This is a genomic window from Pseudoalteromonas sp. N1230-9 (assembly GCF_032716425.1).
In the GTDB taxonomy this organism is placed as follows: domain Bacteria; phylum Pseudomonadota; class Gammaproteobacteria; order Enterobacterales; family Alteromonadaceae; genus Pseudoalteromonas.
Window position 1 is genome coordinate 1,490,001 of sequence record NZ_CP090419.1, and the last position, 230,686, is coordinate 1,720,686.

At 40.6% G+C, this 230,686-nt stretch carries 204 protein-coding genes, 2 tRNA genes, 3 rRNA genes and 2 pseudogenes (2 of these 211 only partly in view); 135 read left to right on the plus strand and 76 right to left on the minus strand.

Going from position 1 to position 230,686, the window contains the following annotated elements; translation table 11 throughout:
* The 8 genes from LY624_RS07005 to ihfA form a co-directional block, all read left to right on the plus strand.
* A 23S ribosomal RNA gene (locus tag LY624_RS07005) occupies positions 1–901 on the plus strand; it begins 1,982 nt to the left of the window's first position.
* Between the two features lie 126 nt (positions 902–1,027).
* Positions 1,028–1,142 (plus strand): 5S ribosomal RNA (rrf, locus tag LY624_RS07010).
* 58 nt (positions 1,143–1,200) lie between these two features.
* Positions 1,201–1,315 (plus strand): 5S ribosomal RNA (rrf, locus tag LY624_RS07015).
* A gap of 254 nt (positions 1,316–1,569) precedes the next feature.
* On the plus strand, positions 1,570–2,625 hold the full coding sequence (locus LY624_RS07020) for a DUF2066 domain-containing protein (protein WP_341804167.1): 1,056 nt from the start codon (positions 1,570–1,572) through the stop codon (positions 2,623–2,625).
* On the plus strand, positions 2,625–3,335 hold the full coding sequence (gene hda / locus LY624_RS07025; protein ID WP_205989508.1) for a DnaA regulatory inactivator Hda: 711 nt from the start codon (positions 2,625–2,627) through the stop codon (positions 3,333–3,335). The genes LY624_RS07020 and hda overlap by 1 nt, the downstream gene beginning before the upstream one ends.
* A gap of 76 nt (positions 3,336–3,411) precedes the next feature.
* On the plus strand, positions 3,412–4,392 hold the full coding sequence (gene pheS, locus LY624_RS07030; protein ID WP_062568835.1) for a phenylalanine--tRNA ligase subunit alpha: 981 nt from the start codon (positions 3,412–3,414) through the stop codon (positions 4,390–4,392).
* 15 nt (positions 4,393–4,407) lie between these two features.
* Positions 4,408–6,795 carry a phenylalanine--tRNA ligase subunit beta gene (gene pheT / locus LY624_RS07035; protein ID WP_341804168.1) on the plus strand — a complete coding sequence of 796 codons (2,388 nt, stop codon included), beginning with the start codon at positions 4,408–4,410 and terminating at the stop codon, positions 6,793–6,795.
* 2 nt (positions 6,796–6,797) lie between these two features.
* On the plus strand, positions 6,798–7,097 hold the full coding sequence (ihfA, locus tag LY624_RS07040) for an integration host factor subunit alpha (protein WP_036969033.1): 300 nt from the start codon (positions 6,798–6,800) through the stop codon (positions 7,095–7,097).
* Between the two features lie 42 nt (positions 7,098–7,139).
* Here ihfA and LY624_RS07045 read toward each other — a convergent pair whose 3' ends face one another.
* Positions 7,140–7,940 (minus strand): DUF2989 domain-containing protein, encoded by an 801-nt coding sequence (locus tag LY624_RS07045; protein WP_130149652.1) that lies wholly within the window; start codon positions 7,938–7,940, stop codon positions 7,140–7,142.
* Between the two features lie 173 nt (positions 7,941–8,113).
* Here LY624_RS07045 and LY624_RS07050 point away from each other — a divergent pair, with 173 nt between their 5' ends.
* The 9 genes from LY624_RS07050 (at position 8,114) to ccoG (ending at position 19,759) form a co-directional block, all read left to right on the plus strand.
* Positions 8,114–9,556 (plus strand): glyceraldehyde-3-phosphate dehydrogenase, encoded by a 1,443-nt coding sequence (locus LY624_RS07050; RefSeq protein WP_130149653.1) that lies wholly within the window; start codon positions 8,114–8,116, stop codon positions 9,554–9,556.
* A 201-nt stretch (positions 9,557–9,757) separates the two neighbouring features.
* Positions 9,758–10,885 (plus strand): M14 family metallopeptidase, encoded by a 1,128-nt coding sequence (locus LY624_RS07055; RefSeq protein ID WP_341804169.1) that lies wholly within the window; start codon positions 9,758–9,760, stop codon positions 10,883–10,885.
* A 286-nt stretch (positions 10,886–11,171) separates the two neighbouring features.
* Positions 11,172–12,674: an alanine/glycine:cation symporter family protein gene (locus LY624_RS07060; RefSeq protein ID WP_341804170.1), complete on the plus strand. Its 1,503-nt coding sequence runs from the start codon at positions 11,172–11,174 to the stop codon at positions 12,672–12,674.
* A gap of 143 nt (positions 12,675–12,817) precedes the next feature.
* Entirely contained in the window at positions 12,818–13,144 is a 327-nt protein-coding gene (locus LY624_RS07065; protein WP_130150085.1) for a hypothetical protein, read from the plus strand.
* Position 13,145: 1 nt separating this feature from the next.
* On the plus strand, positions 13,146–13,427 hold the full coding sequence (locus LY624_RS07070; protein WP_130149656.1) for a YeaC family protein: 282 nt from the start codon (positions 13,146–13,148) through the stop codon (positions 13,425–13,427).
* A complete protein-coding gene (locus tag LY624_RS07075; RefSeq protein ID WP_341804171.1) occupies positions 13,417–16,098 on the plus strand; it encodes a DUF349 domain-containing protein in 2,682 nt (893 codons plus the stop codon). Before LY624_RS07070 ends, LY624_RS07075 begins: the two co-directional genes overlap by 11 nt.
* Positions 16,099–16,146: 48 nt before the next feature.
* Complete coding sequence (locus tag LY624_RS07080) at positions 16,147–16,704, plus strand: DUF1439 domain-containing protein (protein WP_237118737.1); 558 nt, start codon at positions 16,147–16,149, stop codon at positions 16,702–16,704.
* Between the two features lie 114 nt (positions 16,705–16,818).
* Positions 16,819–18,237: a sigma-54 interaction domain-containing protein gene (locus tag LY624_RS07085; RefSeq protein ID WP_341804172.1), complete on the plus strand. Its 1,419-nt coding sequence runs from the start codon at positions 16,819–16,821 to the stop codon at positions 18,235–18,237.
* 139 nt (positions 18,238–18,376) lie between these two features.
* Positions 18,377–19,759 carry a cytochrome c oxidase accessory protein CcoG gene (gene ccoG, locus LY624_RS07090; protein ID WP_341804173.1) on the plus strand — a complete coding sequence of 461 codons (1,383 nt, stop codon included), beginning with the start codon at positions 18,377–18,379 and terminating at the stop codon, positions 19,757–19,759.
* A gap of 25 nt (positions 19,760–19,784) precedes the next feature.
* On the opposite strand, the gene LY624_RS07095 is transcribed toward ccoG, so the two are convergent.
* The 3 genes from LY624_RS07095 to LY624_RS07105 all read right to left on the minus strand — a co-directional run bounded on the left by LY624_RS07095 (position 19,785) and on the right by LY624_RS07105 (position 21,945).
* Positions 19,785–20,201: a hypothetical protein gene (locus tag LY624_RS07095; protein ID WP_341804174.1), complete on the minus strand. Its 417-nt coding sequence runs from the start codon at positions 20,199–20,201 to the stop codon at positions 19,785–19,787.
* 184 nt (positions 20,202–20,385) lie between these two features.
* Positions 20,386–21,291: a M14 family metallopeptidase gene (locus LY624_RS07100; RefSeq protein ID WP_341804175.1), complete on the minus strand. Its 906-nt coding sequence runs from the start codon at positions 21,289–21,291 to the stop codon at positions 20,386–20,388.
* A 63-nt stretch (positions 21,292–21,354) separates the two neighbouring features.
* A complete protein-coding gene (locus tag LY624_RS07105) occupies positions 21,355–21,945 on the minus strand; it encodes a hypothetical protein (RefSeq protein ID WP_341804176.1) in 591 nt (196 codons plus the stop codon).
* A gap of 160 nt (positions 21,946–22,105) precedes the next feature.
* Here LY624_RS07105 and LY624_RS07110 point away from each other — a divergent pair, with 160 nt between their 5' ends.
* Complete coding sequence (locus tag LY624_RS07110) at positions 22,106–23,143, plus strand: AI-2E family transporter (protein WP_130149664.1); 1,038 nt, start codon at positions 22,106–22,108, stop codon at positions 23,141–23,143.
* A 19-nt stretch (positions 23,144–23,162) separates the two neighbouring features.
* Here LY624_RS07110 and LY624_RS07115 read toward each other — a convergent pair whose 3' ends face one another.
* The 5 genes from LY624_RS07115 to LY624_RS07135 all read right to left on the minus strand — a co-directional run bounded on the left by LY624_RS07115 (position 23,163) and on the right by LY624_RS07135 (position 26,288).
* Positions 23,163–23,582 carry a hypothetical protein gene (locus LY624_RS07115; protein WP_237118732.1) on the minus strand — a complete coding sequence of 140 codons (420 nt, stop codon included), beginning with the start codon at positions 23,580–23,582 and terminating at the stop codon, positions 23,163–23,165.
* The gene (locus LY624_RS07120) at positions 23,569–24,906 is read right to left on the minus strand and encodes an ATP-binding protein (protein WP_130149665.1); all 1,338 of its coding nucleotides are present in this window, start codon (positions 24,904–24,906) and stop codon (positions 23,569–23,571) included. The genes LY624_RS07115 and LY624_RS07120 overlap by 14 nt, the downstream gene beginning before the upstream one ends.
* Positions 24,900–25,574 carry a response regulator transcription factor gene (locus tag LY624_RS07125; protein ID WP_062568851.1) on the minus strand — a complete coding sequence of 225 codons (675 nt, stop codon included), beginning with the start codon at positions 25,572–25,574 and terminating at the stop codon, positions 24,900–24,902. Before LY624_RS07125 ends, LY624_RS07120 begins: the two co-directional genes overlap by 7 nt.
* Before the next feature lie 2 nt (positions 25,575–25,576).
* The gene (locus LY624_RS07130; RefSeq protein ID WP_062568852.1) at positions 25,577–25,828 is read right to left on the minus strand and encodes a PepSY domain-containing protein; all 252 of its coding nucleotides are present in this window, start codon (positions 25,826–25,828) and stop codon (positions 25,577–25,579) included.
* A 160-nt stretch (positions 25,829–25,988) separates the two neighbouring features.
* Positions 25,989–26,288 carry a YciI family protein gene (locus tag LY624_RS07135; RefSeq protein WP_205989496.1) on the minus strand — a complete coding sequence of 100 codons (300 nt, stop codon included), beginning with the start codon at positions 26,286–26,288 and terminating at the stop codon, positions 25,989–25,991.
* Positions 26,289–26,464: 176 nt separating this feature from the next.
* Between LY624_RS07135 and LY624_RS07140 the strand changes: the two genes are divergently transcribed.
* A complete protein-coding gene (locus tag LY624_RS07140; protein ID WP_130149666.1) occupies positions 26,465–27,889 on the plus strand; it encodes a sodium-dependent transporter in 1,425 nt (474 codons plus the stop codon).
* 51 nt (positions 27,890–27,940) lie between these two features.
* On the opposite strand, the gene LY624_RS07145 is transcribed toward LY624_RS07140, so the two are convergent.
* Both LY624_RS07145 and LY624_RS07150 read right to left on the minus strand, forming a co-directional pair.
* Positions 27,941–28,579: a CPBP family glutamic-type intramembrane protease gene (locus LY624_RS07145; RefSeq protein WP_130149667.1), complete on the minus strand. Its 639-nt coding sequence runs from the start codon at positions 28,577–28,579 to the stop codon at positions 27,941–27,943.
* Between the two features lie 58 nt (positions 28,580–28,637).
* Positions 28,638–29,225 carry an inner membrane-spanning protein YciB gene (locus tag LY624_RS07150; protein WP_130149668.1) on the minus strand — a complete coding sequence of 196 codons (588 nt, stop codon included), beginning with the start codon at positions 29,223–29,225 and terminating at the stop codon, positions 28,638–28,640.
* Between the two features lie 192 nt (positions 29,226–29,417).
* On the opposite strand from LY624_RS07150, the gene LY624_RS07155 reads away from it, so the two are divergent.
* Positions 29,418–29,687 (plus strand): HU family DNA-binding protein, encoded by a 270-nt coding sequence (locus LY624_RS07155; protein ID WP_130149669.1) that lies wholly within the window; start codon positions 29,418–29,420, stop codon positions 29,685–29,687.
* A gap of 139 nt (positions 29,688–29,826) precedes the next feature.
* On the plus strand, positions 29,827–30,399 hold the full coding sequence (locus LY624_RS07160) for a type 1 glutamine amidotransferase domain-containing protein (protein ID WP_130149670.1): 573 nt from the start codon (positions 29,827–29,829) through the stop codon (positions 30,397–30,399).
* A gap of 67 nt (positions 30,400–30,466) precedes the next feature.
* On the opposite strand, the gene trpA is transcribed toward LY624_RS07160, so the two are convergent.
* The 6 genes from trpA to LY624_RS07190 are packed head-to-tail and all read right to left on the minus strand — an operon-like array spanning position 30,467 to position 37,027.
* Positions 30,467–31,279, minus strand: a complete 813-nt coding sequence (gene trpA, locus LY624_RS07165; protein WP_341804178.1) for a tryptophan synthase subunit alpha — start codon at positions 31,277–31,279, stop codon at positions 30,467–30,469.
* The gene (gene trpB / locus LY624_RS07170) at positions 31,276–32,460 is read right to left on the minus strand and encodes a tryptophan synthase subunit beta (protein ID WP_341804179.1); all 1,185 of its coding nucleotides are present in this window, start codon (positions 32,458–32,460) and stop codon (positions 31,276–31,278) included. The genes trpA and trpB overlap by 4 nt, the downstream gene beginning before the upstream one ends.
* Before the next feature lie 7 nt (positions 32,461–32,467).
* A complete protein-coding gene (trpCF, locus tag LY624_RS07175) occupies positions 32,468–33,832 on the minus strand; it encodes a bifunctional indole-3-glycerol-phosphate synthase TrpC/phosphoribosylanthranilate isomerase TrpF (protein ID WP_341804180.1) in 1,365 nt (454 codons plus the stop codon).
* Positions 33,825–34,844 (minus strand): anthranilate phosphoribosyltransferase, encoded by a 1,020-nt coding sequence (trpD, locus tag LY624_RS07180; protein ID WP_341804181.1) that lies wholly within the window; start codon positions 34,842–34,844, stop codon positions 33,825–33,827. The genes trpCF and trpD overlap by 8 nt, the downstream gene beginning before the upstream one ends.
* 9 nt (positions 34,845–34,853) lie before the next feature.
* A complete protein-coding gene (locus tag LY624_RS07185) occupies positions 34,854–35,459 on the minus strand; it encodes an aminodeoxychorismate/anthranilate synthase component II (protein WP_062565123.1) in 606 nt (201 codons plus the stop codon).
* Positions 35,459–37,027 carry an anthranilate synthase component 1 gene (locus LY624_RS07190; RefSeq protein WP_341804182.1) on the minus strand — a complete coding sequence of 523 codons (1,569 nt, stop codon included), beginning with the start codon at positions 37,025–37,027 and terminating at the stop codon, positions 35,459–35,461. The genes LY624_RS07185 and LY624_RS07190 overlap by 1 nt, the downstream gene beginning before the upstream one ends.
* Positions 37,028–37,472: 445 nt before the next feature.
* Here LY624_RS07190 and rnm point away from each other — a divergent pair, with 445 nt between their 5' ends.
* The 8 genes from rnm (at position 37,473) to LY624_RS07230 (ending at position 42,572) form a co-directional block, all read left to right on the plus strand.
* The gene (gene rnm, locus LY624_RS07195; protein ID WP_341804183.1) at positions 37,473–38,312 is read left to right on the plus strand and encodes an RNase RNM; all 840 of its coding nucleotides are present in this window, start codon (positions 37,473–37,475) and stop codon (positions 38,310–38,312) included.
* Positions 38,313–38,321: 9 nt separating this feature from the next.
* Positions 38,322–38,942, plus strand: a complete 621-nt coding sequence (locus tag LY624_RS07200; RefSeq protein ID WP_237118720.1) for an L-threonylcarbamoyladenylate synthase — start codon at positions 38,322–38,324, stop codon at positions 38,940–38,942.
* 41 nt (positions 38,943–38,983) lie between these two features.
* The gene (locus LY624_RS07205) at positions 38,984–39,787 is read left to right on the plus strand and encodes a segregation and condensation protein A (RefSeq protein WP_341804392.1); all 804 of its coding nucleotides are present in this window, start codon (positions 38,984–38,986) and stop codon (positions 39,785–39,787) included.
* Positions 39,788–39,931: 144 nt separating this feature from the next.
* Complete coding sequence (locus LY624_RS07210; RefSeq protein ID WP_341804184.1) at positions 39,932–40,321, plus strand: GIY-YIG nuclease family protein; 390 nt, start codon at positions 39,932–39,934, stop codon at positions 40,319–40,321.
* Between the two features lie 67 nt (positions 40,322–40,388).
* Complete coding sequence (locus LY624_RS07215; RefSeq protein WP_341804186.1) at positions 40,389–40,805, plus strand: VOC family protein; 417 nt, start codon at positions 40,389–40,391, stop codon at positions 40,803–40,805.
* A 132-nt stretch (positions 40,806–40,937) separates the two neighbouring features.
* Entirely contained in the window at positions 40,938–41,303 is a 366-nt protein-coding gene (gene nrtS, locus LY624_RS07220; RefSeq protein WP_341804187.1) for a nitrate/nitrite transporter NrtS, read from the plus strand.
* 137 nt (positions 41,304–41,440) lie between these two features.
* Positions 41,441–41,992, plus strand: coding sequence for a cytochrome b (locus LY624_RS07225; RefSeq protein ID WP_062568869.1), 552 nt, complete (start codon positions 41,441–41,443; stop codon positions 41,990–41,992).
* 1 nt (position 41,993) lies between these two features.
* Positions 41,994–42,572, plus strand: a complete 579-nt coding sequence (locus tag LY624_RS07230; protein ID WP_062568870.1) for a YceI family protein — start codon at positions 41,994–41,996, stop codon at positions 42,570–42,572.
* Positions 42,573–42,592: 20 nt separating this feature from the next.
* Here the strand turns inward: LY624_RS07230 and LY624_RS07235 are convergent, their stop codons facing one another.
* From LY624_RS07235 to LY624_RS07245, 3 genes are all read right to left on the minus strand, one after another.
* The gene (locus tag LY624_RS07235) at positions 42,593–43,456 is read right to left on the minus strand and encodes a TIGR02285 family protein (RefSeq protein ID WP_341804188.1); all 864 of its coding nucleotides are present in this window, start codon (positions 43,454–43,456) and stop codon (positions 42,593–42,595) included.
* Positions 43,457–43,556: 100 nt separating this feature from the next.
* Positions 43,557–43,724, minus strand: coding sequence for a hypothetical protein (locus tag LY624_RS07240; protein WP_165381452.1), 168 nt, complete (start codon positions 43,722–43,724; stop codon positions 43,557–43,559).
* A 416-nt stretch (positions 43,725–44,140) separates the two neighbouring features.
* On the minus strand, positions 44,141–44,575 hold the full coding sequence (locus LY624_RS07245; RefSeq protein ID WP_341804189.1) for a hypothetical protein: 435 nt from the start codon (positions 44,573–44,575) through the stop codon (positions 44,141–44,143).
* Positions 44,576–44,848: 273 nt separating this feature from the next.
* On the opposite strand from LY624_RS07245, the gene LY624_RS07250 reads away from it, so the two are divergent.
* The 6 genes from LY624_RS07250 (at position 44,849) to icd (ending at position 55,123) form a co-directional block, all read left to right on the plus strand.
* Entirely contained in the window at positions 44,849–45,424 is a 576-nt protein-coding gene (locus LY624_RS07250) for a hypothetical protein (RefSeq protein ID WP_130149682.1), read from the plus strand.
* A 47-nt stretch (positions 45,425–45,471) separates the two neighbouring features.
* Entirely contained in the window at positions 45,472–46,413 is a 942-nt protein-coding gene (locus LY624_RS07255; protein WP_130149683.1) for an acetoacetate decarboxylase family protein, read from the plus strand.
* Positions 46,414–46,422: 9 nt separating this feature from the next.
* Positions 46,423–48,672: an NAD(P)-binding protein gene (locus tag LY624_RS07260; RefSeq protein WP_130149684.1), complete on the plus strand. Its 2,250-nt coding sequence runs from the start codon at positions 46,423–46,425 to the stop codon at positions 48,670–48,672.
* A 124-nt stretch (positions 48,673–48,796) separates the two neighbouring features.
* Positions 48,797–51,049 (plus strand): TonB-dependent receptor, encoded by a 2,253-nt coding sequence (locus LY624_RS07265; RefSeq protein ID WP_130149685.1) that lies wholly within the window; start codon positions 48,797–48,799, stop codon positions 51,047–51,049.
* Between the two features lie 32 nt (positions 51,050–51,081).
* Positions 51,082–53,763 carry a 7TM diverse intracellular signaling domain-containing protein gene (locus LY624_RS07270; RefSeq protein ID WP_445936726.1) on the plus strand — a complete coding sequence of 894 codons (2,682 nt, stop codon included), beginning with the start codon at positions 51,082–51,084 and terminating at the stop codon, positions 53,761–53,763.
* A 94-nt stretch (positions 53,764–53,857) separates the two neighbouring features.
* Positions 53,858–55,123, plus strand: a complete 1,266-nt coding sequence (gene icd, locus LY624_RS07275) for an NADP-dependent isocitrate dehydrogenase (protein ID WP_341804190.1) — start codon at positions 53,858–53,860, stop codon at positions 55,121–55,123.
* Between the two features lie 5 nt (positions 55,124–55,128).
* Here icd and LY624_RS07280 read toward each other — a convergent pair whose 3' ends face one another.
* Together LY624_RS07280 and LY624_RS07285 are read right to left on the minus strand one after the other, a co-directional pair.
* On the minus strand, positions 55,129–55,572 hold the full coding sequence (locus tag LY624_RS07280) for a hypothetical protein (protein ID WP_237118709.1): 444 nt from the start codon (positions 55,570–55,572) through the stop codon (positions 55,129–55,131).
* Between the two features lie 111 nt (positions 55,573–55,683).
* Complete coding sequence (locus tag LY624_RS07285) at positions 55,684–56,631, minus strand: LysR family transcriptional regulator (protein ID WP_341804191.1); 948 nt, start codon at positions 56,629–56,631, stop codon at positions 55,684–55,686.
* A gap of 105 nt (positions 56,632–56,736) precedes the next feature.
* Here LY624_RS07285 and aceK point away from each other — a divergent pair, with 105 nt between their 5' ends.
* The 4 genes from aceK (at position 56,737) to LY624_RS07305 (ending at position 60,276) form a co-directional block, all read left to right on the plus strand.
* Positions 56,737–58,539, plus strand: a complete 1,803-nt coding sequence (gene aceK / locus LY624_RS07290; protein ID WP_341804192.1) for a bifunctional isocitrate dehydrogenase kinase/phosphatase — start codon at positions 56,737–56,739, stop codon at positions 58,537–58,539.
* A 62-nt stretch (positions 58,540–58,601) separates the two neighbouring features.
* Positions 58,602–58,997, plus strand: a complete 396-nt coding sequence (locus tag LY624_RS07295; protein WP_341804193.1) for a hypothetical protein — start codon at positions 58,602–58,604, stop codon at positions 58,995–58,997.
* Between the two features lie 8 nt (positions 58,998–59,005).
* Positions 59,006–59,968, plus strand: a complete 963-nt coding sequence (locus LY624_RS07300; protein WP_341804194.1) for a zinc-binding dehydrogenase — start codon at positions 59,006–59,008, stop codon at positions 59,966–59,968.
* A 53-nt stretch (positions 59,969–60,021) separates the two neighbouring features.
* Positions 60,022–60,276, plus strand: a complete 255-nt coding sequence (locus LY624_RS07305) for a DUF2999 family protein (RefSeq protein ID WP_130149691.1) — start codon at positions 60,022–60,024, stop codon at positions 60,274–60,276.
* Positions 60,277–60,282: 6 nt separating this feature from the next.
* On the opposite strand, the gene LY624_RS07310 is transcribed toward LY624_RS07305, so the two are convergent.
* Positions 60,283–60,984, minus strand: coding sequence for a PilZ domain-containing protein (locus LY624_RS07310; protein ID WP_237118706.1), 702 nt, complete (start codon positions 60,982–60,984; stop codon positions 60,283–60,285).
* A 195-nt stretch (positions 60,985–61,179) separates the two neighbouring features.
* Between LY624_RS07310 and lepB the strand changes: the two genes are divergently transcribed.
* Positions 61,180–61,839, plus strand: a complete 660-nt coding sequence (lepB, locus tag LY624_RS07315) for a signal peptidase I (protein WP_130149693.1) — start codon at positions 61,180–61,182, stop codon at positions 61,837–61,839.
* Positions 61,840–61,913: 74 nt separating this feature from the next.
* Here lepB and metG read toward each other — a convergent pair whose 3' ends face one another.
* Positions 61,914–63,938, minus strand: coding sequence for a methionine--tRNA ligase (gene metG, locus LY624_RS07320; RefSeq protein ID WP_341804393.1), 2,025 nt, complete (start codon positions 63,936–63,938; stop codon positions 61,914–61,916).
* 176 nt (positions 63,939–64,114) lie between these two features.
* On the opposite strand from metG, the gene apbC reads away from it, so the two are divergent.
* The 3 genes from apbC (at position 64,115) to LY624_RS07335 (ending at position 68,406) form a co-directional block, all read left to right on the plus strand.
* Positions 64,115–65,191: an iron-sulfur cluster carrier protein ApbC gene (apbC, locus tag LY624_RS07325; protein WP_341804195.1), complete on the plus strand. Its 1,077-nt coding sequence runs from the start codon at positions 64,115–64,117 to the stop codon at positions 65,189–65,191.
* Between the two features lie 3 nt (positions 65,192–65,194).
* Positions 65,195–65,782: a dCTP deaminase gene (dcd, locus tag LY624_RS07330; RefSeq protein ID WP_130149696.1), complete on the plus strand. Its 588-nt coding sequence runs from the start codon at positions 65,195–65,197 to the stop codon at positions 65,780–65,782.
* Between the two features lie 128 nt (positions 65,783–65,910).
* Positions 65,911–68,406, plus strand: coding sequence for an EAL domain-containing protein (locus tag LY624_RS07335; RefSeq protein ID WP_341804196.1), 2,496 nt, complete (start codon positions 65,911–65,913; stop codon positions 68,404–68,406).
* Here the strand turns inward: LY624_RS07335 and LY624_RS07340 are convergent.
* Both LY624_RS07340 and LY624_RS07345 read right to left on the minus strand, forming a co-directional pair.
* Entirely contained in the window at positions 68,372–69,148 is a 777-nt protein-coding gene (locus LY624_RS07340; protein ID WP_341804197.1) for a CLCA_X family protein, read from the minus strand. The two genes, LY624_RS07335 and LY624_RS07340, sit on opposite strands and share 35 nt — an antisense overlap.
* The gene (locus tag LY624_RS07345; RefSeq protein WP_341804198.1) at positions 69,148–69,747 is read right to left on the minus strand and encodes a tRNA-uridine aminocarboxypropyltransferase; all 600 of its coding nucleotides are present in this window, start codon (positions 69,745–69,747) and stop codon (positions 69,148–69,150) included. Before LY624_RS07345 ends, LY624_RS07340 begins: the two co-directional genes overlap by 1 nt.
* Before the next feature lie 122 nt (positions 69,748–69,869).
* Between LY624_RS07345 and LY624_RS07350 the strand changes: the two genes are divergently transcribed.
* Positions 69,870–70,214, plus strand: a complete 345-nt coding sequence (locus tag LY624_RS07350) for an Hpt domain-containing protein (RefSeq protein WP_237118700.1) — start codon at positions 69,870–69,872, stop codon at positions 70,212–70,214.
* A gap of 93 nt (positions 70,215–70,307) precedes the next feature.
* Positions 70,308–71,525 (plus strand): pyridoxal phosphate-dependent aminotransferase, encoded by a 1,218-nt coding sequence (locus LY624_RS07355; RefSeq protein WP_341804199.1) that lies wholly within the window; start codon positions 70,308–70,310, stop codon positions 71,523–71,525.
* A gap of 39 nt (positions 71,526–71,564) precedes the next feature.
* Here the strand turns inward: LY624_RS07355 and LY624_RS07360 are convergent, their stop codons facing one another.
* From LY624_RS07360 to LY624_RS07375, 4 genes are read right to left on the minus strand one after another with little or no spacing between them, the layout of a single operon-like run.
* Entirely contained in the window at positions 71,565–72,032 is a 468-nt protein-coding gene (locus LY624_RS07360) for a glycine zipper 2TM domain-containing protein (protein ID WP_341804200.1), read from the minus strand.
* Between the two features lie 12 nt (positions 72,033–72,044).
* Entirely contained in the window at positions 72,045–72,656 is a 612-nt protein-coding gene (lpoB, locus tag LY624_RS07365) for a penicillin-binding protein activator LpoB (RefSeq protein WP_130149703.1), read from the minus strand.
* 10 nt (positions 72,657–72,666) lie between these two features.
* The gene (locus LY624_RS07370) at positions 72,667–73,092 is read right to left on the minus strand and encodes a YcfL family protein (RefSeq protein WP_130149704.1); all 426 of its coding nucleotides are present in this window, start codon (positions 73,090–73,092) and stop codon (positions 72,667–72,669) included.
* 8 nt (positions 73,093–73,100) lie between these two features.
* Positions 73,101–74,465, minus strand: coding sequence for a COG3014 family protein (locus LY624_RS07375; protein WP_341804201.1), 1,365 nt, complete (start codon positions 74,463–74,465; stop codon positions 73,101–73,103).
* Positions 74,466–74,603: 138 nt separating this feature from the next.
* Between LY624_RS07375 and LY624_RS07380 the strand changes: the two genes are divergently transcribed.
* Positions 74,604–75,458: a DMT family transporter gene (locus LY624_RS07380; RefSeq protein WP_341804202.1), complete on the plus strand. Its 855-nt coding sequence runs from the start codon at positions 74,604–74,606 to the stop codon at positions 75,456–75,458.
* On the opposite strand, the gene LY624_RS07385 is transcribed toward LY624_RS07380, so the two are convergent.
* The 7 genes from LY624_RS07385 to LY624_RS07415 all read right to left on the minus strand — a co-directional run bounded on the left by LY624_RS07385 (position 75,442) and on the right by LY624_RS07415 (position 82,108).
* A complete protein-coding gene (locus LY624_RS07385) occupies positions 75,442–76,134 on the minus strand; it encodes a M15 family metallopeptidase (protein WP_341804203.1) in 693 nt (230 codons plus the stop codon). The genes LY624_RS07380 and LY624_RS07385 overlap by 17 nt on opposite strands.
* Entirely contained in the window at positions 76,131–77,261 is a 1,131-nt protein-coding gene (dapE, locus tag LY624_RS07390) for a succinyl-diaminopimelate desuccinylase (RefSeq protein ID WP_341804204.1), read from the minus strand. The genes LY624_RS07385 and dapE overlap by 4 nt, the downstream gene beginning before the upstream one ends.
* Entirely contained in the window at positions 77,261–77,605 is a 345-nt protein-coding gene (locus LY624_RS07395) for an ArsC family reductase (protein ID WP_130149709.1), read from the minus strand. Before LY624_RS07395 ends, dapE begins: the two co-directional genes overlap by 1 nt.
* 5 nt (positions 77,606–77,610) lie before the next feature.
* Positions 77,611–78,108, minus strand: a complete 498-nt coding sequence (locus tag LY624_RS07400; protein WP_341804205.1) for a PTS glucose transporter subunit IIA — start codon at positions 78,106–78,108, stop codon at positions 77,611–77,613.
* Positions 78,109–78,112: 4 nt separating this feature from the next.
* Positions 78,113–78,505 carry an ACT domain-containing protein gene (locus tag LY624_RS07405; RefSeq protein ID WP_062568902.1) on the minus strand — a complete coding sequence of 131 codons (393 nt, stop codon included), beginning with the start codon at positions 78,503–78,505 and terminating at the stop codon, positions 78,113–78,115.
* A gap of 227 nt (positions 78,506–78,732) precedes the next feature.
* Positions 78,733–80,889 carry a phosphate acetyltransferase gene (gene pta / locus LY624_RS07410; protein WP_130149711.1) on the minus strand — a complete coding sequence of 719 codons (2,157 nt, stop codon included), beginning with the start codon at positions 80,887–80,889 and terminating at the stop codon, positions 78,733–78,735.
* Between the two features lie 4 nt (positions 80,890–80,893).
* The gene (locus LY624_RS07415; protein ID WP_341804206.1) at positions 80,894–82,108 is read right to left on the minus strand and encodes an acetate kinase; all 1,215 of its coding nucleotides are present in this window, start codon (positions 82,106–82,108) and stop codon (positions 80,894–80,896) included.
* A 290-nt stretch (positions 82,109–82,398) separates the two neighbouring features.
* On the opposite strand from LY624_RS07415, the gene yfbV reads away from it, so the two are divergent.
* Complete coding sequence (gene yfbV, locus LY624_RS07420; RefSeq protein ID WP_062568905.1) at positions 82,399–82,845, plus strand: terminus macrodomain insulation protein YfbV; 447 nt, start codon at positions 82,399–82,401, stop codon at positions 82,843–82,845.
* Here yfbV and LY624_RS07425 read toward each other — a convergent pair.
* The 3 genes from LY624_RS07425 to xthA are packed head-to-tail and all read right to left on the minus strand — an operon-like array spanning position 82,842 to position 85,092.
* Complete coding sequence (locus tag LY624_RS07425; protein ID WP_130149721.1) at positions 82,842–83,639, minus strand: putative RNA methyltransferase; 798 nt, start codon at positions 83,637–83,639, stop codon at positions 82,842–82,844. The genes yfbV and LY624_RS07425 overlap by 4 nt on opposite strands.
* Positions 83,636–84,286, minus strand: coding sequence for an energy-coupling factor ABC transporter permease (locus LY624_RS07430; protein ID WP_341804207.1), 651 nt, complete (start codon positions 84,284–84,286; stop codon positions 83,636–83,638). The genes LY624_RS07425 and LY624_RS07430 overlap by 4 nt, the downstream gene beginning before the upstream one ends.
* Entirely contained in the window at positions 84,283–85,092 is an 810-nt protein-coding gene (xthA, locus tag LY624_RS07435) for an exodeoxyribonuclease III (protein ID WP_062568908.1), read from the minus strand. The genes LY624_RS07430 and xthA overlap by 4 nt, the downstream gene beginning before the upstream one ends.
* 247 nt (positions 85,093–85,339) lie before the next feature.
* Between xthA and LY624_RS07440 the strand changes: the two genes are divergently transcribed.
* The 4 genes from LY624_RS07440 to rluB all read left to right on the plus strand — a co-directional run bounded on the left by LY624_RS07440 (position 85,340) and on the right by rluB (position 88,089).
* Positions 85,340–85,774, plus strand: coding sequence for an exonuclease III (locus LY624_RS07440; protein WP_341804208.1), 435 nt, complete (start codon positions 85,340–85,342; stop codon positions 85,772–85,774).
* A gap of 203 nt (positions 85,775–85,977) precedes the next feature.
* Positions 85,978–86,502 (plus strand): EF-hand domain-containing protein, encoded by a 525-nt coding sequence (locus LY624_RS07445; protein WP_130149724.1) that lies wholly within the window; start codon positions 85,978–85,980, stop codon positions 86,500–86,502.
* 127 nt (positions 86,503–86,629) lie between these two features.
* On the plus strand, positions 86,630–87,220 hold the full coding sequence (gene scpB / locus LY624_RS07450) for an SMC-Scp complex subunit ScpB (RefSeq protein WP_130149725.1): 591 nt from the start codon (positions 86,630–86,632) through the stop codon (positions 87,218–87,220).
* Positions 87,217–88,089 carry a 23S rRNA pseudouridine(2605) synthase RluB gene (gene rluB, locus LY624_RS07455; RefSeq protein WP_062568912.1) on the plus strand — a complete coding sequence of 291 codons (873 nt, stop codon included), beginning with the start codon at positions 87,217–87,219 and terminating at the stop codon, positions 88,087–88,089. The genes scpB and rluB overlap by 4 nt, the downstream gene beginning before the upstream one ends.
* Positions 88,090–88,162: 73 nt before the next feature.
* Here rluB and LY624_RS07460 read toward each other — a convergent pair whose 3' ends face one another.
* The gene (locus LY624_RS07460; protein WP_341804209.1) at positions 88,163–88,906 is read right to left on the minus strand and encodes a YciK family oxidoreductase; all 744 of its coding nucleotides are present in this window, start codon (positions 88,904–88,906) and stop codon (positions 88,163–88,165) included.
* A gap of 227 nt (positions 88,907–89,133) precedes the next feature.
* Between LY624_RS07460 and LY624_RS07465 the strand changes: the two genes are divergently transcribed.
* Positions 89,134–91,566 (plus strand): VolA/Pla-1 family phospholipase, encoded by a 2,433-nt coding sequence (locus LY624_RS07465; RefSeq protein ID WP_341804210.1) that lies wholly within the window; start codon positions 89,134–89,136, stop codon positions 91,564–91,566.
* A 101-nt stretch (positions 91,567–91,667) separates the two neighbouring features.
* Positions 91,668–92,684 carry a protease SohB gene (sohB, locus tag LY624_RS07470; protein ID WP_341804211.1) on the plus strand — a complete coding sequence of 339 codons (1,017 nt, stop codon included), beginning with the start codon at positions 91,668–91,670 and terminating at the stop codon, positions 92,682–92,684.
* Between the two features lie 50 nt (positions 92,685–92,734).
* On the opposite strand, the gene LY624_RS07475 is transcribed toward sohB, so the two are convergent.
* Positions 92,735–94,066 (minus strand): dicarboxylate/amino acid:cation symporter, encoded by a 1,332-nt coding sequence (locus LY624_RS07475; RefSeq protein WP_130149728.1) that lies wholly within the window; start codon positions 94,064–94,066, stop codon positions 92,735–92,737.
* Between the two features lie 193 nt (positions 94,067–94,259).
* Between LY624_RS07475 and LY624_RS07480 the strand changes: the two genes are divergently transcribed.
* Positions 94,260–97,250 carry a hypothetical protein gene (locus LY624_RS07480; RefSeq protein WP_341804212.1) on the plus strand — a complete coding sequence of 997 codons (2,991 nt, stop codon included), beginning with the start codon at positions 94,260–94,262 and terminating at the stop codon, positions 97,248–97,250.
* Between the two features lie 306 nt (positions 97,251–97,556).
* The gene (topA, locus tag LY624_RS07485) at positions 97,557–100,223 is read left to right on the plus strand and encodes a type I DNA topoisomerase (protein WP_341804213.1); all 2,667 of its coding nucleotides are present in this window, start codon (positions 97,557–97,559) and stop codon (positions 100,221–100,223) included.
* Positions 100,224–100,334: 111 nt separating this feature from the next.
* Here topA and LY624_RS07490 read toward each other — a convergent pair whose 3' ends face one another.
* Positions 100,335–100,577, minus strand: a complete 243-nt coding sequence (locus tag LY624_RS07490; protein WP_062568918.1) for a hypothetical protein — start codon at positions 100,575–100,577, stop codon at positions 100,335–100,337.
* Positions 100,578–100,815: 238 nt separating this feature from the next.
* On the opposite strand from LY624_RS07490, the gene LY624_RS07495 reads away from it, so the two are divergent.
* Complete coding sequence (locus LY624_RS07495; RefSeq protein ID WP_130149732.1) at positions 100,816–101,364, plus strand: TIGR00645 family protein; 549 nt, start codon at positions 100,816–100,818, stop codon at positions 101,362–101,364.
* Between the two features lie 59 nt (positions 101,365–101,423).
* On the opposite strand, the gene LY624_RS07500 is transcribed toward LY624_RS07495, so the two are convergent.
* Entirely contained in the window at positions 101,424–103,049 is a 1,626-nt protein-coding gene (locus LY624_RS07500) for an alpha-glucosidase family protein (protein ID WP_341804214.1), read from the minus strand.
* A gap of 674 nt (positions 103,050–103,723) precedes the next feature.
* Here LY624_RS07500 and LY624_RS07505 point away from each other — a divergent pair.
* From LY624_RS07505 to LY624_RS07540, 8 genes and pseudogenes are all read left to right on the plus strand, one after another.
* Positions 103,724–106,513, plus strand: a complete 2,790-nt coding sequence (locus LY624_RS07505) for a TonB-dependent receptor (protein WP_341804215.1) — start codon at positions 103,724–103,726, stop codon at positions 106,511–106,513.
* 104 nt (positions 106,514–106,617) lie between these two features.
* On the plus strand, positions 106,618–108,114 hold the full coding sequence (locus LY624_RS07510; RefSeq protein WP_341804216.1) for a tryptophan halogenase family protein: 1,497 nt from the start codon (positions 106,618–106,620) through the stop codon (positions 108,112–108,114).
* A gap of 2 nt (positions 108,115–108,116) precedes the next feature.
* Positions 108,117–109,967 (plus strand): glycoside hydrolase family 13 protein, encoded by a 1,851-nt coding sequence (locus LY624_RS07515; RefSeq protein ID WP_341804217.1) that lies wholly within the window; start codon positions 108,117–108,119, stop codon positions 109,965–109,967.
* Between the two features lie 94 nt (positions 109,968–110,061).
* Positions 110,062–111,939, plus strand: a complete 1,878-nt coding sequence (locus LY624_RS07520) for an alpha-amylase family glycosyl hydrolase (RefSeq protein ID WP_445936737.1) — start codon at positions 110,062–110,064, stop codon at positions 111,937–111,939.
* Positions 111,929–113,413, plus strand: a complete 1,485-nt coding sequence (locus LY624_RS07525; protein ID WP_341804219.1) for an MFS transporter — start codon at positions 111,929–111,931, stop codon at positions 113,411–113,413. The genes LY624_RS07520 and LY624_RS07525 overlap by 11 nt, the downstream gene beginning before the upstream one ends.
* Positions 113,414–113,425: 12 nt before the next feature.
* A complete protein-coding gene (locus LY624_RS07530; RefSeq protein ID WP_341804220.1) occupies positions 113,426–115,825 on the plus strand; it encodes a glucan 1,4-alpha-glucosidase in 2,400 nt (799 codons plus the stop codon).
* A gap of 184 nt (positions 115,826–116,009) precedes the next feature.
* Positions 116,010–116,589 (plus strand): annotated as a pseudogene (locus tag LY624_RS07535) (DUF1287 domain-containing protein).
* Between the two features lie 125 nt (positions 116,590–116,714).
* On the plus strand, positions 116,715–117,635 hold the full coding sequence (locus LY624_RS07540; protein WP_341804221.1) for a hypothetical protein: 921 nt from the start codon (positions 116,715–116,717) through the stop codon (positions 117,633–117,635).
* Between the two features lie 63 nt (positions 117,636–117,698).
* Here LY624_RS07540 and LY624_RS07545 read toward each other — a convergent pair whose 3' ends face one another.
* Positions 117,699–119,885 (minus strand): OsmC domain/YcaO domain-containing protein, encoded by a 2,187-nt coding sequence (locus LY624_RS07545; protein ID WP_341804222.1) that lies wholly within the window; start codon positions 119,883–119,885, stop codon positions 117,699–117,701.
* 201 nt (positions 119,886–120,086) lie between these two features.
* Positions 120,087–121,106 carry a LacI family DNA-binding transcriptional regulator gene (locus tag LY624_RS07550; RefSeq protein WP_341804223.1) on the minus strand — a complete coding sequence of 340 codons (1,020 nt, stop codon included), beginning with the start codon at positions 121,104–121,106 and terminating at the stop codon, positions 120,087–120,089.
* Between the two features lie 427 nt (positions 121,107–121,533).
* On the opposite strand from LY624_RS07550, the gene glk reads away from it, so the two are divergent.
* The 12 genes from glk (at position 121,534) to LY624_RS07610 (ending at position 132,449) form a co-directional block, all read left to right on the plus strand.
* A complete protein-coding gene (gene glk, locus LY624_RS07555) occupies positions 121,534–122,532 on the plus strand; it encodes a glucokinase (RefSeq protein WP_237118666.1) in 999 nt (332 codons plus the stop codon).
* A gap of 28 nt (positions 122,533–122,560) precedes the next feature.
* A complete protein-coding gene (locus tag LY624_RS07560; protein ID WP_062568932.1) occupies positions 122,561–123,574 on the plus strand; it encodes a LacI family DNA-binding transcriptional regulator in 1,014 nt (337 codons plus the stop codon).
* A 429-nt stretch (positions 123,575–124,003) separates the two neighbouring features.
* Positions 124,004–125,854, plus strand: coding sequence for a phosphogluconate dehydratase (gene edd, locus LY624_RS07565; protein WP_130150092.1), 1,851 nt, complete (start codon positions 124,004–124,006; stop codon positions 125,852–125,854).
* Positions 125,855–125,888: 34 nt separating this feature from the next.
* Positions 125,889–126,509 carry a bifunctional 4-hydroxy-2-oxoglutarate aldolase/2-dehydro-3-deoxy-phosphogluconate aldolase gene (locus tag LY624_RS07570; protein ID WP_237118665.1) on the plus strand — a complete coding sequence of 207 codons (621 nt, stop codon included), beginning with the start codon at positions 125,889–125,891 and terminating at the stop codon, positions 126,507–126,509.
* A gap of 18 nt (positions 126,510–126,527) precedes the next feature.
* Positions 126,528–127,532, plus strand: a complete 1,005-nt coding sequence (gap, locus tag LY624_RS07575; protein ID WP_193988728.1) for a type I glyceraldehyde-3-phosphate dehydrogenase — start codon at positions 126,528–126,530, stop codon at positions 127,530–127,532.
* Positions 127,533–127,669: 137 nt separating this feature from the next.
* Positions 127,670–128,014: a hypothetical protein gene (locus LY624_RS07580; RefSeq protein WP_341804224.1), complete on the plus strand. Its 345-nt coding sequence runs from the start codon at positions 127,670–127,672 to the stop codon at positions 128,012–128,014.
* Between the two features lie 258 nt (positions 128,015–128,272).
* The gene (locus LY624_RS07585; protein WP_341804225.1) at positions 128,273–128,737 is read left to right on the plus strand and encodes a nuclear transport factor 2 family protein; all 465 of its coding nucleotides are present in this window, start codon (positions 128,273–128,275) and stop codon (positions 128,735–128,737) included.
* 804 nt (positions 128,738–129,541) lie between these two features.
* Complete coding sequence (locus LY624_RS07590) at positions 129,542–129,928, plus strand: hypothetical protein (protein WP_341804226.1); 387 nt, start codon at positions 129,542–129,544, stop codon at positions 129,926–129,928.
* A 68-nt stretch (positions 129,929–129,996) separates the two neighbouring features.
* Positions 129,997–130,368 (plus strand): hypothetical protein, encoded by a 372-nt coding sequence (locus tag LY624_RS07595; RefSeq protein WP_341804227.1) that lies wholly within the window; start codon positions 129,997–129,999, stop codon positions 130,366–130,368.
* 144 nt (positions 130,369–130,512) lie between these two features.
* Positions 130,513–130,704 (plus strand): hypothetical protein, encoded by a 192-nt coding sequence (locus LY624_RS07600; RefSeq protein WP_341804228.1) that lies wholly within the window; start codon positions 130,513–130,515, stop codon positions 130,702–130,704.
* 121 nt (positions 130,705–130,825) lie between these two features.
* Entirely contained in the window at positions 130,826–131,170 is a 345-nt protein-coding gene (locus LY624_RS07605; RefSeq protein WP_341804229.1) for an energy transducer TonB, read from the plus strand.
* A gap of 157 nt (positions 131,171–131,327) precedes the next feature.
* Positions 131,328–132,449: a sterol desaturase family protein gene (locus tag LY624_RS07610; RefSeq protein WP_240701210.1), complete on the plus strand. Its 1,122-nt coding sequence runs from the start codon at positions 131,328–131,330 to the stop codon at positions 132,447–132,449.
* A 49-nt stretch (positions 132,450–132,498) separates the two neighbouring features.
* Here the strand turns inward: LY624_RS07610 and LY624_RS07615 are convergent, their stop codons facing one another.
* Positions 132,499–133,212, minus strand: a complete 714-nt coding sequence (locus LY624_RS07615; RefSeq protein WP_341804230.1) for a YebC/PmpR family DNA-binding transcriptional regulator — start codon at positions 133,210–133,212, stop codon at positions 132,499–132,501.
* Between the two features lie 74 nt (positions 133,213–133,286).
* A complete protein-coding gene (locus LY624_RS07620; protein ID WP_445936738.1) occupies positions 133,287–135,029 on the minus strand; it encodes an ABCB family ABC transporter ATP-binding protein/permease in 1,743 nt (580 codons plus the stop codon).
* Between the two features lie 210 nt (positions 135,030–135,239).
* Here LY624_RS07620 and LY624_RS07625 point away from each other — a divergent pair, with 210 nt between their 5' ends.
* The 4 genes from LY624_RS07625 to secF all read left to right on the plus strand — a co-directional run bounded on the left by LY624_RS07625 (position 135,240) and on the right by secF (position 139,659).
* Positions 135,240–136,286, plus strand: coding sequence for an NAD(P)-dependent alcohol dehydrogenase (locus LY624_RS07625; RefSeq protein ID WP_341804231.1), 1,047 nt, complete (start codon positions 135,240–135,242; stop codon positions 136,284–136,286).
* A 198-nt stretch (positions 136,287–136,484) separates the two neighbouring features.
* Entirely contained in the window at positions 136,485–136,856 is a 372-nt protein-coding gene (locus LY624_RS07630; RefSeq protein ID WP_135924907.1) for a hypothetical protein, read from the plus strand.
* Between the two features lie 74 nt (positions 136,857–136,930).
* Positions 136,931–138,742 carry a protein translocase subunit SecD gene (gene secD, locus LY624_RS07635; RefSeq protein ID WP_341804232.1) on the plus strand — a complete coding sequence of 604 codons (1,812 nt, stop codon included), beginning with the start codon at positions 136,931–136,933 and terminating at the stop codon, positions 138,740–138,742.
* Positions 138,739–139,659, plus strand: coding sequence for a protein translocase subunit SecF (gene secF, locus LY624_RS07640; protein WP_341804233.1), 921 nt, complete (start codon positions 138,739–138,741; stop codon positions 139,657–139,659). The genes secD and secF overlap by 4 nt, the downstream gene beginning before the upstream one ends.
* Before the next feature lie 40 nt (positions 139,660–139,699).
* On the opposite strand, the gene LY624_RS07645 is transcribed toward secF, so the two are convergent.
* On the minus strand, positions 139,700–140,122 hold the full coding sequence (locus LY624_RS07645; RefSeq protein WP_341804234.1) for an MAPEG family protein: 423 nt from the start codon (positions 140,120–140,122) through the stop codon (positions 139,700–139,702).
* A 98-nt stretch (positions 140,123–140,220) separates the two neighbouring features.
* Here LY624_RS07645 and LY624_RS07650 point away from each other — a divergent pair, with 98 nt between their 5' ends.
* The 6 genes from LY624_RS07650 to LY624_RS07675 all read left to right on the plus strand — a co-directional run bounded on the left by LY624_RS07650 (position 140,221) and on the right by LY624_RS07675 (position 145,435).
* A complete protein-coding gene (locus tag LY624_RS07650; RefSeq protein ID WP_341804235.1) occupies positions 140,221–141,216 on the plus strand; it encodes a GlxA family transcriptional regulator in 996 nt (331 codons plus the stop codon).
* Between the two features lie 30 nt (positions 141,217–141,246).
* Positions 141,247–141,723: a transcription elongation factor GreAB gene (locus LY624_RS07655; RefSeq protein ID WP_341804236.1), complete on the plus strand. Its 477-nt coding sequence runs from the start codon at positions 141,247–141,249 to the stop codon at positions 141,721–141,723.
* Positions 141,724–141,921: 198 nt separating this feature from the next.
* Positions 141,922–143,316, plus strand: coding sequence for a RimK family protein (locus tag LY624_RS07660; RefSeq protein ID WP_341804237.1), 1,395 nt, complete (start codon positions 141,922–141,924; stop codon positions 143,314–143,316).
* Positions 143,316–144,419: a GNAT family N-acetyltransferase/peptidase C39 family protein gene (locus LY624_RS07665; RefSeq protein ID WP_341804238.1), complete on the plus strand. Its 1,104-nt coding sequence runs from the start codon at positions 143,316–143,318 to the stop codon at positions 144,417–144,419. Before LY624_RS07660 ends, LY624_RS07665 begins: the two co-directional genes overlap by 1 nt.
* 18 nt (positions 144,420–144,437) lie before the next feature.
* The gene (locus tag LY624_RS07670) at positions 144,438–144,932 is read left to right on the plus strand and encodes an MgtC/SapB family protein (protein WP_130149754.1); all 495 of its coding nucleotides are present in this window, start codon (positions 144,438–144,440) and stop codon (positions 144,930–144,932) included.
* A 44-nt stretch (positions 144,933–144,976) separates the two neighbouring features.
* Entirely contained in the window at positions 144,977–145,435 is a 459-nt protein-coding gene (locus LY624_RS07675; protein ID WP_341804239.1) for a GNAT family N-acetyltransferase, read from the plus strand.
* On the opposite strand, the gene LY624_RS07680 is transcribed toward LY624_RS07675, so the two are convergent.
* Together LY624_RS07680 and LY624_RS07685 are read right to left on the minus strand one after the other, a co-directional pair.
* Positions 145,428–146,627, minus strand: a complete 1,200-nt coding sequence (locus LY624_RS07680) for a GAF domain-containing sensor histidine kinase (RefSeq protein ID WP_237118649.1) — start codon at positions 146,625–146,627, stop codon at positions 145,428–145,430. The genes LY624_RS07675 and LY624_RS07680 overlap by 8 nt on opposite strands.
* Positions 146,628–146,750: 123 nt before the next feature.
* Positions 146,751–147,761 (minus strand): GlxA family transcriptional regulator, encoded by a 1,011-nt coding sequence (locus tag LY624_RS07685; RefSeq protein ID WP_341804240.1) that lies wholly within the window; start codon positions 147,759–147,761, stop codon positions 146,751–146,753.
* A 127-nt stretch (positions 147,762–147,888) separates the two neighbouring features.
* On the opposite strand from LY624_RS07685, the gene LY624_RS07690 reads away from it, so the two are divergent.
* Positions 147,889–149,787 (plus strand): beta-ketoacyl synthase, encoded by a 1,899-nt coding sequence (locus tag LY624_RS07690; RefSeq protein ID WP_341804241.1) that lies wholly within the window; start codon positions 147,889–147,891, stop codon positions 149,785–149,787.
* 59 nt (positions 149,788–149,846) lie between these two features.
* Here LY624_RS07690 and LY624_RS07695 read toward each other — a convergent pair whose 3' ends face one another.
* Positions 149,847–150,263, minus strand: coding sequence for an MgtC/SapB family protein (locus LY624_RS07695; protein WP_130149759.1), 417 nt, complete (start codon positions 150,261–150,263; stop codon positions 149,847–149,849).
* A gap of 220 nt (positions 150,264–150,483) precedes the next feature.
* On the opposite strand from LY624_RS07695, the gene LY624_RS07700 reads away from it, so the two are divergent.
* The 3 genes from LY624_RS07700 (at position 150,484) to LY624_RS07710 (ending at position 152,706) form a co-directional block, all read left to right on the plus strand.
* The gene (locus tag LY624_RS07700; RefSeq protein WP_341804242.1) at positions 150,484–151,977 is read left to right on the plus strand and encodes a BCCT family transporter; all 1,494 of its coding nucleotides are present in this window, start codon (positions 150,484–150,486) and stop codon (positions 151,975–151,977) included.
* Positions 151,978–152,051: 74 nt separating this feature from the next.
* Positions 152,052–152,393: a hypothetical protein gene (locus LY624_RS07705; protein WP_193988746.1), complete on the plus strand. Its 342-nt coding sequence runs from the start codon at positions 152,052–152,054 to the stop codon at positions 152,391–152,393.
* Positions 152,386–152,706: a hypothetical protein gene (locus LY624_RS07710; protein ID WP_341804243.1), complete on the plus strand. Its 321-nt coding sequence runs from the start codon at positions 152,386–152,388 to the stop codon at positions 152,704–152,706. The genes LY624_RS07705 and LY624_RS07710 overlap by 8 nt, the downstream gene beginning before the upstream one ends.
* Here LY624_RS07710 and fghA read toward each other — a convergent pair.
* Both fghA and LY624_RS07720 read right to left on the minus strand, forming a co-directional pair.
* A complete protein-coding gene (gene fghA, locus LY624_RS07715) occupies positions 152,703–153,539 on the minus strand; it encodes an S-formylglutathione hydrolase (protein ID WP_341804244.1) in 837 nt (278 codons plus the stop codon). The two genes, LY624_RS07710 and fghA, sit on opposite strands and share 4 nt — an antisense overlap.
* 55 nt (positions 153,540–153,594) lie before the next feature.
* Positions 153,595–154,716, minus strand: coding sequence for an S-(hydroxymethyl)glutathione dehydrogenase/class III alcohol dehydrogenase (locus LY624_RS07720; RefSeq protein ID WP_062568960.1), 1,122 nt, complete (start codon positions 154,714–154,716; stop codon positions 153,595–153,597).
* A gap of 110 nt (positions 154,717–154,826) precedes the next feature.
* On the opposite strand from LY624_RS07720, the gene LY624_RS07725 reads away from it, so the two are divergent.
* The 6 genes and pseudogenes from LY624_RS07725 to tnpA all read left to right on the plus strand — a co-directional run bounded on the left by LY624_RS07725 (position 154,827) and on the right by tnpA (position 160,075).
* Complete coding sequence (locus tag LY624_RS07725; protein WP_341804245.1) at positions 154,827–155,708, plus strand: LysR family transcriptional regulator; 882 nt, start codon at positions 154,827–154,829, stop codon at positions 155,706–155,708.
* A gap of 89 nt (positions 155,709–155,797) precedes the next feature.
* The gene (locus tag LY624_RS07730; protein ID WP_341804246.1) at positions 155,798–157,015 is read left to right on the plus strand and encodes a lipoprotein-releasing ABC transporter permease subunit; all 1,218 of its coding nucleotides are present in this window, start codon (positions 155,798–155,800) and stop codon (positions 157,013–157,015) included.
* Complete coding sequence (gene lolD, locus LY624_RS07735) at positions 157,008–157,706, plus strand: lipoprotein-releasing ABC transporter ATP-binding protein LolD (RefSeq protein WP_341804247.1); 699 nt, start codon at positions 157,008–157,010, stop codon at positions 157,704–157,706. Before LY624_RS07730 ends, lolD begins: the two co-directional genes overlap by 8 nt.
* Positions 157,696–158,940, plus strand: a complete 1,245-nt coding sequence (locus LY624_RS07740) for a lipoprotein-releasing ABC transporter permease subunit (protein WP_130149766.1) — start codon at positions 157,696–157,698, stop codon at positions 158,938–158,940. Before lolD ends, LY624_RS07740 begins: the two co-directional genes overlap by 11 nt.
* A gap of 91 nt (positions 158,941–159,031) precedes the next feature.
* Positions 159,032–159,478: a DUF4826 family protein gene (locus LY624_RS07745; RefSeq protein WP_062568965.1), complete on the plus strand. Its 447-nt coding sequence runs from the start codon at positions 159,032–159,034 to the stop codon at positions 159,476–159,478.
* A gap of 162 nt (positions 159,479–159,640) precedes the next feature.
* Positions 159,641–160,075: pseudogene (tnpA, locus tag LY624_RS07750) on the plus strand (IS200/IS605 family transposase).
* 70 nt (positions 160,076–160,145) lie between these two features.
* Here tnpA and LY624_RS07755 read toward each other — a convergent pair.
* The 12 genes from LY624_RS07755 to LY624_RS07810 form a co-directional block, all read right to left on the minus strand.
* Positions 160,146–160,604 (minus strand): GNAT family N-acetyltransferase, encoded by a 459-nt coding sequence (locus LY624_RS07755; RefSeq protein ID WP_130149767.1) that lies wholly within the window; start codon positions 160,602–160,604, stop codon positions 160,146–160,148.
* A gap of 12 nt (positions 160,605–160,616) precedes the next feature.
* Complete coding sequence (locus LY624_RS07760; protein ID WP_341804248.1) at positions 160,617–161,762, minus strand: cupin domain-containing protein; 1,146 nt, start codon at positions 161,760–161,762, stop codon at positions 160,617–160,619.
* Positions 161,763–161,835: 73 nt separating this feature from the next.
* Complete coding sequence (gene purB / locus LY624_RS07765; protein ID WP_341804249.1) at positions 161,836–163,206, minus strand: adenylosuccinate lyase; 1,371 nt, start codon at positions 163,204–163,206, stop codon at positions 161,836–161,838.
* A gap of 33 nt (positions 163,207–163,239) precedes the next feature.
* A complete protein-coding gene (gene hflD, locus LY624_RS07770) occupies positions 163,240–163,842 on the minus strand; it encodes a high frequency lysogenization protein HflD (RefSeq protein WP_130149769.1) in 603 nt (200 codons plus the stop codon).
* Entirely contained in the window at positions 163,842–164,942 is a 1,101-nt protein-coding gene (gene mnmA / locus LY624_RS07775) for a tRNA 2-thiouridine(34) synthase MnmA (RefSeq protein ID WP_341804395.1), read from the minus strand. Before mnmA ends, hflD begins: the two co-directional genes overlap by 1 nt.
* Positions 164,943–165,032: 90 nt before the next feature.
* The gene (locus LY624_RS07780) at positions 165,033–165,464 is read right to left on the minus strand and encodes an NUDIX hydrolase (RefSeq protein WP_341804250.1); all 432 of its coding nucleotides are present in this window, start codon (positions 165,462–165,464) and stop codon (positions 165,033–165,035) included.
* A complete protein-coding gene (locus LY624_RS07785; RefSeq protein WP_341804251.1) occupies positions 165,457–166,104 on the minus strand; it encodes an rRNA large subunit pseudouridine synthase E in 648 nt (215 codons plus the stop codon). The genes LY624_RS07780 and LY624_RS07785 overlap by 8 nt, the downstream gene beginning before the upstream one ends.
* Positions 166,104–166,433, minus strand: a complete 330-nt coding sequence (tusE, locus tag LY624_RS07790; RefSeq protein WP_062568972.1) for a sulfurtransferase TusE — start codon at positions 166,431–166,433, stop codon at positions 166,104–166,106. The genes LY624_RS07785 and tusE overlap by 1 nt, the downstream gene beginning before the upstream one ends.
* Before the next feature lie 3 nt (positions 166,434–166,436).
* Positions 166,437–166,703, minus strand: a complete 267-nt coding sequence (locus tag LY624_RS07795) for a DsrH/TusB family sulfur relay protein (RefSeq protein WP_341804252.1) — start codon at positions 166,701–166,703, stop codon at positions 166,437–166,439.
* Complete coding sequence (tusC, locus tag LY624_RS07800) at positions 166,700–167,056, minus strand: sulfurtransferase complex subunit TusC (RefSeq protein WP_237118637.1); 357 nt, start codon at positions 167,054–167,056, stop codon at positions 166,700–166,702. The genes LY624_RS07795 and tusC overlap by 4 nt, the downstream gene beginning before the upstream one ends.
* Positions 167,053–167,406, minus strand: coding sequence for a sulfurtransferase complex subunit TusD (gene tusD, locus LY624_RS07805; RefSeq protein WP_341804253.1), 354 nt, complete (start codon positions 167,404–167,406; stop codon positions 167,053–167,055). The genes tusC and tusD overlap by 4 nt, the downstream gene beginning before the upstream one ends.
* 57 nt (positions 167,407–167,463) lie before the next feature.
* Positions 167,464–168,129, minus strand: a complete 666-nt coding sequence (locus LY624_RS07810) for a Bax inhibitor-1/YccA family protein (RefSeq protein WP_130149775.1) — start codon at positions 168,127–168,129, stop codon at positions 167,464–167,466.
* A 259-nt stretch (positions 168,130–168,388) separates the two neighbouring features.
* Between LY624_RS07810 and LY624_RS07815 the strand changes: the two genes are divergently transcribed.
* The 21 genes from LY624_RS07815 (at position 168,389) to LY624_RS07915 (ending at position 197,391) form a co-directional block, all read left to right on the plus strand.
* A tRNA-Ser gene (locus tag LY624_RS07815) sits at positions 168,389–168,479 on the plus strand.
* 44 nt (positions 168,480–168,523) lie between these two features.
* Positions 168,524–168,614, plus strand: a tRNA-Ser gene (locus LY624_RS07820).
* A gap of 145 nt (positions 168,615–168,759) precedes the next feature.
* Positions 168,760–169,155, plus strand: coding sequence for a hypothetical protein (locus tag LY624_RS07825; protein ID WP_237118636.1), 396 nt, complete (start codon positions 168,760–168,762; stop codon positions 169,153–169,155).
* A gap of 125 nt (positions 169,156–169,280) precedes the next feature.
* Positions 169,281–169,739 carry a GAF domain-containing protein gene (locus tag LY624_RS07830; protein WP_130149777.1) on the plus strand — a complete coding sequence of 153 codons (459 nt, stop codon included), beginning with the start codon at positions 169,281–169,283 and terminating at the stop codon, positions 169,737–169,739.
* Positions 169,739–170,017, plus strand: a complete 279-nt coding sequence (locus LY624_RS07835; protein ID WP_130149778.1) for a hypothetical protein — start codon at positions 169,739–169,741, stop codon at positions 170,015–170,017. Before LY624_RS07830 ends, LY624_RS07835 begins: the two co-directional genes overlap by 1 nt.
* A 14-nt stretch (positions 170,018–170,031) precedes the next feature.
* Positions 170,032–170,682: an RNA chaperone ProQ gene (proQ, locus tag LY624_RS07840; protein ID WP_130149779.1), complete on the plus strand. Its 651-nt coding sequence runs from the start codon at positions 170,032–170,034 to the stop codon at positions 170,680–170,682.
* 26 nt (positions 170,683–170,708) lie between these two features.
* Positions 170,709–172,733, plus strand: coding sequence for a carboxy terminal-processing peptidase (prc, locus tag LY624_RS07845; RefSeq protein ID WP_237118633.1), 2,025 nt, complete (start codon positions 170,709–170,711; stop codon positions 172,731–172,733).
* A 169-nt stretch (positions 172,734–172,902) separates the two neighbouring features.
* Positions 172,903–174,381: a Na+/H+ antiporter NhaC gene (gene nhaC / locus LY624_RS07850; RefSeq protein ID WP_341804254.1), complete on the plus strand. Its 1,479-nt coding sequence runs from the start codon at positions 172,903–172,905 to the stop codon at positions 174,379–174,381.
* 42 nt (positions 174,382–174,423) lie between these two features.
* Positions 174,424–177,018, plus strand: a complete 2,595-nt coding sequence (pepN, locus tag LY624_RS07855; protein ID WP_341804255.1) for an aminopeptidase N — start codon at positions 174,424–174,426, stop codon at positions 177,016–177,018.
* Complete coding sequence (locus LY624_RS07860) at positions 177,018–177,239, plus strand: DUF2835 domain-containing protein (protein ID WP_062568984.1); 222 nt, start codon at positions 177,018–177,020, stop codon at positions 177,237–177,239. Before pepN ends, LY624_RS07860 begins: the two co-directional genes overlap by 1 nt.
* Positions 177,240–177,549: 310 nt before the next feature.
* A complete protein-coding gene (locus tag LY624_RS07865) occupies positions 177,550–179,634 on the plus strand; it encodes a DUF1302 domain-containing protein (RefSeq protein ID WP_341804256.1) in 2,085 nt (694 codons plus the stop codon).
* 12 nt (positions 179,635–179,646) lie between these two features.
* Complete coding sequence (locus LY624_RS07870) at positions 179,647–181,011, plus strand: DUF1329 domain-containing protein (RefSeq protein WP_193988957.1); 1,365 nt, start codon at positions 179,647–179,649, stop codon at positions 181,009–181,011.
* 120 nt (positions 181,012–181,131) lie between these two features.
* The gene (locus LY624_RS07875; protein ID WP_341804257.1) at positions 181,132–182,139 is read left to right on the plus strand and encodes a WD40/YVTN/BNR-like repeat-containing protein; all 1,008 of its coding nucleotides are present in this window, start codon (positions 181,132–181,134) and stop codon (positions 182,137–182,139) included.
* On the plus strand, positions 182,139–184,463 hold the full coding sequence (locus LY624_RS07880; RefSeq protein WP_130149785.1) for an efflux RND transporter permease subunit: 2,325 nt from the start codon (positions 182,139–182,141) through the stop codon (positions 184,461–184,463). Before LY624_RS07875 ends, LY624_RS07880 begins: the two co-directional genes overlap by 1 nt.
* A 212-nt stretch (positions 184,464–184,675) precedes the next feature.
* Complete coding sequence (locus tag LY624_RS07885) at positions 184,676–189,514, plus strand: NAD-glutamate dehydrogenase (protein ID WP_341804258.1); 4,839 nt, start codon at positions 184,676–184,678, stop codon at positions 189,512–189,514.
* Positions 189,515–189,630: 116 nt separating this feature from the next.
* Positions 189,631–190,641, plus strand: a complete 1,011-nt coding sequence (pyrD, locus tag LY624_RS07890) for a quinone-dependent dihydroorotate dehydrogenase (protein ID WP_341804260.1) — start codon at positions 189,631–189,633, stop codon at positions 190,639–190,641.
* Between the two features lie 121 nt (positions 190,642–190,762).
* A complete protein-coding gene (locus LY624_RS07895; protein WP_341804261.1) occupies positions 190,763–191,293 on the plus strand; it encodes a cell division protein ZapC domain-containing protein in 531 nt (176 codons plus the stop codon).
* 78 nt (positions 191,294–191,371) lie between these two features.
* Positions 191,372–193,489, plus strand: a complete 2,118-nt coding sequence (gene rlmKL, locus LY624_RS07900) for a bifunctional 23S rRNA (guanine(2069)-N(7))-methyltransferase RlmK/23S rRNA (guanine(2445)-N(2))-methyltransferase RlmL (RefSeq protein WP_341804262.1) — start codon at positions 191,372–191,374, stop codon at positions 193,487–193,489.
* Positions 193,482–193,715, plus strand: coding sequence for a glutaredoxin family protein (locus LY624_RS07905; protein ID WP_341804263.1), 234 nt, complete (start codon positions 193,482–193,484; stop codon positions 193,713–193,715). Before rlmKL ends, LY624_RS07905 begins: the two co-directional genes overlap by 8 nt.
* Before the next feature lie 14 nt (positions 193,716–193,729).
* Positions 193,730–195,640 (plus strand): ATP-binding cassette ATPase Uup, encoded by a 1,911-nt coding sequence (gene uup / locus LY624_RS07910; RefSeq protein ID WP_341804264.1) that lies wholly within the window; start codon positions 193,730–193,732, stop codon positions 195,638–195,640.
* 11 nt (positions 195,641–195,651) lie between these two features.
* Positions 195,652–197,391, plus strand: coding sequence for a DUF3466 family protein (locus LY624_RS07915; protein ID WP_341804265.1), 1,740 nt, complete (start codon positions 195,652–195,654; stop codon positions 197,389–197,391).
* Between the two features lie 116 nt (positions 197,392–197,507).
* Here the strand turns inward: LY624_RS07915 and LY624_RS07920 are convergent, their stop codons facing one another.
* Entirely contained in the window at positions 197,508–198,014 is a 507-nt protein-coding gene (locus LY624_RS07920; RefSeq protein WP_062568995.1) for a DUF2062 domain-containing protein, read from the minus strand.
* Between the two features lie 225 nt (positions 198,015–198,239).
* Here LY624_RS07920 and LY624_RS07925 point away from each other — a divergent pair, with 225 nt between their 5' ends.
* The 7 genes from LY624_RS07925 to tcdA are packed head-to-tail and all read left to right on the plus strand — an operon-like array spanning position 198,240 to position 205,451.
* A complete protein-coding gene (locus LY624_RS07925) occupies positions 198,240–200,264 on the plus strand; it encodes a DNA internalization-related competence protein ComEC/Rec2 (protein WP_341804266.1) in 2,025 nt (674 codons plus the stop codon).
* A 59-nt stretch (positions 200,265–200,323) separates the two neighbouring features.
* The gene (gene msbA / locus LY624_RS07930; protein ID WP_062568997.1) at positions 200,324–202,066 is read left to right on the plus strand and encodes a lipid A export permease/ATP-binding protein MsbA; all 1,743 of its coding nucleotides are present in this window, start codon (positions 200,324–200,326) and stop codon (positions 202,064–202,066) included.
* Positions 202,066–203,043 carry a tetraacyldisaccharide 4'-kinase gene (gene lpxK, locus LY624_RS07935; protein WP_341804267.1) on the plus strand — a complete coding sequence of 326 codons (978 nt, stop codon included), beginning with the start codon at positions 202,066–202,068 and terminating at the stop codon, positions 203,041–203,043. Before msbA ends, lpxK begins: the two co-directional genes overlap by 1 nt.
* Positions 203,033–203,230 (plus strand): Trm112 family protein, encoded by a 198-nt coding sequence (locus LY624_RS07940; protein WP_036968654.1) that lies wholly within the window; start codon positions 203,033–203,035, stop codon positions 203,228–203,230. Before lpxK ends, LY624_RS07940 begins: the two co-directional genes overlap by 11 nt.
* Positions 203,218–203,973, plus strand: coding sequence for a 3-deoxy-manno-octulosonate cytidylyltransferase (gene kdsB, locus LY624_RS07945; RefSeq protein ID WP_341804268.1), 756 nt, complete (start codon positions 203,218–203,220; stop codon positions 203,971–203,973). The genes LY624_RS07940 and kdsB overlap by 13 nt, the downstream gene beginning before the upstream one ends.
* Before the next feature lie 14 nt (positions 203,974–203,987).
* Complete coding sequence (locus LY624_RS07950) at positions 203,988–204,653, plus strand: TIGR01621 family pseudouridine synthase (protein ID WP_445936727.1); 666 nt, start codon at positions 203,988–203,990, stop codon at positions 204,651–204,653.
* Entirely contained in the window at positions 204,654–205,451 is a 798-nt protein-coding gene (gene tcdA, locus LY624_RS07955) for a tRNA cyclic N6-threonylcarbamoyladenosine(37) synthase TcdA (RefSeq protein ID WP_062569001.1), read from the plus strand.
* Between the two features lie 6 nt (positions 205,452–205,457).
* On the opposite strand, the gene LY624_RS07960 is transcribed toward tcdA, so the two are convergent.
* The 3 genes from LY624_RS07960 to LY624_RS07970 all read right to left on the minus strand — a co-directional run bounded on the left by LY624_RS07960 (position 205,458) and on the right by LY624_RS07970 (position 208,499).
* Positions 205,458–205,871: a SufE family protein gene (locus tag LY624_RS07960; protein WP_130149797.1), complete on the minus strand. Its 414-nt coding sequence runs from the start codon at positions 205,869–205,871 to the stop codon at positions 205,458–205,460.
* A 13-nt stretch (positions 205,872–205,884) separates the two neighbouring features.
* A complete protein-coding gene (locus LY624_RS07965) occupies positions 205,885–207,099 on the minus strand; it encodes an aminotransferase class V-fold PLP-dependent enzyme (protein ID WP_341804269.1) in 1,215 nt (404 codons plus the stop codon).
* A 113-nt stretch (positions 207,100–207,212) separates the two neighbouring features.
* Positions 207,213–208,499: a citrate synthase gene (locus tag LY624_RS07970; protein ID WP_062569004.1), complete on the minus strand. Its 1,287-nt coding sequence runs from the start codon at positions 208,497–208,499 to the stop codon at positions 207,213–207,215.
* A 409-nt stretch (positions 208,500–208,908) separates the two neighbouring features.
* Between LY624_RS07970 and sdhC the strand changes: the two genes are divergently transcribed.
* From sdhC to argA, 9 genes are all read left to right on the plus strand, one after another.
* Entirely contained in the window at positions 208,909–209,286 is a 378-nt protein-coding gene (sdhC, locus tag LY624_RS07975; protein WP_082401567.1) for a succinate dehydrogenase, cytochrome b556 subunit, read from the plus strand.
* Positions 209,277–209,624, plus strand: a complete 348-nt coding sequence (gene sdhD, locus LY624_RS07980) for a succinate dehydrogenase, hydrophobic membrane anchor protein (protein ID WP_062569005.1) — start codon at positions 209,277–209,279, stop codon at positions 209,622–209,624. The genes sdhC and sdhD overlap by 10 nt, the downstream gene beginning before the upstream one ends.
* Entirely contained in the window at positions 209,625–211,397 is a 1,773-nt protein-coding gene (sdhA, locus tag LY624_RS07985; protein ID WP_130149799.1) for a succinate dehydrogenase flavoprotein subunit, read from the plus strand.
* 10 nt (positions 211,398–211,407) lie between these two features.
* Entirely contained in the window at positions 211,408–212,124 is a 717-nt protein-coding gene (locus LY624_RS07990) for a succinate dehydrogenase iron-sulfur subunit (RefSeq protein ID WP_062569007.1), read from the plus strand.
* A gap of 86 nt (positions 212,125–212,210) precedes the next feature.
* Positions 212,211–215,030 carry a 2-oxoglutarate dehydrogenase E1 component gene (locus LY624_RS07995; protein ID WP_130149800.1) on the plus strand — a complete coding sequence of 940 codons (2,820 nt, stop codon included), beginning with the start codon at positions 212,211–212,213 and terminating at the stop codon, positions 215,028–215,030.
* Between the two features lie 3 nt (positions 215,031–215,033).
* The gene (gene odhB, locus LY624_RS08000) at positions 215,034–216,554 is read left to right on the plus strand and encodes a 2-oxoglutarate dehydrogenase complex dihydrolipoyllysine-residue succinyltransferase (RefSeq protein WP_341804270.1); all 1,521 of its coding nucleotides are present in this window, start codon (positions 215,034–215,036) and stop codon (positions 216,552–216,554) included.
* 176 nt (positions 216,555–216,730) lie between these two features.
* Positions 216,731–217,897, plus strand: a complete 1,167-nt coding sequence (gene sucC / locus LY624_RS08005) for an ADP-forming succinate--CoA ligase subunit beta (RefSeq protein WP_062569010.1) — start codon at positions 216,731–216,733, stop codon at positions 217,895–217,897.
* A complete protein-coding gene (gene sucD / locus LY624_RS08010; RefSeq protein WP_062569011.1) occupies positions 217,897–218,769 on the plus strand; it encodes a succinate--CoA ligase subunit alpha in 873 nt (290 codons plus the stop codon). Before sucC ends, sucD begins: the two co-directional genes overlap by 1 nt.
* 193 nt (positions 218,770–218,962) lie before the next feature.
* A complete protein-coding gene (argA, locus tag LY624_RS08015) occupies positions 218,963–220,303 on the plus strand; it encodes an amino-acid N-acetyltransferase (protein ID WP_341804271.1) in 1,341 nt (446 codons plus the stop codon).
* Positions 220,304–220,353: 50 nt separating this feature from the next.
* Here argA and LY624_RS08020 read toward each other — a convergent pair whose 3' ends face one another.
* A complete protein-coding gene (locus LY624_RS08020; protein ID WP_130149803.1) occupies positions 220,354–221,424 on the minus strand; it encodes a DUF3083 family protein in 1,071 nt (356 codons plus the stop codon).
* 228 nt (positions 221,425–221,652) lie between these two features.
* Between LY624_RS08020 and glnS the strand changes: the two genes are divergently transcribed.
* Entirely contained in the window at positions 221,653–223,320 is a 1,668-nt protein-coding gene (glnS, locus tag LY624_RS08025; RefSeq protein ID WP_341804272.1) for a glutamine--tRNA ligase, read from the plus strand.
* Positions 223,321–223,418: 98 nt separating this feature from the next.
* Here the strand turns inward: glnS and LY624_RS08030 are convergent, their stop codons facing one another.
* Complete coding sequence (locus tag LY624_RS08030) at positions 223,419–225,824, minus strand: TonB-dependent receptor (RefSeq protein WP_341804273.1); 2,406 nt, start codon at positions 225,822–225,824, stop codon at positions 223,419–223,421.
* A 156-nt stretch (positions 225,825–225,980) separates the two neighbouring features.
* On the opposite strand from LY624_RS08030, the gene LY624_RS08035 reads away from it, so the two are divergent.
* Positions 225,981–226,508, plus strand: coding sequence for a YaeQ family protein (locus LY624_RS08035; protein ID WP_130149806.1), 528 nt, complete (start codon positions 225,981–225,983; stop codon positions 226,506–226,508).
* On the opposite strand, the gene yfaE is transcribed toward LY624_RS08035, so the two are convergent.
* From yfaE to LY624_RS08055, 4 genes are all read right to left on the minus strand, one after another.
* On the minus strand, positions 226,505–226,777 hold the full coding sequence (gene yfaE / locus LY624_RS08040) for a class I ribonucleotide reductase maintenance protein YfaE (protein ID WP_130149807.1): 273 nt from the start codon (positions 226,775–226,777) through the stop codon (positions 226,505–226,507). The genes LY624_RS08035 and yfaE overlap by 4 nt on opposite strands.
* The gene (gene nrdB / locus LY624_RS08045) at positions 226,777–227,907 is read right to left on the minus strand and encodes a class Ia ribonucleoside-diphosphate reductase subunit beta (protein WP_062569018.1); all 1,131 of its coding nucleotides are present in this window, start codon (positions 227,905–227,907) and stop codon (positions 226,777–226,779) included. Before nrdB ends, yfaE begins: the two co-directional genes overlap by 1 nt.
* A 70-nt stretch (positions 227,908–227,977) precedes the next feature.
* Entirely contained in the window at positions 227,978–230,263 is a 2,286-nt protein-coding gene (gene nrdA, locus LY624_RS08050; RefSeq protein ID WP_341804274.1) for a class 1a ribonucleoside-diphosphate reductase subunit alpha, read from the minus strand.
* A 392-nt stretch (positions 230,264–230,655) separates the two neighbouring features.
* Positions 230,656–230,686: the end of an HAD family hydrolase gene (locus LY624_RS08055; RefSeq protein ID WP_341804275.1), read on the minus strand. Its footprint extends 644 nt past the window's final position; only the last 31 of its 675 coding nucleotides appear in the window; its start codon lies off the right edge, out of view; its stop codon occupies positions 230,656–230,658.

Sequence of the window (230,686 nt, forward strand, 5' to 3'; positions counted from 1 at the left end):
GACTCAGTGAAATTGAAATCGCAGTGAAGATGCTGTGTACCCGCGGCTAGACGGAAAGACCCCGTGAACCTTTACTACAGCTTGGCACTGAACATTGACCCTACATGTGTAGGATAGGTGGGAGGCTTTGAAGCAGAGACGCTAGTCTTTGTGGAGCCGTCCTTGAAATACCACCCTTGTAGTGTTGATGTTCTAACGTTGGTCCCTGATCGGGATTACGGACAGTGCCTGGTGGGTAGTTTGACTGGGGCGGTCTCCTCCCAAAGAGTAACGGAGGAGCACGAAGGTTGGCTAAGTACGGTCGGACATCGTACGGTTAGTGTAATGGTAGAAGCCAGCTTAACTGCGAGACAGACACGTCGAGCAGGTACGAAAGTAGGTCATAGTGATCCGGTGGTTCTGAATGGAAGGGCCATCGCTCAACGGATAAAAGGTACTCCGGGGATAACAGGCTGATACCGCCCAAGAGTTCATATCGACGGCGGTGTTTGGCACCTCGATGTCGGCTCATCACATCCTGGGGCTGAAGTCGGTCCCAAGGGTATGGCTGTTCGCCATTTAAAGTGGTACGCGAGCTGGGTTTAGAACGTCGTGAGACAGTTCGGTCCCTATCTGCCGTGGGCGTTTGAGAATTGAGAGGGGTTGCTCCTAGTACGAGAGGACCGGAGTGAACGAACCGCTGGTGTTCGGGTTGTCATGCCAATGGCACTGCCCGGTAGCTACGTTCGGAACTGATAAGCGCTGAAAGCATCTAAGCGCGAAGCAGGCCTCGAGATGAGTTCTCACTAGACTTTTAAAGTCTCTGAAGGGCCGTTGAAGACTACAACGTTGATAGGCAGGATGTGGAAGTGGTGTGAGCCATTAAGCTAACCTGTACTAATTACCCGTGAGGCTTAACCATACAACGCCAAACGCGTTTTGTGGCAGCGTAACAGACAGAAGTTAAGAAACTAAAGTAGAATTTACTTAAAATCAGCATTCCGAATTTAGTAGTCGCGATTTTATATCGCGCTTACAACAGAATACGCTTGGTGACAATAGCGTTTTGGACCCACCTGACCCCATGCCGAACTCAGTAGTGAAACGAAACAGCGCCGATGATAGTGTGGCATTTGCCATGTGAAAGTAGGACATCGCCAGGCTCCTAATTCAGTCGAAAGACTTTAAATTAAAAATAATAAGAAAATCAAACAGAATTTTCTTGGTGACAATAGCGTTTTTGACCCACCTGACCCCATGCCGAACTCAGTAGTGAAACGAAACAGCGCCGATGATAGTGTGGCATTTGCCATGTGAAAGTAGGACATCGCCAGGATCCCAATTAAAGAAACCCGTTGCAGCAATGCAGCGGGTTTTTTGTGCGTGTCGCTGCGCTCTATTCACGAACAGAGAGCCCATGCCGCGGGATAAACCCGCGGCTACGCGACAAGGCCAGCCCAAGACGTTTGTCGTCGCGATTTTATATCGCGCGCTATCCTCATTGTCAGCTACCATTCATTAAATTAACTTTGCTTTGTGTATGGCTTTGATTTAGGATCAAAACAGTTTAAAAGCAAGAACTAATGGCCTGTGTCTAGATTACTTATTTGTTTATTATTATTTTTTTCGAGTGCTTCAACTTTTGCTGTTGAGGTAACTAATCTATATCAAGATACCCTTAAAGTTGCAGACAAATCACGCGATGCTCGTTTAGCAGCAAGTCGTGAAGCACTGCTTAATGTGCTGGTTAAGGTCAGCGGTGATACAAGTGCGGATCAAAACCCTCTTGCTAAACAGCGCACCCGCGATATTTCAGATTATATGCTTAAGTTTGAATATGACGAAAAAGCAGACGGTAGTTTAAATCTGGTCGTTAAGTTTGAAGCGAATAAGATTAATGCACTGATCAAAGATCTCGGTCTGCCATTATGGGGTACACGCCGTCCTTTGGTGGCTATCTGGTTAGGTATTGAAGATAACTGGCGCCGTGAACTGGTTACTCAAGAATCATATCCGCAGCTTGAACAGTTAATTTATGATAAAGCAGGTGAGCGTGGTTTACCTGTCGTTGTTCCTTTGCTTGATTTACAAGACCGCTCAATTGTAGGTATCCCAGAGGTATGGGGTAATTTTTCTGAGCCTGTAGAGCGTGCGTCGAGTCGTTATAGTGCAGAGCGCAGTATTACTGCAAGAATGTATCAACAGCAAGACTCAGAAACGTGGATCCTTGATTGGCGTTTTACTAATGATGACCTCTTTGAAACGAATCGGCTGGTAGGTGACAAGCAACAGATTGTTGCCGATATGGTCGATAGTTTAGCCACAGGCTTGGCATTCGAGTATGCGATAGATCCTACTACGATTGGCCAACTTGCATCAGCAAAATTTTATTTGAAGGGTATTAATAACTTTGTTGATATTGAACTTGCAAAACGCCGATTAGCAACCTTGAGTGTTGTTACACGTGTAGAAATTTTGCTACGTACACCAGATATGGTGCAATTCAATGTTAATCACACTGGCAGTATGAATGATTTTAGAAAAGCGCTAGAACTTGATAGTGCCTTTAAAGCCTATGAGGACCCTCGAGATTTTTATCAAGTTATTAATCAAGACGAACTTGAATATCAGTGGCAGGGGCTTTAATTCTAGTGCAAGAACCTATGCAAATGGCACTGCCGGTTACGTTGCCTGATGATGAAACGTTTACGTCTTATTTTGGTGGCGAGAATTCTCTTGAGGTTAGTCATCTTAAAGATGCATTTACAAAACTAAGTAGTAAATTCCAATATACTTACTTATGCGGTCTAGGTGATTCTGGTAAGTCTCACTTGTTGTACGCAACCTGTATTGACGCCCAAGAGCGTGGTTTGTCAACGATGTTACTGTCTATGAGAGAGGTGATTGATTACGGGCCTGTCGTTCTGGATGGCTTGGAGACTCTTGATGTTTTATGTATCGATGACGTTCATTTAGTGGCTGGCAATGATGCGTGGGAAAAAGGGTTATTTAACTTTTTCAATCGCTTTAATGAGCCAGGTAAATACTTGGTTGTTACTGCCGATCTATTACCTGATATGCTGCATATCAATTTACCTGATCTTGTATCGCGTTTGAAATGGGGCACGACATTGCAAATACGCTCAATGAGTGACGATGACAAAGCTGAAGCACTCGTTCGCCGTGCTCACATGCGCGGCCTTGAACTGACCGATGAATGCGCGCGCTTTTTATTAACGCGATTAAGCCGTGATATGCGCGCACTACTCGATGTTTTAGATAAACTTGACCATGCCTCTATGGCTGCACAAAGAAAATTAACAATTCCTTTTATAAAATCAACGTTAAAGCTTTAGTAGGGCTAGAATCTAGTCCTTGCTTTCAGTTATCATTAGCTATTACAAAATCCTTCTGTGAAAGACCAGGTACTCAATGAACTTAGAAAATATTTTAGCGCAAGCACTCGAGGCTGTAGCCAGTGCGAATGAAATCGCGCAATTAGAAGATATCAGGGTTAATTACCTTGGTAAAAAAGGTGAAATCACCAACTTACTTAAAACGCTAGGCAAGATTGCTCCTGAAGAGCGTAAAGAAGCGGGTCAAGTGATTAACCAAGCAAAACAAGAAGTACAAACAGCCATTAACGAAAAGCGTGAGTTACTAGCAAGTAAGGCTCTTGAAGAGAAACTAGCGGCAGAAACAATCGACGTAACTTTACCAGGTCGTGTTATGCCAACAGGTGGCTTACACCCAGTAACTCGTACTATTGAACGTATTGAAAGCTTTTTTGGTGAGTTAGGTTTTGCGGTTAAATCAGGTCCTGAAGTTGAAGATGATTTTCATAACTTCGATGCGCTAAATATTCCTGAGCACCACCCAGCGCGCGCTGATCACGATACTTTCTATTTCAACCCTAAGCTTGTGTTACGTACACAAACCAGTGGCGTACAAATCCGTACGATGGAAACTGAGCAGCCACCACTGCGTATCATCTCTCCAGGTCGTGTTTATCGTAACGATTATGACCAAACACACACGCCTATGTTCCACCAAGTGGAAGGCTTAATGGTTGATACAGATGTAAGCTTCACTGAGTTAAAAGGTATTCTGCACGACTTTTTACGTAACTTCTTCGAAGAAGATATGGAAATTCGTTTCCGTCCTTCTTACTTCCCATTTACTGAGCCATCAGCTGAGGTTGATGTTATGGGTAAAAACGGCAAGTGGTTAGAGGTATTAGGCTGTGGCATGGTTCACCCTAACGTTCTTAAATCAGTGGGTATTGATCCAGAAAAATACACAGGCTTCGCATTCGGTATGGGTGTTGAGCGTTTAACCATGTTGCGTTACGGCGTGAATGACTTACGTGCATTTTTCGAAAACGATTTAAAATTCCTAAACCAGTTCCGTTAAGAGTGAAGATATAAAATGAAATTTAGTGAAAAGTGGTTAAGAGAGTGGGTTAACCCAGCAATCGACACACAGGCTCTTTCGGAACAGTTATCAATGGCTGGTCTTGAAGTTGACGGTGTTGAGCCTGCAGCAGCAGAGTTCACAGGCGTTGTTGTTGGTGAAGTGGTTGAGTGTGGTCAACACCCTGATGCTGATAAATTACGTGTGACTAAAGTAAACGTAGGTGGTGATGAGCTACTTGATATCGTGTGTGGTGCACCTAACTGCCGCCAAGGTTTAAAAGTCGCTGTTGCGACTGTTGGCGCTGTATTGCCTGGCGACTTCAAAATCAAAAAAGCCAAACTTCGTGGTCAACCTTCACACGGCATGCTGTGCGCATTCGTTGAATTAGGTATCAGCGAAGAAGGCGATGGCATCATGGAATTACCAAGTGATGCGCCAATCGGTACTGATTTACGTGAATACTTAAGCCTTGATGACAACATTATTGATGTTGACTTAACACCAAACCGTGGTGATTGTTTAGGTATTAAAGGTCTAGCGCGTGAAGTGGGCGTATTGAATAGTGTTGATGTAAATACACTTGAAATCGCACCAGTTGCTGCAACGATAGATGACAAAGTATCGATTGAGCTTGTAAATGATGAAGCGTGTCCTCGTTATTTAGGCCGTGTAATCAAAGGTATTAACCTTGATGCAGAAACACCACTTTGGATGGTAGAAAAGCTGCGTCGCAGCGGTATTCGCTCAATTGACCCTGTTGTTGATGTAACAAACTACGTGTTATTAGAGCTAGGTCACCCAATGCACGCATTTGATTTAAATGCGATTGAAGGTGGTATCAAAGTACGTAGCGCAAACGCGGGAGAAGAGTTAGTTCTGTTAGATGGCAACACAGCTAAACTAAACGAGTCTACGCTTGTTATTGCTGATCACAACAAAGCGCTTGCTATTGCAGGTATTTTTGGTGGTGAAAAGTCTGGTGTAACTGAAGCAACCTCAGACATCTTATTAGAAAGTGCATTCTTTAACCCGGTAGCGATTGCAGGTCAAGCACGTAGCTACGGTTTGCACACGGATGCGTCACACCGCTACGAGCGTGGTGTTGATTTTGCGCTGCAAAAAGATGCAATGGAACGTGCGACAGCATTATTACTTGAGATTGTTGGCGGTGAAGCAGGCCCTGTTGTTGAAGCCGTAGCAACATACAAACTACCAAAAGTAACAGAAGTGCGTTTACGTCGTGAGCGCTTAGACCGCGTAATTGGTCACCACATTGATGATGCAAAAGTCACTGACATCCTAACGCGTTTAGGTTTAGACGTGAAAATTGTTGATGGCGTATGGAGTGCTGACGTACCTAGCTATCGCTTTGATATTCGTATCGAAGAAGATTTAATTGAAGAAGTTGCGCGTGTTTACGGCTATAACAGCATTCCAAACGTTGCACCAACTGCTAAATTAAAAATGACTAACCATGATGAGTCGCATGTTGCGGTCACTAAATTCCGTAATACGCTTGTAACGCGTGGTTACCAAGAAGCAATTACCTACAGCTTCGTTGATCCAAAAGCACAAGCAATTTTACACCCGCAAAGTGATGCACTTGTATTGCCACACCCAATTTCAGTTGAAATGTCAGCAATGCGCGTGAGCTTAATGCCGGGTCTATTAGCATCATTAGTGTATAACCAAAACCGTCAGCAACCACGTGTCCGTTTATTTGAGCACGGCTTAAAATTCTTACGTGACGAAAATGCTGAAAACGGCGTAAACCAAGTTGCTGTCATTGGTGGGGTAATCTCTGGTCTTGCACACGGTGAACATTGGGTTCAAGAAAAGCGTAGCGTTGATTTCTATGACTTAAAAGGTGATGTTGAAGCACTTTTAGCAATTAGCAATGATGCAGCACGTTTTGAGATAAAAGCAGAGCAGTCTGATGGCCTACACCCAGGTCAATCGGCAGTAATTTATTCTGATGGCAAGAAAGTAGGTTTCTTTGGTGCAGTGCATCCACAAGTGCAAAAGTCACTAGATATCAATAACACAGCATTTGTGTTTGAAATCGAAATGTCTGCACTAGAAAAAAGAAAATTACCAGAAGCTGTGGCTGTGTCGAAATTCCCGTCAAACCGCCGTGATATCGCGATTTTAGTGGAAGATCAGGTGAAATCTGGCGATATTTTAAACGTGATAGAAAAAGTTGGCGGAAATCAATTGGTTGACCTAAACTTATTCGATGTGTATAAGGGCAAAGGTATTGAGCCAAATTATAAGAGTTTGGCGATTGCTCTAACACTACAAGCGGTTGATAGAACGCTCGAAGAGAAAGATATCAATCAGGTAGTTGATAATGTGGTGGCCGCACTGGCCGAACAATTTAACGCATCGTTGAGGGACTAGATATGGCGCTTACTAAAGCCGACATAGCTGAACACCTATTTGAAAAACTCGGGATTAATAAGAAAGATGCCAAAGATTTAGTTGAAGCGTTTTTTGAAGAAATCCGCTCAGCGCTAGAAAAAGGTGAGCAGGTTAAGCTCTCTGGATTTGGTAACTTTGATCTTCGAGATAAGAAAGAACGTCCAGGCCGTAATCCGAAAACAGGCGAAGATATCCCTATTTCGGCACGCCGAGTGGTAACTTTTAGACCCGGTCAGAAGTTAAAAACTCGCGTTGAAGTTGGCACAAGCAAATCAAAATAAAAAAAGGCAGCGTTAGCTGCCTTTTTTATTTCTTTTTGCTGTTTAAAAATCACGAGGGGACACAAACTGACCTGCTTGGATACTGTCGTAGGTTTGTTGTGCTAAATCATCTAAGCTTTCTAGGCTCTTACCTGAGGCTGTTAACTTATGTTCGATTGGTAAAATATCAACATTTTCGTAGCCAGATAACTGCGCAACCCGTGCGAAAGTATATGCGTGCTTGTATTTTTCATGTTTATAAAACAAGCTGACTAAAGTTGGGTAGATCTCAGGATTTGGGGTTTCATCTGCCTTATTGAGTTCTAATGTTTTGTAAAGCAAGTCGATTGTTTTTTCATCATCAAACTTTACATAATAACTGGCAAGGAAAAATTGCATTTCAGCATTTTCAGTGACACTTTTATCATTTTCTAGAGCAAGTAATTTAGTTAACGCAGATTGGTCATTATTGCGTGACCAGTGATAGTAAAGAAGGCCTGGGTGTTTGGTGTCTTTAGTATCTTGAAAGATACGGGTCATTTCCTTAATGCTCGTCAAGTGGCCTTCAACTCGTGAGGTTGTTTTTTCTTTTAGTTTTATATGCTCAATCTTTGCTGCTAACGACACGCATTGGTCATACTTTTCAAAGCCTTTTAAAAGCTGATACTTATTTTCATCGGTAGGCGACTTATATTCAATATAACGTTGCATGATGACGTCTTTGCGTTGCTCTTTACAGTGGCTATCTTTATTTAGGTCATTACAAAAGCCAGGGGTTTCTTCACACACTTTGGCCAGTGTCAGCGGATCTTCGCACCCAGTTAATGCCAGTAAACCAAGCAGCAGGCTTGCTCTTAATAACATTCCTTAACCTCAAGTTAATAAATACTACTTTATTCTAGCGCAATGAATTGATCTGTAACAGTGGAGAATCAGTTGAGTTTAAATTAGAATACCCGTGCCAGAGATGTGCTGCTCTCAAATCACAGTACATTTTTATGGCTATCCGTTCAAAATTGTTTAATTAGGTAAAAAAAATGACCTCATCTCACGAGTTAGAATACACAAACAGCTGGCAAGAACGTCAAGACTACGCAGAAAGCATGCAACCAATTATTGGTAAGCTTTACCGTAGTCGTGGTATCGAAATTGCTGTATATGGCCGTCCTCTCGTTAATGCCAGTACAATCGATATCATCAAAGCACACAAAACAGTTGCTCAGTTTGAAGGTACAAAACTACGTTTACGTGAAAGCTTCCCATTTCTTGAAGCGATTAGCAAAATGGACTTAAACTCAGCACGTATCGATATTGGTAAACTAGCGTATGGTTATTTATTTAATGATGCAGCTAAAGGTCGTTCAGTTGAAGAGTACCTAACTGACGAACTGGCGGAAATCGCTAATGCAGAGCGAAAAGAGCCGCGTGATGTTGTGTTATATGGCTTCGGTCGTATCGGTCGTTTATTAGCGCGTCTATTAATTGAGAAGTCAGGCCCTTATGCTGATTTACGTTTACGTGCAATCGTCGTACGTGGCGGTAAAGACGGCGACCTAGAAAAGCGCGCAAGCTTACTGCGTCGTGACTCTATTCACGGTCCATTCAATGGCTCTATTACAATTGATAAAGAGCGTAATGCAATTAAAGCTAACGGTAGTTACATCCAAGTTATCTACGCTAACTCACCAAGCGAAGTTGATTACACAGCTTACGGTATCGAGAATGCACTTGTTGTCGATAACACAGGTATCTGGAAAGACGAAGCCGGTCTTGGTCAGCATTTAGAAGCGAAAGGCGCTGCAAAAGTATTATTAACTGCACCTGCTAAAGGCAATATTAAAAACATCGTATACGGTGTAAACAACCAAGATATCAAACCTGAAGATAAAATTGTGTGTGCAGCAAGCTGTACAACCAATGCTATTACGCCTACGTTAAAAGCGCTTAACGATAAATTTGGTATCAAGAATGGTCACGTTGAAACAGTTCACTCGTACACAAATGACCAAAACTTAATTGATAACTACCATAAAGCTGAGCGTCGTGGTCGTGCTGCTGCACTTAACATGGTTATCACATCAACGGGTGCTGCAAAAGCGGTTTCTAAAGCGTTACCTGAGCTTGAAGGTAAACTAACTGGTAATGCGATCCGTGTTCCTACACCAAACGTATCGATGGCTATCTTGAACTTAAACCTTGAAAAAGGTACAACTGTTGAAGAACTAAATGCGTTCTTACGTGAAACAGCACTTTACTCAGATCTTCGTGACCAAATCGATTACACAGCGTCAACTGAAATCGTATCTACAGACTTAGTGGGTAGCCGTTACGCAGGTGTTGTTGACTCACAAGCAACAATCGTAGATGACAACCGTGTTGTGCTTTACGTTTGGTACGATAATGAGTTTGGTTATAGCTGTCAGGTTGTACGTTGTATGCGTGACATGGCTGAAGTAACTTTCCCAAGCTTACCTCGCTAATAGCTAAAAAATAAATAATATAGAAGCCAGCATTATGCTGGCTTTTTTAGTCGTGAAAGTGTTTGCAAATTTTCTGCATGTGATAGGCTGTGCTACGTCTACACCATATTACTAACAAAACGTTCTACATAAGAGCGTTGACTTAATTCTTAACTAACAAGCGAGTAGCTAAGAATTATTTTTAACCAATAGGTTTATAGAATGAAAATCACCAGCAATTTTGACAGTGGTAATATCAAGGTTATTGAAGCCGTTGATCCGCTGAATATTCAATTAGAAATTAATAAAGACAATCAGTCTGATTTTTTCCAGTGGTTTCACTTTCGTCTTGAAACAACGCCGTTTCAAAACCATAAATTACACATTAATAACCTAGAAAACTCAGCGTATCCAGACGGCTGGGAAGGTTATCACGCTGTTGCATCATACGACCGTCAAACGTGGTTTCGTGTTCCTTCTGAGTACGCCGATGGCACGCTATCTTTTGAAGTTGAACCTGAGTGTGGCAGCATATATTTTGCTTACTTTGCACCATATAGCTATGACCGTCACTTAGATTTACTTGCATGGGCACAAAGCCAACATGCATGTGAACTAGAAACATTAGGTGAAACACTTGATGGTCGCGACATGAGTGTATTGCGTGTAGGTATCCCAAGTGAGGATAAAAAGAGCATTTGGGTCACTGCACGCCAACACCCAGGTGAAACGATGGCTGAGTGGTATGTTGAAGGTTTACTTCATAAACTACTTGATGATGAAGACCCACATGCCGCTGCACTCTTATCTAAAGCGGTGTTCTACATTGTGCCAAACATGAACCCAGATGGTAGCGTTCGTGGTCATCTGCGTACCAATGCTAAAGGCGTGAACTTAAATCGTGAATGGCAAACGCCAAGCATGGAAAATAGCCCTGAAGTATTTTTAGTGCTAAATAAAATGCGTGAAACAGGCCTTGATATGCACCTAGATATTCATGGTGACGAAGCTATTCCATATAACTTTGTTGCGGGCAGCGAAGGCATTCCGGGATACGATGACCGCTTAAAAGATTTAGAAGATAGCTTTAAAGCTGCGCTTTTAACAGTGACACCTGAATTTCAAGATGAGCACGGTTATCCAAAAGATGAGCCGGGTCAGGCTAACTTAACGGTAGGTTCTTCGGCTGTTGCCCATGAGTTTAATGCATTAGCGTATACGGTAGAAATGCCATTTAAAGATAACGATGATTTACCAGATCCTGATTACGGTTGGTCAGATCGTCGCTCGTATCAATTTGGTCAAGATACGTTAGCGGCCATCGTGAACGTGGTCGATAAACTAAGATAACGCACATTACGGGCATCAGCAAAACTGATGCCCGTAATTGTATCTACTGATAAAAGTTTCAGCGGTGCATACGAATGACACAATGAATGTTAATTAAAGTCACGTACACGTCATTTTGAAAATTAACTGTTAACAAAGATGGGGTGTTTAAGTTAATATTCAATACGTTTCGCTGAGACGTTATTAAATTTTATTAATATTTCTCACACTTATATGTCGCGTATTCTCACAAGCTCACGCAGAGTATCGTAACTAACAATAAAAAATATCATCATAGAGGATATCCATGGAAGCTCTTGTAAGCGCCGTCAATGACATAATCTGGAGTAATGCACTCATTTACTTATGTCTAGGTGCAGGTCTATTTTATTCCGTTTTAACCCGTTTTGCTCAAGTTAGACATTTCAAAGAAATGTGTAAGTTATTGCTAAGTTCTAATAACTCAGATACCGGTATTTCATCATTCCAAGCGCTAGCTGTTTCATTATCTGGCCGTGTTGGTGTGGGTAATATTGCTGGGGTTGCTGCGGCAATTGGCTTCGGTGGGCCTGGTGCTATTTTCTGGATGTGGGTTGTGGCCTTTTTAGGGGCGAGTACAGCCTATGCAGAGTCTACCCTTGGCCAAATTTATAAATCTGAAGAAGACGGTCAGTATCGCGGTGGTCCAGCGTATTACTTTGACCGTTGCTTACAGCAAAAGTGGCTAGCTGTATTATTTGCCGTATCAGCTATTGTTGCCTGTGGCGTATTCTTACCTGGCGTACAAGCAAATGCGGTAGGTAATGCATTTACGCAAGTGTTTGGTGAAGGCACACTGGTTAACACAAGTTTTGGTGAAGTAGGTAGTTTTAAGTTAGTTGCACTGGCTATCATTTTAATCGTGCTTGCGTTTATTATTTTTGGCGGTATAAAACGTATCGCAAACTTCACACAAATCGTGGTGCCATTTATGGCATTAGGTTACATCGTACTTGCTTTAATCGTGGTATTTTTAAATCTGGATAAAGTGCCTGGTATCTTCTCAATGATTTTATCTGATGCATTCACAGCGCAAGCAGGTTTTGGGGCTGCAATTGGCTGGGGTGTTAAACGTGGTATCTATTCAAACGAAGCAGGTCAAGGTACGGGCCCCCACGCAGCATCTGCGGCAGAAGTTGATCATCCAGCCCAACAAGGCTTAGTACAAGCATTTTCTGTTTACGTGGATACAATCTTTGTGTGTACTGCAACAGCATTAATGATCCTTATCACTAAGCAATATAATATTGTTGGTGAATTACCTGCGGGTCAATTTATTGTGCAAAATGTTGATGCAGCTACGGAAGTAGGCTCTGCAGCCTTTACCCAAATGGCACTATTTAGTGTATTTGGTGGTTTTGGTGAAGCATTTGTTGGTATTGCGTTGTTCTTCTTCGCATTTACTACAATCCTTGCTTATTACTATATTGCAGAAACTAACGTTGCTTACTTAAACCGTTATTTTAAAGGTAGCATTCCATTAGTTGTCGTTAAAGTGGTTATCATGTTCATGGTTGCTTACGGTATGGTGAATAGCTCTGGCTATATTTGGGCAATTGGTGATATTGGTGTTGGCTTAATGGCTTGGATTAATATTGTCGGTATCTTAGCCATTTTCTTTGTCGCCAAACCAGCACTCAACTGTTTACGTGATTATGAAGATCAAAAGAAAGCGGGTGGTGAAATTACTTTTGATCCAGTTAAGTTAGGCATCAAAAATGCGATCTTTTGGGAAAAGCGTTTAGCAGATAAGGCTAAAGAAAAAGAATAAATCGTATTTCCAAGATGAGTTTGATGATTGCAGTTTTCGAATCTTCACAATTGAATGAAATTCAAATAAGACATCGACTCATAAAACGAGTACAATAAAGGGCGCCTTAAGGCGCCTTTTTTATGCGTAGTATGGAGAAAGATATGGCGATTATTAGTTGCCCGCAATGTGCAAAATCAATATCTGATAAACATAAGCAGTGTCCGCATTGTGAATGCCAAGTCACCGATCTTAGCAATGAACAAATGCAACAAATGCAAAAAGAAACGCGCATTCGTAAACAACAAAAGTTTATGAATCACTCTTTCCTCGCACTGATTTTATTTTTAGGGGGCTTTTTCTGTTATTACTTTATGCACCCCGAAGCAAAGTCTCTTGAGTGGTATGCCTATTCAGCGGCAATGGCTGTAGGTTTTGTTTGGTATCTCGTTAGCCGCATCTATTTAGTAGTTTTGAAAAAGAAAAAGTAACATGAATATTGATCACATAGTTAAAAATATCACCCCAGACGTATTTGAGCGTCTTCAGTACGGCGCCTCAACAGGTAAATGGCCTGATGGCACACCATTAACTGAAGAGCAAAAACAACAAACCGTTCAGCTCGTGATGCTTTACCAAGCTAAAGTTTCGCAAACCAATGAGCAATTTACCATTGGTGAAAATGGTGAAATGGTGCAAAAGAGCAAAGCTCAATTGCAAAAAGAATTCGCATCAGAAAATGAAATAGCTAGGTTTAGTGAAAATGATCTTTAAACACCTGTTTACTCCGAAATGGAAGCACCCTAAAAACCAAGTTCGTTTGGCAGCCGTTGAACGACTTGATACCGAGCGCGATCTCAGCATCTTAAATAGTATTGCACTGGAAGACAGTTCTGCAGAGATCCGTAAAAAAGCCTTGAATAAAGTGAATGATATCGTTTTGTGGTGGCAGGTGTATAAGCAAGATCAAGCGCTGAAAGAGCTTGCCGAGCAGCACATCAATCAAGCTGTTTTAAACACTGACAGTCAATTAGATGTAAACATTAAAAATGAATTTATCGAGCGTTATGCGCCTGTTAAAACACTAGAGAAGTTAGCATTTGCAGAAAAGGAAGTGCAAGTTCGCGTTAAATTATTAAAGCGTTTAGCCAATGCTAACTTGATTGATAAAGCATTTAAAGAAGGCAGTGAAGAACTACAAGCTCAGCTTGTTGAGTTGGTTATCAATCACCAGTTAGCAAAATCATTATTAAAGCATGCCAAAGGGAAAGCTCAACAGCAGCTAGCCACTCACCTTGAAAACGAACGTTTAGCTATTGAAATGCCAGCTAAAGTTGAGGCAGATACACGCGTTGTGTTGGCCAAATTAAATGCATTACGTGATAAAACTGATTTTCAACTGGTATCTCAACAACATGCTGATTTGTTACAGCAATGGCAGGCGATTGAACTTAAGTGGTTGAATGAAGAACAAGTTAAAGCGCTTGATAAAAAATACATAGCGATCACTCAAAAGTTAGATGTTCACCTTGCTTCGCTTCGTAATGAATATGAAATTGCTCAACAATTATTATTGGAGCAACAGCGCCAAGTACTCGCACTGGCAACACTTGAAGCGTTATCAGAAGAGATTGAGAATGCTCTACAGCTTGGGATGGAAGCGCCTGAGCAAATCCAACAAGATTGGTTAGAAGCGAAAGTAGTACAAGCAAAAGAAGCACTCACTGAAACAAAACTAACTGATAATCAAACTGTTCGTGATGTTAAAAAGCGCTTAGAGAGTTTGTTTGAGCAGGTAGAGCAATTACCAACACTTGTTACCTCGATAGCTGAATACAAACAAGCGTTTGAAACGTTATCTGCGATTGAACCAAGTGATGATGAAGCACTGTTTGATGAGCGTCAGCGAGAGTTTAAAACACAGCAAAAAAATGCTCGTCAAAAATTATCTAAGATCCCTTCGCGATTACAAGGTAGTTTAAAAGCAGCCTTAACAGCACGTGTTAACATGTGGCAAGAAGCAATGGCGCCACTTACGACAAAATTGACTAAAAATCAGCAAGCCGCTAAGCGAAAAGCACGAGATGTTAAACGTTTGATTGAACAAGGTCGTTTTAATATTGCATTTGGTGTTTTTAAAGGATTCGAAGAACTATATAACACGCTAACCGAGTCTTATAAGCAACCTCTTGATTCACTTAAATCTGACCTTGAGTCGCAATTAGCAGAAGCAAAAGATTGGCAAAAATACGCATCTGCACCAAAGCGTGAAGCACTACTTAAAGAAGTGAGTGAATTAGCGGCAGCAGAATGTACTGACCCTAAACAACGTGCAGAGCAAGTTAAACAGTTGCGTCGACGTTGGAATGAATTAGGGCGTCTTGATACAGAACAAGAGAAACGCCAAGGTGAACAATTTGATCAGCAAGTAGAGTTACTGTTTGCGCCGTGTCGTGAGTACTTTGCTGAGCAAGAGCAACAGCGTGAGCAAGCTAAATCACAGCGTGTTGATATTATCTCACAAATGCAACAGCTAAATGAATTGGATACTCAGTCTGATGAGTTTGATTGGAAGCAGTTTGAAAGTAAATTTAATCGGATTGCTAAAGCATGGCGTTCTGCTGGTAATGTTGACCCTAAAACGTATCGTGAGTTGCAAGCACAATTTAAAGCTGCGCAGTCGCAAGTGCAAGCTCAACTTATTGCATTCCATAAAGCAAACGCCGAGCAAAAAGCAGCGCTGGTAGAACAAGCTACACAGCTATCACAAATTGATGATTTAGCGGTGGCATGCCAGGAGCTGAAAGAATTGCAACAAACTTGGCAAACAATAGGCTTTGCAGGGATGAAAGCAGAGAACACTTTATGGCAGCAATTTAGACGTGTTAATGATGAGACATTTGCCAAGCGAAGTGCCGAGTTTGAACAGCAAAAGCAAGCACAACAGCAAAATGACGAAGTTATAGCAGAGCAGTTAACTGAGCTTGAATCTGCACTAGAAACAGTGGTTCATCTTGCTCAGCTCAAAGACTTAGCTGCGAAGCTTGCAGAGCTTGAGTATTCGAAAGCGTTATCAACTCGGGTTACTCAGTTAGAAGCGGCGATTACTGCAAAAACAGCGCAAATTAGTAAGCAAGCAGAGCTCTCTAAGCTCAATGCTTTATTTACAGCGCTTGAGAGTAATACTGATATTCCTGCTCAGTTCCAAACGCCATTGACAACCGTATTAAACGCGCAGCAATTGCTAACACGTATTGAAATTTTAGCTGGTGTAGAGTCTGCCGATAGTCAATTACGTATGACTGAGCAAGTTGCGATGCTTGATGATAAGCACCGTGGAGAACAAGCCGATGTTTATCACTACTTGAAACAGCTTCTAGCGGTCAGTGAAGGTTCAGTTTCACCTGACACACTAGCAAGGCTTAAAGCAATATTTGCACAATAACGACTATTTATGAAGCCGCTTAATTAGCGGCTTTTTTCGAGGAAGACCATGAGAATTTTACTATTATTAACTTGCTTACTGTTAGGCGCATGTAAAAGCACAGAGCAAGGCATTTCGGTTTATTCATTCACGAATTCAGAAATTGAAGCGGCTTTATCAAATCAACTACCAAAATTTAAAGAACAAATAAAATTAATGGGGTTACCTGTAGAATTTGCAGTTAACGATTTGAGTGTTAATGTCGGTCCAGAAAAACGTGATGTTATCGTGTTAGGTGCTGATTCAAGCGCTGTTGTAAACGCTTTTGCACTTAAATACCCTGTACGACTAAAGCTTGAAATAGAAGGTAGCCCTTTTTATGACAGTGAGAAAAAAGCCGTGTTCTTACGTAATGTAAAATTGTTAGATACGCAGGTAGATACCGCTGGCTTTAAAGGGAACTTAAGTTTACTTGATGATCAAGCTATGCAAGTAATTAATGGGTTTTTAGCGGTCAATCCAGTTTACAAACTTAATACAAGCGACCCGAAAATAGCTTTACTTAGTAAGTTGCCACTCGATCTGCAAGTAGCACAAGGTGAAATCCGCTTAGTTCCTGCCATGTAACTTTTTAACTAGTAAGAGCACTTTTATAGTGCTCTTTGGCTTTTTTCATTGCTTGTTTTAATGATTATTCGTTGCGATAATGTGTCGTGATATTTCGCGAATAAACATTTTGCTATGATTAAAGAATTTTTAAATGATCCAACACTTTTATTAAATGCTGTAGGTGAAGGGATCTACGGCTTTGATTTATCGGGTAATGCTGTATTCGTCAACCCAGCAGCTGAGCGTATGACTGGCTGGAAAGCAGAAGAACTCCTCGGTAAAAAAATTCACCAATATCATCACCATACTCGAAAAGATGGCTCACCATATCCTGCAGATGAATGCCAAATATATTGCACTATGTTCGATGGTAAACATCGTCACGTAAATGATGAGGTATTCTGGCGTAAAGATGGTAGTTATTTTGCTGTTGAGTATACCTCAACACCCGTTTACAAAAATGACGCCTTGATTGGAGCAGTCGCGATTTTTCGCGATGTCTCAAAGCAGCAGCAAACTGAAGTTGCATTGCGCGATGCTCTGGCCCAAGTTCAGCACTTGTCTGAGCAGTTACAAGCTGAGAACGCCTATCTTATTTCTGAGTTAAATGAAGATTGGCAGGGGTCGGGTTTAGTCGGGCAAAGTCATTCGTTTCAAAGTATGCTTGAGCAAATAACCCTAGTGAGTCAAACGAACAGTACCGTTTTGATTTTAGGTGAAAATGGCACAGGTAAAGAGCTGGTGGCGAGAAACTTACACCGTTTAAGTAGCCGCGCTGAGCAACCATTCATTAAAGTAAATTGCGCGGCATTTTCTGCAAATTTAATAGAATCAGAGTTATTCGGTCATGAAAAAGGAGCGTTTACCGGCGCTAATGAGCGCAGAAAAGGGCGTTTTGAACTGGCTGATAAAGGCACTCTATTTTTAGATGAAGTGGCAGAGTTACCATTAGAAGCGCAAAGTAAGTTACTGCGCGTGCTGCAAGAGCAAGAGTTTGAGCGCGTGGGGGGTAGTCAAACCTTAAAAGTCGATATTCGAGTATTAGCCGCAACTAATCGAAACTTATGGCAAATGGTTGAGCAGGGCAGCTTTCGAATGGACTTATATTATCGCTTAAACGTGTTTCCCATTCGTGTTCCTGCGCTGCGTGAGCGCAAAGAAGACATTCCACTTCTCGCGGCAAACATAATCACTCAGCTTAACAAGCGGTTAGGTAAACAGCTAAAGGGGCTTAGCAAAGCAACGCTCACTAAGTTGTCTAATTATGATTGGCCAGGCAATATTCGCGAGCTACAAAATATCCTTGAGCGTGAAGCTATTTTATCAAAACAAGCTTTGCTACAACTCTCTGCACCTTTGAATAACGAGCAAACAAATGAGCAAGTTGTCTCGCTTGCTGCTGTACAAAAGCAGCATATTTGCGAGGTACTAAAACGGTGTAACGGCCAAATATCAGGTGAAAATGGCGCTGCTACCTTGCTTGGTTTACCCGAAAGTACTCTTAGATCAAAAATGAAAAAGCTGGCTATAAAACGTAATTTCGCGAAATAGCGTGGTTGTTCGCGTTATTTCGCGATTTTGGTTGTTTTAAGTGAAAAAATAGTCATTAATATCAATTATTTAATTTTATTTTGAGTTGGCCTGATAGTTGCTCTGTAAGGTTATTACCGACACAGAAGTAAGTAGCAAAATGAAATTTGATATTAAAGAGCAAGACTTAATCATCAAGCCCTACAACCAAGATGGGCCGATTTATATCCGAGAGCAAAAGGGGCACTTCCAACGTATCCGCCGTTACTTAGGCTGGGTACTGATGTTGACGTTTATCGCCATTCCGTGGATTCAGTATGATGGTCGTCAAGCCGTCTTACTTGACGTAGCAACACAAAAATTTAGCTTGTTTGGGTTAACACTGTTGCCTCAAGATTTTATGATTTTAGCCATGTTATTTATGACAGGTGCTTTTGCATTGTTTTTTGTGACGAACTGGTTAGGCCGAGTTTGGTGTGGTTATACCTGCCCGCAAACAATTTGGATGCTTATGTTCACTTGGGTCGAACATAAAGTCGAAGGGAACCGTAACCAACGAATCAAACTTGATAAATCTCCTTGGTCAGCAAGTAAGTGGCAAAAGAAAATAACCAAGCATGCTGTTTGGCTTGTGATCTCTTTACTCACATCAATGTCATTTATGGCTTATTTTATACCTGCTAAGTCTTTATACATGAGCTTATTCACACTTGAAATGTCAGGGCTTGTTAGCTTTTGGGTTTTCTTGTTCGCTTTTTGTACCTATGGCAATGCGGGATTCTTACGTGAAAAAATGTGTACTGTTGCGTGTCCATATTCACGTTTTCAATCAGTAATGTTTGATAAAGACACGTTAGTCGTTACCTACGATCAGGAGCGAGGGGAATCTCGTGGTGCGCGTAAGCGTAAAGCCGATCCTAAAGAGTTAGGTTTAGGTGACTGTGTAGATTGTAACCTGTGTGTTGAAGTATGCCCTGCAGGTATTGATATACGAAATGGCTTGCAATATGAATGCATAAACTGCGGCTTATGTATCGATGCGTGTGACGATACCATGGAAAAATTTAATTATCCAAAGGGGCTAATAAAATATGCCTCAGAAAAACAAATGGAAGGAAAAACAACAAACCCATTTAGGTTAAAACTGCTTGGGTATGGCGGTTTAACGGCCTTATTTGTGGTTGCTATGGTCGTTTGGGTAGCTATGCGTACGCCAATAGAAGCATCAGTTATTCGTGACCGTAATGCTTTGTATCGTGTTAACTTTGAAGGGCTGGTTGAAAACCCATACACTTTATCAATTATCAATAAAACTCAGCATAGTTTGAGCTATTCAATTGGTATAACTGGTATCGAAGAAGCTAATCTACAGGTGCCAGAAACAATAACGATTGATGCAGGCCAAATGAAGAGGGTGCCTGTTACCGTGGTTGCTGATGGTTATGAATTAAAATCAAAAGTAACGCCAATAAGTTTCCATATTCAAGCGCTTGAAGATGCAGATATAGCGATAACGAAAGAAACAAAGTTTTATAAAAACTAATAACGATTGGTATTGAAATGGCTTGTTAACAAGCCATTTCAGCAAATTCAAGTTGTTTTAAAACATAAGCTTTGGCGCTTTGCAAATCATCAAATAAACAATCAAGAATCTGAATCGGAGACTCAGCTTCTGCGATGATACGTTTCATTTGATTAAGCACGATTGAAGAGCTGAACATATATGCTGTGGCAATACAGTTTGTGCCCTGTAAAGCACGGAATAAATTAGTAAAACCTCGTTCTGCATCAGGAGTCGTTGCAAGTAGGTGTGTAGAATGACTAATATAAGCCCACGGACGCCCAGCCAAAGCACTGATATGCTTTTTTAAACCAGTCGCGAAGTCGTTGACTAATCGTGCGTTAATATTACCAGAAAATTGTCCAATAATTATTGGACCCTCAGTGATGATACTGACACTGCCATAGTGATTCTTAAATTCCAATTTGCTTCCCTTTCGAATTAAAAAGAGCGCGAATTTTATACAATTCACAGAGCGTGTCTAGCTATTTATTGTACAATTATAAAAAAGCATAAATATTCTAAATTTATGCTTTTTATTGGTTTTTAATTGCTTTTATGGGTGTTATGCAGATAGCTTATTCATCTGGCATTTAAAGTATAGATAACTATTTATTAACAATATAGTCAAGAGCGCCTGAAATTGCCGCTACTTGAGCGTGAATACAAATTTCGTCACTCGCTTGTGGGCTATCAGGGTAGACCTCTGTTGTTGTTACAAATTCTGCATCTGTTAAGCCCATACATAAACCGAGCTTTTTCGCTTCGTAATTAATTACACCAAACTGAGTTTGCGGCACACCAATCAACTGGTTATTTTCATCACTTGGGGCGATATGGGTAACTTTTTCAACTGATTTGATAATAGCGGTTTGGAATTCATGTTCAGGACGTTCGCTGTCAGCTACAAGATAAAATCCATCTGGTATATTCCAATTATCGTGTGTTTTGGCATCGCGGGCTGCAAGCGCTGGACGAAACTCGCTATTATCAGTGTCGGTTGTTTCATGGAGATCAATATGTGCGTATGGTGCAATTGAATTATCAGCTAGGTACTGCATGATTGCTGCCGATTCTTGCGCAGGACTATTTTGATAAAAAGAGCGGTTTGGATCAGTTGCAGTTGGATTCCAACGGTTTATGGTTTCGTAACCCCAAGGGCTAATACAGGGTGCAATCAAAATATTAAAGTGTGAAAGGTAATCGGTAGCTGCTTTTTTGGCAAAGGCTAATGCGCCGTGCACGCCACTCGTTTCATAACCGTGTACACCACCTGTTACTAACACGCATGGTTTATTTTTTTGCCAATTTTTGCTTTTTAAAATGAAAAGCGGGTAGCTGTTAATGTCATAGTCAAGCGTACCATATCGTTCAACATCAAACTTTTCCGATAACGAATCAAGCTGTGATACGACGTCATCTGAGTAGCTACGCTTTACTGATTGAAGCGCAAGCCATGCTTTTTTATCTTCATCATTCCAAGGTTTACCAGGGGTCCCGATAGGATAACTCATAAAATACCTTATTTGGATTTGCTGCAAAAAGGCGAGCTTATCGAAGCGCAGCATGTCATGCAACTAGATGAGTTCAGTCGTTATGTTTCCTTGTTCATATAACTTTGCGTGATGATGTTTGTGAATGTCGAATAAGTATTGGCGCATTGCATCTTCGCCTTCACAGACCTTAATTATTTTTGCAGCAATACCTTTACTTGTCGCTCTGACAGGTTTGGCTCTGATCATCACATGCTCTTGGTTGGGTAAGCTAAAAGCAAGCGTAATTTCTTGTTCTAAAACGGCTTCGGCATGTTTTGGTTGTAAGAGTATTCCAGTACTCGAGAGTGACAAAATAACGTATTTTTCTGTTTGTAGGTCAAGATCGGGTGTTCGCCAACTTCTTTCAATTCCTTTGGTGTCGATTACTTCAGGTGCACTAAGAACTGGCGTTAATTGACCGTTTTCATCTGTAGTGAACTCTAATGGAAACCACAACTGATAGATACCAACTTCTGCCAATAGCGTTAATTTCGCATTCTTGAGCAATCCACTTAGTTTATCTGGTAGGTTGAGATTTAATGACATTTTAGTGTTGATAGGGTCATCAACACTTTGTTCAGCCTCAAATAAGCTATTAAAAAAAGACAACTCTTGCTCTGATAAATGTGTCATCCCTAGCTCCTTTTAAGTACGACTGGCTAATAGTAACTTAAGGTCATAGTTTGTTCAAATAATGTGTACAAAACAGGCATTAACTGTGCCAGTTGCACAGAGATTTCTTTTAGTGTTTATTTGACTTACACTGGAGGAAATAATTCACAAGGATTTTATTTTGTCGAGTTTGACTGGTGTAAATAAAAGTTTAGTTATCTTTGCCGCTTTAGTTATTGTTTTGGCAGGTATTAAAGCTGCAAGTGTAATTGTGATCCCTTTTGTTTTGGCAGCTTTTATTGCCATTATATGTAATCCCCTGATCCGCTTTTTTGCTAAATATGGAATTCCCAAAGCAATTGCAGTGGTTTTTGTCATGATGATGATAGTTGGTGTAGGGGTAAGCCTTGCCGGTCTGGTAGGGCAATCTATGACCGATTTCTCTGAAAAACTACCTGAGTACAAAGCGCAACTACAAGAAGAGTTTGTGTGGGTTGTTAATGTTGCTGCTAGTTATAACATCTTGATTGATAAAGAACAGATTATTTCTTTATTTGACCCAGGAAAAATGATTGATGTGGCTACAAATATGCTTACAGGCCTTGGCGGCGTAATGGCAAATATGTTTCTTATTATTTTAACGGTAGTATTTATGCTGTTTGAAGGGCCAATGCTAAGCAAAAAAGTACATATGGCATTAGATGACCCCGAAATGAAAATGAAGCAAATTGACCGCTTTTTAGACTCTATTAACTCTTATCTTGCGATAAAAACGTTAGTAAGTTTAGGCACCGGCCTGCTTGCTGGTTTTATGCTATGGGCACTTGGTGTTGATTACTTTGTGCTGTGGGGGGTTGTGGCATTCATGCTCAATTATATCCCTAATATTGGGTCGATTATTGCGGCCGTACCGGCGGTATTATTAGCTTTAATTACACAAGGCCCGCTTGTTGCTGGGGTTATTGCGGGTGGTTACCTAGTAATAAATACAGTGATGGGTAACATAGTTGAGCCTAAATTTATGGGTAAAGGTTTGGGTTTATCAACGTTAGTTGTATTCTTATCTTTAATCTTTTGGGGTTGGTTGATGGGAACAGTTGGAATGCTGTTATCCGTACCATTAACTATGATAGTTAAAATAGCCCTTGAAACAAGCCAAGAAGGGCGTTGGCTCGCAACTTTGCTGGGAAACGGCGAAGAGCTTAAATTAGATGATTAAAAGGCGCTGATGCGCCTTTTTACTTTAATGGTTGCTTTAACACGCTCAGGTGCTGATTGAGTATAGCAATTTCACATTGCTTGTAGGTAATAGCTGCCTTGGTTGCATTTGGCATTTTTTGCAAATATCGCCAACGACAACTGTCCTCTTGATAGCTGGCTTGGTTTTTTACACTGCGTAAAAATATAGGTAATAGTTGGCTGTTCCCCGTATCTTCTTTTATCTTTTCCAGATCTAGAGTCAGTTTATTTACCCACATTTTTTGTTCGCGTTCCAAATCTGCAATGACTTTATCTAAGCAGCGAATATATTGCTTTGTTTCAGCAGGTGTATTGCCGTTTAATGTGCATTGCTGTTGAGCATCGATAGAGAATGCTTGAAATGATATAAATCCTAAAAAAACTGTAAATATCGGGTGTTTCATATTATTTTTTATCACGATAGTTAAACTCTAAAATAAACTCAGCGCCACCAAGTTTTTCGGAGTCACCAATTGTTAAGTGGCCATTATAAGAGTTTACTAAGTCCGACACGATAGCCATACCAACACCATGACCACTTTCATAAGTGTCCAATCGGGTGCCTCTTGTTAATAATGATTCACGCTTGTCAACGGGCACGCCAGGTCCATCATCACAGATATTAATTGTTAATGATTTGCCTTGCTTAACGTTAATGTCAACTTGCGAGCGGCAAGCTTTACAAGCATTGTCTATTAGATTACCTAACAATTCCATTAAGTCGGTTTTATCACCTAAGAAGTAATCTTTCTCTGTTACTTCACATGTAAAGATAATATCTTTGTCACGATAAACCTTCGTCATGGCACTTAAAATTGAATCAATAACGGGTTTAACAAGCGTTTGTTTTTTCCATGTATCAGACGCACCAGTGGCGGCTCGCTTTAATTGATGCTCGATCATCACATTAATACGGTCTAACTGCTCTTGTGCATCTGCATCATTGGCTAAAGGGCTTGACTTAAGTACAGCTAATGGGGTTTTCAACGCATGCGCTAAATCGCTTAACGATGCGCGATAACGCTCTTTTTGGCGCTGCTGTGATTCAAGTAATAAGTTTAAATCTGCTTTAATTGTCTGTAGTTCAACAGGGTAAAGACCCTTAATTTGTTGATTATCGCCAGATTCAATGGATTTTATTTCTTTGTCTAAACGTTGTAGGGGTCTTGCGCTCCAAACAAAACCAATCGCCATCAATGCGGCGATTGAAACACCCATAACATACATCCAATTCACTAAAGTTTGTTTAAAGCCATCCATCAACCTGAGTAGAGCATCATTACGTTTTAACAAAATAAACCGTGCATGCTCGGATTGATCTATATTTTCTAGGATAACGGTAAGGGTAAGCTGCCAATAAACTACATTATTATATTCAACACGACGGAAATCGGCTGAACCAGCAGGGGCTTCGAATTCGTCAGGAATAAAATTTATATTCGTTGCTGACTCAGAGTACCAAACAGGTAGATCGCCACGATAAATCATAGCGTAGGTGTCTGAGTTTAGTCTGTTTAGTTCGGGGGTGAGAATGGTGCTTGGCATCACAATGCCACGTTCAGTAAAGTCAACTTCAGAGATAAGAGAATATAAGTGGGCTTCGAGCGTTTTTTCGGTCGCTTCGACTAAGGAGGCGTAGTAAGCCTTACCAATTGAGAAAAACAAAATTGGTAAAGCAACTAATAAAACAAAGACAAGGATAAATCCTTGCCTTACTTTAAGCGGTATTTGCGATGCTACCACTGACTTTTAAGCCTGTAACCACGGCCACGTAACGTTTCTACAGGGTTTAGTGTACCGTCAGGGTCAAGCTTTTTACGTAAACGAAGCACGAATACTTCAATTACGTTTGAGTCAAGATCAAAGTCTTGGTCGTAAATATGCTCAGTTAGCTCTGACTTAGAGATCACTTTTTGTGGGTTAACCATTAAGTACTCAAGTACTTTGTATTCATATGCTGTCAGGCTAAGCTCTCTGTCATCTACCCATACTTGCTGAGAGCGAGTATGAATTTTGATTGGACCTGCTGTCATTTCAGGGTTTGCTTTACCCGCACTACGGCGAATAAGTGCGTTACAGCGCGCAATTAACTCTTCAACATGAAACGGTTTAGTAAGGTAATCATCAGCGCCTGCATCTAAACCTTCTACTTTATCTTGCCAACGGTCACGCGCCGTTAAAATTAAGATAGGAATAGTAATACCTTGTGCACGTGCTTTTGTGATCAGTTCTATACCATCTACTTTTGGTAAGCCTAAATCGACTACTGCCATATCAAGAGGGTATTCTGTAATATGAAATAAACCAGCTTCGCCATCGTGACAAAGATCTACACTGTAGCGCTCTTTCTCAAGGGCATTACGTAAATTGTCTGCCAAGTGTAAATCATCTTCAATTACTAAAATTCGCATTTTTAATCCTTTTTCACTTCGCCAGTCTTTTTGTTCACATGGATATCGACCACGTGTCCGTTCGTTTTTAATATTCTAACGGTATATACTTTTTCTTGCTCTGTGATTTTGAGGGTTCTACCGTCTTCCGCTTTTTTTGCAATCAACACTGCTTGCTTTTTACTGACCTCATCAGCTTGCTTGTTACTTGCAGCTGCTTGAAAGCTCGAAAGTGCAAATAGTAGGCTAAAACTGAAGGCTAATAATACGCGCATGACGGGAAACTCCTAAACCAGACCCATTTAGTTTAATTAACCAAGTAACTAAAACTCAAGTAAAAACGTTAAATTATGTGATTTAACGAGATGATCTTAGTTAACAAGCAGTGAACAAACACTGAATTATTGCAGCAGGAAAGTTCACTCTAATTAAAAATTAACCAAAGACTTTTTTAAATGGCTTTACAACTGAGTTATCGTAAACGCCAGCAGCAATATAAGGGTCGTTTGCTGCCCATTCCCTTGCTGCTTCTAATGAATCAAACTCAGCAACCACTAATGAGCCTGTAAAACCGGCTTCAGCAGGGTCTTCACTATCAACGGCTGGTAGCGGGCCTGCTGTAAATAAACGATTTTGATCGTCTAATTCCTGAAGGCGAGCTAAGTGAGCAGGGCGAGCAGATTTACGTGCTTCCAAACTATTCTCAACGTCTGTTGAATAAATCATATACAGCATAATGTGTTCTCAATGTTATTTTGAAAAAATAGTAGCATATTCTGCTGAGTAGACGAGAGATTATTTGCGTAATAATCTTTACACAAACCCATATAACTTTAACTTATAAAGCTTGAAATACGCGGTATAACACTGGTAGAGTCGCTTGATTGAGAAAATAATAATAAGGTTTTTAAATGAGCGAAAAACGCGAGCATTTTAGCTCCCGCCTCGGTTTTATTTTAGCGGCAGCCGGTTCTGCTGTAGGTATCGGAAACTTAGTGGGTTTTCCTGTTTCCGCTACAAAAAATGGTGGTGGTGCTTTCCTTTTAGTCTATGCATTGTTTGTCATTTTTATCTGTTTGCCTGTAATGATGGCCGAAATGGCAATGGGTCGTAAAGCGCAAAAAGATCCTCTCGGTTCTTACAAATTGTTAGCGAGCAATGATCCAAAATGGAACTTTGCGGGCTTTTTAGCGGTACTAACGCCATTTATGATTGCTGTTTTTTACATGGTGATCACTGTGTGGATTTTTGGTTATTTATCGCAAACCGCATTTGGTAATTTAGATGCTTTAGCTCAGCCTGATAACTTTGGTACCTTTATCAATAGCTATACCGTGTTTGGTTATATGGCTGTAGTTGCAATCATCGTTAACTTGATCTTGGTTGGTGGTGTAAAAGAAGGTATTGAAAAAGCAGCTAAGTTTATGATGCCGGCTTTATTTGTGTTACTTACCGCGCTGGTGGTTTATGTATTAACACTTGATAACGCGATGGCGGGTGTAAAGTATTACATCGTACCTGATTTTAGTAAAATGAGTGCGAGTGTACTTAATGGTGCGCTAGCTCAAGCGTTCTTCTCACTGTCGTTAGGTATGGGTATTTTAATGACCTATGCATCATATATTTCTAAGAAAGACGACATTGTTGGCAGTGCAAAAATGGTTGCGGTAACCGATTCATTGGTTGCATTTATTGCCGGTCTTATGGTGCTTCCAGCTATTTTTAGTTTTAATCCGAATACTGATCCGAGTACTTTATCAGACTCATCGGTGTCGATGATTTTTGTATATCTACCAAAAATTTTATTAGCATTACAAGCTGATATTGGCTACGTGGGTGCATCAATTGTTGCGTTTGTATTCTTCTTATTAGTCTTTTTTGCGGCAATTACGTCACTTGTATCGATTGTGGAAGTACCAACAGCAACATTAAGTGACCGTAAGGGTATCAGCCGTAAAAAAGCATTGGCTATCCTAACTTTATCAACAGGCGTATTAACTGTGTTGTGTACCATGTCATTTGGTATGGTTGACTCTCTTACTCAGTTTGTTAATTATGGCGGCGCAGATAAGAGCTTATTTGATATTGTTTATGATGTGTTTTACGACACAATTTTACCGCTTAATGGTTTAATGGTGTGTTTATTCGTTATGTACCGCTGGAAAAAAGCAAACTTATCAGCAGAGCTAAGCCAAGGCTGTGACGGCTATATCGGCAGCTTTACAGAGAAGTATGTGAACTTTTCGCTATCAACGTTTATCCCTGCCATTTTATTACTTATTTTTGTAAATACGGTCGCAACGAAGTTTTTTGCATTTAGTATTTTCGGATTTTAAAAGCCAACTCAATATTTAGCCGCGCACTTTTGCGCGGCTTTTTTATATTCGCTAAATAGCCCCTGCATCTAAAACATCACCTAGCCCCAAAGTAAACATCCAAAGTCCCCATAAACTGTGTTCAATAACACACACAAAGGTCGAGCGGCTTTGCGCATAGGTGTAAGAAAAAAGCAGCCCACCTAAAAATGCTAGAAGTACGGCGAGTACATTCGCATAGACAATGTGAGCCAACGCAAACACCGATGCGCTGACAATAATACGCACGGTTTTACTTGGCATAATGTGTTTATAACGATGGAAAAAGTAGGTTCTAAAAATAAGCTCTTGCGGCATCACCGATAAAATGGGATAGAGCAATAACAACATCAGCCAATCATAAAAAGAATTTCTGGGCATCGAAAACCAGTTTTCTTGATTCATGATGCCGTAAAACATGCCTGAGAATAGCGCCCCTAAAAAGAAAAAGCTAAACAAGCGACGTTTGACTGCACTAAATTCACCTAAGCTGGTTAGCCTAAAGCGTTTGAAATGAGGGTCAGACAAAAGCAACATGCTGCACACGGCCATTAAAATAATAAGGGCAGGTATAAGCCAGTTAGCGAGGTGGGCGCGTAGCAAGAAGCCTAATAGCGGCAAAGAAACAAATATGAGGGTAAATTCAAACCAGCGGTATTGGTTAGCGTTCAATGTCGTCTCAGCGTGTTTTTTGTATACGCTAACAAGCTAAGACGACATATTTATGACATTAAGATTGCTTTGAATCTTTCTCTTCGTCATCCTCAGGTAAGTATTTAAATAGGGTAATGATCGTGGCTAGCACGCATACAAAGGTAATGCCCATTAAACCAAATACTTTAAAGTTAACCCAAAAATCGAGTGAGAAATTATAGGCAATGTAGATGTTCAGCGCTGATATACCACCGGTTACCGCAACCCAAAAGAGATTAAGTTTGTTCCACAGTGTTTCCGGTACCTTGATTTCTTGTTTACTCTCAGAGGCATTTTCTAAAATCGAGCTAAGTGCTTTTTTAACTAGGTTTTTTCCAAGCACATAGCGGCTGACTAACAAGGTAGCACTTAAGATGGCATACACAATGGTGGCCTTCCATTTCACAAACTGTTCATCGTGGAAGACTAAGGTAAGTGTACCTAGCACGACTGCGATTGCAAAAAACACCCAGTGGCGGGTTGGTACTTTGCCATCTTTAAAATAACAATAAGCAACCTGAATTAAGGTAGTTAGCATCAGCAAGGCTGTTGCCCAATAAATATCAACTAATTTGAAAACCGCAAAAAACAAAATCAGCGGAGTGTATTCAATAATTGCGCGCATAGATTTATAAATGCTCTAATTTAAAAAGATACTGGGTTGTATCAAGTTATAGCTCAAGATACAAGGTTGACTTAGTTGCCCTGAAAGCTTAGCCTCCCGAGCCAATCTGGCCTAAACCAATGTTTAGGATGTTTTACCTTATCTTTTTCCGCTTAACCTCAGATGATTAAGCGGCGTATTTTGGAGCATATTATGAATAAAGCCGCGTTAGTATCACAAATGGCTGCCCACAGTGAATTAACAAAAAAAGACACGCAAGCTGCCTTAACGAGCATGTTAAATGCTATCGAAAAATCATTATCTGAGGGCGACCAAGTGCAAATAAATGGCTTTGGTACATTTGCCTTAAGTTATTATCCAGCCCGTAAAGGGCGCAACCCGCAAACCGGTGAAGAAATTGAAATAGAAGGCGCTAATAAGCCAGTTTTCAAACCTGCTAAAGCACTCAAAGACCTTCTATAAAGCAGGATTTGCACATCGGCTGTAGTATTTACAGAGTAAAAATTGGTGACTTAAAAATTAATTTAGTATTTTCAATGCATTAAGTCTTGGCATGTTGTCTGCTTCTAATGATTTAGGTTTGCCCAAATAAGGAGATAACATGTCAGATTTAAATAGCCAACTTAATGGTAAAAAGATTGCCATTCTTGCAACCAACGGCTTTGAGCAAAGCGAGCTATTGTCACCACGAAGCGCATTATTAGAAGCTGGTGCACTTGTTGAAGTTGTGTCACTTGAGCGTGGCGATATCACCGCATGGGATGAAAACCAATGGGGTGAGCGAGTCACTGTTGACCGCGTAGTCAGCGAAGCAGACTCTGCAGAGTATGACGCGTTACTGCTTCCTGGTGGTTTATTCAACCCAGATACGTTACGTCAAAATAGCGAAGCAAAAGCGTTTGTTGATGGTTTTTTTAGTGCAGGTAAAAACAAACCCATTGCCGCGATATGCCATGGCCCATGGCTATTAGCCGAAATTAACAAGTTACGCGACCGCAAGGTGACATCATACCCAAGTATTAAAACTGATTTGATCAATGCTGGTGCTAATTGGGTTGATCAAGAGGTGTGTGTTGATGAGGGCATAGTTACAAGTCGAAGCCCAGCCGACCTGGAAGCCTTTAATCGAAAATTCATAGAAGAAATTAAAGAGGGCGAGCATCGCCATCATTAATCATTTCTCATAATTAGTTAGACATAAAAAAGGGCCTTTAAGGCCCTTTTTTATGCAATAAAACAACTTACTTAGTAGCAGCTTTCATACTGGCTACAAACTCTTTTAAACCAGTGAGCATCGCAGCTCGATCATCAAGGTTTGCCTCGATGATTTTAACAACCGCAGAGCCTGAAATGGCACCAGCGGCTCCTGACTCAAGTGCTGATTTAACATCTTCAGGTGTTGATACACCAAAGCCAAGTAGAGCCGGTGCAGCATGATAATCTTTTAGTTTTTTAACTAATGAATCTGCTGGCATTTGTGCCTTGGTTTCTGTGCCTGTCACACCTGCGCGTGAAAGAAGGTATGTGTAACCACGACCATATGACGCACACTCCCGTAAGGTGTCATCATCAGCATTAGGCGTTGCAATAAAAATTGGGTCGATGCCATTTTTCATTGCTGTTTTACGAAATGGCTTTGATTCGTGCAGCGGCACGTCAGCCACTAAAATTGAATCAACACCGGCTTCTTTAGCATCTTGATAAAACTTTTCGATGCCCCGCTTAAGTACTAGGTTTGAATACAATAACAGGCCAATTGGAATATCGGCATTGTACTCACGCACTTGTTTAATGATATCAAAGCAATCTTGGGTATTGATGTTTTCATCAAGTGCACGAATGTTAGCAGCTTGGATCACCGGGCCATCTGCAATCGGATCTGAAAATGGAATACCTAGCTCAAGGGCATCAGCGCCGCCATCAATTAAGCTTTTGATGATCTCTACACTCAGTGCTTTATTAGGATCACCAATCGTAACGAAGGGTACAAAAGCACCTTGGTTTGTTTCATTTAATGTGGCGAACAGTTGTCCGTAACGGTTAGTCTGGCTCATAGTGCGCCTCCTTCTGATAAAACACTGTGTACGTGAGCCAAATCTTTATCGCCTCGGCCGCTTAGGTTAACCACTAAAATAGTGTCTTCGGTTTGTTGCTCGGCATATTTAAGGGCATATGCGAGGGCATGGCTTGATTCAAGCGCTGGAATAATCCCTTCGTTCTTAGCCAGTAGTTGGAATGCCTCAAGTGCTTCAGTATCAGTAATGCCCACATATTCTGCACGGCCTGTCTCATGAAGATAAGCATGTTGTGGACCAACAGCTGGGTAATCAAGACCTGCTGAAACAGAGTAAGACTCTTCAATTTGACCATCATCATTTTGCATAATATAGGTATAGGTACCGTGTAAAATGCCTTTCGTGCCCTTACATAGCGTAGCACCGTGTTGATGGGTATCTAAGCCTTTACCAGCTGGCTCTACACCAATGAGTTTTACGCTTGGCTCATCAATAAAGTCTGTGAACATACCAATGGCGTTAGAGCCACCACCTACACAAGCAAGCACAGCATCCGGTAAGCGACCCTCTGCTTTCAGTACTTGTTGTTTTGCTTCTTCACCAATCATTTTTTGGAACTCACGCACCATGGTAGGGAATGGGTGAGGGCCTGCTGCAGTGCCTAGTAAATAGTGAGCATCTTTGTAATTAGCTGACCAGTCACGCAGTGCTTCGTTTACGGCATCTTTTAAGGTACCAGAGCCTGCCGTGACAGGAATAACCTCTGCGCCCATTAGTTTCATACGAAATACATTTGGTTGCTGACGTTCAACGTCTTTTGCGCCCATGTAAATACGGCATTTTAAGCCAAGTAAGGCACAGGCTAGGGCCGTTGCAACACCGTGTTGGCCGGCACCTGTTTCTGCAATCACTTCTTTTTTACCCATGCGTTTGGTCAGAAGTGCTTGACCAAGTACTTGGTTGGTTTTGTGCGCACCGCCGTGCAGTAAATCTTCACGCTTTAAATACAGTTTTACCTTAGGATTTTTAACTAAGTTACGTGTCAGAGTTAATGGCGTAGGACGACCTGCGTATTCATTTAACAGTTTTTCAAACTCAGCCTGAAAAGCTGGATCTTTTTGTGATTTATTAAACTCTGCTTCTAGTTGCTTGAGTGCTGGCACAAGCAGCTGTGGTACAAACATACCACCGAATTTACCGAAATAAGCTGGATTTTGCATTCTAACCTCAATAATTTCTGATATGCGAAAACGCGTTTTGTAATTTTGTTTGGCACTTTTTACCCGCTGACGCTTCAACGCCAGAGTTTAGGTCAAGGCCATTGGCACCGCGATAAAGCGCTGCATGGATATTCTCTGGATTCAAACCACCGGCTAACATAAACGGCACGGTTGCCGTCTCTAGCACAGACCAATCAAATGCTTCGCCTGTGCCGCCTTTTTGGCTCTTGCTGTAAGTGTCGTATAAATGGCGATCAACCCCTTCAAGTGGTTTAGGTAATTCGCCTTTAACAGCTTGGGCTTTCCAAATTTCACAGCCAAGCGGTAATTCCTTTCTGAGGCTTTGAATATACTCGCTATTCTCATCGCCATGTAATTGCACGGCTGCTAATTTTAAGCTTTGTGCATAATCGACCACTTGTTCAAGAGGTGCATTGACAAACACACCCACATACGCGAGTGGGGCACTTTGCGTAACTTGCTTGGCACAGTCGATATCAACATAGCGCGGTGACTTAGGATAAAAAATTAAGCCACCATACACAGCACCACTTGCGTAGGCTGCCATCGCATCTTGTGAACGGGTTAAACCGCACACTTTGTTCTCACCTAAAATCACTTTACGACATGCGGCTTCTAAGTCGCGCTCAGCCATTAGTGAGCTGCCAATTAAAAAGCCATCACACAATGGCGCAAGGCGTTTTACATCTTTATGGGTATAAATGCCCGACTCTGAAATCACCACTTTGTCATTTGGGATAAGCTGACGTAAACGCTCAGTTGTTGCAAGATCAGTACTTAAATCACGAAGGTCGCGGTTATTAATACCAATTAGGCTGGCATTAAGTGCAAGTGCACGGCTAACTTCTTGCTCATTACTGACTTCAGTAAGTACCGACATGTTTAAAGAATCAGCCACTTTATGAAGCGCTAAATATTGCTCGTCATCAAGGACTGAGAGCATTAATAGAATCGCATCACCACCCGATATGCGTGCTAAGTAAACTTGGTACTCATCAATAAAGAAGTCTTTACAAATAAGCGGCTGTTCCACTTGGCTGCGCACGTATTCAAGGTACTGATAACTGCCTTGAAAATATTTTTCGTCCGTTAGCACGCTCATACAGGTTGCGTACTTTTTATAAACTGATGTAATTTCGTCTAAATTGAATGGTTCGCGAATTAGCCCTTTTGACGGTGAGGCCTTTTTACATTCTAAAATAAACTGCGTACCGGTTGCTGCTAATGCCGCTTCAAAGTCTCGCTTGGTTGGCACAACATCGCCAATGAATGACTCAAGCGGGCGCTGTGCTTTTCTTTGTTCTAATTCAATGCGTTTGTCGGCAACAATTTTGTCTAACACGTTAGCCATGACTTACCTCAATAATTGCGTTCAATGTGTCCATCGCTTTGCCTGATGCTAATAATTCGCTTACTTGATCTGCGGCTGCTTTTAAATCACCTGCTTTATCGGTTAAATAAAGAAGGGCGGCGACGTTGGCTATAATGGCAGCGTTATGCGCCATTTCACCTTGACCTTGTAAAATCGCTAAGCTTGCTTTTGCGTTATATTCTGGGCCTTGGCCTGCTAGTTGTTCAAGTGAATAGTTTGCAAGACCAAAATCGCTCGCTGTTAGCGTGTATTCGCTCAGTTCACCGTTATTAAGCTCAACCACTTTGGTTGTCCCGTCTAAGGCGATTTCGTCAGTGCCTGCACCGTGAACCACCATAGCGCGTTTTGTGCCAAGGGTTTTTAAGGTTTCGGCCATTGGTAAACACAGTGAAGGGTCATAAACACCAAGCAATTGCACCTCAGGGGCAGCAGGGTTGGCCAGTGGCCCTAAGATATTAAAAATTGTGCGGCTTTTAAGAGCCGTACGCACGCCCATCGCATGGCGTACACCACTGTGATAATGCGGTGCAAATAAAAATGTAAACCCAGTATTGTCTAAACAATGCGCTGCTTGCTCAGGGCTCATATCGATATTGATACCCAAGGCTTTAAGTAAATCCGCTGAGCCCGAGTTACTCGATACACTGCGATTACCATGTTTGACCATATTGATGCCCGCAGCGGCGGCAACAATAGCAGCTGTGGTACTAATATTAATTGTGTTTGAGCCATCGCCACCGGTACCACAGCTATCAGCAAGTAAGGTTTTGCTGGTTTGAAATGGCACTGCATTGGCGCGCATTGATGCCGCCGCACCGGCGATTTCATCACTTGTTTCGCCTTTCAGTTTTAGGGCGATAAGTGCAGCAGTTAATTCAATATCATTAAGCTGGCCATTCATGATGGCGTCAAACAATGTAGTTGCTTGCGAAAATGATAAATCTTGCTTTGCTAATAATTGGTTTAACTGGGTTTGAGTTGTTGCTTCCATGTTATTCCTCTACTGCACGCGTGCGGTTAAAAATTCAATGCTTTGCTGTAATAGCAATGCGCCATTTGGCGTTAAAATTGACTCAGGATGAAACTGATAGCCAAGGGCATTATCTTGTTGATGGTAAATTGCCATCGGAATATTTTCATAACAAGCAATTACTTCAACATCATCAGGGACTTTGGTTGCCATTAATGAATGATAACGAGCAACTGGCATTTTATCGCCCATACCCGCGAATACTGGGTGCTCAGTCAGCGTAATAATTGATGACTTGCCGTGCACAGTTTCGCCTGCATGACCAATAACCCCACCGTAGCTTTGTGTTAGTGCTTGCTGCCCTAAACAGATACCCAGCATCGGGAAGCGGCCTTTACACAGTTCAATGAGCTCCATTAAACAACCTGCATCAGATGGTGCGCCAGGACCAGGTGAAAGCACTAATAATACAGGCACAGTCTCTTGGCACATTTTGTCGAAGATGCTTTGTGCACTGATGTTATTACGGTATACCACTAACTGGCACCCTAACATAGAAAGTTCATCGACTAAGTTATAACTAAATGAATCAAAATTATCTAAAAAGTAGATTTTATAGGCTGATGTTGTCGTCATTATTGTGCCTCGTAAGTCGATTGAATCGCAGTGATCACAGCTTGTGCTTTAGCGCGGGTTTCATTGGCTTCTGATTGTGGATCTGAATCAAACACCACACCTGCACCTGCTTGCACATAGGCTGTGCCGTTTTTAACAAAGGCAGAGCGAATAACAATACAGCTATCCATGGCGCCATCGCCCGTTAAATAACCTACTGCACCTCCATAGCTACCGCGGCGTTTTTGTTCGGTTTGACGAACTAACTCAGCAGCGCGTACTTTAGGGGCACCCACTAAGGTGCCCATGTTCATACAAGCTTGGTAAGCATGTAGCGCATCGAGTTCAGGTTTTAAAGTACCAACCACGCGTGAAACTAAATGCATCACTTGTGAGTAGCGGTCTACTTTTAATAACTCTTTCGCGTGACGTGTGCCTGGTACGCTAATGCGGGCAACATCATTTCGCGCTAAATCAACTAACATCAGGTGCTCGGCACGTTCTTTTTGGTCGTTGCGAAGTTCAAGCTCAATGCGGCTGTCTAGGTCTGGATTAATTTGCCCATTAGCAAACTTGCCACGAGGGCGAGTACCTGCAATTGGGTATACCTCAACTTGTTTGCTCTCTGGGCAGTATTTGAGGGCTGACTCGGGCGATGCGCCGAATAACACAAACTCTTCATCGCGCATGTAAAACATATATGGGCTTGGGTTTTGTTGTTTTAGTTGGCTGTAAGCATGGAGTGAGTCAGGGCAGGCGAGAGAAAAAGTACGTGATGGAACAACTTGGAAAATATCGCCATCAACGATGTTGTTTTTTAACGTGATGACATGTTCGCAGTATTGCTCGTCGCTAACATCGACAGAAATTGGGTTTGAGCCTGCTTGCTTTTGCCCTTGATAGCTTTGTGCATTGTCACATACGGTATTTAAACGTTCTAACTGTTGACCAACCTCAAAACAATTAGCATGAACTTCAGGGCCGTTAAATACATTGCCAATTAGCTCGGTTGTTTTTGCTTGATGGTCGATGACAACTAACGTTTCGGCGAGGTAGAAAACATAATCAGGGCAGCTGTTTTCGCCGTCAGGTACATCAGAAAGGGTTTCGAAATTAGCAACCATGTCGTAGGCAAACACACCGCCTAAGAACACAGAGAATGGGTTGTCTGTTGTGCTTTTAATACTGTTGATGCAGCTACGTAGCGCACTAAATGCGTTATCTGCTACTAATTTACTGGCTTCATCAATATCGCTTGCGACCTCGTTGTAGGTTAACGTTAATGTGTCTTCTACAAGCTCAGCAGAGCAGTTTTGCACATGAGTTTGTAAATAAGGCAGTAATTGCTTGCCGTTATTTGACTGTGCGGTGAGTGTTACCTGTTTGCCTTGGCAAACAATACGTAGCGCTGAGTCAACCAAAATTAGACTTTTTACACTGTCTTTAGAATCAATTTCAGCAGACTCTAACAGCAGTGAATTAGGCTTATCGAGTAAACTGTATAACGCAAGTGGGCTACTGATGTAGTCGCGCACTTGAGTGATACTGGTTACTTCACCCGGTGTCGTTGTTATATGACTAAAAATCAAACCTCATTCTCCCTCATTCCCAAAAACTCTTTAAAAAACAAAACCCCGCGAAGCGATGCTTGGCGGGGTTCGTATAAAGATGTCTATAAATTAGATAGACCCTTACCGTCCCGCTAAGCCAGGCGCCACCACCAATGATGTGTAAGAGTTGCTATGTAATTCATTATAAAACCTTAAAATTTAGATATAAAAAAACCCGCTACATGAGCGGGTTTAGAAATCGTTAGACACGACAATTCGTCACCCGCTAGTTACGAGTGCCACCACCAAATTGTGATTTGAATTGTTTTGTTCATTGTTATTGCTTATTTAACGTGTCTGAAAGTGCATACAGTAAAGCGTACCTATGCCGATACTGTCAAGTATTAATTTACCACAATTACTATAAAAATTTTGTTATACTCACATCATTGATTCAAGAACTTACGTAAAGCAGTCTTTCCCTTTGATAAAATACGATTTACATAGCCACACCACATACTCAGATGGTCAGCTATCAGTCGAGCAATTGTTACACCGCGCGGTTGAGAAAAACATAGATGTGTTTGCAATTACCGATCACGACACGTTGAGTGCTATAAAACCAGCACGCCAAGTCATTGCAGATGATAATTTACCGCTTAAATTAATTTCTGGTGTTGAAGTGTCAACAAAATGGGAAAGCTTTGAAATTCATATTGTTGGCTTAAATGTTGATGATGAAAATGACGCACTGTTGTCATTGTTACAAGCGCAACAAAGCAAGCGTGAAGAACGCGCTTTAGAGATAGGTCGTCGCCTTGCTAAAAACGGTTTTGAAGGCATTTACGAGCAAGCAAAAACATTTGCCGAAAACGCCCAGATCACACGGGCGCATTTTGCCCGTGCACTGATTGAGCGTGGTGTTGCTAAAAACTTCCCAGGAGTATTTAAAAAATACTTAGGGCGAGGAAAAACAGGCTATGTACCAAGTAGTTGGTGCGATATGCAAACGGCAATTGCGGCCATTCACCAAGCTGGTGGGGTTGCCGTTCTTGCACATCCTGGGCGCTATCAAATGTCGAATAAGTGGCTGCGTAAGTTAATTATTGAATTTAAAGACGCGGGTGGCGATGCGATGGAAGTTGCACAGCCACAGCAAGCACCGAGTGAGCGCCAGTTCTTAGGTGAACTGAGTCGTGAATATGGCTTACTTGCGTCGCAAGGGTCAGATTTTCATTTTCCGACCAGTTGGTTGGAGTTAGGTAAAAATTTATACTTACCAAAAGATTGCCAAGGGGTTTGGCAAGCATGGGAAGGGCAATAGGAGCGTGTAATGAGTCAGTTTTTTCATATTCATCCAGATAATCCGCAACCACGCTTAATCAGCCAAGCGGTTGATATTATTAAGCAAGGCGGTGTTATTGTATACCCAACCGATTCGGGTTATGCACTTGGCTGCAACATTGGTAATAAGCAAGCAAAAGAGCGCATCGAACGTATTCGTGGCATTGAAAAACACCATAACTTTACCTTAGTTTGCCGCGACTTATCAGAGCTATCCACCTATGCTCGCGTCGATAATCAGTTATTCAGATTAATTAAAAATAACACCCCCGGGCCTTATACGTTCATCTTTAAAGGCACTAAAGAAGTACCAAAGCGTTTATTAAACGAAAAGAAAAAAACCATTGGTATTCGTGTTATCGAACACCCAATCACCTGTGCTTTATTGGCTGAATTAGGTGAACCGTTAATGTCGTGTTCTTTAATTTTACCAGGTGAGCAATATACTGAGGCTGATCCTGATGAAATTCGCGATCGCATTGAAAAGCAAGTTGATTTAATTATTCATGGTGGTTATCTTCCTGAACAGGCAACCACAGTAATTGACTTATCAGATGATAGCATCGAAATCTTACGTGTCGGTTGTGGTGATACCAAACCATTTGAGTAGAGACTTCATTGACTAGCCCAGAGCTTGACGCGTCAGATAATTTGCAAGAGCCAGTACAGCAAAAGCTGCCACTGGCTTTTTTGCATGGCAAAGCGGTGGTCGATAAACCTGAAGATTTATACATTCCGCCCGATGCGCTAGAGATCATTTTAGAAACCTTTGAGGGTCCTCTCGATTTACTTCTGTATTTAATCAAAAAACATAAACTCGATGTGCTAGAGCTCTCAATTTTTAGTATTACTGAGCAATACGTGAGTTATGTTGAAATGATGAGCGAGTTTCAGCTTGAACTGGCTGGTGAATACCTTGTGATGGCAGCGTTATTAGCACAAATTAAATCACGATTATTATTACCAAAACATGAAGAGCTTGAAGAGGAAGAAGACCCACGAGCTGAGCTTGTCAGACGTTTACAGGAATACGAACAATTTAAAAAAGCCGCCGAAAATCTTGATGAAATTCCTCGCGAAGGACGCGATATCTTTGTTGCCGAAGCACTGGTGCCAGAATTCAGTGAACGTGAGGTACTGTTACCTGATGTTGACATGAAAGACTTGTTAGTTGCGCTAAGCGAGGTTATGGCTAGGGCCAAAACATTTGAACACCATCATATTACCGCAGAGGCTTTATCAACCCGTGAGCGCATGAGCTTAATCTTAGATAAGCTCTCAGAGGCCCAATCACAGCTGCCTTTTAGTACTCTTTTTACCATAGTAGAGGGCAGAAGTGGTGTTGTTGTTAGCTTTATCGCTATGTTAGAGCTGGTGAAAGAAAACCTGATCAGCTGTTTTCAGGTAGATGCCAATAGTCAGATTTATGTTGGTTTGGTGGAAGAAAGCGAATAGTTTTAAATGAACGAGCTGGAGTCTATTCTTTGCAATAATTTACGATATTTTTCCCAATCGAAGCTTATAGAAATAAGAGTATTATTTACGGAAACGGGGAGTGTATCCGTATGTTAAATTACTATTTTTCAGAGAGGCGAAGTTGTGAAAAGTCAAATGCGTTTAATAAAAAATGCAATGGAATATGAAGGTTTAGAGAGTATAACCGAGCTGGATAAAGGAATTCGAGGTATTTATGTTTTATATAAACGACGTGGTTTTAAAAACGATTCTTCACATCATTATGATGTCGTATACGTAGGTATGGCTAGGCGTAGTGTTAGGTCAAGACTAAAAACACACCTAAAAAATAAAGAAAGTTTGTGGTCTCATTTTTCAGTATTTGGAGTATGGGATAATATAACAGATATTGAAATTGAAGAACTAGAGGGGTTATTCCGTCATTTATATCGTTTCGACAGTAATGCCAACGCCTTAAATGTACAAAGATCTTATCAACCATTAAAAACAATTGTTGAGACTGATTGGGTATAGATAAAAAAGTTAAACACTCCAAAACTCGTTGGTAGGTGTAACGTTGAACCCTTTAGTAGGTAATACAATGAAACAGAATATTGTTCATATTGCTTTGGTCGTGAAAGATTATGATGAAGCTATCGATTTTTATGTAAATAAACTTAAGTTTGAGCTTCTGGAGGATACCTATCAACCAGAACAAGACAAACGTTGGGTGGTTGTTGCTCCGCCAAATTCTCATGGTGTGACCTTGTTACTTGCCAAAGCGTCGAAGCCTGAACAGCATGACTTTATTGGCAACCAGAGTGGAGGAAGAGTATTTTTATTTTTAAATACAGACGATTTTTGGCGAGATTTTAAGCGCATGAAATCAATTGGCATTAAATTCGTCCGAGAACCAGCTGAACAGGACTATGGAACCGTAGCTGTTTTTGAAGATCTGTATGGAAACCTATGGGACCTTCTTCAGTTGAATCCCGACCACCCAATGGCAAAAAGATAACACTGAAATACGAATAAAATTTTAATAATAGTGTAAATATAAGCACTGTCAGTCTTTTCTAATAAATCACTAGGAATAGTTTTTGTGTTTTAAAGGTCATTTAATGAGTCTTTAAACTCACAAGAGCATATCGTGATCAAATCAATTCTATTTTTAAAGGTCGCATTTCACAAAAGAACCTTAGTTACTGGTTTTAAGACTGCCCTTATTGTGGGTATTTTCTTAAACATAATTAATCAAGGCGATCTCATTCTAAGTATGAAATTAGCCGATGTTCATTGGCTCAAACTAGCACTGACCTTTTGTGTACCATTTTTCGTGTCTGTGTATTCTGCAACAATAGCACGTTTAAGGTTTGACCCAGGAACAAGAGTATGGGTTGAAGCGCAGTTAAGCTGTGGCAAATGTAATAAGGTGTCGTTGCATGTACTCAAAAATCACTTAGTTGGTGAATGTAGTAAATGCAGAGACGAAACGCTTTGGCACAAAAACCATTAACACTTTCTATGCAAGGGAAGTTATATCGCTGTGTAAATATGTGCGTAAATGCACAGATGATGTTTGTTTAACGCTATTTTAATTGCAAATAAGCTAGGCTATTCTATCAGTAGGAATAGCGATTTTCGGAAAAGAGTATGTTAAGCAACACTAAAACCAGCTACGGGTGGGTAGCAATTGCACTTCATTGGTTAATGGCTCTTGGGGTGTTTGGCCTGTTTGGCTTGGGTGTCTATATGGTTGAGCTAACTTATTATGATGCTTGGTATAAAGGCTCCCTTGATTTACATAAAAGTGTAGGGATTACCTTGGCTGCTGTTTTACTTTTTCGCTTTGGTTGGCGGTTACTCGGTACACAACCTGAGCCGATATCTAATACTAAAACTATGAACTTTATTGCTCACTCAGTACATAAAATAATTTATTTATTACTTATCGTCATTGTTATAACGGGTTATTTAATCTCGACAGCAGATGGACGTGCTATTGACGTATTTAATTTATTTGCTGTACCCGCGTTGCCAGGTTCAATTGCTAATCAAGAAGATATTGCAGGTGAAATTCACTTTTATGCCACATACGGGCTAATAGGTGTTGTTGTTTTACATGCATTAGGGGCACTAAAACATCATTTTATCGACAAAGATAAAACCTTAACTAGAATGATCAAACCACTAAAGGATGATTAATATGAAAAAGTTACTTTTAAGCACGGCATTAAGTGCGGCGTTATTTTCTACTGCAAATGCGAATGCAGCAGACTATGTGATTGATACAGACGGTGCCCATGCATTCGTTACTTTTAAAATTAAACACTTAGGCTATAGCTGGCTGCATGGCCGTTTTAACACTTTTTCAGGTGATTTTAGCTACGATGATAAAAAACCTGATGCCTCTAAAATCAATGTAACGATTGAAACAAAGAGTATTGATTCTAACCACGCTGAACGTGATAAGCATCTACGTGGTAAAGACTTTTTAAATGTAGATAAGCACCCAACAGCGACGTTTAAAAGTACTTCAATTAAATTTGATGAAGAGGGTGATGAAGCTGATGTAACGGGTGAATTCACTTTAAATGGCGTCACTAAAACGATTACCTTTGAAATTGATAAAATAGGTGAAGGTAAAGACCCATGGGGTGGTTACCGTGTTGGTTTTGAAGGTGAAACAAGCCTAAAACTTGCTGATTACGGTATTGATTACAACCTTGGACCTGCATCTACACATGTGGATATTGGTTTATTTATTGAAGGTGTTCGTAAGTAACATTATTTTAAAAGTGCCGCTTAATGGGCGGCACTTTCATTTCTATCCTTAAGCCTTTTCTCTAAAATTGGTTTTAAATTATCTGGTAACCAGCGCACTAAAATGTCGTGATAATCTTGCGTATGTGCGATTTTTTCTAACGCAATATCGAGTTCACTAATTATCTGGCGACCTTGTTCATTATTAGTGCAACCAATAAACCCTTCACTCAGCTTAGGTGCCTCTGTCAGAGTGAGCTGGGTTAGTTTGTCTTCAAAGTCCATTGAGTGAGCCAGATAATAGTGCTCACTGGGATAACCCAATAGAATATCGATACGTTTTTTGCTTAACATGTAAGTAAGGCTCGCTAAAGTATCACTGCCTGGGCGAAATATTATATTTGCATCATGATTGGTGTTTATAACGTCATCAATACTTTTACCAAACGAGCGGCTCATAGATACCCCAAGTGCAAGGTGCTTCTCATTTAACAGAGCTTTTAAAGAAATTGCTTTACTAGGGTCTAAATCGAGCGCTTTAATTAGCTCTTTTCTTATGGCTATTGATGGAGATAATCCAATTGTTGATGTGTGAGAGCTAAAAGCAATGTGCTGTTTACGGTGCTCATTCTGATATAACGACAACATGCAATAATTATTTTGCGGATTCGAAAGTTCGTGTATTGCTCGACTTGACGGATAAAGAGTATGTGTGAATCGATAATCTGGTAACGCTTTTTCAATCATTTTCATGACGCTTTCATCACGCCCGCTACCTTCATAGCGGTCATTCATGATGTAATAGGGCGCAAAATCAACGACTACCCATTGAATGGTTTTGGTTTGTTTTTCGGCAAATGAAGCTGCGCAAAAAAAGAATAGTAAAAGAACACTAGCACGGCGCATCTTACTACCTGTTAATAGTTAAAAATATAAGTGTAGCAGGGTTTTAGCTCAATGCAGAGAAGTAAAAACTAAAACGCCAGCAGAGCTGGCGTTTTTCGGTTTAGTTGGCTTTTAGCCATTTTACAAATTGGCGGGCATCACTGGCCTTTTGAAAAATGGCGTTTTTCAAGCCTTGCGTGTCACTAAAAATTACACGCTGTTTGTTAACCGATATTGACTGCACTGGGTGTGCAATTTGGATCAGAGACCCATTGTATTTATATGACATAATAAAACTCACTCTTTCTGTTTGTCAGATTCTGTAGAGCTTTAAAGGCAGTTAAAAATACAGTCTGACATTTGTTGTCTTGCGTACAGTGTTGACTAAGTTTGTGACAGTTTGGTGATAATTTTGAAATTCATCAAATTGTCATTTGGTAACACGACATCGCAAGTATTTATACGAATATGCGGGAATTACTGGATCAAGGTAAGGGGTTAACCGCGAGGTTTCTAAAAACCTGAAAGATAGACTACTTCACGAATGTTTTTTACGCAAGTTTTATTTTTAAAATAAATCTACTTTAAATATTGGCTTTTAATGTAGTGCTATAACCGAGTTATTTTTAAGGTGAAGTGCTCGTTTACTCAAGCTATAAAAGACAAGCAAATAGACGTATTTACTTGTCTTTTAAGTATTTGCTGTTAGTTAAGTATTTTAATTTGCTCAACTGAAGATACGTCTACATGAGTTTGGTAATAGTATTTATTTGTAGCTCGTCCTTGTGAGATGAAGTCTATTATGACGCGCTTTGCTTCGCCCGTAACTTCTATCTCTTTATCAATAAAAAATGTCTCAGGGGATTCACCAAATTTTTTAGTGAACTCAGGTACAACTTTGTAGTTTAAGGCAACTGTAATTGATCTTCTATCACGGTAATCTTCTTCAGTATTTAAAAAAACGTCACCCCTGTGTTTTCCGGCTGCTTTAATATGAAATTTAAATATGCCTTTAACACTGTCTGGCGCACTCGCTTCACTTAAAGCAATCACGTCCATTGTATTACTGGTATCTATACGTGATGGTGATGAACTGCACGCAGCCAGTGCTAATGTAGAGAGTAAAAGTAAGTATTTCATATTTAACTTCCTTGTAAGTGTTTAAATTGTATGTATTGGGTACAAATCGGCAGTTAGAGTAATTGTTCAATATGTCAAAAGCAACAGGGTTATCTTTATTTTTTAATTAGTTTTATGTAGTAGTCAGTAAAGGTCTCTACAGTCTTTCAAGTTAATTCATATCAATTTGAAGGGGATAGCTTGCTCAGGTTTAATATAGCTGGATGTTTTTTTGAAACAGGCGTATTCTAATCGGGACAATAAAAATAATAGTTTTAAGAAAGAAGTAGATTCATGAATTACCTCTTGGTAACAGACATTTTTGGTAAAACTGCTCACCTAACACAGCTTGCCTTGCAGCTTAAAAATCGAGTTAGAATGTGTGACCCATACATGGGGCAAATACAGTTGCCAACAAATGAATCAGCCCAATATCAGCACTTTTTGAATGAGTGTGGGCATGATACCTATTTTGAGCGTGTCCATTTTACATTAACAACAATAAAACGTCCTACAACGATTATAGCTTTTAGTGCAGGGGCATCAGCAGCCTGGCGAGCACAAGCTGAATTAGACAACCCTTTTATAAAACAGCTTATTGCTTTTTATCCATCGCAAGTGAGACATCACCTTTCGTTAAATGCGAACATACCTTGTCGATTTATTTTTCCTCATAGCGAAGCACATTTTGATATTGCGCCAGTGGTTGCAGCTTTAAATGAAAAGGACAGGGTAGAGTGTAATGTAAGTCAATATGCTCATGGTTTTATGAATGCTTTATCTGAAAATTTTGATTTAAATGCTTATAAGTATTTTACCTCGCACTTGCTAGCAATTGAGACAAGCTCAGCGCAATCAATACCTAATTAGAAAATCTGGTCTATAGTCATTACTAAATAATAATTAAAGTAATTACTATGTCTACAAATCAAACATACAGCCACTTTTTATCTAACCCTGTAGCTAAACCTCCATGCAGAATGCTCAATGCGAGCATGTATGGCTTTTTTGTTTCCGCTTCTGAGCAAAAAATGCAGCAGTATGTCGATGCCACGCTTAATACACTTGCCAATGACTCGACAACGTTTAATGTTTTAGGGGAAACCTGCTTACTCACATTCACCGATATAGAAAAAATATCGTCACTTGCAGCACCGTTTTCTGAACATGGCTGGATGCAAGAAACGGATATTATCATTTGGTTGCCCGTCGCTAAAATGTTAGATGGCGATATTAGCTACCTGTATTGGTACCCTGCATTTATTAGTGTGAATAATGTTTATGCACTGATCAATGGTCGTGAAACGTGGGGATACAATAAATATCTGTGTGACTATGAAATGCCCAATAACATTGATGATAGCGGGCGATTCTCGGTTTCCTTGCAGTGTTTTGATAAGTTTTCGCCTGACTCCATGTTAGCTCAGCATGAGTTGCTCACTATCACGCGAGTGATAAAGCAAAAGCCCGAGAGTTTGTTAGATAATGTGGAGCAATTTGCAGAGCGTGTCGCCTCGGTTTTAAGTGATGACTATAAAGGGATTGATTTATCCCTGTTAAAGCAATTACTTGATGGTTTCATTCATCCTCAAATGGACCAAATTTTATACAAACAATTTCCTGATGGTGAGGGTGAAAATTCTGTTTACAAAGCCGTTGTCCACTCACCTTCAGTGATAAAAAAAATTCATCAGCTAACGCTTTTAAAAAATGATTACAGCCTCGATGTTAATTTTTTAGCGAGCTTTCCACTAAACGATATGTTTGGTATTGCTCTTGGTAAGCAAGCCGTACACCTACCGTTTTACGTCAGCATGGACTTTGATCAACTTGGCGCAACTGAAATTTTATCTGCGTAAGGGAAGAGTATGCAAAAAGAAAAAATTACCATAGTGGGTGGAGGAGTAGCTGCAATGACAGCTGCAGTTTACCTAACTGAGCAGGCTGATTGGCAACAAAAGCGTGAAATTACAGTTTACCAACAAGGTTGGCGATTAGGTGGCAAGGGCGCGAGTGGGCGCAATAACCATTTTGCAGAGCGTATTGAAGAGCATGGATTGCATGTTTGGTTTGGTGCATATGTAAATAGTTTTCGTACTTTGCAAGGAGTGTATAACTCATTAAACAGGCCCGCTACACGTCCACTTGCTACATGGCAAGAAGCATTTAAACCCCATAGCTTTATTGCCCTGCAAGAGTACATTGATAACGAGTGGCAAACGTGGCCAATTGATTTTCCGACAGTTGCAGGCAACCCTGCGGATGGAAGTTTAGACATCACTGTGTGGGATTTTGTAACCATGACTTTGGCTTGGTTAAAAAAGTGGACTGAAGACATTGAAGAGATATGCGAACAACATCACGCTGAAACAAGATTGGTGACAAAAAAATCGCGGGATCAATCATTACTTAAATACATGTATCAGGAAATTAAAACCAATATTGACCATACGCTAAGTAGTGCTGAGCAATTTATTAATGATATTGAGTCAGGTGCTGGCGAGATTATCTCAAGTCCTCGTTCGCTATTGACTCATTTACTGCAATTTTCTTCGCAACAAACAACGCACACCGACAAACAAGCCGATCGTTTAGTTATCTGGTATATCGTACGAAAACTGAAACGTTGGTTTAAAGCCCAAGTGATTGATTTATTGGATGACAGCCCAGAACTACGCCGACTTTTTATTAGTGCAGATTTAGCGATTGCAATGCTAACAGGGCTTATAAAAGACAAAGTTTATCGCGATGGTTTCGCCGTTATTAATTGTTACGACTTCCGACAATGGCTTGAGAAAAATGGCGCCAATAAAACCTATAGTGTGAACTCAGCACCAATTAGAGGCTTTTACGATTTGGTTTTTGCCTATCCAGAAGGTGATTTTAATAAACCCAATGTTGAAGCTGGTGTGGCTGCACTTGCCATGTTGCGGATAGGTCTTTGTTATAAAGGCGGAGTAATGTGGAAGATGCAAGCTGGGATGGGGGATGTGATTTTTGCACCAGTGTACGAGCTATTGAAAGAACGAGGTGTGAAATTTAAATTTTTTCACCAACTCACCAATCTTGAAGCTGGTCAGGACACACAGGGAAAGGCGGTTGTTTCAAAGGTTGAGTTATGCCAACAAGTTAAATTATCAGTAGAAGAATATGAACCTTTAGTTGACGTTAAAGGTTTACCGTGCTGGCCAAGTGAACCTATTTTTTCACAAATAGAGTCTACTCAGGCCCATTTGCTTCAGGAATACCAAATAAACTTAGAGTCTTTCTGGACTCCTTGGCCTGAGGTGTATGAAGAGCAGTTTAAGAAACCTCTCCCTAGTATTAAATTAACTCATGGGGTTGATTTCGATACACTCATTTTAGGCGTATCAGTTGCGTCACTTGAGCATATTGCAAGTGAGTTAATTGAGTTAGATAGCAATTTAGCAAAGCAATCGCAGCAGGTAAAAAGTGTCGCCACACAAGCTTGTCAGGTATGGTTAAATAAAACTGACCAGCAGCTAGGGTTTGATTACACCGTACCGAGTAAAGAAAATCCGATTCTTAGTGGTTTTGTTGAGCCATTCGATACATGGGCAGCAATGGCTAATTTAATCGATAAAGAAGACTGGCCAAAGAATAGCGCCCCTGTAAATATCGCTTACTTTTGTAGTGCACTGAGCTGCCACAGCTACCCAGCAGCAACAAATCATCAGTTTCCAATAAAAATGAAAGAAGCTGTTAAAGCGAATATGAAAAATTTATTCAACCTTGATATGTCAGCATTATGGCCAAAAGCATACGACAGTAATAATCAGTTTGATTGGCAAGTCTTTTTTAACGACCCAAGCAGTATTTTACCTGTATTCGAGCAACAGTACTGGCGGGCAAATATTGACCCGAGTGAGCGTTATGTTTTGTCGGTGACAGGGTCTAGCCAATACCGCTTAGCCACTGATGGCACTGTGTTTAATAATTTAAGAATTACAGGAGACTGGATTAAAACAGGTGTTAATGCGGGCTGTGTTGAAGCGGCTGTGATGGCCGGAATGCAAACCTCAAGGTCGTTATGCGGTTATCCAGAAACTATTAGTGGTGAGTATGCATTTGAAAAAACAGATAAGAGCATTAAATGAGGGCTAAATAGTTTGATATTTCACAAATTATGTGTGAATTATGCGACTTTAGTCTTTTATATGGTCTATACTTACGTTAATTACAAGAATTTAACAAGTTTCCCTCTTTTAAGGTCTGACCAATATGAAGCGTCGTTATCTTATTGGCCCTAAATTACTCGTTTTATTGCTAGGTAGTGGAGCAACTAATGTAGTTGCTTTTGGGTCAGAGACTGAAAAAGACATGGAAGTTATCAGTGTTTATGCGCAAAAGCGTCCTCAAGCAATTGAAGATGTGGGCGTTGCTGTTAGCCAAGTGAGTGGCCAAAAATTAAAGAATCAACATTTTAAAGATTCGACTGAAATCGCTTTATTTGCGCCCAATGTAAAAATTACTCAAAACGCTGCTGAGGGTACGCCACCGGCTGTAAGTATACGTGGGGTGGGTTTGCTTGATTATAATACCGCCAACACCTCACCTGTGGGCATGTATTTAGATGGCGTAGCAGTTGGGTCTGCCAATAACCAAATCATTAATTTATATGATATAGATCAGCTCGATATACTTCGAGGCCCACAAGGTACGCTATTTGGACGTAACTCCACCGGTGGGGCAATTCTGATCCGTACTAATCGCCCAGAGTTTGATAGCTATGGCGCATTAACGCTTGGCATAGCCAATAATAATGCGACCAGTATTGATGGTATTTGGAATCAGCAAGTTAGTGATACAAGTGCGCTACGCTTTGCTGTTAATTATCAAGATTATGACTATTCCACAGAAAATATTTTCAGTGATTCACCCGAAGCGGGAATGGAGCAAAAAAATGCCCGTGTGTCATTTTTAACGCAATGGGACAATGTTGATGTGTACTTACAAGCACACATCGAAGATTGGGATGGAATTGTACAACCTGTTGGTAATATTGGCATTGTAGCTAACCCACTCACTGGTGAATTATGTTCCCCTAGCGATGCAGGCTCAACGCGTTGTTTTGATAGTTTTGGTTTTAATGATGGCAGTGACGACTTTTTTACCGTGAGTGTAAATAACGATTCACCACACAGCTCGGATGGTTATGGCTTTATTGGGGAAGTGAATTGGCATCTTAGTGAGCAAAGTACGTTTACTTCACTGTCTAGTTTTAACGATTTAGAACGCAGCCATGCATTTAACTGTGATGGCTCCCCAGCTCGTTTATGCGAAGGGGTGTTAGGTTTAGATACTCAGCTATTTAGCCAAGAGTTTAGGCTACTAAATGAATTTGAAAACTACACGCTCACCAGTGGTGTTTATTTTGCAGATGAAAACATAGAACAGGACAATCTTAACGATATTTTACGCGATCTGCGCGGCATTTTACCTAGCAACTTAACGGCAACGTTTATCTACGACAACGAAATTAGTATGCAAAACCTTGCGCTTTTTAGCCAGATAGAAGTACCGTTTGCTACACGCTGGATAATAAGTGCAGGACTGAGGTACGACTACGAATCACTCGATTATAACTCCGTGGCAACCTTAAATACTGTGATAGACCCTACCAATCTAGAGGGAGTTAATGTGCCTTTTTATGAGGTTGCTGACTCTCAATCTGACAACGGTGTAACAGGGCAACTTACAATCAACTATGCGCTCAGCGATGCAACTAATATGTATTATCGGTTTGCCAATGGGAGTAAAAGTGGTGGCTATAATGGCGGGTTTTTATCGTCAGAAGAGCAAGCTATTTTAGCTAATTATGGCAAAGAGCGACTGAATGCCCATGAAGTGGGTTTAAAATCATGGTGGCCGAAGCAGAACTTGAGAATGAACTGGGCTGGTTTTTATTATGATTACAATGATCAGCAAGTATTTATGAATCAACCGTCAGAAACACCGCAAATGCCACCCGTACAATTGCTTGAAAACGTCGGTAACTCAATTATTTATGGTCTTGAAAGCGAAGTTTATTACCAGCCACACAATGATTTAGCCTTGGTTTTAACGATAGGCTATATTCCGCATGCTGAATTTGAAGAGTATGTTGATCCACTCGGAAATAGTATTACTGATAACCGCTTGCCTTTTACATCGAAATGGAATGTTGCCGCAAGCCTGCAATATGATACTTATATAGCCAACAACCCACTTACGGCTTCTTTAAGTTACGATTATCAGTCTGACTTTTACTTTGATCAGAATATGAATCCTTATGCGCACCAAGAAGGTTTTAGTATCGTAAATGCTAACTTGAAATATGGTGTTGATAATTGGTCATTTATCTTGTGGGGGAAAAACCTATTTGATACTGAGCATAGCCAACTGAAGTTCGATTTAAGCTCGTTCTTGGGCATGTTAGAAGATTTCAAAGGTGAGGGGCGTCGTTATGGTTTCGATGTTGCCTATCATTTTTAATCAAGTTGTTCTTGCTTAATTGAGATAGATGAATGAGATTTAAGTTCTATGTAGGCAGTCTGCTTTTTCTTCTTTGCATGATGTTTTCGGCCAATGCTGCGCAAATTTATGTTTATACAGATGACTCAGCTGAGCAGAATTTGCATGATGTTGGGCAAGTGCTCATGGCAAACGATAATATGTTTCCTCAGTCAGCGGCTAACATTAACGAATGGCAGGCAAGTAAAACACCTCAATCTCGCATCAGTTCGGTGGGGGGAAGTTATTGGCTAATCGTTAAGATAGATAACCAAAGTAATCGAGAAGATTTGGTGCTCTATCCTTACAATACGCTCGTGTCGAAAATTGAAAGTCGTGTCTATGACCTAACGGATCCTAGTAAACCTGTTCAGCACTATCTTACAGGAGGTGTCGAGAGAAATGAGTTTGCATTCCATTATGGTAATCGGCTAACCCTAGAAAAGGGAAAGCAGTATGTATTGATTACTTACTTTGAAAGTGATTATTTTTATACGCCTGCTAAACTTGTGTTAACACCGTACCAGAGTTATTTTGATACTATCACTGTAGAGAATATGGTGATGATGCTGTGCTTTGGAGTGGGCATTGCGCTTGGCTTATATAATTTATTAATTTACCTTGTTTCCAGAGATATCACTCACCTTTATTATGCGCTCTTTACTACTTCGTGGGTGTTCGCGTGGAGTCATTTTTTTCATATATCTGACCAATTATTTGGCTATTACAACCCTCATTTGCATTGGCTCGGTTTCGCACTAACGCCACTCACAAATATATTGTTTTATAATAACCTACTGAAATTAAAAGAGACTTTTCCAAAGCTTGCACAGCTATCAATGACTGTGGGTGTTATTGCGACACTCGGTATTCCTTTTTGTATTTTATGGCCAAGCTTTGGTTTCTACTGGTCTACGGTGGTCACGGGTATTGCACTGTGTTTGGGTTTATACATTGGTGTGCGCTGTATGCTTAAAGGATTTAAACCAGCACGTTACTTTGTGTTGGCTTATCTTGCGATGATGCTACCAAATATGGTTGGTAATTTAACTAACCTTGGCTTGTTGCCTGCTACAACAGTTAACTTATATTTGCTCGGCCTAATCGGCACGGCTATGGATGCTATGTTACTGGCTTTTGCTGTTGCTGATAAATTTAGGCTACTGCACGATGATAATGTTGAACTGACCAAAAACTTAGAAGAAAAAGTGCACTCTCGAACATTAGAGCTTGAACAACTTGCTGATGAATTGCGCGATGCTAACCAAGCTAAAAGCCGTTTTCTCGCTAATATTAGCCACGAAATTCGTACGCCCATGACCTCTATTATTGGTTATGCCGACGGCATAATGCTCGGTGATATAAAACCCCATGAACGTAACCATGGTATTGGGGTCATTTTACAAAATAGTCGGCATGTGCTTGGTTTAATTAATGATATTTTAGATATGTCAAAAATTGAGGCTAACAAACTTGAGATTGAACTAATAGAAACGGACTTATTTGCCACAATTGCCAATATTGAATCCCTTATAGGTAAACAAATTCGTGATAAAGGCCTTAAATTTAGCGTTGATTATCAATTCCCCTTACCTGATTACATTGTCACTGATCCAAGCCGGTTAAGGCAGATCTTGTTAAACCTAACAACTAATGCGCTCAAATTTACGCAAGTGGGGCGTATTACGCTGTCGGTAAGTTGTGATAACGATATTCTTGCTATCAGTGTTAAAGACACAGGTATTGGTATGACTGATGCAGAGCAAGAATCACTGTTTAGTGCGTTTTACCAAGCTGACTCGTCTATCTCACGTCAGTATGGTGGGACAGGGCTAGGTTTAAATATTTCGAAAAGTTTAGCAGCAAAACTCGATGGCGACATTAGTGTTAAGAGCCATGTTGGTTCAGGCAGTGAATTTATATTGTCGATGGCAGTCTACAAAACAGAAAAAACACGTTGGCTAAATAATATTAGTGAAGTCAGACTGGTAGAAACATCGCCATTTTGTAAATTAGATGAACCAGAAAATTTAAAAGGTCATGTACTTCTCGCTGAAGATCATCCAGATAATAGGCGTTTAATTGCACGAATTCTAGAGCGGATGGGCTTGACAGTAACCACGGTAGAAAATGGTAAAGATGCTGTCCAACAAACCTTAGAAAATACCTTTGATTTAATTTTATTGGATATACAAATGCCAATAATGGACGGTCAAGAAGCATTACAAATGATGCAAGCAACAGGGGTGACAGCACCTATTATTGCACTGACTGCAAATACGATGAAACATGAAATTGAGCGTTATATGAAGCAAGGTTTTGTTGATTTAATCGCAAAGCCGATAGATCGAAATGCTTTTAGCCATCAAATTTCCAGCTATTTGGACTGCGACGAATTAAGCGATATCAAATTACCAGATAAAGAGTTTCAAGTTTTAAAAGATGATTATATAAAAGGGCTTGAGGATCAGTATCGAGAAATGCGTGAGCAGTACAAAGTTATGGATATTGATGGCTTGAGTAAAAATGTTCACATGTTAAAAGGCGCTGCTAATATGTTTGAATGTGAGCAACTATATGTGAAAGCCGTGGCGGTGGATACGGCGCTTAAAAATGACACGGTGACTTTAGATGCGCAGCTCTTTACCTCTTTGTTTTGCGCTATGCAAGATGAAATCACTAAAGTGAATTATTAATGCCTTGAATATTGACTATTCGCGCACAGGCGCAGACAGTGAGGTAAATCGTTGCTATTAATACCCTTAAATAATAATCAATAAGAAAGCGAATATGTCGTATCAACACATTTCTATCCCCGAGCAGGGAGAGCAAATCACGATTGACTCATCTGGTGTATGGCATATCCCTTCAGATCCTATTGTTGCTTATATAGAAGGTGATGGAGTCGGGCAGGATATTACTCCTGTGATGCGCAGTGTTGTTGATTCTGCGGTTTCTCATGCTTATCACGATAAAAAGAAAATCCATTGGATGGAAGTGTTTAATGGTGAAAAAGCGGCTGCACTGTATGATGGCGATTGGTTTCCCCAAGAAACCTTGCACGCCGTTAGACAATACAAAATAGCGATTAAAGGCCCTTTAACAACGCCTCTTGGCGGAGGTTTTCGCTCTTTAAATGTGGCGCTTCGCCATGAAATGGATTTGTTCGTTAATATGCGGCCAATTCGCAGCTATTCACGCCTTCCTTCGCCCTTAAAAGAGCCTGAGAAAACCAACATAACAGTCATCCGTGATAGTTCTGAAGATGTGTATTCTGGAATTGAATGGCAGGCAGGAAGCGTTGATAACGAACGCATGCTTGATTTTTTGTGTCAAGAAATGGGAGTAACCCGACTGAGATTTGACACACAGTGCGGCATTGGTATCAAGAATAGTTCAAAAGACGGGGCTGAGCGTTTGATGCGTTATGCCGTTAATTATGCACTCCAACAAAAAAGCGATTCATTGACGGTGGTGCATAAAGGAAATGTGCTTAAATTTACCGATGGTGCCTTTAAACGATGGGCGTTTGGTCTTGCTGAGCAAGAATTTAACGCGCTTCCCCACGAAAATGGTCGTTGGTTAGTTATCAAACGCGATGGCCCAAGTGATTTAATTATTAAAGAAGTAATTGCTGATAATATGTTGCAACAAGCCTTACTGACCCCAGAGCAATTTGATGTGGTTGTTACAACGAATCAAAACGGCGATTACTTAGCAGATATGTTAACTGCACAAGTAGGCGGAGTTGGCATTATGCCTGCGGCAAACTTAAACAACGATGTGGCATTTTTTGAACCTACCCATGGTACTTTTAATCGTATTGCTGGCGAGAATAGTGCAAATCCGACAAGCAGCATTTTGAGTGCAGTGATGATGTTACGGTTTATGAAATGGCATGAAGCGGCAGATAAAATAGAGCTGGCATTAGAGTCTACTTTGGCTGCGAATGAAATGACTTTTGATTTGGCGACTCATTCGGCCGGTGCGACGATGCTTAGTTGCAGTGACTTTGCAAAAAGCATCATCGCTCGAATAAGTAATTCAAATAAATAGACATATTAAGCGGCATTGGCGCTTTTAACTGCATAGACACAGGGTTTTCCTGTGAGTTCAGCTGCACGTTGATAAATACGCTCAGCACCTGGCTCATTGCTTGTTATGCCTGTTAGTGTGTCCATTAAAGCAACCACTAAAATAGCAGGCACTTGGCAGCAATATTCGTCAAGAACCGCCGTCGTTGTTTGTGCATCAACATGGCAGTGTGGGTGTGTATGTACTGTGCTATACGCTTTTAATAATGTGTCTGCTTGTAAAGCATCATCTTCTTGATGTTTAGTTTTACGACATTGACAACCAAACTCATCAACCATAGTGGCAAGTGTTTGATAAATATCTTCACAAGCTAGGTCACTTTTCTTACAAAGCTGCTGCTCGATGAATGCATGTAATTGACCATTAATGTAAAGGCCGTCCTGTTGAGTGAATTGCGCTGAAGTTTCCATAATCATCTTCTCTTTGTTTATGTGCTTAACTTCACTCTAGCGGCTCAATCATTATTTATGAAATTGTTGTTTTCAATAACTGATATTGATTTTATCAATATTGTGGTGGTTTTATCGATCTGCCACTGTGCTTGCAAAAGCAATAAGCTCTCTGCGCAGCCATTGATGTGGGTTTGAATGGTGTAGTAGCGGGCTCCACAGCATTTTCACTTCAATTGGTACGATTTGAAATGGCACAGGGCTTATTACTAAATCAGTATGTTTTGTTAATAACATGGCTTGTCGACGTGGCAGGGTCGCGATGAGGTTTTTTGATTGGCACAATAAACTTGCAACCATGTAATGGCGGGTAAATACACGAATATTACGAGTTTGTTCTAATTGCCATAACGCTTCATCAACCCAACCTAGTTTTTGACTGCCAGATTTATTTGTTACTGCCGTTTCTGCGCCCCAGCCTGCACGGTTTACCCATATATGCTCTTGTTTTAGGTAGCTCTCAAGTGACTGTGTGAGTAAATAAGGGTTTTCGGGATGGCTCAAGCAGCAGTAATTATCGCGCCAAACACTGGCTTGATGAAAAGAGCGAGGAAGGCCGTTAAAGCGGTTAATCGCTAAATCGATAGTGCCTTTTTCCATGTCTTGTAGGGTTACGTCACTGGGGCTCAAAATATCGAAATTAAGCCCTGGATTCTGCGTTAACTGGTTTGTAATAAATGGGGCTATTAATGTTGATTCTAGATAATCATTGGCCATAATACGAAAGGTTATAGTGGCGCTACTTGGATCAAACTGTTCACTTGGTTGAGTAATTTCTTCTGCCATTTTCAGCAATGACTCTATTTCAGGCTTAAGACTTAGGGCTTTTGCTGTTGGCGTCATTGTACCTGCAGCTCGCACTAATAGTGGGTCATCAAATAAATCACGCAGTCGTTTAAGTGCATTACTCATCGCTGGTTGTGTTAAGGCAAGTTTATTTGCTGCCTTAGACACACTTTGCTCGTCGATGAGCACATTTAGGTACACCAAAAGGTTGAGGTCAACATGCCTAATATTCATCTGATCAATCTTATTTATTCTTGCTATTAATTATCTAAATTAAAGCGTGCTTGCTATGGTGTGTAAACAGCACCATTAAAATAATCAGTATAAGCGACATTAATAATGCCAAATGAAGTTATACAACAAAAAACGCAATCAGAGCAATTAACACAGGTTATAGCCACTAAGCTTGCACGTGCAGTCTTCGCTGGCTTTGAAGCTATGTTTGCGGAGTTTTTAAATATTACATTAGGTGCACAAAGTCGTTTTGAGCAGTGCCAATGGCAGCAAGTTCAACAGATGATGAAGTTACGCTTACAAGTCTACGAAGGGCAAGTGAGTAAAGTCAGCAGCGCGGTAAAAATCATTGCATACAGTGAAGTGGATGACCCTGCACTTTGGCTTTTAGCGAAACAGATTTATGGTGAGATGGTACAAAATCATGAAAATCAACCTATAGCTCATACATTTTTTAATTCGACATTTGGCGCTATTTGGGACTCTCGAAAGATCCGTAATGTTCATTTATTTGTTTTAAAGGCTCGTTATCGATTAGGGCCTAGACCATTTGATTCTTTAGTGAGTCGCATCTCACTCAAAGATGGTTTCGATGAGGCTGTTTCGTCATTAATTAAGCGCCATGTATTTCGGGTTGGCTATGCAAACTTTGACGATGATGTAGCGCTTTTGCAGCGCACATTGATTGCAGGCGCCAAACATCAATGCCCACAAGTATATCAATTACTCACTCTTAACGATGGTTACATTGAATATGCCAACTCCTTATTTTTTAGAAACAAAGCGTGCTACATAATAGGACGATGCATTGCAAAAAATGGCGATAACATGCCATTTGCCATTGCTCTATTGAATACAGAGCGAGGCCTCGAGATTGATGCTGTGATGATGGGAGCTGACCAACTGAGCTTACTTTTTGGTTTCGCACGCACTTATTTTATGGTGGATACGGACCAGCCAGCTCGTTACGTTGATTACTTAAGTGTGTTAATGCCTCACAAGCAACGTTTTGAACTGTTCAATGCGATAGGATTTATTAAACATGCAAAAACAGAGTTCTATCGTTACAAAGTGGATACGACTCGCAGCAGTCCTAGTGATGATAAATATGTTATTGCCCCAGGCACACCTGGGATGGTGATGTTAGTGTTTACAACACCTTGCTCAGATTACGTTTATAAAGTAATAAAAGATAAGTTCAACGCACCAAAAACAGCCACGAAAAAGCAAGTCATGGCGAAATACGATTATGTAAAACAAGCAGATCGTGTGGGTCGCCTAGTTGATACACATGAATTTCGTTATCTTGCTTTTGACTTAAGCCGTTTTAGTGATGAACTATTACAGACAATGCAGCAGCAAATCGGTGATAGTTTAGTCATGTCAGGCAATGCACTCATCCTTCGTCATGTTTACGTAGAGCGCAAAATGACACCGCTAAATTTGTATATTAAACAATGCGATGAGCGAAAGCTCGAACAGGTGATGAACGATTACGGGAAAGCAATTAAGGAACTTGCCGGTGCGAATATCTTCCCTGGAGATATGTTGATGAAGAACTTTGGTGTGACGCGATGGGGGAGAGTGGTGTTTTATGATTATGACGAAATTTGCCCATTAACTGATTGCAACTTTAGAGAATTACCGCAAACAGATGATGCGTTAGACGAGCTCAGTAGTGATAGTTATTTTGATATTGCTGATAATGACATTTTTCCTAGTCAATTCAATGTATTCTTTAGTGTTAATGAAGCCGCATTTTCGTTCTTTAAGCATCATCACAATGATATTTTTACCACAACCATGTGGCAAGATATTCAAAGAGCAATAAATAATGGTCAACTATTTGATGTATATCCTTATAAACAGTCTTGGCGTTTCTCGCAGATGAGAAAATCTCAACCTTAAATCCTTAATCGGAACAAAGAACTAGCGTAAGCTAAGCAGTTCATAAAACAAGGATAGAGATAATGAAAAAAATAACGCTTATTGCAAGTTTGCTACTTAGTATCAATGTGAATGCCAATCCATTACTTGGCAGCTGGCAGTTTATTGAAGGAAAATACGCTGTTGAAGATGGCTATGTCACAGCGAAAGCCCCCGAATTGAGCTCGGTAAAATTAATCACTGACTCTCATTTTAGTTACATAACACAAAAAAATGGCAAGTTTCACTATGCTGGTGGTGGTGAATATATTCTTAAAGAGCAACAATTTATCGAAACATTTTCGTATGGTAATGTACCTTCATTATTAGGAAAAACGATGGCATTTGATTACAAAGTTGAAGGCGATGTTTGGCACCATACTTTGTACGAAAATGGCAAATTGATTGAAGCCGAAACATGGCGACGCATTATAAAATAGGGGCTGCTATGCGTTACATAAAGCACGAAGATTCAAACTTACACTTTGCACAGATTAACCCACCAGAGATAAAACCACACGAAGTGTTAGTTAAGGTCGCCGCTGTTGGTGTTAATCGTGCTGACTGTATGCAGCGACAAGGGAAATATCCAGCTCCTGCTGGAGATAGCCCTATACTGGGGCTTGAATGTGCAGGGGTGGTTGTTGAGCAGGGTGACAAAGTGACTAAAGATTGGTTAAATCAGCGGGTTTTTACTTTGTGTGCAGGTGGTGCATATAGCGAATATGTAGCGGTAGATGCGGCTCAATTAATGCCCTTAGCTGATTCAATGACCATGGCACAAGGGGCTGCGATAAGTGAGGTCTATTTGACGGCTTATTCTGCCTTGTTTCAATTTGGCGGTCTTAAAGAAGGACACACTGCACTTATTCATGCAGGAGCCAGCGGGGTAGGTGGTGCAGCAATTCAAATGGCGAAAAGCATCGGTGCGAATGTTGTGGTGACAGCAGGAAGTGAAGAGAAGTGTCATCATGCAAAAGCAATGGGTGCTGATCATGCTATCAATTATAAAACAACCGATTTTGTCGAGTATATGAAAAACAATGAGCTCACAGCGAATACCATTGTTGATCCTGTTTCTGGTAGCTACTTAAACAAAAACGCCCATGTTGCAGCCATGGATTGCCAAATAGTTATGCTGGCATTTTTGGATAACCGCTTTGCAGAGGTTGATTTCGCTCGATTGCTTAGTAAACGAATTTCTTTTCATGCTTCTACGCTGAGGAATCGCAGCAATGAATTTAAGCGTACCTTGCGCGACCAGTTTATTTCACGTTTTTATGACACATTAGCTGCTGGTGGCTTTGATTATAATATCTATAAAACGCTCAATTGGGCACAGGCAAGTGAAGCGCATCGAATTTTGGATAACAACGAAAACGCAGGCAAAGTAGTGTTATTAGTTGAATAACACTAAAACGCCCATATAATTCCTTTACATTCGAAGTCTAAGCAAAGGTTAGTATGAACCCGATTATAGAAACTCTAAAAGAACATAATGTAAGTGACGAACAAGTGCATGCGTTGTTCAGTGCTTTCTTAGAGAACCCAATGTTGGCGATGGCGCAAATACAACAACTTGGTATCCCACCAGAGAAACTACAGCAGTTAATGGCGCTGGTAATGACACAGCCGAATCTAATTAAAGATGCAGCTGAGTCACTCGGTATTAATGCTGAGCAAGTTGAGCAGGCTAAACAACAGTTTAAAAATCAATAGATTAGTTTAATCTATATCAATTGCATAAGCTTCTAATAGCTTGTGCAATTTATATTGCTCATCTTCAGCAAACTCAATACCAACATTTAATCGATCGCCTTTCATTTGATTGTTTCTAATGTATGCCCTAATAACTTGCGTTGAGCTATCTTGCGGGGAAAGGATATGTACAAAGACTTGGCGACGTTTTAGAGCTAAAAAGCCTGTTTTGACATGGATAGCAAAGCGACAACCTGTCGGCGAAATATCAATAATCAGTCCATGCAACAATGTTTTATCATCATCTGATGGGTTTTCGGTTACGCTAATTTTTGCAGGGATATGAGTTTGTAACCTGCTTGCTTCACGTAGTTGGCGACTTTCAATATTTTTTGGGTAAGCTAAATACATCAAACGTTCAGGGCGAACGGTTAATGCAATGATATTGGTTGTGAAAGCGACACACTCACCGCGTTGATCTTCAACGATGTAGCGCACAATAGCACCATTGCCTTCAACTAACACATCTTTGAAATCATTTTTACCAACTTGTGCAGGGCACTTTAAAATTAAGTACTTTCCGGTTTCATAGCCAACAAGTGTTAACTTAAATCGAATAGAAATAGGGTTACTAAACTGTAAATCAATTAGCTTGCCGGGCAAGAGGTCTAAGAAAAAGGGTGACTTGTTTGCTAACTGAGGTGTTGTTTTTTCTTTTGTAACATCCATTTACGGGTATTTTGTGATTATTATTTTCTTTAGTATCTGTTATTCGGAACATAAAATCACTACTACAAAATGGTGAAATTAATTTTTGATTTTAATACTTATTATTTTGTTACATTTTAAACTGAACTTGCAGTTAGCCAGCGGCGTCTTAATTGACGAATCAAATTTAAATTAACGGGTTCTAGGAAAGGGAAGATGAAAAGATTATATAAACTTTGGAAAAATAACCGCTCGCTCATTATCTTTATTTGTTTAATGAGCGTATTTAGAAGTGCTGTGGCTGATTGGTATGAAGTACCTACCGCTTCAATGAATCCAACAATTGTTGAAGGCGATCGAATTCTAACGGATAAAATGGCTTATGATTTGCGGCTTCCATTTACTCACACTTCCTTAATCAGAACAGCTGAACCTGAAGTGGGAGATATCATTGTTTTTGACTCTAAAGCAGCTAATAATCGCCTAATTAAGCGAGTAATTGGTTTACCAGGTGATACCGTCAGTATGATTAATAATGAGCTGATCATTAACGACCAAGCAATCAACTACACAAAGTTAAAAGAGAATGATATTGAGCAAACTTTAATAGAGAACTTGCCTAGCGCGGCACATGTTATTCAGGTCTCAAAAACGCCTTCTTTGGTACAGCATTTTTCTAAAGTAACTATTCCTAAGGATATGTATTTAGTAATGGGCGATAACCGTGACAACAGTGCAGATTCCAGAGTAATAGGTTTTGTACCTCGAGATGAGCTACTTGGTAAAGCCAATAAAGTCATAGTATCACTTGATTATGATAATAATTATTTACCACGCAAAGAACGTGTTTTAAAGGATTTGTACTCAGCGCCTTAGTTTCAGTAAAAGTTTTCAGACAAAATAAAACCGTTGTGTCTAAAAACACAACGGTTTTATTAAGAGCGATAAGATTACATTACGCGCATGCCAGGCTCTGAGCCTTCATCAGGGTTAAGAATATAAATTTCTTTACCGCCAGGGCCTGCTGCTAATACCATGCCCTCAGACATACCAAAGCGCATCTTACGAGGCTTAAGGTTTGCTACCATTACCGTGAGCTTTCCTTCAATGTCTTCTGGTGCATACGCAGATTTAATACCTGCGAATACTTGGCGAGTTTCGCCACCTAAATCTAAAGTCAGTTTTAATAACTTATCTGCGCCTTCAACATGTTCTGCTTTGGCAATTTTCGCTACGCGTAAATCAACTTTCGCAAAGTCATCAAACTCAATCTCTGGGCTAATTGGCTCTTTTGCCAATGGGCTGTTTGGGTCGATTTTATCTTTTTCAGCCACAAGGCTTTCTTTAGATTCTTCAATCATTTTGTTTACTTTATCCATTTCTACACGTTGCATTAACGGTTTGAATTTATTGATTGCGTGACCTTTAAGTGCCGTTTTAGCGCCTTGCCATGCTAAATCGTCATTTAAGAAGGCTTCAACATTAGCAGCCATACTTGGCAGAACAGGTTTTAAGTAAGTGATAAGTACACGGAACATATTTAAACCAAGTGAGCATACATCATGCGCTTCTTGTTGTTTAGTTTCGTCTTTAATTAACACCCATGGAGCTTTAGCATCAATAAACTGATTGGCTTTATCTGCAAGCGCCATAATTTCACGAATAGCACGGCTGTATTCACGGTTTTCGTAGTGATTAGCGATACTGTCAGCGGCATTTTGGAATTCGCCTAGTAATGCTTCGTCCATAACCGTGTCGCTTAATTTACCGTCAAACTTCTTGGTGATAAAGCTGGCACAACGGCTCGCGATATTAACAACTTTACCTACTAAATCTGAGTTTACACGCAGTGCGAAATCTTCAAGGTTTAAATCAAGATCAGTAATGCCACCATTAAGTTTTGCAGCATAGTAGTAACGTAAGTACTCTGGATCTAAGTTATCAAGGTAAGTGCGAGCTTTAACAAAAGTGCCTTTAGATTTTGACATTTTCGCGCCATTTACAGTCACAAAACCATGAGCGAAAACGTTTGTTGGTTTTCTAAATTTTGCGCCATCAAGCATTGCAGGCCAGAACAAGCTATGGAAATAAATGATATCTTTGCCAATAAAGTGGTAAAGCTCAGCATCTGAATCTTCAGCCCAAAATGCATCAAAATCGATACCTTTTTTATCACATAAGTTTTTGAAACTCGCCATGTAACCAATTGGTGCATCTAACCAAACATAGAAATACTTGCCTGGCGCACCTGGAATTTCAAAACCAAAGTAAGGCGCATCACGGCTAATGTCCCATTGTTGCAGGCCATCAGAAAACCATTCGTCCAATTTATTGGCCATTTCTTGTTGGATAGAACCAGAATGCAACCATTCTTTTAACATGCCCTCAAATGCTGGTAGGTCAAAGAAGTAGTGTTCAGAGTCTTTTAATACTGGCTCTGCGCCCGACATTACCGAACGCGGATTAATAAGCTCTGTAGGGCTATAGGTTGCGCCACATGCATCACAGCTGTCGCCATTTTGGTCTTCAGATTTACATGTAGGGCATGTACCTGTTACAAATCGGTCAGGTAAGAAAATACCTTTCTCCGGGTCAAAAAGCTGTGAAATAGTGTGCTTTTTGATGTGACCTGCGTCATTTAAGCGGTTATAGATAAGTTCACTAAGCGCTTTATTCTCGTCACTGTGGGTACTGTGATAATTATCAAATTCGATATTAAAATCAGCAAAGTCGCGTTGACGTTCGATGCTGACATTTTTAACCATCTCTTCAGGCGTGATCCCTTGCTTTTGCGCATTAAGCATAATTGGAGTGCCGTGAGCATCGTCTGCACAAACATAGTAGGTCTCATGACCTTGTTGTTTCTGAAAACGTGCCCAAATATCAGTTTGTATATATTCTAATAAATGACCTAAGTGAGTCGGGCCATTGGCATAAGGTAATGCGCTAGTTATGAGGATCTTTCGCTGTGCCATAATCATTCCGAATTGAGGATAACCGCCTTTAAAATACGCGATTATCATATTTTAACCACCTATTTGTCAGCTAAGGCCTAACACGCAGATGATATTTATTAATTGTCTGGTTTTAATGCTTTGAATGTTACATAATTCCGTGGCACTTTTCATCAAAGAAACGCTATTTTATTGCTATGTTTGGACTGTCAAAAATATTCTCTGGAAAATCGACTGAAAAAGCACCTATGCTTGAGGCATTAGCTGCTTATCGAAGTAGTGCTTTTGCGATAGGTATAGAACAAAGCTGGGTGAAAGATATCCAGCAAAATGATGACAAAAGTTGGCATGTTAAGCTTGTTTTACCTTTTGCAGGGCTGGGTGAAATTCATGATATTGAATCATTCATTAACCAAAAGTTGGCTTGTGAGGTAACTATTGAAGCCCAAGTTAAACTGTCAGAAGCGAGTAAGTTTAAGCAGATTAAACATATTATACTCGTAGCTTCCGGTAAAGGTGGAGTTGGTAAATCAACGACTGCGGTCAATTTAGCAGCGGCACTTCAGCAAGAAGGCGCTAATGTGGGGATATTGGATGCTGATATATATGGCCCATCTATTCCACTGTTACTTGGTTTGCAGGGCGCTGAGCCAAAAACAGCAGACAATAAACATCTACTGCCTTTTGAAGCACATAACCTCAAAGCGCAATCAATAGGTTTTTTAGTTCCGAGTGATGATGCGACCGTATGGCGTGGCCCCATGGCTTCGGGGGCGCTTAACCAGTTGTTAAATGAAACCGATTGGGGAGAGCTAGATTATTTAATTGTCGATATGCCCCCGGGCACTGGCGATATTCAATTGACTATGAGCCAAAAAGTGCCAGCCAGCGGCACTGTGATCATCACAACACCTCAAGATTTAGCATTAGCAGATGCACAAAAAGGTATCGCAATGTTTAATAAAGTAAATGTGCCTGTATTGGGTCTCATCGAAAATATGAGTTACTTTTTGTGTGGTCACTGTGGACAGCCGAACCATGTGTTTGGTAAAGATGGTGCAGTTACTTTAGCTCATCGTCATGGGGTGCCTGTACTTGCGACAATTCCATTAGCGACAGAAATTCGTGAAAGCTCTGAGCAAGGTCACTTGATTGCGCAAAATAACGCAGAAACTATTAGCGAAACATACAAAACAGCGGCACGCGTTCTCGCGAGCAGTTTATATTACCAGCAGGCGCAAAGCGCTGTTGAGATTGTTATAACGGATGATTAATAAATGAGATTATCAGATACCCATATTCAACAATACATTAATGATGGCCGTATTGTTATTGAGCCCTCGCCAAGTAAGGAAATGATTTCAGGAGTCACAGTCGATTTACGCTTGGGTAATAAGTTTCGTGTTTTTCAGGATCACACCGCTGCCTATGTCGACTTGAGTGGACCAAAAGATCAGCTAAATAAAGCGATGGAATCAATAATGAGTGATGAGATCGTGTTGAATGAGGATGAAGCTTTTTTCCTACACCCAGGTGAACTAGCACTCGCAATTACTTACGAAAAAGTGACTCTACCGGCTGATATTGTTGGTTGGCTTGATGGGCGTTCATCTTTGGCGCGACTTGGCTTGATGGTGCACGTGACAGCACACCGTATTGACCCAGGTTGGTCTGGCAATATTGTGCTCGAGTTTTATAATTCTGGTAAATTACCACTTGCACTGCGTCCAATGATGAAGATAGGGGCGATGAGTTTTGAAACAATGACGAGTCCTTCTGAGAACCCATATAACACGCGTAAAGATGCAAAATATAAAGATCAAAACTCAGCTGTAGCAAGTCGTATTAGTGACGATAGCAAGTAAAGTCTAATGCGGTGGTTTATTTGACCGCCGCAAATCCCTCCTCATTTATATAATTAGTTCCTATAAAATTGGCAATTTAAGCGCTTAGATCCCATACTTTTATCTATGTTTGGTGGCACGGAGCTAAGATGCATTCATATAACATGCGCGTAGTAAGGTTTTATAAACAACTAGCTTGTGCGATATGTGCTATCTTGCTGTGTGTTTTATCCTTCTCAAGTTTTTCCTCTCAACTGCCTGTGTGGTTGTTTCAGTCAAATCAGCCACTGAGTGTTTTGGCAGATAAACTTGATGAAAAACTGATTACACAAAGAAAATTACCCGCGAACAATACCGATACTTTTCGTATTAAAGCCAACCAATCATATTGGATGGTTATCGATTTACATCAACTACCACATGCGCAAACTTATGTCGCGTATCTAGCTGAACCTAATTTAATGTGGAAGAAGTTTTATATTTTAGACAGTGCCTCAACAGCGAAAAATGATGCGCGGTTAATACCCTTACCAAGTTTATCCAATATAAGGCCTCACTGGCTTATTGAGCATAGGCCTGAAAACCGTTGGGCATTGGTAAACTTTCAACACGATAGGGACATGAACTTACAATTAGGGGTCGTAAATTCCGAACGGTTTGAAATTAACTTACATAAAACAATACTGAGTTACGGTGCAATTATTGGTGTACTACTTATTAGTATTTTTGTTTGCCTTGTCTACTATGTTGTATCTAAACGGGTGAAGTACTTATTTCTAGGGATGTATTTTACTTTAGTTAGTATTAGTTTTTTAATTGATAACGGCTTAAGCGGCTATCTTGTCGCAGGTCTTGATTGGTCTGCCAAGTGGCCTTTTCATGAGTTTTCCCTTGGCCTTGTAAGTTATTTTTTATACGAATTTTTGAGTATAAAAAACAGCCGCAATGGTCTGAATCAAACATGGTTAGTGGCAATAGCTATGTTTTTTGCTATTGCATTGATGACATCATTTTTACCTGCATTTAATTTAAGCTGGGTTTATATTGTCAGCTGTAGCTGCTTTATTGTGTTGTCGGTTGCGACGGCAGTTATATTACACAAGCAGAAAAGTCATCTAAGCTTGCTACGTCAATCTATGCTGATAATACTTTCTTGTCAGGTTGTGAGCTTACTTATTTGGAATGGCTTTGGTGTTGGAAAACATATGATACAAGATGTTGTGTTGTTGATCAGTTCACTGTCAATTTGTACGGTTTTATTGCTTAAAGACAGACATCGCATAGCGTCATTTAACTATAGTCTCACCCATGATGCTGATACTCAATTACCTAACAAGCAACTGTTACTCGATGAAATGGTTAAAAAAGTCTCACAAAAGCAGCATTTTGCAATCATGTTGTTTAGACCACATGTGTTAACCAATGCACGAGCAACATTTGGTTACGACCATGCTAATCAGTGTATAAATACGACGCTTAATGCCCTCACTCAACAGCTTCAGTCAATTAATGCCCTAAAATTAGAAACGCGCTCGGAAGAAGGTGTGTGGATTGCGCGGGTCGATGACAGCATTTTCGCGTGTGTCATTTTAGGGGAGCTTGAGCTCAGCCATATTGAACAGTTTGCTTGTGTTATACATGGGGTGTTTGAAGAGGGGATTTCGCATAATAATATTAAGTTAGTTGATTCGGTTGATATTGGTGTTGCGTACTATCCAATGCATGGCAATACCGCCAAACAAATCCTGCAATGTGCTATTCAAGCTATGAGTAAAAAGCAGGTGCAAGGAGAACGTTGGCGAATGTTCGACTTAGAGAGTGCGCGTTTGTCTGAGCAGCGTTTGCTCATTGCAGCGTCATTAAAGAGTGCTATTGAGGAAGACCAACTTGCACTGCATTTTCAACCACAAGTTTGCTTAAAAACGGGGAATGTTGTCGGTTGTGAAGCGTTACTGCGTTGGCAGCATCCCGCTTTAGGAGCGATTAGTCCAGAAGTGTTTATTCCTATTGCTGAATCATCTGGGGTTATTAATCAGTTAACTGAGTGGGTGGTAACACGGGGAATTGAATGGCAAGCAATATTTACTAAGCACATCCCAAATCATGTTATCTCTATTAATATATCAGCGAAGGACCTGCTCAATAAAGATTTACCAGTGTTATTTATCACTAAGTTGAATGAGCAAGGTGTTGAGCCAAGCAGTGTGATGCTCGAGCTGACTGAATCTGCCACTTTGGAAGAAAGTAAAAAAATTAAAGTATTACTTAATGACTACAGACTCATCGGTGTTAAATTGGCTATTGATGATTTTGGTACTGGTTATTCTTCTTTGGCATATTTAAGCCAACTAGGCTTTGATGAAGTGAAAATAGATAAGCAGTTTGTACTTAATTTGCAGTTTTCTAATAACGATAAAAGTATCTGTAAAGCAACGTGCGATATTGCTACGACACTTGGTGCGGAGGTGGTTGCTGAAGGGATTGAGGATGAACAGAGTTTGGCTATTTTAAAAAGTTATGGCTGCCAAGTTGGTCAGGGATATTATTTTGCAAAGCCAATGTCTGCAGATGACTATGTGAGTTGGATCCAAAATTTCAAATCAATCGATATCAGCCTCGATGTAAAAGCGCACCTAGTTGATTAAAGTACAACTGCATCATCTCAGTACATTGTAATGTATGCGTATCACTTGGGTATATTAAACCACTATCATTCAAGCCACTGACTAAGAAGGTGTTAGTTATCCTTGTATGTGTTGAAATACATTTTTCAAAACAACGTGCTGCTAGCTCTTCAGGCATGCTCATATACATTTGCTGCATCGCTTTATCAAACTTAATGGATTGGTTTACATAGTCATTTGGATTTTTTCCATCAATATCTAAAAAAATATGATGGAAAAATTGATCTAAGTAGCGATTTAACTGATGAGATAAGTCTGGTGTTTGTTTCAACCATAGAGCAGAGCAAAACTGCATGCTTTGCCGTTGTGGAAACATGTGCTGACAAATATGGTGGTCAAATGCATGAAACCACTCATGAGCAAGTGCTCCACCACCTGCATTTTTAGCAAGAGCGAGAGTTTGACTATGAGCATTATAGTGAGCTTGTACGCCTTTTTGACCACCATGACCAAATGCAAAATTTAGTTTTTTGCGCAGTCCAATCGCTTCTGGCGGTAATTGCAGAATTTGCGCAAGGTCTGCAAGTGCGTCATAGATGAGGTTAGCTGCTAACAATCGCTCTTGTTTATTAACCCAGTTACCCACAACCATGGTTCGAAAACCAAATGTATCACGAATTTCATCAAAGTCGACTTGATCATCAAATCGATAATTAGGGCCATGACGGGAAAAGCCCGCACTCAATCGTTTAGACACTCGCATTACAAGTAACGTGCCTTTACATGTTCTGGCATATGTTGAGTTTGTTTATCTAAAAGTGTGTTAAGTAGTTGATATAAAGGTGATACATCACAGTTTTCAATTAAAGCCAAGCTATGTGCTACGGCTTCTAAAGTTGATAAGCTATCAGCGCGAGGTGCCTTACGGATTGTGTACTTATTAGCAGGTAAGCGGTTGAAGCTGACAGCTTTAAATGTCTCTAGGGTTGGGGTGAGTTTTAATATTTTAAATGCTTTTTTCCATGTCCCGTCAATCACGATTAAATGAGTCAATGAGCTTTTAAAGTCGTGCATTGCTTGACTTGAATCATCAAGCTTTAAAGAGTCATCACTTGGGTATAAAACGGCTGTTGTTGTTTTAGGGAGACTGGCCAGTATAGAGAAATCATTCTCAGACTCACCTTGGATAATTTCACAGTTATTTAGCCCTAGTAGCAAAAGTCTCGCTGTGTTTTTAGTGACTTTTTCTTCACTTGGATGACGTAATATAATGATTTTTAGTTTATTATTAATTATGTTTATCGCATCGCATAGACATGTTCTTATCGAAAAGCCACAATGTGGGCAGAGTTCTCTAGCCATATAAACTTAGGTAAATTACTAATTTTTGCCTAGTATACATCAGTAAGAAGTAGTTTGCTTTTTTGATGTAAGCAACTAAAGTTGCGACTAGAGAGGATTATGTTTTTAATTAAGGGAAAAAGATGACGACGATCACAATAGACGAAAGTGCACTTGAAGGTATGGAATCGCTTTTAGGTGATCAATTTGCCGACACCTTGACCTTTTGCTGCAGTGAGTTTCAGAGGCTGAGCAATGAGGCACTCGCTTGTATTGATGTTGATAACGAATCAGCGGCACGTCATGCACATAGCTTAAAATCTAATGCTGCTCAATTTGGCGCTATGAGTTTATCAGAACTTGCCCGTGAAATAGAGCATGATCTCAATGAGGGGCAAGTGAGCAAAGCAAAAGCAAATTCACAAAACTTACAAGCGCAAGTTGAAGGCTCACAAGAAAAATTACAAGCTTGGTTTGCTGCTCGCTAAAAACTTGAATTTATTTCAGTTATAACCTCAAAAATCCACTAGCATGGTTGCCCTTTACTAGGTTAGTCTAAAGATTAATTAGTAGAGGTAACCATGTCACAAATAAAAAAGAGTCACAAACTAAACGGTGTCTGTTATGACATACGTGGGCCTGTGCTTGCACAAGCTCGAAAAATGGAAGAAGAAGGGCAAAAAGTATTAAAGCTTAACATTGGCAACCCTGCTGCCTTCGGCTTTGATATGCCTGAGGATATGCATAAAGACATCATCCGTAATTTGTATTCAGCCCAAGGCTACTGTGACTCTAAAGGCCTCTACTCAGCCCGTGTGGCTGTTTATCAACACTATCAACAACGCGGTTTGTTTAATCTTGATGTCGATAATATTTATATCGGCAATGGGGTCAGCGAATTGATTCAAATGACCACGCAAGCATTACTTGATAATGACGACGAAGTGCTTATTCCGGCACCGGATTATCCGCTATGGACGGCATCAGTTAAGTTAGCAGGGGGCAACCCCGTGCATTATCTTTGTGATGAAGAGCAAGATTGGTTTCCTGATATTGCGGATATAAAAAGTAAGATTACGTCAAAAACAAAGGCATTGGTGTTAATTAATCCAAATAACCCAACAGGGGCCGTATACAGCGACGATCTTTTACTGGAGCTTATCAATATCGCTCGTGAATATAAGCTGCTGTTATTGAGCGACGAAATTTACGAGAAAATTTTGTACGATGATGTTACCCATAGCTCTATTGGAGCGCTGTGTGATGATGTTCCCATCATTACATTTAATGGTTTGGCTAAAACATACCGTGCTGCGGGGCTTCGGATGGGTTGGATGGTATTAAGCGGCCGCACCAGTATGATGGAAGATTTGAGCCGTGGTCTTGATATGTTGGCATCTATGCGCTTATGTGCCAATGTGCCTGCACAATATGCAATTCAACAAGCCTTAGGTGGGGTACAATCAATTGATAACCTGATTAACCCAGGTGGACGATTATATGTGCAACGTGATATAGCATGGCGTGGTTTAAATGCTATTGATGGTATTAGCTGTAAAAAGCCAAAAGGGGCGCTCTATGCATTCGCGAAAGTGGATACGGCACACTTTAATATCAAAAACGATGAACGCATGATTTTAGATTTACTCAAAGCTGAGAAAATCTTATTAGTGCATGGCCGCGCTTTTAATTGGCCAGATCCTGATCATTTTAGATTGGTGTTTTTACCTAACAAAGATGATTTAACACAAGCAATGAGTAAAATGCAGCGTTTTTTTGCAGACTACAGGCAAAGTTAAAAAAGCGAGCTTCGGCTCGCTTTTTGATTTCTTTACCAATCAATATGCTTTATCAACACGCACCGTATTGTCAGATAGGTAGACTAAGCGGACCTTATCTCCTTGATTAAAGAGCATTCTGCTGTCTTTATCTTGTACAACCATAAATTGTTCACCATTTTCTACTTGGATCATCAATTCAACCAGTTGGTATTGAACATAACGACTCGATTGCTGTTGATTGTGAGCGATAGAGCCACCAATCATTGAGCCCAAAATAGTCGCGACTGTACGGCCACTACCGCCGCCAAATTGATTGCCGACCACACCACCGATAAGTGCTCCGCCAAATGTTTTCCAGCCATTGGTTTTATCATTCACTAGCTCTTGCTCGGTGATATTACGCACTGACTGAACAGAACCAAATAACACTTGCTGCACAGGAACCGCTTTGTTGCGTTGATAGTCGGCGTAACTTGGCGCGCTTAGTAATAAGCACGCAGTTAATAAACTAATAAGGTATTTCATATGTCCTCCTGGCTACCAGCCAAAAGTCGATTTCTCTCGGGTTTTACGAATTTCAGTTTCATCTGCCCATTCAACTAAACCGCTTTTTAAATCCATTAAGCGCATTGTGAATTTGTAATAAACATCAGACTTATCTGCATTTGACTTCACGATGCTCGATAGGTTGCCATATAGCATGTATTGTGCGCCCACTTGCTGGCCAAACGCGATTGCAGTATTTGGGTTGACTAATGGGTCAACGTTCTGGAAGTTGAGTTGTTCACGAACAGCTTCAACGCGGGTCATATCAACAAAACGGAATTTACCACTGCGTAGTAATTGTGTAGAGATGGAATCGGTAATGGATTCTGTATCAATATGTTCACTGGTTTTGTTTTTAATACGTTCAACAAAGACGATAGGGCGGCTATTTGCTGTAAGCGTGCCAACCACAGGCGAGGCAAGCAATGAATCAGTCATTTGGCTCGCCACTTTTTGTAAGTCTGTTGAACCAAAATTGACATCAACTGTTTCAACCGCTTGTGCGTCGCCATAGCTAACGACCGCTTTATTAGCGCAACCAGAAAGCAACAAAGCGCTTGTTATTGCAACGGCTGCAGCCGACTTAACTGAAATTAATTTCATAGTAGTATCCTTAATCTTCAAATTCTTGTGCTTCTGTTGACACTTCACGCACGGCAAGCGAGAAGGTGACAGCATTTGCTGTCGGGGCTAAGCCCGGTAATTGTGTTTTAGCAAAACCAAATAGTTTTATGGCTTGCCATGGCGAGTGGTTACCTTTAATTATAAACCCATCAGCGTCGTACCAAGTAAATTGGTATTGTAGATATTGTGACTTTTTGTACTGACTAGCCAGTGTTACCACAACATCAGTTAGGCCATTTGTTTGTCTGGTTTTAACGTCTGTTATAGCAAGTTTCTTTCCTAATTCAGGGTTATCGACGATTAATTGCTGATTATACTGTTGGCCTGTTTGCTCAACACCGATACCAGATGTGGTTGGGCGTGAGGAGCATGCCGCAACAAGCAAAATCATTAAAAGTGGCAGTAAGTGTTTCATCATTGCTCCTAGAGTTGGACTACATGAGAGTCTAAATAGTTATTAATAGACGTTAGAAAGACGAAGGTTAACCCTTGCTTACTAACAGTAAAATCAAGGTCGTTATGCCCTTTGATTTTCAAAGTATGTGAACCTGAAGCTAAACGTGTTCGTGCGATACTTAGTTGGCTTGGAAGAGTTGACCAACTGCGAGTATCAGCTTGCTCGGAGGCAAGGTTGTAAATATTTGCTAAAATATTGCCGACATCTCCGCCACTTCTTGCAAGTTCAGCGCGCATTTTTTCTTTCGCAATTAGTCGTAATACTTGACGTGATATACGACCAGCGCTTTGATCTTCAAGTGTTTTAGCTGCTAACGCTTCAAGACGAACTATCGGTTTCAGCTCCAAGCTTTTGTTTTCTAGTTGCACTGTGTTTTCAGTTACCGAGAAGGGCGTATCTGCATAAATAGGCAGTGCTAAACTATAAAATCGCGCATCCCCTCGGGAGGTGTAAATAGGCAGCCTTAAATTGAAAGCATGTTTTTGGGCAATGAGGCCTTGCTCTGCAATAATAACGACCTGTCCGTGGTTCTTATCCGTAACACTTAGCTCACCATATCGTTGGCTGAAACGCTCATACTCTTGAGCAAACCCTTGTTGTTTAGCGAGTCGCAAAACATCTTGTTGAAGATACTGATTATCGGGATTTATTTCTAATGCCTTTTTGTAATCAATATAAGCATCATCAAATTGCTTATTTGCCTCATAAAGCACTGCTGATAAGTAGAAAGTAAAGGCATTTTGAAAGCCATTTTTTACATTACCAATTAATGCATCCATACTCGGATAACCCTGCGCAGCTTTTTTTGCTTGTTCATCAACAATGGCTTGGTTTTCTTTTAGTGCGTCCTCTTGTACTTTATTTGCTCGTCTTACTTCTACAAGTGCCGATTCCAATTGCGAATTAAACACATAGCTGAGCGCTTTATAGCTGTGCAGCATAGTCATCTCATAGGCTGCGGGCTGATAGCTTATAACGGTATCATTTGTCAAAAGTGAGTTACTTTGCTCTAACCCTGCGCTAATTTGTAATTTAGCTGCTTGACGCTTATCTTCTACGCGTTTGTAAATTGTCTCGAATGTTTCATTCGATGTTTCATTTTGTTGGGCTAAAAAATCCAGTCGCGCACTTTCTAACTGATTCAGTAAGTAATTGCTGTGCGATGAACTCGTACTAGGTAATAATTGCTTGGCATTAATAATATTATTTTGCCTCACAGCTTGTCGTACAGGCTTGAGCTGCGTTGCATAATCTTGGAATAGATCAGTAATACCTATGGTGCTGCAACCTGATAAAAAGCTAACAGCTCCTATAAACAAACATCGACGCACTGAGCACTCCTTTTAAACACTGTAATCAGATTAGCATATGCGCCTTAACCTTTTATGATAAATTATGTAAAAAATCGTAAGTTATAGACGATAAAGCAGGTCTGTTATACGGATAAAAATAATAAGGATAACTGAATTTTGTTTGCCACTATCTTATATACATTTTTAGCACTTAGTGCCTTTGCTGCAAACTCACTATTGTGTCGAATGGCATTACACAGCGGGGGCATTGACCCTTGGAGCTTTACAGCAATTAGGCTATTTAGTGGTGCCATCATGCTACTCTTACTTTTTAGTTGGCAAGTAAAAAGAGTGACAAGCGACGAGCCTGTCGATAAAGGAAATAACTTAAGTGCAATGAGCTTATTTATCTATGCCGTTTGCTTTTCAGTTGCTTATGTTGAACTTAATACAGGAACAGGGGCGCTTATTTTGTTTTCGGCAGTACAGCTGACGATGATAGGCTACAGTATTTTCAATAAAGAGCGCTTATCATTATTGCAGTGGTTTGCTTTAATTGTTGCATTCGCTGGATTCATATACTTAATGTTACCCTCAGCAGCGGTCCCTTCTTTATTACCTGCTATCCTTATGACATTAAGTGGTGTTGCATGGGGAGTATACAGTATTCGCGGTAAACAATGTCGCGCTCCTTTACAAGCCACAACGTTTAACTTCTTAAGAAGCCTTATTTTTGTACCCGCGCTTATTTTTGCTGCTTTTTTTCAATGGCCCTCTATCTCTTTCAGCGGTATAGCGCTTGCAGTTGCGTCTGGAGCCCTTGCATCTGGTGTGGGTTATAGTATTTGGTATTTGGCCCTACCAAAGCTAAAAAGTAGTCAAGCTGCTGTTGTGCAATTGACTGTGCCTGTACTTGCCATTGTTGCAGGAATGGTTTTTTTAAACGAACAAATTACATTGCAATTAATGGTAGCAAGCGCCCTTATTCTAGGCGCTGTATTGGTGTTTTTACTTACTAAGAAACACGTTTAGGTTGGTTAATATTTGTTACGAAGCGCTCATACAGGCTGCTGAGGTTTTCTAGCACCGCATGTTTACCTGTAATTTCGCTGTTTGTAATTCTGTCTTTTAATGTGTTTAAGGATAAGTACTGCATCATCACTTGGGATTGTGTAATGTGACTAATATGCCAAGGTTCTGGTGCAACACCTCCTTTATATTCTTGATAAGGGCGATAAAAACCATAGTGCTCGAGATTCTGATCAAGCCAGTCGTTAAGCTCAGCAAATGGGCCATCACACGCGTATTCATCAGGTGTAAGCTGAAGTTGGTAGTCATCATTAATCGCATTTGCGTCGTAAATATCGAGATCAGTGCCAAAGTGGTGTCTGCTTGCTCCAGGTAGAGCTGAATAAAGCATGATTGCATGGCACTTTTGTGTATCACTAAGACTCTGTAAGTCCAAGGCTTTTTGATCAAGAGTATAAACAGGACGCAAACCCTGAAATTTCGCATTCCAAATAGCACTTTGACGCTGAAAATCGCGAAAGCTTGAGGCAATCGTAAGTTCAATACCTACTTTTTTAGCTGCCTGTTGTAGCGCTAAAAAATCATCAACAATATCAACATGCAAACGATGTTTTTGTAGCTCGACTAAATGTGAACTACTTGATCCTGTTGCACAAAGTGCTAATTCAGCCTGGTTCATGTTAGTAGTTGCTCTAAAATCGCTTCGTAGATATCTGCAAGTTGAATTAAATCATCTGTACTGACACATTCATCTACTTTATGAATCGTTTCGTTACGCGGGCCAAGCTCAATGACTTTGGCGCCCGTTTGCGCAATAAAGCGGCCATCAGAAGTACCACCTGTGGTTTCAAGCGCTGTGTTGCGCCCAGTTACCTGTTTAATAGCGCTTACTGTTGCATCAACCAGTGGACCGTGATCGGTTAAGAACGGTAGTCCATTCACTATCCAATTGAGTTCGTAATTAAGGTTATGCTTTTCAACAATATCAATCACTCGTTGCTGAAGTTGCTGATGAGTAACTTCAGTGCTAAAGCGGAAGTTAAATTGAATTTCAAGCTCACCAGGGATCACATTACCAGCACCTGTTCCGCCATTAATATTTGAAACCTGAAAGCTCGTTGCAGGGAAAAACTCATTCCCCTGATCCCACTCGGTTTGACTCAGCTCAGTTAACGCAGGAGCTGCTAAATGAATCGGGTTTTGCGCTAGGTGCGGGTAAGCAACATGGCCTTGCACACCTTTAACGGTTAAAAAGCCAGTTAATGAACCGCGACGACCATTTTTTACCACATCACCCAGCTCATCTCGTGACGATGGCTCGCCAACAAGGCACATATCAATTTTTTCACCACGTGCTTCAAGGGTATCGATAACACGGGTTGTACCGTTGATAAATGGGCCTTCTTCATCAGAGGTAATTAAAAACGAAATCGAGCCTTTGTGGTCTGGGTGCTTAGCCACAAATCGTTCAGTGGCAATAACCATAGCGGCTAAAGAGCCTTTCATATCGGCGGCACCACGACCATGTAGTATACCGTCTTTTACCAGCGCTGAAAAAGGCGGGTGCTGCCAATTTTTTTCAGGGCCTGTGGGTACAACATCTGTGTGACCTGCAAAACAAAAGTGTGGTGACTCTTTACCTTTACGTGCCCAAGTATTTAATGTGTCAGTGAAAAACAGCGACTCAATATTAAAGCCCAGTTTTTCAAGGCGCTCGTTCATTAACGCTTGGCAACCGGCATCTTCAGGCGTCACTGATTCACGCTGGATAAGCGCTTGAGCAAGTTCAATAACAGGGTGAGTCATTAGGCAAAAATCTCATCGTATTGAGCTGCTTTAAAACCTAAGTGGTATTGGCCGTTATGGACTAGTACAGGCCGCTTGATCATCGCAGGTTGTTCCACAAGTAATGCTAATGCAGATTCTTTATCTAAATTTTGTTTTTGTTCATCAGATAACTGACGGTATGTTGTACCGCGTTTATTTACTAAATCTTGCCAATCAATGTGCTGTGCAAATTCATTAATAAGCTCAGCAGTGATACCGTCTTTACGGTAGTCATGGAAAGTGAACGCTTGATTGTTATCAGATAAAAATTTTTTCGCTTTTTTAATTGTATCGCAATTGCTGATACCGTACATGATAGTCATAAAATCTACTTTTTTGTCACAGTGAGTAATGTATCTACCCCAGCACTAACCTGAGATAGAGAGTAATATAAAGGACCAAGCTGCTGGCTGTTAAGGACGCATAATGTGGCAATCATAGGTGATGAAAGCTCACGTAAATCGAAATAAGCGAGCCGTTCGCCTTGGCTTATCTTGCTGTCATTTAGCTTGGCAATTCTTGTGTGGTTGATATGTTCGCTCAAGGATGAAAAATGCAAATTGATTAATATTTTCAGCCCATTTTTTGCCTGTAATATATATTCTTTTCCTGCATTTTTTACTTGCAGTAGGGTGCCATCAAAAGGAGCAACTATATTATGGCTGGTTAATTCAACGCTGATACTTGGCCCAAGAGTCGAAAATCTAAAAAAAGCCTCAGGGTGTTCGCTTATAGGTTTAACTCGGCCCGTGAATGGGCTTTTTATAGCCATCACTTGGTTTTTACGCAAGGAGCGTTGACTTTGATAGGTTACTTCTTTATTCATAAGACTATTTAGTATTTCCTAACACATGATAACCATCTTTTTTCAGTGCCGAAATTGCTTTTTCAATGCTGTGCTTTTTAACTAAAACATAATCTGTATCATAAGTTGAAAGCGCGAAAATAGAGATAGATGCTTTAGCAAGTACACCAGAAATATTAGCCATTATACCTGTTAGAGAAAAGCCCAGCGGGCCAATGACTTCCAGTGCTTGCCAGTCGGTTTCAGCATCTAGGCTATCAATAGTAAAGCTGCTAGGGCAGACGATAGATAATTCATCAGCGGTCTTTGCAATAAAAAATATGCTTTCTTTGAGCAATGCAGGAGGGATAGTGGCATCGACATCAAGGCTATGAATTGTGAGCTCTGTACTATGAAGTTGCAGCGTTTGCTTTGACATCTGTGATCCTATCTATGAAGCCGATAATTAATAGTATACCCAAATCACTTAAAAATACGAGCTATCAACAAGAGATTAAATACAATTAGAAACCATGGGATCACGCCATTTAGTTTTTCATTAATCTTGTCCACAGAATCTGTGGATAAATATGGGAATAGGTCAGTATAAAGAAGGTAATAGGCTAATTTATAAAGATTTTATAAATTAGCCTAATTTTTGAAGGGTTAGTTTTCTATGCTCTCAACTTGCTTAGCTTGAATCGCAGTAAGGGCAATGGTGTAAACGATATCGTCTACTAATGCACCACGGCTCAAGTCATTCACCGGCTTACGCATACCTTGTAGCATTGGGCCAATACTAATTAAATCGGCACTCCGTTGAACGGCTTTATAGGTTGTATTACCGGTATTTAAATCAGGGAATACAAACACCGTTGCTTTACCTGCAACCGGGCTGTCTGGTGCTTTCTTAATTGCTACGTTTTCCATAATAGCGGCGTCGTATTGAAGTGGGCCGTCAATTACTAAGTCAGGGCGTTTTTGCTGGGCAAGTTTAGTGGCTTCACGCACTTTTTCTACATCCGCACCTGAACCCGAAGTACCCGTACTGTAGCTGATCATTGCAACGCGAGGTTCAATACCAAACGCAGCCGCTGAATCTGCTGATTGAATAGCGATATCGGCTAATTGTTCTGCCGTTGGATCAGGGTTGATAGCACAGTCACCATAAACCAGCACTTGGTCAGGTAACAGCATAAAGAACACTGATGATACTAACGACGAGCCCGGTGCTGTTTTAATTAACTGTAGCGGTGGGCGAATGGTATTCGCTGTGGTGTTAACAGCACCTGACACCAAGCCATCTACTTTACCTTGTTCTAGCATCATGGTGCCGAGTACAACGTTATCAAGCAGTTGTTCTTGGGCAACCACTTCAGTTAAGCCTTTGTTTTTACGGATTTCGACCATAGGTGCAACGTAATCGTTGATGACATCAGCTGGCTCAACAATAGTTACGTTATCGTTAAGCTCAACACCCTGTTGCTCAGCAATACGTAAAATTTCTTCTTTGTCACCAAGTAGAATTGTTTTTGCAATACCACGTTGACCACATATTGCCGCAGCTTTAATCGTGCGCGGCTCATTACCTTCAGGTAAAACAACCGTTTTATTCGCTTGACGGGCTTTATCGGTTAATAAATAACGGAACGCTGGCGGAGACATTTTACGAGTACGACCAACACTTTGCGCAAGGCTATCTAACCAGTCTGAATCAATGTGGCTGGCGTTGTGATCTTTTACTTTATCGATACGTTGATCATCATCACAGGGTACTTCCATATTGAAATTATGCAGTAATAAAGACGTGCGCCACGTATCTTCTTTTGTTGCAAGAATTGGCAGGCCGGTGTCCATCGCTTGTTCGCATAATTTCATGATGCGATCTTCAGGCTTAAAGCCACCAGTTAATAAAATAGCCCCAATTTTTGTACCATTCATAGCAGATAAACAAGCTGCAACTAATACATCAGAGCGATCTCCTGGAGTTACTAACAAGGCTCCTGGGGTAAAGTGGCTTAAAATATTCGATACAGTACGAGCACAGAAAGTCACGCGGCGCAAACGACGGTGAGCCATGTCGCCTTCGTTAATAACTTCGGCCTTTAAGTATTCACATAAATCACGGACACGCGGTGCAACGAGGTCGAAATCCCACGGGATTGACCCTAATAACTTAAATGGGTGCTTTCTGAAAATTGGCAGTGATGCTAAACGGTTTAATTCGTTTTCAAGTTGTTCAGGCTCATGAGCCTCAACAAGATCAGCACGGGCACGACCTTCGTCATCTAGAGGTGCATTCACTTTATTGAAAATACAGCCTAACACACGAGGGTGATTAACACCGCCATAGTTACCAGCAGCAATTTCTAAACGGTCTTCAATTTGGTCATTGCTATCGTTACTTGGTGTTAGAACAAAAACAATATCAGCACCCAGTGTTTGCGCGATCTCACGGTTTACACGGCCTGCATAAGGCTGACGACGTGTTGGCACCATACCTTCGATAATAGCAATTTCGTCTTCTTTGATGGTGTTTTCAAAGCGCTCTACGATTTCTTCAAGTAAGTCGTCGCCTTTACCGTCACCAATCATTTGTTCAGCATAGCCAAGATCGAATGGCGTAGGTGGATTAATTGGCGAGCCATGGGTAACAATTTGCGTCGATTTCTCGGGGCCTGTATCGCCAGAGCGCGGCTGCGCAATTGGTTTGAAAAAGTTAACTTTAAGCGCTTTTTGCTCAAGCGCACGCACTAAACCAACAGAAACAGATGTTAAACCAACCCCAGTCGAAATAGGGATCAACATAATTCTACGTGCCATTTACTTAACCCTCCTTTGCAATACGGGCTGCATCGTTAGCAATAACCCATTCTTCGTTAGTCGGGATCACAAACGCTTTAGCATGCGCTTGGTCTTTTGAGATTAAGCCTTCTTTACCAAAACGTGCCGCTAGGTTTGCAGCTTCATCACACTCAAGACCTAAAAAGCCTAATTGAGTGATTACTTTGTTACGAATGATATCTGAGTTTTCACCGATGCCACCGGTAAAAATAAGCGCATCAAGGCGTTGTAGAGGCACTAAGAATGCAGCAATTTGTTTTGCTAAGCGGTAGCAGAAAATATCGAGAGCAAGGTTTGCTTGCGGGTGACCTTCAACAGCGGCTTCTTCGATAGTGCGACAGTCATTTGATAATTCACTAATACCTAACAGGCCACTTTGCTTATTAAGTAAGTCATCAATTTCTTGCACTGAATAATTAAGTTGCTGAGTTAAGAAGGTAAATAAACCCGGGTCGATGCTACCACTGCGGGTACCCATCACTAAGCCTTCAAGCGGTGTAAGGCCCATACTGGTATCAACGCTCTTACCATCTTTAATCGCACATACCGAACAACCATTACCTAAATGCGCACTGATCACATTGGTTTGCTCGCGCTCTTTACCCAATAATTTCGCAGCTTCACCAGCAACATAATAATGGCTTGTACCATGGAAACCATAACGTCTTACGCCATGCTCTTTATAAAGCGAGTAAGGTAGGGCGTATAAGTACGCAATATTTGGCATGCTTTGGTGAAACGCCGTATCAAATACAGCAATTTGCGGCAGTGTTGAGAACGCTTGCTGCGCAGTGCGAATGCCCAATAAGTTAGCTGGGTTATGAAGTGGTGCAAGTGCAGCTGTTTTTTCGATAGCTGTAAGTACATCATCGTCAATAAGAACAGATTCAGTGAAATGCTCACCACCGTGCACAACTCGGTGACCGACAGCAATTAAATTATCTGCAAGGCCCAAGTCATTCACAAGCTTCACGAGTTCTGCAATTGCTGCATCATGGGCTTGACCTTTTGCAAGTTCAATCAGCTTTTTTTCGCCATTATATTTATATTTAATTGAAGGTGTGTCTGAGCCAAGGCGCTCAGCTAAACCTGAAATAACTTCGTCAGAAGTAGCGGCATCTAAAATGGCAAATTTTAAACTTGAACTACCACAGTTCAGTACTAAAACATGTTGTGGTGAGCAAAGGGGCTTGGGCATAGCTAGGTCCTAAAAGTACGATATCAGTCAGTGTATATTAAGGCTTGATAATTAGAATTCTTTGCCAGTATAGTAAATAAGTATTTTGTTGCTACACTTAACAAAGCTAGGCTGTAATTATACTAAAGTCTGGTTGACTTAAGCCGATAACATTTTATCTCATTTAGACTTTAAACGTTAGTCCGATTAACATTAATTTGGTATTAAAACTAGGACAGGTTTTGCAGGGATTGTATCCGGGAGTGTGTTACACTCGGTTGTGAAACAAGATGAAAACCCTAGGAGTGATGATGCAAAAGAGTGTCATGTCACAAGTGCAAACAGGTCGTCAATACGCTAAAAAATGGCCAATGCGACAAGAGCTCGCCCCCATGTTTGCTGAATTTAGAGTGATCAAAGCCACAGATCTGGCAATTACAGTGATGCCAATTTTGGCTATGCTGACTGTTTTTATGCAAGTTAACTATTTAGGTAGTGATTATTTCCCGCAAGCAATTACTATCGCGCTATTCTTTTTGTCACTACCGTTTCAAGGTTTATTGTGGCTAGGCCGCCGTGCAGAAACCCGATTAGAGCCAGCGATGCTAAGTTGGTACACCGAGCTGCACAGTAAAATGAAAGCACATGGTTATCAGTCACAATTAACGACTGAAAAACCACGCTATTCAGATTTAGCTCAACTATTAAAAGATATGTTCGAAAAAATGGATAAAGCCTTCACAAAAGAACATTTCTAATCGCGAATAAACTGGCTCACATAAAACGATAACGTTACTTTTTGTGGGCCTTGTTGCTCTATTTGCTGCCAATGCTCTGGGCGAAACTTCCAGGCAAACGGTGTCATCATAATTAGATGTTTAATCTCTTCGACAGACAACAGCACCTGTTGCTCTAATAATGTTGTCGATTCTTTGCTGAAGCCAGCTGGTGGTTCTATTTCTGTATGCGGTTTTACATCAGCATAAATAAATGCTTTTAATTCTTTAAGGTGCCAAGGGCCAGGGCTTGCAACAATTAAGCTCGCATGAGGTTTTGCAAGGCGGGCAAGTTCTTGTGCAAATAAAGGGGCAAACACACTAACAAGCACATCAGCCTGCGCATCTGCAAAAGGGGCTTGGCTAATTGACGCGACACTAAAATGCGCATTTTCATACCGCTTAGCGGCGTATTTTACCGCAGGTTTCGAAATATCAACACCATGCACTTCGGCACTCGATTGCGCTGCAATGGCTTGGGTATAGAAGCCTTCACCACAGCCTAAATCAATCACTGAATTTGGTGTCAGTGATGCCACGAGTTCAGCTAAAGCTTGCTGTAAAAAACCATAATGCCCCGCATTTAAAAACTCGCGTCGCGCTTGCACCATTTCAAGGTTATCGCCCGGTTGTTTCGACTTTTTATTTTGCACGGGAAGTAAATTGACATAACCCTCTTTGGCGATATCAAAGCTGTGGTTATTGTCACAACGGTATGTTTTATCCGTGAGTGTAAGCTCAAGTTTGCAAAGCGGGCAGTGATAGTGAAGACTCATGAGTCTAAATAGTCCTTATCATAAAAGGTTTTAACCCAGTGAGGGCGATAGGTGATCATTAAGGTAATAGCCATACCATTAAGCATTGCTTCAGGAAACCAAATTATCGCGCATAGAATGAGGTAGTTTTCTGAAATCTCAATAAAACTGTAATCACCAAGCAAGTAATAAAACACACCGCTGGTAAGTATTTTAATACAGGCGATAACAGCGGCGGTTAAAAACGCGCATAAAAAGATATAGATAAAAAAATGTCTTGGTAAGTAGGTATAACAAAGCACAAAACACAAATAGCTCAACGTAATTGGTAAAAAAGCAGTAAACAATAAATGCACCGGCAATAAAGCCATAGGCAACTGAGCAACTAATACCAACAGTAAACTTGCAAGGGCACTTGCAAAAATGGCCAATCGCCAACCTAAAATCAGGGTCACAGCAGTAACCCCTAAAATATGCAATTCAAGGCCTGGCAATATCCCCGCTTTAATGCGCCACAGTACTGCAAGTACTAAAGCACAGGCGAGCACACCCACTTGTCTTATTGGCGTTGCCAATAACTGCGATGCGCTTTGTTTATCAAAACTTAGCCAAAGTATTAAAGCCACACAGCTCCACAACGGGAGCTGCCATTGCATAGTGTCTATCATGCGTTAAATGTTGACCATATTGGCGCATGATCAGAAGGTTTTTCGATACCACGTAATTCGTAATCGATACCAGACTCAACACAACGCTCAGCAAGGGCTGGAGTTGCTAAAATTACATCGATACGTAGGCCTCGGTTGTCATCAAAACCTTTTGAGCGGTAATCAAACCACGAGTATTGTTCAACTTTTTCAGGGTAAAGTTCACGGAAGGTATCTTTAAAGCCCCAGTTTAATAATGTACTTAACCATTCACGCTCTTCTGGTTGGAAAGAACACTTACCTGTTTTTAACCAGCGTTTACGGTTTGGCTCACCAATACCAATGTCGAGATCAGTTGGTGAAATATTAATATCGCCCATTACAATAACATCTTCTTCAGGGGTGTGATTGACTTCTAAGTGGGTCATTAAATCTTTATAGAACTGACGTTTATAAGGGAATTTAATTTCGTGAGCAATATTATCGCCCTGTGGGAAGTAACCGTTCATAACAGTTAAGTCACGGCCATTCTGTTGGGTTACAGTCACGCTGATCATACGACGTTGTGACTCGTCAGTATCAGTTGCAAAGCCTTTCACTACCGATTTAGGTTCTTGTTTACATAACATTGCCACGCCGTAATGGGCTTTTTGACCGTGAAAATAAACGTGATAACCCATTTTTTGCACATCTTCGAGTGGGAAAGCTTCATCATGAACTTTGATTTCTTGTAAGCCAATGATATCTGGTTGATGTTTATCTATCACCGCTTGTAGTTGATGTAAGCGAGCGCGAAGTCCATTTATGTTGAACGAGATAACCTTCATCATGCACCTTAGTTTATTTTTCTTTAAAGGAAGTAACGTAATTCTACCATCAAATGTGGTGCTATTCATGAGCAAAGAAAGAAAAATACACTGTTTAAATGTTGATCAATTGAAGGTTTAGTTAAACGCATTGTTAACTCGATATTAATTAAAATATTAAATAAAATATTTAATTGATTTGTTCTTTTTTGTTTATATAATGCGCGCAAATTAACCGTTCAAATTATGTACACTTAAAAGGTAAACCATGAAAAAACAATTAGTGATGCTTTCTCTTGCATGTATCTCATTTGGCTCATTGGCAAGCAATCCACAGTATTTCTCAGCTGATAATCGTATTGAATCGAAGTTATGCAGTCTGAGTGCGAACGAAGGGTTTACCGCTGCACGTAAAGAAGCGACAAAGCATGGTATTGCGATGTCGCGCTTTTCTAAAAGTATTGAGTGTAATGGTGTCGACATTCGTGACATTGCTAAAAAAGCACAATCACAAAAGGCGGCTTCTAAAGTGTCAGTTGAAGTGTTTGCTAAGAATCAGCAAAAAGAAACTCAGCTTTGTATTACAGCACTTAAACAAGGTTTAACACCTGTACGTGAAAAGATTGGTAACTTAAATACCTTAAAATGTAATGGCGAAGCAGTAACAGATTTCGTTAAGCGTTACCAAAACGCAGCTATCTAATAGCTATATTAAATAAGTTGTAAAAAGCGCTCTTGGAGCGCTTTTTTATGAAAAAATTACAGTACCCCATGAAAAGCTTGCTGAATCATAGGCTTAACCTTAACTTAATTGCTCTCTAAGTGCTTGATTTTAGCTGGCAAGATGTTTTGGCATCCAACTTGTATTAGTCAAAGTGAATCTAATCGACTACAAGGAAATGTCTTATGAACAAGTTAACTTTAGCATCAACAATTTTAGCAGCTCTAAGTCTATCAGCATGCTCTGCAAGCAACTCTTTAGCAAAAATAGACAGCGATTTTGGCAGTTTAGATAATGATAACGATGGTTACATTTCTAAAACAGAGGCCGATGATGATGCAATTTGGGCGCATTTTTCAAATATCGATACCAACATGGATGAACAAATCAGTCCAACTGAGTTTAATGCTTATATGCAGCTTAATACCGGTAAGGTTGCTGAGGATAGTGAGGTTTCTGAGTCGGCGTTTAAAGCTGAAATCGCTAAATTTGACCCGATCGAAAATGATTTTAAATCGTTAGATAACGATAAAAATGGTTATATTTCGATTGAAGAAGCCGACGATGACGATATTGCCAACCATTTTGGTTACATGGACAGTGATAAAGATAAGCGCGTAAGCCGTAATGAATTCATCAACTACATCACTGAGCATGGTAGTGACGTTGCTGAGGATGACGCATTAGACATGGTTAAAAAGAGCTCGTAACTTAGCTCAAATATAAACATTGTTTGTAGCCAGTGTATTACACTGGCTTTTTTTGTAATAATTTTTCCAACCTAGCAAGACTTCTGTCATAATAGAGCGTTAGTGATTTAAATGACCTATAGTAACGATGGCCACAAAACGTATTAGTGATGAACAGTTAGTCGAAATCATAGAAGCCGCGATTTTTGTAGCAGGTAAACCTTTATCTAAACGTCATTTGAAAGAGACAGTATTGGCTGATTTAAGCGTTTCTATGCCGCGCATTAATAATGCAATTGAAGATATTCAAATCCATTATCAAACACGCGGCATAAAATTAGTTGAAGTTGGCAGTGGTTATCGATTTCAAGCCTGCGCAAGCTTAGCTCCGTGGCTTGCAAATCTTTGGCAAGAGCGCGCACCTAAATACTCAAGAGCACTATTAGAAACATTATCCCTTATTGCCTACAGACAGCCCATTACGCGTGGTGAAATTGAACAAGTACGAGGTGTTACTGTTGGCTCAGGGATTATTAAAACCTTATTAGAAAGAGAGTGGATAAGGGTTGTAGGCCACAAAGAAGTGCCAGGACGTCCGGCTTTGTATGCTACAACATCCGCTTTCTTAGACTATTTTTCATTAGCTGGTTTAGATGAATTACCACCGTTACCTGAACTACAGGAAAGTAAAATTAACCAGCTTTTGAGCGATCCTTCTGTGAGAGAACTATCTGAATGAGTAATGTAGAAACTGAAAAGTTACAAAAAGTATTGGCCCGTGCAGGCGTGGGCTCACGTCGTGAGATGGAAAAATACATCGATGCAAATCGAGTAAGTGTCAATGGCAAAGTGGCCCGTTTGGGAGATCGTGTTGAAGCAACTGATGTCATTCGTGTTGACGGACACGTAGTAAAAGTTGAAGATAAAGCTGATCGGATTTGTCGTGTGCTTATGTATAACAAGCCTGAAGGCGAGTTATGTACTCGTAAAGATCCTGAAGGTCGCCGTACTGTGTTCGATCGTCTTCCTAAAGTAGACGGTGAGCGTTGGATTGCAGTAGGTCGACTGGATATTAATACCGCTGGATTAATGCTGTTTACCAATGATGGTGAGCTTGCTAATCGCCTTATGCATCCAAGCTATGAAGTTGAGCGAGAATATTCTGCACGGGTATTTGGTGAAGTAACAAATGAGACTTTACGTAACTTAACCAAAGGCGTTGAACTGGATGATGGACCTGCAAAATTTTTAAATATTAAACCACTAGGTGGTGAAGGAATAAATCGTTGGTTCAATGTGACCTTAACCGAGGGACGTAACCGCGAAGTTCGCCGTTTGTGGCAATCACAAGATGTGGAAGTATCTCGTCTTATTCGTATTCGTTACGGTAAGTTAGAGCTTGATAAACGCTTGCCTCAAGGTGGTTGGGCAGAGCTTGATCTGGATACAGTTAACTATTTACGTAAAACAGTTCAATTGGGTCGTGAAACGCAAACAAAGTTATCAGTTATACCTGAAAAGCGTAAAGAAAAACGAGCCAAGATAAACCAAATACGTAAAGCGGTTAAAAAGCATAATCAACGCGTTAAGCAGCCTAAGCGTCGTTAAATACTCGCGAATAAAAAACCTTACTCGCGAGTAAGGTTTTTTATTGGTAAATCATACATCAACAGCACTGAACTTATTTTTGTTGCGCATCTAAAGATTGACCATTGATATCTTTTGAATCATCACTCATTAGGTAAAGGTAGGTAGGCATAAGATCCTCAGGGGTTGCTAACTTATCTTTATCCTCTCCTGGATAGGCTGATGCACGCATAGATGTACGTGTTGCACCTGGGTTGATGCAGTTAATGCGAATGTTTGTTTTTTCTACTTCACAAGCCCACGTCTGCATCATGCCTTCTACTGCAAACTTTGAAATAGCATACGCACCCCAAAACTCGCGACCTTGGCGACCTACACCTGAGGAGGTAAAAATAACCGATGCGCTAGGCGATTTTCTTAAAATAGGGAACATGTACTTAGTGATAAGTGCCTGTGCAGTAACATTAACCTTCATGATGTTTTCAAATGTTGACACACAGAAGTGCTCAAGCGGGCCAAGCGAACCTAAAATACCTGCATTGTTTACTAAGCCATCAAGTTTGCCGAATTTCTGTTCGATTGTCGCAGCAAGGTCACGATAGTTTTGTTTCGTTGCACCTTTAAGATCCATAGGAACAATCGCTGGCTGAGGGTCGCCTGCATTAACTATTTCATCGTAAACAGCTTCTAGTTTGCTGGTTGTTTTACCAAGTAAAATGATCGTAGCACCATGTTTTGCATAGGTTAAGGCTGCTACGCGACCAATGCCATCACCAGCACCAGTAATTAAAATAACTTTGTCTTTTAGCGCGTTTTCTGCGGCTTTGTAATTGTGCATAAAAGTACCATCGGTTAAATTTTTTCGTATTTTACCATAGCAAAAAGCCAAGTTATCGAATTTATTGCAAATTAAGGTGGCGAAAATTAAAACTTTACGTTAACTTTAACTGGTCTAATGTCTTATTAATAACCTAATTACATTAAATTAACTTAACTAAAGGTATCTTTTTAGCTACTTTTAAATATGAACACACAATAACAATAAGATTTTCGCGGAGCGATATTATGAAAAAAATGCTACTTTCACTGGCCGTTGCAACAGCCATTACAGGTTGCGGTGGAGGAGAAACATTAGAAGATGTAAAAAATGACAATCCCCCCATTGTGCCAACCGCGACAGTTAAGTTTGATCCTGCTAATGGTGTTATCTCTGTACCCAACGATTTACTCATGAGTGGCACACTTGATGGCACGCTTAATATTCCTGGTGAACTTGATGAGAATAATGTGAGCGTAGAGCGTGCTGCCTATGCCGATCCGCAGTTAGCATTAGGTGCACTAGATGGTTGGTCTACACAAACTCCGTTTAAAATCGATCTTACTTTTCCTGCGGGTGTTAGCTTAGATGCTACATCTGCTGCCTCACCAGGCGCAGTGCGTATTTTTGAAGTCGTCATGGGAGCCAGCCAAACGGATGAAGCATGCGCACAAGTGCCTGCAGGTATTGCCTGTAAATTAGTGTCAGAGCTCACATTTGGTGTCGATTTTATTACTCAAGGCTCTGGTGATGCTGTTGCTGTTATACCATTGAAACCGTTTAAAGCAGGTAGTAGTTATATCAATGTTTTAACAACCTCACTAATGGACTCAGAAGGTCGCTCAATTGAGCCATCATCTACTTATGCGTTGGTTAGTGAAGAAACAACCCTTATTACAGACGCACAAAAATCGTTACAAGCGGTCATCAATAGTTATGAAAACGCTGTAACATCAGGTGGTGCAATTTCTAAAGATGAAATCATTTTTAGTGCGGCTATGACCATGCAGTCGGCAGGTCAAGTACTTGGCACAGTCAAACAATTACTAGCAGCAAGTTTAACGCAAGCGGCTTTACCAAGACCGACGGTACAAATTCCTGAGCAACCGGTAATTACTGTCGAACAAGTATTTGCGTCACAAGGGGTAACAGGTTTGTCACCTGCTTTTGCTGGGGTTCAGTATCAAAAAGGCAGTGTAATGCTACCTATGTACCTTGCAACACCAACAGGCACTGAGGTAGGTGATTTAGCTGCGACATACTGGCAAGGTATGTGTGACAGCGGTGTAGCGGTACTTGGTTACGCCTCTTCAGCAGGTGCATCGTTCCCAACAGATCCAATTAGTGAGAATGATGCTTTATGTATGGCACTTAGTGGTGGCAAGTTACGCGACTTAGGCCTTGACCAAACTAAGCACTTAACCAAATACAATACAATCCCTAAAACGCAAAGCATTGCGAATGTACCGGTTCAAATTACTAAGCCTATTTTACCCGTGATCAACTTTGTTCGAAGCCAAATCGGTCTAGATGCTTTAGCAATGCCTGAAGGTGGCTGGCCGGTAGTGATTCTTCAGCACGGTATTACGTCTAAGAAAGAAGATATGTTAGCAATAACTGCTCAACTTTCTATCCAAGGTTTTGCAACGGCTGCTATCGACCACCCAATGCATGGTGAGCGTGGTGTTGATGTAAATGGAGATGGTGTCGATGACTTCAACGCATCAACGGGCTCAGTGCTAAGTTACATGAATTTACAGTCTCTACTTGTAGCACGAGACAGTTTACGTCAATCAGTTGCTGATTTATTGGGTTTACGCTTAGGTTTAAACTTTTCTGGTGCGACTGATTTAAATACTCAAGATGTGTCATTCGTGGGACATTCACTAGGTTCAGTTGTTGCGCCTGCTTTTGTTGCAGTGACGAATAATCCTCTTGATCCTCAGGTTGATCCACTTTTCAATGTTAAGAGTGTGGCACTTGCCAGTGGCGGTGGCGGTATTGCAAGCTTCCTAATTGATTCGGCAACGTTTGGTCCATTCGTTCAAGGCTCGGTGTTACTTGCTGCTGGCATTAGTGAGTCTGCAGAATTTAGCTCGTACCTACAAAACGAAGCTGTGTCTAACTGTGGCACGCTAGCAGCAGATCAAACCGCTTATGTTAGTTGTGGTTACAAAGAGTACATTGGTTCATTAACAATGGCGGGTGAAACAGCAAAACTAGCAAATATTCAAGGGGTAGTAACACAATTTGCTTTTGCGGCACAGACAGCCCTTGATAGTGGTGATCCTACTAATTACGCAGCATCAGTTGCGGCACTTGGCACGCCTACATATATGAGTGTCGTTGTTGGTGATGGCGCTAACAATAAGCCTGACCAGGTTATTCCACCTATGGTAGCTTCTAACCCTATCGCAGGCAGTTTACCGCTCGCTAACTTGATGGGCTTAGCAACAGTGGCTCAATCTCAGGGGCCAACAGCGGAGCCTATGAGCTATGTTGTGAAATTTACTAAGGGTCATCACAGTTCGGTATTAACGCCTGTTGCTACGCCTGATTCAGGCGCTACTGCACAGGAAAGTGCAGCTGCAACGTCTGAAATGCAATTGCAAATAGCCACTTTCTTAGCGAGCCGTGGTCAGTATTTGCAAGTCACTAATACTGATGTAGTCACTGACTAAAAACTAAATTAACCAATTAAGTAAAAAGCCACATCATGTGGCTTTTTTTTATGAAAAAGCATGTTAAATTGTGGCGAACTAACATTAAGTGGAGAATTTGTTTGGAATTTTTATACGAATATGGGCTGTTTTTCGCCAAAACCATCACCTTTGTTATTGCCATAGCAATCATTGTCGCAATTGCGGTTGGCGCAGCAGCAAAGCCAAAATCGAAAAAGGGCGAAATACAAATAGATGACTTAAGTGAGCAGCTGGAGGATCTAAAACAAAGCTTTATTGAGAACACCCTTTCAAAAAAAGAGCTCAAAGCGCATTTAAAACAGCAAAAGGCTAAGAGCAAAAAAGCCTCAAGTGATGAGAAAAAAGCTCGTCTGTATGTCATCGACTTCAATGGTAGCGTAGATGCCCATGAAGTAGACAGTCTACGTGAAGAAATTACAGCAATTCTTACTATTGCTGATAAAGAAAAAGATAAAGTACTCGTTCGCTTAGAAAGCGGTGGTGGGGTTGTTCATGGTTATGGTTTGGCTGCTTCACAATTACAACGCCTTCGTAATGCAGGAATTCACCTAACGATTGCCATTGATAAAGTTGCTGCCAGTGGTGGTTATATGATGGCATGTGTGGCGAATGAAATAGTTGCAGCTCCTTTCGCTATTGTTGGCTCTATTGGAGTGATAGCTCAAATTCCTAACTTTAACAAAATACTGAAAAAGAATGATGTTGAATACGAACAAATTACTGCGGGTGAATACAAGCGCACACTAACATTATTTGGCGAAAACACAGATAAAGGGCGCGAAAAGTTTAAAGAGGAAATAGAGCAAACTCATGGTTTATTCAAAGCTTTTGTTAGCGAGCAACGACCTTCACTTAATATAGATTCAGTTGCAACAGGCGAACATTGGTTTGCTACTCAAGCCTTTGATAAAGGGCTTGTTGATAGAATAGATACCAGTGATGATATCCTCTTAAGTCAGGCGAGTGATCGTCAGATCTACAAAGTGAAATACAAAATCAAAAAGAACTTAAGCGATAAACTGGCAATCGGTTTGAGTACAAGTATCAGTAAGGCTGGAATTAATTTAGTCTCCCGTTTTAAAGGAATGAACCCTTAACGAAAGCGATAAAAAACCCGCATTAATATGCGGGTTTTTCAATGGTGAATCTAGTTTATAGACTTATGATAATCTTCTAAGTCTTTTGCCGCATCAGGGTCGTTAAAGACATCTTCGTCTAATTGCCCTTCAGACTTTGCAACAACACATGTCACCATACAGTCACCTGTCACGTTAACCGCGGTGCGTGTCATATCAAGTAAACGGTCCACACCAATAATGATCGCAATTCCTTCAACAGGAAGACCAACTTGGTTTAAAACCATGGCTAACATAATCAAACCAACACCTGGTACGCCTGCTGTGCCCACTGACGCAAGTGTTGCCGTTAGAATAACCATTAAGTAATCAGAAATAGATAAGTCGACTGCAAAAACTTGAGAGATGAACACAGTCGCAACACCTTGCATGATAGCGGTACCATCCATGTTGATGGTTGCACCTAATGGAACCGTGAAAGAAGCAACTGAGTTATGTGCACCTAGTTTTTTGTTCGCCGTCTCTAAAGTGATAGGCATTGTCGCACTTGAACTTGAGGTACTGAAGGCAAATAAACATGCATTTTTCATTTTCTTCAAGAAGGTTACTGGGCTTAGGCCCGTTAATACTTTGAGAAGAATACTGTAGTTAACTAAGCCATGGATAAATAAGGCCAACACAACAATACTAAAGTAAAGAGCGAGGCTTTTAATTAGTTTCAAATCAATAGTGGTAAATAGTTTCGCCATTAAGAAGAAAACACCGTACGGTGCAATATTCATTAATAAAGTCACTAGTTTTAAGATAACGGTATTTAAGTCTTCAAAAACGCTCGCGACACGTTTTCCAGCTTTCCCACTAAGTGCCATTGCAATGCCAAATAACAATGCAAATACAATAACTTGAAGCATATTGCCACTGGCCATCGCATCAATAGGGTTAGTCGGGAACATGCCGATGATCACTTGAGCCAGTGTCGGCGCTTCTTTTGCACTGTAATTAGCATCAGATGGTAAGTTAATACCTTCACCTGGGTTAAATATCAATGCGAGTGTAATTGCGACGGTAATAGCGATAGCAGTGGTAAATAAATAAAGTAAGATTGACTTTCCGCCTAAGCGGCCAAGCTTTTTAGGGTCACTTAAGCTACATGTACCACATACAAGTGAGACAAATACTAAAGGCACAACGAGCATCTTTAAACTAGCAATGAATATTTGCCCACCAACGTGAAAAATACCATCGACAAAAAATGCTTTAATAGGCAAAGAGAATAACCCTAATGGGATAAGGAAATCGTCTTCACCCGCTAAAATTGCCTGAAAAATAAAACCTACTACTACACCCAACACCATACCAATCATGATGCGAGATGTGAGACTCAATGAACGGACTTTTGACATACACCTAATCTATATTTTTATAAATTTTGCCATAGCCTACCAGCATGTAAATTTTTATACAGAAAAAATCGCTAAATATTGAAATTATTTCGTCCTGAATTGAATGAAAAAACTATGATATTCGTTCAGGTTTTAGGTTAATATTAGGTAAACAACAAATTAAGCATAGAAATAGCTAACTAGGGAGAAGTCGATGCCTTTATTGCGATGGCTGAATATTATAGCTTTTAGCTCATTATTAGCCGCTTGTGGCGGTGGTGGTTCATTAGAAAAAGACGGTGGGTCTTTAGATGGTTCAGAAACGGTAGAGCCTGAGGTTGTAGAAAACGTAACCTTGAGCTTATCAATCCGTGATGTCAATGGAGAAAAGTTCAGTGAAACTAACCCTGTTAGTAAAAATAATAAAGGAATTGTTACCGCAACTTTACTTGATAATGGAACCCCTTTAGAAGAGCAATTAATTTCTTTTTCAACTATTCATACAGGTGATATTGAACCGGCTTTAGGCACTGCGAGTACAGATAGCAATGGTGAAGCAACAGTAACTTTAAGTAGTGGAAATTTTAAAGGTACTGGTTTAGTTGTTGCTACATACGCAGATGGAGATGGTAATACTTTTTCAATGGAGGCAACTTTTGTCTCAAATGGTGATGATGCATCAACTGAATTGGCTCAGTATTCAGTCTCGGTTTCATTGCTAACTGGCTGTAACTCTTCATGGGATGAAAATAGAAACAATGTTAGGTTAGACCCAACTTCACAAGCATCTGGTTGTACTGTCTCTAATTCTATTTCTTCTGCAGAGCTAGGTGATTTATTCGTTGCAGTCACAGACGAGCAAAGTGGTGATGGCGTTGCGAACGCACTTGTCGATGTAACGACTGATCTAGGTTCCGTTCTTCCTTCATCTGGCAGAGCATTAACTGATAACTTTGGTATTGCACTGCTTAAATTGCAACCGGGTAATACCGGCGGCGCTGGAACTATTTCAGTTTCGTCTTTGGATGAATCAGCAAATATCAACTTTGCTGTTGGTATTGCTGATCTTACTTTAGATGTAGATAACGGCTTAAATTTTGATGGCAATGGTAACGTAATACCGTTAAAAGCAGGGGGTAGTACTGTTATAGAAGTAACTCTTCGTGATGAAGAAGGAAACTTATACACTACACCAACAGATGTAGAGTTTAGTTCTACATGCGTTGCGAGCAACGACTCAACGATTGACGCATCTGTCAAATCATCAGGGGGTATTGCCAGTTCTACTTATAGGGCAAATGGTTGTTCAATTGATGATGTGGTAAATATTACTGTTGAAACAGGCGGTAAAAACTTTACGGCCTCAACGACGATTCCTGTTGAAGTATCTGCTGTTCAATCTATCCAATTTATTGATGTATCAGAACCAGTTATTGCACTTCCTCCAGGTGAAGGCGGTTTACCAACTCAATCAGTCGTGCGTTTTCGTCTACTTGATGCTGATGGCATTGTTTCACCGCAACAGCGTATTGATTTTAAATTAACTGATTCAGTTGGCTTGGCTAAGCTTACACAGCGCAGTGCTAACACTGATAATAATGGTGTAGTACAAACTACGGTTACATCGGGTATTGTGCCAGGGCCGCTTGTTGTTAAAGCATGTTTTGTATCAAAAGAGGATGTTGCCGCTTTACCAGAAGGTGATGATTTATCTTGTTGGACTGATGAAGTAGAACTTTGTAGCGCAGAGCCCAACAACGAAATTTGCCCAGATGGAACGCTTCATTTAGTTCCACTGGCTGAGCAAATTAATGCTGTTTCATCACAACTAGCACTGTACTCAGGGGTGACTGACCAAAATAGCTTTGACCTTAGCCCGACTGAATTTAACCCTAACGCACTTAACTATAATGGTATAACAATTCCATTAACCGTGTATTTTGGTGATCAATTTAATCAGTTTAATAGTGACGGAGTTGAAGCAACAGTATTAACAGAATCAGGTGTTATCGGTCCGCAAAATCGTGAAGCTGTTTGTCGCACTAATAATGCTTTGTGTGAAATTACATGGCGCTCGCAAGGTGAAAGACCTTTTTATGATTATAAATGGGGCAATCGCATTGGTGAAATCGACGGCAACTCTGCAACGAGAGAGGGTTTTAACCCGAAAACAAACGAAATTAACTGTGACCCTTACTTTGGTAATGCAGCACCATGTATAGGTACTTTATTGCGTGCTAAAAATGATCCTGAAGGGGTTGTGCGCGGAGGCCGAACAAGTATTCTTGCTGTTGCAAAAGGACAAGAAAACTTTGAGGATGAAGAAACGACAGCTGATGTAACTCGTCGTAATGGTTTGTTTGATATTGGTGAATATTACGCTTTATATGATTTACCAGAAGCTTTCAACGACCATAATGAAAACAACAGCTTCGATAAGGCCAATTGTAGCGATGCTAATCGTGAAGACTATGACGCTGATTCAGACCCATGTTCAGAGAAAAACTCGCGCGGTGGTCATAACGAAACATGGCGCGATCTTAACAACAATGGTGTTTATGACGATGCTGACGGTAAATACAATGGCTTACTATGTAGCGAAGCTGCATTTAACGCAGGGCAGTGTACGCGCGAGTTAATAGAGGTTCGCCGACAAATCGAACTTGTCATGTCAGGTGATGAACCGTACGTACGTTTTGCTGTTTTAAAATCAAACGATGCTGTGTCACCGCCTTTTGAAATTTTAGTCCCTGCTGACTGTTCAAATTCTTTGGCTGGTCAGTTTGAGGTCTCTGATGCACCACAGTGGTGTGATGTTGCAGAACTTGATTTATCTGTTGCTGCGCGTCCAAATCCAGACTTTGATGCGAACGACCCAGATGAAACTGACCCTGAAACACTCGATGTTGGTTTAGCTGGTATTAATATTCGTATTTATTACAGTGATGAATTTGGTAATCCGTTACCTGCAGGTACACGCGTGTCGATTTCTGCTAATAATGGTGACTTTTCTATTATTCAGCACCAAGAGTCGATTCCTAGCACAAATCGCGATACAACTATGTATTCGGATGTCAGAATTGCGCGAGAAACGGATGGTAACCAAGATCAAGATGGCGTACTAACGATAACGTTTGAGTTTGAAAACCAGCTTGGTGGAAGCAAAACTGTCAGTAAATCAATTGCAATTTTTGATGACAGATAATCTTTCGTTTTAAGATAATTTTTAAAAAATGCCAGCCATAAGGTTGGCATTTTTGTTGCTGTTCTATATATTCCCCATAAAAATACCGCAAAATGCTAATTTGTCTAAAATAGCAACAAAAATTGTTTAATTATTCAGTCAATATCGAAAAGTTTCGATTAAAAGCTTGTAACAATTGGTGTTTGTAGATATACCTATAAATATTCGTGCTCTAATGTTAATAAATCATACTTATTTAGATAATGTGATGGATATACATTTATAGGAGCAAAAAACTTTAAAATTCTTGGTCAGAAATAGGCAGCTATGGGAAAATCACTTGTAATTGTAGAGTCTCCAGCAAAGGCTAAAACAATTAATAAATACTTAGGTAATGATTTTATCGTTAAGTCCAGTGTTGGGCATGTACGTGATCTACCGACTTCAGGTTCAGGCAAAGCAAAAACGGCAGCAACAAAAACACCTGCTGAAGTTCGCAAAATGTCACCCGAAGACAAAGCTGCCTATAAAAAGCAACGCGATTATAAAAACTTGGTTGCCCGTATGGGAATCGACCCTGAAAAAGGGTGGGAACCACACTACGAAGTGCTACCAGGTAAAGAAAAGGTCGTTCAAGAATTAAAAAAACTGGCAGAGAACGCTGATCAAGTTTATCTCGCAACCGATTTGGATAGAGAGGGGGAAGCTATTGCATGGCACCTCGAGCAAATTATTGGTGGTGAGCCAGAAAAATATAAGCGTGTTGTTTTTAACGAAATTACCAAGAATGCAATTCAACAAGCTTTCGAAACACCGGGTGAACTGAACACTGACATGGTGTATGCACAACAAGCTCGCCGTTTCTTAGACCGTGTTGTTGGTTTCATGGTTTCGCCACTACTTTGGGCGAAAGTAGCCCGAGGGTTATCAGCCGGCCGCGTACAGTCTGTTGCAGTTCGATTACTGGTTGAACGTGAGCGTGAAATCAAAGCCTTCATACCTGAAGAGTTTTGGGATATTCATGCTGATGTTAAAAATACCGAATCAGCATTACGATTAGAAGTTACCAAACACGCTGATAAAGCATTTAAGCCCGTTAATGAAACACAGGCAATGTCTGCGGTTAATGAGCTTGAAAATGCTGAATACAAAGTTATCAGTGTTGAAGAAAAGCCAAGTAAGAGTAGACCAAGCGCACCGTTTATTACCTCAACGATGCAACAAGCTGCAAGTACCCGCTTAGGTTATGGTGTTAAGAAAACCATGATGTTGGCACAGCGTCTGTATGAAGCGGGTCATATTACCTATATGCGTACCGATTCAACTAACTTGTCAAAAGATGCGGTTGAAATGTGTCGTGATTACGTTTCAGAGCAATTTGGTGATAAATACTTACCAAAGGCACCTATCAGCTATAGCTCAAAGGGCAATGCACAAGAAGCGCACGAAGCAATTCGTCCTTCAAGTGTAACGGTGCTGTCTGGACACTTAGATGGTGTTGAAGCAGACGCTAAAAAGCTGTACGAGTTAATCTGGCGTCAATTTGTGGCATGCCAAATGGTGCCTGCAGAGTACGATTTAACAACTCTGACAGTGGCTGCTGGTGATTATCAATTGAAAGCGAAAGGTCGTGTACTTCGCTTTGACGGTTGGACAAAAGTTCAGCCTGCTGTGCGCAAGAAAAATGAAGAAGATCAATCATTACCTGCGGTGAAAGAGGGTGAAGTTCTCACTCTTGTTGAGCTTGATCCTAAACAGCATTTCACTAAACCACCAGCTCGCTTTAGCGAAGCTAGTTTAGTTAAAGAACTTGAAAAGCGTGGTATTGGTCGCCCGTCGACATATGCATCCATTATCTCAACGATTCAAGACCGTGGTTACGTACGTGTTGAGAATCGTCGTTTCTTTGCTGAGAAAATGGGAGAGATTGTTACTGACCGCTTAGTAGAGAACTTTGAAGATCTCATGAATTTCGACTTCACCGCTAAAATGGAAGGTCGATTAGATGATATTGCTGAAGGTGAACGTGTTTGGACACAGGTGCTTGATAAATTCTACGCAGACTTTTCTAAGCAGTTAGAAATAGCCTCTGGAGATGAAGAGCAAGGCGGAATGCGCCAAAACCAGATGGTTGAAACAGATATTGATTGTCCAACATGTGGCCGTAAGATGGGTATTCGTACTGCATCAACGGGTGTGTTCTTGGGCTGTACAGGTTACAACCTACCACCGAAAGAACGTTGTACAACAACCATGAATTTGGTGCCAGGCGATGAAGCGATTGCTGCTGATGTAGAAGATGTTGAAACAGAAACATTAATGCAAATGAAGCGTTGCCCTATTTGTGAAACGGCGATGGATTCATACTTAATTGATGAAACCCGCAAGTTGCATGTGTGTGGTAACAACCCTGCGTGTAAGGGGTATATTGTTGAGCAAGGCACCTTTAAAATTAAAGGTTACGACGGCCCAATTATCGAATGTGATAAATGTGGTTCAGACATGCAGTTAAAGTCAGGTCGTTTTGGTAAGTACTTCGGCTGTAGTAATGAAGAGTGTAAGAATACGCGTAAGTTACTTAAAAATGGCGAAGCCGCGCCACCGAAAGAAGATCCGGTTCATTTACCTGAGCTTGAGTGTGAAAAGTCAGAAGCTTATTTTGTCCTAAGGGACGGCGCATCCGGTATTTTCTTAGCTGCAAATACTTTTCCTAAATCACGGGAAACGCGAGCGCCAAAAGTTGAAGAGCTTAAGCGTTTTAAAGATCGTATTTCAGAGAAGTTTTATTATTTAGCTGAAGCACCGACGCAAGACCCTGATGGTAACCTTGCTGTAGTACGTTACAGTCGTAAAAACAAAGAACAGTATGTTATGAGTGAAGTCGACGGTAAAGCAACAGGCTGGACAGCCCACTACCAAAATGGCAAATGGGTAGAAGAGAGTAAAAAGAAAGCTCCCGCTAAGAAAAAAGCGGCCAGCAAAGCTAAAAAGTAACGTTTCTTATTATATTAATTCGCTTAATTAAGTGAATTAATATTAGCGAAATAAAAAACCGGAGTGCACCTCTTTGTGTCAACTCCGGTTTTTTTATCTGAATTTTTAATGCTAGATTTGTACGTCGTTTACTTTTTTGTAGCCTTCAGCTTCAAGCTCATCATTCACGCACTTTAAAACGTAAGGTTTAAGCTCGTCATTGCTGATGTCATCATCTTTAGCCCAGTTTAAACACATTTCAGTGTATTCTTTGATCATTTCAGCTGATGCTTCAGGTGCTTCGTTAGCGATTGCATTTGATGCAGACATAGTTAATACCGGCGCCAAAATCAGTGCTAGCAATGCTTTTTTCATCTAATTATTCCTAATCAACATAATTAATTATTACTGGCTTATCACACAGTAATGGTGCGCAATGTGTAACTCACTTTGCTTGAGTGAATTTATAAACTAAATCTCTAAAAAAGATAACGAAATTTTTTTATCGTAAAGATAAGCAAAAAATGACCAATTTTTTTATCTACAATGCTGGAAATATGCCGGTAGTTACACGTATTATCTCGTTAATTTTAAAAGGAAAGTGAATCTAGTTATGTCTGAGCAAGTGACAAATTCAAAAGTAAAGAAAGTGCCGACCAAGGTAGAGCAAGTTGTTGAGAGTTTTATTTTTCGGTCGCGTTGGTTATTAGCGCCGTTCTTTATTGGCTTATTAGTCGCTGTTGTTTTGTTACTACTAAAGTTCTTTAAATATTTGTACAGCATGGCCTTAAATACGTTTACCGCATCAAATCAAGAGTTGCTAGTTGGTATTTTAACCTTAGTAGACACTGCCTTATTAGCAGGGTTGCTACTTATTATCATCTTCAGTGGTTATGAAAACTTTGTCTCAAAGTTGAATATAGAAAACCATGAAGACAGACCTGTGTGGATGGGCAAAGTAGGTTTCTCAGGCCTGAAAATGAAATTGATTAGTGCAATTGTGGCCATCTCCGCTGTTGAGCTCTTAAAGGTGTTTATTAGCTCGAATAATCACTCCACAGATGAACTACTGTGGAAAGTTATAATTCATGTCACATTTGTGGTCTCTGGAGTGTTATTTGCTTTAACGGATTACATTAACAGTAAAACGATGAATCATTGATAGCGCTACAATTATAAAAAAGCCCTGCAATTGCAGGGCTTGGCTTTAACAACTGATTTTTAATTCAGGGTTGCATAAAAGCAACCAAACCCGGGCAGAGTGACTGTATTATTGTTTAATTCAGCTGTGTGATGTGAGATCTCAGTATGCTGTAAAGATACAGTATCAGAGATTGTCAGTTCGCTACTTTGTGCACCTAAGTTGAATGCACAAAGCATTTTAGTCTCGTTAAGCGTTCTGTAAAAAGCAAGCACTGGCTCTTGCGTATCTATAAATTCTATATCGCCTTCTAACAGTACGTTTTTATCTTTACGCCATGCCATAAACTCACGATAGGCATTTAAAATTGAATCTTTATCTTGATCTTGCGTATTTACCGCTGCAATCTTGTGAGCATCACCCACTGGTAACCAAGGTTTGGCTGTAGAAAAGCCTGCTTGATCTGCATCACTTGCATCCCATGGCATAGGAGTACGACAGCCGTCACGGCCTTTAAAGTTTGGCCAGAATGTAATGCCATATGGGTCTTGTAAATCTTCAAATGCGACTTCGGCTTCACCCAAACCTAGCTCTTCACCTTGATACATACATACGCTACCGCGTAATGAAGCAAGTAGGGCGGTTAACATTTTACATTGCTGTGGCTCAATTTTTTCACCTTGACTCCAGCGACTAGCTACACGCTCTACGTCGTGGTTGCTAAATGCCCAACAAGGCCAGCCTTCTGTCATGCGTTGCTCTAACGTGTTGACGGTTGTGCGAATATATTCTGCGCTGTAGTCATTGGTTAGTAGCTCAAAACTATAGCCCATATGCAGCTTGTCACCACCTGATGTGTATTCAGCCATCGTCGCTAATGAGTCTTCTGATGAGATCTCACCTAATGCAACAGTACCTGGGTATTTATTCAAAAGGGCACGAATGTCTTGCATAAAGCTCAGGTTTTCGGGTTGCGTGTTGTTGTAATAGTGATACTGAAACGCATACGGGTTGTCTTCGCTAAAGCCACGACCTTGACGTTTTTCAGGGGGCTTAGCAGGGTTATCACGTAATTGCGCGTCGTGATAACAGAAGTTAATAGCATCTAAGCGGAAGCCATCAACGCCTTTTTTCAACCAAAATTCAACATTGTCTAATACCGCTTTACGTACTTCAGGATTATGGAAGTTTAGATCTGGCTGCTCAGCAAAAAAGTTATGCAAGTAATATTGGCCACGGCGAGGCTCCCACTGCCATGCAGGACCGCCAAAGATTGATAACCAGTTATTTGGTTGCGTACCATCAGGCTTTGCATCTGCCCAAACATACCAATCAGATTTGTCGTTAGTCTTATCTTCACGGCTATCAAGAAACCATTGATGTTGATCAGATGTATGGCTTAATACTTGATCAATAATAATCTTAATATCACGTTGGTGTGCTTGTGCAATTAACTCATCAAAGTCATCGAGGTTACCAAAGATAGGGTCTATGTCACGGTAGTCACTGATGTCGTAACCAAAATCTTTCATTGGTGATTTAAAAAAAGGTGAGACCCAAATTGCATCCACGCCAAGGCTCTTGATGTAATCGATACGATCAATGATACCTTTGATATCGCCAATGCCATCGCCATTAGTGTCTTGGAAGCTGCGCGGGTAAACTTGGTATATAACCGCACCTTTATACCACTGCTTTTGAGTCATGTTTTTCTCCATCGTGACATTCAGTGTCTGTAAACTGAGAGGTAACCTCACAAGGATTACCAGAATGTCAAAAGCATACGTGAAGGGGGTTAGGCTGTAAAAACTCTGCATACGTATGCACGTTAAATTAACGTTTTAACTCAGCATAACTTATTAATGCTATTCGAGTGTGTTGAATTAATTTTTAATGCGAAATTCTTTACCAATTTTTTACTGTCCTAAAAAATACAACTAAAAATCCACTGTGGTGCATAAAATAGCTGGCTTGTCACAAGTTGGTGCAACAAGTTTTTTGGTATGACCAATTAACATTCCCTGTGTTGAATCAAGAGTAATCGTTTTTCTACCTATCTTGATCACAAGTAAGTATTAGCTTTTACAGTCAGGCCCCAGTTTGGGGGCTAAAAGTAAGACAATTTTGTTTCATTCACATTTTCTTACCCAGCTTTGATAATAAATAAATATTAATCAGTAGCTTAACTATTTTTGCTGTAAATTATTTGTTAAATTTAAATTGCATGAACTAGTCTGAATACGTATGCATAAATTTGTTAAGAAAATAAGCTGAGCGTTAATATTCATCTCGACAACAAAATCAGTCAGCGAATAACAGCTTTTCTGAAACAGATAACTGCATCACGTTGGCATTACAATTTGGGTAATGGGAAAACATTATGTCTATGTTCAAACCAAGTATATTAACTCTGGCTCTTACAGCCGCAGGTTTAAATAGTTTTGTAGCGTATGCCGCAGAAGAAGACCAAAAATCAAAAAATGATAACGTTGAGGTTATCGAAGTAAAAGGTTTTCGTGGCAGTGTTGTAGAATCTATTAATACGAAACGCTTCACACCTGAAGTCGTTGAGTCAATCTCAGCAGAAGATATCGGTAAGTTACCTGATTCATCAATCGCAGAATCAATCGCGCGTCTTCCGGGTTTAACAGCACAGCGTCTAGACGGACGTGCAAGCCGTGTAAGTGTGCGTGGTTTTAGCGAAAACGAAAGTGCTACAACCTTTAACGGTCGCGAACAGGTGTCAATTGGTGACAACCGTGGCGTTGAATTTGACCTTTACCCATCGGAAATCATGAGCGGTGTAACTGTATATAAAACACCGAGTGCAGGTATTGAAGCAGAGGGTATTGCTGGCGTAATTGACATGCAAACTGTAAAACCTTTAAGTAAAGGTGAACAAGTTATCATGTTCAACGGTCAATATGAGCAAACAGGCTTTGATAAATTAAACCCAGACGGCGACGATAAAGGGTTCCGTGGCACAGTTTCTTATATTGATCAGTTCGCGGATGACACCATCGGTGTTGCATTTGCTTACAATACGATGAGCTCTCCAAACCAAGAGAAGCGTTGGAACTCATGGGGCTACCCAGAATTTACTGGCGAAGATGGTAATACCTACTCTATCTTAGGTGGTGCTAAGCCGTTTGTTCGCTCATCTACACTTGAACGTGATACAGCCATGTTCGTGTTAGAAGCAGCACCGAATGATCGTCTAAATATGACATTCGATGCATTGTATGTTGATTTTTCGGATGAAAAAATCCTACGAGGTATCGAAGTTCCATTTGCATGGGGTCAAGGTTCAATCGACCCTAGTTCAGCTGTTGTTGACGCAGACTCAGGCTTTATCACCAGTGCTGTTACACAAGGTCAACGCGTTGTAGTGCGTAATGACTACGAAGAGCGTAACGCTGAGCTAACTCAATTTGGTTTTAACACTAAGTACGATATCAGTGATGACTGGTCAGTCGAGTTTGACGCTAGTCGCTCTGAAGTTGAACGTCAAATTTGGAGTATCGAAAGCTACTCAGGTACAGGTCGTGGCGATGCAAATGGCATTGCAGATGATATTGGTTATGTATTTGACGGTGGTAACACAGGGGCACAATTCAGCCATAACCTTGATTACAGTGATTACGATTTAATTCAACTAGGTGGTCCATTATCATGGGGGGCAAGTGCTGCACTGAATGATAAATATGGTTTAACCGGTACAGCATACGAGAATACCGCACAAGATGGCTTTATCAATGCGCCAGAAATCAATGATGAACTAAGCACATTGAAGCTTGCTGCAAGCAAAGTCCTTGATAACGCATATATCAGCCGCGTGTCATTCGGTGTGTCATATCGTGACCGTGAGAAGAGCAAACTGTCTGAAGGTTACTTCATGACGTTAAAAGACTTCTCACTTTCAAACCCTGGTATGTTATCAATCCCAGAGCAATACCGCTTAGGTACGGCGAGCCTTGACTTCATTGGTATGGGCAATATGGTTGCTTATGATACTAATGCTTTAGTGAATGATGGCTACTACAGCTTACTTCAAGAAAGCTTAACTGACTCAAAGCACAAGACACAATCATGGACAGTTCAAGAGGAAGTAACAGCATTCTTTGCTCAAGCTGATATTAACGCTGAGCTTGGCTCAATCCCTGTAACAGGTAACATTGGTGTGCGTTATGTTAAAACTGAGCAGTCTTCTCAAGGTTTTGCAGCCAATACTGTAGATGGCTTAGTTGTCGTTACACCAACAGATATTAGCCATGACTACAGTCATTTCTTACCAAGCTTGAACTTATCATTTGCCATTGATGATGAGCAAACTGTACGTTTCGGCGCTGCGAAAACGATTTCTCGTGCCCGCCTAGACGAAATGAATGCATCTATAAGTGCATCATATAACCAGCAACCGGATGAAAATGGAAACTACTGGAGTGTCTCAGGTGGTAACCCAGAGCTTGAGCCTAAAGAAGCAACAGGCTTTGACTTAAGCTACGAAAACTACTTCCATGAAGAAGGTTATTTTGCCGCTGCATTTTTCTATAAAGATATCACGCAGTGGATCTTTGATGGTACTTATGAAATTGATATGAGCGGTGTTGCTGATCCATCAACAGGTGAGATTCCACCAACTTCAACGGGTACCGGCTCTGGTAAAGTAAATGGCGGTTCTGGTGACCTTTGGGGTTATGAGCTTTCGTTAACACTACCGTTTACTATGTTTAGTGATTCACTTGATGGCTTTGGTTTAATCGCAAGTCATACAGGTGTTGAGCAAGATATTACAGACCAAAACGGTAATGAATATGAGCTACCAGGTCTATCTGACCAAATCGATAGCTTAACAGTTTATTTTGAGCGTAACGGTTTCCAAGCGCGTACTAGCATGCGTAAGCGTAGCGACTTTAAAGGTGATGTATACGGTTTAGGCTTTGCAACTACACAAGTCGATATTAAAGGCGAAACAATTTGGGATGCACAAATTGGTTACGACTTTAGTGAAGGTGGCGTAGAGAGTCTTGACGGTTTATCTGTTACTTTCCAAGTTCAGAACATCACTGAAGAGCCGTTCACATCACTACAAGGTGATAACTCACTTCAAGTACGTGACTACCAAGACTACGGTCGTACATTCTTGTTAGGCTTCAGCTACAAGCTGTAATAAGCTAATACAGTGATAGAAATTGCCCTTGTGATTTGTTTTACAAGGGCTTTTTTATATCAGTGAGCTACACTCAATGAATTGAAATTGGTGTTAGGTGTACTATGGAATCAAAAAAAATAACCAAGGTCGTAATCGCCGGTGGTGGCACAGCAGGGTGGATAACTGCTGCATTACTCAATAAAGTGCTGGGCAAAGTGCTTGATATCACGCTAGTAGAGTCAGCAGAAATTGGTACTGTTGGTGTAGGTGAAGCAAGCATTCCACCCATCTTGCATCTAAATGGTGCCCTAGGCATTTCTGAAAAAGAATTTATTAAGGCTACTGGTGCAACGATTAAGCTAGGCATCGAGTTTGAAAATTGGCGCAGCCAAGGTCACAGCTACATGCACGCCTTTGGTGATATAGGTAAAGACTTTCCGTTTTGTGAGTTTTATCATTTTTGGTTAAAAGCACATCACGCTAATAATGCACCTGACTTTTGGGATTTTTCACTTAACTATCAAGCTGCCAAAGCACATAAATTTGCCCACCTTAAACACATTCCTAACACCCAGTTAGCGGGCTTACATTATGCTTACCATTTTGATGCCACTCGATATGGCGAATTCTTAAAAGAATTAGCGCAATCACGGGGCGTTAAACGTATTGAAGGCAAAATTGAATCGGTTAATCAATGTCACCAAAGCGGGCATATTCGCTCTTTGCTACTTAAAAATGGCGAGCAAATAGATGGCGACTTATTTATTGATTGCACAGGTTTACGTGCTTTATTAATAGAACAAACCCTTAATACTGGCTTTGAAGATTGGTCACACTGGTTACCATGTGATAGCGCGATTGCGGTGCAAAGTGATTCAGCTTCTGATGCAATTCCTTATACGCGTTCAATTGCAAGAGAGTCAGGCTGGCAGTGGCAAATTCCATTACAGCATCGTGTAGGCAACGGACTTGTGTACTCTTCTCGTTTCTTATCAGACGAAACGGCAAAACAACAGCTTTTGAATAACTTACCGGCTAAACCACTAACAGAGCCGCGTGTTATTAAATTTAAGACAGGCCGCCGTTTAAAACAGTGGCATAAAAATGTGGTATCGGTTGGCTTATCGAGTGGTTTTTTAGAGCCATTAGAATCGACCAGTATTCACTTAATTCAAAGTGCAGCCATTCGTTTAATTAAGTTTTTTCCTCATCAAGGTATTAAGCCAAGCCTTGTGGATGAATTTAATCAACAAAGCAAAACAGAATTTGAGCGAATTCGTGACTTTATTATTCTTCATTACAAGCTTACTGAGCGTGAAGACAGTGCGTTTTGGCGTTTTTGTAAAGGCATGGATATTCCAAGCAGTCTTAAAAAGAAAATTGAGCTATTTAAAACCAGCGGCAAACTCATAAGAGAAGACGATGAATTATTTGCCGAAATTGCATGGCAGCAAGTAATGATAGGGCAAGGGCTTATTGCAGAAGATCACCATCCATTAACTGATGCGTTATCCGATGAGCAATTAAATGAGCTATTTAGTAATTTAAAAACCTTGATTAATAGCACTGTCGAGCAGCTGCCGACCCACAGTCAATTTTTAGAAAAAGTACAAAATTAATTATGAAAACAACACAGACATTTTTAGCGCTTACAACCGCATTTACACTTTTTAACTCGACAGCAAGTTTTGCAATTACCGCGTCACCAGAAAACTGGTGGGTGGGCATGCAAAACAACTCGTTACAAGTCATGCTTTACGATAACAATATTGCTAACAAAACCTGGCAAATGGTGCCTTACAAAGGCATTGAGTTTAAAGGGGTTACAACAACGAATAACCCTAACTACGCGTTTTTAGATTTAACCATTAGTGATAATGCAAAGGCGGGAACACTGACTTTTAAAGCTGAAGATGGCACTAGATTTACTTACCCTTTAAATGCCCGTGATAAGCAAAGTGCTAATCGACAAGGTTTTACAAATAAAGACACGCTTTATTTAATCAACCCTGATCGCTTTGTAAATGGTGATCCGAGTAATGACAGCGTTTCTGGTATGCAGGAGGCTGCAAACCCAAGCTTTAAAGGTGGCCGTCATGGCGGTGATATCCAAGGAATTATTAACAGCCTAGATTATCTTGAGGACTTAGGTGTAACGCAACTTTGGCTAACGCCAGTGCTTGAAAATGACATGCCAAGTTATTCGTATCATGGTTATGCTATTACTGACTTTTACAAAGTTGATCCGCGTATGGGCAGTAATGCGCTTTATAAAACCTTATCAGCAAAAGCGAAAGAGCATGGTATTGGTTTAGTGATGGACATGGTACTTAACCACTTTGGTTCATCGCATCAGTGGATTACTGATATGCCAACAGCTGATTGGGTTAACTTTGATGGCAAGTTTGAAAACGGTAAAAATGCCACAACTCACGCTAGACAAACAATTCAAGACCCTCACGCGAGCCAATACGACAAACGTCAATTTAATGATGGTTGGTTTGTTGAGTCGATGCCTGATCTAAACCAGCGCCAGCCGTTACTATCAACGTATTTGATTCAAAATGCCATCTGGTGGATTGAATACGCCAATTTAAGCGGCATTCGTGTTGATACCTACTCATACTCAGATAAAGCGTTTCTAGCCGATTGGACTAAAGCGATTATGACCGAGTATCCAAGCTTTAATATTGTTGGCGAAGAGTGGACAACAAACCCCGCAATTGCTTCTTATTGGCAGCGCGGCAAAGTCAATCAAGATGGTTATACCTCTGATTTGCCAAGTGTGATGGACTTTTCATTACAAGAGGCGTTGATCCAAGCACTTAACGAAGAAGAAAGCTGGAATACTGGGTGGGTAAAAGTATATCAATCGCTGGCGAATGACTTTTTATATGCCGAGACAGATAACATTTTAGTGTTTGCTGATAACCATGACATGAGCCGTGTATACACTGAGCTTGGGCAAGACTTAGCAAAAACGAAACTGGCCATGACGCTGCTATTAACGACTCGCGGTATTCCACAAATTTATTACGGCACTGAGCTTTTGCTTGATAACACGCCAAGTAATGATCACGGTGATATTCGTATTGACTTCCCTGGTGGCTTTAAAGGTCAAAAAGCAAATGCTTTCACAGGTAAGGGGCTTTCAGCTGATCAGCAAGAGATGTTAGCTAGCATGAAAAAACTGCTTAAGCTGCGCCAAGAAAAGCCAGCGCTAAGCGAAGGTCGTTTAATGCATTTTTCGCCAAAGCAAGGCGTTTACAGCTATGTGAGAGAGCATAATGGCCAAACTGTATTGGTTGTTCTGAACAAAAACCAACAAGCCATTGATTGGGATTTAAGCTACATGCAAGAAGTGCTGAAAGGCAATAATAAAGGGCGCGATTTAATCAGCGAAAAGGGCGTTGATCTTGCTACGCCAATCCGCTTAAAAGCTATGCAAGCACGCTTAATCGAGCTTGAATAATTGCAACTAATAGGCTGAATACGTATGCATTTACTGTCCGTATGCAGCCCTTAACATTAGTATGAACTGATATTTACAGAAAAATGAAGTAATGATGACAACATATAAAATAACCGCGTTAGTCGTGGCATCGGTACTAGGTTTAACTGCCTGTGGTAACGATGCACCAGCAGAGCAGAACACACAAAAAACGCAATCTGAATCTAGCCAAGCCGCTATCTCTAAGCCTGTGGTATATCAAGTATTCACTCGATTATTTGGTAATACAAACACCACAAATAAACCCTGGGGCACATTAGAAGAAAATGGGGTAGGCAAATTCGCTGATTTTAATGATGCAGCATTACAAGGCATTAAAGAGCTAGGTACAACGCATGTTTGGTATACAGGTGTGCCGCGTCATGCTTTAGTAACTGACTATACAGAATACGGTTTGTCACAAGATGACCCTGATGTTGTAAAAGGGCGTGCAGGCTCGCCGTATGCGGTGAAAGATTATTACGATGTTAATCCTGATTTAGCAATTAACCCTGAGCGTCGCTTAGAAGAGTTTGTAGAGCTAATCAATCGCACTCATGAGCACGGTATGAAAGTTGTTATTGATATTGTGCCAAACCACGTAGCGCGTAACTACGAATCGGTTGCCAAACCAGCAGGCATTAAAGATTTTGGCGCTGATGATGACACGACAAAAACTTATGCGCGCGATAATAATTTTTATTACGTAACAGGGCAGTCATTTCAAGTTCCCATCAGTGATAGCTATCAAGTCTTAGGTGGTAACCCGCATCCACTTGCTGATAATCAGTTTGCTGAAACACCAGCAAAATGGACGGGCAATGGGGCACGTGCCGCTAAACCTGACATCAATGATTGGTACGAAACAGTTAAAATCAATTACGGTGTGAAACCAGATGGTAGTTATGATTTCCCGACGCTACCTGCTGATTACGCTAATAAAGATTACCGTGCGCACTACGCATTTTGGCAAGATAAAGGCCTGCCAAATAGCTGGTATAAATTCCGCGATATCGCGCTTTATTGGTTAGATAAAGGTGTTGATGGTTTCCGTTATGATATGGCCGAGATGGTGCCTGTTGAGTTTTGGAGCTTTTTAAACTCATCGATCAAGATGCAAAAAAGCGATGCCTTTATTCTAGCCGAGGTTTATAACCCAACGCTTTACCGTCCTTATATCCAGCAAGGTAAGATGGATTATCTGTACGACAAAGTCGGTTTTTACGACACGGTTAAAGCTGTGATGCAAGGTAAGCAACCTGCGAATACTATTTTCGATATTCAAAGCCAAGTGGCTGATATTGAAGAGCACATGCTGCACTTTTTAGAAAACCATGATGAGCAACGCATTGCTAGCCCGGATTTCGCGGATAGCAGTGAAAAAGGCAAGCCAGCTATGGTGGTGTCTACCTTAATGTCGCGCTCGCCAACCTTACTCTATTTTGGTCAGGCAGTTGGTGAAGATGGTTCTGAAGATGGTGGTTTTGGCGACCCAACGCGTACCAGCATTTTCGATTATATGGGTGTACCTGCACATCAAGCATGGATGAATAATGGTAAATTCGATGGCGGTGCGCTTTCAAAAGAGCAAGCTGACCTTCGCGCTTACTACACTAAGTTAATGTCCTTAAACACGCTTCCTGCCATTGTCGGCGGTGACATGCACGCTATTAAATTAACTGGCTCAGAGCAAGTCATTGCCTTTACGCGCAAGCTAGGTCAACAGCTGGTGCTTGTGGTAAGTAATTTTTCAGAAAACCCACAAAATGTTGAGCTTACTCTTAATCAAGCGTTGTTACCTAAGCTTAACCACAGTGATTTAACGTTTACTGATAACCTAGAAAATCATGCCGACATTGTGATTTCTGAGGCAACAACGAATGCGTCAATTCAATTACAACTGAATGGCTTGAGCAGTGCAGTATTTACCTTAAAGGCTGACAATGAACAATAACAAACCAACACTAAGCTTTTGGCAAATATGGAATATGTGCTTTGGATTCCTTGGCATCCAATTTGGCTTTGCATTACAAAACGGTAATGTAAGCCGTATTTTTCAAACTCTAGGTGCGAATGTAGACGACATTCCAATCCTCTGGGTTGCTGCACCGCTGACAGGTCTTATCGTGCAACCAATTATTGGTTATTGGAGCGATAAAACATGGAATAAGTTGGGTCGTCGTCGTCCGTTCTTTTTCTATGGGGCTATTTTAACGACGTTATCGTTATTCATTATGCCTAACTCACCAAGCCTTTGGATTGCAGCGGGTATGTTATGGATCATGGATGCGTCAATTAACGTGACTATGGAGCCTTTCCGTGCCCTTGTGAGCGATAACCTACCAAAAAAACAACGTGCAACGGGTTATGCAATGCAAAGCTTCTTCATTGGTGTTGGCGCGGTTGTCGCGTCTGCTTTGCCCTGGATGATGACTAACTGGTTCGATATTGCCAATACGGCACCTGCTGGGCAAATTCCTGACTCTGTGAAATTTTCGTTTTACTTTGGTGCCGTTGTGTTACTCGTTGCTGTTTTTTGGACGGTATTTACCACCAAAGAATATTCACCCCAAGAGCTTGAAAGCTTTCATGAACAAGAGCAGAGCGATGACTCAAAAGATGTTCAACAAAATGTGAATTTTAATAAAGGCGCTGTAATCTTTACGGTTCTTGGTCTTTTAGTGCTTGGTATTGTTACGGGTCTTTCTCTTGAAAAAGAGCTTTATTTGCTTGCTGGTGGTTTGATTAGCTTTGGTGTTATTCAATTTATTGCTGGTGCTTTAAAAGCTAAAAACGCAACCAGTGGTGGCTTTTATCAAGTTGTGAATGATGTATTCACAATGCCTGAGGCAATGAAGCAATTGGCTTGGGTGCAATTTTTTAGCTGGTTCTCATTGTTTGCAATGTGGATTTATACCACCTCAGCGGTAACTAGTTTCCACTATGGCAGCAGTGACACAAGCTCACTTGCTTACAATAACGGTGCGGACTGGGTTGGCGTATTATTTGCCGCTTACAATGGTTTTGCTGCCATTGCTGCAATGTGTATCCCGATCATCGTAAAAAAAGTGGGGCTTAAAATGGCCCATGCTATCAATCTTGTGCTAGGTGCATTAGGGCTGCTCAGCTTTATTATTATCAAAGATCCAAGTTTACTTATCTGGCCGATGATTGGGGTAGGTTTCGCTTGGGCATCAATTCTATCTTTACCGTACGCAATGTTAAGTACCTCAGTGCCAAGTAAGAAAATGGGTGTGTACATGGGGATTTTTAACTTCTTTATTGTTATTCCGCAGCTTTTAGCGGCAAGCGTATTAGGCCTAATTTTACGCCACTTTTTTGATAATCAACCGATTTATGCGTTAGTGCTAGGTGCAGTGTCATTCGTACTAGCAGCAATTGCTGTACTGCGCGTTAAGCAACAATAATAAGGACACACAATGAAAAAATTTAATCTTATTACGGCAAGCTTGTTAGCGTTAGGTTTAACAGCTTGTAGTTCAGAGCAATCAGTTAATACAGCAGTTGAGCAGGTGTCTGCACCAGGTGCACCGGGTGTGGAGCCTTTTTGGGCATACTCAGGTAAAACGGGTATTGGTACCTCTTACGAGCAATACCAAGACGGCCACTATAGCGACGCAGCTGCTACTGGCAAAGTATCAAAAGTTTGGTTTTCAATCGCGAAAGGCATGATCACAGAAACCATGTTTGGTTTAATTCACCAAGCGCAAATCAAAGATATGCAGTTTGTTGTAGTCGGTAAAGACTTTACCGTTACAGAGAACGATGATCTCGATGTGAGCATTGATTATTTATTCAAAGACGACGCAGGTCGCCCATTATCGCTTGCTTACAAAGTGGTAAGTAAAGATAAGCAAGGTCGTTTCACCGTAGAAAAACATATCTTTACAGATCCAAACGGCCAAACTTTGTTTGTTCGTAGCGTATTTAATACCGACCTTGAAGGTGTTAAAGCCTACGTTAATGTGAATCCTTACATCGATAACAACGGCTTAGACGATTTCGCAAAAGTCACTGATAAGGGCCTAGTTGCTTGGCAAGATGATAACTTTTTATCTTTACAAGCCGCTCAACCATTTAAGCAAGCAAGCGTTGGCTTTACAGGTGTTAGTGATGGCTTAAAAGAGTTAAAAGCAACACAATCACTCTCAACGACTTACCAAAATACCGGTGATAAGTCGGGCAATGTAAGCTTACTTGCAGAGCTTGGCGAAGTATCAAAAAACACCACTTTTGATTTAGCGTTAAGTTTTGGTAACTCTGAAGCTGCAAGTTTAAAAGAAGGTCAAGCAAGTTTAAACCAAGGTTACCAAAAAGTGCTTGCTGCATATAACGGTGAGGGTGCTGCAATTGGTTGGCAAGACTACTTAACAAGCCTTGAACCTTTGAGCACATTAACTAACAGCACCGCAGATAATGGTAAGTTGCTTTATACCAGCGCCATGGTGTTAAAAGCGCAAGAAGATAAAACCCATGCTGGTGCTTTAATTGCGTCACTGTCTAACCCTTGGGGTGAAACAGTGTCGGCTAAAACAGGCTCTACCGGTTATAAAGCGGTTTGGGTACGTGATTTCTATCAAGTTGCGATGGCATTTATGGCCATGGGTGACACACGTACCGCTAAAACAGCATTTGAATATCTAGAAAAAGTACAAGTAACAGATAACACGCCAGGCAATGGTGGTGACACGGGTTGGTTTTTACAAAAGACGCATGTTGATGGTGAGCTTGAGTGGGTAGGTGTTCAGCTTGACCAAACAGCAATGCCAATTATGTTAGCGTGGAAACTACATCAAGCAGGCGTACTTAGCGATCAAGAGCTAACAGATTGGTATGGCAAAATGTTAAAGCCAGCGGCTGATTTCTTGGTTGATGGAGGCCTTGCGAAAATTCTTTGGAATGACACGCAAATCACACCGCCAGCAACGCAACAAGAGCGCTGGGAAGAACAAAATGGTTTTTCTCCATCAACAACCGCTGCGGTTGTTGCAGGCCTAGTGACGGCTGCTGATATTGCTAAAAAAGCAGGTGACACTAAAAATGCAGAGCGTTATCTAGCAACGGCTAAAACCTACAACAGTGAAATTGAAAGCACGATGTTTACGACTCAAGGTAACCTTAAGTCTGAAAATAGCGATGGCGAATATTTCATTCGTATTGGTCAAGACAAAGATCCAAACTCATCAACTACACTTAACGCTAATAATGGTCGTGAAGGCTTTGATAAAAAACAAATCCTTGATGGTGGTTTCTTAGAGCTTGTACGTTATGGTGTTCGTGATGCACTTGCGCCAAGTATTGTAAAAACACTACCAGAGTACGATGACGAAACCTTAGTTGATAACCTGCAAGTACGTTACACCTTTAATTTTGCTGATGGCTCAGGTTCATTCCCAGGCTACCGCCGCTATGGTAACGATGGTTACGGTGAAGATGAAGTGACAGGCAACAACTATGCCGAAGGTGGTAACAACACCCCTGGTCAACGTGGTCGTGTATGGCCGTTTTTCACAGGTGAGCGTGGTCACTATGAAATCGCCGCCGCAAACGCAAGCAATAGCCTTGATGCGATAAAGCAACAAGCTATTAAAGACACCTATGTAAAAGGCATGGAAGCATTTGCTAATGAAGGGATGATGTTACCTGAACAAGTTTGGGATGGCGTAGGTAACAATAAAGCAGGCTATCAGCTAGGTGAGGGGACAAACTCAGCCACACCGCTTGCTTGGACTCATGCTGAATACATCAAGTTACTTCGCTCAGTGAGCGACAAACAAGTATGGGATCACTACCCAGTTATTGAAGATGCGTTAAAGTAATTTTGCTAACGCAGTAACACAAAAGCCACGGCACTCGCCGTGGCTTTTGTTTTTTAACATTGTTAATCTCTAAGGAGGGCATTATATATTCTTGGTAACTTGATTATTACTACTCTGTCTATTATTGATTTAGCTAAAGAACACCCCAAATTAACTATGCTCGAACTTTTAAGGGATTAAATAAATGATTAGAACAGCATTATTATTATCTACATTACTTGTATTTAACGTCAAAGCAGATGACTTTTATAGTCAACTTGTTCAAGCCGCTAAGGAGCGAACAAATCACTCCGTTATTTATGACGGAAGCTATAAAAGAATTGCTTATCCAAATGGTGATGTACCTGCCACTATTGGTGTGTACTGATGTCATAATTCGCAGTTATAGGGCACTCGGAACTGATTTACAAGTACTCGTTCATGAGGACATGCGTGATAACTTTACTTTATATCCATCAAACAGGATATGGGGTCTAACAAAGCCTGATTCAAATATTGATCACCGGCGTGTTCCTAACTTACAGCATTTCTTTAAACGACATGGGCATAGTCTGAATATAAGTGAAGACGCGAGCAATTATAAGGGGGGAGATATTGTCACTTGGATGCTGCCTGGCAACTTACCTCATATTGGAATAGTGACTGATGAACTATCAAGAGATAAAAAAAGGCCACTGATTGTGCACAACATAGGTGCAGGGCCTGTACTCGAAGATATGTTATTTAGTTATAAAATAACAGGGCATTATCGTTATAAACCTTAACCGTTATAAATCTTAAACCCTAACATTTACACTGGGCTTCAATTACTTACAATTTTAATATACATTTAAGGTAACTGTTTGAACCTGTAATAGGTAAGCCTAATTTTAACCTCAAAGGGATTTATATGAAAACTGTTAGTACATTCATTACCAGCTTTTTAGTACTTTTTACGACGACTGCTTTTGCTTCACAGGGAGTTGTGATTGAGAAGTCTGATAAATTTACTGAACTGTCAAAAGGCTTTAAGGTAAGTATCAGAACTGGCCCTACAAAAAACGCTAAAATTTATGACTTTTCGACAAATAAAATAACCGTCGCTGATGAGCATGGTGCGCCTTTTCAACGTTACTATTTGCAACTTGCCACAGCCGATAGAGAGTGGGCTAAGGAAGTCGTTACGTTTGATGATAAAACGAATGTAATTGACTTAAATGCACTACTTTTTGGTCAATTGATAGATACGTCGAAACTGAAAAAATTAGACTCAGCGCATGCTTTTTCTTTTTATAATCGCCTTGAACGTATTCTTTCTGAAGAATATGGTTCATTTGAACAGGTTTACAATAATGGCCTTGTTGATTATTTAACTTATATGTCGATAGACGCTGGTTTTGATAATTACATAGCAAGAACAGGTATAGCGGGTGATAAACTCACACAAGCACTTAAAGAAGTAAAAATGCCGCCTTTGGTTGAACACCAACAATTAATGACTGAGTTTATTAAAGCAGTAAATCAAAAAGATAAAACCTGGTTGTTGGCTCAACAAAGGCCTAATTCTTCACAGCGAGACTCGGGAATTTATGCGCGCGGTTTAAACGTACTGTTTGAGTACTTTGATAGTATCGGTAATCCTACAAAGTTTAACATTACACGAGAAACAGAGGGCCGCTCTTTTGATCTTAATTCGAATAAATACTTTATTATTGAATTGCTTGAACATAAAGGCCGACGAGAAAAAATAGAGATGGAGTTTATGTTTGTGGATACTTATGGTGGTCGCTTTATCGCTGAATACGACATTACAGGTGTGCATTTTCGTTAAGTAACGTTTTTAAGTAAAGCAGAAAAGCCGCAGGTTACGAAAACGTGCGGCTTTGATATTTACTTACAGCCCCGCTTTTTTAGCGCGGGCAGCGTGTAGCTTTTTATAACTATCAATTAAACGCTGATGCCTATCTAAGCCTTCAAGCTTCATGCTGGTTTCTGTTAAACCATAGAACATTACATCGCCGTTGATTGAGCCAACAACTGCATCCATCGTTTCTTGACCAAACATACGGGTGAAGCTATGGATGTAATCTTCAATTTCAAGGTCATCGCTTAGTGCTACTTCTAATGTGGCGTGCATTGCTTGATAGAATAAGCCACGTTCAACAATGGTGTTGTCGTTGTATTGTAAGAAGGCTTCAACTAGCTCCATTGCTGCTTCTAAATCACCAAGTGCTAGGTAAATAAGTAGTTTTAGCTCAAGGATTGTTAATTGGCCCCACACTGTGTTTTCATCAAACTCAATGCCGATTAAAGTGATGATATCTGTGTAGTTATCAAGCTCACTTTGTTCTAGACGCTCAACTAAATCAGCAAGTTGATCTTCTGATAAGCGATGCAGATTTAAGATATCTTCGCGGAAGTTTAGCGCTTTATTGGTATTGTCCCAGATTAAGTCTTCTACAGGGTACACTTCTGAGTAATCAGGCACTAAAATGCGACACGCTGTACCAAGATCTGAGAACTCAGCAATGTAAGCTTCTTTGCCTAGGCTTTCTAAGATACCGAATAAGCTAGCTGTTTCTTCTTCATTGCTGCCTGAGAAATCCCACTCAACAAAATCATAATCGTGTTTAGCGCTGAAGAAGCGCCATGAAATCACGCCAGTTGAATCAATAAAGTGCTCTACAAAGTTTTCAGGCTCAGAGACCGCCATGCTATTAAACGTTGGCTTAGGTACATCGTTTAAGCCTTCAAAGCTTCTGCCTTGCAACAGTTCAGTTAAGCTGCGCTCTAATGCAACTTCAAAACTTGGGTGCGCACCAAAAGAGGCAAATACACCGCCTGTTTTAGGATTCATGAGTGTTACGCACATCACAGGGAACTGACCACCTAGCGAGGCATCTTTTACAACAACAGGAAAACCTTGTTCTTCAAGCCCTATGATACCCGCTACAATGCTTGGGTACTTGTTTAATACCGCCTCAGGTACGTCAGGTAAAACAATTTCTTGCTCGATAATTTGGCGCTTAACGGCACGCTCGAAAATTTCAGATAAACATTGTACTTTTGCCTCGGCAAAGTTGTTACCTGCACTCATCCCATTACTTAAGAATAAGTTTTCGATAAGGTTTGAAGGGAAATAAACCGTTTCACCGTCTGACTGGCGTACATAAGGAATCGAACAAATACCACGCTCTTTATTACCAGAGTTGGTATCGATTAAGTGTGAGCCACAAAGTTCACCATCTGGATTATAAATTTCACGGGTGTAGTCATCTAAAATGCCCTCAGGGAGTGAGTCATCGTCGGTGAGTGCAAACCATTTTTCATTTGGGTAATGAACAAACTCGCTATTAGCAATGTCTTCGCCTAAGAACTGGTCGTTATAGAAGAAGTTACAGTTTAAGCGCTCAATAAACTCACCTAAAGCCGAACATAGCGCGCTTTCTTTCGTTGCACCTTTACCATTGGTAAAACACATTGGTGACGCTGCATCACGAATATGGAGTGACCATACATTTGGCACAATATTACGCCAAGAAGAGATCTCGATTTTCATCCCTAACTCTTCAAGGATAGCCGTCATATTAGCGATGGTTTCTTCAAGCGGTAAATCTTTACCTAAAATAAAGGTATTGTTTTCATCATCTGGTTTTGCCATTAGCATCGCTTGCGCGTCAGCTTCAATGTTTTCAACGGTATCGATCTTAAACTCAGGGCCAGTTTGAATAACGCGTTTTACTGTACAACGTTCAACAGAGCGTAAAATACCCGTGCGATCTTTCTCCGATAGGCTTTCTGGTAATTCAACCTGAATTTGAAAAATTTGGTTATAGCGGTCTTCAGGGTCAACAATGTTATTTTGCGCAACGCGAATACCATCAGTCGGGATATCACGTGAATTACAATACACTTTAATAAAGTAAGCCGCGCACAACGCAGAAGACGCTAAGAAGTAATCGAATGGGCTAGGTGCTGAGCCATCGCCTTTGTAGCGAATAGGTTGGTCTGCAATGACAGAGAAGTCATCAAACTTGGCTTCAAGTCTGAGGTTGTCGAGAAAATTAACTTTAATTTCCATTAAAAAATTCCACCTTTGTGCGCGTTGCATGCAAAAGCCGTAAACGGCTTTGCACTGCGTTTTCATCATAATAGGTGCAATTATCTGCTTTTTCGAAGTAATAGTCTTGGGTAAATCGAAAAAAAAGCAATTTTATTAGCTTATTGCTTTTAAAAGCTGCAATTTAGGGTAAATACACAGGAGTTATCGCTACATAATAACTTATACACTCGAGCCACGAATGATCAATCTTGGTGGGAGTAGGGTGCTCTTCACTTGTTCTCCGCGAATTAATTTAAGCAAGTTATCAACTAACATTTGCCCTGCTAAGGTTGTATCTTGCTGAATTGTGGTCAACGGAGGATTGACGAAATTAGCGATTGAAATGTTGTCAAAGCCAACCACGTGAACATCATCAGGCACTTTAATTTTTGCTTCTTTTAAAGCGCGAATAGCACCAATGGCAATCAGGTCGCTGGCAGCAAATAGTGAGTTAAAGCGAATATTATTTGCTATAAGTGAGCGGGTAGCATGATAGCCTGACTCTTCTGTAGAAATAGCATTAGCCATTTTTCGTTCATTTAGTTTGATACCTTTATTCATAAAAGCATCTTTGAAACCTTGGTACCGAGCAAAAAATTCAGGGCTGTGATCAGAGGCATCACCGATAAACGCACAATCGGTTCTGCCTGTTGCAAGCAGGTGCTCTGCGGCAAGTTTACCGCCACCATAATTATCACAGCTCACAGTTAAGTCTGGGCGGTTATCAACACTGGCACCCCAGCATACGAACTTAGTATTTTGTTCAATAAGGGTTCTAAACTTTGGCTGGTAATCTAAGTAGTCACCATAGCCTAATAAGATCAGACCATCTGCACGGTGGCTATCTTCGTAGTCAGCTTGCCAATCTGAGCTACTTGATTGAAAAGACACAAGCAGATCATAGCCTTCTTTTGCACAGGCTCGAGTGATACTACCAAGCATAGCTAAAAAGAATGGGTTTATTTGTGATTCGTCTGATGTAGGGTCTTCAAATAACAAAAGCGCGAGGGTACTACTTTGCTGTGTTCTGAGGTTACTAGCGTTTTTATCTACTTTGTAATTAAGTTGTTTGGCGACTTCATGAACACGTCGGCGCGTTTCTTCATTAACCAAAGGACTATTTCGAAGTGCTCGTGACACAGTTGACTGAGAAACACCTGCATAATGTGCGATGTCAAAAGATGTCGCTTTACCTTTCATAGGGTATTAATTCCAAAGCAATAGTGATGATTTGTAACGGCCATTTTCGGCTATTTAATATTTTTTTCAAGCTATTTGTGATAAGTCGTTTTTATCTGTAAATGATCAAGTTACAGAGTCATTTTTTGACGTAGCATCACAACGTTAAACGGACGCAATAAGCAAGTACTTCGTTGTAAAATACGTATGCAAAGGCAAATATTTAAAATTTTTATTGATTCAATGCTGACACCGGTGTCATAATGTCGATGTTTTATCATTTTGTTGTCAAAACGTATTTGGCTGCCCATTCATTTGGGCAGCATTTTTTTAATACTAAAGATAGTTGCTTTGAGTTAATAACTCAAAGGTTATCTTGAACAGTGGCTTTGCCATTGAAAACTATAAAAATAAGCGGCAAACAGCTTAGACACATAGAGAAAACATAATGAACACACAGTCTAACACCGATTTTGATCCTATCCTTGTTGCCGATATTGGCGGCACAAATGCGCGCTTTGCTTTAATCACTGATTTTAATGAACATACAAATCAATTTGTCATTGAGCATAACCTTAAATTTCCAAGTGCAGATTTTGGTTCCCTAGAAAGTGCCATTGAGCACTATTTCAGTCAAATATCATATGCAAAGCCAAACAGAGCGTGTTTAGCTGTTGCAGGCCCAATTAAAGCGGGCCAAGTCCATTTAACTAATTTAGGTTGGCATTTTAGCGTTGAAAACCTAAAAACTAAATTTGCATTCACTCAGCTAGAAGTTATCAATGATTTTGCTGCATTTGCCTATGCAGCGCCTTATTTGGATGATTCACAAAACGTAGCTGTTAAAGCAGGGCAAGCAGACAACAATGCCAATATTGCCGTGATGGGGCCTGGCACAGGCTTTGGTGCTGCATGCTTGGTGCGTACTTCGCAAGGCAGCGCAGTACTTAGTTGTGAAGCGGGGCATATTACCCTTGCAGCGGTTACAGAGTTAGATCGCCAGTTAATCACCGAGCTTAAAAAGCAATTAAATCATGTGTCAGTAGAAACTGTTTTTTCGGGCCCAGGTATAGCGCATTTATATAAAGCGATGGCAGCCGTTAAAGGCGTTGCAGTAAAAAACCTTGATGCAGCACAGATCAGTGAGCTTGCAACAACAGGACAATGTGATATCTGCGATGCAACCCTTAATCAATTTTGTGATTGGATTGGCAGTGTTGCAGGTGATTTATCCCTTACATTTGGTGCTCTAGGTGGTGTATTTATTGGCGGTGGTATTTTACCTCGTATGCAACAACGCTTACTATCTAGCCGATTTGTTGAGCGCTTTGCAGACAAAGGCATTATGTCGCAATATACTTCACAGATACCTGTAACCTTGGTAACACAAGATAATATTCCGCTAGTTGGTGCTGCTGCGTGTTTACACGTTAGTAGTCGAGCTTAATTGGAGCGGACTGGATGATGATTATCGTATGAAAAAAGTAACCATTAATAGCGTCGCAAGCTACGCCGGTGTATCTAAAAAAACAGTGTCTCGCGTGCTCAACAATGAGCCTAACGTGAGTGATGCTACCCGAGAAAAAGTACTAAAAGTATTTAAAGAGCTAGATTACACACCAAACCCAATCGCCCGTGGCTTAGCGCAAAACCGCAGTTTTATTATTGGTTGCTTGTATGATAACCCAAGTAAAAGCTATATCACTCGCGTACAAACTGGTGCGCTGGCAGCATGCCATGACCATAATTACAATTTATTGATCCACCCATGTGAACTTCGTGGGCAAGACCTAATTAACAATATTGAACAACTTCTTCAAACATCGCGTTTAGATGGTATTGTATTAACACCGCCATTTTCTGATTTTCCAGAGCTTGTCACTTTTTTAAAATCGAAAAAAATCCCTTATGCGCGCGTTGCATCTGCAGTTCTTGAAGATGATTCTATTTCTGTGCGCAGCAATGATGAGCAAGGTGCGTTTGAAATAACAGAGCATTTAATTAAATTAGGTCATAAAGAAATCGCTTTTATTAAAGGTCACCCAGATCACAGTGCGACAGAGCAGCGCTTCAAAGGTTATCGCCGTGCGCTTGCTTCTAATGGTATTGAATTTAATGAACGTTTAGTAGAAGAGGGTAACTTTAGTTATCACTCTGGTGTTGATAGTGCTCGTACAATTCTTGATTTAGAGCCGCGCCCAACGGCAGTCTTTGCATCAAACGATTATATGGCGGCTGCAGTACTTAAACTAGCAACACAAATGCAATTAAAAGTGCCTGATGATATCTCAATTGCCGGTTTTGATAACGCACCCATTGCACGTCATATTTGGCCTGGACTAACAACTATTGCGCAACCAGTTGAAGAAATGACCCACCAAGCGGTTACACAACTAATTAGTCATATTAGTGAGCCACAAGAAACACCTTATCAGGTAACGCTTGAAGCAAAACTAATTACTCGCGAGTCAACAGCTGCAATTAAATAAAATTCAATTTGTTTTTTTCACAGTAGCCCGAGATTGAGTGACGCTTTCTCGGGCTTTTTTATGTAAATTCCTTCCTTGGATGTTTTTATATAACCACCTGAATTTAAAGTATTATATTCTTATTTTTCAAAGTTGAAGTGGAACTTTAAACATAACTTGAGCATGAATTTTACTCATAGTTGGCTAAAATAGTGTTGTTCATTATTTGGTCATTTAAAAAAATTAAACTAAATTTAACAGATAAGGTTGACACCGGTGTCACAGTCATGAGTTAATACAGTGACACCGGTGTCAGGTTGGTTGTGAGAGACAGCCTGTCAGCGTACCTTTGAACGGGTAAATCAAAGATGCTCAGTGCAATTATTTTCGTGGAGTCTGTAATTGTCACTGAGCCTTTATCCTCTAACTATAGAGATGAGTCGAATTTATATGTTGCATCCTCGTATCCAAGAAGTCACCGAACGCGTTATTGAACGTAGTAAAGAGACCCGCCAAGCTTATTTAGATCGTATCGCGCACGCAAAAAAACAAACAAGAGTACGTGCCGGCTTAGGTTGCGGTAATATTGCACACGTTATGGCTGCTTGTAGCAGCGATGACAAAGCTCGTTTAAAAGCAGATGAGCAACCAAATTTAGCGATTATTAATGCTTACAACGATATGCTTTCTGCGCATGTGCCTTACAAAGAATACCCTGATTTAATAAAAACTATTGCTACCAAGTACGATGCAACAGCACAAGTTGCTGGTGGCGTGCCTGCAATGTGTGACGGTGTTACTCAAGGCCGTGACGGTATGGAGCTTTCATTGTTCTCACGTGATGTGATTGCAATGTCTACTGCGGTTTCTTTATCACACGATGTGTTCGATGGTGTATTTTGTTTAGGTGTGTGTGACAAAATTGTCCCTGGACTGTTAATTGGTGCCTTATCATTTGGTCATTTACCAACGTATTTCTTACCTGCAGGTCCAATGCAATCGGGTATCCCAAATAAAGAAAAAGCCCGTGTTCGTCAAAAGTTTGCACAAGGCTTAGTAAGTCGTGAAGAGTTATTAGAAGCTGAAAGCGCGTCTTATCACAGTGCCGGTACATGTACTTTCTACGGTACCGCAAACTCGAATCAAATGTTAATGGAAATCATGGGTCTACATTTACCGGGTAGCTCATTCATTAACCCTTACACAGAACTACGTGATGGTTTAACAGGTCATGCTGTCGAAACCATGTTAAAGCAGTTAATTGATACAAAAGACGCTAACTGCCTTGCTGATGTAGTGAGTGAAAAAACGATTATTAATGGTTTAGTTGGCTTGTTATCAACAGGCGGCTCAACGAACCACGCAATCCACTTAGTGGCTATTGCGAAAGCAGCGGGTGTAATTCTTACTTGGAAAGACATGGCTGACTTATCAGAAGTTGTGCCACTTCTTACGCGTATCTACCCGAATGGCTCAGCAGATGTGAACCACTTCCAAGCTGCCGGCGGTATGGGCTTCTTAATGAAGCAACTGCTTAGCAAAGGTTATTTACATAACGATGTGAAAACCATTGTGGGTGATGGCCTAGAAGCATACACCACAGAGCCAATGTTAGATAAAGACTCATCAGTGATCATGACAAACAGTACAGGCCCAAGCAAAGTTAAATGGGTGGCGTGCCCTGAAAAGTCACACGATGAAGAAGTGTTACGTCCGATTGATAACCCGTTTAGCAAGCAGGGTGGTTTACAGCTTCTAACTGGTAACCTTGGTAAAGCCGTTATCAAAGTTTCTGCGGTGGCTGAGTCACATCAAATTGTATCTGCACCAGCTAAAGTATTTAGCTCACAAGGTGAGTTACAAGAAGCGTATAGCCGCGGTGAATTAAACACAGACTTTATCGCTGTAATTAAAGAGCAAGGTCCAAAAGCGAAAGGTATGCCTGAGCTTCACAAATTAACGCCAGTAATGGCAACGCTGCAAGACCAAGGCTACAAAGTGGCGATTGTTACAGACGGTCGTATGTCGGGCGCATCAGGTAAAGTTCCTGCTGCTATCCACTTAGCACCAGAAGCGGTTGAAGGTGGGGTAATCGCTAAAATTCACGAAGGTGATTTAGTGACTCTGGATGCACCAGCGGGTGTATTGAAAGTACACGTAAGCGATGAAGAATTAGCAAAACGTGAATTACAACTTAGCCAGCCAAGCCAAACATACGGTACAGGCCGAGAGTTATTTGCAGGTTTCAGAAATATAGTAAGTAGTGCAGACCTTGGCGCAAGTGCCTTTGGTTTAGAATAATAATACGCCGTTACTGGGCTATGAGGAACATACAATGAGCATTGAGAAAATTTTATCATCGGCACCTGTGGTACCGGTTGTTGTTATCGAAAAACTTGAAGATGCAGCCCCCCTTGCACGTGCGCTTTATAACGGTGGCTTGAAAGCATTAGAAATTACTTTACGTACGCCGATTGCGGCAGAAGCTGTAAAGCTAATGAAAGAAGCCGTACCAGAAGCATACGTTGGTACAGGTACCGTGGTTGATAAAGCGACATTTAATGCATCTGTTGAAGCCGGTGCTGATTTCATGGTTAGCCCAGGTGTAAACGACGAATTATTAGCACTGGCTAAAGAGACTGATATTCCATTTTTGCCTGGTGCTGCAACACCAAGTGAAGTAATGAAATTAGCAAGCCATGGCTTTAAGTTCTTAAAGTTCTTCCCTGCAGAAGCGGCGGGTGGCACTGCAATGCTTAAATCAATTGGTGGTCCTTTACCACAAGTAACTTTTTGCCCTACGGGTGGCATTAGCCTTGAAACAGCGCCTAACTACCTCGCACTTAAAAACGTTATCTGCGTAGGTGGTACTTGGATGTTAGATAAACAACTTATTGAAAACAAAGACTGGCAAGCCATTGAAGCGCTTGCTCGCCAAGCAAGTGAAGTAAAATAATTAACGGGAGATATTAGAATGATTAATGTTGCAATTAATGGCTATGGACGTATCGGTCGTAACGTATTACGTGCTCTTTACGAGTCAGCTCAAAACAACGAAATCAAAATCGTTGCAATCAACGATTTAGCACCAGCAAATGTTAACGCGCATTTAACTCAATTTGACTCAGTACACGGTCAATTTTCTCAAAAAGTAACACTTGCTGAAAACACCATGCTAATTGGTAATGATGAAATTACGCTTACGCAAGAGCGTGATCCTGCAAACCTGCCTTGGAAAGCATTAAACGTAGATATCGTTTTAGAATGTACAGGTTTATTCACTTCACGTGAAGCAGCGGCTAAACACATTGAAGCAGGTGCTAAAAAAGTAATCGTTTCTGCGCCTGGTACTGACATGGATGCAACCGTTGTTCATGGTGTTAACAGCGACGTATTAAACGCTGACAGCAACATCATTTCGAACGCATCGTGTACAACAAACTGTTTAGCGCCGATTGCAAAAGCAATCAACGACACAGTAGGTATTGAGCAAGGTAGCATGACGACAATTCATGCCTACACAAACGATCAAAACTTATCTGACGTTTATCACCCAGACTTATACCGTGCACGTAGCGCAACTCAGTCGATGATCCCAACTAAAACAGGTGCTGCTAAAGCAGTTGGCCTAGTGCTTCCTGAACTTGCGGGTAAACTTGACGGCATGGCAGTACGTGTACCAACAATCAACGTTTCTTTAGTAGACTTAACGTTCGTTGCTAAGCGTGAAACAACTGCAGCAGAAATCAACGAAGTAGTTAAAGCAGCATCAGAAGGTGCAATGCAAGGTATTCTTGAGTATAACGAGCTACCGCTTGTTTCTATCGACTTTAACCACAACCCAGCGTCTTCAATCTTTGATTCTACACAAACTAAAGTAGATGGTAAGCTTGTTAAAGTTATGGCTTGGTACGATAACGAGTGGGGTTTCTCAAACCGCATGTTAGACCAAGTTAAAGCGCTAGGTCAGTTCTTATAAGATTAGGTTCTTATAACAGATCAGTAAAAGTTTAAGCTTTATCCAACAAAGCCACGTTCATCGTGGCTTTTTTGGTTTTTACTGGATAAAAGCATTTATTCACAGTATCTTGTCCCTTTAATTTTTAGGGACAGATAATGAATAAATTTTTAATACTCGTATGCTTATTTTTAGTGGCCTGCTCATCAACAGAACAGAGTAACTTACCAGGCTTTACTATTCCCAAAGACGTGATATCACAAGCAAAAGACGAATTTAGACGCTCAGATAATAAAATTTTATTTATGATGATGGTTAATCAAGCGGGTAATGTTGTGAAAGTCAGTGTGTTGGATAACAAATTACAAAACAAGCAATTCTTAAATATGTTTAAAAAGAATATGTACCAGCTTAAATATCCAAAGGCACAAAAAGGCGACCCAGAATTTAGAGAATTTATTTTACCATTCGGTGTACAAACTGAAGTAGAATTTTATGGCTAATTTTAATGGCAAAGGAAAGACAATGAAGAATATCTTGTGAGTAGCTTTACTCATTACCGCGGCGGTATTTTCTACTTATATATTCACGATTCTAGTGTAGCCTAAACAGTTGTGATTCCTAATAGTTATGTGTAATTTAATTTTTAAAAGTCGTATTTTGATAATTTTTTCGCTGGCTTCGTACTAAGCTAACGTATAAAAAAGCTGAGGCTAATACCATCTGAAAGCTATTATGTCTAAACATACAAGGTGAGTTTCGTGAAAAAATCTATATTGATATTAATTTGTTTTCTTCTGTCATTTTCTGGTAGTGCAAAAGACACATTCACCTCAGAACAATTAATTGAGAAAGCTAAAACATTTGTAGCAGCAAAAAATGCGCGTCAACAGCCCAACGCGACAACTAAAGAAATAGACTACTTTATCTCGTTGCTAGCCGATGATTTTATTGATGAACACGTCAAATTCAAATTTGTTTATACAGATAAATCAAAACTCCGAGAGGATATGGTTAGTAAGCTAAATGATGAAGTTATCTTTAGTTCAATAGAAATAAATGAGGTAATGGTTGGCGCTAATGTCGTTTTTGTAAAAATGACTGAATTAGGCAAAGTTAAGCCTGCTCATTTAGACAAAACTATCGAGTACAATAAAACCAATATTGTTTCACTTGAGTTTGATAAATTAGGCTTAATTAAACACATTCGCCGACATCACGGCTAATATTTACCTATCAAGATGATAAAGGATAAGGGCGTCTAAATGTTGGACAGATGTTCGTTACTAATCGATTTTAGCTAACATTAATACTTCTCTTATTATGCGTTGGTATGTTATTGAGAAAGTGCATATGTCAAAAATAAGAATTACAGGCTCCGAAAACCTTAAAAAAATTTCTATGGACAGAGCCTTTAACTTAAACACTCCATTTGATTTAAAGCCTCAAAGTTAATTACTGATGAGCTTTTAAAAAATGGAGTTGTTGAGTTCGACTTATGTAATGCTAACAACGTAATAGGCTTGCTTAGTGACCTTAAATTGGCAAATGCAACAATTGAGTTTGTCGAGTAATGCTGTATAACATATGGTTTGGGATGAGGCGAAAAGAAGCTTATCTTGTGCTCATTCTTCGCTAATTTCAGCTAAGCCTTTTCTTCCCCATAACTGGTCGTTATCATCCATCGTTAATAGCTAAGGTTGCTACTGAAAATCAATTATTTTACGTGTCTAATTGTTCAGGCTAGTAGTCACTGTATATGTGTAAAAATATAATTGCTTATTTAGCCAAATGTAGTTGTAATGGATACACAATAAACGCTGACTAATGCAGAGAAAGCTTAAATATGAGCTAAGCAAATTTAAATTAGCTAGGTGAGTTAGAGCCTCTAAAAAGCTTTTTATAAGTAAACCCCAAGCACAGCACCCACTCTGACAAACTGAGCAGGTAGTGGCTCAGTCCAATAAGCGATTATGCAACACAAGCTATCTAGCACAAATATTAAAATGTTTTGTCTACAGGGAGTTCTGTTGAACATTAGGCGTATCTTTTTATTCAGTTTAATCTTTATTTGTTCCGCGTGTACAACGTCTGGTCAGCTTTATTATGTTGATAGTGAGGGTAGTGAAAGGCTTGGTTGTGACGTTGAATTTATTGGCATGCCAAGTGTCGATAAATTTGCCGTTGAATATGCTTTAAGCCTTTGCGCTAAAAGTATTGTTAAAAAAGGTGGCAGGATTAAGGAAAGTCACCTTTTAAAAATTGATACTACGATTCCTGCTGCGCCCTGTGGTGAAGCTTGGACTCATGAGCTAGCAAAGCAACATTTCCAATCCAAATATATATCTAAAAAAGAGTATGGTTATATTGTTGCTAATATTGATCTTGGGCTTGCTGAAATAAACAAGTGCATTTAACAAGCTCATAATTTAAGCCATATATTTCTTGTACTGCTTGTGCGGGCTGAAAGGAAAAAATTAAAACGATGGATACACATTTAAAAATAGTTGCAGATTTAGCGAATGGCATTGATCCAATAACAGGTGAACTTCTTCCTAGTGAGTCTCCATACAATCATCCAGATGTAATTAGAGCATTATTTACTACGCTTGATTTAGTAAAAAATCTGCCAAAGAAAGCTCCTAAAGTGAAAAAGACACCAGAACAAAAGCAAGCAGAAAATATCGAAAATGGTTTGCCTAAAAATGCTGGACTACCGTGGACAGACCAACAGCGTGCTGAATTAGCACAAAAGTTTTCATCAGGAAAAGAAATTAAGGAGTTAGCAGAAATTCACGGACGAACAGATGGTGCCATTACTTCCGAACTAAAAAAACAAGGTCTTCTTGAAAAGTAATAGTGTCATGTACATGACAAACAACTCAAGCAGATTGGCAATGCGTTATAGCAATGGTTAACGTTTGAGTAACTTGGAATTTATCCCATTGCCCTTATATCTACAGTAATAATTACAACTGCAATTAATGCATGGAGGTATATTGTGAGCATAGAAATAATGTCAATGTTTCAGCCTTCGCTAAAAAACCTAGCGAAGGCTGAAGAAAGAAGGTTGGATCAACATGAGAACGGTGATGACTCAAAGAAAAGAGCTGAGTTAGATAAAATAATTAAAGAAGGCCTTTCACCAAACAGCTTTAAAAATGAAAAAAGGTCAGGTGAAGATTCACCATAGAAAGTTGTTTAAAAGTCATTCTGCTATGGCACTTTTAAGTTGAAATCAAGTTTGCTGTGAGTGATAGTATTAAATCAAAGTTATTGATTAGCGCAGTCGTCAGCTATACAAAAGGATTTTAATGAAATATTCAATTTTAACGTCAATATCATTCGTTTTATTTATGGGGTGTTCATCAACACCACAGCCAGAAAGGCCTCATGCAGTTCTGCAAAAAACAGCAAATCCAACTTATCCAATTCATGCTGTACGTAATAGAATTGAAGGCTATGTTCAAATGAGTTTCGATATTAGTGAACATGGTGAACCAGTTAATATTCACGTTTTGAACTCTGTGCCTGAACACATCTTTGATAAAGCTGCGATTAAGGCCCTATCTAATTGGAAATATGCACCTAAAGTTGAAAACGGTGTTGCAGTAATGCAAAAAGACCTTCAAGTGCAATTAGATTTTAAATTAGGTTAATTGATTAAGCATTGTATCACTAAAAACCAATTTTTTAGGCTTTATGACATTAATATCAATGAGTTGTGTACATATAATTACGCAGAGTTAGCTGATATTTTTTTCCTAAAAGCTTCTGTGCTATGCTGCGATAAATTTTTAAATGGATTTTTGTGTTATGTCTCGTCTTTCGCAACGAGTGTTCCGCGCTGAACAATTCCAGATCGGTGAAGGCAATATTAGTGGCTATATTGCGTGCTTTTTGGCTATTTTATCCTGTTTAGGGGTTTTAGCGTTTCACTTTCCTGAGTACTTAACGACGCCAGAGCTCAGACAAAATTACAGTGTTGAGTTTTTACGTCAGCTAATGTTTGTGGCATTAATTATTTCGGGCAGTTTAGGGCTCTTGAATTTTGTTCGTAATACTAATAAACGGCTCGGTGCAACGGCTTGGTTTTTTATAGTTGTGGCAATTGCGTTTGGCGGGCCGAATGTTGAAGTGGGCGACTTCAGAGATAACACGCCGTATTTAGGGCTTGATTGGTTTATTCTTGATTTACTTGGCTCTACACTCATTTTTATCTTAATAGAAAAGCTTTTACCGCATCGTAAGGAGCAAAAGATCCTCCGCTCTGAGTGGCAAGGCGATTTGAACCATTTCTTTGTAAATCATTTAATTATCGGTTTTGTACTGCTTGCTACTAACCAGTTTGTGCATCATGCATTTGGTTGGGCGGTATCAGAGACTGTGCAAGGCTTTATTGTACAAATGCCGTTTCTTTTACAACTGTTTTTGATTATTTTAGTAGCCGATTTAATGCAGTATTTTGTGCATCGTGCTTATCATGAAGTGCCACTGCTTTGGCGTTTTCATGCTGTACATCACAGTGCAAAAGAAATGGATTGGTTGGCAGGCTCTCGACAGCATATTTTAGAAATTTTAGTCACCCGAAGTTTAGTGCTCACACCGATTTTTGTATTAGGTTTTCCATCTGAAGTGATTAGCCTTTATGTGATTATTGTCGGTTTTCAGGCTGTGTTTAACCATGCTAACGTAAGAGTGAAATTTGGCTGGTTAAGGTATGTGATTGTTACACCACAATTTCATCATTGGCACCATTCTTCAGATAAAGCAGCCATCGACAGAAACTATGCCGCGCACTTTTCGTTTTTAGATTATTTGTTAGGTACCGCTGTAAAAGGCCAAGCTGAATGGCCCGATAAATACGGGGTGGTTGGTGACTACATGCCTGAAGGCATGCTTAGGCAGCAGCTATTTCCTTTTAAAAAACAAAAGTAATCGCTAGGTTATTTAACGGCTAAACTATTAGCCGTTAAATAATATGACATTAAAATTGTGCGTTGTGGTAAACGTTTTGTACGTCGTCACAATCTTCTAGCATGGCTAAAAAGCGTTCCATCACTTCAACGTCTTCACCTTCAATCGGTGCTTCTACTTGCGGCACAAAAGCAATTAGATCTTCGTGGAAATCAGTAATGCCCATTTCTTCAAGTGCTGTACGCGTGCTGTTGTATTCTGTGTGTGGCGCGAATACAGTCACTTTACCGTCCTCAACTTCTACATCTGTTACATCAACATCGGCCATCATTAGTGCTTCTAAAACAGCTTCGTCATCATCACCATCAAATACAAAAATAGCGAGGTGATCAAATAAGTGTGATACTGAGTTTTGCGCACCAATTTTTGCATTTGCTTTAGTAAAACAAACACGTACGTCAGCGAAGGTACGTTTGTTGTTGTCGGTTAAGCAGTCAACAATGATCATACAGTTGCCCGGGCCGTAACCTTCGTAGCGTGTTGCTACGTAATCTTCGCCGCCACCCCCTTTGGCTTTATCGATTGCACGCTCGATTACGTGCGTTGGTACTTGGTCTTTTTTAGCACGCTCAATTAAGCGACGAAGCGCTAAGTTGCCATCGGGATCAACACCACCATTCTTAGCGCAGATATAAATTTCTTTTCCGTACTTTGAATAAACTTTGGTTTTTGCACCCGCAGTTTTTGCCATTGAGTCTTTTTTGTTTTGATAAGCTCTGCCCATCTGCGTGTTGCCTTTTTGTTATAGATAAAAATAAAGCGGTTATTCTAATCATTTAACCTACTAGTTAACAGTGTTTATTCTTCGCTTTGCTGTAACTGCCACATTCGTGCGTATTCACCATTCGCCGCAAGTAGCTGTTGGTGCTGACCTTGTTCAACAACCTGTCCTTGTTTCATCACAATAATATTGTCTGCGTCAGTAATTGTTGATAAACGATGTGCAATAACCAAGCTGGTGTGCCTTTGTGCGACTTCACGCATCGCGCTGAGAATGGCTTGCTCTGAATGCGAATCTAGCGCCGATGTTGCTTCATCAAATAATAAAATGGGTGAACCTTTTAAAATGGCTCTGGCAATTGCAATGCGCTGCTTTTCACCGCCTGATACTTTTAAACCGCGCTCACCAACAAGGGTTTTATCGCCTTTATCTAGGCTGGCAATAAATCCATCTAAATGGGCAAGGCTTATCGCTTTATCAATTTCATCTTCGCTTGCTGTTGGGTTTCCGTAGGCGATGTTTTCGCGAATGCTGGTATTAAATAGCACGGTATCTTGCGGAACGATGGCAATAGCTTGGCGCAAACTTTCAAGTGTTACTGTGTTGATTGCTTGCTCATCGATATAAATTTTGCCCGCATCCACATCATAAAAGCGGTAGAGCAGGCGGCTTAGAGTGCTTTTACCTGCGCCACTGGCACCCACAATGGCCACTTTGCTGCCAGACGTAACCTCAAAGCTTAAGTTATTTAAAATTGGCCGTTGTTTGTCGTAACTAAACGACACATTTTCAAATCGGATAGCTGCTTTGGTTGCTTTTAATGGTTTTGCATCTTTGTCATTGCTAATGGCGGCTTTTCGATTTAACAGTCCCAGCATGTTTTCAAGGTCGGTCAGCGCACGGCGTATCTCACGATAAACAAAGCCTAAAAAGTTAAGCGGTAAAAATAGCTGGATCATGTAAGCATTGATCATCACAAGCTCACCTATTGTTAGCTCTTTATTGACCACTGAGCTGGCACCTAGCCACATTAGCGCTGTAATAGCCGCGGCAATAATAAGCGCTTGCCCTGAATTAAGCGCCAGTAACGATAAACGATTTTTTAGCCTCGCTTGCTCCCATTTAGCTAAAAAGCCGTCGTAGGTGTTTGCTTCATAGTGTTCATTGTTGAAGTACTTAACGGTTTCGTAATTGAGTAAGCTGTCGATAGCACGGGTATTAGAGTTGTTATCGGCAGCATTTGCTTCACGAATAAATCGGTTACGCCACTGAGTTACAATCACAGTAAAAGCAATGTAAGTAGCGACTGCAATTAATGTGACTAATGCAAACCACGGTGAAAACAAGGTTGCAAAAATAATCGCTACAGTGATTATTTCAAATAGGGTTGGTACGATATTAAACATCAAAAAGCGCATTAAAAAGCTGAGGCCATTTGTGCCACGCTCTATATCGCGACTAATTCCACCTGTTTGCCTATCAAGATGAAAGGCAAGTTCTAAACTATGCAAGTGTTTGAAAACTTTTAAGCCAATATGGCGCATAGCGTGCTCTGTAACACGACCAAATAATGCATCGCGTACTTCACCAAAAAATACACTGGCAAAGCGCAGTAAACCATAAGCGATTAGCAAGGCAATTGGAACGCTTAATAGCGGGTTGATACTCGCATCAACCGCGTCAATTATTTCTTTTAGTGCCCAAGGCATCAGCAATGTGGCGCCTTTTGCAGCAATAAGCGCCAAAATGGCTAAAATAACGCGGCCTTTAAAGGTCATTAAATAGGGCCAGAGTGTTTTGATGCTTTGTGATAGGTTCATTGCATCAGGCGATCTCGTCACCTGTTCTTTGCGGCTCATTCCACGCATGGGGGTCTCTTAAAATCAATTTGATAAAAATAGGCAAAAGCTTTCGTGTTTTAGGCAAGTGTAGTTTGCAGATTTACCTCTATACTGAGTGCAAGTATACACCAGTGCATTAGCAAATTAGTTAATGCATGAGTTAAACACGAAGAAAATTAAGGAGTAAGCATGAAAACTGTCGGTTATGCAGCACATGATTCTGAAAAACCATTAGAGCCGTATCATTTTGAACGCCGTGCACTTCGTGATGAAGATGTATCCATTGAAATTCTTTATTGTGGTGTGTGCCATTCAGACTTGCACACAGCAGAAAACGACTGGGGCTGGACTCATTATCCTGTCGTACCAGGCCATGAAATTGTTGGCCGTGTCCTTGAAGTAGGCAGTGGCGTTACAAAATATAAAGTAGGCGATAATGTCGCTGTAGGGTGTATGGTTGATAGCTGTTTAAGCTGTGACCAGTGTCATCACGGTGAAGAGCAGTTTTGTCGCGAAGGGATGGTAGGAACCTACTCAGGACAAGACCGTATCAGTGGTGAACTCACTCAAGGTGGCTATTCAAAGCACATTGTGGTGCGTGAAGAGTTTGTATTGAGCGTGCCAAAAGGCTTAGACCTTGCTAAATGTGCACCAATTCTATGTGCGGGTATCACAACGTATTCGCCATTACGTACGTGGAATGTCGGCCCAGGTAGCCGTGTTGGTGTGATTGGGCTAGGTGGTTTAGGACACATGGCGATTAAAATCGCAGCTGCAATGGGTGCACATGTTACGGCAATTAGCCGTAGTGATAAGAAAAAACAGCAGGTTTTATCTTATGGCGCAAAAGATTTATTGGTATCGAGTGATGAAGCTGCCATGCAAGCGCATGCTAATCAATTTGATGTGATCATTAATACCATTCCGGTAAAACACGACTTTACGCCGTATATTCCGCTTTTGGATATTGATGGTACGCAAGTATTGGTTGGTCAAGTAGGTGAGCTTGCTGAGTCTAACTCAGTGCCGTTATTAATGGGGCGTCGCCGTGTTGCTGGCTCATTAATTGGCGGTATAGCGCAAACCCAAGAGATCCTCGATTTCTGTGCGTTACATAATATTCTGCCAGAAGTCGAAATGATCAAAATGGACCAAATTAACGACGCATTCGATAAATTAAAGCAAGGTGATATGGCCTCACGCTTTGTAATCGACATGTCATCATTAGAAGTTTGACAAAGTTAAATTACTAAGCGGGCTTAATTAGGCCCGCTTTTGTTTTAGTCACTTTTATTTAAGTAATAACTTGTGTTTTATTTTTTTACCCTCATTATATCCCTGTTATCCGTTTAATTTGTTGGTCAGTTCTTGTTACGGTTTTTCTCAGTCATTATCTTGCTATTTACTGTGTTCTTTAGTGCACAGAGCATGGCTATGCCTGACAATCACTCACACTATGCTGCGACTAAATTGTTCCAAGTCGAGCTGACTAAAACCCCTGTTATTTCTCAAACTCATACAGTTGAACACCCTAAACCGGTAGAACCATCGGGGTTTGATACCCTTGTGCCGCGCTTAACTGCCAGTAATTCATCATTGTTTCTTTATCATAGTCAGGTTGATCCTGATTACGAGCTATTGATTGAATTCTTTGCTGAAGATTGGGGAAAAGAGCACTTTTTAGCGCCGCCAGGTGCTGTGCGTGTGATCCCATGGTTTGCGTTAGCCACTCAACGTAAATCCCGCATTAGTGGCTGGAAAGACGCCAACCTCTTGTACAAAGCCAATACAACCTACCATAGCTAAACGACTTCCTTCGTTACTTTTTATTTTTTGGAATTAAATTTTTACCGGCTGACAATGCCGGAAGGAAGTCATGTATGTCACATAAATCTAAGCCGGCGCTATGGCGTCGTCTAAAAATGAGTTATGTCGCTATGATAGCGGCGTGTATTTTATTAGCGGTTAGCGCACTACCTAACCTTTACCCTAACAAATCTTGGTTGCACATTAGCTTGCCAGATCAAACTGTGACGCTGCAAAGTGTGACAACGTCACTAAATCAACATGGTTTTGAAGTGACTGAAGCCAATGATAGCCAAGCACAACTGGCTATTTTATTAGCTGAGCCGACCCAAAGTGCTAATGCGTTGAGCTTTATAAAAACGCAATACCCACAGCTAGTGGCTAAAATTGTTGAGCATGCGACAAGTCCACAATGGCTTCAGCAGCTTGGCCTTTCACCGATTAAGTTGGGACTCGACTTAAATGGTGGGGTGTTATTTGTGCTTGATGTTGACCTAGATAAAGCAATGCAAGAGCACTTAAACAGTGTGTATCAACAAACAAAATTGACGCTTCGCAAAGACAAAATTCGTGGGATTCGGGCAAGTGAAGTAAAAGAAGGCGTTGAGCTACAAATTTTACCAAGCGGTGAGGAGCAACTGGCAGGGCTTGTCTCAACGTTACAAAGTCAATTCAAAGGCCTGATGCAAACTAAATCAACAACGAATAACCTAACCACGGTATTACTGCATTTTAATGAGCAAAGCCAAAACGAATTCAATAAACAAGTTATGGCGCAAAGCTTAACAACCCTGCGTGGTCGTATTGAAGAGCTTGGTATCACTGAAGCGGTAACACAAAGACAAGGTAAGCAGCGCATTCGCATTGAGTTACCCGGTGTGCAAGACCCATCTGAAGCAAAGCGTATTATCGGTGCAACTGCGACCCTCGATTTTTATCAAGTCGTCGAAGTAGGTGGTAAAGCGTTTAATGTGCAAGGCGGTGGCGTTGTTAATTTAAATCCGATGGTGATTTTTTCTGGTGATCACATTAATAATGCCAGTGTTGGCAAAGATGAATGGGGCAAGCCTTTAGTTCAGCTTAGCTTAGATTCGCAAGGTGGTGATGCGATGTCTGCTTTTTCGAAGCACAACATAGGTAAGCCTATGGCCACGGTGTATTCTGAATACTCACGGGATGCAAATGGCGACGTTGTGAAAAAAAGCGAAGTGATCAATGTGGCAAACATTGCCCAGCATTTAAGTTCTCGTTTTAGCATTACTAATATGAAAAGCCCGCAAGCAGCTTACGATTTAGCGCTTTTACTACGCGCAGGGTCACTCACAGCGCCAGTGACCATCGTTCAAGAACAAACCATAGGCCCAAGCTTAGGCAGTGAAAACATTGAACACGGTTTAGCAGCGTTAATGCTGGGTATCGGTATTACCCTTGCATTTATGGCGCTTTGGTATCGTCGCTTAGGGCTGATTGCCAATATTGCTTTACTGCTTAATTTAACGGCTTTAGTCGGTTTAATGTCGTTATTGCCAGGTGTTGTGCTGACCTTACCGGGGATTGCAGGACTTGTACTGACGATAGGGATGGCAGTGGATACCAATGTGATTATCTTTGAGCGAATAAAAGAAGAGAAGCGTAAAGGTCGACCTACATATCAAGCGATTGAGCAAGGTTATAACCAAGCATTTACGACTATTTTTGATGCCAATGTAACTACGATGATCACGGCAATTATTTTATACGCCATAGGTTATGGGCCGGTGAAAGGCTTTGCAATCACGTTAGCGCTTGGGCTATTAACCAGTGTCTTTACTGGCGTTTATATTTCGAAAGCGCTTAGCCAAACACTCTACATTAAACTAACCAATTTGACGGGGGCTAAAGCATGAGTTGGTCAACATTAACTGCAGCGAGTAAAGCGCGCGTTTTAGGGTTATTGCTAAGCTGTATTTTAGTCATCGCGAGCTTAACTGTTTTATCTGTAAAAGGGCTAAACTTTGGCCTTGATTTTACAGGTGGCTACATCACGGAAATTAACACAACGTCAGTCACGACAATTACTGATTTAAAGGCAAAGTTAAGCCCTGAGGTTGCGAGTAAATTAGCCATCAGTAAAGCGGGTGAATATCACTTTGTTTTAAGAGAAGCACCAGAGGCTAGCAAAGCGAGTACTTGGCAAGCAGAGCTGAGTGAGCAAGGCGTCGACTATAGCGTATTATCTAGCTCATTTTTAGGTTCACAAGTGGGTGATGAGCTTTTTGAGCAAGGTTGTTTAGCTTTATTTGCAGCGCTGATTGCAATTATGGTTTATCTTGCCGTGCGCTTTGAATGGCGACTCGCGGTAGGTTCAGTGGTTGCACTGTTACATGATTTAATCTTGGTGCTTGGTTTGTTTTCCTTGTTAGGGCTTGAATTTAATTTAACCGTGCTGGCGAGTTTACTGGCTATTATTGGTTATTCATTAAATGACTCAATTATTGTTGGCGACAGAGTCAGAGAGCTTTTACGTATTCAGCCAGACAATCAACGCATTAATACCCATGTTGTAATTAACGATGCAATTGGCTCTACCTTAACGCGTACATTGATCACCTCAGGCACAACACTTGCGACCATTGCCTGTATTTGGCTGCTTGCAGGGGCTGCATTAACGGGGTTTGCCATCGCGTTATTTGTAGGCATTGTGGTGGGAACCTTCTCATCGATTTGTATCGCTGCGACCTTGCCGCAGCTATTGGGGTTAAGTTCAGAAAATTACACCCAAACACTGGATGATAAAACCAAAGCCTATATGGAGATGCCGTAAATGAATGGTGCAGGGTTAATAGGCTTAACCCTGCACCAGCCTAAAATTGAGCTAGTTCATTAAAAAACAAACCCCAAATCATCAAGTGAGTTATAGAACTTAGGCCAAACGCAATAGTACGCCGTAATATACTATTGTTGATTACATGCTCATAGCTATGCCAATAACGAGCAATAACAAACATCCAACTTAATATCAATGAAGCGTAACTTTCTAAACCAAACATTAAAATCAATGCATTGAGAAGCATAAACAAAACAGGTTGTTGAAATTGGTTATCGTAGCTATAGCCAAGTAAAGTTACATGATGTGGAGCATTGCTAAAATCCTTATTTACAAGCTGTGCAATAGTGATTTGACGGGTTCTAACAAGCTTAAAACGGCAATAAAATGCACTGAATAACAAAATAAAGATCAGCACAATAAGTGCAGCACTTGGTAGGCTATAAATGAATGGTGTCATGGTAATCCTTCGTTATATTGTTTGCATAACAAGCAGTTTATTTTATTTAAGGAGCTTGTTAGAGTGTCTTAAAAGACAAATAAGAGTAAAAACAAGACATGATTCATGTGATGGTCTTCGTTCCAGAGAATCCGTTAGCAAGTAGTGTTACAGGCTTTTTAGACACCTTAGCTATAGCAAACCAATTTTTGGCTTATCAAGGTGTGGATGAAGCATTGTTTTTTGACTGGCAGCTTGTGTCACTGGAAGGCGGCCCACAAGTAAGTAGTCAAGGAGTGAGTTTTGAGACCCAAAAACTCAATCAAATAATAAAGCCTCTCGATTGCTTATATTTTGCTGCACAGCATTATCAAAATGATAAAAAACTGTTGGCAACACTTAATAAAAATAAGCAAAATGATTTACTTAATGAACTATGCAACTACGCCAAATATGTGGGAGCACAGTGTACAGGTGTCAGTTTGTTAGCGAGTACGGGGCAACTTGATGGCCATATTGCGACTACAAGTTGGTGGCTTAACCGATTTATGAAAGCTCACTTTCTGGAAGTCGATGTCCAAGTAAATCGGCTGTTATGTCAGTCAAGCAAGTTCATCACTAGCGCTGCTACAAACTCAAGCCTGCTGGTGGCACTGACAATTATTGAAAACATATTTAGTTATGAATTTGCTGCGCGTGTTGCTCGCTGTATGACTGTTGATTATCAACAGAACTCCCAAGGGCGCTTTATGCACTCTTCAGAAATGATTTCTCAGCCAGATAGAGTCGTCGATAAAGCCAAATTGTTAGTTACTCAGCAAAAAAATCCCGTTTTTACTGTAAAGTTATTGGCTGATGAGTGCGCTGTAACCGAAAGAACCCTTAATCGACGGTTCAAACATTCACTTGGCCTCTCACCGAAGCAATATATTAATTTAGTTCGTATTGAAAAGGCTTGTTGGTTATTAGTACATACAGATTTATCAATCATTGAAATAAGTAGTCAATTACAATTTGTAGATGAAAGCGCTCTTCGTAAAGCTTTTGTGAAGCAGCAGGGACAATCTATGAATCACTATCGTCAGTTCAGTTACAAACATCGTAAATCAGGGTAAACTGCATATTTTTCTTGCTGCTATTAAACTATGAATAAAACACACGTAATTGAACATTTACGCTTTGCGCTAGAGGCACAACTACAAAACGCCAAAGCAGCGGCAAAAGCGGCTCATGACGCTGCAACTCACGAAGAAAGTGTCGCTGAAACCCAATACGATACCTTGGGTTTAGAGGCCGCATACTTAGCGCAAGGGCAAGCTGAACGAGTTAATGAGTGCTACCGTGATATTCAAGCATTCAATACGGTGTTCAAAGAAAGCGAATTTAATAAGGTTCGTGAAGGTGCATTAGTGTGTCTTATCGATGAGCAAGATAACGCAAAGTGGTTCTTCATGGGTCCAAGTGCAGGTGGCTTAGTGGTCACCGTAAAAGAGCAGCCTATTTATGTTGTAACCCGAGAAGCGCCGTTAGGTAAGCAACTGATTGGTAAACAAATTGATGATGAAGTTGAACTTTCTATTGCTGGTAATAAACAGCTGTACACCATAGATCAGTTAATTTAGTTATTGGTATTTTTAATCAGTAAATTTCATCTTCAAGTAAAAAATATCTCGTTGGTAACAAAGCAAAAAAACCTCTATAAATCACTTCAAGCATAATGCTTATAAGCACCCATCTAGTTAAGTGAAATTTAGCCTCATGCGTTCACTTAATTGGTTGGGTGTTTTTCATTTTATCTATGGCTTAATTTAGGAAAAGTCGTGTTTAAAACCTTGATTGTGGTTGATAACAATGAGCAACGTATTGCTCAAAATTTCGAAAATGTCATTACCTTTGACACCTACTTACGTGATTACCCAAAACATAATGAGCCAAAAACTCGCATTTTAAACTTGTGTGATACAGGGCAGTATTTAAGTAAAGGTTATTATTGTTCTTTACTTGCTGAAGCAAGAAAGCATCAGGTATTACCGAGTGTAAAAACAATTAATGCACTACGCAGTGATGAGCACAGTACGCGTCATAAAGAGCTTGCTGGTGGCACAGTATTTTTTGGTCACACAGATCAAGAGCAGCAAAGCAAAGCAACTAAAGCGCTATTTTCACAATACCCAGCGCCTATTTTAGTGTGTGATGAGCAAGGGGTTGTTAAGCAAGGTACGATTGCTTCATTAAATGACACCACCTTTACGGAGTTTGTAAAACAACTCAGTAGCTTTACAGAATCCGTGTGGCGTATAAACGATAAAAAACGTCGTTACCGTTGGGATATGGCTATATTGGTTGATCACCAAGAAAAGGTGCCGCCAAGTGATAAAGATGCTATTGCTAAATTTATTAAAGCAGCTGCTAAACATGGTATTTATGCCCAAGCACTGACATTTGATGAAATTACCAGCATCGCACAGTTTGATGCGTTATTTATTCGTCAAACAACGGCCATCGACCATCCAACCTATCGTTTAGCGAGTAAAGCACAAAGCTTAGGGCTGGTAGTAATTGACGATGCAGAGTCGATACTGCGCTGTTGTAATAAAGTGTATTTGCACGATGCCTTTAATTATCAAAAAGTGCCGAGTTTAAAAACTCACGTTGTGGCTGATACAGGTGAAGAGACAATTGAAAGCTTAGAAGCACACTTTAGCTATCCGCTGGTATTAAAAATGCCAGAAGGCTCTTTCTCAAAAGGCGTCTTTAAAGTCGCTAATCGTGATGAGTTAGTTGCTAAGTTAACAGAACTGTTTGAGTTCAGTGCACTTGTGCTTGCACAAGAGTACATGTACACCGAATACGACTGGCGTGTCGGGGTGTTAAATGGCCGTGCAATTTATGCGTGTCGTTATTTAATGGCGCGTAATCACTGGCAAATTTACAACCATGATGCAAAACGTTTCTTCTCAGGTGGCTTTGAAACCTTGCCAACATTTGAGCTACCAAAAGTGGTACTTGATGCGGCATTAAAAGCCTGTAAAACGGTGGGTAAAGGTTTGTATGGTGTTGATGTTAAAGAACACCAAGGCAAGGCATACGTGTTAGAAGTGAATGACAACCCTAGTATTGACCATAAAGTCGAAGATGCTTATTTAGGTGATGAGCTTTATATGATCATTATGGATGAGTTTAAACAACGCCTTGAAGCGCGGGGCCGCGGTTAATGAACGCATCTGTTTGTCAAATCCGCTTTGCCAATGCAACGGATTTGGCGGCCCTTGTTGCCATTGAAGAGCAAAGCTTTAGCCAAGATAGATTAAGTAGTCGTAGTTTAAAGCGCTGGATCAGCGCAAGCCACGGCTTACTGATGGTGGTCGAGGTAGATAATCAACTGGTTGGTTATGGTTTAGTGTGGTGCCACAAGGGGACCCGCCTTGCTCGGTTATATTCATTGGCTGTTTTGCAATCTCAGCAAGGTAAAGGTATTGCTTCACAGCTACTGCTTGCGCTTGAAAATGAAACGGCTAAACGGGGCCGTTTATACATGCGTTTAGAAGTTGCGGTAAACAACCAATCAGCAATTCGCTTGTATGAAAAGCAGGGTTACCAGGTGTTTGGTCATTACAGTGATTATTATGACGACCATAGTGATGCACATCGAATGCAAAAAAACATTCGTCGTAATATCGAATTTAATGCCGATAAACACACGCCTTGGTATCAGCAAACAACTGAGTTTACCTGTGGCCCCGCGGCATTATTAATGGCGATGTCGTCATTAAACGAAACACCTATGAGTCAGCTAAAAGAGCTGGATATATGGCGTGAAGCAACTACTATTTTTATGACATCAGGTCATGGCGGTTGCCATCCTCTAGGGTTAGCACTTGCTGCAATGAAACGTGGTTTCAAAGCCGATGTTATTTTAAATACCCGTGATTCGTTGTTTATTGATGGCGTAAGAAGCGAAAAGAAAAAAGCGATCTTGCATACAGTACACAATCAGTTTGTAGCAGAGGCGATTACTGCAAAACTGCCGGTGCGGTATCAAGAGTTAACTTTGCTAGCTATTGAAGATTGGCTTGCTGAGGGTAAAGCGGTGGTGTTATTGATCAGCACCTATCGGTTCGATGGTAAAAAATCACCGCATTGGGTGTGTGTAACGCATATTGATGAGCATTGTTTATACGTGCATGACCCGTTTTGTGAAAATGAAAAGCAATTGGCGATTGATTGTCAGCATGTGCCGATAGCGAAAGCTGATTTTACTAAAATGGCCAGCTTTGGTTCATCAAGGTTAAGTACCGCAATGGCCTTTTCTATTTAATATAATTTTGGAAGTACAGTGACGTTTAGTAGTCTATTAGATATTGCTCCATACTCTTGGCCAGCGATTGGTAGCGCTGCATTTTGCGGTGCTATTATTGGTATGGAGCGTCAATTACGTGGTAAGCCGGTGGGTATTCGCACATCTGCATTAATTGTATTAGGGACTTATTTGTTTTTAGCAACGGCTTTTATGTTACATGGTGATGTGATTGATCACTCCCGTGTGGTTGGGCAAATAATTACCGGAATTGGCTTTTTAGGTGCAGGTGTTATGCTAGCGAAGGATGGCGCAGTGGTTGGCGTTACGTCTGCGGCGACCATTTGGGTACTGGCATCTATTGGCGTTGTCATTGCCACCGATAACTTACTCGCTGCGATAAAGCTTTCAGTGTTAGTCGTTGTTATTTTATATGGTGTTGATGTGCTTGAGGCTAAGTTTAAAAACTTAGGGCGCGGCGTGCACGCACGGGTAAAACGCTATTCAAAGCTGTACTATCGTAAAGAAAAGTGAGCAAAAGTTAGCTATTAAACAACACTAAACGGAAAATAAAATTAATGGCACCTTGTTACACAATAAAGCCTGCTAGTTTAAAAGACGTATTGCTGGTTGATTGCCAAATTCCCGAATTTGATGGCAGAAATACGCTCAATAAATTACAAGCTAGGATAGCTAATTGTGAGCACCTTATTTTAGGTGCCTATATAAATAATGAGCCTGTGGCCTACAAACTGGGTTATGCGTTACATGCAAATACCTTCTATAGCTGGCTTGGTGCAGTGGCGCCAAAATGGCGAGGGAAGGGGATTGCACAGGCATTATTGAAAGCGCAGGAAGCATGGATTAAAGAACATGATTATGATGCTATTCATGTAAAATCAATGAATCGTTTTCCTGCAATGCTGAGTATGCTTATTAAAAATGACTATCAAATAGTGGGCTATAAAGACAAAGGCACACCACAAAGTAGTAAAATTTTATTTTCCAAAACATTTCTTCCAGATAAAACTACTTAGGTAAGTTTATTAAAAAGTGTGCGCCTACTGAGCTCTCAAGCGCACATATATCACCTTGCAGTTGTTGGGTCACTATTTTCTTCGCGATACTCAGGCCAAGCCCCATACCTGATTGATTATCTTTGCCTTTGTAAAATGGGGTAAAAATAAAGTGGTGTTCGTTGCTGTTAATGCCGATGCCATTATCTATGTAATGAACTTTTAAAACTTCGTCAAAATCATAAATATTAATCTCAATGACTGGGTTATCGGTTTTACTAAATGCATGTTCAATGGAGTTTTGCAGTAAAATAAACAGGACTTGTTTGAGTAAATCAGTCGCTACTTCACATTGGCTATGTGGATCCTGATATTTCACTGTAAGTTTAATATTCTGATGTTTCATTTTTTCTTCTAAATGATCCGTTAGAGACTCAGCAAGTTCAGCTAAGGACATAATCGTTTTATTTGATTGTGGATTAGGATAAAGCAAATCCTGCAAAATGCGGATTTTGTACGCACAAGTTGATAAGTTTCGATTTAACAATTCACTGGTGTTTATTATTGTGCTTAATGTGTTTTGTAATGCGAGTTCACTTAATCTTTTTTGTAGCAGTTTAGCTTGAGTCTCTTTTACAGCCAACTCTGTTACGTCTACTGCGGTGATGCAATTACCAAGAGGGGTATTAACTTCATGAGCAATCCCTCTGATTAAGGTAGCAAGCTCTGCAAATTGCTGTTGTTCAAACGCTTGCTTTTGCTGATACAGTAACTTGAGCTGTGTTTCAAAACTTTGCTTTATTGTTTCAAGAAGCTTGATTACAGGCTCGTCATACTCATGCGGTTTGCTATCGAGAATGCAAATAGTGCCAAACGGAGTCGTATCTCCAGCACTAATTGGCAAGCCTAAATACGAAATCATATTAAGTTTGATGTCAGGGTTTTCTTTCCAGTCATCATCAATCAGTGCATTTGGAATATTAAGCAGTTTTTGGGTTTTTATTACATGTTCGCAATAAAGGCCTGAATCTTCTAATTCTTCGCTGTCACCAATCTTATAAGGATTTTCTTGATAATCATTTTTCGAAAATACGCTAATAATGTTGTTTTCGACTTTCATTACTAACGCAACAGGGACATTGGCAAACAGGGCTAAAACTTCAAGCGTTTTATTCCAACTCTGCACTAACTCATTATAATCAGGTTGATACATTTATTGGCTCAAAATAGTGAGATACAACTATTTAAAAGCTTAGTAATAATTTTTAAATCAGCAACTTGAATAAGCTGTATCGGTGTTAATTTTTTAACTTTATTTAATTCATATGGCCTATGTTTAACCAAAAAGCTTTCGTCTTACTACAGTACGATACTCACTGGGCGTTTGTGATAACACTTTTTTAAAAACCCGGGTTAAATGGCCTTGGTCATTATAACCAACTTCAAGTGCCACCTCTTGAATCGATAAATTTGATGAAGCTAGTAGCTCTTTTGCTGCTTGTACGCGTAATTGCTGCCAATACTCAACGGGCGTTTGGCTGGTGGCTTGGCGAAATCGCCGCGTGAAGGTGCGATAACTCAAGCTAAATTGCGCCGCAACCTCATGCAGTGTTAGCTCAGAGGCTAAATTGTTTTTTAACCAAAACTGGATCTGCGCGATAAGTTCATCAGGGTGTTTATCAACAGCACCTTCAAGGTAGCGTTGATCTTCATAAGGCTTACGAATTTCATGGGAAAAGTTGCGCTCAACATGTTGCGCTGCTTCTCGGCCATAATATTGGCTGATAATATGGACAATCACATCAGCAAGGGCATTTAAACTAGCAACGGTATACATGCGCTCAGATTGCGTGATGAAAAAGTCAGGTTTAAGCTGCACATTCGGGTAATCGCGCTTAAATTGCTCTGCATAATGCCAATGGGTAGTTGCAGGGTGACCGTCCAGCAACCCAGCCTCAGCAACTAAGCAGTTGCCGGTCCCCACACCAATAATATTGCTTCCTTGCTGCCAAGAATCGCTAAGCCAGTGTATTAATTGCTGTTGTTTACTCACTACCGGACGCGGGTTACGCCAAATACCAGGTACAATAATTAAGTCACTGATGGGGGCAGTGTCAGCTTCGCAGTCTGGCACAATAGCAAGACCTGTACGATTGGGGATGGCATTTAAGTTACTTGCTACCAAGTTAATGTTTAAGGGCCTAAATTCTTCTGATTGCGAATGGCTTTTAGCAAAAGCTTCGCCTGCTCTGAGCATTTCGATAGGCAGAGTTAAACTGGTTATTAGCAAGTGAGGATAAACCAATATACTAATTTCTATCGCTTTTGCTTGTTGAAGATTCGTCACTCAAATTGCTCCGACCAGTTAATTTTGGCTCATTGTGCAGGATATTTGGCTATTTAAGCACAAACTGTGCGGGTTAATCCATTTAAACTTGGCTTAATTCTCGTAACACGTTTTCTCAAGGTTAATTATGACAGCATTACCCGTTATTGTTGGTATGGGTGGTATTAATGCCGCTGGCCGCACTTCTTTTCATCAAGGTTATCGTCGTATCGTGTTAGACAGCTTGGACGCTAAAGCCCGCCAAGAAACATTTTTAGGGTTAGCGACACTCATGAATTTAGTCACGTTGACTGAAGGTGTTTTAAAAGATGCAGATGGAAACACTGTTAATGAAGCTGATATTGAAGCTCGATTCGGTGAGCAGGTTTTAGCTGGTACGCTTATTCGTAAGATTGAAAAAAATCATTTTGATGTTGACGCCACACCTTGGCAACAAAAAATGACGCTGACAGCATCAGATGAGCAACAGATTGTATTTGAAACGCGTCGTCGTGATTTACCAACGCCAGTACCTGAAAGCTGGTTAGTTGAAGACCTTAGCGATAAAAAAGTAAAAGTAACTATTAGTGCTGATATTGCCGTTAAACATGACAGCACACGTGATAACCCTATTAAAGCAGCTGGTCAGTTACCAACAGGTTTTGAACCTGCAAATATGTACAACAGTCGTTATCAACCTAGAGGCCTTCAAGCAACTATTTTTGCCGCAACAGATGCAATTCGCTCAACAGGGCTTGATTGGCAGCATGTTATGAATAGCGTTGAACCTGATCAAATTGGCACTTATTCAGCATCTGTTGTTGGACAAGTAGATGGCGAAGGGTTAGGTGGTTTAATCCGCTCACGTCAGCAGGGCGATCGTGTAAGTACTAAGCAATTAGCACTTGGCTTGAATACCATGTCGACTGACTTCATTAACGCGTATGTGACGGGTAATGTGGGTACAACGTTTACCACATCAGGTGCGTGTGCGACATTTTTATATAACTTACGTGCTGCGGTAAATGATATTCAAGCGGGTCGTACTCGTGTCGCGATTGTGGCATCGGTTGAGTGTGCAATTACACCTGAAATTGTTGAAGGTTTTGGCAATATGAGTGCGCTTGCTAATGAAGAAGGACTCAAGCGCTTAGATAATACAGAGGTGGTTGATCACCGCCGTACAAGCCGCCCATTTGGCGAGAACTGTGGTTTCACAATTGGTGAGGGAGCACAGATTGTTATTTTGATGGATGATGCCCTTGCTTTAGAACTCGGTGCAGACATTCAAGGTTCCGTTGCTGATGTATTTGTTAATGCAGATGGTATTAAAAAATCAATCACCGCCCCTGGACCTGGTAATTATATTACTATGGCTAAATCAGTCGCGCTGGCTAGTAGTATTGTTGGCCAAGAAGCAGTGCAAAAACGTAGCTTTATTTTGGCGCATGGTTCAAGTACACCCCAAAACCGAGTTACAGAATCGCTTATCTACCATAAGGTAGCAGAGACCTTTGCTATTGATAACTGGAAGGTTGCTGCGCCTAAAGCGTATGTTGGCCATACGATTGCTCCAGCTAGTGGTGATCAGTTGGCTATGGCACTGGGCGTGTTTAGCCACAACATTATGCCAGGTATTACGACAATCGATAAAGTCGCTGAGGATGTATATAGCGATCATTTAGATATCCGCACTGAGCATTACCAGTGTGATGCAATGGATGTCGCATTTATTAACTCAAAAGGGTTTGGTGGTAATAATGCGACAGCAACAGTGCTTTCACCTGCAATGACATTAAAGATGTTAGCTAAGCGTCATGGCGATGCGGCCATGGCACAATATCAAGACCGTCATACTCAAGTTGCACTAGCACAAGCTGACTATCAGCAACAAGCTGATTTAGGTCATTATGAGCTAATTTACCGTTTTGGGGATGGTTTAATCGATGAAAATGAGATTGTAATGAGTGCTGACTCAATGACAATCCCAGGTTTTGATAAATCAATTGCGTTATCAAAATCGAACCCGTATCAGGATATGTTTTAAGATCAAGACATGTTTAAGCACATTCTTGACAGCAAGGCGCTTCTATAGCGCCTTTTTTCTTATTTAAAGCGTTTTACATATCGTAAGGTTACAAAATTGATCAACGCCATCAAAAAAGCTATTTCATAGCGACTAAACGCAACGGCGATGCCAATTAAACCCATATTCCAAATACTTGCAGCAGTCGCTGTACCATAGGTTGAATTTTTATTCTTTAAAATTGCGCCACCACCAATAAAGCCTATACCGGTGATAATTCCTTCAAGTACTTTTGATTCAGCCTCTGAGCTTGTTAAAACTGACATGCCAACCAATGCATAGCCACAGGACGCCACTGCAACCAGCGGAAAAGTTCTTAAGCCAGCTCCGTTACTTGTCTTTTCTCGGTCAAAGGCCATAGGTAAGGCAAGTAAATAGGCAATACCTAGGTGAATTAAATTATCAATGACTTCATGCCAGTCTAAATTAAAGTCCATTTATCAATTCCTTAAATATACACTCTGTTTACATAGCAAGTTTAATACCTAGTTAATATTTATAGAAAAATAAGGTAACTAGGACATCTAGCCGAGTTTTAGTGGATCTTAATTGCTATAATTTTGCGAATTTTACCCAGTAGCGTGTCAAATTTTCAGACTTAGTTTATTTGCACACCGTCATGTACTTTTTAAAAGTGTTCACTATGTAGGCTATAATTTGAAACATTCAATCACCATGCTAGAAAAAACAGCGCTGGCTATTTGTATTTTTATTGCGCTCATTGCTGCGGCTCAGCCTGAACTGATGACGGAACATATACAGCCTGTGGTTCAGGACATCCTCTCTTTTCTAGGAAGTGGCTTTTTCCTGTTCGTTAACTTCTTATTATTTGCCGTTATCATTCTTTCATTTAGCCCCTTGGGCGGCCGAAAAATAGGCGGTGAGCATGCAAAAATTGAATATTCCAACTTTGGCTGGTTTGCCATGTTATTCGCAGCCGGAATGGGGTCAGGACTGGTCTTTTGGGGAGTTGCAGAGCCTGCACTGCATTTTATGAACCCTCCTTTAAAGCAAAGTCTATACCCTGATAGGTTAGCAAGTAGCCTTGCATTAACCCTTGTTAATTGGGGAGCTCATGCATGGGCCTTGTATGCCGTGTTTGGCTTAGTGCTAGGAGGGTTGACGCAATACAGTGGTAACTCTGGAGATATATGTGCACCTGTTATGAGTGCGTTTGGAAATAAACTTAGCCTACGTAAGAAGCGAGGAGTGGTCTTTACGATTAAACTAATTGCTGTTTTTGCTGTGTTCTTCGGCGTTGTTGGAACAATTGCAAACTCAACGTTACTTATTAGTAAGGGCGTTGAGATTGAACTGGGTATTACATCGCCTTTGTTGATAGGCACTGTAATCGTAAGTGTATTATTTGTTACTTATACTTTATCAGCGAAGTTAGGTCTCAGAAGAGGGGTACAATCGTTAAGTATCTTTAATGTCCTTTTAGCATTTTCATTATTGATTTGGCTGTTATTTATCGTGCCTGTTGCACCTATTATGAAGATTGCACTAGATGGAACTGGTTATTATTTACAATTACTAGCCACAGGAACATGGCAGTTTGATAGTCAATTAAACACATCCACTTGGGCAACGCACTGGACATATAACTATTATTTTTGGTGGTTAGCTTGGGGGCCATTTGTCGGTGTATTTCTAGCCAACATTAGTCAAGGCAGAAAAGTGTGGCAATTTATTTTGGCGGTTGTCGGTATTCCTACATGTGTCACGATTATTTGGTTTTCTGTATTCTCTGGCGCTGCAATTGAGTGGGACAAACTAAACCAAGCCGGTATTTTATCAGCGATTAAGCATGACTACACTCAAGGGTTGTTTGTATTTTTTAGTCAGTTAGGCTGGCAAGGAACCATTTTGATATGGAGTAGCTTGTTATTACTTTTAGTGTTTGTTGCAACCTCGGCGGACTCCGCTATTTTAGTGATAAGGCAGCTTGTTCAAAATCAGTTTAAAAATGAGAGCACACTGTATGTATGGTGTTTGGCGTTATTTATGTGCAGTTTTGCACTGCTTTTACAACAAGATGAGCCTTTAAATCGGAGTATAGCGATTTTAGGGGCTTTGCCATTTTTAGCTGTTTTTATTTTGCAATTAGCAGGGTTTTTGAAAGAGTTTGTTCGTGACTTGTGTGCATAATTCGAACATTTTTTTACAGTAAAATATAAGCAGAGCAATATACTTAATGAGTTATTATGAGTGTGAGGAAAAGGATGTCTAAACTTATTACATTAATTTTAGCCTTCGTAGTGCTTAGCGGCTGTACAGCGATCGGCTTTGTTGCAGATGGTATTGCAGGTAGAAGTAATCAAGCACAATCGGCAAGTGCTTATTCCGAGGTGAGGTCAAATCATCGCGTGAACTACGGTTTAACAATGACTATGTTAGGCTATGAAATAGATAAAGCGATTATTGGAGCGCTTGAAAAAGGAAGTAAAGATAAAAAAGTTAAACTTGAATGTCGCAAAATAAGTCGAGTTGTGAAAGAGTGTGTGGAGCTAACGGTAACACCTAAAATCCAATCTATTAAAAGGGAGAGCCGTAATAATGGTTAGTCGAATAAAATACATAGTTCTGATTGTGTTAATTTTTCAACTCACAGGTTGCACTCTTGCAGGGGTAATACTGGATGGTCAAGCTAACAACTCTCGCTCAAACAGTACTAAAAATGCGGCCGGTTCAGGTGTGTTTGTCAAAGATTCAGAGGCAAAATCTTTTGGAGAACTTGGCGAGCAAATAGATAAATCAATTATAAATTTTATTATTGATACTGCAGAGAAAAAGCCACAGTTAAAATGCAGACAAATAACAAGGACTATTAAAGAGTGTGAGAAAATTGATCCCCCACACTCATCAAATGGCAATTAAAGGTATTGCTCATGAAACACTAAGTGCTCATCGATAAAGCTACTAATAAAAAAGTAACTGTGATCATAGCCTGCGTGCATGTTTATCTCAGCGGGGTAATCTCTTTCATTCACTACTGCAAATAAGTTTTCTGTTTTAAGCTGCTCTGTTAAAAAGTTATCAGCTTCGCCTTGATCAACGCGTATTGGCAGGTAATTATCAGCTTCTGCCTGCTTCATTAGTTCACACGTATCGTATTTAAGCCAACTGCTTTTGTTACTACCTAAATAGTTAGTAAACGCCTTTTCACCCCATGGGCAGTTAACAGGGTTTACGATTGGGCTAAAGGCACTGGCACTTACATATTGCTCAGGGTTTCTAAGGGCAATCATCAATGCGCCGTGACCACCCATTGAGTGACCTGCAATGGCTTTTTTATCACTGACGGGGAAGTGTGCCTCAATAAGTGCCGGTAACTCAGAAACAACATAATCGTACATATTATAATGCACGTTATAAGGGGCCTCCGTAGCGTTCACATAAAAACCTGCACCTTGGCCAAAGTCGTAGTTTTCATCATCAGGCACATTATCACCACGAGGGCTCGTGTCTGGTGCAACGATTGCAATACCTAGCTCAGCCGCTTTTTTGAAGGCACCTGCTTTTTGCATAAAGTTTTCATCAGTACAGGTTAAACCTGATAACCAATACATGACGGGTACTTTGTTTGTTTCACTGGCACCAGGCGGTAAAAATATTGCAAAACGCATAGCACAATGGGTACTGCTTGCTTGGTGTGTGTATTGTTTATGCCAGCCACCGCTGACTTTTGTTGAGCTTATGTTTTCTAGCATAACCACATCCTTGAAACGAAGACGCTTGGGGTTAGCCAAGCGTCAGGTTTATAGATTAATAATGAATGACTGAGCGGATGCTCTTACCTTCGTGCATTAAGTCAAAGGCTTCATTGATATCTTCAAGTTTCATGGTGTGAGTGATGAAGTCGTTTAACGCAAACTCACCATTCATATAACGCTCAACAATTTCAGGTAACTCAGAACGACCTTTAACACCACCAAATGCACTACCACGCCATACACGGCCTGTTACAAGTTGGAATGGACGCGTTGAGATTTCTTGGCCAGCACCAGCTACACCAATGATGACTGATTCGCCCCAGCCTTTGTGACAACATTCAAGTGCAGAACGCATAACATCAACGTTACCAATACACTCAAATGAGAAATCAACACCACCGTCAGTCATTTCAACAATGACTTCTTGAATTGGTTTGTCGAAATCTTTCGGGTTTACTAGGTCTGTTGCCCCCAGTTTTGTTGCTAAATCAAATTTGCTAGTATTGATATCGATACCAATAATACGGCTTGCGCCTGCCATTTTCGCACCAATAATCGCTGATAAACCAATACCACCTAGGCCAAAAATAGCCACAGTGTCGCCTTTTTGTACTTTAGCTGTTTTCGTTACAGCACCCATGCCTGTGGTAACACCACAGCCAAGTAAACAAATCTCTTCAAGTGGCGCTTCTTTGCTCACTTTAGCAAGTGAAATCTCAGGCAATACTGTGTACTCAGAGAAGGTAGAGCAACCCATATAATGATAAATCGGTTGACCATCTTTATAGAAACGAGTGGTGCCATCTGGCATTAAACCTTTTCCTTGCGTTTCACGCACTGCAGAGCATAGGTTGGTTTTACCTGATTTACACATCTTACATTCACCACACTCGGCAGTGTAAAGAGGAATTACGTGATCGCCTACTTCTACATGTGTCACACCTTCACCCACAGCTTCAACAATACCACCACCTTCATGGCCAAGGATTGCTGGGAAAATTCCTTCAGGGTCTTCACCAGATAAAGTAAATGCATCTGTGTGGCAAACACCAGTAGCAACAATCTTTACAAGCACTTCGCCTTTCTTTGGCATCATTACATCCACTTCTTCGATTGATAGTGGTTGATTTGGACCCCAAGCGATAGCCGCTTTTGATTTAATAAAATCAGTCATAACGTTCCCTTATAGTTGTTGGAAGTAAGTAATAAACCTAGTCTATTTTATTTATTTCTCAATGAATGATAATCTCAGTTTTATTAAAACACTTTTACAGTATGGTAATAATGAATCGTTGGCATGGAATCGATGAGTTTTTAGCAGTAGCAGAAACTGGCAGTTTTACTAGGGCTGGTAAAATGCTTGGTATGTCGGTGGCGCATGTGAGTCGGTATGTCAGTCAATTAGAGGAGCGTTTAAATACACAACTGTTGACCAGAACAACCCGCAAAGTTGTGCTAACCAAAGAAGGTGAAATATTTGCTCATCAAACAAAACAACTTCAGCATGCAATGGATGATGCAACGGCACTGCTTGCAGAGCAGCAATTGACACCTAAAGGCACTATAAAGCTGACTGCTCCAGTAATGTATGGAGAAAGTTATATTATGCCAGCGGTGCATTCGTTTATGCAAAAGCACCCTGATATTGAAGTGATCAGCCATTTAAGTAATGAGCAAGTGAATCTACTCGAAGAAGGGTATGATTTGGCAATACGACTAGGGCATTTAAAAGATTCTTCTTTAAAAGCAAGACGCATTAGTCAGCGCAGGCTAGTAATTTGCTGTAGCCCTGAATATATAAACAACTATGGGCAACCACACAGTGTGAGTGAGTTACACCATCATCATTGCTTAATTGGTAATAACAGCTATTGGCGGGTAAAAGAACAAAACCAAGATAAACACATAAAAGTAGCAGGGCGCTTACAATGTAACAGTGGTTGGGCATTGGTAGATGCTGCAATTAAAGGGTTAGGTATTGTGCAACTACCAGACTATTATGTAAATGAGCACTTAAATACGGGGAATCTCGTTGCTGTGTTATCGAATGTTGCGCCTGCACCTGAAGGCGTATGGGGGGTGTATCCACCAAGACAGTTTATTGCAACGAATGTAAAAGCATTACTTGATCATCTTGTTGAGAGTGTTCAAGTATCGGATTTATAATTATTTTTTACAATTTCTCGCATCCCATCATGGCTAAATATATGCTAACATGAGCGCATATTTAGCCCTTGGATTACCCATAAATTATTATGTTTCAACCTGTTAGCCTTTTTATAGGGCTGAGATATAGTCGCTCTTCAAAGGGTAATGCCTTTATCTCATTTATTTCATTTTTTTCTATTGCAGGCATCGCTATTGGCCTGATGGCTCTTTTTACGGTTAGCTCGGTTATGAATGGTTTCGAGAATAATCTAAAAACCAATATGCTAGGGCTAATTCCTCATATTGAAGTAGAAGGGGATTCCCATTCAAAAGAGGCAATGGCGACGCTTAAAACTCAGCTTACAAACTCTCAAGATGTAAAACAAGTCAACCTATACCGTCATGGTGAAGCCATTTTACAAACAAATAAAGACTTACATGGTGTGTTGTTACAAGGGCTTTATGATGATGGAAACTCACTTTATCAGATTAAAGATAAAATTGTTGTGGGTGATTGGTCATTGGTGATGGATAAACAGTACCATATTGCCATAAGTCGTTATTTAAGTCGCAAGCTGGGTATCTCTATCGGTGATAAAGTACGGGTTATTATGCCAAATGCAAGCGCGTATACCCCCTTGGGTAGGGTGCCGAGTCAACGCTTATTTACGGTCGCAGCTTTATATGAAACGCAATCTGAAATAGATACCTCTTTAGCCTTCACCAGTGGTTACTCATTACAGCGAGTTTTAAAAATAGCATCATCAGCAGCACCTAATTTAAGTGTATCCTTGTATGAGCCTTTTGCTGTTGAGGGTGTTTTACAATCACACAGTCAGATGTTAGCTGGGTTTAAGTATTCAGATTGGCGAGACACGCAAGGAACCCTTTTTGCCGCTGTAGCAATGGAGAAAAGGATCATGTCAATGCTATTGGGACTGATTGTTTTAGTTGCTGTATTTAATATTGTCTCAGCGTTGACCATGATGGTGAGCGAAAAGCAAAGTGAAGTAGCAATTTTGCAAACGCTGGGTTTAACGCCCAAGCAAGTACAACATGTATTTATGATACAAGGCTTGTATAACGGTCTTATCGGTACCAGTATCGGTGCTTTACTTGGGGTATTGTTAAGTAGCAATATCAATGAATTATTGAATATGTTAGGCATCAATTTATTAGCAGGTGTGAGCTTACCCGTTAAATTTGATGTTATGAGTTTGAGCCTAATTGCCGCAGGGAGTATTGCGATGAGCTTTTTAGCCACTTTGTATCCTGCCCGAAAAGCTGCAAAAGTGAATCCAGCAGAGGTATTACGTTATGAGTGATCTAGTCATCAATTGTCAGCAGCTGAACAAAGTTTATCAAGATGGCGATAACCAAGTTGAAGTATTAAAAGGGGTTGAACTAGCGCTTAAACAGGGTGAAATGTTGGCCATCGTTGGCAGCTCAGGATCGGGTAAAAGTACTTTATTGCACATTTTAGGAACCCTCGATAATGCAACAAACGGCAAAGTCGAAATTAAAGGTAAGCAAGTAGGAAAGCTAAACCGCAAACAACAAGCTAACTTTCGCAACGAAAATCTTGGTTTTATTTACCAATTCCATCATTTGTTAATGGAATTCACTGCGATTGAAAATGTTGCTATGCCATTGCTTATAAAAGGCTTAAGTGCAATTGAAGCGAACGAAAAAGCATTAATGATGCTTGATAAAGTAGGTCTTTCTCATCGCAGTGAACATAAACCTTCAGCGTTATCAGGCGGTGAGCGTCAACGTGTTGCCATTGCAAGGGCCTTAGTTACTGAGCCTGCGTTAGTACTTGCAGACGAACCAACCGGTAATTTAGACAAACAGAATGCAATAAAAATTTATGACTTAATTAAAGAATTAAATAGCAGTCTCAAAACAAGCTTTGTTGTGGTCACGCACGATTTAGAGCTTGCAGATAAGCTGGGAAAAATTGCTTATTTAGATGATGGTAAGCTTGCAATTAAAGAGTCTCAAGATGTTGCTTAGTGCCTTTATTTCAAAACGTTTTCGCGCACACAGTGGTCATAAAGATGGTCAAAATGGTTTTGTGAGTTTTATAGCAAAGGCTTCGACCATAGGTATTCTATTAGGTGTTGCTGTTCTTATTGTTGCGCTATCGGTCATTAATGGCTTTGAGCAGCAATTGGTGCACAGATTATTGTCTGTTGTGCCACAAGTTGAATATGTAGCCCCTAATAAACCGATCAATGATTGGCAAAATAAAGTCAAATTACTAGGTGAGCAAAATGGCGTTGCTGGCGCAGCGCCTTTTATCAGTGTAAGTGGTATGGCACAGTTTAAAAATGAACTGAAAGCGGTTGAGGTACGCGGAGTTGAAGCCGATTTAGAGAACCAAGTTTCTGCGCTTAATCAGTTTACTCAGGGCCGTTTAGTAAGCCAACTACAGCAAGAAGATGTCATCTTAGGTCAACAAATCGTCAATAAGCTTGGTCTAGAAATTGGCGACCCCGTTACGTTATTGATCCCACAGATTAATCAACAAACGAGTAAGTTACTCTCACCAAAGCGGGTGAGTTTAAAGCTTGTGGGTATTGTTAATATGGGCGGGCCTATAGATGAAACAGCTGCGTATATAAGATTAGATAAAGCACAAGCTGTGCTGGGTTTTACTAAAAACCAAGTAACAGGGCTTAGGTTAAAAGTGGATGATGTTTTTGCTGCACATCAAACGGCGATGCGGGTCGGGCAAGTTATCCCCGACTATGTGTATGTGTCTAGTTGGTTTAGAACACAAGGCAGTTTGTATCAGGATATTCAAATGGTTCGCACGATTGTTTATATCGTGGTGTTTTTAATTATTGCTGTTGCCAGCTTTAATATTGTTTCATCCTTGGTGATGGAAGTACGCGAGAAACAGGCAAACATTGCTATCTTAAAAACCATGGGTGCACAAGATAGTACAATCTTGGCAACTTTTGTTATGCAAGGCTTTACTCAAGCCCTAATTGGTGTGCTGTTAGGTACTATTATTGGTGTTATGGTGGCACTTAATATAAGTGAGCTGTTTACTTGGTTAAGCAACCTAGCTGGTGATAACCCGTTACAAGGTGTTTATTTTGTTGAGTTTCTACCGAGTAAGTTAGTTTGGCAAGATATTGTTGTTACAGTTTTTGTTACTTTTATTTTGGCTATACTAGCAACACTTTATCCAGCATGGCAGGCAACAAGAATTGACCCTGCAAAGGTGTTAGGTAACTAAAAGTGTGAATCAAGCTTAAATGCTCGCAAACACTTGCACCCTAGTATATTAAGCCTTAAAGTGTCCTAAATGTAGTAAAAGAGTAACCAATATGGAACAAAAACAAGCTAAGCCACTGACAGAAGAAGAGCAAGCACAAGCACACAAACAAAGTATTATGTGGCAACGAGAATGTTTCCAGAACGCGCAAAAGCATTTAGCTGAAAAAGGTGTGATCCCGCAAACAGTCATTGAAAAAGAAAGCCGCTTTATTGCGCCACTAGTTGCTGTTTGGAAATTCAAAGCTCAAAATGGTAAAAGCTACTGGGTGGTGACGGGCCGTTTACCGACGGACCACGCCGAAGCGAGCGCAGCGAAAGATGCACGTGAAGCTTTACGCTTCTTTTCGATGCAATGGCAGCTTAAAGCAGACCAACTTATGCAATCAGGTGCAGTCGATAAAACAAAAGTTGATTTTGCGAACCTGTTGATAAATCGTGCACACGGTTTGTATGAGTTATTTGAAAAAGATGATATGTGGCAAAACGAGCCTGCATAATCTGAGTTTACTGTAAAAAGCTGAATAGAACTATTCAGCTTTTTATTTTCGGCCCTAAACCACCTACTTCAGTAGGTGGTTATCATCATTTAGGCTTTGCCTGAAAAAATACTCATGTTAATTCCTTACTTGATTTTTAGCGAAGTCATATAAGGAAAAAACATGAGTAGATACGAGAAAGCATCGCATGTGTATTGGCGATGTCAATATCATATAGTCTGGACACCAAAGTATAGGTTCTGAATATTGAAGAACAAAGTAGGCAGAGATGTTTACAGGTGCATACAAGTGTATTGTGAGCAGTTAGGGTGCAAAGTAGTCGAGTTAAATGTGCAGGTTGACCATGTTCATTTGGTAGTGAAGATACCGCCGAAGTTATCAGTCTCGAAACTAATGGGTGCTTTAAAGGGAAAAATAGCTCTAAAGCTATTTAGCAAATATCCATACTTAAGGAAAAACAAGTTATGGGGAAACCATTTTTGGCAGAGAGGGTACTTCGTAGATACTGTAGGGATAAATGAAGAAATAATAAGACGGTATGTCAGGCACCAAGAAAAGGAAGAGGTGCAAGAGCAGGCGCAGTTAACACTGCAGTAAACAACGCCCCCTTCTAGGGGGCTAATGCAAAGCCACCTTCTTTAGAAGGTGGATCTTTTACTTTGTATCGTTAATGCACCAAGGTGAATGGTCGCGTATCAAATTGTTTGATGGGGCAAAGCATTCGTTGTCTTGGAATACCAGCTTCCATAAATACTAAGCCATCTGCTGCAAAACCATTTCGTTTAAACCTGTCAACTTCGTTCAAAATGCAATTAATACTCACACAGTCGCACCCTTGTTTTTCAGCCATTTTAACTAAATAGGTTAGTAGCGATTTATAGACAGAGCGATTGCGATGCTCAGGCAAGACAGCAATACGGCCTATGAGCCCATCATTACATAAACGCCCTGTAGCGACAGGGCATTTACCATCTTTTGTAACCAATACATGGTGCGCTGTTTGATCAAGATGATCGAATTCTACGTGTTTAGGGATGTGTAATTCATATACAAACACACGCTCCCTGATTTGCTGCAAGAGTTCCTTGTCGATACTCCATTCAACTTCATCGATATGATAGCCCATAAACACACGCTCCTAACAAAACCAAATACCCTCATTTAAAAGTGTAGTAAAGGTTTTCAAGAAAATGTGATTATTTTTTGAACTATTTATGTCGGTAGCTGTCAGGTAAGTTTGATCGGTGAGCTTTTTGATTAGCTCAAGTTCATCTAAATCATGCATATAGTTAACACCATTGATGCTTAATAGAACCTGTTCATCAATTATTTGGTAAATTGCACGAGTACCGCCTAAACGCTCAAAAACAACGTCTTCATCATTGAGTAAGTCATTTACATCATCTAATGTGTAGGGCTCTTCTAAAGGCGCTAAATCCATTTCATGCTTTGGCTGGCTCATACTATTGCCTAGCCAAGTCTTAAACACTGCGTCATCATTAATCGCAGCAATCATTAATTGTTTTACTTTCTCGGCTTCAGTTTGGTCAAGTTCACCTTTTGATGAGCGTAATTTAAGCTCTGCATCACCGTATCGTTGATTGCCAAGTTCAGTATCAATGAGGTGATCAGCAAATTGTGATAATAAATCACGCTGATTAGGCGCTCTAAAACCAACAGAATAATTTAGTGCATTTTCAACTGCATAGCCTTCATGTGGGCAACCTGGTGGAACATAGAGAATATCTCCAGGTTCTAACACACAATCGATAACCGCAGGGAATTGCTCAACTTGCAACAGACTTTTATTTTGCGCAAATTGTTTTAAATTCGCGTCAGGCATACCAACTCGCCAGTGGCGTTTACCTTCACCCTGTATAATAAACACATCGTACTGGTCTAAATGCGGGCCTACACCACCACCTGGGGTTGAGTAGCTGATCATCAAGTCATCGATACGCCAGTTTGGAATAAAGCGAAATGGTTCTAGCAGTTGCGCAGCATCGTTATGCCAATGGTCAACTGCTTGCACTAAGAGTGTTGAATGTTGCTCTGTCAGTAAGCTAAAGTCTTCAAACGGGCCATGATATGCTTGCCAATCATCTGAGTGATTGGTCACAATACGTGATTCAATGCTTTCTTCCATTGCTAGACCGGCTAATTCTTCGGGCTCTATAGGATCAGCAAAATCTTTGAAGCCTTGTTTAATAAGTAATGGTTTTTTCTGCCAATACTCAGCTAAAAATTGCTCTTGGGTTAATGAATTGATGGTTAATTGATACATAACATGACCTAAGCGAATTGATATAAAAAAAGCGAAAGGAAGGCCTTTCGCTTTTTTAAGTCTTAATTTGAATTTAAGCTAAGTTGTCGATGAACTCAACAGCACGACCAATGTAATTAGCCGGTGTTAATTTTTTCATTTCTACTTTTGCTTCTTCAGGTAACTCAAGACCATCGATGAAATCAGCCATGATTTCTTGGTTTACGCGCTTACCACGAGTAAGGTCTTTAAGTTTTTCATATGGCTTTTCGATACCATATTTACGCATAACCGTTTGGATTGGCTCTGCTAGTAATTCCCAGTTTTGGTCTAGCTCTGCTAATAAACGCTCTTCGTTTACTTCAAGCTTGCTAACACCTTTTAATGTCGCTTGGTAAGCGATAAGTGTGTAACCCATACCAACACCCAGATTACGTAACACTGTTGAGTCAGTTAAGTCACGTTGCCAGCGAGATACCGGTAGTTTTTGTGCAAGGTGAGTAAAGATAGCGTTAGCAATACCTAAGTTGCCTTCAGAGTTTTCAAAATCAATCGGGTTTACTTTGTGAGGCATAGTTGAAGAACCAATCTCACCTGCGATTGTTTTTTGTTTGAAGTGGTTAAGTGCAATGTAGCCCCAAACGTCACGGTCAAAATCAAGTAATACAGTGTTGAAACGTGCAACTGCATCGAATAACTCAGCAATGTAATCGTGCGGCTCGATTTGTGTGGTGAATGGGTTAAATGTTAAACCTAGGCTCGTTACGAACTGCTCAGCATGGCTGTGCCAATCGTAATCTGGGTATGCACTTAGGTGAGCGTTGTAGTTACCTACAGCGCCGTTGATTTTACCTAACATTTCTACGTTAGCAATTTGGTCACGTTGACGCTTTAAGCGCATGTATACGTTCGCAAATTCTTTACCCATTGTAGAAGGGGTAGCTGGTTGACCGTGGGTACGCGTCATCATCGCTACTGATTTGTACTCAACCGCTTTTTCTTTTAATGCATTTAGAAGTTGGTCACAGTATGGAAGTAATACTTTGTCACGCGCTACTGTCAGCATTAAACCGTGAGACAGGTTATTGATGTCTTCTGAAGTACATGCAAAGTGAATGAATTCGTTTACTGCGTTAAGCTCTGCGTTGTCTGCTACTTTTTCTTTAAGTAGGTATTCAACCGCTTTTACGTCATGGTTCGTTGTGCGCTCGATTTCTTTAACGCGTGCTGCATCAGCTTCGCTAAAGTTATCAACAATGGCATTAAGTAAAGCATTAGCCTCGTCGCTAAATGCCGGTACTTCTTTGATTGCGCTAGCTGCAGATAAAGCTTGTAACCAACGAACTTCAACAGTTACACGGTATTTGATTAAACCAAATTCGCTGAAAATGCTGCGTAGTTCCGTGGTCTTGCTGCCGTAGCGACCATCTACCGGAGAGATAGCGGTTAACGCTGAAAGCTCCATAATGACTCCTAAATTGTCTAGTTTGAACGATAATTAAATATACTGTTTAGCAATAGCGAGAATTTTTCTCTTCGAAAAGAAAAAGTGACGGCGTTTACCGCCCATTTGTCGCCATAACACGGCACTACGAATTCCGGCCAATAATAGGGCGCGGATTTTGTTTTGCGTGAGTTGCTGTTTTAATAACTCTGGCTTGCCGTATACTTGAATACGATGCCCAAGGGGGCTTAGCACCGATGAGTAAATATCGGCAAGCGCTGCGACCACAGTATCATCTGTGATAGCAAAATGGTCGAGGCGACGCTTAACATCATCAATGCGACGACCTAATTCATTTAAACTGTTTTGTTTTGCACTTAATGCGCGCTCTAACTGCATTAAGCCACCCACATATTTTACGATTTCAACGTCTTTGTCAGAGCCTGCTGAAAGCTGGGCGATTAAGACACGGTAACCGTCACGTAAATTATGTTTACCCTGATATACATCTTCAGGGCTATTAGGTGATGTCTCGACAATACAGTTTAGTAATTTTTCTAATTCGTGATCACTGCCTTGGCCATATTGCGCAACTTTTTGTACTTGTTTGGCAACTTGGCACATGGCGGCTAAAGCCATGACTTGGTGTTCTGTCATTATTTGATCACCGAATCAATAATACCACCACCTAAACAGACTTCGTCAGCATAGAATACGGCTGATTGACCTGGTGTAACTGCTTTTTGTGGCTCATCAAATAATACGCGTGCCATACCATCTTCACCAACGAGTAAAGTACAGCTGATGTCTTCTTGGCGATAGCGGGTTTTAACAGTACAGCGTGTGGTACCTTTGGGGCCTTCGCGATCAACCCAGTGAAGTTGATTTGCATTTAAGCCATTACTGTATAGGCGAGGGTGGTCTTTACCTTGACCAACCACTAATACGTTACGGTCAACGTCTTTATCAACCACATACCAAGGTTCACCTGAACCTTCTTTCATGCCACCAATTAATAAACCTTTACGTTGACCAAGGGTGTGGTACATCAAGCCTTCGTGATCACCTACTTCGTTGCCATCGGTATCTTCAATTTTACCTGGCTGTGCTGGTAAGAATTTTTGTAAGAAGTCTTTAAACTTACGCTCACCGATAAAGCAAATACCGGTACTGTCTTTTTTATCATGCGTAATTAAGTCTTGTTCTTCAGCTATGCGGCGAACTTCAGGCTTAGCAATATCGCCAACAGGGAACAGTGTTTGCGCAATATGCTCATGGCTTAGAGTGTATAAGAAATAGCTTTGATCTTTGTTGTCATCAAGGCCACGACACATTACAAATTTATCATCGCGTTTTTCGCGGCGTACATAGTGGCCTGTGGCAATGTAATCAGCACCCAAAGCCTCTGCTGCAAATTCTAAAAATGCTTTGAATTTGATTTCTTTATTACACATGATGTCTGGGTTTGGCGTACGGCCTGCCTTGTACTCAGCTAAAAAGTACTCAAACACATTGTCCCAGTATTCGGCTGCAAAATTTACAGTGTGAAGCTCAATATCGAGCTTGTCGCACACAGCTTGTGCGTCTTTAAGGTCTTCAGCTGCAGCGCAATATTCATCATTATCGTCTTCTTCCCAGTTTTTCATGAACAGGCCTTCAACTTGATAGCCTTGTTGCTTTAATAAATACGCTGATACAGAAGAATCCACACCGCCGGACATACCCACGATGACTTTAATGTGACTATTTTCGCTCATAATATTCGCTGTCATTTTTTAACTGCTATGGAAAGGCTGGCATTATAGCATGCTTTTAGACGCCCAAACCAGCCAAAATCACAGCCGTTATTAGTAAATCAAACTCAGTGGGTAGGCTTTGCCAGCTAAATGATCTTCAATGCATTTTAAAACTAGAGGGCTTCTAAGCGGCAGGCTTTTAATTTGCTCAAGGCTAAACCAATCTGCGCCTAGAATGTCATCATCTTGGGGAGATGGTTTAAACAGCTCTGGGCTATTAAAAGCAAAGCTAAAACGCATATAGTGAACGCCATTCGCGGCATGCAAATTATAAATGCCAACAAGATGGCTGGGATTAAGGCTAATGCCCGTTTCCTCTATAAGTTCACGATGTGCAGCATCTGCTAAGGTTTCATTTGCCTCCAAATGGCCGGCAGGTTGGTTATAACAGATTTCACCTGTGTGTTTGTCACGCTCTTTAACAAGTAAAAATTTCTCTTGGCACGTGACAATAGCGGCCACTGTGACATTGGGTTTATGCATCTGGGTTGTTCACTACTTTAAATTGGCCGTTATCTAAGCCATCGAGAGTATAGTCACCAATGCTGTACCGAATTAATCGCAAAGTTGGAAAGCCAACATGAGCAGTCATCCGGCGAACTTGGCGATTACGTCCTTCAGTGATAGAGATTTCTAACCAACTGGTTGGAATGTTTTTCCGCTCGCGAACGGGTGGTGTACGCGGCCAAATTGATGGCTCGTCAATACGTCTGACCTTAGCGGGCTTGGTCATGCCATCTTTAAGTTCTACGCCTTTGTTAAGGGCAAAGATAGCCTCATCACTGACATCACCTTCTACTTGCACCCAATATGTTTTAGCTGTTTTTTTATTGGGTTCAGTTAGTGTGTGTTGTAACTTACCGCAGTTTGTAAGAAGCAAGAGTCCTTCGCTGTCTCTGTCTAGGCGTCCTGCCGCATACACGTCTTTAATAGTAATAAAGTCGGCTAGGGTTTTACGGTTTTGGTCATCAGTAAATTGGCAAAGCACATCAAATGGTTTGTTAAACAGCACCACTTTGCGTTGCTCTGGGCTAATTGCTTTTTTTACTTCTCGTTTTTGCGTAGGTCTTGAGTATGTTCGGCCACTGCTGCGACGCGGTTTATTTTTTGGTTTATTTACCATTAAATACACCTAGCCGGTTTAGGTAAACCTGCAATTTTAGTTGCTTGCTTTGCAGGGCCTTTTGGAAACAGTTTGTATAAATACATACTGTTACCTTTTTCTTCACCTAGCTTTTGAGCCATTGCTTTTACCAGCATTCGAATAGCGGGGCTGGTGTTGTATTCAAGATAAAAATCACGCACAAAATGCACAACTTCCCAGTGCTGTTCACTTAAAGTAATGTTTTCTTGCTCGGCAATAATAGGTGCAAGCTCTTCGCTCCAATCATTTGTATCGAGCAAATAGCCTTGTTTGTCTGTTTCAATCTGTTTGTTATTAAATTCAAGCATGATTTACCAAGTAATCGTGTTTTGAGCTGATAATGTGAGTTCTACAAACTCAGCATAGCTAATGTTAATATCACTTTCGTTTAGTGAGATGGCGCGTGCCGTGGCATCTTCTTCCAACAAGTGCAGGGTAGCAGAAAATTGTTTAAATTGGTTGATGTTATAACAAGCATCACCAACCAAAAGTACAGCGTGGTTGCTATCAATCAAATTCTCAAGTGTATTAAGGCAGTAATGCGATAAAGGTTTTGAAAAAATATGTAAGGTACTCATAGAGTCACCACTTGATGCTGTTGAGCTATTAAAGCACGCTGCTGTTCAAAGTTAGCAACTTTAACGTCAATAATGAGATTTTCCTTAGTTAAATTAAAATCCACAAGTGACTTCTCGCACACATATATGTTTTCAACATCATATAACTCAAGCGTTTTTATCGTTTTAAAATAATTTTTAATACCTAACAGTTCAGGTTGTTGGTTTTTTTTAAGTGCTAGCACTGCATCCGCACTTAATAACCAACTGATATTCTGATCAATAGCTGCGAAGATAAGTGCCATGTCGAGCGATTCCCGAATGTGTTGGTCGTCAAATGGAGCATGTTGACTTATTACTAAAACATTTTTCATTTAAATTGCACCCATTTATCTGCTTCACTGGCTAGCATTGCAAACTCAGCAAGCCCTGCAACCGTGAAAACACCCGTATTCTGTGTATCCAAACCACGTTTTTCGGCTGCTGTAACGCATAACAATAGAGGAACTTCTTTTGCCGATAACTTTTGCCAAAGTTGTTTTATAGGTAGTTCATCGCTAGCAAGATCTAAATGATTGCTCGCATGGAAAATTCCTGCTTGGTATAAGAAAATAGCTGAAATGGTGTGGCCGCCTGCAATACAAGCTTCAGCAAACTTAATTAAGCGCTGTGTTGTATCATGATCAGTCGGTGCGGTATGAAGAGATAGTACAAATTGTGCCAAAACGCATCCAATAAAAAAGCCCCTAGAAAGGGGCTATTTTATCAGATAAATATCTATTTAGTCATCACTTGCGCCAAGTAGGTGTAGAAGTGATGTAAATAAGTTATATACATTCAAGTAAAGGGCTACAGTTGCACGAATGTAGTTAGTTTCACCACCGTTAATAATACGGCTTGTGTCAAATAAGATTAAGCCAGACATGATTAAAACTACAGCAGCATTGATAACCATGAAAGTAATAGAGCTACCGATGAATAGGTTTACTAAACTAGCAATGATAACAACGATTAGACCAACTGTTAAAAAGCCACCCATGAATGAGAAGTCTTTTTTAGTCGTCAGTGCATAGGCTGATAAACCAAAGAAAATTAACGCGGTCGAACCAAGAGCCTGCATAATGAGTAATGGGCCGTTTGGCATTGCTGCATAGTAATTTAAAATAGGACCAAGGCCTGCGCCCATAAGCCCTGTAAATACAAATACCCAAGCGACACCAGAGGCTGAGTCAGCTTTTTTGTTGACTACAAAAAGTACACCAAATGCAATAAGGCTGAATACCAGACCCATGAAGTAAGGTAAATTCATCGCCATTGAAATACCGGCTGTCACTGCGCTGAATGCTAATGTCATGGCCAGTAAGAAATAAGTATTTTTAAGTACTTTGTTTGTTTCAATGGTCGACATAACCGGTTTAGCGGTATTGTACGAGTGATTAAACGCCATTGTAGAGCTCCTTTAAATGAACTATTTAGTTCGTTAGTTCCAATTATTAAACTAGAACTAAGACTACCAAGAGTTATATATTTGGGCAAACCTTTGTAGTTCAATAGACACGATAAATAATTGAAAAGTTCAATGTTGCGCATAATCTAAACGCTGCTGTACTAATGCTGAGCAAATTAATTGTTTTTTAATCACTTAAACAGTTTTTTGAAAAAAAAGCTTCACAAAGCTCATTGGCTTATCTATTATGCACGCCGTCGGAGAGATGGCAGAGTGGTCGAATGCACCGGTCTTGAAAACCGGCAGGGGTTTGTAGCCCCTCTAGGGTTCAAATCCCTATCTCTCCACCATTATTACTAAGCTATTTGCGCAAGCGAGTAGTTATTTCGCATTCGGAGAGATGGCAGAGTGGTCGAATGCACCGGTCTTGAAAACCGGCAGGGGTTTGTAGCCCTTCTAGGGTTCAAATCCCTATCTCTCCACCATCATTAGAGCCGCTGATTAGTTCAGCGGCTTTTTTGTGTCTAATCCTTTCTCATCTCTAGTACGACTATTGTCGATATTTCGGATTTTCTCTAGTTAGTCCATGCTTATTACTTCTCGTATTATCTTTGTTAAAGTAGGGAATTTATGAAACATCGTATAGCAAAGAGTGTAGGACTATCTTTATTATCGCCTGTGATCATTGGTTGTGTCTTAGGCCTGTATTATGCGTTTACCTTAGAAGGAAATGGCTTAAGTATTTTCTTTAACCTCTTAGTGAGCGCCATTTCTAATGCCCATATTGTTGGCTTAACAATGGCGGCCTTTGTCGTGCCTGGTTACTTATTAATGTATAAGTACGCGAAAGTGAACTACTCGGGTGTTTTAACACTGGGTTTATTAGGTGGCGCTATTTTTAGTTACTTGCTAAGTGCAACTGCGGGTACCGCATTTATTGTGAATGCACTTATGTCTGCATTGGCTGCAGGTTTATTCTTATTTGGATTGAGACAAGGCTTGGCAGTTCAAACTCCCCATCAATAGCAGAATATTTAATCAAGCTGACTGAAATTGAGGGCAAAATGTTTTTTTTTGCCTTTAAAAGGTTTCATTTGTCGCCCACAAAGAGTACCTTTAGCTACTGTATGTTTAATAAGAAGTAGTTTGGTATGTCGAAGCAAAAATTTTACCAGTCATTAGTTAAACAAACTGAATCGCTGATTAATGGTGAGTCAAATGTTATAGCGAATATGGCAAATATTAGTGCGCTTTTGTTTACCTCGTTAGAGGATATTAACTGGGCGGGTTTTTATTTAATGGATTCGCCAGATGAGCTAGTACTTGGTCCGTTTCAAGGCAATCCGGCCTGTATCCGTATTCCTGTAGGTAAAGGAGTATGTGGCACGGCTGCTAAGACACAAGAAACACAATTAGTGGAAGATGTTCATGCATTTGCCGGTCATATAGCCTGTGACGCTGCATCTAACTCTGAAATTGTGGTACCCATTTTTAAAGATGGTAAAGTTTTTGCCGTACTTGATATTGATAGTCCAAGTATCGGACGTTTCGATGTTGACGACCGCACAGGTCTAGAAGCACTTGTAAAATGCTTTGAGGCAAACCTGTAATGAAAGATCTACTAAACGTGCAAGATTACCTTTTTTCCATTCAAGATGTTGGTGATTGGGAAGGTGAAGAAGAAGTTGTAGCCGAAAGGCTCAATGAGTTGATTCACATGGCTTGGGATCGTCTCCCTGACGACCTTGACTGTGAGTCGATTGATGAAATTATAAATGGTATTTGGGAACACCTTCGAGGGGAGCTTGCACTTTTAGAGGCCGAATTCGAAGAGTTGACCGACTGGGTAACACACTATGTCGATTCATCACTTGATGAAAAGATGTAATAAAAGGTTCTAACATGGAAACCACAAACAAGCTAAAAGATATTAATGAAGTACTGGATTTCTTATATCAAGAATTTCCGCAATGTTTTAAACAAAAAGACGGCATTCAGCCGCTTAAAGTCGGTATCTTTAAAGATATCGCTGAGCGCATTGAAGGTTCTGAGAAAGTAAGTAAAACTCAGGTTCGTCAAGCACTTAGAAAGTATACCTCAAATTGGCGCTATTTAGAGGCAGTGACTAAATCTGAGTTCCGCATCGATCTTGATGGTAATCAAGATGAAAAAGTGGAACAAGAACACATTGAGCACGCCCAAAAAGCACTTGAAGAAAGCCGCGCCAAAATGGCTAAGCGTAAAAAGCAGCAACGTCCACGTAGAGATTCAGACACAAAATCTTACAAAAAGAACGGTGCTCAAAATGCCAAATCTGGTGATAAAGGCGCTAGAGTAGGTAATAAGCCTGCAAAAGCTGCACCTGCTAAACGTTCAGGAAAAGTTGAACCTTTACCTGCCTCTGAGGTCAAGGTTAATAGCAAAGTGAAAGTTAAACTTGGCCAAGCCCTTGTAAATGCTGTTATAACAGAAGTGAACAAAGATGAAGTTCATGTTGAGTTAGTAACAGGGATGCAAGTTAAGACCAAAGCAGACAGCCTGTATATCATTTAATAGCTGTAAAAAGAAAGGAGTTGTGTATGAGTAAAAAGTTTACGCTCATTCCGTTAGTCGCTGCCCTGTTTTCAGGCTCATTATTGGCCGCTGCAGATAATTTAACTGAAGATGATTTGCCAGTACTAAAGCAAGAAAGCCAGCATAGTACAGCAAGCAAACGGGTGACAAACTTATTTACTCGTGCACACTATAAACCAATACGTTTTAACGATAGCTTATCTGAAAAAGTTTTCGAACGTTATATTGAGTCTCTTGACTACAATAAGAGTGTTTTTTTAGCCTCAGACATTGCTTCTTTTGAGCAATATAAAGATCAGTTTGACAATGCATTGTCGACAGGCAAACTTGGTTTTGCATTTGATATTTTTAACCTGAGCCTAAAACGTCGCTTTGAACGTTACGACTATTCTTTATCGCTCCTAGAAAAGGAAATGAAGTTTGATAAAGAAGATGAGTACGTGTTTGACCGTGAAGAAGCTAATTGGGCTACAAGCCAAGCTGAGCTTGATGAACTTTGGCGTCAACGCGTTAAATATGATGCGTTACGTTTAAAAATGACGGGTAAAGATTGGCAAGGAATTAAAGACGTTCTTACCAAGCGCTACCACAATGCGCAAAAACGTTTAGTGCAAACAAACAGTGAAGATGCTTTCCAAATTGTGATGAATTCATTTGCACGTAGCATCGAAGCACATACTTCTTACTTATCGCCACGTCGTGCTGAACAGTTTAAGATGGATATGGACCTTGAACTTGAAGGTATAGGTGCCGTTCTTAGCTATGATGAAGATTACACGGTTATTCGTAGTTTAGTGCCAGGTGGCCCTGCGGATAAATCAGAACAAATCAAAGCCGATGACCGAATTATTGGTGTAGCTCAAGATGGCGAAGAGTTTGTTGATGTGATTGGTTGGCGTCTTGATGACGTGGTTGACTTAATCAAAGGTCCTAAAGGCACTAAAGTTCGTTTGCAATATTTAAAAGGTGCAGACGCCCATGGTACACCTAAAGTCGTTGAGATTACGCGTGATAAAATTCGCCTTGAAGACCGCGCAGCTAAATCAGAAGTATTTGAAGCTAAATATTCAGACTTAACCAGTAAAATTGGTGTGATTGAAATACCAGGTTTCTACAATAACTTGTCGCAAGACGTTAAAGTTGAAATAGCTAAGTTAAAAGAAGCTAAGGTTGATGGTATTATTATCGATTTGCGTCAAAACGGTGGTGGTTCTTTATACGAAGCAACTCAGTTGTCAGGTTTATTTATTGATCAAGGACCCGTGGTACAAATCCACACTTTAAATAATCGAATTGAAGAGCAAAAAGACCGCGATGGTGTCACTTTTTATGATGGTCCATTAACCGTTTTGGTTGATCGATACAGTGCTTCAGCATCTGAAATATTCGCAGCTGCAATGCAAGACTATGGTCGTGCAATTGTCATTGGTGAGCAAACCTTTGGTAAAGGTACAGTACAACAGCATAAACCACTTGGTCGTGCTTATGACTTATATGATCACCCATTAGGTAGCGTACAGTACACAATTGCTAAATTCTATCGTATTAATGGTGGTAGTACTCAGCATAAAGGTGTGATACCAGATGTATCGTTCCCATCGGCAATCGATCCAGCGGATTGGGGCGAAAGCCAACAAGACAACGCGTTACCGTGGGATAGTATCATTCGTGCTAAATACAACTCTGTTGATAACCTAGAGCCTGCAATTGCGTATGTGAATAAGTTACATGATACACGTATTGCGAGCGAGCCAGAGTTCGGTTACGTATTTGATGACATTAAGCGTTATCAACAAGAGAAAGATCGTAAAACAATTTCACTGGTTGAAGCCGCTCGTATTAAAGAGAAAGATGAAGGTGAAGAACGAGCACTTGAGCGTGCCAATGAACGCTTAGTTCGCCTAGGTGAAAAGCCGGTAGAGAACTTAGACGATTTACCTGACACCTTAGATGATCTTGACCCATTTTTGGAAGAAGCGGCATTAATCACGCAAGATTACATCAAGTACGGCCGTATCGCGAAAAAATAAATACTTACTTATGATTAATAAAAAGGCGCTTAGGCGCCTTTTTTGCTACCTAAAACAGGTCAGCTTGTTATAATTGGACAATCTGGCTGTCAAAAAAGCCACTGAAGTTTTGCGTCAAGCTTACAATAATAATTAAACACGCCACATAAGACGTGTAGGAGACTATCTTTTGAATTCTATTGAAGAAAAGCCGATCAAGCAGGCTAGTTTTTTAGATGCTTTGATCCCAATTACTGTGCTTGTGTGCCTTTTAGGCGCTGCTGTTTATTTGTTTGGTGATAATTCGTCATCAGGTCCTAACCAAATTGCATTATTGTTCGCTACTTTTACAGCGGCTTTAATTGGTTTAAAAAATGGCTATACATGGAAAAAACTTGAACAAGCCATGATTGAAGGGATCACTTTATCCCTTGGTGCAATTATTATCTTGCTTATGGTTGGTGCTTTAATTGGTACTTGGTTATTATCCGGTACTGTACCCACCCTTATTTACTATGGCCTTCAAATCATTAATCCAAGTTGGTTTTATGCTGCCAGTTGTTTAATCTGTGGCATTGTAGCTATGAGTATTGGTAGTTCATGGACCACAGCTGCAACTATTGGTGTGGCGTTATTAGGTGTTGCAACTGGTCTTGGTCTTGAGCAAGTTGTTACTGCTGGTGCTGTTATTTCTGGTGCATACTTTGGTGATAAGTTAAGCCCTCTTTCAGAAACCACAAACTTAGCACCTGCAGTAGCCGGTGCCGATTTATTTGACCATATTCACCATATGCTTTGGACAACGGTACCAAGCTTTATCATCGCTTTAATTATTTTTATCTTTATGGGCTTTAATGCCGGTGGCTCAACTGAGGCAGGGCGTATTGAAGAAATTGTCAATTTACTGGAACAAAACTTCAACATTGGTTTTGAAATGCTAGTGCCCTTAGCTGTGCTGCTATTTTTAGCTATTCGTAAAATGCCAGCTTTTCCTGCTATATCAATCGGTGCTGTGCTTGGTGCTATTTGGGCAATGCTATTTCAATCAGATTTAATTAGCAGCCAAATTGATGCATCACAAGGTGAAATTATTGGCTATTTTAAACTAGTATGGACCACTTTTTTCGATGGGTTTAGTATCGATACTGGTGATGAAAAAATGGATTCATTGCTCAGTGGTGGTGGTATGGCTGGCATGTTAACGACTACATGGTTAATTATGACTGCGCTTATGTTTGGTGCCATTATGGAAAAAACGGGCTTACTTGATATGTTCGTAAAGAGCATCTTAAAAATAGCGAAGAGTACCGGCTCGCTTATTACCGCAACGATTGCTACGTGTATCGGTACAAATGCGGTAGCAGCTGATCAATATATTGCCATTGTCGTGCCTGGCCGCATGTTTAAAGAAGAATATGAAAAACGTGGTTTAAAGCCGGTTAACTTATCACGCACCTTAGAAGATGGCGGAACGATAACTAGTCCATTGATCCCCTGGAATACTTGTGGTGCGTATATGCAAAGTGTTTTATTAATCAATCCATTTGATTATGCACTGTATGCTTTCTTTAATTTAATTAATCCGTTCCTAGCGGTTATTTATGCTTATTTGGGAATTAAGATTTTACGCATTACCCCAAAACATGCGAAACCAAGCACTGTTGAATAATAACGTAAGGCCCTACAGAAGTGGGGCCATTTGGAGCCTTTTATGTCTGTAACGAATAAACCTCAAGCTCAATATCTAAAAGATTACCAATCCCCACAATTTTCAATTCACCATATCGATTTACGCTTCGAATTAGCACCATTAAAAACCACAGTGCAATCGACAATGACGATGAGTCGTACGGATAATACCGAGGCCGACCTAATATTAGATGGTGTGGATTTAGTGCTTATTTCATTATCTGTAAATAATGAACAATACGATGATTATACACTTGAAGATGAAAAGCTGATTATCCATCATTTACCTGACAGCTTTACACTTAAAATAGAAAATCATATTGATCCACAAACAAATACATCACTTGAAGGGTTGTATTTATCTGGCGGTGCGTATTGCACGCAATGTGAAGCGCAAGGTTTTAGAAAAATTACGTATTACATGGATCGCCCTGATATTTTAGCCAGCTTTGATGTCACCATTATCGCGGACCAGAAATACACTCATTTATTATCAAATGGTAATCAAATTGACGCTGGCACATTGGATGACGGTCGTCATTTTGTAAAATGGCAAGACCCATTCAAAAAACCAAGTTACTTGTTCGCTTTAGTAGCAGGGGATTTTGATGTTTTGCGTGACCAGTACACAACTAAGTCTGGTCGTAACGTAGAGCTGGCATTATTTGTCGATAAAGGAAATTTAGCTAAAACTCCGCATGCAATGTCTTCACTTAAAAAGTCAATGCAGTGGGATGAAGAGCGTTTTAATCTTGAGTATGACCTAGATATATACATGATTGTTGCTGTCGACTTTTTTAATATGGGGGCGATGGAAAATAAAGGGCTAAATATCTTTAATAGCAAATGCGTACTTGCCAACCAAGAGACGGCCACAGATAAAGATTACCATACCATTGAGTCTATCGTTGGCCATGAGTATTTTCATAACTGGACCGGTAACCGTGTAACGTGTCGAGATTGGTTCCAGCTATCATTAAAAGAAGGCTTAACGGTCTTTCGTGACCAAGAATTTAGTAGTGATTTAGGCTCACGAGCACTTAACCGAATTGACGCGGTTAAGGTTATGCGTACTCACCAGTTTAGCGAAGATGCTGGGCCTATGGCGCACCCAATTCGTCCTGAAAAAGTGATTGAAATGAATAATTTCTACACTGTTACAGTCTATGACAAAGGCGCTGAAGTTATTCGTATGATGCACACTTTATTGGGCGAAGAGAAGTTCCAGCAAGGCATGTCACTCTATTTCGAACGTCATGATGGACAAGCTGTGACCTGTGATGACTTTGTCGCTGCTATGAATGATGCGTCAGGCATTGATTTAAGCCAATTTAAACGTTGGTATAGTCAAGCTGGCACTCCAAAACTGAATGTTGAGCAACAGTACAATAGCGAAAAACAAACGTTTACTTTAACAATTGAGCAATTCGCACCAGACAATCAACCTGAGAATGATCTGTTGCATATTCCATTTGCTATTGAATTATTGAATCCGGCGGGGGAGTCATTACCACTGGTAGTTAATGATCAAGCCCATGATTCAGTATTGAATGTGACTAAACAGAAGCAACAATTTGTTTTTGAAGGACTCGCTGAGCGACCTGTTGCTGTTCTATTGGAAGACTTCTCGGCCCCTTGTATTGTCAATCAATCTAGTTCGGCTGAGGATTTGCTGCATATAATGCGTTTTGCTCGTAGTGACTTCTCTCGCTGGGATGCGCAACAACGTCTTTTGACCAATGAAATTAAAACAGCGATTTCGTCGGGTAATAACGAGTTATCGCCGTCGGTTATTAATACATTCGATACGCTTATTACTAAGCGTGAAGGTGATTTAGCATTGATTGCTGAATTACTTAAGTTACCAAGCTACGATACCCTGGCTGCTGAATACAAAGTCATTCCTGTTGATAATATTATTGATGTATTAAATGCGTTTGAAAAACAAATTGCATCGAGTCTTTCAGAGTCCTTAACGAATTGTTATCAATCACTCGAAGATGATGGGTCAACGTCTGCTGACGCTGTTGCGGTGCGAGCATTAAAACAAGTTTGTTTGCATTACTTAGCTAAAACACCTGATCCAGCTATCAATGAGCTAATCATTGAAGCTGCAAATAGCGCGAATATGACAAATGTGCTCGCGTCACTGGGTGCTGTGGTGAAAGCAAATCATTCTCTTGGCGAGCGTTTATTGAGTGAATTTGATGCCAAGTGGCGTCATGATGTACTGGTAATGGATAAGTGGTTTGCCTTACAGGCGATGAATGATACTGATACCTGTATCGATGAAATTAAAGGTTTATATGAGCACCCAAGTTTTGATTTTGGCAACCCTAACCGTGTTCGAGCATTAGTGGGTAGTTTTAGTCATTTTAATATTACGCAATTTCATCGTGCAGATGGCAAGGGCTATCAGTTATTGGGTGATCTATTGGTTAAGCTTAATGAAATAAACCCACAGAATGCGTCAAGAATGTTGACACCTTTCATGTCATGGCGTCGCTATGACGACAATCGTTCAGCGGCGATGAAGGCACAACTTACTCGGCTAGCGTCATTGGATGGTTTAAGTGACGACTTATATGAAAAAGTAGAGAAGGCACTTGCTAGTTAATGAACGAATACTATTTTTCGCTCTACCTGAGTTACTCTAAATGTTTAGATTATTATCATGGTAAATATAAATCAGTCCAAGTGACGGAAGATGGTGGTAAAACAGTTCGTTTCGATGCTGAACATTTGCGTCCTTTTATTTCTTCGATAGGAATAAGAGGGCGCTTTAGGCTGATACTCACTGAGCAAAACAGATTCCTTAAACTTGAGAAAGTCAGCTAAAAGCATGAAATCTAATTTATAACTCTTCTTCAAAGTACGGTATTTTGTTCTAAAATTAACCGTACTTTGCTGTCCCCAATTAACTAAATTTATTATATTTTTGTTAATTCGGTTTGTTCTATTGTTAATTTACGTGTATAAATTATCTGGTATGACGTCTTACCAATGCGTAAACGTCACATAATTAAATAAATATTAACCGATTGAACGCGTTCTATATTGTATTTTTACTATTTCGCTTCTATCGTTAGAAAGATACTAAAAACAACAATTTGATCACAAAACAACCCGTTACAGGGGGATGAACACAATGATAAAACGCTCGCTTTTTGTTAAAAACAAAATAGCACTGGGGCTTGCGGCAGCAACCCTTGGGCTTTCAAGCACTGCTTTGCACGCGGCAACTTTTGAGTTAGGGGATTTTGACGTCCGTTTTGACTCTAGTTTTTCTTATGGACAGAGCATTCGTGTTGAAGACCGCGACTTTCAGCATATAGGTAAAAGTAATAATCCGTCATTCGATTGGACCGGCTATCACTCAGCTTTAAATCCTATCTACTCGTCTGCGGATGTTTGGAACCAGCCAGGTGCATATTCAAATAACGGTGATGCTGGTAACTTAAACTTCGATAGTGGCGATTCGTTTTCAAAGCTATTAAAAGGCAACCACGAGTTATCAATTAGCAAAGATAACTATGGCTTCTTCACACGCTTCATGTATTTCTATGATTTTGCTTTGATGGATGGCGACTTCGCTTATAACAATCCAACTTCAGGGCAAAAAGTCGATCCATGTGATGATGACGATACTAAAGAACAAGTGTGTGCGGACCTGCGACTTTTAGATGCCTACGTTTGGGCTAACTTCGATTTAAATGAAGGGCGTAACCCGCTATCTATCCGTTTAGGTCAACAAGTCGTAAACTGGGGTGAAAGTACACTGATCTCTCATGGTATTAATGTCAACCCAGTTGATATTGATCGCCTTAAAGCACCTGGTGCTGAGCTTAAAGAAGCGTTTATCCCTGTGGGCATGCTTTGGGCATCGCTCGGTATTACCGATAACCTTACTTTGGAAGGGTTTTATCAGTACGAGTGGCACGAGACACGTCTTCCTGCTGCGGGTACTTACTTCTCAACCAATGATTTTGCATCAGAGAATGGTTACCAACAAAATATCCAACTTGGTTTTACCTCAAACCCTGACATTGATTTAGCATTTTTAACAGAAAGCTTAAATAGTTTAGATGACATTGTGCGCTCGCAAGGAGTCGATCCTACATCAGCGCAAGGCCAAGCGATGATGGCACAGCTGTACTTAGCTTACCCAACTAAAGTGGCGTTAAAAGGTAAGGGCAACGCAGGTAAGAGTGAGCCTGATGATGGTGGTCAATATGGTTTACGTTTAGGTATGTTTTTACCTGAGCTAAATGATACTGAAGTTGCGTTATATCACATCAACTATCATAGCCGTCGTCCGGTAATATCAGGTCAAGTTTCTAATTTTACAAGCGCAGCAATCGCGTCTGATATTGGTATGTTACTTAGCACTGAAATTACTGAAGACAATGTAACTGGCTTACAAGCGTTTACTAAGGGCCAATTAGAATACCCTGAAGATATTAAGCTTTACGGTTTAAGCTTTAATACTTCGTTAGGCGAAACCGCATTTGCGGGTGAGTTTGCCTTCCGTCAAGATGAGCCTTTGCAAATTGATGACGTAGAGTTACTTTATGCTGGTATGCCTGAGCAATTAGCTGTTGCAGGTATCCGCCCTGATTTTGCTGGTATCTCACAAATGAGCCCAGGTGATGCAACAAGCGTTGTCGGTCCTGGTGAATTAGCACAAGGCTTTATTTTACGTAATACTGCGCAATTGCAATTCACGGCGACTCATTTATTTGGTCCATCTTTAGGTGCTGATAGCTGGGCTGTGGTCGGTGAAATTGGTGGTGTACGAATTAATAATATGCCGGAATATGATGAGCTTCGTTTAAACGTGGCAGGTACAGGGCGTAGTGGCGTTATCCAAGGTCCATTGGCTGACGATTATTCTACATTGCACTTAGGTCTTTCTAATGGCCCAGAGACAAACCCTTTCCCAACTGCATCAGCGTGGGGCTACCGTTTAATCGCAAAGGGTGATTATTTCAATATCTTTAACGGTGTGAACTTTTCCCCTCGTTTTGTATTTTCACATGACGTGAATGGTATTACACCAGACCCAATGTTCTTATTTGTTGAAGACCGTAAATCACTCGGTGTAACTATGAACTTCAACTATCAAAATGCGTGGTCGTTCGACTTTAGCTACAACTCATTCTGGGGTGGTGGCGCGACGAATACATTCTCTGACCGCGATTATGTTTCTTTCAATATCAAATATTCAATTTAAGGGTAAATTATGATTATTAGAAAACCTACCCTCATTGCTGCAGCTTTTTGCAGTGTTTTCGCAAGCTCAAGTGTACTTGCAAAAATTACCGCTGATGAAGCAGCACGTTTAGGTAATGATTTAACACCAATCGGTGCAGAGAAAGCGGCGAATAAAGATGGTTCTATTCCAGCTTGGACAGGGGGAATTACAACACCTCCTGCTAGTTATAAAGCGGGAATGCACCACCCAGACCCATACGCTGAAGATAAAGTTTTATTTACCATTGATAAGTCAAACGTAGATAAATACAAAGAATACCTAAGCCCTGGTCAAATTGAACTATTCAAAACATACCCTGATACGTTCAAAATGAATATTTATCAAACTCGCCGTAGCGCTTCTTATCCTCAGTTTGTTTATGATGCAACTAAAAAATATGCAACGACAGCTGAGTTGGTTGAAGGTGGTAATGGTATTAAAAACACGGCGGTTGGTGTACCGTTTCCTATTCCTAAGGACGGCTTAGAGGCTATCTGGAATCATCTATTACGTTTTAGAGGTTTATCTATTGAACGTTTTGGTGGACAAGCTGCACCAACAGCATCAGGCTCATATAATTATGTTGGCTTTGATGAGCAACTATTAGTTGAGTATTCAGATCCAAAAGCGACACCTGAAAAACTTCAAGAATCAAACATTCTATTCAAGTTTAAGCAAAAAGTAACAGAACCTGCACGTCTTGCTGGTACTGCATTACTTGTCCATGAAACCATGGACCAAATTTTAACACCTCGTCAAGCGTGGACTTATAACTCTGGTCAGCGTCGTGTTCGTCGTGCGCCAAATGTGGCATATGATGCACCAGGTACTGCAGCAGATAGTTTACGTACTACCGATGACTTCGATATGTTTAATGGTTCACCAAACCGTTATAACTGGACGTTAAAAGGTAAGCAGGAGCTTTATATTCCATATAACAGCTACAAACTGCACAGCGATAAGCTTGAATACGATGATATCTTGCAAGCAGGTCATATCAACCCTGAATACGTTCGTTATGAGAAGCACCGTGTTTGGGTTGTTGAAGCTAACTTAAAAGAGGGCACTCGTCACATTTATAAAAAACGTGTGTTCTATATTGATGAAGACAGCTGGCAAGTTCACGTAGCAGATATATATGATAATCGTGACCAAATGTATCGTGTGGCGATGGCCCATGGCCTAAACTACTATGAAGTACCAACTCACTGGAGTACCTTAGAAGTTTACCATGATCTTAATTCACGTCGTTATTTGGCAATTGGTTTAGATAACCAAGAGAAGATGTATGACTTCTCACAATCATTTAACGATAACGAGTTTACGTCAAGCGCACTTCGCCGCGAAGGCCGTTAATCCAAATAGGCACCTGTTTTATCAGGTGCCTTTGCAATTCATATTAGTCAATTAGGCACAATTGGTTTAACACGTGACTTATGGCTTACTCATTTATCTTTTCGAAGGCGATTTACCCTTATGAAGTATTTGCTTTATGCTTGTCTTGCTTATAGTGCTTCATGTTTTTCTCAGGACATGCCCCAACTAGAACATGCTATTAGTGCTGTTAATGCAGACAAAACACTCCTCACAGATATTGAATTAATTGATGATCAATTAGTGGCTGTTGGAAAACACGGCGTCGTAATCACCAGTAGCGATGCACAATCATGGCAGCAAGCCAGTGTTCCAACGCAAGTTTTACTCACCGCAGTCGATTTCTATAATAAGAACCTAGGGTGGGCATGTGGTCATGATGCCACTATTATTAATACTACGGATGCGGGCAAAACATGGCAGCTTCAGCAAGCACTTCCAGATATGGATAAGCCTTGCTTAGATATACTTTTCACCTCAGAAAAGCATGGCTATGCTGTGGGTGCATACGGCATGTTTTTTGAAACGCAGGATGGTGGCCAGAAATGGCAAAAACGATTTTTAGATAGCTTACTTTTTGAAGAAGACCGTGCATACCTTAATGAACTAAAAAAGAGTGACCCAGAAGGGTATGAGTATGAGACAGCTTCGATTCTTCCACATTTTAACCGTATTGTGAAAACCAATGACCGTTTAATATTGGTTGGTGAAATGGGGTTGATGGCTGAAAGTTTTGATAACGGTGGCACGTGGCAACGTCTAGAAGAAATATATATGGGGTCTTTCTTTACGTTTGCGTCAACTGCAGAACAATCTCAAGGAGAAGACTTAGTTGCAGGTTTAAGAGGGAATATTTTTACTCGTCAAGCAGGCAGTGAACAATGGCAACAAATCCACACAGACAATTTCGCAACAGTAAACAGTGCAATTAACTACAATAACGAATGGCTGCTGTTTGCCAATAGCGGTGTCATTTTTCATATTAAAAATGATGAACTAACTGAAGAACAAATGGATGATGGCAAGTCTTTACTTGATGGTGTTGTATTTAAAAATAAACTCATTATGGCTTCAGAAGATGGTATTAAAGTGAAGGAGTTGAATCCGTAATGCGTGGTTTTTTAGATTTTTTAGAAAAGGCGGTATTCCGTCACCGTTTATTTGCGATTATCTCTTTTGCATTAATTACTTGTTTTTTACTTTTTAAAGCAACGCAGATTCAATTAGATGCGTCATTTAATAAAAATATTCCACTTAATCATGACTACATGAAGGTCTACACCAAGCATGAAAAACAGTTTGGTGGAGCTAACAGCATTTTGATTTCTGTCTGTGATGCAGATGGTGATATTTTTAATGAAGAATTTTTCACCCAGCTTAAAGCTGTTCATGACCAGCTTTACTTTATTCCTGGTGTAAATCGTCCGTTAGTAAATTCAATTTTTGCCCCCAGTGCCCGTTTCGTCGAAGTCGTTGAAGATGGTTTTGCCGGGGGGCCAATCATACCGGCAAACTTTACCGCGGATAAACGTGGACTTGCCGTTGTAAAAGAGAACATTGAAAAAGCCAAAGTCGTTGGCCGTATGATTGCCAGCGACTATTCATGCGCCATGGTAACAGCTCAGTTATTGGAAACTGATCCACAAACACAAGAAAAGCTCGATACTTTAGCGTTTGCAGAAAAGCTAGAAACTCAAGTACGTGAACCACTGAGCACGGATAAAGTCAGTATCCATATTATTGGTTTTGCGAAAATGGCGGGAGATGTCGCAGAGGGTGCCAAAGGCGTACTGTTATTCTTCGCAATTGCAATAGCCTTTACGTTTGTAATGGTTTGGCTATTCTGCCATAGCTTAAAACTCACTATTTTACCGATCGCTTGCTCTATTATTGCGGTGGTTTGGCAGCTTGGCTTACTGTCATCGCTTGGTTTTGGTTTAGATCCTATGTCTATTCTGGTGCCATTTTTAGTATTTGCAATTGGTGTGAGCCATGGTGTGCAAATGATTAACGATATTGGCAAGAAAGTATGCGGTGGCAGCAGCACGCGAGTTTGTTGCCAAGCAAGTTTTAGGGCTTTATTAATTCCAGGTGGTATTGCACTGTTATCAGATACAGTTGGTTTCTTAACGTTACTCACTATTGATATCGGTATTATTCGTGAACTTGCGATCACGGCGAGCTTAGGGGTGGCGGTGATTATTTTCACGAACTTAATTTTGCTTCCTGTCTGGGCATCATACATGCAGTTTGAAGGCTCAGTGCGTATCCAATCTGGTACACACTCAGATAAGCCAAATGTTCTTGATAATTTACGCGAGATACTGGTTAAAGCAACAGACCCTAAAACGGCACGGCTAATTATCGGACTTACAGTGATACTGTTTGCTTTTGGTTACTGGCAAGCAGATAAAATGCGTATTGGCGACTTACACGCTGGTGCGCCATCGCTTCATCAAGATGCACGATATAACCAAGATACTTTCTTGATTTCAGATAAATACACCATTTCATCCGATATTTTAAAAGTCATTGTTGAAGCATATCCTGCTGCGTGTACAGAACATGATGTGATGGAACGTATCAGCCGTTTCCAATGGCAAATGGAAAATGTGCCAGGTGTGCAATCAGCAGTTAGTTTAAGTTCAGTCGCGCAGTCAGTGAATGCTGGCTTTAATGAAGGTAATTTAAAGTGGCAAAGCTTACCGCGTAATACAGCAAGCTTAGTACAATCTACAGCAAGAGTTGAAACAAGCTCAGGCTTACTTGATGGTAACTGCTCTGTTATGCCTGTGATTTTCTTCTTAGAAGATCACAAAGCCGAAACTATTGATCATGTGGTTGCTAAAGTAAAAGAGTTTGCGGCTAAAGAGGAAACCGATAAATTGAAGTTCAAGCTTGCTTCAGGCCCTGTGGGTGTGATGGCAGCTACCAATGAATCAGTTTCAGCGGCACAGCTTCCCATGATGCTTTACGTTTACGGTGCCGTCATCTTGCTATGCTTAATTAGCTTTAGAAGTGTGAAAGCCACTGTTGCTGTGGTACTACCTTTGTATATCGTATCGACCCTAGCACAAGCGTTGATGGTACAGCTTGAAATTGGTTTAACAGTGTCAACATTGCCAGTTATTGCTTTAGGTGTAGGTATTGGTGTTGACTACGGCATTTATATTCTTTCATCAATGATGGGGCAGCTAAAACAAGGTGTTGCACTTGAGGTTGCTTATCGTAATGCGTTAGTAGAGCGAGGCAGTGCGGTGTTATTCACAGGTATCACCTTAGCCATTGGTGTGAGTACATGGATTTTCTCTGATTTGAAGTTCCAAGTTGATATGGGGATCCTACTGACCTTTATGTTCTTAGTGAATATGTTGGGTGCCGTATTACTTTTACCTGCAATAGGTAGTTTCCTCTGGACTGACCAGAAAAAATAATGTGAATAATTGTGCTCCAATATGGCCAGTAATGGCCATTTATATCTATATTTTGTGAATAGATGACCAAATAGCTGAAAAGCTTAAAATGATTTCATCGAAAAGGCTGTTTATTAGCTGTAAAAGAGTTAGAATTTACCTGACTCCACGCTAATAAATGGCTGTACAAATATTCTACTAATCAATAAGTAGTATAGATTAAGGAACATACAATGACACGAAATGAAGGGCAAGCCTCGGTTATCTTAGATAATGTCTGTAAGCTGATCCAGAAAAAAGTTCACGCTGATAATGTGTTACTCGTTGAGAAATTCGCCAAAGCCTTGTACAGCAATATGTCTAAAGAGGATTTGGCACATCGCAACGATAGTGACTTATATGGCGCTGCACTAAGCCTATGGAACTCGCTAGAAAAAAATAATTCTGATGACGCGGTTGTCCGTGTCTTCAATCCTGAAGTTGCAAAAGATGGCTGGCAGTCATCGCACACAATTGTCGAAATTATCGCTAAAGATATGCCTTTCTTAGTTGATTCTGTGCGTATGGCGATGACTCGCGAAAATATCGCTTCTCACCTGCTACTTCACTCTCCGCTTAAAATTCAACGTGATAAGAATGAAAAAATCACGGGTATTTCTAGTTTAAAAGCTGAGCAAGAATCAACCTCGACTAAAACGGTTTTCTTCATTGAAATAGACCGCCAAACTGATGCTAAAGTAATCGAGTCTTTCAAAAAAGAGCTTGAGTCTGTCCTCGTTGATGTATCTATTGCTGTTGAAGATTGGCAGCCAATTCGCGAAAAGCTAGTTGCTGTAACTAAGGACTTACCAAACCGTCACCATAATAATAACAAAGACGAAGTTGCTGAAACGGTTGAGTTTCTAGACTGGTTAGCAAAAGATAACTTTACACTAATGGGCTACCGTGAATATGAGCTTTCTCCTGTTCAAGGTGACTATCAGTTAAAAGGTAAAAAAGGCACAAGCCTTGGCCTAATGAAAAACACTGATGAAGAGCACAGTCGCCTTTTATCTGAATTACCTGAAGTTGCTCGCCAAGAAGCACGCAGCAGTAATTTACTTATTTTGACTAAAACAAACTCTGTTTCTCGTGTTCATCGTCCAGCATACATTGATTATGTAGGTATAAAACGTTTTGATGATCAAGGCAATGTGATTGGTGAAGACCGTTTCCTTGGTTTATTCTCATCTAGCTTTTATAACAACAGCGCAACCGATGTGCCTGTTCTGAAAAGCAAAATCAATCGCATCATGGAAATGTGTGACTTTGCAAAAGGCACCCATGCCTACAAAGCGGTATTAAATATTTTAGAGACCTACCCACGTGATGAACTTGTTCAAGCACGTGAAACAGAGCTACTCGAAGTAGCTATGGGTGTTTTACAAGTACAAGAACGCGATATGTGTCGTATTTTTGTTCGTAAAGATGCCTATGGTCGTTTCTTCTCATGTATGGTGTATGTGCCACGTGAGCGTTATAACACCGCACTACGTCGTGAAACACAACGTATTTTAGCAAACGCATTTAATTCTGACGATAAAGTCGAATTTACTACTTTCTTCTCTGAGTCAACATTAGCCCGTACACATTACACGGTGCGTGTGACTGACAATAATATTGAATATAACGTGAAAGACATCGAAAACAACCTAATTGAAGCTGCCCGTACTTGGGAAGATAGACTACAATCTGCGTTACTTGAAAGTGCAGGTGAAGCCCGCGGTAAAGAGCTTAACCGTAAATATGCACAAGCTTTTGCCAGCTCGTATAAAGATCAAGTTCTGCCAAGCGCTGCGGTTGTTGATATTGAAAAGCTTGAACTTCTTAACGACGAAAACAAATTAGAAATGTTGTTCTACCGTCCACAAGAAGAAGCGAATACAAATGTTGTTCGTTTAAGCTTATTCCATAAAGATGAGCCAATCCACTTATCTGACGTTATGCCAATGCTTGAAAACTTTGGTTTACGTGTAGTGGGTGAAACGCCTTACTCAGTTAAAACGACAGATGGTAATGTTAATTGGATCATGGATTTCACCATGCTAATTGACAACAAAGGTATTGCTGACTTTGATAAAGTGTCTGCGCGTTTCCGTGCTGCACTAACAAATGTGTGGAATAACCGCTTAGAGAACGATGGTTTTAATCGTTTAGTATTAATGGGCGGTTTAACAGGTCGTGAAGCATCTATTCTGCGCGCTTATGCTAAATACATGCGTCAAATTGGTGTGACTTTCTCGCAAACTTATATTGAAAGCACATTTGCAAATTATCCACATATCGCATCGCAAATCGTAAACTTATTCACTAAAAAGTTCTCAGTTAAGAACCCAGGAAGTGAAAAGGCGCTTGAGAAGCTTGTAAGCCAAGTTTACCTAGAGCTTGAAAACGTAGCGAACCTTGATGATGACCGCATCATCCGTTTATACGTTGATATGATCAATGCAACTTTAAGAACGAACTTCTTCCAAAAAGAAGCTGATGGCCAATTTAAGTCATATGTATCGTTCAAAGTTCAGCCTTCAATGATCCCAGAAATGCCATTACCACTTCCTGCGTTCGAGATTTTCGTATACTCGCCGCGCGTTGAGGGTGTGCATTTACGTGGTGGTAAAGTCGCACGTGGTGGCTTACGTTGGTCTGACCGTCGTGAAGACTTCCGTACTGAGGTACTGGGCCTTGTTAAAGCACAACAAGTTAAAAATACCGTTATTGTACCAGTGGGTTCAAAAGGTGGTTTCGTATGTAAACAACTACCGACTGACCGTGAAGCGTTCTTCAAAGAAGGCCAAGAGTGTTACAAAATTTTCATCCGTGGTTTATTAGATATCACAGATAACATCGAACGCGGTGAGATTGTTCCACCAGTTGATGTTGTTCGTCACGATGAAGATGACCCATATTTAGTTGTTGCTGCCGATAAAGGGACTGCAACCTTCTCTGATATCGCAAACGGTATCGCAAATGAGTATAACTTCTGGCTAGGTGATGCATTCGCATCAGGTGGTTCAGTAGGTTATGACCATAAGAAAATGGGGATCACAGCTAAAGGTGCGTGGGAATCTGTTAAACGTCACTTCCGTGAGATGGATATTGACTGTCAAACTACTGACTTCACAGTTGTTGCTATCGGTGACATGGCGGGTGACGTATTTGGTAACGGCATGTTGCTTTCTAAGCATATTCGCTTACAAGTGGCATTCAACCACATGCACATCTTCGTTGATCCGAATCCAGATGCAGCAACATCTTACCCTGAGCGTGAGCGTTTATTTAACTTACCGCGTTCTTCATGGGAAGATTACAATAAAGAGCTAATTTCGCAAGGTGGTGGCGTATTCTCTCGTGCGGCTAAATCAATTAGCTTAAGCCCAGAAATGAAGAAAATGCTTGGCACTAAAAAAGCGAGCATGACACCTAACGAGTTAATCAAAGCAGCGTTAATGATGGAGTTTGATTTACTGTGGAATGGTGGTATCGGTACTTACATCAAGAACTCTAAAGAAACGGATGCAGATGTGGGTGACCGCGCAAATGATGCATTACGTATCAATGGCGCAGAGCTTGGTGCGAAGATCTTAGGTGAGGGTGGTAACTTAGGTGCAACTCAATTAGGTCGTATTGAGTTTGCTGCCAAAGGTGGTCGCGTAAATACGGACTTCATCGATAACGTAGGTGGTGTTGCGTGTTCAGATAACGAAGTAAATATTAAGATCTTACTAAACGGCTTAGTGGCTGAAGGTGACTTAACACGTAAACAACGTGATGAGCTGCTTTATTCGATGACTGATGAAGTATCGCAATTGGTATTGAAAGATTGTTACCGTCAAACACATACTTTGTCGATTACACAATCTAAAGGCGCATCAACGCTTAAAGAGAAAGTACGCTTTATTCACGCTCTTGAAAAAGAGGGTAAACTAAACCGTGCAATCGAGTTTATTCCAACAGATGAAGAGCTTGCAGAGCGCGCAGCGGCGGGTAAAGATTTAACTCGACCAGAGTTATCTGTACTTGTTTCTTATGCGAAGATGGTTCTTAAAGAGTCGCTTGTTGTTGATGAAATTACTGAAAACCCATATTACCGTCAGCTGTTGGTTAACTCATTCCCAGTACCACTTCGTGAGAAGTTCAACGATGCGATGGATAACCACCCACTTCGTAAAGAAATTATCGCAACGAAACTTGCTAATAATATCGTTAATGATATGGGCCTTAACTTCATGGTTCGTATGCACGAAGAAACAGGTGCAAACGAAGCTGAAATCGCACTTTGTTACTCAATTGCGAAAGAAGTGTTCCAAATGCCAGAAACGTGGTCATCAATTGTTGCGTTAGATAATAAGATCCCTGCAGCTGTACAAACAGAAATGCTTTATCAGCTTCGCCGTACGGTTCGTCGTGCAACACGTTGGTTCTTACGTCATCGCAACAAAGCACAAACCATTGAGCAAGCAATTGAATTCTTTGCACCAACATTTGCTGATTTAAGTGATAACTTAAACAACTACATGGTTGATAAAGAAAGTGAGCGCCTAGTTAAAGCTGCTGATAAATTAATTGAAAGCGGTGTTCCAAAAGCGCTTGCAACTCGTGTTGTGTCACTTTCTAGCTTATTCTCTGTTATGGATTTAGCAGAAATTGCCAATAACTCAAATCGCGATATTGATATGGTATCTAATACCTACTTCAAGCTTGGTGCACGTATGGGCTTACATTGGTTCTTGGACCAAATTACTAATCAACCGGTTGCGAACCATTGGCAAGCACTTGCCCGTGCGTCATACCGTGAAGAGCTTGATTGGCAACAACGTACATTATCAGCTGTAGTACTTAATAGCTTTGCAGCAGACAGCAAAGATATTGATGCACAAATCGATGAGTGGATGGACAACCAAGATCTACTATTACAACGTTGGAAACAAATGTTATCTGAGTTTAAAACATCGCAAAGTCACGATTTTGCGAAGTTCTCAGTAGCACTTCGTGAACTAATGTTGTTAAGCCACAACTGTGACACTTCCAAATAAATGAAAAGTCGTTAAAATACATACCCCAGCTCGCTGGGGTATTTTTTTGCCCTTAATTTGCAATGGTCCGTTTTAAGCGGCTACCTTGTTTATTTTTACCTAAGGAACAACAAGCCATGTTTTATGATTTAGCTCGCCGTTTTATGTTTACCCGTGATGCGGAGTGGGCTCATGAATTTGCACTTAATAACTTACGCCGATTTGCTGATACGCCATTGAGTGCTGCGTGGTCACAAACTGTCCCTAATAAACCCGTTAACTTCTTAGGACTGGAGTTTAAAAATCCAGTAGGTTTAGCCGCGGGCTTAGATAAAAATGCAGAGTGTATTGATGCCTTTGCGCAAATGGGCTTTGGCTTTGTCGAAGTTGGTACTGTTACACCACGCCCGCAAGCAGGTAACGACAAGCCTCGTATTTTCCGCTTACCTGAATCAAATGCGATTATCAATCGTATGGGTTTTAACAATAAGGGTGTTGATAACCTAGTTAACAATGTTAAAGCGGCGAAATATGACGGTATTCTAGGTATTAATATTGGCAAAAATAAAGATACACCAAACGAGCAGGGTAAAGATGATTACATTCACTGTATGCGTAAAGTATTTGAGCATGCATCGTATATCACAGTAAATATTTCATCACCAAATACGCCAGGTCTTCGTGATTTACAATATGGTGAAGCGCTAGATGACTTATTGCAAAGTTTAAAAAATGAGCAGCTTGATTTAGTTGCTAAACATAACAAACAAGTGCCAATGCTGGTTAAGATCGCTCCAGATCTGGATAAAGTTCAAATTGCGCAAGTCAGTGAGTCTTTGATCAATAATAAGATCGACGGTGTTATTGCGACAAACACAACACTTGAGCGCGCTATGGTACAAGGTCAACAACACGCAAATGAAGCGGGCGGCCTTTCTGGTCAGCCAGTACGTGAGCGCTCAACCCACGTGGTTAGTGAGCTTAAGCGCTTAACCGAAGGCAAGCTACCTATCATCGGTGTGGGCGGTATCGATGATGCTGACTCTGCAAAAGAAAAGTTTGCAGCAGGAGCAGACCTTGTTCAAGTTTATACTGGCTTTATTTATAAAGGCCCAGAATTGGTAAAAACGATCCTTAACGGCTTATAAGGATCGGTTATCTAAGCGATTGATCATTAATAAAATGTTCTAAAAAATCATTTTATTAATGGTCTACTTTCGTTATAATAGCGTGCTAAGTAAAGAGGAATTTTTAGTTTAAGGAGGAGTCATGTTACAAGCATCAAAGCAATGGAAGTGGCTTGCTTGCTCTAAAAATAATCGCCTTTTGGTCGACCTTGACCAAGACATGCAACTCTGCACGCCCTATAAACTTCGTCAGCTTACCGATGCTGTTTTTGAAGAGCCTAATTTCAGCCTTGAAGATGCTGCATTTTATCAGCAAGTTTATCAGTATCTTGAAACCTTTTCGTTATGGAATCCTGCAGAGCTTTGCCAAATTTCACTCAACGCGACAGCTGTTAAGTTTCATTTAAAGCCTGTGCTAGCTAAAAGCTGGTTTTTCCATGAATATATGGGTAGCGAGCCAAGTGTTGAGGCTGTAGTAAAGTTGTGCTCACAAGCACAAGAAGGCGAGTTTCTGATTGTTGACCATTCATCAGATGCGTCTGTATGTATCAACTTAAGTGAGCACTTTCAGTTAGATGAAAACTTGTCATTGCAACAGTTTGAAGCTATTAAAGTTCTTAACAATCGTATCCATCCTGTTTATATCCAGCAAAAACACTTCAAAACAGCATAATATCCCTTTAATTGATGGCGTTTTTGTTCGCTAAGCTATGCTATAATCCTGCGCAATTAGCATTTAAGGGTTTTTACTTTGCAATTTATCGCACTTACTTCTATCGGAATTGAAAATTTACTTGTTGATGAACTTACCGAACTCGGTGCAGAAGTCTCTAAACAAACCGTGGGCTCTGTACGTTTTGAAGCAGATAGTTTATTAGCACAAAAGATCTGTTTATCGAGTCGTTTTGCGACGCGTATCATGATGCTGATAGAAGAAAAAGAAGGTGTTAAGGACAAAGAAAGCCTTTACAATTTTGCGCGCTTACAACCTTGGCAAGAATGGTTTGGTCCAAAGCAAACATTCGCAGTGGATTTTACAGGTACGAATCATGATCTGAAAAACACGCAGTTTTCTGGGCTGGTTGTTAAAGATGCTATCGTTGATTATTTTGCAGATCTTTATGAACAACGTCCAAATGTCGATAAATTTAATGCAAACGTTAGAGTGGTTGCACGGCTGAATCGTCATGGTGTTGCCCTTTATATTGATTATTCAGGCCCGCGTTTATCTGAGCGTGGCTATCGTCAAGATCAAGGTAAAGCACCAATCAAAGAACATTTGGCTGCTGCTCTAGTAAAACGAAGTGGTTGGCTTGAGAACGTACAACAACCATTATTTGACCCATGTTGTGGTTCAGGCACTATTTTGATTGAAGCGGCCAGCATGGCACGCAATGAAGCGCCAGGGCTATTCCGTGAGGGGTTTGCTTTTGAGCGATTACCCAGTTTCCGCTTACAAAAATACAAAGAATTAAAAGCTGAGTTAACGGCTCAAATTACTGATCCTAAATTGTGGCTTATTGGTCATGACATTGATGGCAGTGTAATCGCAAAGGCGCAAGAAAATGCTGAGCGTGCAGACCTTGGCTCTATTATTAAGTTTAAGCAAAGTGATGCGACCAAGCTAACATCCGTGGCTAAACTACCAGGCGTGGTGATTTCTAACCTACCTTATGGTGAACGTTTAGGCTCGATGGCAGAGTTAGTTAACTTACACCGAGGTTTAGGTGTGGGTTTCAAAAAGCACTTTAATCATTGGAAGCTAGCCTTGCTTGGGACTGACGAAAGCCTATTTAAATTGTTAAAGTTAGTAAAACTTAAACGTTATAAATTTAAAAATGGCCCGTTAGATGTTGTTCTAAATCTCTATCAACTTGACGATAAACAAGTCGAGTTAAGCAAAGAAGACAAGCCAGCGCTTAATTATGAAGGCTCAACAGCATTTGCAAACCGCTTAAAGAAAAATAAACAAAACTTAAAGAACTGGTTAAAGCAAAATGAAGTGAGCTGTTATCGTGTTTACGATGCAGATATTCCTGAATATAACGTAGCTGTTGATATTTACGATGATTCAGCAGTTATTTTTGAATATGCTGCTCCAAAAGAGATTGATGACAATACAGCACAAAAACGTCTGCAAGATGTAATCAGTCTAACCGCAGAGCAGTTAGAAGTCGCGCCTGAGAATATCGCTGTTAAAGTGCGTAAAAAACAAAAAGGCGAAGAGCAATATACCAAGGTATCAAAACAAAACCGTACGCAAGTGGTTGAAGAGTTTGGCGCTAAATTCAAAGTTAACCTATTTGATTATCTAGATACAGGATTGTTTTTAGACCACCGTTTGGCACGACGTTATATTCAGCAAAATGCACACGGTAAACGTTTTTTAAACTTGTTTGCGTATACTGGCAGTGCTTCGGTTCACGCAGCTATTGGCGGTGCAAAAGCGATTACTACAGTAGATATGTCTAAAACCTACTTAAAGTGGGCGCAAGAAAACTTTGACCTCAACGGTATTAGCAATACTCGTTATCGTTTTGAACAAGCCGATTGTTTAAAATGGCTAGAGCATGCGCAAGGCCAATACGATCTCATCTTTTTAGACCCTCCAACGTTTTCGAATTCAAAACGTATGAAAGATGCATTTGATGTACAGCGCGATCATATTAAGTTACTCACATGGGTTAAGAAAATTTTAAGTCCGAATGGCACGTTGATTTTTTCTAACAATAAACGAGGCTTTAACTTAGACGAAGTCGGGCTGATGGGCTTAGGTTTAAAAGCTGAAAATATTTCAGCAAAAACACTGTCGCCAGACTTTAAGCGTAATAAGCAAATTCATAATAGTTGGCTTATTACCCATGGCTAATTTTACCTTGTATCACACCGATGGTTGTCATTTATGTGAGCTGGCAGATGAGTTATTAAGTGCTGCAAATATACCGTTTGCAGCAAAAGATATTATGGATAATGAACAATTAATTGAGCTTTATCAAACAAGTATTCCGGTTGTTGAAAGCAGCCAAGGCAATAAATTATTTTGGCCTTTTGATACTGTCGCATTGGCGCAGTTTATTGCTGATAACAAAGAATAAGAGTAGTAATCACGATGGATTTAATCAGAATAGCCAAGGCACAACTTGCTTATGGTACACACCCACTGCTTGATGATGCTGATGCAGTCATTGAGTCGGGTGAACGTGTTTGTATTGTTGGTAGAAATGGCGCGGGTAAGTCGACCTTACTGAAAGTGCTCGATGGCCAAGTAACATTAGATGATGGTGAAATAAACCAATTAGGCGGTATCCGTATTTCGCGTTTAGAGCAAGATCCACCTAAAGGAGCCGAAGGGACGGTTTTTGATTATGTTGCTCAAGGCATGCCTGATATAGCGAACTTACTGATTGAATATCACCAAGTTAGCAATCAAATGCAGACAGATTATAACGATAAACTGCTGAATAAATTAGAGCGTTTATCTAATCAGCTAGAAACGGTTGATGGTTGGCGGTTTGATACGCGCATTCAACTGGTTTTATCTCGCTTAGAATTAAGCCCAGAAGCAAAGCTGGAATCGCTATCTGGCGGTTGGTTGCGTAAGGTCGCTCTAGCTAGAGCACTTGTCAGTGAGCCTGATTTACTCCTTCTTGATGAGCCGACTAACCACTTAGATATGAGTAGTGTTATTTGGCTTGAGCAATTCTTAAAAGAGTTTAAAGGCGGTATCGTTTTTATTTCTCATGACCGTGCTTTTATTCGTGCTGTTGCAACCCGTATTCTTGATTTAGATCGCGGTAAGCTCGTTTCATACCCTGGTAACTATGCCGCTTACCTTGAGCAAAAAGCGCATGATTTAAAAGTTGAAGAAACACAAAATGCGTTATTTGATAAACGTCTAGCAGAGGAAGAAGCGTGGATACGCCAAGGGATCAAAGCACGAAGAACCCGCAACGAGGGACGAGTCCGTGCTCTTAAAGCCTTACGTAAAGAGCGTAAACAGCGTGTTGATCAAGTTGGTAAAACAGATTTCAATATAGAAACGGCTGATCGTTCAGGAAAGCTGGTATTTGAGGCAAAACATATTGCCCATGCATTTAAGGATAAAGTGATTGCGAAAGATTTCTCGACACTTGTTATGCGTGGCGACCGTATTGGCCTTGTCGGTCCGAATGGTATTGGCAAAACCACTTTATTAAAAATCTTATTTGGTGATTTAGCACCTGATAGTGGCAGTGTGAAGCAAGGCGTAAACCTCGAGTTTGCGTATTTTGATCAGTACCGTCAAAAACTTGATGAAGAAGCAACCGTGCAAGATAATGTTGCTGAAGGCAAACAAGAGGTGATGATGGGCGGGCGCTCTCGTCATGTACTAGGTTACCTTCAGGACTTTCTATTTCCACCGGCAAGAGCGCGTACGCCTGTTAAAGCGCTTTCAGGTGGTGAGAAAAATCGTTTGTTGTTAGCAAAGTTATTTTTAAAACCGTCTAATATTCTGGTACTTGATGAACCAACCAATGATTTAGACATTGAAACCCTAGAATTACTTGAAGATATTATTAATCAATATCAGGGCACGGTATTAATTGTTAGCCATGACCGTGAGTTTATCGATAATACCTGTAGTTCTGTGTGGGCATTTGAAGGCCAAGGAAAAATTTCAGATATCGTAGGCGGCTATAGTGATTACGAGGCCTACGCTGCTTATTTAGCAGAACAAGAAAAGCAACTACAGCAGATAAAACAGGAAAAGCCTGAAACGAGTAGTCAGCAAGAAAAACCACAAAAGAAAAGTAATAAACTCTCTTACAAATTAAAACTTGAATTAGAAGAATTACCCAGTAAAGTGGAGCAACTAGAAAAAGCACTCGATGCTCAGCAAATTGTCGTTAATGACCCTGACTTTTTTAAGCAAGACGCTGCAATTACAACAGACGCATTGAACCAATTAGCCCAGTTAGAGTCTGAGCTTGAAGCCGCATTTGAGCGTTGGGAAGAACTCGAAGATTTAAAGAATCAGTAGTAAGGATTAAAATGAAATATAAATTACTCGCTGCCAGTATATTAGCGACTCTTAGCACCTCAGCAATGAGCGCAACTTATCAATTGACTGAGCTAGGTCGCTTAGATGGTGCAAAACACAACTATGTTACCGATGTCAGTGAAAACGGTCATATTATTGGTTTAGCGAATGGTATTTATCGACTACCTATTGATATCTCTTATATCGATTTTGAAGATAGCGCGATTAAAAATGCATACGATGCAACCAAAGCTAGCTATGAACTTATCGACAAAGAGATCACATTCACACTCGATGATATTGAAAATAACGATGCTGTAAATACCAATGCAGACGCACATGCGTTTATGATCTCTTTTGTAACAAATACTCAATCTGGTCGTTTAACTAATTCAGAGTATCAAAAGATATCAAGTGCGCTTACTACGGTATACACACCTGAAGGCTCTTCAGAGCAAGTTCTTTTTGATGTACAGTCACTTGATTATGACGGCTTGACTCGCTCAACGTCTAATTTATTAAACGCAGTCACCGATGATGGTGTAATGGTTGGTTGGGGCAGTGCGCCTTACGAAAAAACAGCCTTTACGCAAACGGATGAAGACGAAGAAGAAACGCATTTTTTACGTGAGTTTATCAGCCGTGGTATTGTAATAAGCCCTGACGGTGTAAAGGTGCCATTAGTACCCGAGTTTAATGAGTATGGTGGCACAAGTATCGCGACTGATATCGTGCAAAGCAATAATGGTTACGTTGTAGTTGGTAGCGTATCGACAGGCATACCTGTTGACCGCCAAGAAGACATTGACGATAACTGTGACGGTGAAGATGAACCAGTATCGGACTGTATTGAAAGTTTAGATAGAAACATATCAACAGGCTTATTTGATAAACGTGCAGTTAAATGGACACTTGATAATAGCTTGAACATTACTAACACTGAGGTTTTTGGCTTAGCAATTACACCTGAAGATGACGAAGATTTTGCCTTTAGAAGTAATGCCTTAGCTGTAAATGAAAATGGTCTGATTGCCGGCACATCCGATGTACGTTACGACGATAGACGTTATTCAATGCCTGTTTATTTTGAGAATGGCGAAGTAAAACAATTTATTAACCAAGATGATGACTGGGTTGGCGGTAAAGCGCTCGCAATTAATAATGATAGTATCATTGTTGGCTATGCCAATAAGCGTATAGAAAATAGAACTCGTACTAAGTTCTTTTATTTCGATAAGAATAGTAATAGCGTTGTTTTTCCGACAGACTTTTTCACAAGCTCTAGTTCTTTAGCAAACGACATTAACGACAACGGTGTGATTGTTGGTGAAGGTGAAACTGATATTTTCAATTCAACAAGTCGTCGTCGAGAAGGCTTTATGTACACAATTGGTGAAGACAAAATTGTTAACATAAATAGCTTACTACCTTGTTACGAAGCTGATGGCGAGACCCGTTTTAAGTATACTGTTGCTGAGGCGAAAGCAATTAACAACAACAATGAGATTTTTGGTGTTGCAACTAAAACGGTTGAGAAGACAGACTCATTTGGTAATGTTGTGTTAGACGTTGACGGTAATATTGAATATGAAAGTGTTGCTGTTGCCGTTAAATTAACACCTACCAGCGGTAGTGTTGAAGAATGCCCTGCGCAAGAGATTGAAGAATACGAGCGTCAATCATCAAGCTTCCCTTGGTACACTTTATTATTACTGCCACTTGCTGCAGCACGCCGCGTGTTCAGAAAATAATAATCTGATACCAACATGCGATAATATTTAAGCATGTTGGTATTAAATGAGTGACCATTAAAAACCCAGCTTTCGCTGGGTTTTTTGTCTATACATTCGTTGTCAATTTGGGTACTTTATTTATGGCGATGTAGCCAAGCTTTGCGCACCGAGCGTTTCCACAGCATATCGATTCCAAAATAACCAATAATAGCTGCAGCTGTGGCGCAGATGAGTGAACCTACAAGAAATGCCGGTCCAATTGTTGTCAGGCTGTCTAAAAACCATTGCCAGCTAGGTTCAAACTGAAAATGTTGTGGTGGTTGCGCAAGTGCAATAGTGCCAACGATATACGAGCAATAAAAAATAGGTGGCATAGTCAGCGGGTTTGTTATCCAAACCGTCGCAACCGAGATAGGTAAATTAACGCGTAAAGGGATAGCAAGTGCGGCAGCTAAAACCATTTGAAAAGGAACGGGGATGAAAGCAAAAAACAAACCGACTGCAAATGCTCCACGGGCTGAGCGTCGATTAAGATGCCACAAATTTGCATCATGCAACAAACGACCAAAAATTCTTAAATATTTATGATCTCTTACCTTGTTATGATCGGGTAAAAACCGTTGGATCGTTTTTTTAGCCATTTAAAGCAACCATTTACATCTATTTGGTTATGCAGTGGGTTTATATTCGGTTGTTTTATAACCGTTTATACTTTGCACACTGCGGCGTTTTATATACTCAGTTTTGCTATTGTTTTAGCTGGTGCCTATTTTAAGCCTTTTTCGTCAGTTTTGTTAGGATTTATTTGCGCTATTTTGGTTGTACTTCTTAACTACCACTATTTTTATAGTCTTCCTTACAAGGACTTGAAAAGAAATGAGGTCGTAGATGCAAAAATTGAAATCGTATCCATTCACTCAAGCCAATCTCCATTTTACGTAAAAGCGAAGATTATTGATTTATCAGAACAGGATAAAAACTTCAAAGCGACGCCTTTTGCTATGTTGAGTGTCATTAGTGACAATGAACTTAACGTAGGGGATGTGTTAACCAGCAAATTAAAGCTAAAGCCATTTAGGAGTGTAAAGAATTTTGATGTATTTGATGCAGAGCGCTTTGCACTGTCTGAACGTGTATTATATGAGGGCCGCTCTGTAGGTCAGAGCGTGCGAGTCTCAGCTCAGAAAAAATCTACTACCCGTGAGTCATACCGTGGTTTTATATTTTCTATCACAGACAATATGAAGATGCAGTGGCTGTATTATGCATTATTGACCGGTGACAGAAGTCAAATCAAAGACGCTGATAAAGTTCACTTAAAAGAACTTGGTTTAAGTCACTTACTGGCTATTTCCGGTTTACACATTGGTCTAATATTCGCGATTGGTTTTTATACCAGTAAGTTATTGTTTGGTCTATTTTCTGTAAAGCATAATCAACAAAATAACCTTAATAAGTTATTTGTAGTTATTGGGTTATTGCTTGCATTTTTTTATGTCTACCTTAGTGGTTTTATTGTATCTGCAACGCGAGCACTGTTGATGCTAGCTTGCTATTTAATAATTTATAGCTTTGCAAAGCAGCCTCTAAGGTGGCGAGCCATTCTGTATGCTTTAACTATTTTATTATTTTTTGATCCTTTTTCTTTATTAAATCCAGGACTCTACTTTAGTTTTATTGCAGTAATAATTATTTTTTTAACATTGAACTACCGCTCTTACCCAAAGTTCAAGCTAGCAAGGGGGGTGGTACAGTTAGTCATAATTCAATGTGGTTTGTTCTTAGGGTTGTTACCGATCACGCTTTATTATTTTGCTGGGATTAGCGTCATTGGTTTGGTCATAAACCTTATTGCGGTGCCGTTACTAGGCATAATATTAATGCCACTATTAGTAGCATACTGCTTTTTATCAATACTGGTTGATTTGGGCTTTTTATGGCAATTTTTTGATGCATTTTTGTATCAAGGCTACCAATATCTAACGTCAATACCTTCAGATTGGCGATGGCTAAACTTTTATTTACCCAGTTTTAATTTACTCCTATTGTTCTATGTCATTTTAGTAATACTCTTTTTCTCACCTTATAAGCGACTGGTTTTTCTTCCATTAACGTTAGCACTGATTGATTGGCATTTAACACCTAAAGGTGAATTTAAGTTAGATGTGTTTGATGTTGGTCATGGGCTTATGATTATGGTTAGTGCAAATCAAAAAGCACTTATCTACGATTTAGGGCCACGCTACTTTGGACGGTTTGATTACATAAACTCAGTACTGCGTCCTTATATTTTACGTCATAATATTGAGGTTATAGCAACGGTTGTTAGCCATCAAGATAATGATCATGCAGGAGGTCTTGAAAGTTGGCAAGCTGCTGGTTTTGGTAAAACGCTTAGTACATTTCATCCAAATGGCCTTGATCAGGCCTGTGAAAATGTGTTTTTTCAGATTGAAAATCTAAGCGTTAGAACTATCAATCATTCCACGTTATCGACCAACAAAAATGATCAGTCCTGCATAGTTATGGTGGAGAGTAAAAATCATCAAGTATTATTAACTGGCGATATTTCTAAATTGGTAGAGCAAGCATTAGTTGATAGTAATGCACGTATACAAAGCACTGTTTTGGTAAGTCCACATCATGGTAGTAATACGTCTTCAAGTTCTGAGTTTATAGAGCGAGTCGCACCTGATATTGTGATTCACTCTGCTGCTTATCAAGGGCAGTGGAATTTTCCTCATCCAGAGGTTGTAAAGCGTTATCAGCAGCACCATATACCTCAATTTACAACGGCCAACCTAGGTCATATACGAATCACCTTTTATCAAAATGATTACCAGCTAGAATTTGCTCGTAAGTCACAAAGTTATTGGTTCGAAGAAGATTGACGTTTTGTTTTTACCCCCATAAGGCTACAATAGTCGAAGTCTATGAATAAGAGAGTGTTATGGATCAAACTACATCCCAAATTTATAAGCGCTTAATTAGTTATGTGAGTGATTATAAGCTTATTGCATTTTTTGCTATTGTCGGCATGATTGGTTACTCAGCAATGGATGCATTGTTTATCAATTTGATGAAACCATTTATTGATGAAGGTTTGAATGCCCGTAACACGCAAGTTCTAACTTATGCACCATTCGTGGTTATTGCATTGGTGTTAGGTCGTGGCATGTTTAATTATATGTCATCGTATTGCTTAAGCTATGTAGGCTCACAAGTTGTTAGAAGCTTACGTCAGCAATTGTTTGAGCATATCTTACATCTGCCTGTTTCTTTTCATGATAAAAACTCAAACGGTGATCTAATTTCAAAAATCACCTTCGATACTGAGCAAGTTCAACAGGCAATTACAAAAGCATTGCTTATTGTTGTTAGGGAAGGCGCCTTCGTGGTCTTTTTACTATTCAACATGTTTTATACCAGCTGGAAATTATCGCTAATATTCTTAGTTATTATCCCCTTAGTTGCAGTGATTGTTGCGTTTGTATCAAAACGTTTTCGCAAAATTTCAAAAAAAATTCAATCAGCTATGGGGCAAGTTACACGTAGCTCAGAGCAAATGCTATCGGGTCACAAAGTGATCCATGGTTTTGGTGGTCAAAAACAAGAAATTTCACAATTCTCGGCAATCAATAACCATAACCGTCAGCAGCGCATAAAAATGGATGCCACTAAAGCGCTCAGTGTTTCTGTTATTCAGATCCTAGCTGCGAGCGCGATGGCAGTGATTTTATGGGTTGTGTCTATGCCTTCGATGATTGACACCATTAGCTCAGGTGATTTCGTATTACTAATTTCATCAATGATGATGTTACTACGCCCATTAAAGCAGTTGTCTAATGTCAACAGTGACTTGCAACGTGGTATTTCTGCCGCGCAAAGTATCTTTTTAGTACTTGATGAAGAAGTAGAAAAAGACACAGGAACGCATAAAGCCGATAAAGTGACAGGGCACATTGACGTTCAAAACGTAACCTTTCGTTATCCTACAAAAGATGAACCTGTTTTAAAAAACTTATCACTTGAAATTAAAGCAGGAGAAAGCATTGCATTAGTAGGGCGCTCTGGCTCAGGAAAGTCAACAATTTCGAACCTTTTACCCCGTTATTATGAGCTCGAAGGAGAGAGTAAAATATTATTAGATGGGGTGCCATTGTCTGATTATAAACTAACTGATTTACGCAAACAGTTTGCTTTAGTGTCGCAACAGGTTGTTCTGTTCAATGACACAATTGCTAATAATATTTGCTATGGTTTAGATCGTGTTTTATCAGATGATGAATTAATGGCCGTTGCTAAACAAGCGCACGTTTGGGAGTTCGTTAAGGATTTACCAGAAGGTTTAAATACCATGGTTGGCGAGAACGGTGTGATGCTATCAGGGGGTCAGCGTCAACGCATTGCCATCGCGCGTGCTATCTTAAAAGATGCGCCTATTCTCATTCTAGATGAGGCTACATCTGCACTGGATACTGAATCCGAAAAACTAATTCAACAAGCACTTGATACTTTGATGAAGCAGAAAACATCGATAGTGATTGCACACCGCTTATCGACTATAGAAAACAGTGATTGTATTTATGTAATTGATCATGGTCAGGTTATCGAAAAAGGCACGCATTCTGAACTTTTAAGTAAAGACGGTACTTATTCGGCCTTATGTAAAATGCAGTTTGGTGAGCAGTAGTGAGTGTCATTGAAAAAAGCTGGTATAAAAAACCAAGCCTATTAACTGTTTTACTCTTGCCGCTAAGTGTTATTTTTTGGTTGATTTCAACACTGCGAAAATACCTTTATAAAATTAATATACTCAAAGCGTTTAAAGCCCATGTGCCAGTAATTGTTGTTGGTAACATTAGTGTGGGGGGGAATGGTAAAACGCCGTTTGTTATTTGGTTAGCGCAGTATTTGCAACAACAGGGACTGAAGGTCGCAGTGATCAGTCGCGGTTATGGTGGTAAGTCAGCAAGTTATCCGCTTTTAGTCACTGATGATACAGCCACAAGTGAAGCGGGTGATGAACCGGTTCTTATTAAACGTCGTTTAGGCTGTGTTGTGATGGTTGGCCCTGATCGCCAAGCAAGTATTGAGCAGTTACAAAACCACGACATCGATATCATTATTTCAGATGACGGTATGCAACATTATAAAATGGCGCGTGATATAGAGTGCTGTATTGTAGATAGTGAACGTCAATTTGGTAATGGACTTTTAATGCCGGCAGGCCCACTTCGAGAAGCGAAAGCACGGTTAAAGTCAGTTGATTTAGTTGTCGAGAATGGTGGCGAAACAACATACCGTTATGATTTGAATGCAAGTCAATTTAGATTAGTATCGTCGTCTGAACAAGTTACAGAAACGCCAACAAACGGACACGTGATCAGCGCCATTGGCAACCCAGCACGCTTTGAGTTGAGCCTTGAAAAACAAGGTATAAATTTATTATCGACACATCATTTTCGGGATCATTATAATTACCAAGCAACTGACTTTTTTGCATTTGGGAATGAGCCCGTGTTTATGACTGAAAAAGACGCCGTAAAATGCTTTAGTTTTGCTAAGTCAAATTGGTATTATCTACCCGTAGACGCTAGGCCAACTGCCGCTGTTATTGAAAAATTAAATTCATTATTAAAACAAAAAGGGATCCTCCATGGCCTTTGATACAAAATTACTTGAAATTATTGCTTGCCCAGTGTGTAAGGGTAAGTTGCGCCTTGATAAAGAAAATCAAGAGCTTATTAGTACAGCTGCGAAATTAGCTTATCCGATTAAAGATGATATTCCAGTACTTCTTGAAAACGAAGCGCGTGAACTAAGCCAAGAAGAGGTTGATAAGTGGAATTCGTAGTAGTCATCCCTGCTCGTTACGCTTCTAGCCGTTTACCAGGTAAACCTTTAGCGGATATATGTGGTAAACCGATGATTCAGCATGTTTATGAAAAAGCGGCTTCATCGGGTGCCAGTGCGGTGTATATTGCTACCGATCATCAAGCCGTGTTTGATGTTGTAAAGGGCTTTACAGATAAGGTATTAATGACAAGAGAAGATCATCAATCTGGTACAGAACGTCTTGCCGAAGTTGTTGAAAAGCTCAATCTTACAAGTGACACTATTGTTGTTAATGTACAAGGTGATGAGCCATTACTTGCCAGTGAAAACGTAAGTCAAGTTGCAAAATTACTGGCAGAGTCAGATGCACCCATGGCAACGTTAAGTGCAAACATTAATGACATAGATGACATTTTCAATCCTAATTGTGTCAAAGTTGTCAGTGATACAGAAAAAAATGCCCTGTATTTTTCGCGTTCACCCATTCCTTACCATCGTGAAGCAATGATGAACGATGATAATAGTAAACTAAATCTTGCTGACTATGCGCGTCATATTGGTATTTACGCTTATCGCGCAGGCTTTATTCAACAATATATTGCGCTACCTGAGTCGCGTCTAGAACAGCTTGAGTCACTTGAGCAATTACGTGTTTTATACCATGGTTATAAAATTAAAATTGCAGGAGCTGTGTGTGAGCCTCAAGCCGGTGTGGATACACCTGAAGATCTCACACGTGTCATAGCCGCTTTGAGCAACTAGTAACAATGACTGAAATGAATAGGGTTCATCTTCATGCACGTGAAGATGACTTTTTTGTTTTTTACAAACCAGCAGGTGTTAGCTTTCACAGTGAAGAATGTGCTGGCTTTGTCGTGCTTGCAGAGCAACTAGTGAACGAAAAGTTATTTCCTGTTCATCGCCTCGATAAAGTGACTTCGGGGTTAATTATTTTAGCTCGAAACAAACAGGCCGCAGCGGAGTTTACAACGCTTTTCACAGCGCATCTGGTTAATAAGTTTTATATAGCCGTTAGCGATACTAAGCCTAAAAAAAAGCAAGGCTGGATTAAAGGCGATATGCAAAAAAGTCGCCGAGGGTCATTTAAGTTACTAAAAAGCCAAGAAAACCCAGCGGTTACTCGCTTTTACTCTAAGAGTATTCGCCCAGGCTTGCGTGCATATTTATTAAAACCATTTTCTGGTAAGACACATCAATTAAGAGTGGCAATGAAAAGTATTGGTGCCCCTATACTCGGTGATGCCACTTATGCTGGGAGCTTGGATGAGCGAACTAACTTGCATGCCTATGCATTGCAGTTTAGCTATAAAGGGCAGCTTAAAGAATATCGGTATGCGCATACAACTGGCGCATATCTCAATGAAGTTTTTAACGCAGACGAATTCAAAGAGTGGCAGACTCCTTGGACGTTGGATTGGTAAATGAAAGAAACAACACAAGACATTCGCTTTGGCGGTATTAAGCGTTTATATGGTCATCAACAATTTGATTGGCTGCAACAAGCACATTTTTGTGTCATCGGTATTGGTGGCGTAGGCAGTTGGGCTGCTGAGGCGTTAGCACGTACGGGGGTTGGTCAACTGACATTGATAGACCTAGATGATATATGCGCAACCAATGTTAATCGTCAAATACACGCTTTGACTGGCACCGTAGGTGAAGCAAAAGTCGAAGCAATGAAAACACGTTGTGAGCTGATTAACCCAGATATTAAAATTAATGTTATTGATGACTTTATAACGCTAGATAATATTCGTGAGCATATTCAAGGTTTTGATTATGTGATTGATTGTATTGATGCCGTGAAAGAAAAAGCGGCGCTAATTGCCCATTGTAAACGTATAAAATTACCCGTTATCACAACCGGTGGCGCCGGTGGACAAACCGATCCAAGTCAAATCAGTTTTGGTGATGTTGCTAAGACAACGCATGATCCACTACTTGCAAAAGTCCGTTATATCTTACGAAAACAGTACAACTTTAGTAGCAATCCTAAGCGTAAGTTTAATGTCGATTGCGTTTATTCGACCGAGCAACTTGTCTATCCAACCTCAGAAGGTGACGTTTGCCAAGCAAAACAAGGTGCAGATGGTTCAATGAATATGGACTGTAACAACGGTTTTGGGTCTGCAACCATGGTTACAGGCAGCTTTGGCTTTTTTGTTGCAGCCAAAGCGATTAGAAAGTACTTAGATAAAAAACAGCGTAGTTTAAAGTAACGTTTTTTAGCGCTTTTGCTCGGCCATGGTTTGAATTTTATCGACCATGGCTTTTATGCCATTACCACGAGAAGGGCTTAAATGGCTAATTAGACCAAGTCGTTCAAATTCATCATACGCATTTATTTGAGTTGCTTGCTGTGGTGTTAGACCATTGTATAAGGCTAAAATTAATGCCAGTAACCCTTTAACAATTCGAGTATCGGAATCTCCAGCCAACACTAGGCTATTCTCCGTGTGATCAAACTCAATATATAACCAAACTTTACTTTCACAGCCTTTAACTAACGCATCATCTACCTTTAGCGCTTCAGGCATAACGGGTAGCTGTTTACCTAATAGCATTATTTGGCGGTACTTTTGTTGCCAGCCTGCTGCATTTTCAATGTCTTTTGTTACGGCTTGAAAAGGTGAATTCATGTTTTATCCAAGTTTAATCTAATAATTCAATACTATTTTTAAGGGCGGTGACAAGTGCATCAACGTCCTCTTTAGTATTGTATAAAGCGAAGCTGGCTCTAACAGTACCCGAAATTGATAATTGGCTCATAATCGGTTGGGTACAGTGATGACCACTTCGTACAGCAACACCAAAACCATCTAACAAAGTCGCTAAATCGAAAGGGTGCTCATTTTTGTAATTAAAGCTGATGTTACCAATGTTATTGTGATGTTGAGAGTAAATGGTAATACCATCAATTGCTGATAATTGTTTTATCGCATAACTGAAAACTGTATGCTCATGTTGACGCATCTGCTGAAAATTTAACGAAGTTAAATATTCAATTGCCTCATTAAAGGCTATGACACCCGCAATATTTGGGGTTCCTGCTTCAAATTTTCCTGGTGCCTCTCGAAAAGTACTTTGTGTTAAGCTCACTGTTTCAATCATTTCGCCACCTGTTTGGTAAGCATCAAGTGAATTTAACAATTCAAAGCGGCCGTATAAGCCACCTAAGCCTGTTGGGCCAAGCATTTTATGTGCGGAAAACACATAAAAATCACAATCAATTTCTCGTAAGTTGGGGCGTAAGTGCATTGCAGCCTGTGCACCATCGATGACTGAAATAGCATTAATATCTTTACACGCTTTGATGATAGGGGCTAAGTCTGTGATATTCCCCAGCGTGTTTGATGCATGTGTGATAGCAACGACTTTGGGCTTATGTTGTTCGATAAACTCTGCGCACTGTTGAGCGTCAATGACCAAATCACTCGTAATTGGTAAAACAATTAATTCAGCGCCAATGCGCTTCACAAGTTGTTGCCAAGGCACAATATTCGCATGATGTTCAATAGCTGAAATAGCGACTTTATCACCCGCTTTCAGTTTAGATGTTAAGCCGTTCGCAATTAAATTAATCGACTCAGTCGCCCCTTTCGTCCAGACTAGCTCATTACTTTCTACCTGAAAATAGTCGGCAAGGCTTGTACGGGCTTGTTCGTACTTACGAGTTGCGTTGTCACTAAGAGTATGACGACCACGGTGTACATTAGCGTTTTCGGCATTGTAAAAATGCGAGAGTGCATCAATGACCGTTTGAGGCTTGTGTGATGTGGCTGCTGAATCTAAGTAGATTAATGGCTGCCCATTAATTTGTTGCTTAAGCAGAGGAAAGTCAGCACGTATTTTTGCAATATCAAACATGGAAGCCCTTTTACAGCGTGAATGCGACGATTTTAATTATTTTGTATAAATAGACAAGTCTAGGGCAATAAAAAAGGCCGCTGTGCGGCCTTTTTTAAGCATTTAAGCAAAAATTAACGCTTGTCCGTTGATACGTAGTCGCGCTTTGTTTCACCAGTATAAAGCTGGCGAGGGCGGCTGATCTTGTGACCAGGTTGAGAAAGCATCTCATCCCAGTGAGAGATCCAACCAACAGTACGTGACATTGCAAAGATTACAGTGAACATGCTTGTTGGAATACCGATTGCTTTTAAGATGATACCTGAGTAGAAATCTACGTTAGGGTAAAGTTTCTTCTCAACAAAGTATGGGTCTTCTAGCGCAATTTGCTCAAGCTTCATTGCGATATCAAGAAGTGGATCTTGAATGTTTAGCTCAGCAAGTACTTCGTGACACGTTTGACGCATTACTGTTGCGCGTGGATCGAAGTTTTTGTATACGCGGTGACCAAAGCCCATAAGACGGAAAGGATCTGACTTATCTTTAGCTTTAGCAACATACTCGTCGATACGGTCAACAGAGCCAATTTCTTCTAACATGTTAAGACATGCTTCGTTAGCACCACCGTGCGCAGGGCCCCATAAAGATGCGATACCCGCAGCGATACACGCGTAAGGGTTAGCACCTGAAGAACCTGCTAAACGTACTGTTGACGTTGATGCGTTTTGCTCGTGGTCAGCGTGAAGCATAAAGATTTTATCCATTGCTTTAGCAAGCACTGGATTAACTTTGTACTCTTCAGCAGGTACTGAGAACATCATGTGTAAGAAGTTTTCAGCAAAGCTTAAATCGTTACGTGGGTAAACAAATGGCTGACCTACATTATATTTGTAAGCCATTGCTGCGATTGTTGGCAGCTTAGCAACAAGCTTGATAGCACTTGTTTTACGTTGTGTTGCATCAGTGATGTCTAAGTCTTCATGGTAGAACGATGAAAGCGCACCTACAACACCACATAGCATCGCCATTGGGTGAGCATCAAAGCGGAAGCCTTGGAAGAAGTTAGCAATCTTAGTATCTAGCATTGTGTTGTGCGTGATTTCTTGCGCAAATGCTTCGTACTGTTCTTTCGTTGGTAACTCACCGTTTAATAGTAAGTAGCAAAGCTCAACGTAGTTAGACTCGTCAGCAAGTTGTTCGATTGGGTAGCCGCGGTGTAATAAAACACCTTTACCGCCATCGATGTAAGTGATTGAAGATTCACAAGAACCGGTCGACATGAAACCTGGGTCGTAAGTAAAGTGACCGTGAGAACCTAGTGTACGTACGTCGATTACGTCTTGGCCAGCAGTGCCTTGGTAAATTGGAAGTTCGATTGGATCAAGACCATCAATATGGACCGTGGCTTTCTTATCCGCCATCTATTTATCTCCTATTAAGATAACAACTCTGATTGTTATGTTCTGAATCTGTTTAAGCACATTCTTTTCATTTTAACGTGAAAGAGGGGGTTAAAGTCAATTTTTATAAACATTATGCACAAATGGATAATAAATATTCTGTCAGGATTAAATATTATACCATTGGCTAATTCGCAAACGACTCTTACTAAACAAGAATTGTAAAAAGACCTCTGGCTATATATACTATCCAAGGTTTTATACCGTATTGTCTGTAGGTAAACTTTATTTTTACATTTGAGTTTTGCATAAGTGTGAACTTTTTGTGTATCAACACGGTTTACTTAGATAGTTCCATCGAAATTCATTTTGATGGGTTTTAGAAAAACAAGTAGATGAGCCCCTATGTGGGCAAGATGGGCAAGTAACTGTGAAAAAGCAAAGACCTGTAAATCTAGATCTAACAACTATATCTATGCCGGCAACGGCTAAAGCATCAATTTTTCACCGCGTCACCGGTGTTGCATTATTTTTTGCTTTAACGTTTGTCATTTGGGCGTGGTCTGAGTCTCTTTCTTCTGCAGAAGGTTTTGAATTCGTCAAGGGTCTGTTCAGCGGATTCATTGCCAAATTCATAGCATGGGGCACTATTTCTGTATTGGCGTATCACTTAATCGGTGGTATCCGTCATATCATTATGGATATGGGTCACTGGGAAGAACTTGAGTCAGGAAACTTCAGCGCTAAAGTTGCATTAGCTTTAGGCGTTGTAGCTGCAATTCTAGCAGGAGTGTGGATATGGTTTTAAATCAAGCAACTCTTAAACGTGATGGTGTACAAGATTACGTATCGCTTCGTGCGACAGCCTTAATAATCAGCGCTTACGCGATTTTTATTATCGGCTATTTCTTATGCACGCCTGAAGTCACTTTCGAAGCCTGGCAAGGCCTTTTTTCAAACCTAGCAATGAAAGGGTTTACGCTAATTACCCTAGTTTGCATTATGGTTCACACCCGTATCGGCCTTTGGCAAGTTCTTACTGACTATGTTAAATGCGCTAAATTACGTGCTGTTTTAGGCTTTGTATTAAACCTTATGGCTGTTGCTTACGTAGCAATTGGTCTAATCGTTTTATGGGGTGTTTAAGTGAATTATTCTGTTCGTGAATTTGACGCTGTAGTGATTGGTGCAGGTGGTGCGGGTATGCGCGCAGCTCTTGCTATCACTGAATCAGGCAAAACCTGTGCACTTATCTCAAAAGTTTTCCCTACACGTTCTCACACTGTGTCTGCACAGGGTGGTATTACGGTAGCTTTGGGTAACTCGCATGAAGATAACTGGGAATGGCACATGTACGATACGGTTAAAGGTTCCGATTTTATCGGTGACCAAGACGCTATCGAATATATGTGCAAAACAGGCCCAGAAGCTATTACTGAATTAGAAAACATGGGCTTACCATTTTCTCGTTTTGAAAATGGCCGTGTTTACCAACGTCCTTTCGGCGGTCAGTCGAAAAACTTTGGTGGTGAACAGGCTGCACGTACTGCAGCAGCAGCTGACCGTACTGGTCACGCGTTATTACACTGTCTTTACCAACAAAACGTTAAAAACAAAACAAACGTATTCTCTGAGTGGTATGCACTAGATTTAGTTAAAAACAGCGACGGTCACGTTGTTGGTTGTACAGCAATCGACATCGAGTCTGGCGAAGTTGTTTACTTCAAATCTAAAGCTGTTGTATTAGCAACAGGTGGTGCAGGGCGTATCTACGCATCGACAACGAATGCTCACATCAATACTGGTGACGGTGTTGGTATGGCTACACGTGCTGGCGTTGCAATGCAAGATATGGAAATGTGGCAGTTCCACCCAACAGGTATCGCCGGTGCAGGTGTACTTGTAACTGAAGGTTGTCGTGGTGAAGGTGGTTACCTTCTAAATAAAGACGGCGAACGCTTCATGGAACGTTACGCGCCAAATGCGAAAGACTTAGCGTCTCGTGACGTTGTTGCGCGTTCAATGATGACTGAGATCCGTGAAGGTCGTGGTTGTGAGGGTCCTTACGGTCCACATATCAAGCTTAAGCTTGACCACTTAGGTGAAGAAACACTTAACTTACGTCTTCCGGGCGTATGTGACCTTGCGAAAACATTCGCACACGTTGATCCAGCTAAAGAACCAATTCCAGTTATCCCAACATGTCACTACATGATGGGTGGTGTTCCAACTAACGTAAATGGTCAAGCATTACAAATTGATGCAAACGGCCAAGAGAAAGTAGTTGAAGGTTTATTCGCTGTTGGTGAGATTGCATGTGTATCTGTACACGGTGCTAACCGCCTTGGTGGTAACTCGCTACTTGACTTAGTTGTATTCGGCCGCGCTGCTGGTAACTTCTTAGGTAAGTACCTTAACGGTGTTGAAGCAGGTAAAGATGCGTCTGAATCAGACCTTGAAGCATCACTTGCACGCTTTAACCGTTGGGAAAATTCTAAAGCTGGCCAAGGTGAAGACCCAGTACAAATCAAGAAAGATCTACAAATGTGTATGCAACTTAACTTCTCGGTATTCCGTGAAGGTGATGCAATGGCAACAGGTCTTAAAGAGCTTAAAGAAATTCGTGAACGTCTTCAGTATGCGCGTCTTGACGACAAGTCAACAGAGTTCAATACTGCACGTATCGAATGTTTAGAGCTAGATAACTTGATGGAAACAGCTTACTCAACTGCAGTAGCTGCAAACTTCCGTACAGAAAGCCGTGGTGCACACTCTCGTTTTGACTACCCAGATCGCGATGACGAAAACTGGTTATGTCACTCAATCTACGATCCTAAGAGCGAAGAAATGAGCAAACGTGATGTAAACTACGCGCCGAAACTGCGTGAAGCTTTCCCACCTAAAGCACGTACATACTAGGAGCGAGACGATGGCACAAGTACAATTTTCGGTTTATCGTTACAATCCAGATGTTGATAATGCACCACGTATGCAGGACTTCTCGTTAGAAACGCAAGAAGGCCAAGATATGATGGTATTGGATGCGCTTATGCAATTAAAAGAGCAAGATCCAACATTATCATTCCGTCGTTCATGCCGTGAAGGTGTGTGTGGTTCAGACGGCATCAACATGAATGGTAAAAACGGTTTAGCGTGTATTACACCTTTATCAACGCTACTAAAAGGTGGCAAAGGTAAAATCGTAATTCGTCCTTTACCAGGCTTACCAGTGGTACGTGACCTTGTTATTGACATGAGTCAGTTCTACACTCAATACGAAAAGGTAAAACCTTATCTAATTAATGACACGCCTGCGGCGGGTGAGCGTCTTCAATCAATTGAAGAGCGTGATAAGTTAGATGGCTTGTATGAGTGTATTTTATGTGCATGTTGTTCAACATCGTGTCCTTCGTTCTGGTGGAATCCAGACAAGTTCATTGGTCCTGCAGGCCTTCTTCATGCGTATCGTTTCTTGGCAGATAGCCGCGATACAGCAACTGAAGAGCGTTTAGCAGACCTTGACGATGCGTTCAGCGTGTTCCGTTGTCACAGTATCATGAACTGTGTTAGCGTGTGTCCAAAAGGTCTTAATCCGACCAAAGCGATTGGACAAATCAAATCAATGCTTTTAAACCGCTCGGTTTAAGGGTATTGAATATGTAAGGTGGTTAATTTATTAACCACCTTGTTTTTATAACAATTAATTTCTGCGCTAAAGAAAAGGGCTTATAAATGCACGAAGGTGTGATGAAGGCATGGCTAGAATCTTCTCACTTAAACGGCGGTAACGTTGCTTACGTAGAAGAGCTTTATGAAGCGTACTTAGATGATGCGACTTCTGTGCCAGAAGAATGGCGAGAAGTGTTCGAACAATTACCAAAAGTTGATGGTGTGGATGTTGACGTTAAACATTCAGAAGTTCGTGCACAATTTGCGGAGCTTGCTAAAAACAAGCATAGAGAAGTAGTGGTAGCAGAGGGTGGCTCTGGCGATCCTAAACAGGTCAAAGTGCTGCAACTTATTAATGCTTTCCGTTTCCGTGGTCACCAAAATGCCAACCTAGATCCATTAGGTATTTGGCAACGCGAACGTGTTCGTGATCTTGAATTGGAATATCACGAATTATCAGAAGCTGATTTTGACCGTGAATTCAATGTGGGTTCGTTTGCCGTAGGTCGCGAAACCATGCCTCTTGGTGAGTTATACCAAGCACTAAAAACGACCTATTGTGGGTCAGTTGGTGCTGAGTACATGCACATCACTTCAACTGAAGAAAAACGTTGGTTACAACAGCGTTTGGAATCAGTGCAATCACGTCCTACTTTTTCAAAAGATGAGAAGCTGCGTATCCTTAAAGGTTTAACTGCTGCTGATGGTCTTGAAAAGTATTTAGGCGCAAAATTCCCTGGTGCTAAACGTTTCTCACTTGAAGGTGGTGATGCATTAGTACCTATGCTTAAAGAGCTAATTCATCGTGCAGGCGAAAGCGGGCAAAAAGAAGCCGTTATTGGTATGGCTCACCGCGGTCGTTTGAACGTACTAGTAAACGTATTAGGTAAAAATCCTTCTGATTTATTTGATGAGTTCGCTGGTAAACACAAAGACACATTAAGCTCAGGTGATGTGAAGTATCACATGGGTTATTCATCTGACTTTGCAACTAAGGGTGGCAATGTGCATATGGCACTTGCGTTTAACCCATCTCACCTTGAAATCGTAAACCCAGTAGTTATGGGCTCGGTTCGTGCGCGTTTAGACCGCTTAGGTGATAAGTCAGGTATCAAAGCATTACCAATTACTATTCACGGCGACTCTGCGATTGCAGGTCAAGGTGTTGTTCAAGAGACATTTAACTTATCGCAAACTAATGCATTTAGTTGTGGTGGTAGTATCCGTATCGTTGTTAATAACCAAGTTGGTTTTACAACATCGAAACAGTCGGATGTACGTTCTACACCATACTGTACTGATATTGCGAAAATGGTTCAGGCACCAATTTTCCACGTTAACTCTGATGATCCTGAAGCAGTTGCATTTGTTACACAAATCGCCCTTGATTTCAGAAATCAATTTAAACGTGACGTAGTGATTGATTTAGTATGTTATCGCCGCCACGGCCATAACGAAGCGGATGAGCCAAATGCGACTCAGCCTCTTATGTACCAAAAAATCAAAAAGCACCCAGTACCGCGTCTTATCTATGCAGACCAACTCGTGTCTGAAGGCTCATTCTCAGAAGAAGAAATAAAAGCACTTGCTGATGAATACCGTAATGGCCTTGACGGTGGTAATTGTGTTGTTGAAGAAATTCAACCAGAAACATCACACTCTTCTGATTGGGCTAAATTTGTTGGTCACGATTGGAATGTAGAGTATGACGCAAAAGTCTCAGTAGAAAAGCTTAAAGAACTTGGCAATATCGTTGCTAGCTACCCTGAAGGCCACAAAGCGCAATCACGTGTTAAGAAAATCTACGATGATCGTAAACAAATGGCTGCCGGTGAAAAACCACTTGATTGGGGTATGGCAGAAACACTTGCTTACGCAACCCTTGTTGATGCGGGTACTGACATTCGCTTAACAGGCCAAGATTCTGGTCGCGGTACGTTCTTCCATCGTCATGCTGTTGTTCATAATCAACAAGATGCATCTACCTACTTACCACTGCAAAACATCAGTGAGAATCAAGGTGCATTTGAAGTATACGATTCTGTATTATCTGAAGAAGCAGTCCTTGCATTTGAATACGGTTATGCAACCGCTGAGCCTACATCACTTGTTATGTGGGAAGCACAGTTTGGTGACTTTGCTAATGGTGCGCAAGTTGTATTTGACCAATTCTTAAGCTCAGGTGAGCAAAAGTGGGGCCGTTTATGTGGTCTTACATGTTTACTTCCTCATGGTTATGAAGGTCAAGGCCCTGAGCATAGTTCAGCACGTCTTGAGCGTTTCTTGCAATTGTGTGCTGATCACAATATGCAAGTGTGTGTACCTTCAACACCTGCGCAAGTATATGCAATGCTGCGTCGTCAATCGGTACGCCCACTTCGTCGTCCATTGATTGTTATGACACCTAAGTCGTTACTTCGTCACCCGCTGGCAACATCAACACTGGAAGAGTTATCTGAAGGTGTGTTCCACAATATGATCGATGAAATCGATGATATTGCCGCTGATAAAGTGGAACGCGTTGTATTTTGTAGTGGTAAAGTTTACTACGAGCTACTACAAGAGCGTCGTAAGCAAGAATTAGATAACATCGCTATTGTTCGCGTTGAGCAGCTATATCCATTCCCTCATGATGAGATGGATACAATCATGCAGCGTTACCAGCATGTTAAAGACTTTGTGTGGTGCCAAGAAGAGCCGCAAAACCAAGGTGCGTGGTATTGTTCACAACACCATTTTGTTGATGCAATCCCGCAAGGTGCTAAATTGACTTACGCTGGTCGTAAAGCTTCGGCATCGCCTGCATGTGGTTACATGTCAGTGCATACAAAAGAACAACAAGCGCTCGTTGCAGATGCGCTTACTATTGAAAAGAAAGGATAAGCAATGAGCACAGAAATTAAAGTTCCTGTACTTCCTGAGTCGGTTGCTGATGCAACCGTAGCGACTTGGCACGTAAGTGTTGGCGATAAAGTAAGCCGTGACCAGAACTTGGTAGATATTGAAACAGACAAAGTTGTTTTAGAAGTTGTTGCACCAAATGACGGTGTAATTACTGAAATTTCACAAGGAGAAGGTGCAACTGTTCTTGGCGAGCAAGTAATTGCTTTACTTGGTGATGCAGATGCAGCACCAGCAAGTGATGACACTGCTAAAGAATCAGCACCAGCTAAATCAGAAGAAGACGCGCCGGCTGCGGCGCAATCAGCACCAGCATCAGAAGGTAAAGAAGTGGACATTAAAGTACCTGTACTTCCAGAATCAGTCGCAGACGCGACAATTGCTACATGGCATGTACAACCAGGCGAAGCGGTAACTCGCGACCAAAACTTAGTTGACATCGAAACTGATAAAGTTGTTCTTGAAGTTGTTGCTCAAGATGACGGTATCATGGGTGAGCACATTCACGCAGAAGGTGAAACTGTGCTAGGTGAGCAAGTAATCGGTACTGTTAAAGCCGGTGCTGCGCCAGCTAAATCTGCTGCTAAAGAAGAAGCGCCAGCTGCTTCTAGCGACTCAAGTGACAGCTCTGACGTATTAACACCGTCAGTACGTCGTTTAATCGCTGAGAAAGGTCTTGATGCATCTAAAATCAAAGGTACTGGTAAAAATGGCCGTGTAACTAAAGAAGATGTAGATAAATTCTTAAAAGCACCTGCAGCTGCACCAAAAGCTGAAGCATCTGCACCAGCTGCGCCTATGGGTGACCGTACACAAAAACGTGTGCCTATGACACGTTTACGTAAAACAATTGCTAATCGTCTACTTGAAGCTAAAAACTCAACTGCGATGTTAACGACTTTCAACGAAGTTAATATGAAGCCAATCATGGACCTTCGTAAGCAGTACCAAGAAGTATTCGAAAAGCGTCATGGTATCCGTTTAGGTTTCATGTCTTTCTATGTGAAAGCAGTAACAGAAGCACTTAAGCGTTTCCCTGAAGTTAATGCATCTATCGACGGTGATGATATCGTTTATCACAACTACTTCGATATCAGCATCGCGGTTTCTACACCACGTGGTCTTGTAACACCAGTTCTTAAAGACTGTGACAAGCTATCAGTTGCTGAAATTGAGAAGGGCATCCGCGAATTAGCACTTAAAGGTCGTGATGGTAAATTATCTCTAGATGATATGACTGGTGGTAACTTCACTATCACTAACGGTGGTGTATTCGGTTCATTACTATCTACACCAATCATCAACTTACCACAGTCTTCAATCTTAGGTATGCACAAAATCCAAGATCGTCCTATGGCTGTTAACGGTAAAGTTGAAATCTTACCAATGATGTATTTAGCGTTATCTTACGATCATCGCCAAATTGATGGTAAAGAATCTGTAGGCTTCTTAGTGACAATTAAAGAGTTACTAGAAGATCCAACTCGATTATTACTAGATGTTTAATCTAGTTGTATAAAAACTAAGCTGTGAACCATGTTCGCAGCTTTTTTTTTGCGCCTTTGGTCTAACTGGGGTTTTCATGTCGAGCCTTGGGATTTATACTAGGTGCGCAATTTGGGATAGCTGTTTATTTGCATAAATATTCAGCTCTTTTAGTATAAAAAATTGGATAAAGCATCATGAATTTGCATGAGTATCAGGCAAAACAACTTTTTGCCGAATATGGTTTACCAGTTTCTCACGGTTACGCTTGCGATACACCTGAAGAAGCTGCAGCAGCTGCTGAGAAAATTGGCGGTGATATGTGGGTTGTTAAAACACAGGTTCACGCAGGTGGCCGTGGTAAAGCTGGCGGTGTTAAGCTAGTTAAAACAATCGACGAAGTGAAAGAGTTCGCTGCGAACTGGTTAGGTAAAAACTTAGTTACTTACCAAACAGACGAAAATGGTCAGCCAGTAGCTAAAATCCTTGTTGAAAGCTGCACTGACATCGCTAACGAATTATACCTTGGCGCTGTAGTAGATCGTGCTTCTCGTAAAGTTGTTTTCATGGCATCTACTGAAGGTGGTGTGGAAATCGAGCAAGTTGCAGAAGAAACTCCAGAATTAATTCACAAAGCTGAGATCGATCCACTAGTTGGCCCTCAAGCTTATCAAGCTCGTGAATTAGGTTTCAAACTTGGTTTAAACCCAACTCAAATGAAACAGTTCGTTAAGATCTTCATGGGTCTTGCTAACATGTTCAACGATTTCGATTTCGCTCTTTTAGAAATCAACCCGTTAGTAATCACAGACGAAGGTAACCTTCACTGTCTAGACGGTAAAATCGGTGTAGATGGTAACGCGCTTTACCGTCAACCTAAAATCCGCGAAATGCACGATCCTTCACAAGAAGATGCGCGTGAAGCTCACGCTGCTAGCTTCGAGCTTAACTACGTTGCACTAGACGGTAACGTTGGTTGTATGGTTAATGGTGCAGGCCTAGCAATGGGTACTATGGACATCGTAAACCTACACGGTGGTAAGCCAGCTAACTTCCTAGATGTTGGTGGCGGTGCGACTAAAGAGCGTGTATCTGAAGCATTCAAGATCATCCTATCTGACGACAACGTTAAAGCTGTTTTAGTTAACATCTTTGGTGGTATCGTACGTTGTGACATGATCGCAGAAGGTATCATTGGCGCAGTTAAAGAAGTAGGTGTAAATGTTCCTGTAGTAGTACGTTTAGAAGGTACTAACGCTGAACTAGGTCGTGAAGTTCTTGCAAGTTCTGACCTTAACATCATCGCTGCTGAGTCACTAACAGACGCAGCTGAAAAAGTTGTTGCTGCTGCGGAGGGCAAATAATGTCTGTATTAATCAATAAAGATACAAAAGTTATCTGTCAAGGTTTCACAGGTGGCCAAGGTACTTTCCACTCAGAGCAAGCGCTTGAGTATGGTACACAAATGGTTGGTGGTGTAAGCCCAGGTAAAGGCGGTCAAACGCACCTAGGTCTTCCAGTATTCAACACAGTACGTGACGCTGTAGAAGCAACAGGTGCAACTGCATCTGTTATTTACGTACCAGCTCCTTTCTGTAAAGATGCTATCTTAGAAGCTATCGATGCAGGCATCGAGCTTATCGTTTGTATCACTGAAGGTATCCCAACACTAGACATGGTTGACGTTAAAGTTAAGCTTGACCAAACTGGTGTTCGTATGATCGGTCCTAACTGCCCTGGTGTTATCACTCCGGGTGAAACTAAGATTGGTATCATGCCTGGTCATATCCACAAGCCTGGTAAAGTAGGTATCGTATCACGTTCTGGTACACTTACTTATGAAGCGGTTAAACAAACGACTGATGCTGGTTTCGGCCAATCAACGTGTGTTGGTATCGGTGGTGACCCAATCCCAGGCACTAACTTCATCGACGTTTTAGAAATGTTCGAAAAAGACGAGCAAACTGAAGCAATCGTTATGATCGGTGAAATCGGTGGTACTGCAGAAGAAGAAGCTGCTGAGTACATCAAGCACAACGTGACTAAACCTGTTGTTTCTTACATTGCGGGTGTTACTGCACCTCCAGGTAAGCGTATGGGTCACGCTGGTGCAATCATCGCAGGCGGTAAAGGTACTGCTGATGAGAAATTTGCTGCATTAGAAGCTGCGGGCGTAAAAACTGTACGTTCATTAGCTGATATCGGTAATGCACTTAAAGAGAAAACAGGCTGGTAATCAGTTTTAATCTCTTAAAAAGGCTCGCTTATGCGAGCCTTTTTTGTATCTTGTATATTGTTACTAATCGAAGTCAAAATTGATTCATAAAACAAGAATAATAATGCTTTATTTGTGAATATAAATTCTTTAGACTGATGCCTTGTTTATTCGTTTTTATTAAAAACATCCGATTTTACAAGGTAAATATTACGTGCGTACCACTGAATTGGTCGATGGATTTCGTCAGTCAACTCCTTATGTTAATGCCCACAGAGGCAAAACTTTTGTTGTAATGCTTGGTGGAGAGGCAATAGATCAGCCTGGTTGTCGCAGCATTATCAACGATGTTGCATTACTTACCAGCCTAGGTATTAAAATTGTTTTAGTGTTTGGCGCACGACCACAATTTAATGCAGCACTTGAGCAAGTTGGCATAACTAGTCAGTTCCATAATGAGATACGCGTAACGGATAACGCCACCTTTGATGTCATTAAAAAAGTGGCAGGTGCGATGCAATTTGATATTACGGCACGACTATCAACGTCTCTTAGTAGTACACCTTTGTCAGGCTCTTTTCTGAATGTTGTAAGTGGTAACTTTGTCATAGCACAGCCACTAGGTGTGGATGAAGGGGTTGATTATCATCACTCAGGAAGAGTGAGGCGCATCGACGTAGAGGGTATTCGCCATCAGTTAAATAATAACGGTATTGTGTTATTAGGGCCGATTGCGGCATCGGTTACCGGTGAAAGTTTTAATTTAACCGCAGAAGAAATTGCTACTCAAGTTGCGTTAAAACTGCGTGCCGATAAAATGCTAGGTTTCTGTGAAGAAGCCGGTATTTTAGATGAAAATGGCGAAGCAATCGCTGAGCTGATGCCAAATGAAGCGGAACGTGTTTTAGCGAATTACCGCAAGCAAGCTGATTCGTGTTTAAGTGCGACTGTTTTCTTACAAGCAGCAATTGATGCTTGCCGAGGCGGTGTGCATCGCTGCCACCTAGTGAGTTACAAAGAAGATGGCGCGTTACTACAAGAATTGTTCTCTTTAGATGGTATTGGTACACAAATCGCACCACAAAGTTCAGAGCAACTTCGTAGCGCGACTATCTCTGATATAACCGGTATCATTAACCTTATTAGACCGCTTGAGCAGCAAGGCTATTTAGTGCGTCGCTCACGAGAACAGCTTGAAATTGAAATTGAGCAATTTACAGTGATCGAACGTGATGGACTTATCATTGCCTGTGCAGCTTTGTATCCGTTTGCAGATGAACAAGTAGGGGAGTTCGCAAGCTTGGCTGTTCATCCTCAGTACCGAGATGCCGATCGCGGTAGTTATCTACTGAGGTTTATTATTAATAAAGCTAAACGTGCGGGCTACTCGCATTTATTCGCACTGACTACACGGAGTATTCACTGGTTTTTAGAGCAGAGTTTTGAATTGGTAACAGTCGATGAGTTGCCAGCTAAGAAAAAAGCGCTTTATAACTATGAGCGACGTTCTAAGGTGCTGCGATTAGACCTTACTAAGTTGAGTAAAAACAGGTAACCAAAAGGTGACGCAAGCGCGTCACCTTTCGTTTTCAATACTGTATTTATCTAATATTGATAGTTAATGTGCTGATAAAAACGCACTCGTAAATCTTGTCGAGTTGGGTTGAACGCCAGCTCATCGGTCACTTCATTAATTGCACTTTGAACTTGGTTCATAAACCGACCATAACCAATATCATGCTTATCTTTATCTGCGGCTGCAATCACAAAATGTAGCACGTCAACTAAACTATTGGCATTCCAGTAATGCTGTAATTGAGGCTCCTTGGTGTTGCAATCAAAGGTCAATTTTTGTAGTTCACTGTTGCTTTGAGCATTATCGATATGACTATTGCGCACTATAGGGCGGGTACCATTAGCGATAAAAGCCCCGAGTGTTAATTGGCGTTTTTCACATGCGCGTTTAAACGCATCAAAAATATATTGATAAAATTGTGTGTAGTTTGCTTCGTTAAGCATATGCTGGAACTGTGTTTTAATCGCACGCGTGACTGGAATTGAGAATCCCGCATAGGTCATTTCACTGTGCTCACTTGGTAAGTGACATTGACGAGACTGATAACGAGGGTAGAGGCTTCTTAATTTATAACCGTAGCTTTCTTTATGGCCTTTTGCTTTTGCAAACATGTCATAAGTAAGATGTTGGTGATCGCGAATTTTTAGCGAAGATTGGTTACTTAACAGCTTATCTTGTAAGCTGCTAATGACGCGCTGTACTTTGTGATGAAACTGGGCTGCATTTGCTCTGATTTCTTCACCTGTTGCCAAGAATAAGAAGCGAATCTTTTTACATTTTTCATCATCCGAAGCAAATATAGTGTGTGCTTCGTGGTATTGAGGATTGTAAAAAAACAGAATTTGTTTGGCGGTTTCTAAGCTATATGCCTCATCGTGATAACGAACCACGGGTAGTTTATCATTTGCGATTAGATGAACATTGTGAAGTTCGTATTCGTCGCATAGTGCAAATAATTCCCTTGCAAGACGCTTATAACTGCAGTTAACTGAGCTAAACTGCGCGAAAAACTCATCGTTTGGTTTAAATTCAACTAGCACATATTGGTTTGCACGTGCTGAGCTTGGAATATAGACTCGATGTTGATTGAGCGAAGCCATCTTTTTTCCTTATAAAAAGTAAAACTGTCGGGACTATATCGCTACTGGATGATCATTTTATTGCGTTAGAACAATTTTTTTACCGATTTTGTCGAGTCTGTGAACTATGTATTCAACAATCAGCTTAATATCTTCAATAAACATGATTCAACTACTGTATGTTAAGGTTTGTTTTTGTAATAATGCATTAGTTTTGTCACCATGCAATATTCAGAGGATTATGCTCCTATGGCGGAAATTGAGAATCGCCCAAGTAACTTTATTAGAACGCGTATCGATGAAGATCTCGCAAGCGGTAAGCATGCGACTACGCACACGCGTTTTCCACCAGAACCAAACGGTTTCTTACACATTGGTCATGCAAAGTCGATTTGCTTAAACTTTGGTATTGCCAAAGATTATCAAGGTCTTTGTAATTTACGTTTTGATGATACGAATCCAGAAAAAGAAGACATCAATTACGTAAATTCGATTAAAGAAGATGTGCAGTGGTTAGGTTTTAAGTGGGATGGTGAAATCAAGTATTCATCTAACTATTTCGACGCGTTATACGGCTATGCTGTTGAGCTTATCGAAAAAGGCCTTGCATATGTGTGTTTCTTATCGCCCGATCAAGCGCGTGAATACCGTGGTACGTTAAAAGAGCCAGGTAAAAATAGCCCATACCGTGATACATCGATTGAAGAAAACCGAGCGTTATTTGAAAAAATGCGTAATGGCGAATTCAAAGAAGGCGAGTGTGTACTTCGTGCAAAAATCGATATGGCAAGCTCATTCATGGTATTACGTGACCCGATTATATATCGTGTCCGTTTTGCTCATCACCACCAAACAGGTGACAAATGGTGCATTTACCCAATGTACGACTTTACGCATTGTATTTCTGATGCGCTAGAAGGCATTACACATTCATTATGTACGCTTGAGTTCCAAGACAACCGTCGTTTATACGATTGGGTGTTGGATAACATCAGCCTTGAGTGTCATCCGCAACAAATCGAGTTCTCACGATTAAATCTTGAGTACACCATTATGTCTAAGCGTAAATTAAACGACTTAGTGGTTAATGGTCATGTTGAAGGGTGGGACGACCCGCGTATGCCAACGATTGCTGGTTTACGCCGTCGTGGTTATACACCAGCATCAGTACGTGAGTTCTGTTCTCGTATCGGTATCACTAAACAAGAGAACATGGTTGAAATGGGTATGCTAGAAGCATGTATCCGTGAAGACCTAAATGAACATGCACCGCGTGCAATGGTTGTTCTTGAACCGGTGAAGATTGTTATCGAAAACTATGATGCAGATAAAGTAGAAACGTTATCTGTTGCAAATCACCCAAATAAAGAAGAGATGGGGCGTCGTGATGTGCCTTTCACTCGTGAACTGTATATCGAGCGTGAAGACTTCCGTGAAGAAGCAAATAACAAGTTCAAGCGTTTAGTTCTTGATAAAGAAGTACGTTTACGTGGTGCGTATGTAATTAAAGCTGAGCGCGTTGAAAAAGACGAAAACGGCGAAATTACAACTATCTTCTGTTCTTACGATCCTGAAACTCTGGGTAAAAACCCAAGTGATGGCCGTAAGGTTAAGGGTGTAATTCACTGGGTATCAGCAAGTGAATCAATCACAGCTGAAGTACGTTTGTACGACCGTTTATTTAACGTACCAAACCCAGCTGCTGCAGAAGACTTTAACGCAACTTTGAACCCAGAGTCACTCGTAGTGCTTGCGAACGCTAAAGTTGAGCCGTCACTTGCCAACGCACAAGCCGAGCAGGGCTTCCAGTTTGAGCGTACGGGTTACTTCTGTCGTGATAGCAAAGCAGAAACATTAGTATTCAATCAAACTGTGGGTCTTCGTGATTCATGGGCGAAGATTGAACAAAAGGGTTAAACCTTCTAATTAAATTTTTAAGTTTCTAAGCTTAATAAAAAACCCTTTCACTTTTAAAGTAAAAGGGTTTTTTTATAACGATTAAAAGTTAAGTCAAGTTAGAAATAACCGCGAATACCCAAGCTGAAATTACGACCTGGTAGTGGTGCTTTCTCTTTAATAAATGAGCTGTGTACGAAACCTAATTCATCGGTTAAGTTGTCAACATTAATATAAAGCTGTGTATCAACGGGGCCTAAATCAAGTTGGTAGTTAGCTGATGCATCAAACAATGTGTAACCATCTGTTTTTGTTTCATAGGCTGTGATATCTGACTGCTCAAAATAATGTGTACCTGTTAAGCTAAATTGCCAATCTGCAAATGTATATTGTAATTCAGAGCCAAGTTTATTGGCTGGCACACGCGGCAAATAGCCTTCACCATCTTTTAATTTTGCGGTTGTTGAATCACCAAATACTTTTACCAACGCACTCGGTGTAACTTGGTAATGAACATCAAACTCAACACCGTAAAGTTTTGCATCTTTACTCGCGAATTGATAAACCGCCATTGCATCTTCATCAGCATCAGCTGCTGATTCTAACCCGTGCTCTTCATCAAATACTAAGCCTGTATTTTGTTGGTAGTAGTAGTTTTCAATATCGTTATAGAAGAAATTAACTGTGTAACCAAAATCGCCAATAAAACGGCGGAAGCTTAAATCAAAATTGGTGGCAGTTTCTTGATCAATATTTTCCGGTTCAAAATGAATTCCACCATCTTCAATGTGATAACCAAGGCCTAATTCATAGGTACTAGTAGCAATGTGCACACCATTTGATAGTAGCTCAGCGCTGAGTGGTGCACGCTCTGAACGTGACACACTTAGAGCTACACTTTGACCTTCTTGATATTGCCAAATCGCACCTGCAGATAAGCTAAGGTTAGTGAAATCTTCGCTGTAGCTGATAATTTCAGCTTCTTCGTGTGTTTCTTCCTCGTGGTCATCTTCATGATCGTGATGGTGTTCACTCATGGTGACATCAGAGTCAATTTTGTAATCTTCGATTCGTGCACCGAGCTCAACCGTAACGTCACCAAATTGCCTTTCTTCGAGTAAAAATAATGCGTTTGAAGTTGTGGTACTGGCAGGGGTAAAGGCTTCTTCACCGTCTGCATCATAATCAGACTCATAAAAGTGATAGCCTGCTATGCCATGCCACTGTCCTAATTTATGCTCAACGGTGGCACGTGCTTCTGTTGTTTCGTTATGAAAAACAGTGCCGATTTCTCCACCTTCAATTTCAGCATGTTGATAATCAGTGTAACCAACACGAAGCGTAATATTTTCGATCCAGTTATCGTGCAATGCATAGCTCATGTAACCTTGCCAACGGTCTTGTTCTAAGCGTGCAAATACTGATTCTTCGTGCTCTTCTTCACCTTCATGATGCTCACCTTCTTCATGCTCGTCATGTTCATGATGATGGTGTTCATGAGCTGGAATACCATAGTCAGTTTCAATACGACCATAGGACATGCCTACCGTTAAATGTTCACCTACATAGCTAGTACCAAAATTTAGAGTTTCGCTGTCGATAAATGTGTTTTCTACGCTGTTAGCTGTTTCGTGCTCTTCATGCTCTTCACCTTCATGTTCTTCGTGCTCTTCAGGAAGCTCGAAGGTAGGTGTTTCATAATCGTGGCCTTTACGCTTAGTTCCGTCAAAATGGAAATTAAATCCGTTATTACCCGTTTCTAACTTAGCGGCGTAGGTATTGGTATTTGATACTGTATCGTGAGTGTATTGAGCAGCACCGGTTAAAGACTCGATGTTATCGGTAGGAATACGGTTATCAACAACGTTCACCACACCACCAATCGCGCCTGAGCCATAAAGTAGGGTAGCAGGGCCACGAAGTACTTCGATTTGTTCTGCAGCTAAGCTGTCGTTAGATGTGGCGTGATCTGGGCCAATACGTGAGGCATCGCTGCTATCAAGACCATTTTGGGTGATTTTTACACGTGGACCATCTAAGCCACGAATAATTGGGCTTGATGAAACTGGGCCAAAATAGCTCGCATTCACACCAGGTAAGCCTTTTAGTGTTTCACCTAAAGTTGGCTTGGCTTTGTTTTTTAAATTATCACCAGCAAGTACATTAACCGGTGAGATCATCTCTAAACTATTTTTATGTAGGGCTGACGCATAAACAACAACAGTTTCAACTGACGTCGGTGTTAGATTGACGACAACTGATTGGCTGTCACCAGAAATTTCTATACGTTTATCAATGTAGTTGTCTTTACTTATGTGGAGTTGGCCTTTGTTATCTACATCAATTTTAAATTGACCTGATTTGTCCGTTACCACTGTTTGTGATTTACCGTGAACATGAACTTCGGCATTTGCAATGGGTTGTTGCTTATCGTCTAGAACTTGACCTGAGATAACAGCTGCAAAGCTTGAATGTGAAAATAAAGCTGCTGCAACGGCACTTGAAAGTACTGTAAGTTTATTCATCGTTCCTACTTCTGAGTTTATTATTAATAATCTTGATATAATATAACACCTCATTTATGGCAAAACAATGACGTTATAGTATAACTTTTGTTTTGTCGCTATTTACCATACATCCGCTATACTCAATACACCTTACTCGTGTAAAGGTTTATAGCTATGTCTGATAAAAATAGGGTATTCAAGGCACAATTTAGTATTGCTGACTTACGCCAGCACCGTAACCATTCTACGGTATTTACTACTGCGTGCGAGCGCTCAGAAAGCTACCAGCACTTTGTTCTTAAATTATTAAGTTATTGTGTATTTTCATATAATGAGGATGCTGTGCTTAATGCAAAATCAGATCGTTCAGAGCCTGATGTTGCTATCAAAGCATTAGATGAGCACTATATAACTTGGTTAGCCGTTGATGAACCCGATTTTCCCACTCTCAGTAAAATGGCGAAAAGGGTGGATGAATTATGGGTAGTGACAACATTGGATGGTGATTGGCTGAATGAATATCAGCATTCACTTGAACTGATCAGCAATGGACATTTGATTGCCTTCGATCATCAATTTATCGATGATTTAGCGTCGCACCTAACTAAAAACCTACAGTGGGATGTCACTATTGATGAGCATGCAATCAGTGTTGCAGATAAGCTTGGTTTTTATCAGAGTAAGCAATTAGTGTGGCATTAAAGCTCAATGGTTATCTTACCATTGGGCTTACTGCAACATAGTAAAACTTCGCCTTCTCGCACAAAAGCAAGCGGCTCTTGATTATACTTGACGCTCCCTTCAACTAATTTTGCACGGCATGCACCGCAGTAACCTTCTCGGCATTGGTAGGGGACATCTATTTTTTGTTGTTCTAGGCATTCAAGGAGAGATGAACAGCCAGAATCAAACTCTACATTCTGGCTGTCTGTTCCTGCAAGGATAACCTGTGCAGTGGTGTTAGTGCTCATTACAGGTCGAAGTCACCAAAGTCAGATGCATCAACTTGAGAGTCGATTTGACCAACTAAATAAGAGCTAATTTCAGCTTCTTGAGGGGCAACTTGTACATTGTCTGATACCAACCAAGAGTTGATCCAAGGGATAGGATTGCTCTTACTTTCAAACTGAGCAGGTAAGCCTACCGCAGTCATACGTGCATTAGTAATGTATTCAACGTATTGGCATAGGATATCTTTGTTAAGACCAATCATAGAACCATCTTTGAACAGGTATTCTGCCCAATCTTTTTCTTGCTCAGCAGCTTCGACAAACATTTGAATTGCTTCTTCGCGGCATTGTGCAGCAACGATCGCCATTTCTGGATCGTCCTTACCATCTTGCATAATGTTCAGAATGTGCTGCGTGCCAGACAAGTGCAGTGCTTCATCACGGGCGATTAGCTTGATGATTTTCGCATTACCTTCCATTAATTCACGCTCAGCGAAAGCAAATGAACACGCAAAACTTACGTAAAAACGAATGGCTTCTAGGATGTTAACCGACATCATAGCAAGATAAAGCTGCTTTTTAAGATCAAATAAGCTTACTTTAATTTCTTTCCCATTAATAACATGCTTACCTTCACCATATAAATTATATAGCGATACCATGTTGATTAAGTCATCATAGTATTTAGTAACCGCATCAGCACGCTCACTGATTTTTTCATTGCTTACAATATCATCGAAGATAAGCTCAGGAGATTGCGTTACGTTACGAATAATATGCGTATAAGAACGGCTGTGAATAGTCTCGCTGAATGCCCATGTTTCGATCCATGTTTCAAGCTCAGGGATTGATACAATAGGTAGTAAGGCAACATTTGGAGAGCGACCCTGCACACTATCAAGTAGTGTTTGATATTTTAGGTTACTCAAGAAAATGTGCTTTTCATGATCAGGAAGCGCTTGGAAATCTAAGCGATCTTTACTTACGTCAACCTCTTCTGGGCGCCAGAAAAACGATAATTGTTTTTCGATTAGCTTTTCGAAAATAGGGTACTTTTGTTGATCGTAACGTGACACGTTTACCGTTTGGCCGAAAAACATCGGTTCTTGTAATTGGTTATTATGGTTTCGACTAAAAGTTGTATATGACATAGTGATTTCTCAAAAAACAGTCAGGACAAAGCGGGCTAATGAGCCCGCCTTTGTTATGTTATTAATTTAATTAGATTTTACAAGCGCCGCCTGCACAACTGTCATCTTCAACCTCGGGTGTCAACTCATCTTGAGAGTCAGATGCACCGTCACGGGTGTTGTGATAGTACAGGGTTTTAACACCGAGTTTATACGCAGTTAGTAAATCTTTTAATAGCACCTTCATAGGTACTTTACCGCCTTCGTACTTAGATGGATCATAGTTCGTGTTTGCAGAGATCGTTTGGTCAACGAATTTTTGCATAATACCAACAAGTTGTAAGTAACCATCGTTTGAAGGAATATCCCACAGTAGCTCGTAGTTATCTTTCAGATTTTCATACTCTGGTACTACTTGCTTTAAGATACCATCTTTACTTGCTTTAACACTGATATGACCACGTGGTGGTTCAATACCATTTGTTGCGTTAGAGATTTGCGATGATGTCTCTGAAGGCATTAGTGCAGACAGCGTCGAGTTACGCATACCGTGCTCTTTAATGCTTTCGCGTAATGAATCCCAGTCTAAGTGAAGTGGCTCTTCACAGAACTGATCTAAGTCACGCTTATAAGTATCTGTTGGCATAATGCCTTGAGAATACGTAGTCTCGTTAAATTTCGGACATGCACCACGTTCTTTCGCTAATTCATTTGACGCTTTCATTAGGTAATATTGAATTGCTTCAAATGTTTTGTGAGTCAGCGCATTTGCACTGCCGTCTGAGTAACGCTTGCCATTTTTCGCTAAGTAGTAAGCAAAGTTAATTACACCAATACCTAACGTACGACGACCCATAGTCGCGTTTTTTGCTGCTGGAACAGGGTAGTCTTGGAAATCAAGTAAGTTATCAAGCGCACGAACCGCAAGTTCAGCAAGCTCTTCTAATTCCTCAAGTGATTCAATTGCACCTAAGTTAAACGCAGACAAAGTACACAGTGCAATTTCGCCTTCTTCATCCATTACATTGCTAAGTGGCTTAGTTGGTAATGCAATTTCTAAACATAGGTTAGATTGACGAATTGGTGCCACAGTCGAAATGAACGGGCTGTGTGTATTACAGTGGTCAACATTTTGTAAGTAGATACGACCTGTGCTTGCACGCTCTTGTGCAAACATTGAGAATAACTCAATCGCTTTAATACGTTTTTTGCGAATTGACTCATCTTGCTCGTACTTGATGTATAGCTCATCAAACTTCGTTTGATCTTCAAAGAATGCGTCATATAGACCAGGTACATCTGATGGGCTAAATAAAGTGATATAATCATCTTTAATTAAACGGCTGTACATTAATTTGTTGAACTGTACACCGTAGTCAAGGTGACGAACACGGTTATCGTCAACACCACGGTTGTTCTTAAGAACTAATAAGTTTTCAACTTCTAAGTGCCATAATGGGTAGAATAGGGTTGCTGCGCCGCCGCGTACACCACCTTGTGAACAGCTTTTAACCGCTGTTTGGAAATGCTTATAAAACGGGATACAACCTGTGTGGTACGCTTCACCGTTGCGGATTGGGCTGCCAAGCGCACGAATGCGACCCGCATTAATACCAATCCCTGCACGTTGCGAAACATACTTAACAATCGCAGACGATGTCGCATTAATAGAATCTAGGCTATCACCACACTCGATAAGTACACATGAGCTGAACTGGCGCGTAGGCGTACGCACACCGGCCATGATTGGTGTTGGTAATGAAATTTTGAATGTAGATACTGCATCATAAAAGCGCTTGATGTAGTCAAGACGCGTCTCTTTTGGATAATCAGAGAATAAGCTTGCAGCAACTAAGATATATAAAAACTGTGCACTTTCGTAAATTTCACCAGTAACACGGTTTTGAACCAAATATTTCCCTTCTAGCTGTTTTACAGCAGCATAGCTGAAGTTTAAGTCGCGGTTGTGATCAATATAAGAATCTAACTCATCGATTTCTTGCTCGGTATAATCAACAAGTAAGTGTTGATCATAACGTTTGTCTTCAACTAATTTCGTGATGTGATCGTATAAGCGTGGTGGCTCAAATTGGCCGTACGCTTTTTTACGTAAATGGAATACAGCTAATCGAGCAGCAAGGTATTGGTAGTCAGGCGTATCTTTAGAGATCTGATCAGCTGCCGCTTTGATGATAGTTTCATGAATGTCATCGGTACGAATTCCATCGTAAAATTGAATATGTGATTTTAATTCAACTTGCGAGACAGACACGTTATTTAGACCTTCGGCGGCCCAGGCGATCACGCGATGGATCTTATCTAGATCAAGTGACTCTTTACGGCCGTCACGTTTGCTTACAGATAGCTGTTGGTTCATAGTCTTGCCTGTATTCCTTGGGAAATTATATTTTTAGTGAAAACTTATTCTTCAGTATAATTTTTATTATTAAACACTAGATTGTGTGAATTGAATAACATTTAGCCACAATATCTGGTGTTCTTTAAATTGCAGATCACAAGATAGTGTGGTCTGCGATCATTTGCAAGGGACAGAAATGCCCCTATTTGTGGATAACTATTGGATAAGCACATTGTGTTAGTGAGCATTAACCTTTGACCATTCATTGATGATGAAATTTGTAAAAATCAACTCAAGATCTAGAAAATTTACCGTTTTTAAAAATAAATTTTGACTGTTTTTTTTATCGTCAAAGAATGCTCAAAACTCAAACCGATCACAATATATAGTATCTAAATTTAAATATAGCACTATATATGGTTAAATCCATCAATAGGCGAA

Bases quoted from the DNA above. Each gene is read 5' to 3' on its own strand.
- pheS (WP_062568835.1), top strand. From the start codon at position 3,412: ATGAACTTAGAAAATATTTTAGCGCAAGCACTCGAGGCTGTAGCCAGT.
- pheT (WP_341804168.1), top strand. From the start codon at position 4,408: ATGAAATTTAGTGAAAAGTGGTTAAGAGAGTGGGTTAACCCAGCAATC.
- ihfA (WP_036969033.1), top strand. From the start codon at position 6,798: ATGGCGCTTACTAAAGCCGACATAGCTGAACACCTATTTGAAAAACTC.
- LY624_RS07045 (WP_130149652.1), bottom strand. From the start codon at position 7,940: ATGTTATTAAGAGCAAGCCTGCTGCTTGGTTTACTGGCATTAACTGGG.
- LY624_RS07050 (WP_130149653.1), top strand. From the start codon at position 8,114: ATGACCTCATCTCACGAGTTAGAATACACAAACAGCTGGCAAGAACGT.
- LY624_RS07055 (WP_341804169.1), top strand. From the start codon at position 9,758: ATGAAAATCACCAGCAATTTTGACAGTGGTAATATCAAGGTTATTGAA.
- LY624_RS07060 (WP_341804170.1), top strand. From the start codon at position 11,172: ATGGAAGCTCTTGTAAGCGCCGTCAATGACATAATCTGGAGTAATGCA.
- LY624_RS07065 (WP_130150085.1), top strand. From the start codon at position 12,818: ATGGCGATTATTAGTTGCCCGCAATGTGCAAAATCAATATCTGATAAA.
- LY624_RS07070 (WP_130149656.1), top strand. From the start codon at position 13,146: ATGAATATTGATCACATAGTTAAAAATATCACCCCAGACGTATTTGAG.
- LY624_RS07075 (WP_341804171.1), top strand. From the start codon at position 13,417: ATGATCTTTAAACACCTGTTTACTCCGAAATGGAAGCACCCTAAAAAC.
- LY624_RS07080 (WP_237118737.1), top strand. From the start codon at position 16,147: ATGAGAATTTTACTATTATTAACTTGCTTACTGTTAGGCGCATGTAAA.
- LY624_RS07085 (WP_341804172.1), top strand. From the start codon at position 16,819: ATGATTAAAGAATTTTTAAATGATCCAACACTTTTATTAAATGCTGTA.
- ccoG (WP_341804173.1), top strand. From the start codon at position 18,377: ATGAAATTTGATATTAAAGAGCAAGACTTAATCATCAAGCCCTACAAC.
- LY624_RS07100 (WP_341804175.1), bottom strand. From the start codon at position 21,291: ATGAGTTATCCTATCGGGACCCCTGGTAAACCTTGGAATGATGAAGAT.
- LY624_RS07105 (WP_341804176.1), bottom strand. From the start codon at position 21,945: ATGACACATTTATCAGAGCAAGAGTTGTCTTTTTTTAATAGCTTATTT.
- LY624_RS07125 (WP_062568851.1), bottom strand. From the start codon at position 25,574: ATGCGAATTTTAGTAATTGAAGATGATTTACACTTGGCAGACAATTTA.
- LY624_RS07130 (WP_062568852.1), bottom strand. From the start codon at position 25,828: ATGCGCGTATTATTAGCCTTCAGTTTTAGCCTACTATTTGCACTTTCG.
- LY624_RS07135 (WP_205989496.1), bottom strand. From the start codon at position 26,288: ATGCTGTATATGATTTATTCAACAGACGTTGAGAATAGTTTGGAAGCA.
- LY624_RS07140 (WP_130149666.1), top strand. From the start codon at position 26,465: ATGAGCGAAAAACGCGAGCATTTTAGCTCCCGCCTCGGTTTTATTTTA.
- LY624_RS07150 (WP_130149668.1), bottom strand. From the start codon at position 29,225: ATGCGCGCAATTATTGAATACACTCCGCTGATTTTGTTTTTTGCGGTT.
- LY624_RS07155 (WP_130149669.1), top strand. From the start codon at position 29,418: ATGAATAAAGCCGCGTTAGTATCACAAATGGCTGCCCACAGTGAATTA.
- LY624_RS07160 (WP_130149670.1), top strand. From the start codon at position 29,827: ATGTCAGATTTAAATAGCCAACTTAATGGTAAAAAGATTGCCATTCTT.
- trpA (WP_341804178.1), bottom strand. From the start codon at position 31,279: ATGAGCCAGACTAACCGTTACGGACAACTGTTCGCCACATTAAATGAA.
- trpB (WP_341804179.1), bottom strand. From the start codon at position 32,460: ATGCAAAATCCAGCTTATTTCGGTAAATTCGGTGGTATGTTTGTACCA.
- trpCF (WP_341804180.1), bottom strand. From the start codon at position 33,832: ATGGCTAACGTGTTAGACAAAATTGTTGCCGACAAACGCATTGAATTA.
- trpD (WP_341804181.1), bottom strand. From the start codon at position 34,844: ATGGAAGCAACAACTCAAACCCAGTTAAACCAATTATTAGCAAAGCAA.
- LY624_RS07185 (WP_062565123.1), bottom strand. From the start codon at position 35,459: ATGACGACAACATCAGCCTATAAAATCTACTTTTTAGATAATTTTGAT.
- LY624_RS07200 (WP_237118720.1), top strand. From the start codon at position 38,322: ATGAGTCAGTTTTTTCATATTCATCCAGATAATCCGCAACCACGCTTA.
- LY624_RS07215 (WP_341804186.1), top strand. From the start codon at position 40,389: ATGAAACAGAATATTGTTCATATTGCTTTGGTCGTGAAAGATTATGAT.
- LY624_RS07225 (WP_062568869.1), top strand. From the start codon at position 41,441: ATGTTAAGCAACACTAAAACCAGCTACGGGTGGGTAGCAATTGCACTT.
- LY624_RS07230 (WP_062568870.1), top strand. From the start codon at position 41,994: ATGAAAAAGTTACTTTTAAGCACGGCATTAAGTGCGGCGTTATTTTCT.
- LY624_RS07235 (WP_341804188.1), bottom strand. From the start codon at position 43,456: ATGCGCCGTGCTAGTGTTCTTTTACTATTCTTTTTTTGCGCAGCTTCA.
- LY624_RS07240 (WP_165381452.1), bottom strand. From the start codon at position 43,724: ATGTCATATAAATACAATGGGTCTCTGATCCAAATTGCACACCCAGTG.
- LY624_RS07245 (WP_341804189.1), bottom strand. From the start codon at position 44,575: ATGAAATACTTACTTTTACTCTCTACATTAGCACTGGCTGCGTGCAGT.
- LY624_RS07250 (WP_130149682.1), top strand. From the start codon at position 44,849: ATGAATTACCTCTTGGTAACAGACATTTTTGGTAAAACTGCTCACCTA.
- LY624_RS07255 (WP_130149683.1), top strand. From the start codon at position 45,472: ATGTCTACAAATCAAACATACAGCCACTTTTTATCTAACCCTGTAGCT.
- LY624_RS07260 (WP_130149684.1), top strand. From the start codon at position 46,423: ATGCAAAAAGAAAAAATTACCATAGTGGGTGGAGGAGTAGCTGCAATG.
- LY624_RS07265 (WP_130149685.1), top strand. From the start codon at position 48,797: ATGAAGCGTCGTTATCTTATTGGCCCTAAATTACTCGTTTTATTGCTA.
- LY624_RS07270 (WP_445936726.1), top strand. From the start codon at position 51,082: ATGAGATTTAAGTTCTATGTAGGCAGTCTGCTTTTTCTTCTTTGCATG.
- icd (WP_341804190.1), top strand. From the start codon at position 53,858: ATGTCGTATCAACACATTTCTATCCCCGAGCAGGGAGAGCAAATCACG.
- LY624_RS07280 (WP_237118709.1), bottom strand. From the start codon at position 55,572: ATGGAAACTTCAGCGCAATTCACTCAACAGGACGGCCTTTACATTAAT.
- LY624_RS07285 (WP_341804191.1), bottom strand. From the start codon at position 56,631: ATGAATATTAGGCATGTTGACCTCAACCTTTTGGTGTACCTAAATGTG.
- aceK (WP_341804192.1), top strand. From the start codon at position 56,737: ATGCCAAATGAAGTTATACAACAAAAAACGCAATCAGAGCAATTAACA.
- LY624_RS07295 (WP_341804193.1), top strand. From the start codon at position 58,602: ATGAAAAAAATAACGCTTATTGCAAGTTTGCTACTTAGTATCAATGTG.
- LY624_RS07300 (WP_341804194.1), top strand. From the start codon at position 59,006: ATGCGTTACATAAAGCACGAAGATTCAAACTTACACTTTGCACAGATT.
- LY624_RS07305 (WP_130149691.1), top strand. From the start codon at position 60,022: ATGAACCCGATTATAGAAACTCTAAAAGAACATAATGTAAGTGACGAA.
- LY624_RS07310 (WP_237118706.1), bottom strand. From the start codon at position 60,984: ATGGATGTTACAAAAGAAAAAACAACACCTCAGTTAGCAAACAAGTCA.
- lepB (WP_130149693.1), top strand. From the start codon at position 61,180: ATGAAAAGATTATATAAACTTTGGAAAAATAACCGCTCGCTCATTATC.
- metG (WP_341804393.1), bottom strand. From the start codon at position 63,938: ATGGCACAGCGAAAGATCCTCATAACTAGCGCATTACCTTATGCCAAT.
- apbC (WP_341804195.1), top strand. From the start codon at position 64,115: ATGTTTGGACTGTCAAAAATATTCTCTGGAAAATCGACTGAAAAAGCA.
- dcd (WP_130149696.1), top strand. From the start codon at position 65,195: ATGAGATTATCAGATACCCATATTCAACAATACATTAATGATGGCCGT.
- LY624_RS07335 (WP_341804196.1), top strand. From the start codon at position 65,911: ATGCATTCATATAACATGCGCGTAGTAAGGTTTTATAAACAACTAGCT.
- LY624_RS07340 (WP_341804197.1), bottom strand. From the start codon at position 69,148: ATGCGAGTGTCTAAACGATTGAGTGCGGGCTTTTCCCGTCATGGCCCT.
- LY624_RS07345 (WP_341804198.1), bottom strand. From the start codon at position 69,747: ATGGCTAGAGAACTCTGCCCACATTGTGGCTTTTCGATAAGAACATGT.
- LY624_RS07350 (WP_237118700.1), top strand. From the start codon at position 69,870: ATGACGACGATCACAATAGACGAAAGTGCACTTGAAGGTATGGAATCG.
- LY624_RS07355 (WP_341804199.1), top strand. From the start codon at position 70,308: ATGTCACAAATAAAAAAGAGTCACAAACTAAACGGTGTCTGTTATGAC.
- LY624_RS07360 (WP_341804200.1), bottom strand. From the start codon at position 72,032: ATGAAATACCTTATTAGTTTATTAACTGCGTGCTTATTACTAAGCGCG.
- lpoB (WP_130149703.1), bottom strand. From the start codon at position 72,656: ATGAAATTAATTTCAGTTAAGTCGGCTGCAGCCGTTGCAATAACAAGC.
- LY624_RS07370 (WP_130149704.1), bottom strand. From the start codon at position 73,092: ATGAAACACTTACTGCCACTTTTAATGATTTTGCTTGTTGCGGCATGC.
- LY624_RS07385 (WP_341804203.1), bottom strand. From the start codon at position 76,134: ATGAACCAGGCTGAATTAGCACTTTGTGCAACAGGATCAAGTAGTTCA.
- dapE (WP_341804204.1), bottom strand. From the start codon at position 77,261: ATGACTCACCCTGTTATTGAACTTGCTCAAGCGCTTATCCAGCGTGAA.
- LY624_RS07395 (WP_130149709.1), bottom strand. From the start codon at position 77,605: ATGACTATCATGTACGGTATCAGCAATTGCGATACAATTAAAAAAGCG.
- LY624_RS07400 (WP_341804205.1), bottom strand. From the start codon at position 78,108: ATGAATAAAGAAGTAACCTATCAAAGTCAACGCTCCTTGCGTAAAAAC.
- LY624_RS07405 (WP_062568902.1), bottom strand. From the start codon at position 78,505: ATGTCAAAGCAAACGCTGCAACTTCATAGTACAGAGCTCACAATTCAT.
- pta (WP_130149711.1), bottom strand. From the start codon at position 80,889: ATGGCACGTAGAATTATGTTGATCCCTATTTCGACTGGGGTTGGTTTA.
- LY624_RS07415 (WP_341804206.1), bottom strand. From the start codon at position 82,108: ATGCCCAAGCCCCTTTGCTCACCACAACATGTTTTAGTACTGAACTGT.
- yfbV (WP_062568905.1), top strand. From the start codon at position 82,399: ATGCAAAAGAGTGTCATGTCACAAGTGCAAACAGGTCGTCAATACGCT.
- LY624_RS07425 (WP_130149721.1), bottom strand. From the start codon at position 83,639: ATGAGTCTTCACTATCACTGCCCGCTTTGCAAACTTGAGCTTACACTC.
- LY624_RS07430 (WP_341804207.1), bottom strand. From the start codon at position 84,286: ATGATAGACACTATGCAATGGCAGCTCCCGTTGTGGAGCTGTGTGGCT.
- xthA (WP_062568908.1), bottom strand. From the start codon at position 85,092: ATGAAGGTTATCTCGTTCAACATAAATGGACTTCGCGCTCGCTTACAT.
- LY624_RS07440 (WP_341804208.1), top strand. From the start codon at position 85,340: ATGAAAAAACAATTAGTGATGCTTTCTCTTGCATGTATCTCATTTGGC.
- LY624_RS07445 (WP_130149724.1), top strand. From the start codon at position 85,978: ATGAACAAGTTAACTTTAGCATCAACAATTTTAGCAGCTCTAAGTCTA.
- scpB (WP_130149725.1), top strand. From the start codon at position 86,630: ATGGCCACAAAACGTATTAGTGATGAACAGTTAGTCGAAATCATAGAA.
- rluB (WP_062568912.1), top strand. From the start codon at position 87,217: ATGAGTAATGTAGAAACTGAAAAGTTACAAAAAGTATTGGCCCGTGCA.
- LY624_RS07460 (WP_341804209.1), bottom strand. From the start codon at position 88,906: ATGCACAATTACAAAGCCGCAGAAAACGCGCTAAAAGACAAAGTTATT.
- LY624_RS07465 (WP_341804210.1), top strand. From the start codon at position 89,134: ATGAAAAAAATGCTACTTTCACTGGCCGTTGCAACAGCCATTACAGGT.
- LY624_RS07475 (WP_130149728.1), bottom strand. From the start codon at position 94,066: ATGTCAAAAGTCCGTTCATTGAGTCTCACATCTCGCATCATGATTGGT.
- LY624_RS07480 (WP_341804212.1), top strand. From the start codon at position 94,260: ATGCCTTTATTGCGATGGCTGAATATTATAGCTTTTAGCTCATTATTA.
- topA (WP_341804213.1), top strand. From the start codon at position 97,557: ATGGGAAAATCACTTGTAATTGTAGAGTCTCCAGCAAAGGCTAAAACA.
- LY624_RS07490 (WP_062568918.1), bottom strand. From the start codon at position 100,577: ATGAAAAAAGCATTGCTAGCACTGATTTTGGCGCCGGTATTAACTATG.
- LY624_RS07495 (WP_130149732.1), top strand. From the start codon at position 100,816: ATGTCTGAGCAAGTGACAAATTCAAAAGTAAAGAAAGTGCCGACCAAG.
- LY624_RS07500 (WP_341804214.1), bottom strand. From the start codon at position 103,049: ATGACTCAAAAGCAGTGGTATAAAGGTGCGGTTATATACCAAGTTTAC.
- LY624_RS07505 (WP_341804215.1), top strand. From the start codon at position 103,724: ATGTCTATGTTCAAACCAAGTATATTAACTCTGGCTCTTACAGCCGCA.
- LY624_RS07510 (WP_341804216.1), top strand. From the start codon at position 106,618: ATGGAATCAAAAAAAATAACCAAGGTCGTAATCGCCGGTGGTGGCACA.
- LY624_RS07515 (WP_341804217.1), top strand. From the start codon at position 108,117: ATGAAAACAACACAGACATTTTTAGCGCTTACAACCGCATTTACACTT.
- LY624_RS07520 (WP_445936737.1), top strand. From the start codon at position 110,062: ATGACAACATATAAAATAACCGCGTTAGTCGTGGCATCGGTACTAGGT.
- LY624_RS07525 (WP_341804219.1), top strand. From the start codon at position 111,929: ATGAACAATAACAAACCAACACTAAGCTTTTGGCAAATATGGAATATG.
- LY624_RS07530 (WP_341804220.1), top strand. From the start codon at position 113,426: ATGAAAAAATTTAATCTTATTACGGCAAGCTTGTTAGCGTTAGGTTTA.
- LY624_RS07540 (WP_341804221.1), top strand. From the start codon at position 116,715: ATGAAAACTGTTAGTACATTCATTACCAGCTTTTTAGTACTTTTTACG.
- LY624_RS07545 (WP_341804222.1), bottom strand. From the start codon at position 119,885: ATGGAAATTAAAGTTAATTTTCTCGACAACCTCAGACTTGAAGCCAAG.
- LY624_RS07550 (WP_341804223.1), bottom strand. From the start codon at position 121,106: ATGAAAGGTAAAGCGACATCTTTTGACATCGCACATTATGCAGGTGTT.
- glk (WP_237118666.1), top strand. From the start codon at position 121,534: ATGAACACACAGTCTAACACCGATTTTGATCCTATCCTTGTTGCCGAT.
- LY624_RS07560 (WP_062568932.1), top strand. From the start codon at position 122,561: ATGAAAAAAGTAACCATTAATAGCGTCGCAAGCTACGCCGGTGTATCT.
- edd (WP_130150092.1), top strand. From the start codon at position 124,004: ATGTTGCATCCTCGTATCCAAGAAGTCACCGAACGCGTTATTGAACGT.
- LY624_RS07570 (WP_237118665.1), top strand. From the start codon at position 125,889: ATGAGCATTGAGAAAATTTTATCATCGGCACCTGTGGTACCGGTTGTT.
- gap (WP_193988728.1), top strand. From the start codon at position 126,528: ATGATTAATGTTGCAATTAATGGCTATGGACGTATCGGTCGTAACGTA.
- LY624_RS07580 (WP_341804224.1), top strand. From the start codon at position 127,670: ATGAATAAATTTTTAATACTCGTATGCTTATTTTTAGTGGCCTGCTCA.
- LY624_RS07595 (WP_341804227.1), top strand. From the start codon at position 129,997: ATGGATACACATTTAAAAATAGTTGCAGATTTAGCGAATGGCATTGAT.
- LY624_RS07605 (WP_341804229.1), top strand. From the start codon at position 130,826: ATGAAATATTCAATTTTAACGTCAATATCATTCGTTTTATTTATGGGG.
- LY624_RS07610 (WP_240701210.1), top strand. From the start codon at position 131,328: ATGTCTCGTCTTTCGCAACGAGTGTTCCGCGCTGAACAATTCCAGATC.
- LY624_RS07615 (WP_341804230.1), bottom strand. From the start codon at position 133,212: ATGGGCAGAGCTTATCAAAACAAAAAAGACTCAATGGCAAAAACTGCG.
- LY624_RS07620 (WP_445936738.1), bottom strand. From the start codon at position 135,029: ATGAACCTATCACAAAGCATCAAAACACTCTGGCCCTATTTAATGACC.
- LY624_RS07625 (WP_341804231.1), top strand. From the start codon at position 135,240: ATGAAAACTGTCGGTTATGCAGCACATGATTCTGAAAAACCATTAGAG.
- LY624_RS07630 (WP_135924907.1), top strand. From the start codon at position 136,485: ATGCCTGACAATCACTCACACTATGCTGCGACTAAATTGTTCCAAGTC.
- secD (WP_341804232.1), top strand. From the start codon at position 136,931: ATGTCACATAAATCTAAGCCGGCGCTATGGCGTCGTCTAAAAATGAGT.
- secF (WP_341804233.1), top strand. From the start codon at position 138,739: ATGAGTTGGTCAACATTAACTGCAGCGAGTAAAGCGCGCGTTTTAGGG.
- LY624_RS07645 (WP_341804234.1), bottom strand. From the start codon at position 140,122: ATGACACCATTCATTTATAGCCTACCAAGTGCTGCACTTATTGTGCTG.
- LY624_RS07650 (WP_341804235.1), top strand. From the start codon at position 140,221: ATGATTCATGTGATGGTCTTCGTTCCAGAGAATCCGTTAGCAAGTAGT.
- LY624_RS07655 (WP_341804236.1), top strand. From the start codon at position 141,247: ATGAATAAAACACACGTAATTGAACATTTACGCTTTGCGCTAGAGGCA.
- LY624_RS07665 (WP_341804238.1), top strand. From the start codon at position 143,316: ATGAACGCATCTGTTTGTCAAATCCGCTTTGCCAATGCAACGGATTTG.
- LY624_RS07675 (WP_341804239.1), top strand. From the start codon at position 144,977: ATGGCACCTTGTTACACAATAAAGCCTGCTAGTTTAAAAGACGTATTG.
- LY624_RS07680 (WP_237118649.1), bottom strand. From the start codon at position 146,627: ATGTATCAACCTGATTATAATGAGTTAGTGCAGAGTTGGAATAAAACG.
- LY624_RS07690 (WP_341804241.1), top strand. From the start codon at position 147,889: ATGACAGCATTACCCGTTATTGTTGGTATGGGTGGTATTAATGCCGCT.
- LY624_RS07695 (WP_130149759.1), bottom strand. From the start codon at position 150,263: ATGGACTTTAATTTAGACTGGCATGAAGTCATTGATAATTTAATTCAC.
- LY624_RS07705 (WP_193988746.1), top strand. From the start codon at position 152,052: ATGTCTAAACTTATTACATTAATTTTAGCCTTCGTAGTGCTTAGCGGC.
- LY624_RS07710 (WP_341804243.1), top strand. From the start codon at position 152,386: ATGGTTAGTCGAATAAAATACATAGTTCTGATTGTGTTAATTTTTCAA.
- fghA (WP_341804244.1), bottom strand. From the start codon at position 153,539: ATGCTAGAAAACATAAGCTCAACAAAAGTCAGCGGTGGCTGGCATAAA.
- LY624_RS07720 (WP_062568960.1), bottom strand. From the start codon at position 154,716: ATGACTGATTTTATTAAATCAAAAGCGGCTATCGCTTGGGGTCCAAAT.
- LY624_RS07725 (WP_341804245.1), top strand. From the start codon at position 154,827: ATGAATCGTTGGCATGGAATCGATGAGTTTTTAGCAGTAGCAGAAACT.
- LY624_RS07730 (WP_341804246.1), top strand. From the start codon at position 155,798: ATGTTTCAACCTGTTAGCCTTTTTATAGGGCTGAGATATAGTCGCTCT.
- lolD (WP_341804247.1), top strand. From the start codon at position 157,008: ATGAGTGATCTAGTCATCAATTGTCAGCAGCTGAACAAAGTTTATCAA.
- LY624_RS07740 (WP_130149766.1), top strand. From the start codon at position 157,696: ATGTTGCTTAGTGCCTTTATTTCAAAACGTTTTCGCGCACACAGTGGT.
- LY624_RS07745 (WP_062568965.1), top strand. From the start codon at position 159,032: ATGGAACAAAAACAAGCTAAGCCACTGACAGAAGAAGAGCAAGCACAA.
- LY624_RS07755 (WP_130149767.1), bottom strand. From the start codon at position 160,604: ATGGGCTATCATATCGATGAAGTTGAATGGAGTATCGACAAGGAACTC.
- LY624_RS07760 (WP_341804248.1), bottom strand. From the start codon at position 161,762: ATGTATCAATTAACCATCAATTCATTAACCCAAGAGCAATTTTTAGCT.
- purB (WP_341804249.1), bottom strand. From the start codon at position 163,206: ATGGAGCTTTCAGCGTTAACCGCTATCTCTCCGGTAGATGGTCGCTAC.
- hflD (WP_130149769.1), bottom strand. From the start codon at position 163,842: ATGACAGAACACCAAGTCATGGCTTTAGCCGCCATGTGCCAAGTTGCC.
- mnmA (WP_341804395.1), bottom strand. From the start codon at position 164,942: ATGAGCGAAAATAGTCACATTAAAGTCATCGTGGGTATGTCCGGCGGT.
- LY624_RS07780 (WP_341804250.1), bottom strand. From the start codon at position 165,464: ATGCATAAACCCAATGTCACAGTGGCCGCTATTGTCACGTGCCAAGAG.
- LY624_RS07785 (WP_341804251.1), bottom strand. From the start codon at position 166,104: ATGGTAAATAAACCAAAAAATAAACCGCGTCGCAGCAGTGGCCGAACA.
- tusE (WP_062568972.1), bottom strand. From the start codon at position 166,433: ATGCTTGAATTTAATAACAAACAGATTGAAACAGACAAACAAGGCTAT.
- LY624_RS07795 (WP_341804252.1), bottom strand. From the start codon at position 166,703: ATGAGTACCTTACATATTTTTTCAAAACCTTTATCGCATTACTGCCTT.
- tusC (WP_237118637.1), bottom strand. From the start codon at position 167,056: ATGAAAAATGTTTTAGTAATAAGTCAACATGCTCCATTTGACGACCAA.
- LY624_RS07810 (WP_130149775.1), bottom strand. From the start codon at position 168,129: ATGGCGTTTAATCACTCGTACAATACCGCTAAACCGGTTATGTCGACC.
- LY624_RS07825 (WP_237118636.1), top strand. From the start codon at position 168,760: ATGAAACATCGTATAGCAAAGAGTGTAGGACTATCTTTATTATCGCCT.
- LY624_RS07830 (WP_130149777.1), top strand. From the start codon at position 169,281: ATGTCGAAGCAAAAATTTTACCAGTCATTAGTTAAACAAACTGAATCG.
- LY624_RS07835 (WP_130149778.1), top strand. From the start codon at position 169,739: ATGAAAGATCTACTAAACGTGCAAGATTACCTTTTTTCCATTCAAGAT.
- proQ (WP_130149779.1), top strand. From the start codon at position 170,032: ATGGAAACCACAAACAAGCTAAAAGATATTAATGAAGTACTGGATTTC.
- prc (WP_237118633.1), top strand. From the start codon at position 170,709: ATGAGTAAAAAGTTTACGCTCATTCCGTTAGTCGCTGCCCTGTTTTCA.
- pepN (WP_341804255.1), top strand. From the start codon at position 174,424: ATGTCTGTAACGAATAAACCTCAAGCTCAATATCTAAAAGATTACCAA.
- LY624_RS07860 (WP_062568984.1), top strand. From the start codon at position 177,018: ATGAACGAATACTATTTTTCGCTCTACCTGAGTTACTCTAAATGTTTA.
- LY624_RS07865 (WP_341804256.1), top strand. From the start codon at position 177,550: ATGATAAAACGCTCGCTTTTTGTTAAAAACAAAATAGCACTGGGGCTT.
- LY624_RS07875 (WP_341804257.1), top strand. From the start codon at position 181,132: ATGAAGTATTTGCTTTATGCTTGTCTTGCTTATAGTGCTTCATGTTTT.
- LY624_RS07880 (WP_130149785.1), top strand. From the start codon at position 182,139: ATGCGTGGTTTTTTAGATTTTTTAGAAAAGGCGGTATTCCGTCACCGT.
- LY624_RS07885 (WP_341804258.1), top strand. From the start codon at position 184,676: ATGACACGAAATGAAGGGCAAGCCTCGGTTATCTTAGATAATGTCTGT.
- pyrD (WP_341804260.1), top strand. From the start codon at position 189,631: ATGTTTTATGATTTAGCTCGCCGTTTTATGTTTACCCGTGATGCGGAG.
- LY624_RS07895 (WP_341804261.1), top strand. From the start codon at position 190,763: ATGTTACAAGCATCAAAGCAATGGAAGTGGCTTGCTTGCTCTAAAAAT.
- LY624_RS07905 (WP_341804263.1), top strand. From the start codon at position 193,482: ATGGCTAATTTTACCTTGTATCACACCGATGGTTGTCATTTATGTGAG.
- uup (WP_341804264.1), top strand. From the start codon at position 193,730: ATGGATTTAATCAGAATAGCCAAGGCACAACTTGCTTATGGTACACAC.
- LY624_RS07915 (WP_341804265.1), top strand. From the start codon at position 195,652: ATGAAATATAAATTACTCGCTGCCAGTATATTAGCGACTCTTAGCACC.
- LY624_RS07920 (WP_062568995.1), bottom strand. From the start codon at position 198,014: ATGGCTAAAAAAACGATCCAACGGTTTTTACCCGATCATAACAAGGTA.
- msbA (WP_062568997.1), top strand. From the start codon at position 200,324: ATGGATCAAACTACATCCCAAATTTATAAGCGCTTAATTAGTTATGTG.
- LY624_RS07940 (WP_036968654.1), top strand. From the start codon at position 203,033: ATGGCCTTTGATACAAAATTACTTGAAATTATTGCTTGCCCAGTGTGT.
- LY624_RS07950 (WP_445936727.1), top strand. From the start codon at position 203,988: ATGAATAGGGTTCATCTTCATGCACGTGAAGATGACTTTTTTGTTTTT.
- tcdA (WP_062569001.1), top strand. From the start codon at position 204,654: ATGAAAGAAACAACACAAGACATTCGCTTTGGCGGTATTAAGCGTTTA.
- LY624_RS07960 (WP_130149797.1), bottom strand. From the start codon at position 205,871: ATGAATTCACCTTTTCAAGCCGTAACAAAAGACATTGAAAATGCAGCA.
- LY624_RS07965 (WP_341804269.1), bottom strand. From the start codon at position 207,099: ATGTTTGATATTGCAAAAATACGTGCTGACTTTCCTCTGCTTAAGCAA.
- LY624_RS07970 (WP_062569004.1), bottom strand. From the start codon at position 208,499: ATGGCGGATAAGAAAGCCACGGTCCATATTGATGGTCTTGATCCAATC.
- sdhD (WP_062569005.1), top strand. From the start codon at position 209,277: ATGGTTTTAAATCAAGCAACTCTTAAACGTGATGGTGTACAAGATTAC.
- LY624_RS07990 (WP_062569007.1), top strand. From the start codon at position 211,408: ATGGCACAAGTACAATTTTCGGTTTATCGTTACAATCCAGATGTTGAT.
- LY624_RS07995 (WP_130149800.1), top strand. From the start codon at position 212,211: ATGCACGAAGGTGTGATGAAGGCATGGCTAGAATCTTCTCACTTAAAC.
- odhB (WP_341804270.1), top strand. From the start codon at position 215,034: ATGAGCACAGAAATTAAAGTTCCTGTACTTCCTGAGTCGGTTGCTGAT.
- sucC (WP_062569010.1), top strand. From the start codon at position 216,731: ATGAATTTGCATGAGTATCAGGCAAAACAACTTTTTGCCGAATATGGT.
- sucD (WP_062569011.1), top strand. From the start codon at position 217,897: ATGTCTGTATTAATCAATAAAGATACAAAAGTTATCTGTCAAGGTTTC.
- LY624_RS08020 (WP_130149803.1), bottom strand. From the start codon at position 221,424: ATGGCTTCGCTCAATCAACATCGAGTCTATATTCCAAGCTCAGCACGT.
- glnS (WP_341804272.1), top strand. From the start codon at position 221,653: ATGGCGGAAATTGAGAATCGCCCAAGTAACTTTATTAGAACGCGTATC.
- LY624_RS08030 (WP_341804273.1), bottom strand. From the start codon at position 225,824: ATGAATAAACTTACAGTACTTTCAAGTGCCGTTGCAGCAGCTTTATTT.
- LY624_RS08035 (WP_130149806.1), top strand. From the start codon at position 225,981: ATGTCTGATAAAAATAGGGTATTCAAGGCACAATTTAGTATTGCTGAC.
- yfaE (WP_130149807.1), bottom strand. From the start codon at position 226,777: ATGAGCACTAACACCACTGCACAGGTTATCCTTGCAGGAACAGACAGC.
- nrdB (WP_062569018.1), bottom strand. From the start codon at position 227,907: ATGTCATATACAACTTTTAGTCGAAACCATAATAACCAATTACAAGAA.
- nrdA (WP_341804274.1), bottom strand. From the start codon at position 230,263: ATGAACCAACAGCTATCTGTAAGCAAACGTGACGGCCGTAAAGAGTCA.